This window comes from Lysinibacillus sp. EB106-09-02-XG168 (assembly GCF_058791475.1).
The window spans coordinates 3689754-3920439 of record NZ_JBYTDN010000003.1 but is presented as its reverse complement, the minus strand read 5'-3'; the positions used below and the strand labels follow the sequence as shown (position 1 = coordinate 3920439).

Annotated in this window: 197 protein-coding genes, 40 tRNA genes, 4 rRNA genes, 1 pseudogene, 2 riboswitches and 2 other annotated features (2 of these 246 only partly in view); of the genes and pseudogenes, 175 read left to right on the top strand and 67 right to left on the bottom strand. The window is 37.8% G+C overall.

From position 1 onward, the window contains the following. Positions 1-1279: the 3' portion of a hypothetical protein gene (locus tag AC3WSO_RS19960; protein ID WP_492533167.1), read on the top strand. 1913 nt of this gene lie to the left of the window's left edge; 1279 of the gene's 3192 nt are visible here — the last part of the coding sequence; its start codon lies off the left edge, out of view; the stop codon is at positions 1277-1279. A 22-nt stretch (positions 1280-1301) separates the two neighbouring features. Beyond that, positions 1302-2396 carry a polysaccharide deacetylase family protein gene (locus tag AC3WSO_RS19955; protein ID WP_492533165.1) on the top strand — a complete coding sequence of 365 codons (1095 nt, stop codon included), beginning with the start codon at positions 1302-1304 and terminating at the stop codon, positions 2394-2396. A gap of 356 nt (positions 2397-2752) precedes the next feature. Here the strand turns inward: AC3WSO_RS19955 and gltC are convergent, their stop codons facing one another. Further along, on the bottom strand, positions 2753-3655 hold the full coding sequence (gene gltC / locus AC3WSO_RS19950) for a glutamate biosynthesis transcriptional regulator GltC (RefSeq protein WP_492533164.1): 903 nt from the start codon (positions 3653-3655) through the stop codon (positions 2753-2755). 970 nt (positions 3656-4625) lie between these two features. On the opposite strand from gltC, the gene sufC reads away from it, so the two are divergent. From sufC to AC3WSO_RS19910, 8 genes are all read left to right on the top strand, one after another. Then, positions 4626-5405, top strand: coding sequence for a Fe-S cluster assembly ATPase SufC (gene sufC / locus AC3WSO_RS19945; protein ID WP_068985348.1), 780 nt, complete (start codon positions 4626-4628; stop codon positions 5403-5405). A gap of 18 nt (positions 5406-5423) precedes the next feature. Then, a complete protein-coding gene (gene sufD, locus AC3WSO_RS19940) occupies positions 5424-6731 on the top strand; it encodes a Fe-S cluster assembly protein SufD (protein WP_492533163.1) in 1308 nt (435 codons plus the stop codon). Further along, positions 6731-7960 (top strand): cysteine desulfurase, encoded by a 1230-nt coding sequence (locus tag AC3WSO_RS19935; RefSeq protein ID WP_079561482.1) that lies wholly within the window; start codon positions 6731-6733, stop codon positions 7958-7960. Before sufD ends, AC3WSO_RS19935 begins: the two co-directional genes overlap by 1 nt. Continuing rightward, positions 7950-8378: a Fe-S cluster assembly sulfur transfer protein SufU gene (gene sufU, locus AC3WSO_RS19930; RefSeq protein ID WP_197143319.1), complete on the top strand. Its 429-nt coding sequence runs from the start codon at positions 7950-7952 to the stop codon at positions 8376-8378. The genes AC3WSO_RS19935 and sufU overlap by 11 nt, the downstream gene beginning before the upstream one ends. Before the next feature lie 102 nt (positions 8379-8480). Continuing rightward, positions 8481-9878, top strand: coding sequence for a Fe-S cluster assembly protein SufB (gene sufB, locus AC3WSO_RS19925; RefSeq protein WP_031417705.1), 1398 nt, complete (start codon positions 8481-8483; stop codon positions 9876-9878). A gap of 274 nt (positions 9879-10152) precedes the next feature. Next, positions 10153-10590, top strand: coding sequence for an Rrf2 family transcriptional regulator (locus tag AC3WSO_RS19920; RefSeq protein WP_492534427.1), 438 nt, complete (start codon positions 10153-10155; stop codon positions 10588-10590). Between the two features lie 88 nt (positions 10591-10678). Next, the gene (locus tag AC3WSO_RS19915; RefSeq protein ID WP_492533161.1) at positions 10679-11278 is read left to right on the top strand and encodes a DsbA family oxidoreductase; all 600 of its coding nucleotides are present in this window, start codon (positions 10679-10681) and stop codon (positions 11276-11278) included. Between the two features lie 63 nt (positions 11279-11341). Beyond that, positions 11342-11944, top strand: coding sequence for a nitroreductase family protein (locus AC3WSO_RS19910; protein ID WP_492533160.1), 603 nt, complete (start codon positions 11342-11344; stop codon positions 11942-11944). Between the two features lie 66 nt (positions 11945-12010). Here AC3WSO_RS19910 and AC3WSO_RS19905 read toward each other — a convergent pair whose 3' ends face one another. Next, positions 12011-12835: a GNAT family N-acetyltransferase gene (locus tag AC3WSO_RS19905; RefSeq protein WP_492534425.1), complete on the bottom strand. Its 825-nt coding sequence runs from the start codon at positions 12833-12835 to the stop codon at positions 12011-12013. Positions 12836-13307: 472 nt separating this feature from the next. Between AC3WSO_RS19905 and AC3WSO_RS19900 the strand changes: the two genes are divergently transcribed. From AC3WSO_RS19900 to AC3WSO_RS19860, 9 genes are all read left to right on the top strand, one after another. Beyond that, positions 13308-14165, top strand: a complete 858-nt coding sequence (locus AC3WSO_RS19900) for a DUF72 domain-containing protein (RefSeq protein WP_492533159.1) — start codon at positions 13308-13310, stop codon at positions 14163-14165. Beyond that, entirely contained in the window at positions 14165-14986 is an 822-nt protein-coding gene (locus AC3WSO_RS19895) for a sulfite exporter TauE/SafE family protein (protein WP_492533157.1), read from the top strand. The genes AC3WSO_RS19900 and AC3WSO_RS19895 overlap by 1 nt, the downstream gene beginning before the upstream one ends. A gap of 109 nt (positions 14987-15095) precedes the next feature. Then, positions 15096-16463, top strand: a complete 1368-nt coding sequence (locus tag AC3WSO_RS19890; protein WP_492533156.1) for a bifunctional metallophosphatase/5'-nucleotidase — start codon at positions 15096-15098, stop codon at positions 16461-16463. A gap of 38 nt (positions 16464-16501) precedes the next feature. Continuing rightward, positions 16502-17611 carry an HD-GYP domain-containing protein gene (locus AC3WSO_RS19885; RefSeq protein ID WP_492533155.1) on the top strand — a complete coding sequence of 370 codons (1110 nt, stop codon included), beginning with the start codon at positions 16502-16504 and terminating at the stop codon, positions 17609-17611. Positions 17612-17734: 123 nt separating this feature from the next. Continuing rightward, entirely contained in the window at positions 17735-18439 is a 705-nt protein-coding gene (gene yunB / locus AC3WSO_RS19880) for a sporulation protein YunB (RefSeq protein WP_492533154.1), read from the top strand. Between the two features lie 105 nt (positions 18440-18544). Continuing rightward, positions 18545-19468, top strand: a complete 924-nt coding sequence (gene lipA / locus AC3WSO_RS19875) for a lipoyl synthase (RefSeq protein WP_197143327.1) — start codon at positions 18545-18547, stop codon at positions 19466-19468. Between the two features lie 32 nt (positions 19469-19500). Next, a complete protein-coding gene (locus AC3WSO_RS19870; RefSeq protein WP_349661342.1) occupies positions 19501-19854 on the top strand; it encodes a YutD family protein in 354 nt (117 codons plus the stop codon). A gap of 538 nt (positions 19855-20392) precedes the next feature. Continuing rightward, positions 20393-20920 (top strand): D-glycero-alpha-D-manno-heptose-1,7-bisphosphate 7-phosphatase, encoded by a 528-nt coding sequence (locus AC3WSO_RS19865; protein WP_492533152.1) that lies wholly within the window; start codon positions 20393-20395, stop codon positions 20918-20920. Positions 20921-20984: 64 nt separating this feature from the next. Beyond that, positions 20985-21179: a hypothetical protein gene (locus AC3WSO_RS19860; protein ID WP_492533151.1), complete on the top strand. Its 195-nt coding sequence runs from the start codon at positions 20985-20987 to the stop codon at positions 21177-21179. Between the two features lie 444 nt (positions 21180-21623). Here AC3WSO_RS19860 and AC3WSO_RS19855 read toward each other — a convergent pair whose 3' ends face one another. Beyond that, positions 21624-21890 (bottom strand): DUF3055 domain-containing protein, encoded by a 267-nt coding sequence (locus AC3WSO_RS19855; RefSeq protein WP_079561497.1) that lies wholly within the window; start codon positions 21888-21890, stop codon positions 21624-21626. Between the two features lie 88 nt (positions 21891-21978). On the opposite strand from AC3WSO_RS19855, the gene AC3WSO_RS19850 reads away from it, so the two are divergent. Both AC3WSO_RS19850 and AC3WSO_RS19845 read left to right on the top strand, forming a co-directional pair. Beyond that, the gene (locus AC3WSO_RS19850; protein WP_492533150.1) at positions 21979-22431 is read left to right on the top strand and encodes a DUF86 domain-containing protein; all 453 of its coding nucleotides are present in this window, start codon (positions 21979-21981) and stop codon (positions 22429-22431) included. Beyond that, on the top strand, positions 22428-23180 hold the full coding sequence (locus tag AC3WSO_RS19845; RefSeq protein WP_492533148.1) for a TIGR01457 family HAD-type hydrolase: 753 nt from the start codon (positions 22428-22430) through the stop codon (positions 23178-23180). Before AC3WSO_RS19850 ends, AC3WSO_RS19845 begins: the two co-directional genes overlap by 4 nt. Positions 23181-23391: 211 nt before the next feature. On the opposite strand, the gene AC3WSO_RS19840 is transcribed toward AC3WSO_RS19845, so the two are convergent. Then, complete coding sequence (locus AC3WSO_RS19840; RefSeq protein ID WP_492533147.1) at positions 23392-23628, bottom strand: YuzB family protein; 237 nt, start codon at positions 23626-23628, stop codon at positions 23392-23394. Positions 23629-23980: 352 nt separating this feature from the next. Here AC3WSO_RS19840 and AC3WSO_RS19835 point away from each other — a divergent pair, with 352 nt between their 5' ends. Further along, positions 23981-25045 (top strand): NAD(P)/FAD-dependent oxidoreductase, encoded by a 1065-nt coding sequence (locus tag AC3WSO_RS19835; protein WP_492533146.1) that lies wholly within the window; start codon positions 23981-23983, stop codon positions 25043-25045. Between the two features lie 104 nt (positions 25046-25149). Here AC3WSO_RS19835 and AC3WSO_RS19830 read toward each other — a convergent pair whose 3' ends face one another. After that, complete coding sequence (locus AC3WSO_RS19830) at positions 25150-25485, bottom strand: YuzD family protein (RefSeq protein ID WP_492533145.1); 336 nt, start codon at positions 25483-25485, stop codon at positions 25150-25152. Between the two features lie 83 nt (positions 25486-25568). Here AC3WSO_RS19830 and AC3WSO_RS19825 point away from each other — a divergent pair, with 83 nt between their 5' ends. After that, positions 25569-25805 carry a NifU family protein gene (locus tag AC3WSO_RS19825; protein ID WP_010857481.1) on the top strand — a complete coding sequence of 79 codons (237 nt, stop codon included), beginning with the start codon at positions 25569-25571 and terminating at the stop codon, positions 25803-25805. A gap of 47 nt (positions 25806-25852) precedes the next feature. Here the strand turns inward: AC3WSO_RS19825 and AC3WSO_RS19820 are convergent, their stop codons facing one another. Further along, complete coding sequence (locus tag AC3WSO_RS19820; RefSeq protein ID WP_492533144.1) at positions 25853-26545, bottom strand: DUF2225 domain-containing protein; 693 nt, start codon at positions 26543-26545, stop codon at positions 25853-25855. Between the two features lie 335 nt (positions 26546-26880). On the opposite strand from AC3WSO_RS19820, the gene AC3WSO_RS19815 reads away from it, so the two are divergent. Continuing rightward, positions 26881-27252: a HesB/IscA family protein gene (locus AC3WSO_RS19815; protein WP_492533143.1), complete on the top strand. Its 372-nt coding sequence runs from the start codon at positions 26881-26883 to the stop codon at positions 27250-27252. Positions 27253-27510: 258 nt separating this feature from the next. Here AC3WSO_RS19815 and AC3WSO_RS19810 read toward each other — a convergent pair whose 3' ends face one another. The 3 genes from AC3WSO_RS19810 to AC3WSO_RS19800 form a co-directional block, all read right to left on the bottom strand. Then, positions 27511-27915, bottom strand: coding sequence for an NUDIX hydrolase (locus AC3WSO_RS19810; protein WP_492533141.1), 405 nt, complete (start codon positions 27913-27915; stop codon positions 27511-27513). Positions 27916-27928: 13 nt separating this feature from the next. Next, positions 27929-28351, bottom strand: a complete 423-nt coding sequence (locus AC3WSO_RS19805; protein ID WP_492533140.1) for an NUDIX hydrolase — start codon at positions 28349-28351, stop codon at positions 27929-27931. A 746-nt stretch (positions 28352-29097) separates the two neighbouring features. After that, positions 29098-29589: a CarD family transcriptional regulator gene (locus AC3WSO_RS19800; RefSeq protein ID WP_492533138.1), complete on the bottom strand. Its 492-nt coding sequence runs from the start codon at positions 29587-29589 to the stop codon at positions 29098-29100. Positions 29590-29719: 130 nt separating this feature from the next. On the opposite strand from AC3WSO_RS19800, the gene AC3WSO_RS19795 reads away from it, so the two are divergent. The 6 genes from AC3WSO_RS19795 (at position 29720) to AC3WSO_RS19770 (ending at position 36173) form a co-directional block, all read left to right on the top strand. Beyond that, entirely contained in the window at positions 29720-30178 is a 459-nt protein-coding gene (locus AC3WSO_RS19795; protein ID WP_492533137.1) for a MarR family winged helix-turn-helix transcriptional regulator, read from the top strand. A gap of 295 nt (positions 30179-30473) precedes the next feature. Beyond that, positions 30474-30971, top strand: coding sequence for an NUDIX hydrolase (locus AC3WSO_RS19790; protein WP_492533135.1), 498 nt, complete (start codon positions 30474-30476; stop codon positions 30969-30971). A 23-nt stretch (positions 30972-30994) separates the two neighbouring features. Next, positions 30995-32746 (top strand): LytS/YhcK type 5TM receptor domain-containing protein, encoded by a 1752-nt coding sequence (locus tag AC3WSO_RS19785; RefSeq protein ID WP_492534424.1) that lies wholly within the window; start codon positions 30995-30997, stop codon positions 32744-32746. Between the two features lie 4 nt (positions 32747-32750). Beyond that, a complete protein-coding gene (locus AC3WSO_RS19780) occupies positions 32751-33497 on the top strand; it encodes a LytR/AlgR family response regulator transcription factor (RefSeq protein ID WP_492533134.1) in 747 nt (248 codons plus the stop codon). Between the two features lie 118 nt (positions 33498-33615). Continuing rightward, complete coding sequence (locus tag AC3WSO_RS19775; RefSeq protein WP_492533132.1) at positions 33616-35409, top strand: carbon starvation CstA family protein; 1794 nt, start codon at positions 33616-33618, stop codon at positions 35407-35409. 434 nt (positions 35410-35843) lie between these two features. Further along, a complete protein-coding gene (locus AC3WSO_RS19770; RefSeq protein ID WP_079561513.1) occupies positions 35844-36173 on the top strand; it encodes a YuiB family protein in 330 nt (109 codons plus the stop codon). A 180-nt stretch (positions 36174-36353) separates the two neighbouring features. On the opposite strand, the gene AC3WSO_RS19765 is transcribed toward AC3WSO_RS19770, so the two are convergent. Then, positions 36354-36836, bottom strand: a complete 483-nt coding sequence (locus AC3WSO_RS19765) for a divergent PAP2 family protein (RefSeq protein ID WP_323648097.1) — start codon at positions 36834-36836, stop codon at positions 36354-36356. A gap of 113 nt (positions 36837-36949) precedes the next feature. On the opposite strand from AC3WSO_RS19765, the gene AC3WSO_RS19760 reads away from it, so the two are divergent. The 7 genes from AC3WSO_RS19760 (at position 36950) to cysI (ending at position 44569) form a co-directional block, all read left to right on the top strand. Beyond that, positions 36950-38458, top strand: coding sequence for a leucyl aminopeptidase (locus tag AC3WSO_RS19760; RefSeq protein ID WP_492533131.1), 1509 nt, complete (start codon positions 36950-36952; stop codon positions 38456-38458). 67 nt (positions 38459-38525) lie between these two features. Further along, positions 38526-38732 (top strand): uroporphyrin-III methyltransferase, encoded by a 207-nt coding sequence (locus AC3WSO_RS19755; RefSeq protein WP_197144264.1) that lies wholly within the window; start codon positions 38526-38528, stop codon positions 38730-38732. Between the two features lie 277 nt (positions 38733-39009). Continuing rightward, complete coding sequence (cobA, locus tag AC3WSO_RS19750) at positions 39010-39786, top strand: uroporphyrinogen-III C-methyltransferase (RefSeq protein WP_492533129.1); 777 nt, start codon at positions 39010-39012, stop codon at positions 39784-39786. A gap of 12 nt (positions 39787-39798) precedes the next feature. Further along, entirely contained in the window at positions 39799-40539 is a 741-nt protein-coding gene (locus tag AC3WSO_RS19745; protein WP_492533128.1) for a sirohydrochlorin chelatase, read from the top strand. Further along, entirely contained in the window at positions 40539-40688 is a 150-nt protein-coding gene (locus AC3WSO_RS19740; protein ID WP_079561519.1) for a YezD family protein, read from the top strand. Before AC3WSO_RS19745 ends, AC3WSO_RS19740 begins: the two co-directional genes overlap by 1 nt. A 284-nt stretch (positions 40689-40972) precedes the next feature. Beyond that, positions 40973-42760, top strand: a complete 1788-nt coding sequence (locus AC3WSO_RS19735; RefSeq protein ID WP_492533127.1) for an assimilatory sulfite reductase (NADPH) flavoprotein subunit — start codon at positions 40973-40975, stop codon at positions 42758-42760. An 87-nt stretch (positions 42761-42847) separates the two neighbouring features. Then, positions 42848-44569 carry an assimilatory sulfite reductase (NADPH) hemoprotein subunit gene (gene cysI / locus AC3WSO_RS19730; protein WP_492533126.1) on the top strand — a complete coding sequence of 574 codons (1722 nt, stop codon included), beginning with the start codon at positions 42848-42850 and terminating at the stop codon, positions 44567-44569. A 196-nt stretch (positions 44570-44765) separates the two neighbouring features. Here cysI and AC3WSO_RS19725 read toward each other — a convergent pair whose 3' ends face one another. Genes AC3WSO_RS19725 through AC3WSO_RS19710 form a run of 4 tightly spaced genes read right to left on the bottom strand, consistent with a single transcriptional unit; the run spans position 44766 to position 48632 of the window. Beyond that, positions 44766-45836 (bottom strand): sulfate/molybdate ABC transporter ATP-binding protein, encoded by a 1071-nt coding sequence (locus tag AC3WSO_RS19725; protein WP_492533124.1) that lies wholly within the window; start codon positions 45834-45836, stop codon positions 44766-44768. A gap of 16 nt (positions 45837-45852) precedes the next feature. Further along, positions 45853-46728, bottom strand: a complete 876-nt coding sequence (gene cysW, locus AC3WSO_RS19720; protein ID WP_492533122.1) for a sulfate ABC transporter permease subunit CysW — start codon at positions 46726-46728, stop codon at positions 45853-45855. Between the two features lie 9 nt (positions 46729-46737). Continuing rightward, positions 46738-47571 carry a sulfate ABC transporter permease subunit CysT gene (gene cysT / locus AC3WSO_RS19715; RefSeq protein WP_492533120.1) on the bottom strand — a complete coding sequence of 278 codons (834 nt, stop codon included), beginning with the start codon at positions 47569-47571 and terminating at the stop codon, positions 46738-46740. A gap of 11 nt (positions 47572-47582) precedes the next feature. Beyond that, the gene (locus AC3WSO_RS19710) at positions 47583-48632 is read right to left on the bottom strand and encodes a sulfate ABC transporter substrate-binding protein (RefSeq protein WP_492533119.1); all 1050 of its coding nucleotides are present in this window, start codon (positions 48630-48632) and stop codon (positions 47583-47585) included. Between the two features lie 665 nt (positions 48633-49297). Here AC3WSO_RS19710 and AC3WSO_RS19705 point away from each other — a divergent pair. From AC3WSO_RS19705 to AC3WSO_RS19685, 5 genes are all read left to right on the top strand, one after another. Beyond that, positions 49298-49999 (top strand): phosphoadenylyl-sulfate reductase, encoded by a 702-nt coding sequence (locus AC3WSO_RS19705; protein ID WP_492533117.1) that lies wholly within the window; start codon positions 49298-49300, stop codon positions 49997-49999. Between the two features lie 12 nt (positions 50000-50011). Continuing rightward, a complete protein-coding gene (cysP, locus tag AC3WSO_RS19700; protein WP_492533115.1) occupies positions 50012-51076 on the top strand; it encodes a sulfate permease in 1065 nt (354 codons plus the stop codon). Positions 51077-51483: 407 nt separating this feature from the next. Next, a complete protein-coding gene (sat, locus tag AC3WSO_RS19695) occupies positions 51484-52623 on the top strand; it encodes a sulfate adenylyltransferase (RefSeq protein WP_492533114.1) in 1140 nt (379 codons plus the stop codon). Continuing rightward, the gene (gene cysC, locus AC3WSO_RS19690; RefSeq protein ID WP_492533113.1) at positions 52620-53213 is read left to right on the top strand and encodes an adenylyl-sulfate kinase; all 594 of its coding nucleotides are present in this window, start codon (positions 52620-52622) and stop codon (positions 53211-53213) included. Before sat ends, cysC begins: the two co-directional genes overlap by 4 nt. 245 nt (positions 53214-53458) lie before the next feature. After that, complete coding sequence (locus AC3WSO_RS19685) at positions 53459-53929, top strand: GNAT family N-acetyltransferase (RefSeq protein ID WP_492533112.1); 471 nt, start codon at positions 53459-53461, stop codon at positions 53927-53929. Positions 53930-53974: 45 nt separating this feature from the next. On the opposite strand, the gene mnhG is transcribed toward AC3WSO_RS19685, so the two are convergent. From mnhG to AC3WSO_RS19650, 7 genes are read right to left on the bottom strand one after another with little or no spacing between them, the layout of a single operon-like run. Continuing rightward, entirely contained in the window at positions 53975-54343 is a 369-nt protein-coding gene (mnhG, locus tag AC3WSO_RS19680) for a monovalent cation/H(+) antiporter subunit G (RefSeq protein ID WP_386830608.1), read from the bottom strand. Then, on the bottom strand, positions 54327-54608 hold the full coding sequence (locus tag AC3WSO_RS19675) for a Na(+)/H(+) antiporter subunit F1 (protein ID WP_079561532.1): 282 nt from the start codon (positions 54606-54608) through the stop codon (positions 54327-54329). Before AC3WSO_RS19675 ends, mnhG begins: the two co-directional genes overlap by 17 nt. Next, the gene (locus AC3WSO_RS19670) at positions 54605-55084 is read right to left on the bottom strand and encodes a Na+/H+ antiporter subunit E (RefSeq protein WP_349661311.1); all 480 of its coding nucleotides are present in this window, start codon (positions 55082-55084) and stop codon (positions 54605-54607) included. The genes AC3WSO_RS19675 and AC3WSO_RS19670 overlap by 4 nt, the downstream gene beginning before the upstream one ends. A gap of 4 nt (positions 55085-55088) precedes the next feature. Beyond that, positions 55089-56576 carry a Na+/H+ antiporter subunit D gene (locus AC3WSO_RS19665; protein WP_349661310.1) on the bottom strand — a complete coding sequence of 496 codons (1488 nt, stop codon included), beginning with the start codon at positions 56574-56576 and terminating at the stop codon, positions 55089-55091. Then, complete coding sequence (locus tag AC3WSO_RS19660; protein ID WP_053593262.1) at positions 56569-56910, bottom strand: Na(+)/H(+) antiporter subunit C; 342 nt, start codon at positions 56908-56910, stop codon at positions 56569-56571. Before AC3WSO_RS19660 ends, AC3WSO_RS19665 begins: the two co-directional genes overlap by 8 nt. Then, entirely contained in the window at positions 56910-57332 is a 423-nt protein-coding gene (locus AC3WSO_RS19655) for a Na(+)/H(+) antiporter subunit B (RefSeq protein WP_049669152.1), read from the bottom strand. The genes AC3WSO_RS19660 and AC3WSO_RS19655 overlap by 1 nt, the downstream gene beginning before the upstream one ends. Next, positions 57319-59733, bottom strand: a complete 2415-nt coding sequence (locus AC3WSO_RS19650) for a Na+/H+ antiporter subunit A (protein ID WP_492533110.1) — start codon at positions 59731-59733, stop codon at positions 57319-57321. The genes AC3WSO_RS19655 and AC3WSO_RS19650 overlap by 14 nt, the downstream gene beginning before the upstream one ends. Before the next feature lie 154 nt (positions 59734-59887). On the opposite strand from AC3WSO_RS19650, the gene AC3WSO_RS19645 reads away from it, so the two are divergent. Next, positions 59888-60451: a DUF5366 family protein gene (locus AC3WSO_RS19645; protein WP_492533108.1), complete on the top strand. Its 564-nt coding sequence runs from the start codon at positions 59888-59890 to the stop codon at positions 60449-60451. A 122-nt stretch (positions 60452-60573) separates the two neighbouring features. On the opposite strand, the gene AC3WSO_RS19640 is transcribed toward AC3WSO_RS19645, so the two are convergent. After that, the gene (locus tag AC3WSO_RS19640; RefSeq protein ID WP_492533106.1) at positions 60574-62424 is read right to left on the bottom strand and encodes a transglycosylase domain-containing protein; all 1851 of its coding nucleotides are present in this window, start codon (positions 62422-62424) and stop codon (positions 60574-60576) included. Between the two features lie 553 nt (positions 62425-62977). Here AC3WSO_RS19640 and AC3WSO_RS19635 point away from each other — a divergent pair. After that, a complete protein-coding gene (locus AC3WSO_RS19635; protein ID WP_492533104.1) occupies positions 62978-63565 on the top strand; it encodes a peptidylprolyl isomerase in 588 nt (195 codons plus the stop codon). A gap of 22 nt (positions 63566-63587) precedes the next feature. After that, positions 63588-63800, top strand: a complete 213-nt coding sequence (locus tag AC3WSO_RS19630; RefSeq protein ID WP_323655947.1) for a hypothetical protein — start codon at positions 63588-63590, stop codon at positions 63798-63800. 224 nt (positions 63801-64024) lie between these two features. On the opposite strand, the gene AC3WSO_RS19625 is transcribed toward AC3WSO_RS19630, so the two are convergent. Then, a complete protein-coding gene (locus tag AC3WSO_RS19625; protein ID WP_492533102.1) occupies positions 64025-64615 on the bottom strand; it encodes a hypothetical protein in 591 nt (196 codons plus the stop codon). Between the two features lie 189 nt (positions 64616-64804). Continuing rightward, positions 64805-65977, bottom strand: a complete 1173-nt coding sequence (locus tag AC3WSO_RS19620; protein ID WP_492533100.1) for a MalY/PatB family protein — start codon at positions 65975-65977, stop codon at positions 64805-64807. Between the two features lie 72 nt (positions 65978-66049). On the opposite strand from AC3WSO_RS19620, the gene AC3WSO_RS19615 reads away from it, so the two are divergent. The 4 genes from AC3WSO_RS19615 to yugI all read left to right on the top strand — a co-directional run bounded on the left by AC3WSO_RS19615 (position 66050) and on the right by yugI (position 69357). Further along, on the top strand, positions 66050-66310 hold the full coding sequence (locus AC3WSO_RS19615; protein WP_079561543.1) for a DUF1871 family protein: 261 nt from the start codon (positions 66050-66052) through the stop codon (positions 66308-66310). Positions 66311-66703: 393 nt separating this feature from the next. Then, on the top strand, positions 66704-67252 hold the full coding sequence (locus AC3WSO_RS19610; RefSeq protein ID WP_492533098.1) for an RNA polymerase sigma factor: 549 nt from the start codon (positions 66704-66706) through the stop codon (positions 67250-67252). Further along, the gene (locus AC3WSO_RS19605; protein ID WP_492533096.1) at positions 67245-68891 is read left to right on the top strand and encodes a hypothetical protein; all 1647 of its coding nucleotides are present in this window, start codon (positions 67245-67247) and stop codon (positions 68889-68891) included. Before AC3WSO_RS19610 ends, AC3WSO_RS19605 begins: the two co-directional genes overlap by 8 nt. A gap of 88 nt (positions 68892-68979) precedes the next feature. Continuing rightward, entirely contained in the window at positions 68980-69357 is a 378-nt protein-coding gene (yugI, locus tag AC3WSO_RS19600; RefSeq protein ID WP_079561545.1) for a S1 domain-containing post-transcriptional regulator GSP13, read from the top strand. Positions 69358-69479: 122 nt separating this feature from the next. Here yugI and AC3WSO_RS19595 read toward each other — a convergent pair whose 3' ends face one another. Continuing rightward, a complete protein-coding gene (locus AC3WSO_RS19595) occupies positions 69480-70790 on the bottom strand; it encodes an AAA-type ATPase lid domain-containing protein (RefSeq protein ID WP_492533094.1) in 1311 nt (436 codons plus the stop codon). A gap of 145 nt (positions 70791-70935) precedes the next feature. Here AC3WSO_RS19595 and pruA point away from each other — a divergent pair, with 145 nt between their 5' ends. The 4 genes from pruA to AC3WSO_RS19575 all read left to right on the top strand — a co-directional run bounded on the left by pruA (position 70936) and on the right by AC3WSO_RS19575 (position 76732). After that, positions 70936-72480, top strand: a complete 1545-nt coding sequence (pruA, locus tag AC3WSO_RS19590; protein ID WP_492533093.1) for an L-glutamate gamma-semialdehyde dehydrogenase — start codon at positions 70936-70938, stop codon at positions 72478-72480. A gap of 294 nt (positions 72481-72774) precedes the next feature. Next, on the top strand, positions 72775-73968 hold the full coding sequence (locus AC3WSO_RS19585) for an ornithine--oxo-acid transaminase (protein ID WP_197144308.1): 1194 nt from the start codon (positions 72775-72777) through the stop codon (positions 73966-73968). Between the two features lie 83 nt (positions 73969-74051). Then, positions 74052-75296: a Glu/Leu/Phe/Val family dehydrogenase gene (locus AC3WSO_RS19580; protein WP_197144309.1), complete on the top strand. Its 1245-nt coding sequence runs from the start codon at positions 74052-74054 to the stop codon at positions 75294-75296. A 272-nt stretch (positions 75297-75568) separates the two neighbouring features. Continuing rightward, a complete protein-coding gene (locus AC3WSO_RS19575) occupies positions 75569-76732 on the top strand; it encodes an iron-containing alcohol dehydrogenase (RefSeq protein WP_492533091.1) in 1164 nt (387 codons plus the stop codon). Positions 76733-76904: 172 nt separating this feature from the next. On the opposite strand, the gene AC3WSO_RS19570 is transcribed toward AC3WSO_RS19575, so the two are convergent. Then, positions 76905-77900 carry a cation diffusion facilitator family transporter gene (locus tag AC3WSO_RS19570; protein ID WP_492533090.1) on the bottom strand — a complete coding sequence of 332 codons (996 nt, stop codon included), beginning with the start codon at positions 77898-77900 and terminating at the stop codon, positions 76905-76907. A 15-nt stretch (positions 77901-77915) separates the two neighbouring features. Next, a complete protein-coding gene (locus AC3WSO_RS19565) occupies positions 77916-78638 on the bottom strand; it encodes an MgtC/SapB family protein (RefSeq protein ID WP_492533088.1) in 723 nt (240 codons plus the stop codon). Positions 78639-78914: 276 nt separating this feature from the next. Between AC3WSO_RS19565 and AC3WSO_RS19560 the strand changes: the two genes are divergently transcribed. The 24 genes from AC3WSO_RS19560 to AC3WSO_RS19445 all read left to right on the top strand — a co-directional run bounded on the left by AC3WSO_RS19560 (position 78915) and on the right by AC3WSO_RS19445 (position 86949). Further along, a complete protein-coding gene (locus AC3WSO_RS19560; RefSeq protein WP_492533087.1) occupies positions 78915-79820 on the top strand; it encodes a DMT family transporter in 906 nt (301 codons plus the stop codon). Between the two features lie 281 nt (positions 79821-80101). Further along, positions 80102-81653 (top strand): 16S ribosomal RNA (locus AC3WSO_RS19555). Between the two features lie 304 nt (positions 81654-81957). Beyond that, positions 81958-84885, top strand: a 23S ribosomal RNA gene (locus AC3WSO_RS19550). A 117-nt stretch (positions 84886-85002) separates the two neighbouring features. Then, positions 85003-85118, top strand: a 5S ribosomal RNA gene (rrf, locus tag AC3WSO_RS19545). Together the 16S, 23S and 5S rRNA genes with 20 tRNA genes alongside form the textbook arrangement of a ribosomal RNA operon. Before the next feature lie 10 nt (positions 85119-85128). Continuing rightward, positions 85129-85204, top strand: a tRNA-Val gene (locus AC3WSO_RS19540). Positions 85205-85207: 3 nt separating this feature from the next. Then, positions 85208-85283: transfer RNA gene (locus AC3WSO_RS19535), tRNA-Thr, on the top strand. A gap of 6 nt (positions 85284-85289) precedes the next feature. Then, positions 85290-85365 (top strand) — tRNA-Lys (locus tag AC3WSO_RS19530). Positions 85366-85386: 21 nt separating this feature from the next. Then, positions 85387-85471: transfer RNA gene (locus tag AC3WSO_RS19525), tRNA-Leu, on the top strand. A 46-nt stretch (positions 85472-85517) separates the two neighbouring features. Continuing rightward, positions 85518-85592: transfer RNA gene (locus AC3WSO_RS19520), tRNA-Gly, on the top strand. A 5-nt stretch (positions 85593-85597) separates the two neighbouring features. Then, positions 85598-85686 (top strand) — tRNA-Leu (locus tag AC3WSO_RS19515). 13 nt (positions 85687-85699) lie between these two features. Continuing rightward, positions 85700-85776 (top strand) — tRNA-Arg (locus AC3WSO_RS19510). Between the two features lie 13 nt (positions 85777-85789). Then, a tRNA-Pro gene (locus tag AC3WSO_RS19505) sits at positions 85790-85866 on the top strand. 6 nt (positions 85867-85872) lie between these two features. Continuing rightward, positions 85873-85948 (top strand) — tRNA-Ala (locus AC3WSO_RS19500). Between the two features lie 26 nt (positions 85949-85974). After that, positions 85975-86048, top strand: a tRNA-Met gene (locus AC3WSO_RS19495). 6 nt (positions 86049-86054) lie between these two features. After that, positions 86055-86131 (top strand) — tRNA-Ile (locus AC3WSO_RS19490). Between the two features lie 15 nt (positions 86132-86146). Beyond that, positions 86147-86239, top strand: a tRNA-Ser gene (locus AC3WSO_RS19485). A 50-nt stretch (positions 86240-86289) separates the two neighbouring features. Continuing rightward, positions 86290-86364, top strand: a tRNA-Met gene (locus tag AC3WSO_RS19480). A gap of 3 nt (positions 86365-86367) precedes the next feature. Then, positions 86368-86443, top strand: a tRNA-Asp gene (locus AC3WSO_RS19475). Between the two features lie 15 nt (positions 86444-86458). Then, positions 86459-86534 (top strand) — tRNA-Phe (locus AC3WSO_RS19470). A 3-nt stretch (positions 86535-86537) separates the two neighbouring features. Next, positions 86538-86611 (top strand) — tRNA-Gly (locus tag AC3WSO_RS19465). A gap of 6 nt (positions 86612-86617) precedes the next feature. Beyond that, positions 86618-86694 (top strand) — tRNA-Ile (locus tag AC3WSO_RS19460). A gap of 4 nt (positions 86695-86698) precedes the next feature. Then, positions 86699-86775, top strand: a tRNA-Asn gene (locus tag AC3WSO_RS19455). Between the two features lie 9 nt (positions 86776-86784). Continuing rightward, a tRNA-Ser gene (locus tag AC3WSO_RS19450) sits at positions 86785-86875 on the top strand. 2 nt (positions 86876-86877) lie between these two features. Beyond that, positions 86878-86949, top strand: a tRNA-Glu gene (locus AC3WSO_RS19445). Between the two features lie 191 nt (positions 86950-87140). Here AC3WSO_RS19445 and nadA read toward each other — a convergent pair. From nadA to nadB, 3 genes are read right to left on the bottom strand one after another with little or no spacing between them, the layout of a single operon-like run. Next, a complete protein-coding gene (nadA, locus tag AC3WSO_RS19440) occupies positions 87141-88244 on the bottom strand; it encodes a quinolinate synthase NadA (protein WP_492533085.1) in 1104 nt (367 codons plus the stop codon). Then, positions 88231-89091 carry a carboxylating nicotinate-nucleotide diphosphorylase gene (gene nadC / locus AC3WSO_RS19435; RefSeq protein WP_492533084.1) on the bottom strand — a complete coding sequence of 287 codons (861 nt, stop codon included), beginning with the start codon at positions 89089-89091 and terminating at the stop codon, positions 88231-88233. Before nadC ends, nadA begins: the two co-directional genes overlap by 14 nt. Further along, positions 89072-90634: an L-aspartate oxidase gene (nadB, locus tag AC3WSO_RS19430; protein WP_492533082.1), complete on the bottom strand. Its 1563-nt coding sequence runs from the start codon at positions 90632-90634 to the stop codon at positions 89072-89074. The genes nadC and nadB overlap by 20 nt, the downstream gene beginning before the upstream one ends. Before the next feature lie 100 nt (positions 90635-90734). On the opposite strand from nadB, the gene AC3WSO_RS19425 reads away from it, so the two are divergent. The 23 genes from AC3WSO_RS19425 (at position 90735) to AC3WSO_RS19315 (ending at position 97520) form a co-directional block, all read left to right on the top strand. Beyond that, positions 90735-91805 carry a cysteine desulfurase family protein gene (locus AC3WSO_RS19425; protein WP_492534423.1) on the top strand — a complete coding sequence of 357 codons (1071 nt, stop codon included), beginning with the start codon at positions 90735-90737 and terminating at the stop codon, positions 91803-91805. A 599-nt stretch (positions 91806-92404) separates the two neighbouring features. After that, positions 92405-92520: ribosomal RNA gene (rrf, locus tag AC3WSO_RS19420) — 5S ribosomal RNA — on the top strand. Between the two features lie 10 nt (positions 92521-92530). Beyond that, positions 92531-92606: transfer RNA gene (locus tag AC3WSO_RS19415), tRNA-Val, on the top strand. A 3-nt stretch (positions 92607-92609) separates the two neighbouring features. Continuing rightward, positions 92610-92685, top strand: a tRNA-Thr gene (locus AC3WSO_RS19410). 6 nt (positions 92686-92691) lie between these two features. Then, positions 92692-92767, top strand: a tRNA-Lys gene (locus AC3WSO_RS19405). A 21-nt stretch (positions 92768-92788) separates the two neighbouring features. Further along, positions 92789-92873: transfer RNA gene (locus tag AC3WSO_RS19400), tRNA-Leu, on the top strand. A gap of 46 nt (positions 92874-92919) precedes the next feature. Next, positions 92920-92994: transfer RNA gene (locus AC3WSO_RS19395), tRNA-Gly, on the top strand. A 5-nt stretch (positions 92995-92999) separates the two neighbouring features. Continuing rightward, positions 93000-93088 (top strand) — tRNA-Leu (locus tag AC3WSO_RS19390). Between the two features lie 13 nt (positions 93089-93101). Next, positions 93102-93178: transfer RNA gene (locus AC3WSO_RS19385), tRNA-Arg, on the top strand. Between the two features lie 13 nt (positions 93179-93191). Next, a tRNA-Pro gene (locus AC3WSO_RS19380) sits at positions 93192-93268 on the top strand. A 6-nt stretch (positions 93269-93274) separates the two neighbouring features. Beyond that, positions 93275-93350: transfer RNA gene (locus AC3WSO_RS19375), tRNA-Ala, on the top strand. 26 nt (positions 93351-93376) lie between these two features. After that, positions 93377-93450 (top strand) — tRNA-Met (locus AC3WSO_RS19370). A 6-nt stretch (positions 93451-93456) separates the two neighbouring features. Then, positions 93457-93533: transfer RNA gene (locus AC3WSO_RS19365), tRNA-Ile, on the top strand. Positions 93534-93548: 15 nt separating this feature from the next. Beyond that, positions 93549-93641 (top strand) — tRNA-Ser (locus AC3WSO_RS19360). Between the two features lie 50 nt (positions 93642-93691). Next, positions 93692-93766: transfer RNA gene (locus tag AC3WSO_RS19355), tRNA-Met, on the top strand. A gap of 3 nt (positions 93767-93769) precedes the next feature. Then, a tRNA-Asp gene (locus tag AC3WSO_RS19350) sits at positions 93770-93845 on the top strand. Positions 93846-93860: 15 nt separating this feature from the next. Then, positions 93861-93936, top strand: a tRNA-Phe gene (locus AC3WSO_RS19345). 3 nt (positions 93937-93939) lie between these two features. Next, positions 93940-94013: transfer RNA gene (locus tag AC3WSO_RS19340), tRNA-Gly, on the top strand. A 6-nt stretch (positions 94014-94019) separates the two neighbouring features. Beyond that, a tRNA-Ile gene (locus tag AC3WSO_RS19335) sits at positions 94020-94096 on the top strand. Between the two features lie 4 nt (positions 94097-94100). Then, a tRNA-Asn gene (locus AC3WSO_RS19330) sits at positions 94101-94177 on the top strand. A gap of 9 nt (positions 94178-94186) precedes the next feature. Next, positions 94187-94277 (top strand) — tRNA-Ser (locus tag AC3WSO_RS19325). Positions 94278-94279: 2 nt separating this feature from the next. Continuing rightward, positions 94280-94351, top strand: a tRNA-Glu gene (locus AC3WSO_RS19320). Between the two features lie 391 nt (positions 94352-94742). Continuing rightward, entirely contained in the window at positions 94743-97520 is a 2778-nt protein-coding gene (locus AC3WSO_RS19315) for an S-layer homology domain-containing protein (protein ID WP_492533080.1), read from the top strand. Between the two features lie 114 nt (positions 97521-97634). Here the strand turns inward: AC3WSO_RS19315 and AC3WSO_RS19310 are convergent, their stop codons facing one another. Together AC3WSO_RS19310 and AC3WSO_RS19305 are read right to left on the bottom strand one after the other, a co-directional pair. Next, positions 97635-98273: an NAD(P)H-binding protein gene (locus AC3WSO_RS19310; RefSeq protein ID WP_492533079.1), complete on the bottom strand. Its 639-nt coding sequence runs from the start codon at positions 98271-98273 to the stop codon at positions 97635-97637. Between the two features lie 328 nt (positions 98274-98601). Continuing rightward, complete coding sequence (locus tag AC3WSO_RS19305) at positions 98602-99747, bottom strand: PD-(D/E)XK nuclease family protein (protein ID WP_492533078.1); 1146 nt, start codon at positions 99745-99747, stop codon at positions 98602-98604. Between the two features lie 139 nt (positions 99748-99886). Between AC3WSO_RS19305 and AC3WSO_RS19300 the strand changes: the two genes are divergently transcribed. The 4 genes from AC3WSO_RS19300 to AC3WSO_RS19285 all read left to right on the top strand — a co-directional run bounded on the left by AC3WSO_RS19300 (position 99887) and on the right by AC3WSO_RS19285 (position 103738). Beyond that, positions 99887-101098, top strand: coding sequence for a diaminopropionate ammonia-lyase (locus AC3WSO_RS19300; protein ID WP_492533076.1), 1212 nt, complete (start codon positions 99887-99889; stop codon positions 101096-101098). A 310-nt stretch (positions 101099-101408) separates the two neighbouring features. After that, entirely contained in the window at positions 101409-102170 is a 762-nt protein-coding gene (locus AC3WSO_RS19295) for a MerR family transcriptional regulator (protein ID WP_492533074.1), read from the top strand. Positions 102171-102313: 143 nt separating this feature from the next. After that, complete coding sequence (locus AC3WSO_RS19290) at positions 102314-102763, top strand: TraR/DksA C4-type zinc finger protein (protein WP_492533072.1); 450 nt, start codon at positions 102314-102316, stop codon at positions 102761-102763. A 48-nt stretch (positions 102764-102811) separates the two neighbouring features. Then, positions 102812-103738 carry a dipeptidase gene (locus tag AC3WSO_RS19285; RefSeq protein WP_492533070.1) on the top strand — a complete coding sequence of 309 codons (927 nt, stop codon included), beginning with the start codon at positions 102812-102814 and terminating at the stop codon, positions 103736-103738. A gap of 29 nt (positions 103739-103767) precedes the next feature. Here the strand turns inward: AC3WSO_RS19285 and AC3WSO_RS19280 are convergent, their stop codons facing one another. Then, positions 103768-104688: a 1,4-dihydroxy-2-naphthoate polyprenyltransferase gene (locus tag AC3WSO_RS19280; RefSeq protein ID WP_492533069.1), complete on the bottom strand. Its 921-nt coding sequence runs from the start codon at positions 104686-104688 to the stop codon at positions 103768-103770. Between the two features lie 378 nt (positions 104689-105066). Between AC3WSO_RS19280 and AC3WSO_RS19275 the strand changes: the two genes are divergently transcribed. The 6 genes from AC3WSO_RS19275 (at position 105067) to AC3WSO_RS19250 (ending at position 113401) form a co-directional block, all read left to right on the top strand. Continuing rightward, on the top strand, positions 105067-106452 hold the full coding sequence (locus tag AC3WSO_RS19275; protein ID WP_492533067.1) for an isochorismate synthase: 1386 nt from the start codon (positions 105067-105069) through the stop codon (positions 106450-106452). Beyond that, complete coding sequence (gene menD, locus AC3WSO_RS19270; RefSeq protein WP_492533065.1) at positions 106445-108169, top strand: 2-succinyl-5-enolpyruvyl-6-hydroxy-3-cyclohexene-1-carboxylic-acid synthase; 1725 nt, start codon at positions 106445-106447, stop codon at positions 108167-108169. Before AC3WSO_RS19275 ends, menD begins: the two co-directional genes overlap by 8 nt. After that, the gene (gene menH / locus AC3WSO_RS19265; RefSeq protein ID WP_492533063.1) at positions 108157-108990 is read left to right on the top strand and encodes a 2-succinyl-6-hydroxy-2,4-cyclohexadiene-1-carboxylate synthase; all 834 of its coding nucleotides are present in this window, start codon (positions 108157-108159) and stop codon (positions 108988-108990) included. Before menD ends, menH begins: the two co-directional genes overlap by 13 nt. 148 nt (positions 108991-109138) lie before the next feature. Further along, the gene (menB, locus tag AC3WSO_RS19260) at positions 109139-109957 is read left to right on the top strand and encodes a 1,4-dihydroxy-2-naphthoyl-CoA synthase (RefSeq protein WP_053485078.1); all 819 of its coding nucleotides are present in this window, start codon (positions 109139-109141) and stop codon (positions 109955-109957) included. A gap of 161 nt (positions 109958-110118) precedes the next feature. After that, positions 110119-111543, top strand: a complete 1425-nt coding sequence (locus tag AC3WSO_RS19255; protein ID WP_492533061.1) for an o-succinylbenzoate--CoA ligase — start codon at positions 110119-110121, stop codon at positions 111541-111543. A 652-nt stretch (positions 111544-112195) separates the two neighbouring features. After that, complete coding sequence (locus AC3WSO_RS19250) at positions 112196-113401, top strand: transglutaminase domain-containing protein (RefSeq protein ID WP_492533060.1); 1206 nt, start codon at positions 112196-112198, stop codon at positions 113399-113401. On the opposite strand, the gene AC3WSO_RS19245 is transcribed toward AC3WSO_RS19250, so the two are convergent. The 4 genes from AC3WSO_RS19245 to ytzI form a co-directional block, all read right to left on the bottom strand. Then, a complete protein-coding gene (locus AC3WSO_RS19245; RefSeq protein ID WP_492533058.1) occupies positions 113365-114342 on the bottom strand; it encodes a metal ABC transporter solute-binding protein, Zn/Mn family in 978 nt (325 codons plus the stop codon). The two genes, AC3WSO_RS19250 and AC3WSO_RS19245, sit on opposite strands and share 37 nt — an antisense overlap. 107 nt (positions 114343-114449) lie before the next feature. After that, complete coding sequence (gene yidD / locus AC3WSO_RS19240; RefSeq protein WP_053485074.1) at positions 114450-114683, bottom strand: membrane protein insertion efficiency factor YidD; 234 nt, start codon at positions 114681-114683, stop codon at positions 114450-114452. Further along, positions 114680-114841, bottom strand: a complete 162-nt coding sequence (locus AC3WSO_RS19235; RefSeq protein ID WP_197140193.1) for a hypothetical protein — start codon at positions 114839-114841, stop codon at positions 114680-114682. Before AC3WSO_RS19235 ends, yidD begins: the two co-directional genes overlap by 4 nt. A 70-nt stretch (positions 114842-114911) precedes the next feature. Continuing rightward, positions 114912-115058: a YtzI protein gene (gene ytzI / locus AC3WSO_RS19230; protein ID WP_492533056.1), complete on the bottom strand. Its 147-nt coding sequence runs from the start codon at positions 115056-115058 to the stop codon at positions 114912-114914. A 139-nt stretch (positions 115059-115197) separates the two neighbouring features. Here ytzI and AC3WSO_RS19225 point away from each other — a divergent pair, with 139 nt between their 5' ends. The 3 genes from AC3WSO_RS19225 to AC3WSO_RS19215 all read left to right on the top strand — a co-directional run bounded on the left by AC3WSO_RS19225 (position 115198) and on the right by AC3WSO_RS19215 (position 117654). After that, on the top strand, positions 115198-115515 hold the full coding sequence (locus AC3WSO_RS19225; protein WP_197140191.1) for a transposase: 318 nt from the start codon (positions 115198-115200) through the stop codon (positions 115513-115515). Between the two features lie 914 nt (positions 115516-116429). Further along, positions 116430-116894, top strand: coding sequence for an NUDIX domain-containing protein (locus AC3WSO_RS19220; protein WP_492533054.1), 465 nt, complete (start codon positions 116430-116432; stop codon positions 116892-116894). Then, positions 116878-117654 carry an alpha/beta hydrolase family protein gene (locus AC3WSO_RS19215; protein WP_492534421.1) on the top strand — a complete coding sequence of 259 codons (777 nt, stop codon included), beginning with the start codon at positions 116878-116880 and terminating at the stop codon, positions 117652-117654. Before AC3WSO_RS19220 ends, AC3WSO_RS19215 begins: the two co-directional genes overlap by 17 nt. A 358-nt stretch (positions 117655-118012) precedes the next feature. Here AC3WSO_RS19215 and AC3WSO_RS19210 read toward each other — a convergent pair whose 3' ends face one another. Together AC3WSO_RS19210 and pckA are read right to left on the bottom strand one after the other, a co-directional pair. Then, the gene (locus AC3WSO_RS19210) at positions 118013-118969 is read right to left on the bottom strand and encodes an alpha/beta hydrolase (protein ID WP_492533052.1); all 957 of its coding nucleotides are present in this window, start codon (positions 118967-118969) and stop codon (positions 118013-118015) included. Positions 118970-119289: 320 nt separating this feature from the next. Further along, entirely contained in the window at positions 119290-120876 is a 1587-nt protein-coding gene (gene pckA / locus AC3WSO_RS19205; protein ID WP_079561676.1) for a phosphoenolpyruvate carboxykinase (ATP), read from the bottom strand. Positions 120877-121630: 754 nt separating this feature from the next. Continuing rightward, a riboswitch (SAM riboswitch) is annotated at positions 121631-121748 on the top strand. Between the two features lie 346 nt (positions 121749-122094). Here pckA and metK point away from each other — a divergent pair. Next, complete coding sequence (gene metK, locus AC3WSO_RS19200) at positions 122095-123291, top strand: methionine adenosyltransferase (protein WP_492533050.1); 1197 nt, start codon at positions 122095-122097, stop codon at positions 123289-123291. 264 nt (positions 123292-123555) lie between these two features. Here metK and AC3WSO_RS19195 read toward each other — a convergent pair whose 3' ends face one another. Continuing rightward, the gene (locus tag AC3WSO_RS19195; RefSeq protein WP_079561674.1) at positions 123556-124077 is read right to left on the bottom strand and encodes a gamma carbonic anhydrase; all 522 of its coding nucleotides are present in this window, start codon (positions 124075-124077) and stop codon (positions 123556-123558) included. Positions 124078-124213: 136 nt separating this feature from the next. Between AC3WSO_RS19195 and AC3WSO_RS19190 the strand changes: the two genes are divergently transcribed. The 3 genes from AC3WSO_RS19190 (at position 124214) to AC3WSO_RS19180 (ending at position 127839) form a co-directional block, all read left to right on the top strand. Further along, positions 124214-125020 carry an alpha/beta hydrolase gene (locus AC3WSO_RS19190; protein WP_492533048.1) on the top strand — a complete coding sequence of 269 codons (807 nt, stop codon included), beginning with the start codon at positions 124214-124216 and terminating at the stop codon, positions 125018-125020. A 126-nt stretch (positions 125021-125146) separates the two neighbouring features. Beyond that, on the top strand, positions 125147-126658 hold the full coding sequence (locus AC3WSO_RS19185) for an alanine/glycine:cation symporter family protein (protein ID WP_492533047.1): 1512 nt from the start codon (positions 125147-125149) through the stop codon (positions 126656-126658). A gap of 551 nt (positions 126659-127209) precedes the next feature. Further along, positions 127210-127839, top strand: a complete 630-nt coding sequence (locus AC3WSO_RS19180) for a superoxide dismutase (protein ID WP_492533045.1) — start codon at positions 127210-127212, stop codon at positions 127837-127839. A 335-nt stretch (positions 127840-128174) separates the two neighbouring features. On the opposite strand, the gene mnmM is transcribed toward AC3WSO_RS19180, so the two are convergent. Continuing rightward, complete coding sequence (gene mnmM / locus AC3WSO_RS19175) at positions 128175-128753, bottom strand: tRNA 5-(aminomethyl)-2-thiouridylate-methyltransferase MnmM (protein ID WP_492533043.1); 579 nt, start codon at positions 128751-128753, stop codon at positions 128175-128177. Beyond that, complete coding sequence (gene mnmL, locus AC3WSO_RS19170) at positions 128750-129706, bottom strand: tRNA modification radical SAM protein MnmL/YtqA (RefSeq protein WP_492533041.1); 957 nt, start codon at positions 129704-129706, stop codon at positions 128750-128752. Before mnmL ends, mnmM begins: the two co-directional genes overlap by 4 nt. A 262-nt stretch (positions 129707-129968) precedes the next feature. Between mnmL and AC3WSO_RS19165 the strand changes: the two genes are divergently transcribed. The 9 genes from AC3WSO_RS19165 to AC3WSO_RS19125 all read left to right on the top strand — a co-directional run bounded on the left by AC3WSO_RS19165 (position 129969) and on the right by AC3WSO_RS19125 (position 143379). Beyond that, positions 129969-131147, top strand: a complete 1179-nt coding sequence (locus tag AC3WSO_RS19165; protein ID WP_492533039.1) for an MDR family MFS transporter — start codon at positions 129969-129971, stop codon at positions 131145-131147. A 148-nt stretch (positions 131148-131295) separates the two neighbouring features. Beyond that, positions 131296-131661: an ArsR/SmtB family transcription factor gene (locus tag AC3WSO_RS19160; protein ID WP_492534420.1), complete on the top strand. Its 366-nt coding sequence runs from the start codon at positions 131296-131298 to the stop codon at positions 131659-131661. Positions 131662-131717: 56 nt separating this feature from the next. Further along, positions 131718-133442: a SulP family inorganic anion transporter gene (locus AC3WSO_RS19155; RefSeq protein WP_492533037.1), complete on the top strand. Its 1725-nt coding sequence runs from the start codon at positions 131718-131720 to the stop codon at positions 133440-133442. A gap of 507 nt (positions 133443-133949) precedes the next feature. Beyond that, positions 133950-135701: a dihydroxyacetone kinase subunit DhaK gene (dhaK, locus tag AC3WSO_RS19150; RefSeq protein WP_492533035.1), complete on the top strand. Its 1752-nt coding sequence runs from the start codon at positions 133950-133952 to the stop codon at positions 135699-135701. A gap of 131 nt (positions 135702-135832) precedes the next feature. Continuing rightward, positions 135833-136044, top strand: a binding site (T-box leader). Between the two features lie 90 nt (positions 136045-136134). Beyond that, a complete protein-coding gene (gene leuS / locus AC3WSO_RS19145; RefSeq protein ID WP_492533033.1) occupies positions 136135-138552 on the top strand; it encodes a leucine--tRNA ligase in 2418 nt (805 codons plus the stop codon). A gap of 97 nt (positions 138553-138649) precedes the next feature. Beyond that, positions 138650-139171 carry a sigma-70 family RNA polymerase sigma factor gene (locus AC3WSO_RS19140; RefSeq protein WP_492533031.1) on the top strand — a complete coding sequence of 174 codons (522 nt, stop codon included), beginning with the start codon at positions 138650-138652 and terminating at the stop codon, positions 139169-139171. After that, on the top strand, positions 139158-140093 hold the full coding sequence (locus AC3WSO_RS19135) for a DUF4181 domain-containing protein (RefSeq protein WP_492533030.1): 936 nt from the start codon (positions 139158-139160) through the stop codon (positions 140091-140093). Before AC3WSO_RS19140 ends, AC3WSO_RS19135 begins: the two co-directional genes overlap by 14 nt. Positions 140094-140992: 899 nt before the next feature. Next, a complete protein-coding gene (locus AC3WSO_RS19130; RefSeq protein ID WP_349659136.1) occupies positions 140993-142264 on the top strand; it encodes an L-lactate MFS transporter in 1272 nt (423 codons plus the stop codon). Between the two features lie 422 nt (positions 142265-142686). After that, complete coding sequence (locus AC3WSO_RS19125) at positions 142687-143379, top strand: AIM24 family protein (protein WP_492533028.1); 693 nt, start codon at positions 142687-142689, stop codon at positions 143377-143379. 296 nt (positions 143380-143675) lie between these two features. Here the strand turns inward: AC3WSO_RS19125 and AC3WSO_RS19120 are convergent, their stop codons facing one another. Beyond that, the gene (locus tag AC3WSO_RS19120; RefSeq protein ID WP_492533026.1) at positions 143676-144926 is read right to left on the bottom strand and encodes a BaiN/RdsA family NAD(P)/FAD-dependent oxidoreductase; all 1251 of its coding nucleotides are present in this window, start codon (positions 144924-144926) and stop codon (positions 143676-143678) included. 532 nt (positions 144927-145458) lie between these two features. On the opposite strand from AC3WSO_RS19120, the gene asnB reads away from it, so the two are divergent. The 4 genes from asnB to AC3WSO_RS19100 all read left to right on the top strand — a co-directional run bounded on the left by asnB (position 145459) and on the right by AC3WSO_RS19100 (position 151756). Beyond that, positions 145459-147306: an asparagine synthase (glutamine-hydrolyzing) gene (gene asnB / locus AC3WSO_RS19115; protein WP_492533025.1), complete on the top strand. Its 1848-nt coding sequence runs from the start codon at positions 145459-145461 to the stop codon at positions 147304-147306. 424 nt (positions 147307-147730) lie between these two features. Next, on the top strand, positions 147731-149344 hold the full coding sequence (locus tag AC3WSO_RS19110) for a putative polysaccharide biosynthesis protein (RefSeq protein WP_492533023.1): 1614 nt from the start codon (positions 147731-147733) through the stop codon (positions 149342-149344). Positions 149345-149353: 9 nt separating this feature from the next. Then, positions 149354-150067, top strand: a complete 714-nt coding sequence (locus tag AC3WSO_RS19105) for a pseudouridine synthase (protein WP_492533022.1) — start codon at positions 149354-149356, stop codon at positions 150065-150067. Between the two features lie 171 nt (positions 150068-150238). Then, positions 150239-151756: a GGDEF domain-containing protein gene (locus AC3WSO_RS19100; RefSeq protein WP_492533020.1), complete on the top strand. Its 1518-nt coding sequence runs from the start codon at positions 150239-150241 to the stop codon at positions 151754-151756. Positions 151757-151956: 200 nt separating this feature from the next. Here AC3WSO_RS19100 and AC3WSO_RS19095 read toward each other — a convergent pair whose 3' ends face one another. Together AC3WSO_RS19095 and AC3WSO_RS19090 are read right to left on the bottom strand one after the other, a co-directional pair. Next, positions 151957-153132: an MDR family MFS transporter gene (locus AC3WSO_RS19095; RefSeq protein WP_492533019.1), complete on the bottom strand. Its 1176-nt coding sequence runs from the start codon at positions 153130-153132 to the stop codon at positions 151957-151959. Between the two features lie 507 nt (positions 153133-153639). Next, a complete protein-coding gene (locus tag AC3WSO_RS19090; RefSeq protein ID WP_049667439.1) occupies positions 153640-153861 on the bottom strand; it encodes a DeoR family transcriptional regulator in 222 nt (73 codons plus the stop codon). Between the two features lie 355 nt (positions 153862-154216). Between AC3WSO_RS19090 and pepV the strand changes: the two genes are divergently transcribed. The 7 genes from pepV (at position 154217) to AC3WSO_RS19055 (ending at position 162358) form a co-directional block, all read left to right on the top strand. Beyond that, complete coding sequence (pepV, locus tag AC3WSO_RS19085; RefSeq protein ID WP_492533018.1) at positions 154217-155623, top strand: dipeptidase PepV; 1407 nt, start codon at positions 154217-154219, stop codon at positions 155621-155623. A gap of 27 nt (positions 155624-155650) precedes the next feature. Beyond that, positions 155651-156496, top strand: a complete 846-nt coding sequence (gene dat, locus AC3WSO_RS19080) for a D-amino-acid transaminase (RefSeq protein WP_492533016.1) — start codon at positions 155651-155653, stop codon at positions 156494-156496. 331 nt (positions 156497-156827) lie between these two features. Next, the gene (locus AC3WSO_RS19075) at positions 156828-157832 is read left to right on the top strand and encodes a nuclease-related domain-containing protein (protein ID WP_492533015.1); all 1005 of its coding nucleotides are present in this window, start codon (positions 156828-156830) and stop codon (positions 157830-157832) included. Positions 157833-157835: 3 nt separating this feature from the next. Beyond that, on the top strand, positions 157836-158771 hold the full coding sequence (locus AC3WSO_RS19070; RefSeq protein ID WP_492533014.1) for a diacylglycerol/lipid kinase family protein: 936 nt from the start codon (positions 157836-157838) through the stop codon (positions 158769-158771). A gap of 369 nt (positions 158772-159140) precedes the next feature. Further along, on the top strand, positions 159141-159788 hold the full coding sequence (gene trmB / locus AC3WSO_RS19065; RefSeq protein WP_492533012.1) for a tRNA (guanosine(46)-N7)-methyltransferase TrmB: 648 nt from the start codon (positions 159141-159143) through the stop codon (positions 159786-159788). A gap of 11 nt (positions 159789-159799) precedes the next feature. Beyond that, on the top strand, positions 159800-160663 hold the full coding sequence (locus tag AC3WSO_RS19060; RefSeq protein ID WP_492533011.1) for a YtnP family quorum-quenching lactonase: 864 nt from the start codon (positions 159800-159802) through the stop codon (positions 160661-160663). Between the two features lie 468 nt (positions 160664-161131). After that, positions 161132-162358 carry a carboxylate--amine ligase gene (locus AC3WSO_RS19055; RefSeq protein WP_492533009.1) on the top strand — a complete coding sequence of 409 codons (1227 nt, stop codon included), beginning with the start codon at positions 161132-161134 and terminating at the stop codon, positions 162356-162358. Between the two features lie 62 nt (positions 162359-162420). Here the strand turns inward: AC3WSO_RS19055 and AC3WSO_RS19050 are convergent. Beyond that, positions 162421-162725 (bottom strand): annotated as a pseudogene (locus tag AC3WSO_RS19050) (transposase); the annotation flags it as partial. A 444-nt stretch (positions 162726-163169) separates the two neighbouring features. After that, on the bottom strand, positions 163170-163484 hold the full coding sequence (locus AC3WSO_RS19045) for a peptidase M4 (protein ID WP_053485038.1): 315 nt from the start codon (positions 163482-163484) through the stop codon (positions 163170-163172). Positions 163485-163799: 315 nt separating this feature from the next. Here AC3WSO_RS19045 and AC3WSO_RS19040 point away from each other — a divergent pair, with 315 nt between their 5' ends. The 9 genes from AC3WSO_RS19040 to AC3WSO_RS19000 all read left to right on the top strand — a co-directional run bounded on the left by AC3WSO_RS19040 (position 163800) and on the right by AC3WSO_RS19000 (position 174209). Continuing rightward, the gene (locus AC3WSO_RS19040) at positions 163800-164876 is read left to right on the top strand and encodes a M42 family metallopeptidase (protein WP_492533007.1); all 1077 of its coding nucleotides are present in this window, start codon (positions 163800-163802) and stop codon (positions 164874-164876) included. 77 nt (positions 164877-164953) lie between these two features. Then, positions 164954-165475, top strand: coding sequence for a DUF84 family protein (locus tag AC3WSO_RS19035; protein ID WP_492533006.1), 522 nt, complete (start codon positions 164954-164956; stop codon positions 165473-165475). 94 nt (positions 165476-165569) lie between these two features. Further along, the gene (locus AC3WSO_RS19030; protein WP_492533004.1) at positions 165570-166088 is read left to right on the top strand and encodes a hypothetical protein; all 519 of its coding nucleotides are present in this window, start codon (positions 165570-165572) and stop codon (positions 166086-166088) included. Positions 166089-166257: 169 nt separating this feature from the next. After that, positions 166258-167082 carry a DUF1444 domain-containing protein gene (locus AC3WSO_RS19025; protein ID WP_492533003.1) on the top strand — a complete coding sequence of 275 codons (825 nt, stop codon included), beginning with the start codon at positions 166258-166260 and terminating at the stop codon, positions 167080-167082. Then, positions 167079-167693 (top strand): YtpR family tRNA-binding protein, encoded by a 615-nt coding sequence (ytpR, locus tag AC3WSO_RS19020; protein WP_492533001.1) that lies wholly within the window; start codon positions 167079-167081, stop codon positions 167691-167693. The genes AC3WSO_RS19025 and ytpR overlap by 4 nt, the downstream gene beginning before the upstream one ends. A gap of 545 nt (positions 167694-168238) precedes the next feature. Beyond that, positions 168239-171415 carry a DNA translocase FtsK gene (locus tag AC3WSO_RS19015; protein ID WP_492532999.1) on the top strand — a complete coding sequence of 1059 codons (3177 nt, stop codon included), beginning with the start codon at positions 168239-168241 and terminating at the stop codon, positions 171413-171415. Positions 171416-171643: 228 nt separating this feature from the next. Further along, positions 171644-172957, top strand: a complete 1314-nt coding sequence (gene murC / locus AC3WSO_RS19010; RefSeq protein ID WP_492532997.1) for a UDP-N-acetylmuramate--L-alanine ligase — start codon at positions 171644-171646, stop codon at positions 172955-172957. Between the two features lie 111 nt (positions 172958-173068). Beyond that, on the top strand, positions 173069-173575 hold the full coding sequence (locus AC3WSO_RS19005; protein WP_079561642.1) for a DUF948 domain-containing protein: 507 nt from the start codon (positions 173069-173071) through the stop codon (positions 173573-173575). A 133-nt stretch (positions 173576-173708) separates the two neighbouring features. Further along, positions 173709-174209, top strand: a complete 501-nt coding sequence (locus AC3WSO_RS19000) for a YtxH domain-containing protein (RefSeq protein WP_492532995.1) — start codon at positions 173709-173711, stop codon at positions 174207-174209. Between the two features lie 51 nt (positions 174210-174260). On the opposite strand, the gene AC3WSO_RS18995 is transcribed toward AC3WSO_RS19000, so the two are convergent. Next, a complete protein-coding gene (locus AC3WSO_RS18995; RefSeq protein WP_492532993.1) occupies positions 174261-176414 on the bottom strand; it encodes a cell division FtsA domain-containing protein in 2154 nt (717 codons plus the stop codon). 181 nt (positions 176415-176595) lie between these two features. Here AC3WSO_RS18995 and AC3WSO_RS18990 point away from each other — a divergent pair, with 181 nt between their 5' ends. Next, on the top strand, positions 176596-177681 hold the full coding sequence (locus AC3WSO_RS18990) for a bifunctional 3-deoxy-7-phosphoheptulonate synthase/chorismate mutase (RefSeq protein WP_079561639.1): 1086 nt from the start codon (positions 176596-176598) through the stop codon (positions 177679-177681). Positions 177682-178065: 384 nt separating this feature from the next. Continuing rightward, positions 178066-179070 (top strand): catabolite control protein A, encoded by a 1005-nt coding sequence (gene ccpA / locus AC3WSO_RS18985; RefSeq protein WP_349659162.1) that lies wholly within the window; start codon positions 178066-178068, stop codon positions 179068-179070. 105 nt (positions 179071-179175) lie between these two features. Here ccpA and AC3WSO_RS18980 read toward each other — a convergent pair whose 3' ends face one another. The 3 genes from AC3WSO_RS18980 to AC3WSO_RS18970 are packed head-to-tail and all read right to left on the bottom strand — an operon-like array spanning position 179176 to position 181639. Beyond that, positions 179176-180336, bottom strand: a complete 1161-nt coding sequence (locus AC3WSO_RS18980) for an acetoin utilization protein AcuC (RefSeq protein WP_492532991.1) — start codon at positions 180334-180336, stop codon at positions 179176-179178. After that, the gene (locus tag AC3WSO_RS18975) at positions 180333-180983 is read right to left on the bottom strand and encodes an acetoin utilization AcuB family protein (protein WP_492532989.1); all 651 of its coding nucleotides are present in this window, start codon (positions 180981-180983) and stop codon (positions 180333-180335) included. The genes AC3WSO_RS18980 and AC3WSO_RS18975 overlap by 4 nt, the downstream gene beginning before the upstream one ends. 23 nt (positions 180984-181006) lie before the next feature. Then, positions 181007-181639: a GNAT family N-acetyltransferase gene (locus AC3WSO_RS18970; protein WP_492532987.1), complete on the bottom strand. Its 633-nt coding sequence runs from the start codon at positions 181637-181639 to the stop codon at positions 181007-181009. A gap of 344 nt (positions 181640-181983) precedes the next feature. On the opposite strand from AC3WSO_RS18970, the gene acsA reads away from it, so the two are divergent. The 6 genes from acsA (at position 181984) to AC3WSO_RS18940 (ending at position 188874) form a co-directional block, all read left to right on the top strand. Then, positions 181984-183711, top strand: coding sequence for an acetate--CoA ligase (gene acsA / locus AC3WSO_RS18965; protein WP_492532985.1), 1728 nt, complete (start codon positions 181984-181986; stop codon positions 183709-183711). A 433-nt stretch (positions 183712-184144) separates the two neighbouring features. Next, on the top strand, positions 184145-185179 hold the full coding sequence (gene argC, locus AC3WSO_RS18960; protein WP_492532983.1) for an N-acetyl-gamma-glutamyl-phosphate reductase: 1035 nt from the start codon (positions 184145-184147) through the stop codon (positions 185177-185179). Positions 185180-185284: 105 nt separating this feature from the next. Then, on the top strand, positions 185285-186517 hold the full coding sequence (gene argJ / locus AC3WSO_RS18955) for a bifunctional glutamate N-acetyltransferase/amino-acid acetyltransferase ArgJ (protein WP_492532982.1): 1233 nt from the start codon (positions 185285-185287) through the stop codon (positions 186515-186517). Beyond that, positions 186480-187253, top strand: a complete 774-nt coding sequence (argB, locus tag AC3WSO_RS18950) for an acetylglutamate kinase (protein WP_492532981.1) — start codon at positions 186480-186482, stop codon at positions 187251-187253. Before argJ ends, argB begins: the two co-directional genes overlap by 38 nt. A gap of 129 nt (positions 187254-187382) precedes the next feature. Then, on the top strand, positions 187383-188513 hold the full coding sequence (gene argD / locus AC3WSO_RS18945) for an acetylornithine transaminase (RefSeq protein WP_492532979.1): 1131 nt from the start codon (positions 187383-187385) through the stop codon (positions 188511-188513). 223 nt (positions 188514-188736) lie between these two features. After that, on the top strand, positions 188737-188874 hold the full coding sequence (locus tag AC3WSO_RS18940) for a hypothetical protein (RefSeq protein WP_492532977.1): 138 nt from the start codon (positions 188737-188739) through the stop codon (positions 188872-188874). Positions 188875-188966: 92 nt separating this feature from the next. Here AC3WSO_RS18940 and AC3WSO_RS18935 read toward each other — a convergent pair whose 3' ends face one another. Both AC3WSO_RS18935 and AC3WSO_RS18930 read right to left on the bottom strand, forming a co-directional pair. Then, the gene (locus AC3WSO_RS18935) at positions 188967-189848 is read right to left on the bottom strand and encodes an NAD-dependent epimerase/dehydratase family protein (protein ID WP_492532975.1); all 882 of its coding nucleotides are present in this window, start codon (positions 189846-189848) and stop codon (positions 188967-188969) included. Between the two features lie 92 nt (positions 189849-189940). Then, a complete protein-coding gene (locus tag AC3WSO_RS18930; RefSeq protein ID WP_492532974.1) occupies positions 189941-193036 on the bottom strand; it encodes a transglycosylase domain-containing protein in 3096 nt (1031 codons plus the stop codon). A gap of 102 nt (positions 193037-193138) precedes the next feature. Continuing rightward, positions 193139-193342 (top strand) — a binding site (T-box leader). 73 nt (positions 193343-193415) lie between these two features. Here AC3WSO_RS18930 and tyrS point away from each other — a divergent pair. Continuing rightward, a complete protein-coding gene (gene tyrS / locus AC3WSO_RS18925; RefSeq protein WP_197144660.1) occupies positions 193416-194684 on the top strand; it encodes a tyrosine--tRNA ligase in 1269 nt (422 codons plus the stop codon). Positions 194685-195010: 326 nt separating this feature from the next. On the opposite strand, the gene AC3WSO_RS18920 is transcribed toward tyrS, so the two are convergent. From AC3WSO_RS18920 to AC3WSO_RS18910, 3 genes are all read right to left on the bottom strand, one after another. Next, the gene (locus tag AC3WSO_RS18920; RefSeq protein ID WP_492532973.1) at positions 195011-195820 is read right to left on the bottom strand and encodes a cobalamin-binding protein; all 810 of its coding nucleotides are present in this window, start codon (positions 195818-195820) and stop codon (positions 195011-195013) included. A gap of 119 nt (positions 195821-195939) precedes the next feature. Further along, positions 195940-197145, bottom strand: a complete 1206-nt coding sequence (locus AC3WSO_RS18915) for an iron-containing alcohol dehydrogenase (RefSeq protein WP_492532972.1) — start codon at positions 197143-197145, stop codon at positions 195940-195942. A 583-nt stretch (positions 197146-197728) separates the two neighbouring features. Further along, positions 197729-197911, bottom strand: a complete 183-nt coding sequence (locus AC3WSO_RS18910; RefSeq protein WP_492532970.1) for a hypothetical protein — start codon at positions 197909-197911, stop codon at positions 197729-197731. 169 nt (positions 197912-198080) lie between these two features. On the opposite strand from AC3WSO_RS18910, the gene AC3WSO_RS18905 reads away from it, so the two are divergent. From AC3WSO_RS18905 to arr, 3 genes are all read left to right on the top strand, one after another. Next, positions 198081-198668 (top strand): TetR/AcrR family transcriptional regulator, encoded by a 588-nt coding sequence (locus tag AC3WSO_RS18905; RefSeq protein ID WP_492532969.1) that lies wholly within the window; start codon positions 198081-198083, stop codon positions 198666-198668. A 3-nt stretch (positions 198669-198671) separates the two neighbouring features. After that, the gene (locus tag AC3WSO_RS18900) at positions 198672-199502 is read left to right on the top strand and encodes a CPBP family glutamic-type intramembrane protease (RefSeq protein ID WP_492532967.1); all 831 of its coding nucleotides are present in this window, start codon (positions 198672-198674) and stop codon (positions 199500-199502) included. 167 nt (positions 199503-199669) lie between these two features. Continuing rightward, on the top strand, positions 199670-200086 hold the full coding sequence (gene arr, locus AC3WSO_RS18895; RefSeq protein WP_492532965.1) for an NAD(+)--rifampin ADP-ribosyltransferase: 417 nt from the start codon (positions 199670-199672) through the stop codon (positions 200084-200086). A 247-nt stretch (positions 200087-200333) separates the two neighbouring features. On the opposite strand, the gene AC3WSO_RS18890 is transcribed toward arr, so the two are convergent. Together AC3WSO_RS18890 and AC3WSO_RS18885 are read right to left on the bottom strand one after the other, a co-directional pair. Beyond that, the gene (locus tag AC3WSO_RS18890) at positions 200334-200858 is read right to left on the bottom strand and encodes a helix-turn-helix domain-containing protein (RefSeq protein WP_492532963.1); all 525 of its coding nucleotides are present in this window, start codon (positions 200856-200858) and stop codon (positions 200334-200336) included. Between the two features lie 273 nt (positions 200859-201131). After that, complete coding sequence (locus tag AC3WSO_RS18885; RefSeq protein ID WP_492532961.1) at positions 201132-201980, bottom strand: hypothetical protein; 849 nt, start codon at positions 201978-201980, stop codon at positions 201132-201134. A 624-nt stretch (positions 201981-202604) separates the two neighbouring features. Here AC3WSO_RS18885 and AC3WSO_RS18880 point away from each other — a divergent pair. Beyond that, the gene (locus AC3WSO_RS18880; protein ID WP_492532959.1) at positions 202605-204272 is read left to right on the top strand and encodes a methyl-accepting chemotaxis protein; all 1668 of its coding nucleotides are present in this window, start codon (positions 202605-202607) and stop codon (positions 204270-204272) included. A 1268-nt stretch (positions 204273-205540) separates the two neighbouring features. Here AC3WSO_RS18880 and AC3WSO_RS18875 read toward each other — a convergent pair. Further along, entirely contained in the window at positions 205541-206566 is a 1026-nt protein-coding gene (locus AC3WSO_RS18875; RefSeq protein WP_492532957.1) for a DUF4179 domain-containing protein, read from the bottom strand. Between the two features lie 2 nt (positions 206567-206568). Beyond that, positions 206569-207111: a sigma-70 family RNA polymerase sigma factor gene (locus AC3WSO_RS18870; RefSeq protein ID WP_492532955.1), complete on the bottom strand. Its 543-nt coding sequence runs from the start codon at positions 207109-207111 to the stop codon at positions 206569-206571. A gap of 534 nt (positions 207112-207645) precedes the next feature. On the opposite strand from AC3WSO_RS18870, the gene AC3WSO_RS18865 reads away from it, so the two are divergent. The 3 genes from AC3WSO_RS18865 to AC3WSO_RS18855 all read left to right on the top strand — a co-directional run bounded on the left by AC3WSO_RS18865 (position 207646) and on the right by AC3WSO_RS18855 (position 208745). Beyond that, positions 207646-208032, top strand: coding sequence for a phage NrS-1 polymerase family protein (locus AC3WSO_RS18865; RefSeq protein WP_492532954.1), 387 nt, complete (start codon positions 207646-207648; stop codon positions 208030-208032). A 138-nt stretch (positions 208033-208170) separates the two neighbouring features. Further along, positions 208171-208344 (top strand): tyrosine-type recombinase/integrase, encoded by a 174-nt coding sequence (locus AC3WSO_RS18860; protein WP_492534418.1) that lies wholly within the window; start codon positions 208171-208173, stop codon positions 208342-208344. A 206-nt stretch (positions 208345-208550) separates the two neighbouring features. After that, positions 208551-208745, top strand: a complete 195-nt coding sequence (locus AC3WSO_RS18855; protein ID WP_492532952.1) for a hypothetical protein — start codon at positions 208551-208553, stop codon at positions 208743-208745. A 266-nt stretch (positions 208746-209011) separates the two neighbouring features. On the opposite strand, the gene rpsD is transcribed toward AC3WSO_RS18855, so the two are convergent. Next, a complete protein-coding gene (rpsD, locus tag AC3WSO_RS18850) occupies positions 209012-209614 on the bottom strand; it encodes a 30S ribosomal protein S4 (RefSeq protein ID WP_492532950.1) in 603 nt (200 codons plus the stop codon). A 458-nt stretch (positions 209615-210072) separates the two neighbouring features. On the opposite strand from rpsD, the gene AC3WSO_RS18845 reads away from it, so the two are divergent. Further along, positions 210073-211953 (top strand): sensor domain-containing diguanylate cyclase, encoded by a 1881-nt coding sequence (locus tag AC3WSO_RS18845; RefSeq protein WP_492532949.1) that lies wholly within the window; start codon positions 210073-210075, stop codon positions 211951-211953. A 181-nt stretch (positions 211954-212134) separates the two neighbouring features. On the opposite strand, the gene AC3WSO_RS18840 is transcribed toward AC3WSO_RS18845, so the two are convergent. Continuing rightward, positions 212135-212614: a GAF domain-containing protein gene (locus AC3WSO_RS18840; protein ID WP_492532947.1), complete on the bottom strand. Its 480-nt coding sequence runs from the start codon at positions 212612-212614 to the stop codon at positions 212135-212137. Positions 212615-212634: 20 nt separating this feature from the next. Next, positions 212635-213432, bottom strand: coding sequence for a histidinol-phosphatase HisJ (gene hisJ, locus AC3WSO_RS18835; RefSeq protein ID WP_492532946.1), 798 nt, complete (start codon positions 213430-213432; stop codon positions 212635-212637). 189 nt (positions 213433-213621) lie between these two features. Between hisJ and ezrA the strand changes: the two genes are divergently transcribed. From ezrA to AC3WSO_RS18810, 5 genes are all read left to right on the top strand, one after another. Beyond that, the gene (gene ezrA, locus AC3WSO_RS18830) at positions 213622-215322 is read left to right on the top strand and encodes a septation ring formation regulator EzrA (RefSeq protein ID WP_492532945.1); all 1701 of its coding nucleotides are present in this window, start codon (positions 213622-213624) and stop codon (positions 215320-215322) included. A gap of 369 nt (positions 215323-215691) precedes the next feature. Next, complete coding sequence (locus tag AC3WSO_RS18825) at positions 215692-216165, top strand: GNAT family N-acetyltransferase (RefSeq protein ID WP_492532943.1); 474 nt, start codon at positions 215692-215694, stop codon at positions 216163-216165. 317 nt (positions 216166-216482) lie between these two features. After that, positions 216483-217637 (top strand): cysteine desulfurase family protein, encoded by a 1155-nt coding sequence (locus AC3WSO_RS18820; RefSeq protein WP_492532941.1) that lies wholly within the window; start codon positions 216483-216485, stop codon positions 217635-217637. Between the two features lie 2 nt (positions 217638-217639). After that, the gene (gene thiI / locus AC3WSO_RS18815) at positions 217640-218848 is read left to right on the top strand and encodes a tRNA uracil 4-sulfurtransferase ThiI (RefSeq protein ID WP_492532940.1); all 1209 of its coding nucleotides are present in this window, start codon (positions 217640-217642) and stop codon (positions 218846-218848) included. 153 nt (positions 218849-219001) lie between these two features. Further along, positions 219002-219217, top strand: coding sequence for an alpha/beta-type small acid-soluble spore protein (locus tag AC3WSO_RS18810; RefSeq protein WP_079561613.1), 216 nt, complete (start codon positions 219002-219004; stop codon positions 219215-219217). 146 nt (positions 219218-219363) lie between these two features. Here AC3WSO_RS18810 and thiE read toward each other — a convergent pair whose 3' ends face one another. Genes thiE through thiM form a run of 3 tightly spaced genes read right to left on the bottom strand, consistent with a single transcriptional unit; the run spans position 219364 to position 221565 of the window. After that, positions 219364-219996 (bottom strand): thiamine phosphate synthase, encoded by a 633-nt coding sequence (thiE, locus tag AC3WSO_RS18805; protein WP_492532937.1) that lies wholly within the window; start codon positions 219994-219996, stop codon positions 219364-219366. Continuing rightward, the gene (gene thiD / locus AC3WSO_RS18800) at positions 219986-220810 is read right to left on the bottom strand and encodes a bifunctional hydroxymethylpyrimidine kinase/phosphomethylpyrimidine kinase (RefSeq protein WP_492532936.1); all 825 of its coding nucleotides are present in this window, start codon (positions 220808-220810) and stop codon (positions 219986-219988) included. The genes thiE and thiD overlap by 11 nt, the downstream gene beginning before the upstream one ends. Next, entirely contained in the window at positions 220810-221565 is a 756-nt protein-coding gene (gene thiM / locus AC3WSO_RS18795) for a hydroxyethylthiazole kinase (protein ID WP_492532934.1), read from the bottom strand. The genes thiD and thiM overlap by 1 nt, the downstream gene beginning before the upstream one ends. 88 nt (positions 221566-221653) lie before the next feature. After that, positions 221654-221752, bottom strand: a riboswitch (TPP riboswitch). A gap of 242 nt (positions 221753-221994) precedes the next feature. Between thiM and mbcS the strand changes: the two genes are divergently transcribed. The 6 genes from mbcS (at position 221995) to AC3WSO_RS18765 (ending at position 229074) form a co-directional block, all read left to right on the top strand. Next, positions 221995-223584, top strand: a complete 1590-nt coding sequence (gene mbcS, locus AC3WSO_RS18790) for an acyl-CoA synthetase MbcS (RefSeq protein ID WP_492532932.1) — start codon at positions 221995-221997, stop codon at positions 223582-223584. A 195-nt stretch (positions 223585-223779) separates the two neighbouring features. After that, complete coding sequence (gene sppA / locus AC3WSO_RS18785; RefSeq protein ID WP_492532930.1) at positions 223780-224793, top strand: signal peptide peptidase SppA; 1014 nt, start codon at positions 223780-223782, stop codon at positions 224791-224793. Between the two features lie 12 nt (positions 224794-224805). Next, positions 224806-225423, top strand: a complete 618-nt coding sequence (locus AC3WSO_RS18780; protein WP_492532929.1) for an RDD family protein — start codon at positions 224806-224808, stop codon at positions 225421-225423. Between the two features lie 590 nt (positions 225424-226013). Continuing rightward, entirely contained in the window at positions 226014-227276 is a 1263-nt protein-coding gene (gene ltrA, locus AC3WSO_RS18775) for a group II intron reverse transcriptase/maturase (protein ID WP_492531680.1), read from the top strand. A gap of 275 nt (positions 227277-227551) precedes the next feature. Beyond that, entirely contained in the window at positions 227552-228055 is a 504-nt protein-coding gene (gene tpx / locus AC3WSO_RS18770) for a thiol peroxidase (protein WP_197144681.1), read from the top strand. Between the two features lie 89 nt (positions 228056-228144). Continuing rightward, entirely contained in the window at positions 228145-229074 is a 930-nt protein-coding gene (locus tag AC3WSO_RS18765) for a class I SAM-dependent methyltransferase (RefSeq protein WP_492532927.1), read from the top strand. A 44-nt stretch (positions 229075-229118) separates the two neighbouring features. On the opposite strand, the gene AC3WSO_RS18760 is transcribed toward AC3WSO_RS18765, so the two are convergent. Continuing rightward, a complete protein-coding gene (locus AC3WSO_RS18760) occupies positions 229119-229568 on the bottom strand; it encodes a universal stress protein (protein WP_079561606.1) in 450 nt (149 codons plus the stop codon). A 435-nt stretch (positions 229569-230003) separates the two neighbouring features. Between AC3WSO_RS18760 and ald the strand changes: the two genes are divergently transcribed. Then, positions 230004-230686, top strand: partial view of an alanine dehydrogenase gene (gene ald, locus AC3WSO_RS18755; RefSeq protein ID WP_492532925.1) — the 5' portion only. 433 nt of this gene lie beyond the right edge of the window; the window shows 683 of its 1116 coding nt (coding positions 1-683); it begins with the start codon at positions 230004-230006; its stop codon lies off the right edge, out of view.

Here is a 230686-nt window from a genome sequence, read left to right as displayed (position 1 = left end):
AACAGGTCAATTTGCATCGTACCATGTGTATCCATACTATCCAGATTTCTTTAACTACGACCAAGAATACTTGTCGTATGTGGATCACCGTGGAGAAAAAAATAGTTATGCAGCCTATTTAGCAGAATTACATGCTGCACATCGTATGCCGATATTAATCGCTGAGTTTGGAATCCCTGGTTCACGTGGTTTAACCCATGATAATCCATATGGCTGGACTCAGGGATTTGTATCAGAGCAGGAACAAGGTGAAATATTAACCCATCTGTTCGAGGATATTATGGCAGAGGATTTACTTGGTGGATTAGTATTTACTTGGCAAGATGAGTGGTTTAAACGTACTTGGAATACGATGGATTACGATAATCCAAACCAACGCCCTTATTGGTCTAATGCTCAAACAAATGAACAACAATTTGGTTTACTAAGCTTTGATCGTCATAAGGTACAGGTTGACGGAGATATATCAGAATGGAGAGCTCCTCTCTTATATGAACAACAAAAAAACAAAACTTCAATGAGTATTGATTATGATGAAAGATACTTGTACTTCCAATTAAATGGAGATTTACTCAATAAAACATCTTCTACTCAAATTCTATTAGATGTTATTCCGAATCAAGGAAAAACATTGAAATCAGATTTGAAAGGAGTAACGTTCAAAAATGGCATTGAGTTTGTTGTCGAGCTTAATAAGAATAAGGAGTCGCGTATTGTTATCGATCCTTATTATGATTTCTATTCTTATTTATATGGAAATGAATTAAAGCTTATCGACATCCCTTCTTCAAATGTTATGCAAAAGAACACTACGTTCAGTCCGATTTTCTATGCTTTAAATAAAGAACTATACTTGCCAGAACAGAATATAACTGTACCTTTTTCAGCATATGAAACAGGAAAATTAATAGAGGGAAATGGTAATCCGAAGGCAAAGGATTATAATTCTCTTGTCGATTATAATTGGAGCGACAACGGAACTATAGAATTACGTATTCCTTGGTTACTTCTTCAATCAAAGGATCCTAGTCATAAAGAATTTATAGGGGATTTTTATAAAGAAAACGGAGAAACATCAGTTTTTGTAGATAAAATAAATATAGGTGCATTGTTTCTTAATGATAAGCATGAGGTTGTGTCTTCATTGCCAGAGATTGAAAAAGGTGTACTTAATCCATTGCATAGTTTTACATGGGATAATTGGAGTATGCCTAAAACTGAAGAACGGTTAAAAAAATCCTATGAAATTATACAAGAAACATTTAAGAGGTTTGAATAGTGGTTGAAAGGAGAAAGAAAGATTGATTCAGTGGAAAAAGCTTATCATTATAGTAGCGATACCATTTGTGCTTTTATGCACTAATGGTATTACTATAACGAAAGCGAAATCTTTTATAAAGCACAAAGAAATTACAGATTTAAATAAGGAATGGACGATTACATTTAACCATCCGATTAATAAAGCATCGATTACTAACTCGTCAATTACGATTAAAGATGAAGCAGGAAATGATTTTCCGATTACATTTGAGATTAATAAAAATAAAGTCAAAGTAAAACCTGAAAAATCATACGATAACTATACGACATATACTTTAAGTGTCCAAACTGATATTGAAAATAATAAATCAAAACTTTTAAAAAATAGTTTCAAGTTGATTTTTACTACCAATTTTGCAATCGAAGATCTTAAAAAAATCACGCCGTTAAATAATTCTGATTATCATGGACAGGCACTTGTAACCCTATCCTATGACGATGGCTATCGAAATTGGTATGATAAAGCACTACCACTTCATTCGAAATATAATATGCCGGGAACTTTTAATATTATCGGTGATAAATTGTTCTTAGATGAAGAGGTTTATATGATACCATCTCAAGTATGGGTTGCACATGATCTAGGTTTAGAAATTGCATCTCATACACAAAGTCATCCATTTTTAACTGAAAAATCGGTGGATGAGATTCATTATGAATTTGCTGAAAGCATAGATACCATCGAGTCTTTACTAGGTGAAGGTGTAGTTTCAACGGTTGCAATTCCTTATTCTGATTATAATGAAGAAATACGGGAAATTGCTATGCAATATTTCGATGGTATTCGTGGATTTGGTAGAGTAACTAATTCACCTAATAATTATGATCCTTACTGGCTAAAATCCTATGCTATTACCAATACAACAGAATTTTCTGATGTGAAAAAATGGATTGATAAAGCGGTTGCTGAGAAATCTTGGGTCATTATTATGTTGCACGGTATTACAGAATACCGATTGGAAGAGTATGAAACAACTCCAGAAATTTTAGAACAGATTATGAAATATATTAATGGTCTAGGTAAAGATTCTATTTTACCAGTGAATACAAAGGAAGGATTACAGCTTACTAAATAAAACAAAGCGGAATCCACAAATCAGCAACAGTTAATGTTTTGGTTATTTGAGTCTAGCATACAACTTTAATGTAACGAATGAAGTTTTTTGCTAAGCACAAACTCACTATCTAACCGTTATGGGTGTTTGCCATTCTCGTGTCAGAGAAGCACAAAGAAAATGGCGCGTAAAACCTATGGAAGATAAGGACTTTGGAGTGACCGATGGGACAGTCAAAGTCGTGGATAGAAACGTCAAAGTGACGGATAGACTGGCCAAAGTCGTGGATAGAAACATCAAAGCGACGGATAAAATCGCCAGAACGACGGAAAGAATCATCTAACCCACAAAAAAATCGCCACATACGGCGATTTTTTTCATTGGAATTGAGAAAGTCGTGAAAAGAAATTGGTAACGAAGTCTAAAAATATTTTTTCTGATGGAGCAATTTCGCGGTTTACAGGTGAAATAATACCGACTGTTCTTGGAATTGTAGGTGATTTAATCGGTACCTTTACTGTGAAGCGAGCAGCTGAATCATATAGGGAGCTTTCTGGTAATAAGCTAACCCCAATGCCCGCAGCGACAAGACCTTTTAGTGCATCTAAGTCTTCGCCCTCAGAGATGACGTTTGGCAAGAAGCCGGCAGCGCGACAGGCATCCATAGCTACTTTATGTAAAATATAGCCATCAGGGAATAATACAAATAAATCATTACGTAAATCAGCAAGTTGTATACTTTCTTTTTTGGCTAATGGATGTTTTACTGGCAGTAATGCAGCGATATTTTCAGTAAATAATATGGTTGAACGAATTGTTTCGTCCTTTGGTGGAAGTGGACCTAAAAAAGCTAAATTTAACTCGCGGTTTTTGACTGCGTCGATCAAAAAACGATAAGAACCTTGACGGAGTTGGAATTGCAAATCTGGATATTCACGCTTAAAGGCAGAAATAACAGTTGGCAATACATAGCTAGCTAAGCTTGTTGGAAAGCCGATTTTAATCGTTCCTTTAGCAGGATCTAAATATTCTTCAACTTGCTTTGCTGCAAAATCAATGGCTTTTAAAGCAGTAATGGTGTGCTCGAGAAATGTTTTTCCAATCGGTGTTAATTTAACATTGCGTCCTACACGTTCAAAAAGTGGTGTGCCTAATTCATCTTCTAAATTAGCAATTTGTCGGCTTATTGCAGATTGAGCAACATGAAGATGTTCGGCAGCCTCTGATATGTGTTCGCGTTCTGCAACTTCAACAAAATATCGTAATTGACGTAACTCCACTAGATATTCACCTCTATTAATCGAAAAATACGATTGATTATTCTTCAATTATATACTATTTAAGATGAAAGTGACCGTAAATAAACAAATGGTAGCTAGTAAGCTTTATATAGAAGGAGATGCTCAGAAACTTCATTGGAGCTCAAGAAGAAAAGAAAAAATGAAGAAGAGTCATTGGCTATCATCAAAGTTTAGGATGATAGCTGAAAAGTATGTTATATGAATAGGCTGATTGGAGTGGAGGCTGGGCGACTTCTCGGGGATCAGCAATAGAGGAACGAAGGCTAAAAGCATCACATCCTGTGATAACGCCTTCGTGACCAACATCGGTGCTGTTGTTGCTGTCGCTACGCTGTCGCACAGACAAAACACATAGCTGTCGCTACGCTTTCGCACAGACAAAACACATAGCTGTCGCTACGCTGTCGCACAGACAAAACCCTCTGCTGCTGCTTCGTTAGCACTACGCTTTCGCGCAAAAAAACATCTGTTGAACCGAGTCCTTGGAGTGAAGCGAAGCGGCTCATCGGAAGCCCCCAGCGGGAACGGAAATCATCCCCCACGTTATGATCAAAAATCTTTTTTTACGAACTAGAACTCTAGAAATTTCTTTCCCTTATTTGATTCTATTCTAATAAAAAAGGTTATAGTATTGGTACTGTTCTTTATACATTTCTGTCACAAAACCGCTACAATTAGCGATTTCTAAGGGGTTTCCACTATGTAGCTAGATGAAATCGATTCTCAATTAGGTTTATTTTATTGAAAATAAGGGGAGTCGATTCTCATTGTCAATGACGATTAGCAACATTTTGAAAATGCTTACGAACTCTTTGTTTTTAAGGATTGTTTCAAAGAAAAGTGAAAGTGATTGAAATGGTTTGCATAGAGAACGATTTTCAGTTAAGATTAGAATGATGATAATTAAGGGATGGTTCACCATTCACTGAACACACTATGGAGGTATTTTATGTCAACTTTAGTTATTAAAGATCTTCACGTTGAAATCGACGGGAAAGAGATTTTAAAAGGCGTAAATCTTACGATCAATACAAATGAAATTCATGCAATCATGGGACCAAACGGAACTGGTAAATCAACACTAGCTTCTGCAATTATGGGTCACCCTAAATATGAAGTAACTTCTGGTACAGTTGAACTTGATGGCGAAAATGTACTTGAAATGGAAGTGGACGAGCGTGCTCAAGCAGGTTTATTCCTAGCTATGCAATATCCTTCTGAAATCGCAGGGGTAACAAATGCTGATTTCTTACGTTCAGCTATCAATGCACGTCGTGAAGAGGGCGATGAAATTTCTCTAATGAAATTTATCCGTGAATTAGATAAAAACATGGAATTCCTTGAAATGAATGAAGATATGGCACAACGTTATTTAAATGAAGGTTTCTCTGGCGGTGAGAAAAAACGTAACGAGATTCTTCAATTAATGATGATTAAACCAACTTTCGCAATTTTAGATGAAATTGACTCTGGTCTTGATATTGACGCGCTTAAAGTTGTTTCAAAAGGAATCAATGCAATGCGTGGAGAAGGCTTCGGCTGCTTAATGATCACTCACTACCAACGTCTACTTAACTACATTACACCAGACCATGTACACGTAATGATGCAAGGCCGTGTTGTTAAATCAGGTGGCGAAGAGTTAGCACAACGTTTAGAAGCGGAAGGCTATGACTGGATTAAAAAAGAATTAGGTATCGAAGAAGAAACAGAAGAACAAGAAGCATAAGAGGGAGGACGAACTAGCATGACAGTGGAACTTAACTTGCCTGTAACAGTACAGGCCGTGCGCTCGTTCTCAGAAGCAAAGGGAGAACCGGCTTGGTTTACTGAGCTTCGCGCGGCAGCACTAGACAAAGCAACTGGTTTAGATATGCCAAAACCAGACAGAACAAATATTACAAAATGGGATTTCTTAAATTTCCCAACTCATATAGTAGACAGTGAAAGTTTTTCTTCACTTGATGCTTTACCAGAAGAAGCAAAAGGTTTAATTGATCTTGAAGCACAAGAAAACCTTTATGTTCAACGCAATAATACACCAGCTTTCATTAAAACATCACAAGAACTAGCTGATAAAGGTGTTATCTTTACAGATATCTTAACGGCGGTTCGTGAACACGGTGATCTGGTTAAAAAGTACTTCATGACAGAAGCTGTAAAAGTTGATGAGCATAAATTAACTGCGCTTCATGCGGCACTTGTTAACGGTGGTGTATTCGTATATGTACCGAAAAATGTAATTATTGAACAGCCACTTCAAGTAATCTTCTTAAACGATAACGCAGAAGCTTCATTATATAACCACGTGTTAGTTGTAGCTGAAGCAAATTCAGCTGTAACATATGTTGAAACATATATTTCAACAGTTGAAGAAGCAAAAGGTCAAGCAAATATTATTGCAGAAGTAGTAGTTCAAGACAATGCACAAGTTACTTACGGTGCGGTTGATGTACTTGCGAAAGGATATACTACTTATGTAAATCGTCGTGGACGTCTAGCTCGTGATGCGAAAGTAGATTGGGCACTTGGCTTAATGAATGACTCAGATACTATTTCTGAAAACATTACACATCTAATCGGTGACGGTTCTAATGCTGATACAAAAACAGTCGTTGTTGGTCGCGGTGAACAAAAACTTAACTTCACTACTGAAGTTCGTCACTGGGGTAAGAACTCAAATGGTCATATCTTAAAACATGGTGTAATGAAAGATGCGGCACAATCAATCTTTAACGGTATTGGCTACATCGAACACGGTGCGACAAAAGCGGATGCACAACAAGAATCACGTGTGTTAATGCTTTCTGAAAAAGCTCGTGGCGATGCAAACCCAATTCTATTAATCGATGAAGACGATGTAACAGCAGGACACGCAGCATCTGTTGGCCGAGTTGATCCACTACAACTTTACTACTTAATGAGTCGTGGTATCTCGAAAGCAGAGGCAGAGCGCCTTGTTATCCATGGATTCCTTGCGCCAGTTGTTACGCAATTACCAATCGAAGGCGTTCAAAAGCAACTGACGGAGGTTATTGAAAGGAAAGTTCGCTAATGATGAATAAAGACATTAAAAGCTATTTCCCGATTTTAAATCAGGAAGTAAACGGTCATAAACTTGTTTACCTTGATAGCGCAGCAACTTCTCAAAAACCTATTCAAGTAATTGAAGCGATGAAGCATTATTATGAATTCGATAATTCCAATGTTCACCGTGGTGTGCATACATTAGGTAATCGTGCTACTGACAAGTATGAGGGCGCACGTGAAAAAGTTCGTAATTTTATTAATGCTACTTCAACACAAGAAATTATTTTTACTCGCGGTACTACAACTGCCTTAAATACCGTAGCAGCAAGTTATGGTCGTGCTAATGTGGCTGATGGTGATGAAATTGTCATTACCCACATGGAGCACCATTCCAATATTATTCCTTGGCAACAGCTTGCAAAGGAAAAAAATGCGACACTGAAATATATTGAGCTTGAAGCAGATGGCACACTTAATCTAGAAAAAGTTCGTGCGACAATTACACCTAAAACAAAGATTGTGTCGGTGTCAATGGCGTCAAACGTCCTTGGAACGATTAATCCAATTAAAGAAATCGCTCAAATTGCGCATGCTAACGGTGCGGTAATGGTAGCGGATGCTGCACAAGCAGCACCACATATGAAAATCGATGTACAGGATTTGGATGTAGATTTCTTAGGGTTCTCAGGTCATAAAATGTGCGGACCAACTGGAATAGGTGTACTATATGGTAAAAAAGAACACCTTGAAAAGATGGAGCCAATTGAATTTGGTGGCGAAATGATTGACTTTGTTGGACTTCATGAGTCGACGTGGAAAGAATTACCGTGGAAATTTGAAGGCGGAACTCCTATTATTGCAGGTGCAATAGGTTTAGGAGCTGCTATTGATTTCTTAACTGAAATTGGGTTAGATAAAATTGCGGAGCACGAGCATAAGCTTGCAGGCTACGCGATGGATCAGCTTGAAACAATTGACGGACTTAAAATTTTTGGACCACGTGACCCGATGAAGCGTTGTGGCCTTGTAACGTTTAACCTAGACGATGTACATCCACATGATGTGGCAACGGTTCTTGATATGAGCGGTATTGCTGTTCGTGCAGGACATCATTGCGCACAGCCACTAATGAAATGTCTTCAACAAGTAGCGACAGCGCGTGCAAGCTTCTACCTGTATAACACAGAAGAAGATATTGACCGCCTAGTGGCAGGGTTACGTTCTGCGAAGGAGTATTTTGGCGATGTCTTTTAATAATTTAGATCAACTATATCGTTCAGTCATTATGGATCACTATAAAAATCCTCGTAATAAAGGATCTATAGAAAACGATGCTGTAACGATTGATATGAACAACCCGACTTGTGGAGACCGTATTCACTTAACGCTAAAAGTGACTGACGGTATTGTCGAGGATGCGAAGTTTGACGGTGAAGGCTGTTCAATTTCGATGTCTTCTGCTTCCATGATGACGCAGCTCATCAAAGGTAAAAAAATTGAGGAAGCATTAGAGCTTGCTGATATTTTTTCTAAAATGATGATGGGTGAAGACTATAGCGATAAATATGACCTTGAGGATGTTGAGGCACTACAAGGTGTTTCTCAATTCCCTGCGCGTATTAAATGTGCAACATTAGCTTGGAAAGCGATGGAAAAAGGTGTAAAGGAATAAATAAATCTTAATTTCAAGTGAAAGCATTATTTGTGCTTTCACTTGAAATAAGGTTATTGAGCATTAAAAAAATAACAATTATTTATGAACGGAGGAGAAAAGATGGCTAAAAAAATGCCTGATATTGGCGATTACAAATACGGATTCCATGACAAGGACGTATCAATTTTCCGTTCGAAACGTGGTTTAACTGAAGAAATCGTCCGTGAAATTTCTAATATGAAACAAGAGCCAGAGTGGATGCTTGAGTACCGCTTAAAAGCACTTGAAACTTTCTATACAAAACCAATGCCGCAATGGGGTGGCGACCTAGGAGATTTAGATTTTGATGAAATTACGTATTACGTAAAACCATCAGAAGCTACCCAAAAATCTTGGGATGAAGTACCTGATGAAATTAAAGCTACTTTTGATAAATTAGGTATTCCAGAAGCAGAGCAAAAATACCTTGCAGGTGTATCTGCTCAGTACGAATCTGAGGTTGTTTATCACAACATGAAACAAGACCTTGAAGATCTTGGTATTGTGTTCAAAGATACTGACTCAGCTTTACGTGAAAACGAAGATATTTTCAAACAATACTGGGGCAAAGTGATTCCTTACACTGACAACAAATTTGCTGCACTAAACTCAGCAGTTTGGTCAGGTGGATCATTCATCTATGTACCACCAGGTGTAAAAGTGGAAACGCCATTACAAGCTTACTTCCGTATTAACTCTGAAAACATGGGTCAATTCGAACGTACGTTAATTATTGTAGATGAAGGCGCTCACGTACACTACGTTGAAGGTTGTACAGCTCCTGTTTACACAACAAACTCTTTACACTCAGCAGTAGTAGAAATTGTTGTACGTAAAGATGCATACTGCCGTTATACAACTATTCAAAACTGGGCAAACAACGTTTACAACCTAGTAACAAAACGTACAGTTGTTGAAGAAAACGGTACAATGGAATGGATCGACGGTAACATCGGTTCTAAGTTAACAATGAAGTACCCAGCTTGTATCCTTAAAGGTGAAGGCGCTCGTGGTATGACATTATCAATCGCATTAGCAGGTAAAGGTCAACACCAACACGCAGGTGCGAAAATGATTCATATGGCACCAAACACATCTTCAACAATCGTTTCTAAATCGATTGCTAAACAAGGTGGTAAGGTAACATATATGGGTCAAGTTCGTTTCGGCCCTAAAGCAAGTGGTGCACGTGCTAACATCGAATGTGATACGTTAATCATGGACAACCAATCTACTTCAGATACAATTCCATACAACGAAATCTTAAATGATAATGTTTCTTTAGAGCATGAAGCGAAAGTTTCAAAAGTATCAGAGGAACAATTATTCTACTTAATGTCTCGTGGTATTTCTGAAGAAGAAGCGACAGAAATGATCGTAATGGGCTTCATCGAGCCATTCACAAAAGAATTACCAATGGAATATGCAGTAGAAATGAACCGCCTAATCAAGTTCGAGATGGAAGGTTCAATCGGATAAAACTTTTAAAACCCGTCACAATAATGTTTGTGGCGGTTTTTTTTATTTCACCTTTGAAAAATTAGAAGAGCTATAGCGACGGATAGAGCTTTGCTTGGATATGTCGTTCTGATGGATCAAGACGACAATATAGAGTTTGAGCCTTTTATTCAACAGCTCAGCGGATTTGTGAATTATCAAATTAGCAATCGAGGGCGAATTTTTATATTTTTTATAAAATAGTTGACTTATTTTTACGTTGTAACTATAATGGTTACAGGTGGAGGTGATGAAGATTAAAATAAGCAGTCGTTTTACAATCGCTGTTCATATTTTATCAATCATCGAGCGAAATTCATCGACCATTTGCACGTCGGAATTTATGGCGGAAAGCGTAAATACAAATCCGGTAGTAATTAGGAAAATATTGTCCTATCTTAAAAAGGCAGGTATAGTGCAAGTGCGCCGGGGAACAGGTGGAGCTTCTTTGGTCAAAGATCTAGATGCTATCACTTTGCTAGAGGTTTTTCGTTCAGTAGAAGTTGTAGAAGAAGATCAGTTATTTCATTTACATGAAAACCCAAACCCTGATTGTCCTATAGGTGCCAATATACAGGCTGTGTTAGAGATAATTTTAGTGCAAGCACAAGAAGCTATGGAGCAAGTATTAGCCAATATTACTATGGAGCAAGTAATTACATCTTTAATCCATGAGATTCAACAATCGCAATAAATGCATTCCTTCACTGAATGCATTATTTATTTGATCGAGTTGTAACTTAAATGGTTACAACTAAAAAGAGAAAAGGAGGTTTAAGTGGGTGACTCTTAAAATAAAAGCATATTCAGATTTTATTTGTCCTTTCTGTTTTTTAGGGAAAGGGCCATTAGATGAAATTGCAAAAGAAAAGAATATTGAAATAGAGTGGATGCCATTTGAATTAAGACCTGAACCATATCCGAAAATTGACCCTTGGAAAGAGCCCGCTAAATTAGGTTCATGGGATTCCTATATTCTCCCTACAGCCAAAAATCTTGGAATCAATATGCGATTACCACGTGTATCTCCACATCCTTATACAAATTTAGCTTTTGAAGGATATCAATTTGCTAAGGTGCATGCAAAAGGAAATGAATTTCATCATAGAATTTTCACAGCGTTTTTCCAAGAGGAACAAAATATTGAGGATGTAGAAGTGTTAACTCAATTAGCGAATGAGGTAGGTCTGCCTAAATTAGAATTCAAAGAAGCTTTACTTTCAGGTAAATATCGTGAAGCTCATCAGGACGCTTTAAAGCATGCTTATGAAGAGGCGAATATTACTGCCGTTCCTACACTTATTATTGGTGATGAAGTGATTCAAGGATTAGCTAGTAAAGAAAGACTAGCACAAGTGATCGATCAGCAATTAAAAAAGTAGGTTATGTAAATGATTTAAACAGTTGTATATAAAATATCTTATGAAAATTTGGAGGAAATACAAATGTCAGTAACAACAACTAATTTAAAAGAAGCAATTATTAATCGTCGTTCAATCCGTAAGGTGAAAAAGAACACAGCAATTACAAAAGAAAAAATTGAAGAGCTATTAAAAATTAGTGTACATGCACCGTCTTCATTTAATATGCAAAGTGGACGTGTAGTAGTTTTAATGGATAATGAACACGAAAAGTTTTGGGACATTGTCAAAGAAACATTACGTGCATGTGTGCCAGCAGAAAATTTTGCAGCGACTGAAGGACGCTTACAAGGCTTTGAAGATGGTGTAGGAACAATTTTGTTCTTTGAAGACCAAGCAACAATCAAACAAATGCAAGAAAACGCTCCTTCTTATAAAGAGCAATTCCCATTCTGGTCACATCAAGGAAATGCAATGTTACAATACGCAACATGGATGTCTTTAACTACTGAAGGAATTGGCGCATCTATCCAGCACTATAATCCGATTATTGACGAGGAAGTTAAACAAACTTGGAATATTCCTGCAGAATGGAGTCTTGTAGCTCAAATGCCATTTGGTGAACCAAATGAACAACCAGGAGAAAAAACTTCTTTACCTTTTGAAGATGTAGTGAAGTTTTATTAATTAACATCTAACTACGAATGAAGCCCCGTTAAGTGGACACGGTTCACTTAACGGGGTTTTTACATATTAGTTAAATGAAAATTCGTATCCTACATAGTTAAAAACATTGGAAAAACCTATATTTTCTGCTACAGCGATGGATGGCTTGTTTGAGTCCATACAGTCCCAATATGGAACAGAACTTTTCGTTAAACAATCTTTTACAAAATTATGAGCTAACTTTTGGGCTAATTTATTCCCTTGGTGAGCATCTAATGTTTCAATGTCAATACAGAGGATATTCTCAACGACAAAGCCTGAAAAACAAAGACTAACAATGTGGTGATCGTAAACGGCACAGTATCCAATCCCTTTATTCAAGAAACATTCAACTGAAGACCAACACGATAATATTTTAAATTGTAAAAATGCGGTGTTTTTAATTATGTTATCTTCAAACAGAGCGTTATCGATTTTTAAAATAGTATAGCCATCTTTAATATCTGGCTCATTATGAGCTTTATAGTTTTCTTTATAAAGTTTATATACTCTTTGCTTCCAACTACCAAGTTCCCGATGTTTAAATATATTTTCGATCGTTTGATTCCACTTTTTATGATCAACAATTCCTTCAAAGTAATGCAATCCCACTTTTTTCGCTTCTGGTACAATTACCTGATCAATAAAGTTGTTAATTTGATTATTAAATTGTTCATTTTCTTCATTTCCTATAAAGAGAAATCCATCATTGTTTCCTAACCAAATAAGTGCTGATTGTGGTGAATCGATTTGATCCACAAATATTCGTCCAGGATTCACTCCCTCTACGACTGCTTTTACTTCTAATTGACTTTGCTCATTTAATAGCTCTTTACACTTGTAAAATTCATTTTTCTGTAATTCAGTAATCATCACAATCAAGTCCCTTTCATGTTTAATTTCATTATTTTGACTCACCGCAAAAATTTAGAATGAACTTTATAAAAGCTTATATTATGCGTATAGGTTGATTGGAGTGGAGGCTGGGACTCCTCGGGGATCAGCGATATAGAGGAACGAAGGCTAAGAGCATCACGTCCTGTGATAACGCATTCGCGACCAAACATCCTGATGGCCCGGGACCCTGGAGCGAGCCTTGCGGGTGAAGCGGCTCATCGGACGCCTCCAGGAAGCTCTGCTCTGTGCGAAAGCGTAGCGACAGCAACAACCAAGCGCCCAGCCGGAACGGAAATCAACCCTACGTTTTGCTGATAATCCTATATTTTATTGTATAGGTAAAGTGTGGTAATATTCATATTTACCTTATTTACGAGCTATGATTTTTTACGATACGTTTAATTAGAAGGTGTATGCTATGATAAATATACATGAAGGAGGGAGTCACATGATTATAGTTGGATTAACTGGTTGGGGTGATCATCCTTCGCTTTATAGTGGAGTGACTGCCTCAAAGGATAAATTATTCGATTATACAGGTCATTTTTTAACGGTAGAGGTAGATACCTCTTTTTATGCCATACCTTCTAAAGAGAATGTTCGGAAATGGTGTGAGGATACACCCGAAAATTTCCGTTTTGTTGTGAAGCTTTATCAAGGAATGACTGGTCATTTACGTGGCGACATACCGTTTGAATCAAAGAATGACATGTTTAATGCCTTTATCGAATGTGCCAATGAATTTAAACGTCATGGGAAGCTAGCCATGGTACTAGCACAATTCCCACCATGGTTTGATTGTCAGACTAAAAATGTACAATATTTATTGTATATTAGGCAGCAGCTTAAAAGTTTTGACATAGCTATTGAGTTTCGCAATCGAACATGGTATGCGGACAATGTAGTGCAGCAAACAATGGATTTTTTACGAGAGCATCGATTCATTCATACAATTTGTGATGAACCACAGGCTGGCGTAGGCTCAGTACCATTTTATCCTACGGTTACTGCGACAAAGGCACTTGTACGCATTCATGGACGTAACATTCATGGATGGCGCAATAATGGGAATGCCGAAAACTGGCGGAAAGTTCGCTTTTTATATGATTATAATAGGGAAGAGTTACAGCAGATAGGGCAGCATATAAAACATCTCCAATCAGAAGTGCAGGACCTATATGTATTATTTAATAATAACTCAGGGCTTCATGCCGCTAAAAATGCAAAAGAGTTACAAGGAATTTTAGCGATTAGTGATGTAGGATTAGCGCCTAAACAATTGAACATGTTTGAAGGGGAACTATAATGGAATTTTTTCTTTTAGTTATTATTGCATTATTATCTGGGATAATTGGCGCGTTGGTTGGGCTTGGCGGAGGAGTTATCTTAGTTCCAGCGACATTATTCGTTGGGTTAAATCTAGGGATGATTCCAGATATCACCCCTCAAAAAGTAGTTGGATTATCTGTTGTCATGATGATTTTCACGGGACTTGCTTCTACACTAAGTTATATGAAAGCTAAAACAGTAGATTACAAAAGTGGTTGGATTTTTTTTATAGGGAGTATTCCGGGCACAATGCTGGGCGCATGGGTAAATAAGGGGCTAGATTTACCATCATTTAATTTATATTTTGGTATTTTACTTATTATTTTAGCGACGATATTACTTGTACGTGATAAATTGAAACCAGTAGAATGGTTTGTAAAAAACGGTATGCAACGAGAGTTCGAGGATCAAGAAGGAAATACTTATGTATATGGATATCCAATTTGGTTTGCTATTGCATTAACATTTTGTATTGGCTTTGCCTCAGGGTTATTTGGTATCGGCGGAGGCTCGATGATTGTGCCTGCCATGATTATTTTATTTTTATTCCCACCGCATGTAGCAGTAGCAACATCGATGTTTCTAGTATTTTTATCGTCGCTTGTTAATTCAGCGAGTCATATTTATTTAGGAAATGTGCCTTGGCTTTATACGATTCCTGTTATTCCAGGAGCTTATATTGGTGCAAAGCTAGGGGCAGCATTAAATAAAAGAATTAAATCAGATACGCTTGTAGTAGTACTACGAGTTATTTTATTATTATTAGGAATTCGTTCTATTATCGAAGGATTAGTGTAATGTTGATTTCTATAAATCGATTTTACAGTGACGTTAAGGTCCGAAGAGTATAGGTGACTTTGATAGATTCTACAGACATAGAAGCTATTTTAAAGAAGAGGTGGCTTAATTGCTGGAAAAAATTCATATTTTTCATACGAATGATTTGCATAGTCATTTTAAATATTGGCCACGAATGCAAAGTCATGTGAAAGAAATGCGTACTATGCTTACAAACATGGGAGAGACAAGCTATTTATTTGATGTCGGCGATCATTTAGATCGTTCAAATATCTATACAGAAGCAACAGTTGGTAAGGGCAATGTGAAGTTATTAAATGAAGCGGGCTACGATGTTGTGACAATCGGTAATAATGAAGGTATAACATTGTCCCATGAGGAGCTGTATCATTTATATGATGGAGCAGCTTTTGACGTAGTAGTCGCTAATGTAAATGCTTCACATGGAACAAATCCAGCGTGGATGAAGCCGTATGTTGTATTAACAACTGCTTATGGCACAAAGGTTGCAGTTATTGCAGCCACGGCTATGTTTGAAATTTATTATAAGGAATTAAACTGGGAGATTGAAGAGGCGCGAAACTCACTTATTCACTTAGCCTATCAGCTTCGTAAAGAAGTAGATATTATAGTCTGTTTGTCGCATTTAGGGATAACAGAGGATGAGCTTTTAGCTGAGGAATGTCCAGAAATAGATGTTATATTCGGCTCACATACACATCATGTTCTCCCGAATGGCAAGCTGGTTAATGGCGTTTTATTAACTGGTGGGGGGAAATTTGGTCAATATACGGGCCATCTTGTGTTAGAATATGACAAAAGAATGAGGAAAATTGTTGAAAAAAAGGATTTCTTAATTCATAATAAAGATTTGCCTACGGTTAAAAATGAACTTGAAATCGTACAGTTTTTAGAAGATGAGGGCAAACGATTACTCGATAAGCCAGTATTCACTACGAAAAAATCGTACAACAAAGAATGGTTCCATTATTCGCAATTATCCGACTTGTTCGCGCGGGCTATTTTAGAGAAAAGTGGAGCGGATTGTGCGTTATTTAACGCGGGTATTTTTTTAGATGGTTTACCTAAGGGAACAGTGACGGCACTTGATTTGCATAGAATTTTCCCACATCCTATAAATTTATGTACGATTGAATTATCGGTTGCTGAAATGAAAGAAATTTTCCAGCAATCTAAAAATGAAGAATGGCCTTATATTGAGCTAAAAGGATTAGGGTTTAGGGGCGTAATCTTTGGGAAGATGTTAACGTATGGCTTTTCAATGAATGAAGATCGCCAATTACTGATCAATGGGAAGCTTGCAGATAACGAACGAATATATAAATTAGTCACACTTGATTTATTTACGTTTGGTTATTTTTATCCAAGCTTTAAATATGCTAAGAAAAAATATATTCTACCAGAATTTTTACGAAATATTATGATAGATTATGGGCAAAGATTCTTTAAGCACTAACAGATAAAACGCTTTTAGAATGGATTGGGGAAAAGGTCATGCGGTTAATTTCAATCGATGTATTAAAAGAAGGAATGGTCTTAGCAAGAACCATTTGGAACGAGGCGGGACACCCTCTTTTAAAAAAAGATGTTGTCATTAATGAACGTATCATACAAAGACTTCAACAATTAAATACACATTATTTGTATATTGACGATAAAATTTCTGAGGGTATTGAAGTAGAGGAAACAGTCCCAACTGTTGTTCGAAATAAAACGATTTCAATCATTAAAAATTCTTTCCAATCAATCGATGGTTTAAGTCCAGTAAATGCCTCTTATGTGCTTGACCAACAATCAAAGGCAATTCTCTCAATTGTAGATGAGTTACTATCGGTAGTTAGTGGCAATGATGAAATTTTAACAATACTAACAGATGCGTATTTGTTTGATGAATATTTATATCAACACTCCTTTCAAGTCACTCTTTATTCGATAGCGATTGCTAAAGAGCTTGGTTACTCAGCCGAGGACTTACGTATAATTGGAATTGGCGCTTTGTTACATGACATAGGGAAGCTTATGGTACCAAAAGAGATTTTGACAAAACCTGGGCGCCTAACGTTTGACGAGTTTGAAACGATGAAGCAGCATACTCGATATGGATTTGATTTGTTACGTAATTTACATACCATATCTTTGATTGTTGCACATTGTGCCTTCCAACATCACGAAAGGATTGATGGGAGTGGCTATCCACGGGGCTTAGTTGATTTTGAAATCCATCCGTTTGCAAAAATTATTGGTGTAGCTGACGTCTTTGATGCAGTGACGACAAGCCGTGTATATCGTGAAAAAATGCTACCTTCTCAGGGCCTAGCAATTGTAGAAGCAGGCTCTGGAACTATATACGATGCACGTGTTGTCAATGCATTGAAAAAGTCTGTGGTCCATTATCCAAACGGTGTTATTTTAAAATTATCGGATGGCCGTCGAGGTATTGTATCAAGGCAAAATACGTTGGATCCAGCAATGCCGTTGATTCGTATTTTTGAGGAGCAAAATCAAATATTAGCAGCTACATATGAAATTAATTTAGTGGACCACCCAACCGTAATCATTGAAAGTGTTGAAGCGGATTACGTTGTCCCATCGAAAATCGAATAAAAATCTTCTCCTGTTCATACGTTATGGAACAGGAGGAGATTTTTTTTGTTTTTCCCTCGAAAAAGGATGAAATTACGATCATATAGTCAGTATGGTAATTATAGAAAAAGGGGAAATAAACGCTTGAATCGTATACCCCTTTTAATTGTAAGCGTTATTGTTAGTATTTTTTTATTTATTTATTTTCTGAATGAACGGCTTATGCCGACCTATTTAGAATATGCCGAAATACAAACGAATAAGATTGCATCCTATGTTGTAAGTAATGCCACATCAAATGTTTTAGATATTAATGATGTTCTTGTAGAAGTATCCCCTGGCAACAACTCTGATTTGAAAATTAATACTGAAGTAATTAATCGAGTTCGTGCCGAAACGGTAAAGCAAGTAAAAATGAATTTAGAGCAGGCTGAGGAAGGAGACTTGTCTAACTTACCAAATCTTGATAATGTTGAATATGATTTTAACAAGATAAAAGAAGGCAATGGAGTCGTTTTTTATGTACCTATTAGCCAGGCTGCCAATATCCCTTTACTAGGGAATTTAGGACCTAAAATTCCGGTACGCTTTCACGTAGTTGGAAATGTGCATAGTGAAGTTACTTCTTCAATAACGGAGTATGGTATTAATAGTGCATTTGTGCAGGTAGGAATTCATTTAGAGGTAAATGTACAAATTATTGTCCCTTTTGCTAGTAAAACAGCTACAGTTTCTCAGGATATTCCGGTGGCAATGGGTTTAACGAAGGGGCAAGTGCCAAATGTTTATTCAAGTGGTGATTCAGCAACACAGCCGTCCCTTGAAATACCAGTGCCTTTTAAAGAATAGAAATGTTGCTGTGATAGTTGTTGGAGTTCATATATTATGTTACATTGACAACAGTGAAGATAGTTAATAGAAAAAATGCACATTTCTGATAGGGGCGATATCCGTATGACATCTTGTAAACCTACAAGTAAAGACAAAGAAGAATACTTAAGAAAACCAGATTGGTTAAAAATTAAACTAAACACAAATGATGAATATAAAGGGCTAAAGAAGCTCATGCGAGAAAAAAATCTGCATACTGTATGTGAGGAAGCACGCTGTCCTAATATTCATGAATGCTGGGGTGAACGCCGTACAGCAACAATGATGATTCTTGGGTCGGTTTGTACACGTGCTTGCCGTTTCTGTGCTGTTAAAACGGGCTTACCAAATGAATTAGACTTAGCTGAGCCAGAACGCGTAGCAGATTCTGTTGCTATTATGAACTTGAAGCACGTTGTTATAACAATGGTTGCGCGTGATGATTTAAAGGATGGCGGTGCGCAAGTATTAGCTGAAACCGTGCGTGCGATTCGTCGTAAAAGTCCGGCTACATCGGTTGAAGTGTTACCGTCCGATTTAGGGGGCGTGAAAGAGAACCTTCAATTATTAATGGATGCGAAGCCAGATATTTTAAATCATAATATTGAAACCGTGCGTCGCTTAACGCCAAGAGTACGTGCTCGTGCAAAATATGAGCGCTCATTAGAGTTTCTACGTTTGGCAAAAGAAATGCAGCCAGACATCCCTACAAAATCATCTTTAATGATAGGCTTAGGTGAAACAGAAGAAGAAATTCTAGAAGTTATGGATGATTTACGAGCAATTAACGTAGATATTATGACAATTGGTCAATACTTACAGCCGACGAAAAAGCATTTAGCTGTTAAAAAGTATTATTCACCAATAGAGTTTGGTAAACTTCGTAAAATCGCAATGGAAAAAGGATTTAAGCATTGTGAAGCAGGCCCACTTGTACGTAGTAGCTATCATGCTGATGAACAAGTAAACGAAGCAACAAAAGAACGTCAATTACAAACAGAACTGTAAAAACAAATGTTGAAATGGAAGGTGGTGTCACTTTGATTACTATTGAAGGATATGAATACGAGCTTATAAATGATTACCGAGAAGCTTTCGAAGAGGAAGTGTTCAAGGAACGATACTCGGATATTTTAGCTAGATATGATTATATTGTGGGCGACTGGGGCTATAATCAATTGCGCTTAAAAGGCTTTTTTGATGATAAAAATCAGAAAGCCACTTTCGATACAAAGATTAGTACACTACAAGATTACCTATACGAGTATTGTAATTTTGGCTGTGCCTATTTCGTCTTGCGCAAAACCGGCAAATCCACTCAGCAGCCAGTAGCTGTAGTAAGTGAAGATAGTCAAGTGACAAAGCTTGCTGAGAATGAACAAATAGCAGAATAAACTTTAAAAACCTGATGCAATTTGCATCAGGTTTTTACTTTGTAGTGATAGGTTTTTAAAAAATGGTGATAATAAAAGTAAATACAATAAATTGTTTTATTTTTGGCTTTTCACCCAAGTTGGAATGACACTTTAGATTGATATAAGTTGATCTTCGTTACGACTGGGCGACTCCTTGGGGATTAGCAATAGAGGAACGAAGGCTAAAAGCATCACATCCTGTGATAACTCCTTCGTGACCAACATCGTGCTGTCGCTGCGCTTTCGCACAAACAAAACTCTCTGCTGTCGCTACGTTGGCACTATGCTTTCGCGCAAAAACATCTGTTGCCCCAAGCGGCTCATCGGACGCCCCCAGGAAGCTCTGTGCGAAAGCGAAGCGACAGCAACAAATGTTTTAACTGTGCGAAAGCAAAGCGACAGCAGCAACAAAGCGCCCAGTCGGAGCGGAAATCAACCTCACGCTATGGAAATGAGCCTGTATACTTGGCTTTTATAGCAACCTACTTATTTTATATTAAAGGTGTGTGTTGTTTAGATGAAAAAAGCTGTATTTTTGGACCGTGATGGGGTCATCAATGAAGTATTAACGGATCGCGTTAAATTTGTAAATAAACCTAATGAACTTTATTTCCTACCGCATGTTCCGGAAGCAATAAAAAAATTGAATAAATACTTTGACTATATTTTTGTAGTAACCAATCAAGGTGGCGTTGGATTGGGGTTTATGAAAGAAACGCAGCTACAAAAAATACATGAGCATATGGTAAAAGAATTGAAGAAGGAAGGGGCCGCTATTCAAGAAGTCGTATATTGTCCACATAAACCAAAGTCGGGCTGTGCCTGTCGTAAGCCCAAGAGTAAATTAATCGTTGATCTTGGTGAAAAATATAATATAGACATGGCAAAATCCTATATGGTGGGAGATACGGATACAGATATAATAGCAGGTAAAAGAGCGGGAACTAAGGGAGTATTTTTAGGTGCAAAAGATCCGCTGGCAGATGCGGTTTTTCCAGATTTAATTAGTGCTGCTGATTGGATTATTAAGGATGCAACAGCTTAAAGCTAGTGTTGTTGAGATAGAAAGAAAAAGCGTATAAATCATTTGAAAAAGGATAATTTATTTATTGGAGGTGAATAATTTGACTAAAGAAAATAAAAAATCGTTAGATCGAGAAGAATATGGATTTGGCTTTGATATTAGTGTTGATGATTTAGGAGTAATTGGGCAAAATCAACAAGCCAAAAAACAAAACAATAATGAAAACAAAGACAAGCCTCACAATAAGGATAATCCTGCTACTATAAATAATGAAAAGTAGGGGCACGATACAATGCTCCTCAATAAGATTCTTACAAAAGAAATTCCGCCTTCTTTCTGTTGTACAGTGCGTAAAGTATATCCTTATGTCTGTAGAAAAGCGGAATTTTTTTGTATTTAATTCTTAATTTCCATTATGATAGGCACAAGAAACACCTAATTTGTAGAATATAGAAAAACCCTTTTACTGTATTGTGAAACCACGCCAGTCTCGTTTTCTTCCATGGCGTGTTATTAATTCAAGCTCATTTCATTATAATTATATAACACTTTTTATGTTCAGCTTGTCGACTCATTCTAATGATGAGGAACCGTTGATTTCTCACGGAGAGTGGCGACTCCTGCGGGATGAGCTTGCGCTGAAAGCCCCAACTCGGAGTGGAAATCAACCCTTGTTCGTATACACTTCTTTTGTTGACAAGCTGAAACACGAATTTGAATGGTGTTAATTTAATAATTCACGTAAATATTCTCGTAGCTCGACTGTCTCTTCTTCAGTGCGATTATAAACGTGTTCAAGATAGCCAGGCTCTTCTACATCATCTGGACCGATTATTGCAAAGCGTCCAAATTGGATGTCCATGACAAGCACTTTCCCAAAGAAACGACCCGATTGCAAAATGGCTAAATCATAACGTAACTTTTCCCCAGCAAAACTAACAAAGCGTGTTTTTGTATCTTCTACATCATCATATAAAAAAAAACGTTCCATCTTTTAATCTCCTTCCAGTCCTATAGATATGGTACTATAGAAGAGAAATGACTATCAACTTTTAAAGATTTGAATGGGGGCTTTCCTTGTGTATTTTGTAGATCGTAATAAAATCACAAAAAACTTACAGTACTTAGATGGGCTATTAGGTATTTTAGAGTCAGAAAATAGCTGGCTAGAAAACGATATTAAGGAATTAGCAATCGAGCGAATTGGTCACAATGTGATGGAGTCAATGATGGATGTTGGAAATTTAATGATTGACGGCTTCATTATGCGTGATCCAGGAAGCTATGAGGATATTATTGATATTTTAATCGATGAAAAAGTCGTATCTACTGAAATGGAAGAACCATTAAAAGCAGTAGTTGGCTTACGTAAAATGCTTGTTCGTGAATTTACAGATGTAGATGTTCAGGAAGTTGTGAATGTATTAACAGCTACTTTACCAGCATTAAAACAATTCTCACCAGCTGTGAATAGTTATTTAACAAATGAACTTGGCCCTGTTTCAGCGTTCTTACCAGAGGATCATCAATGAAAACCTACAAGGCCTATTGCTTTGATTTAGATGGGACAGTGTACCGTGGAAAGGATGGAATTCCTTCTGCAATAACTTTTATACATCAGTTACAACAAGCTGGAATTGAGCCATTTTACGTAACAAACAATTCTTCTAAGACAAGAGAGCAGCTGCAGGAAGCTTTAAACGCTATAGGTGTGAATGCACCATTAGATCATATTTACTCTAGTGCATTAGTTACAGCGAAATATGTAGCCTTGAATTTCCCTGGCAAAAAGGTAGCCATGTTAGGTTCTGATGGTATTCGTAGGGCGTTATTTAATGAAGGCATTGAACCTACCGAGGATGAGCCAGAGGTATTTGTTATGGGGATTGATCGAAATCTAGATTATATGGCACTTGCGAAGGCAACGATTGCTGTGCAAAATGGGGCAACGTTTATAGCTACGAATCAAGATATTAAATTCCCAACAGAACATGGATTTCTCCCTGGTAATGGGTCATTTGCCCGATTAGTAGGTGAGGTTGCAGACGTTGAGCCACTCTATATCGGTAAACCATCTCCTGCAATGCTTGAAGTCATTGCAACAGAGCATGGCTTTATGAAAGATGAAATGGTGATGATTGGCGATAATTACGACACAGATATTATGTGTGGGATTCGTTTTGGCTGTGACACAATCCATGTAAATACAGGTGTTACACCTTCAAAGGTTGTACTTGAGAAGGAACAGCAACCTACTTATGTGGTAGAAGCATTAATTTAATTTCGTTCATCTGAAGTCTCACATTTTCTATAAGTGTGAGATGAATTCGGGTTTATAGTTACTTTTCAATTGCTGTCCAAATATCCGTATAAAAAGTTCAAACATAAAAAAAGGATGCTTATGTCGATTTTTTTGGCATAACATCCTTTTTATATGTTCAAATTTAATAGTAAGCGGTTCAACATTATTTGAATGGGGTATTAAGCCTTCATTACCATAACGGATTTTCTTCGATAAATTGATAAATTGCATTCGTTAACTCTTCAGGAGAATCAGCTTCAACTAATTCACCATTGACGATTGCATAAAATGATTCTGAACATTTTGTACAGTAACTAAGGCAGCCATATTCCAAAACGTCAATGTTCGGATCGCGTTCTAGTACTTCATATGTTTTTTGAGAGCCGTTTGCTAAATTACTTATACAAAATTCAACCATTGGATTCATACGTGTCACCTCACCAAGGTAATGCTACTCGCTTTTAAAACATTCGTCAATAATTTGAGTTGGCCGTGAGATAAAAGCCCATATTCAGTGCTAAAGCTGGATGGATACAAAATGATGCTCGCTACAGTGATAAACTATCTTTGCAAAAGTGATGAAAGGGATTTGGGCAATAGCGACAAATTGTCAAAGCAGTAATCATTCAAAAGCCGTTCGAAAAAGGCAAGTTATCATTTGTTTTGTGAAATCTTTCACAAAATTGCATTATGATATTGTGAAACTTCTCACAATCGGTTATACTCGTTTGTGGATACTTTGTGAACAATTAATATAAGAGACATAAAAGGAGACTATTATGGGAAAATTAGTACTTTTAGGTGGCGGCTACGGCAATATGCGTGTCATGCTTCGACTATTACCAAACCTTCCATTAGATAAAGAAGTTGTGATAGTAGACAGAGCCCCTTTCCATAGTTTAAAAACAGAATTTTACGCATTAGCAGCAGGGACTGCAACAGATAAAGAAATTCGTGTATGCTTCCCGGAGCATGAACGTTTAACGGCTGTATACGGAGAAGTTGTTGAAATTAATCGTGCGGAAAAAGTAGTCATTCTAGAAGATGGACAACGTATTGAATATGAAGATTTAGTAGTTGGTCTTGGCTGTGAGGATAAATATCATGGTGTACCAGGTGCAGAGGAGTACACATATAGCATTCAGACAATGGCGAAATCACGTTCAACATTCCAAGCACTTTGTGGTTTACCAGCAGGCTCTTCAGTCGGAATTGTAGGAGCGGGCTTAAGTGGTATTGAGCTTGCAAGTGAGCTACGTGAAAGCCGTTCAGATTTAAAAATAAAGTTATTCGACCGTGGTCCACGTATTTTAAAGGACTTCCCAGAAAAGCTAAGTAAATATGTAAAAGACTGGTTCGTAAAGCATGATGTTGAAGTGATTGCCAATTCAAATATTACAAAAATCGAACAAGGTAAAATTTACAATCACGATGAAGAAATTGTACTCGATACTGTAGTATGGACTGCTGGTGTACAACCAGTCAAAATTGTTCGTGATTTGGAAGTTGAGAAAGATAAACAAGGTCGTCCTCTTGTAACACAATATTTCAATCTTCTTGATGACGAGAATGTATATATTGTAGGTGACTGTGCTGCTTCAGAATTACCTCCAACTGCGCAGTTAGCAGAGGAACAAGCAGAACAAATCGTAAAAGTACTTCGCATGCGTTGGAAAGGCGAAAACTTACCTGAAAAAATGCCTGATATCAAGTTAAAAGGGTTCATGGGAGCGCTTGGTAAAAAACAAGGCTTTGTTTATTTAGCAGATACAACAGTAACAGGACGTATCGCACGCTTAATGAAATCAGGACTATTATGGTACTACAAACGTCAAAATGATTAAATTAAAAAGGGATTGCTTCGAAATTTATTTCGAAACAATCCCTTATTTTTTCTATCAATTATGCCTCGACATAATTGCAGCTGTCACTACGCTTTATGCTTGGATTAAACAGTTTCATCTGGCGTGAAACCTAGCTTTTCAAGTGCAGTAAATATAGGCTTTAGTTGCACATAGCCTTCGCCCACTACTTCATTATTTATAAGGACAAGCGGATAAAAAAATTCATCATCTTGAATGCGAGCAGCATAATCTTGATCGCGCTCATTCTCAATTGGTCCTTCTATATCGATATATCGAATATCATATCCTTGGTTTGGATATTTTCGATCTATGGCTGCTTGTAGCCATTCATATGTATCTTTTGAAGATGGTGCATTAACACAGCTAGCGCAAATTACCTCTGTTCCGTAAATTTCAATCTGTGGTTTCGTTTGACTCATAGCATTTCCACTCCTCGTGATTCAATATTGGATTTTTTCTGTTGCTAACATTATAATCATTATAAGGAAAGGAGTCGAGACAAATGGCAGAAGCAACAATTAACGATCAAGTTCAAGAGGTATTAGATAAATTACGCCCATTCTTACTACGTGACGGTGGAGACTGTGAATTAGTAGATGTAGAAGACGGCATTGTAAAATTACGTTTACTAGGTGCATGTGGTAGTTGCCCAAGTTCAACAATCACACTTAAAGCTGGTATCGAACGCGCATTATTAGAAGAAGTACCAGGTATTATTGAAGTGGAGCAAGTATTCTAATGACTAAAAAAGTTCTAGCTGATTCATTCAAGCTAGAACTTTTTTTCTTACATTTGTCGAGTATGTTCTTTTTCTTCTCGAATAATAGCCCACTGTTCCTTAGCCATATCAATGATCTTTGCCTCTCCACCTATACTTTGCTTTTCAATAACCTTTGAAAAGAAGCGTGTAGCATTCTCTATATCACCGATACGTCGTGATAGTTCTGCAATCATATACATAATTCGTACATCAGACATTTGCGTTGAGCTGTAATCCTCAGTTGAATATGAATCCATATAGTAATCTCGGGCCATTGTCATAAAACGTTTCTCTTGCCCTTCGTTTTTAAGTGAACGATATAGCCATGAAAGACGTAATGTAAGTCCAGCTATAGCGACAAATTTTTCTTTTTTAATCGTACCGCAAAGAAACGCTAATTTATAAGCTTGTATCGCTTGGAAGACAGTACGTTCTCCCTTAAAATCATGATGCACCCACTTTTCAGTAATTTGTGTGCGAATTTCGTCTTGCGTGCCAGGGGCAAAATATTTTGAAAAATCTTCTGTAAAAGAAAAGCCGCAATGTTCACAAACGAATACATTATAATAAAGGGCATTTACACCGTCTGCATAAATAGGTTGAAAATCTGTTTCTGTATGATCTACTTTAATGAATTTAGAGCGTACTTTTAATGTAGGAAATTCTTTTTTGCAATGAAGACATTGAGTTTTTTTTTCGTAGTAAGGTGAAATCTCCATATTTGATACCTCTTTCTTCGATTAATTACAACTATTATACCAATGTAAATTATATAAACATGAATAAAAAATACTATTAATGTGAAAAATATTAGAATTTTTACTAATAATCAGGTTTGTTATGATCTGTGAGGTTGATTACCTTTCCGACTGGGCGCTTTCCACGAGAAGTGATCAGGTCAGCTCTGACTTCTCTTCAATCAACTACTTAGCATACGTTTTACTAAATGTCATCCTTAACTTTTGGTAATGTACTAAAATCCTCTTGGAGCTGAATGTTTGTCATACAATAGTCAAAATTGATATGATAATAATTAAGAAGGAAGGTGATTGGGATGACAAGTAAGCAAGTAATTGAAGTTACTGAAGCGGCTGTCTTTCATATTAATGAAATGGTGGAGCACAATGAAGAGCAAGGTGCGTTTTTACGTGTAGTTGTTAATGGTGGCGGATGCAGTGGCCTATCATACGGTATGCATTTTGATCATGAGAAAAAAGAAGAAGATATTGAAGATGTACAACATGGTTTAACAATTCTTGTTTCCCGTGAAGATGCGCCGATTTTAATGGGAACAAAAATTGACTATAAACAATCGCTAATGGGCGGTGGCTTCACGATCGATAATCCAAATGCTATCGCATCATGTGGCTGTGGCACGTCTTTCAAAACAGCAAAACGTGAAGGTACGCCTGAGATTTGTGATTAAAAAGTAAATGTCTAAATGTTGAAGTAGAGTTGTAATTAACAGTAGAAATTACTGTGTACAAAATTCAAATGTGTAAATACAACCCTAATGAGGCATTTAGGATTTGATACCAGGCCTTTTTAATTTGTATGTTGCGAAAACATAACAAATTGAGGAGGCTTTTTAATATGGTTTTAAAAAAGAAGAAACGAACAACTAAGGTAAAATGGCAATGAGCAAGGAATATCCAACTATAATAAGTAACAACGAATGCGCACTTTAAAGTAACTCAAAAACATTATGTTTTTTATAATCATGAATTATTGCGTTAGGTAATAATTCCATCGATTCTTCTTTAGTAGCCCACATAAATTGCTCATGTTCATCCGAAAGAGATATATCATCATTCTGACATTCACAAAGAAATGTAAGAAGTACAATTTGTCGTGTTTTATGAGTTGAAAAGGTCGTAGAAAAAAGATGCGTCGTTACGCTAATAGTTAAACCAACCTCTTCAAGAAATTCTCGTTTTAAAGCGACATCAAATGTTTCTCCGAATTCTAAAACACCACCAACGCTTTCCCATGTGCCTGCTCCTGTTTCATTAAAAGAAGAGCGCTTCACAATTAACATTTTATTATTTTTTATCAAAACACCTTTCACTGCTACTTTTATTTCTTCCATTATGACACCTACTTTAGAACAGTACTAATTCCGCATATTTGATATATTCTTTTAAAAATACAGGTGCTTGAGGGTTGTTAAGTATTTCTTCCATTGATAACAAAAATATTTTTTCTACTTCTTCAGGTTGTTTAACAAAAAAATCACCTGATTCATATTCACAAAGGAAAATAACATTAACAACGTTTTCACCTTTATCTGTTACAAATGAAGTACTATGTATATATTTCAAATTCTCTTTAATCGTAATACCAATTTCTTCGAAAATTTCTCTTTTCAAAGTTTTTTCTAATATATTTGATGAATTTCCTTCAATCTCTACTTTTCCGCCAACAAGTGAAAGTAATCCACCGGCATGTTCTTCTTTTTTACTTCTCTCAATAATGATCCACTTATCATCTTTTCTTATGGCTCCTTCAACATTGACAATAAACAAATCTAACGCCCCTTTACAAAACTGAAAATTCTGTCTATATAAAAATAACATAGTAAAATGTAATTTAGCAAATGTGTAGTAAAAGAGATTAAACTTTACCATGGGGAAAGTTTAATCTCTTTTACTTTTCATTGGAGTGAGCTTAATTTTTCAACGAGCCTTCAACCGTTTTAGGGTATAACAAAAGGACTTGCAAATCTGAAAGTTAATTAATGAAACTAATTATAATAAAAAAGAACCTTTTTCTTTTATTCTTCTTATTTAGCTTTCTAAAATTTATTATTGTTACGGTTACTATATAAATAATGAATAAAACAAGAAAAATTAAATAATACAATATAAACTTAGTTGCAAATACACTTTCAATATCCTTATACGTAATAAATAATGTAATGATCATACCTACAAAAACAACTATATATAATGCTTGTAAAAATGCCTCTCTTCAATTAATCGATACCTCGAAATTCTTATGTATTACAACTACTATTCAGAATTCTATTTTCTGGTAAAATAATGTAATGAGTATTACCTTATCATTTGCCACAGGCTATGCTATGTTCGTTGATTCACATTAAAAATTCATTCTAATGAATGGTACAGGGAAAGCCTAAACAATAAGAATGGTAACGATTTTTTCGATATTTTAGAAAATGGAGCAGAACCTTTTTGTATTTCTTTTTAAATGAAAAATAAGGCCACGATATTTCGAATCGTGGCCCTATTAGTGTACCAATATCTCACTGCTAGTGAAGCTGTGTTAATACATAATCATAAATTTCATCTGATGATTTATTAAGAGCTACGGAGAACTCTGAAAAAATGTTCTCTTGTAAAGATTGCAGTAATTTCTCTTCTTGGTTAGGGAATTTTTTTTCACTAGCACTATATTCAATCTTTTTTCGTAACAATGTGTTTAAAAGGTTTGCTTGTTTTTGGCGATTACCGGATTTAAATATTTCTAGATAAAATCTTGATCGATGAGTGTTTTGTTCAATCCATTCTACGCCAGGTGATGTGAATGAATGTAAAATATTGAGCGCTTCTTCTTTTTTAATAATGTCTCTTAGGTGTTTTTTTGAATTGTCAATAGGGGTACGAATAACTAATTGTGGTTCATTTAGTGGTTGTAAAACGTAATATGTTTTTGTAATGTCGTTAAAGGTTTGTTCACAAATATCTTTAATAGAACAAAGTCCATGTGATGAATAAATGACTACATCGCCAACATTGTACATGTATATTCCCTCCAACAAACTATATTGTCAACTTAGTTGACTAAATTAATTGTAAGCAATTATAAGAATTTTGTCAACTTGATTGACGATTGCAGTTATTTTTTTGTATATTAGTAACGAAAAATAGGGAATGAAGGTGAAACAGTTGAAGGACGAATTGCAGAATCGAGATGTAATTGACTTGTTGAACGAACGTCACGAACTACTTCGACGACTTGCTGAAGAGAAGTGGAATAAGCATCATAATATTTATATTTCTAACTCTGAATGGTGTATTTTGGGGATAATTTATAATAAACAATTTATGATTTCAGACGTTGCTAAGGGTGTTGAATTTACAAGACAAGCAACCCATAAATTTATAAAAAGTTTGGAAGCAAAAGGATTAGTGAAGGTTACTGATGTCGAACATAGTAAAAAACATAAAGCAATTCGTATGACTGAATTTGGTCAAGAATGTTTTGAAAAGAACGAATGTTATAAAGCTGATATTGAACAACAACTAATTAATACTATAGGAGAAGATCAAGTAAACAATTTAAAAAATATATTAAAGCTTAATTGGAATATGGAGCAATTGGAAGCATAATATTCGTTGATCTCGTCTGTGGTGCTAACGAAGTACTCTATTTTTAGTTGCTTTTTAACTTCTTTCAGCAAGTGTTTTTGGTAGCGAAAGCAAAGCGTCAGCGGCAATAACGCTAAGGCGAAATTAACTACACATTATGGTGATGGTCCTGTCATTTGTATCGGTGCGACTCTTTTTCAAAATTGGCGTACATATGTATTTTATAATCGAGATGTGGAGTAACCATAAAATTCTGAATAAATACTTCTGTATATAGAAAATAGGCCGTTATAATAGTGATATAGAGGTGAAGAATATGAAAAAAGATAGAGGAAAAGTTTGGTTGGGCGTTGCGGGGGTAACCGTAAATGAGGTAGGCCAATGGCTAGTTGTTAAAAAGGCCTATAGCGGATTAAAGGGAAGATGGTCGTTGCCAGCTGGTTTTGTCAATGCTGGTGAAACGGTAGATGAGGCTGTTGTTCGTGAATTAAAAGAAGAAACGGGGATTGATTGCTATGTATCAGGCTTAATTGGTTTTCGAACGGGTGTGATTCGTGGTGACATTAGTGATAATATGGCGATATTTTATTGTCGGATGAAAGATGAGCAACAGAAGATTTGTCTTCAGGAAAAAGAATTATTAGAGGCGAAATGGATGTATCCAAAGGAGCTAGCTCAAGATGAGATGACATCAGTGATGTTAAAGGAAATGGCATCTAACCAATTTGAAAAGCACCAATTAGAGGGGATAGAAGGTATAAATCCAGGAGATGTCTTTGGTTATTCCTCTTATAAATTGTTCTTTAAAAAATAGAGCGACAGGGGAGGGGGCCTATGATGGAGCTTTTTTTGTTTATGTTAGAGCGTGTAGGGCTAATCATTGTGTTTGCCTTTTTAATGTCAAGGTGGCGCTTCTTTCGGGGCATGCTCTTTCAGGATCAAGGGGTTCAGGAAAAATCTTGGCTCATTATCATTTTTAGTGCTCTAAGTATAGTGAGCAGCTATACAGGGATAAAAATCGAAGGTGGTACTATTTATCCTTTAAATCAAATGATACATAGCACTATAAATGCAGAGGAGGCAATTGCGAATACGAGGCTAATTGGCGTAGCAATTGCGGGTATTTTTGGTGGGCCACTTGTTGGCGTTAGTGTGGGGATTATTGCGGGGATTCATCGTATTACTCTCGGCGGTTTTACAGCGGTTGCCTGTGGTGTTTCGACTATACTAGCGGGATTCATAACAGGTAGTTTAAGTAGGCAATTAAAAATACGTCAAACCTTCTCCTATAAAAAGGCTGTTATGATCGGAATTTGTGCAGAGACATTACAAATGATTGTTATTTTACTAATAGCAAAGCCTTTTGAACAAGCTTTGCAATTAGTTTCTTTAATCGCGCTACCAATGATTATTATGAATGCCCTTGGGATTTTAATATTTTTCATTATTATTAAGACGTTTATTGATGAGGAAGAGCGCACAAAAGCATTACAAACACATCAAGCCTTTTCTATTGCGCAACAAACAATCGAACATTTCCGTAAAGGGTTAAATGAAGATTCATGCCGAACGGTTGCGGAGATTATTAAAAGAGAGATTAAGGTTGATGCAGTTGCGATTACAGATACAAATGGAATTTTAGCACATGTAGGAGTAGGCGAGGATCATCACGTCATTCATCAAGAAATAATAACAGCTTTAACGAAGAGAGTATTAGTAGAAGGACGAATAATTACAGCGACGTCCGCAAAAGAAATCAATTGTCCACATGAAGATTGTCCGCTAAGTGCTGCAATTGTCTTACCATTAAAAGTACAGCATAAAACGGTAGGTACTTTAAAGCTATATTTTATCAATGTTTCTTCATTAACAGGGGCGAAAAAGGAGCTAGCTGAGGGTCTCAGTCGACTATTTTCCTCGCAGCTTGAATATGCTGAAATTGAGCAGCAAAGAAAGCTATTAAAGGATGCCGAGATTAAAGCGTTACAAGCACAGGTTCATCCTCATTTCTTTTTTAATAGTCTCAATACTATTTCAAGTCTGATCCGAACAGATGCTGATGAGGCTAGAGCTCTATTGATAAAGCTTAGTACGTTTTTCAGGAGTAATTTGCAGGGAGCTCGCCAAATGCTGATTCCGTTAAAAAATGAAATTGACCACGTGGAGGCTTATTTGTCGATTGAACAAAAAAGATTTCCAAACCGTTATGATGTGAAGTTTCACTTAGATGAATCACTGTTTGACGTACAAATCCCCCCATTTACCTTACAGCCACTTGTTGAAAATGCCATTTATCATGCCTTTAAAAATCGTAAGGAAGGCAAGATTGCCGTGAAGGTGCAGCGAATCAATACTAAGTTAGTACTGATAACAGAGGACAATGGCTGTGGGATGAGAAAAGAGCAGGTTAAACAGCTTGGCAAAACGATCATGCAATCCGAACAAGGAACCGGGACAGCCTTATGGAATATTTATCAGCGTATCCATGAAATTTATGGAACTGATGCAGATTTTCACATTTCAAGTACGTTGGATGTTGGCACAAAAATTATGATACAGTTGCCATTAAAAGCCACAAGATGGGAGTAGAGAAATGTTAAATGTCTATATTGTAGATGATGAACCGTTAGCAAGGGCTGAATTGCGATTTTTATTAGAGCAAACAAAGTTAGTTCAGATCATTGGTGAATCGGAGGATCTGGAGGGAATACTGTTGGATCCGCAGTTTGAGCAGATTCATTGTGTGTTTTTAGATATACAGCTAGGCGCAAACAATGGCCTTGAATTGGCAAAACAGCTGCAACTAAGCATACGTAAACCTGAAATTATTTTTGCTACTGCTTATGATGAATATGCATTGAAGGCATTCGAAGTGAACGCCTTTGATTATATTTTGAAACCATTTGAGCCAGAGCGTGTACAAAGTGCTGTTGAAAAGCTGGTGGCTAAAAGAAGAACAACACAGGTTAAGACAATGGAAAAATTAAAGGATATACAATTGGACAAGCTTGATAAATTAACAGTTTATGTGAATGATCGGATTTTACTTATTAAAATGCAGGAAATTTTATATTGTACATCTGAAGATAGTAAGACGATTGTTGTCACGGAGAAAGGGAGATATTTTGCTTCAGAGTCATTAGCAGCTTTGGAGAATAAACTTACTTTAAAAGGCTTTGTGCGGGTCCATCGGGCATTTATCGTCAATTTAGAGCATATTGAAGAGCTTGAGCCATGGAGCAGCTCAAAATACAATTTGATTTTGCATAATAGGCATTCGATTCCAGTCAGCAGACTTTATATGAAGGATGTGCGAAAGATATTTCAGCTATCAAAATAACTACATTTCAACAGTAGAAAACACCCTTTCAACTTAGAATTCTTGCGTTTTAGTGAATTTTGTGAATAATTGTTTAATTCGTTTGCTATGATGTGGAAAAAGTAAAAGGAGTGATAAAATGAATGCTATTACAATTGTGATAGGTTCTATTTGTGTGCTGATGATAAGTTATCGTTTGTATGGCATATTTTTCACAAAGAAGGTACTTAAGATAAAAGATGATACGCCCACCCCAGCACACGCTATGGAGGATGGTAAAGACTATGTTCCGACGAATAAATGGGTGACATTTGGGCATCACTTTGCTGCGATCGCAGCAGCTGGACCGTTAGTCGGACCTATTTTAGCTGCACAATTTGGCTATTTACCTGGGCTCCTTTGGCTGCTAATTGGTGCGGTAATCGGTGGTGCGGTACATGATGCAGTAGTGTTATTCGCTTCAATGCGCCATGGTGGAAAGTCTTTATCTGAGGTCATGAAGAAGGAATTAGGACCTATTGCAGGATTCTGTACAGGCCTTGCCATGCTTTTCATAATTACAATTACAATGGCCGGGCTATCGATGGTTGTCCTTGGTGCGTTAGAGCGAAATCCATGGGGAACTTTTGCGGTAGGGATTACTATTCCAATAGCTATGCTTGTTGGTATTGCTTATCGTAAAACAGGGAATTTAATTGTTACATCGTCAGTTGGCTTTATTTTGTTGATGATCGGTGTATTTCTTGGACCGATGATTAAAGGAACAGCATTTGGCGATTTTTTAACGTTTGACCGTGATACTTTAGCTATTATTTTACCGATTTATGCATTCTTTGCAGCGGCATTACCTGTTTGGCTCTTATTAGCGCCGCGTGATTATTTAAGTAGTTTCATGAAAATTGGTGTATTTATTGCTTTAATCATCGGTGTCTTTTTCGTTAACCCAGTTATTCAATTCCCACCAATTACGGAGTTTATTCATGGTGGTGGTCCTGTAATTGCTGGTCCAGTATGGCCATTCGTCTCTATCACAATTGCCTGTGGGGCTATTTCTGGCTTCCATGCTTTTGTAGGCTCTGGGACAACGCCGAAAATGATTGATCGCTGGGAAGATATTCGCATTGTCGGTTTTGGTGCGATGCTCGTAGAGTCTTTAGTAGGTGTAATGGCTTTAATTGCAGCAACAGCCCTTCATCCTGCAGATTATTTCGCGATTAATTCAGCCCCAGCAGTCTTTGCTACATTAGGAATGGAACCTGTTCATTTACATGCACTAGCTGAAAGTATTGGGATGGATTTAGAAGGACGTACAGGAGGAGCGGTAACGCTTGCAGTTGGGATGACTGATATTTTTACAGGAATTCCTTGGTTTGCTGAACTATCTTCTTATTTCTATCAATTCGTAATCATGTTTGAAGCGGTCTTTATTTTAACGGCTATTGATGCTGGGACACGTGTAGCGCGCTATTTAATCCAAGATTTTGGCGGCAATGTATACAAGCCACTGAAGCGGACAAATTGGATTCCGGGTACAATCTTTGCAAGTGCACTTGCATGCTTCATGTGGGGCTACTTATTGTATTCAGGAGATATTAGTTCAATTTGGGTATTATTCGGCGTTTCGAATCAGTTGATGGCAACAATCGGTTTAGTATGTGGTGTAACAATCGTATTAAAAGTTGCAGATAAGCGAATCTACGCCTTAACTTGCTTTATCCCATTGGCCTATTTATATGTCACTGTAAATGTAGCCGGCTTTTGGATGATTAAAAATGTGTATTGGAATTCAGCGGCGGCTGGTTACAATATGTTAAATGGTATTTTGTCTGTCATTATGTTAATGTTAGGCTTTATCATTGTTATTGCGGCCATTAAAAAATGGGCAGAGCTATGGAAGTCACCAAAATTTTTATTATCGCAAACAGCTACATAATGAACAGCAAGAAACTATTGAGAATTAGTTGTATACTAGTTTTCAATAGTTTTTTTTGGGGTTCTCATCAAAAGTTGTAGCTGCATTTGTTAGAATATATGCCATATATAGTTGATTGGAGTGGAGACTGGGCGACTCCAGGAAGCTCTGCTATGCGCGAAAGCGAAGCGTCAGCAACAAATGTTTTAACTGTGCGAAAGCGAAGCGTCAGCAACAAATGTTTTAACTGTGCGAAAGCGAAGCGTCAGCAACAAATGTTTTAACTGTGCGAAAGCGAAGCGTCAGCAACAAAGCGCCCAGTCGGAACGGAAATCAACCATACGTTATGGTGATGATTCCTAAATATGACGAACAAGCGAAATCAAGGATATGTTCATTGAAAGCGTTGTAGTAATCATGTAAACTAATGAGAGGAAAACGGAGGTTATACATACATGGATGGTCCAGTTTCATTAGTACAGTTAATCATTTCAATTTTGTTATTTTTCGTTATGTTCTTTGGTATTGGATTTTTATTGAATATGCTTCTGCGAATGACATGGTTAATGGCAATCGTGTATCCAATTGTTGTTATTTTTATTGTCGATGATGTAAGCTTTTTAGATTATATTTTCAAGCCAGGTTCTGCATTTCCAGCACTTTTAGATAAGTTACAAGCATTGCACCTTGTTGATGTGTCCATCTTATCGGGTGGCTTTGCTGGTTCAATTGTTGCGGGAATTGTCATGATTTATTTACGGAAAAGCGGTTATCGAATGTTTTAACTTCTTTCAGCAGATGCCCAAGCATCTGCTGATTTTTTTATTGAATTTTTCCGATAAATCTTGAAAAGTTTTCGATAAAATCACAAAAGCTTCCGATAAACCGTGAAATGCTTCCGATAAATCACAAAAATGTTCCGATAAATAAAAAAACACAGCCTCGGCATGAGGATGTGTCTGCTTTTACAGAATAAACTGGTATGTGATGATGGCGATAAAGATTCCCGTTAATGCTCCAAAAAATACCTCGCTCCGTTTATGGCCTAGTAATGTTTTTAGCTCCTCCATTTTTTCTTGGCCATCCATTTGCGGCCATTTTTTTAAATCATGAAGCAGTGTTTCAAAATCCTTTCGTAGTTGATTTAATACTGCTGCATGTTGACCTGCCTGGAAACGTACTCCACTCGCATCATACATGACGATAAATGAAAACATAGCGGCTACGGCAAAAATTGGGGAATCTAATCCTGTTTCATAGGCTATAGAGGTTGTTAGTCCTGTTACGGAAGCGGAGTGTGAACTAGGCATACCCCCGGTGGAAGTAAATAATCCCCAGTCAATCTTTCGAGTCATTAAAAAATGAATAGGGATTTTTACAAACTGTGCGAAGAGAACAGCAAAAAGGGCAACGAGTAAAGGGGTATTTTGAAGTAAACTCATGATCATCACAACCTTCACTTATAATTACTTTTATTATAACATTCATTATTTTCTAAAAGCCAAATATTACGCGTTTTCTGAAATTTAGGTATAATAGAATATTGAATGGAGGAATGTACATGCATATTGTAAAAGAAGCAAAAACATTTGAAACGATTTCTACTGAAGTGTTAGTGGTAGGTGTCCCTAAACACCGTGAGCAAATGCAGGAATGGGCAAGCTTTTCATCATTTTATGGAGAATCCATTGATGCGTGGATTAGTGCAGGCGATGTATCTACTACGTTAAAAAAAATGACGAAATTGCCATTCTTGAAGAGCCACGCAAATCTTAAACGCATTTTATTTGTTGGTTTAGATGACCGTAAAGACTTAACAGAAAGCGATATTCGTGCAGCATTTGGGTTGCTTGGGAAGGAACTAAGGGCCTTAAAGGTTAAAGAATATTCCGTTTGGCTTGAATCGTTTACGACAGAGTCGATTACTGTAACAGATGTTGCATTTTTAGCTGGTGAAGGAACTGGTCTTGGTTATTATGCAATTCCTCATTATAAAACAACATCAAATGAAGTAGATAAACGTATTGACGAGGTTCATCTTGTAACTACTGCTAATGATTTAGATGAAGTGGTGGCAAGCTTTGAGGTTGGCGCTATTTATGCAAATGCTGTAAATGAAGCGCGTAGCTTAATTAATTTACCACCAAACTTACTGACAGCGACAGACTTAGCCAATTACGCAGAGTCCCTTGCAGTTGAGTACAATTTTGAAGTGGAAATTTTAGATAAAGCACAATTAGAGGAGCTTGGAATGGGCGGTATTTTATGTGTCAACCAAGGCTCCCATGAAGAACCTCGTTTAATAACATTAAAATATAAAGCGACTGAAAATTTTGATGATCCAATTGGTCTTGTCGGCAAAGGAGTTACGTATGATACAGGTGGCTATTCCTTAAAGCCAAAAGATTCAATGGTAGGCATGAAGGGCGATATGGGCGGTGCTGCAGCTGTGCTAGGTGCCATGAAAATTATTGGTGAATTACGTCCTAACAAAAATGTCTTAACTGTTATTGGCTCTACGGATAATATGGTATCTGAAACAGCATTTAAGCCAGATGATGTTATCACGACGTATAGTGGTAAGACGGTCGAAGTGTTAAATACCGATGCGGAAGGACGTTTAGTATTGGCAGACGCTACTACATATGCTAAACAACAAGGAGCTACTTCTTTGATTGATGTTGCAACGTTAACAGGTGGAGTGATTACAGCACTTGGCATGGATAAAACAGGTGCACTTTCTAATGACGATGAATTTTTTGCAGCTTTCATGGAAGCTTCACAGGAGACGGATGAATTTGTATGGCGTATGCCTTTAACAGAAAATGATAAGAAACGAATTCGTAAATCAGATGTCGCTGATTTGAATAATTCTCCTGGTCGTGATGGTCACATGATTTTTGGCGGAGGCTTTGTGGGTGAGTTTGTTGGTGATACACCATGGATTCACTTAGATATTGCAGGGACGTCCGATGCGATGGCTGTACATGACTTAGGTCCAAAAGGTGGTACAGGTGTAATGGTACGTACACTAGCAAACTTTGTGCAACGTTTAGGAGAAGAAAAATAGAATAGGCGATGGACGTGTGATATATGCATCCCCCTACATACGATAGAGTAAAAAAGGGAGGAAGCTTATGACATTCTTCGGAGGTTATCCAGGAGGTGGCTTTTGGCCAATCGGTGGGCCATTTTTAGGAGGATTTTTAGGAAGTTTTCTTGGATCACAGTTTGGTCCATCTCCATTTTATCCGCCTTTCTATCGCCCATTTCCACCGTTTTACCGGCCAGGTCCACCATTTTTCCGACCAGGTCCACCGTTTGGAGGGCATCGTAGATATTAATTCGAATAAAATAGATCTCAAAAAACCAGATGTCAGTAAGCGACACCTGGTTTTTTCTTTAATAGGTTAAATAAATATCATTTCTATGTATTAAATAAAGTGTTGACAGAATATACTAAATTATTTATTATTCTTATTGTATTAGTAAGAATTAAAATTAAATACGTAGCTGACTAGTAAACTAGAGGCTCTTATTATTCACAGGCATTACTTTTGCCTATGGATAATTTGAGTCTTTTTTTTATCTCTAAGGAAAAACGAAAGGGAGTGAAATCAAATGGGGAAAGTTTTTATAGTGGGTGCTGGACCTGGTGATGTTGATCTTATCACAGTAAAAGGATTAAGGTGTATCGAATGTGCTGATGTCATCTTGTATGACAGACTCATTAATAAGACCCTACTATCCTATGCTAAACGAGAGGCTAAGCTCATCTTTTGCGGTAAGCTACCTCAGAGGCACGCCATGATTCAAGAGCAAATTAATCAAGCACTTGTCAGCTATGCACAGCAAGGATTGATTGTGACGAGATTAAAGGGAGGCGATCCATTTGTTTTTGGAAGAGGAGCTGAGGAAGCAGAGGTGCTAGCACGGAAAAATATTCCATTTGAAATAGTGCCTGGCATCACTTCAGGGATAGCGGCACCGGCATATGCGGGAATCCCTGTTACACATCGTGACCTAGGCTCAAGTTTTGCGATGGTCACTGGGCATATGAGAGAGGGCAAGGATGATGGAATCCAATGGGAAAGTCTTGTAAAAGGGATTGATACGATTGCTATTTATATGGGGGTCGGTAACCTTTCCTATATCCGTCAGCAGCTGCTCAAGTATGGGCGAGATAAGGAAACACCAATAGCGCTCATCCATTGGGGTACATTTTCTCAACAAAAAACAGTCACAGGGACTTTAGCTAATATTGAAGAACTAGTTCAGCGAGAAAATATTCAAAATCCAAGCATAATTGTAGTAGGAAAAGTTGTTACTTTGAGGGAAACAATTCAATGGTTTGAGCAAAACATTCCGCAGCCACAGTTAGCAGAAGTTTCTGTGTAAGGATGTGGGTTTATGCAAGCCATTTTATATATCGCTCATGGAAGTAGAGTAAAGGCGGGAGTGGAGCAAGCCGTTACCTTTCTGAAGAGCGTACAACAAGAGATTGAAATACCGATTCAAGAAATTAGTTTTTTAGAACTCGCGACTCCGACAATTGCTGAAGGGATTGCAAGCTGTATTAACCAAGGCGCTACAGCAATAGCGATCGTGCCTATTTTATTGCTTGCCGCTCAGCATGCAAAGCACGATATTCCAAGTGAGATTGATAAAGCAAAAGAACAGTATCCACAAGTGCGATTTACATACGGTGAACCACTTGGTGTCCATGAATTATTAATTGATACATTACAGACTAGAATTTTAGAAGCAAGGTGCCCGTCTAGCGATGCAAGTGTTTTACTTATAGGTCGTGGGAGTAGTGATCCTGCAGTAAAGAGTGATTTAGCCAAAATTGCAACAAGATTACGTGATAAATACGCTTATGAAGCTGTAGACACGTGCTTTCTATATGGCATGGGCCCTACGTTTGAAGATTGGTTACAACAAGAGAAGAAAAGGGGCAATCAAGTATTTATAGTGCCGTATTTGTTGTTTACGGGGATCTTGCGCCAAAGCATAACAAGGCTATTACAAGATTATGAGAATAAGAACGTTATTTTATGTGAAAGTTTAGGCTATGACGACAATGTAAGGAAAGTTTTAGTGGAACGTATTTATCAATTATTAAAACTTACTAAAGAAGGTGTTTTGTAATGGTAGATAAAAGGACTGAAAATGTAAATCTAGCATTAGATAATGTCCGCCAAATTTTAAATACAGTGAACCACGGATCGATTACATTGATTGTGCAAAATTCCTATGTGGTCCAAATAGAAAAGAAGGAGAAAATACGACTTCGATGATTTAAACTGGCGTGTTGATTAGGGAAAAATAGGTTTATTATTGAGCAATAAAAGAATTTTTTGTTGCTAATTTGCTCATATATGCCCATTTTAACTGATTATAGCGTAGGGCTACTCGACTCCCGCAGGAAAGCGAGTAGCCCGTAGCGGAAATCAGAGCCCTCTAATTAATTTGGATAAAAAAGGTTAATCAACACACGTGTAATTTTAACTTCTTTCAGCAATCGTTTTGTCAGATAAATTATTAAGAGAAGAAAATGATACGAATACGTGAGGTGGCAAGGTTGAAACTGCAAGTAGTAAACAGTCCATTTAATGAGGAGCAGGTAAAGCTGTTAAATGAGCTGCTCCCTAAACTAACAGGAGAACAGAGGATTTGGTTAAACGGTTTTTTAAGTGCACCTCTAGTAACTATTGATCCTGTTGTCGAAGAAGTAACGCCGATAGTAAAAACAATCACCAAAACAGTAACGATTTTATATGGTTCACAAACTGGCAATAGTCAGGGGTTAGCTGAAAAATATGCCTCAGCTTTGAAAGATAATGATGTGGACGTAACAATTTCGTCGTTAGCAACATTTAAACCAAATAATTTAAAAAAGGTAACAAATCTTTTACTCATTGTTAGTACACATGGGGAAGGGGATCCACCTGATCAAGCGATACAGTTCTACGAATTTTTGCATAGCAAACGTGCTCCAAAGTTAGAGCAGCTTTATTATTCGGTGCTAGCCTTAGGAGATAGCTCCTATGAATTTTTCTGTAAAACAGGAAAGGATTTTGATGAACAGTTTGCAAAGTTAGGAGCAACTCGAATCGTACCTCGCACAGATTGTGATGTAGATTATGATGACACTGCAGCACAATGGTTCTCAGCTGTTCAGCAGGAGTTGCTGCAACAGACGAATGTAGCTGATATAACGACTACACAAAATAAAACAGCACAAGGAGACTCTACATATTCTCGTAAAAATCCGTTTTATGCAGAAGTACTTGAAAACATTAATTTAAACGGTCGCGGATCAAATAAAGAAACACGCCATATTGAATTATCCATCGAAGGTGCGAGTTTCCATTTCGAACCAGGAGATAGTATCGGTATTCAACCGGAAAATGATGAAAAGCTAGTCGATGCTTTAATCACAGCGTTACAGTTTGATCCACAAACTGAGGTAAACGTCTTTGAAGAAACATTGTCATTAAAAGAAGCATTACAAAAAAAATTAGAAATTACAGTGCTGTCTAAGCCATTATTAAAAAAAATTAGTGTTTATACGGTACATCAGGAATTTACAAAGATACTTGAAGGCTCGAATTCTTGGAAGGATTATTCAAAAGGAAGAGATATACTTGACGTTGTGGAAGACTTTGCACCATTTATATGGGATGCGCAGCAATTTGTAGATTTACTACGTAAAATTCCAGCACGTCTATATTCCATAGCTAGTAGTCAAAAAGCAAATAGTGAAGAGGTACATTTAACAATTGGGAAAGTAAGTTATGAGACGAATGGACGTCAACGTCTTGGCGTTTGCTCAGGAAGCGTAGCAGAGCGTATTCAAATTGGAGACACATTACCGGTATATGTTCATAAAAATCCGAACTTTAGACTACCAGAGCAGGAGGATACACCGATTATTATGATTGGTGCTGGAACAGGTGTCGCCCCGTACCGTGCATTTTTAGAGGAGCGTGAGGAATTAGGAATCGGAGGGAAAGCTTGGCTAATCTTTGGCGATCAACACTTTGTCACAGACTTTCTTTATCAAACAGATTGGCAACGTTGGCTATCTTCAGGCACACTAAGTCAATTGCATGTCGCTTTTTCACGTGATACAGATAGAAAAATATATGTTCAACATAAAATTGAGGAAAATGCTGTTGCTTTTTATGAATGGCTAGAGCAAGGTGCTGTCATTTACGTCTGTGGCGATAAAGAGTCGATGGCGGCTGATGTTGATGCAACAATCCGTCGCGTTATTGAACAACAGGGACAAAAAACGCCAGAGGAAGCTAAAGCCTTTGTTAATGAGCTAAAACAGCAAAAACGCTATCAACGTGACGTTTATTAACTTCTTTCGGCAAATTTTTTATGTAGCGAAAGCAAAGCGACAGCTACATTTATGCCGAGGCATATTTGATTAAAGGAGCGATAACAAATGACAGGGAAAATTATTTTACCTCCACAATCGGGGAAGCCTAGTGATGTAGAGCGTATTAAAAGCGATAGTAATTATCTACGCGGAACATTAGAGCGTACGATGAACAATCCATTAAGTTCAGGTATTCCAGAGGATGATAACCGTCTAATGAAATTCCATGGTAGTTACTTACAAGACGACCGTGATCTTAGGAATGAACGTCAGCGTCAAAAGCTTGAGCCTGCCTATCAATTTATGGTGCGTGTACGTACACCGGGCGGAGCAGCAACTTCAGCACAATGGCTAGTAATGGATGAAATGGCGAGAAAGTATGGTAATGGCTCCTTAAAATTAACGACACGTCAGGCATTTCAAGTGCATGGCATTTTAAAATGGAATGTTAAAAAATATATGCAGGAAATTAATGAGGTGTTATTAGATTCTCTTGCAGCCTGCGGAGATGTTAATCGTAATGTGATGTGTAATGTGAATCCAAATCAATCTGCATTACATGAGGAAATCTATAATTGGTCTGCCAAATTAAGTGAGCATTTACTACCTAGAACAAGAGCTTACCATGAACTATGGCTAGATGGCGAAAAGGTAGTTGATAGTCAGGATGAAGAAGTTGAACCTATATACGGTGCGCAATATTTGCCACGGAAATTTAAAATTGGTATTGCGATTCCACCAAGTAATGATGTGGACGTATTCTCACAAGATATAGGGCTGATTGCAATTGTGGAGGATGGTAGACTAGTAGGCTTTAACGTAGCTGTTGGTGGAGGAATGGGCATGACACATGGCGATCATGAAACATATCCACAGCTTGCTCGCATAATTGGCTTTATCACACCTGATAAACTGCTGGAAACAGCGGAGAAAATTATTACGATTCAGCGCGATTATGGGAATCGTTCGGTGCGAAAAAATGCACGTTTTAAATATACAATTGATGCAAGAGGACTTGAATGGTTTAACGAAGAACTAACTCGTCGTCTAGGTTGGACTATCCAAGAGGCCCGCCCATTTACTTTTAATCGCACGGGTGATGAGTTTGGTTGGATTAAAGGTGCAGAAGGTCAATGGCATTATACATTATTTATTCAAAATGGTCGTATTAAAGACTTTGAAAATTATGAGCTTTTAACAGGATTACGTGAAATAGCGAAAGTGCATACAGGTGATTTCCGCTTAACGCCAAACCAAAATTTAATGATTAGTAATGTAACGCCGCAAAAGAAGAAAAAAATTGCCGCTATTATTGAGCAATATAACCTTACAGATGGAGCGCACTATTCTGCATTGCGCCGAAATTCGATTGCTTGCGTATCATTACCAACATGTGGTTTAGCTATGGCAGAAGCCGAGCGTTACCTGCCTTCTCTAATTACAAAAATTGAAACAATCATCGATGAAGCAGGCTTAAATGATACAGAAATTGTTATTCGCATGTCAGGCTGTCCGAATGGTTGCTCGCGTGCAGCAATGGCTGAGATTGGGTTTATCGGTAAAGGTCCAGGGAAGTATAATATGTATTTAGGAGCAAGTTTTACTGGTGATCGTCTCAATAAAATATATCGTGAAAATATAGGTGAGGAGGAGATATTAGCGGAGCTTCGTCCAATCCTGCTTCACTATGCGAAGGAACGTCTAGATGGCGAGCATTTCGGTGACTTTGTTATTCGTGCGGGTTATGTAACAGCTGTGTACGACGGACGAGATTTTCATCATAAATAATATAATAGCCCTGTAGCATACTTTCTCTGCTACAGGGCTTATGTTGTTGAAACACTAGTGTGTTAGGAACTAAGATGCCATATATTAAGTCTTTTCAACAAAACGAGTGGTTGATACATTGCTGAAGAGCCATACTTTATTTAATATGACACCAACACTAAGAGACGTGTAGCAAGATATTAGCTACACGTCTTTTTTAAATGGAAAAATCTTCGGGGATAAAGAATTTTAATTGTTTTGGTTTGACAAATACATGGTCGCCAACCTTAAGTTGAAGATTAGTAAATTGTTCTTTCGTAAGTTCTGCCTCTAAAAATTCATCTATATCTTCACGACGTAGCTCAACCTGCACGATAGGTCCGAGCAAATGAATATGGCTTACTTTGACGGGGACAGTACCAGGTACATTTGTTTTCTCAATATGAATATCATGGGGACGTACATAACCTACTGCATGATCCTCTGTGTATACCTGTGCGCCGGGTACATCAATCGCTAATTCACCATGCAGGAGCTTACCATTATGTAACCGTCCTTTAAAGAGATTCACATTACCTAAAAAATCATAAACAAAAGGGCTCTTTGGATTTGTGTATACGTCGTCTGGGCTACCAATTTGCTCTATCTTACCGTTGTTCATCACGACAATCCGGTCTGCAACATCAAGAGCCTCTTCCTGATCGTGTGTGACAAAAATACTTGTAATATGAAACTCATCGTGAAGCTTTCGAAGCCAACGACGCAATTCCTTGCGCACTTTAGCATCCAGTGCTCCAAAAGGTTCATCTAATAAGAGCACTTTGGGCTCCACGGCGAGAGCTCTAGCAAGTGCAACTCGCTGACATTGCCCACCTGAAAGCTGAGTTGGGTAACGATCAGAAAAATTATCTAGTTTGACGAGTCGTAGAAGCTCCACCACTTTGTCCTTAATTTCAAGTTTAGAAGGTCTTGTTTTACGGGGGCGTACTTTAAGACCGTAAGCGACATTATCAAAAACTGTCATATGGCGAAAAAGTGCATAATGCTGGAATACAAAGCCTACATTTCGCTCCTTTGGATGGCGATTGATCATCGATTGACCGTCAAATAAAATCTCCCCAACATCTGACGTTTCAAGCCCAGCAATAACGCGTAGTAAAGAAGTTTTGCCAGAACCAGATGGGCCGAGAAGGGCAACCAGTTCACCTGAATGAATATGAAGAGAAACATCTTCTAAAGCTTGAAAGGAACCGAATTTTTTCGATACATTTTTAATATGAATGCTCATACTGACAATACCTCCTTTAAGCGGATTTTGATTTCCAAGCAACAATATCTTTAACGATAAGTGTAATAATGGCAATCACGCTCATCAGTGAAGCAACGGCAAAGGCTGCTGCAAATTGATACTCATTGTATAAAATTTCAATATGAAGAGGCATTGTATTTGTCATTCCACGAATATGCCCTGATACAACAGAAACGGCGCCAAATTCACCGATTGCCCTAGCATTACAAAGTATAAGGCCGTACAATAAGCCCCATTTGATATTTGGCAATGTCACATACCAAAATGTTTTAAAACCATTAGCACCAAGTGAAATGGACGCTTCTTCTTCGGAAGTACCTTGTGTCTGCATAAGAGGAATGAGCTCCCGCGCAACAAAGGGCAACGTGACAAAGACAGTAGCTAGGACAATACCCGGTAGTGCAAAAACAATTTTTATGTCATGTTCAAATAGCCAATCCCCAAATAGCCCCTGTGAGCCAAATAACAAAATAAACACTAAACCTGCAATAACGGGAGATACTGCAAAAGGAAGATCGACGATTGTAAGTAATAGATTTTTCCCTTTAAAGTTGAACTTTGTTAAAGCCCAAGCAGCCATAATTCCAAAGATTGCATTTAAAGGTACGGCAATCGCGACGACAGTTAAGGTTAACTTAATAGCTGCCAATGCATCTGGATGTGTGATAGCTGCTACATATACGTCTACTCCTTTTTGAAAGGCGGTAAAAAAAATTGATACTAGTGGAAGCACAATGAAAAGTGCTAAAAAAGCTAGCGCAATAAATGTTAGCGTATATCGGACAAAACGTGGCTCTTGTAAGGCAGCAGACTTTGCCACTGCATTATTTTTTTCAGGAGCAACTTGCTGAATAAATGTAGACTGTTCCATAAATACCTCCTAATGTACAAAGCGACGATTTGCTAACCATTGTATTAAATTAATGCTAAATAATAGAATGAAGGACGTGACAAGCATGACCACTGCAATAGCAGTTGCACCAGCATAGTCATATTGCTCGAGCTTAGTCATAATTATTAATGGCGTAATTTCAGTCTTCATCGGCATATTGCCGGCGATAAAAACAACAGAGCCATACTCTCCTAGTGCACGTGCAAAGGCTAATGAAAATCCTGTTAAAATGGCAGGCGCAAGCTCTGGAAAAATCACTTTACGAAAGGTTTGTAATCGAGTTGCTCCAAGGCTTGCTGAGGCTTCCTCAACCTCAGCACTAATATTTTGTAAGACAGGCTGCACAGTACGAACGACAAATGGTAGCCCGATAAATGTAAGGGCAATGATAATGCCGAGTGGAGTAAAGGCAATTTTAAAATTAAAAAATTGACCAATCCAACCATTTGGTGCATAGAGTGACGTTAAGGCTATTCCTGCTACAGCAGTTGGCAAAGCAAATGGTAAATCGACAAGTCCATCGATGATTCGTTTAAACGGAAAGCGGTAGCGTACAAGCACCCATGCAATGATTGTGCCAAAAATAACATTTAATAAACCAGCAGCGAGTGCAGTACTGAAACTTACCTTATAGGAAGCGACAGCACGAGGATCGGTCACAATATGAACAAACTCTGCCCAGCTTAAGGACATTGTATGAATAAAAATCATTGATAGCGGCAATAAGACTAGCAAGCTAACGTATAACATCGTATAGCCTAGAGAAAGGTGGAAACCTGGAATAATGCGGCGTGTTTTTTGTTTAACAGTTAAACTACTCATAACATGCCTCCTTATTGAGGTACATAAATTTCATCGAATGTACCACCATCTTTAAAATGATTCCCTTGCGCTTCCGCCCAACCACCAAAATCATCGATTGAAACGAGTTCAAGTTTTGGGAATTGCTCTTGATATTTTGCTAAAATTTTTTCATCTCGTGGTCGATAGTAATTTTTTGCAGCAATTTCTTGACCACGCTCACTATATAAATGCTTTAAATAAGCCTCGGCTACTTCACGTGTACCTTTTTTATCAACGATTTTGTCAACGATGGCCACAGGTGGCTCAGCTAAAATACTTAAAGAAGGTGTAATGATATCAAAATCGTCACCTAATTCATGGAGCGATAAATATGCTTCATTCTCCCATGCAATTAGGACGTCACCAATTTCACGTTCAACAAATGTTGTTGTAGCACCGCGTGCACCAGAATCCAGTACTTCTACATTGCTATATAGAGCTTTCATAAATTCTTTTATTTTTGCCTCATCATTTTTATATAATTTCCCTGCATAGGCCCAAGCGGCTAAATAATTCCACCGTGCACCACCAGATGTTTTAGGATTTGGTGTAATGACAGATACATCGTCTTTTATTAAATCATCCCAATCTTTAATACCCTTTGGATTGCCTTTGCGTACTAAAAAGACAATAGTAGATGTATATGGTGTAGAGTTATTTTCAATTTCTTTTTGCCAATCTTTATTTAATAGGCCTCGAGCTTGTGCAATCTCATCAATATCGTAAGCTAGTGCTAGTGTAACAACATCTGCCTCTAGACCATCAATTACAGCTCGCCCCTGTTTACCAGAGCCCCCATGTGATTGTTTTATCGTTACTTCTTGACCGGTTTCATCCTTCCATTTTTTTATAAAATCTTTGTTGAATTCCTCGTAAAGCTCACGTGTTGGATCATAGGATACATTTAATAGTTCTACAGATTTTTTTGTATCCTGAGCCCCTGTATCTTTTTCAGAAGAGCTGCTACCACAACCTGTTAATGTTAGTGCTAATGCGGATATAAGTACTAACGATTGGAAAAGATGTTTCCTTTTTTTCATAAAATTACGCTCCCTTTTGATTTAGAAAATACAAAAGACCATCTACCAGAACGAATAATAATCGTCTTAAGTAGATGGCCTTCAGATTCTCTGATCAGCATTTTTATATTGGTTTGATTCAAAGCTTAATTATACATTAAACATATATTTCCTATTAGTCAACAAGGAATTAGAAATACTTCTTTTGATTATCATCATATGCAAGAATACAGTATAAAAATTTGGGCTCATTGAAATGAATTTTTTGTAAAAAAACCTAGTTGACTACTAAGTGTACTTTAGTATATATTTGGTAATAAGAAAAATGATTGTAGAACGAGGTAGCCAATACTAGTGAACAATTAATCAATTATGCCTCGGCATAATTGTGTCAGGAATCGGCTTTGTGCTGAGGCCTGCACGAGAGCCGACACGATGTCGGTCATTTCGGTAATGCCACAGGACGTGGCGTTCTTAGACTGAGTTCCTCTATTTCAGCGGATTTTGGATACTCGCTGATAAGTGACTTAAAACTGCATTCATCTCACCACCTATAGAGGTGGGAAATTTCTGTAGCTGAAAGAAGTTAATAATAAGCTGGCTAGTCAAACTAGAGGCGTTTTAACGAAGACATGTCTATATATGTCTTTCGTTAGAACGCCTTTTTTCGATATGAGGGGGATTGTATGTTAACCTATGAAACTTGGCATGAGCCAACATTGAATTTTCAGGTAGACGAAACTTACAAGGCTGCACTAGCGGTTTTACAGTGGAGTTACGCTGAATATGGCGAGGATATCGTTTATGCATGTAGCTTTGGGATTGAGGGAATTGTCTTAATTGACCTTATTTCAAAGGTGAAGCCCGATGCTACGATTGTCTTTTTAGATACAGATGTTCATTTTAAGGAAACATATGAAACGATTGATAAAGTAAAAGAAAAATATCCGAGGCTGGACATTATTATGCAAAAGCCAGCGCTTACACTCGAACAACAAGCTGCCGAATATGGTGATGAGTTATGGAGTTCCAATCCAAACAAATGCTGTGAAATTCGCAAGATTGTACCGTTACATGGAGCGTTGGCGGGCGCAAAGGCTTGGATATCAGGCTTACGTCGTGAACAATCACCAACCCGGCAAAATACGAACTTTATCAATCGTGACGATAAGTTTCAGTCCATTAAAATTTGTCCACTCATTCATTGGACATGGAAGGATGTCTGGCGCTATGTCTCAAAGCATAGTTTACCGTACAATCCATTGCATGACAGAGGCTATCCAAGCGTCGGCTGCGAGCACTGTACAAAACCGGCATTTACAATGGATGATTTGCGTTCAGGCAGGTGGCAAGGGTCTGGTAAAACTGAGTGTGGATTACATGAGTAAAGGAGTTTTGCCATGCTTGAATATGTAGCAATAGCGATTAGTTTATTTTTTGCAATGAATATAGGTGCTAGTGGAGCGGCAGCCTCAATGGGAGTTGCTTACGGTGCAGGTGCCATTAAAAAGGCTTGGCAAGCACTGCTCATTTGCTCAGTGGGTGTTTTTTCAGGGGCAGTTCTTGGAGGTGGAGAGGTAGTAAAAACAATCAGCTCAGGCATAATGCCACAAGAGTACATTACGGTAAAGATTGTCATTATTATTTTAATTTCTGCAACAAGCTCCCTATTTTTCGCCAATCTTTTAGGCATCCCATTATCAACGAGTGAAGTAACAGTAGGAGCAGTTGTAGGTGTAGGAATTGCCTACAAAGTGTTATATATTAAATCATTGCTTGTTATCATATCGTTTTGGGTAATAGTACCAATTGTGGCGTTTGTTATTGCATTTGTCTCTGGGAAGTGGCTGTATAAATTACGAGTTAAGGGCTTGCTAAAAGATCATCCAATATTAACGATTCTCCTTGTGTTCGCTGGATTTTTCGAAGCATTTTCAGCAGGGATGAATAACGTAGCAAATGCAGTTGGACCTCTTGTAGGTGCAGGGATGATAAGTGTTACAGCTGGAATATTGCTTGGCGGGGCATTTGTAGCGCTTGGTGCGATGCTCCTTGGCAAACGAGTGCTTGAAACAAACGGTAAAAAAATTATGCGCTTTGAGAAGGCAGAAGGGATACTAATATCGAGTACAGGTGCACTCCTAGTCGGTATAAGCTCTATCTTTGGGCTTCCCGTGCCATTAACACAAGTAACATCTTCTTCGATTATCGGAATGGGGATGGCCAAAAACGGGAAACAAATTTTTCATAAACACATTGTGAAAAAAATAATCCGTATTTGGATTGTTTCACCAATCTTTTCTTTAGCCATTTCTTATTTTTTAGTACAGCTATTCTTAGAAAAAGATTTCTATACCATCGTATTAATTGGCAGTATTATTGTTGGAACGCTAGGTGTCATTAGCTTAATGCGAACAATGCGTGAAGAAGAGCGCTCAATATACGATGCGGGTGAAGGGATTTAAATACCGAATTACTTTTGGATCAACTGGGGCCAAAATCACTTTTAAAGAGGAGTTAATCAAATCAGAGGTGACCCTGACCACTTGTAAGGAAGCCGGTCAATTCAGAAGAATTCCCGATCATTTCTGTAAGGAAGGAATTAATTGAAGATTCAATTTGCCTAAGATGAAAAATCAATGTAAATAAACTTAAATATTAGGCGTGTTGATTAGGAAAATCTAGGGTTATTATGGGCTAATAAAATGATTTTTTTTGTTGATATTTTACTAATGTATGTCTATTTTAACTGATAGTAGCCCGTAGCGGAAATTAGAGCCTTCTAATTAATCATAGTGGATAAAAATGGTCAATCAACACGCTTGATTAAATATAAAACTGAGTAATTCAATAAAATTAGGAGGAGATTTTTATGAGTTTACAACCACATGGTGGACTATTAGTGCAAGCCTTTAATCCAGAAAAGGATATAACACATATAAATAAAGTTATTGAGCTCGATGCCATTTCACTTAGTGATTTAGAGCTAATTGCTATTGGTGGCTACAGTCCGATTGAAGGATTTTTAACGCAGGAAGATTATGAATCAGTTGTTGAACATACACGCTTAGCGTCTGGCGTGGTATGGAGTATTCCGATTACATTACCTGTAGCAGAGTATATAGCGGCAACATTGCAGCCAGGTGATGAGGCAAAATTAGTATATGGTGATGCTGTTTATGGCGTAATTGAAGTAGCTGATATTTATGAGCCAAATAAACAGAAAGAGGCATTGTTAATATACGGCACGGAGGATTTAGAGCATCCAGGTGTTAAAAAGTTGCATGAACGTCCAAGCATTTATGTGGGCGGAAAAATTACATTAGTAAAACGGCTAGAGCAAAAGTTCCCAGCCTATTCATTTGATCCGTTTGAAACACGCCAGCTTTTTGTAGAAAAGGGCTGGAAAACAATTGTTGGCTTCCAAACGCGGAATCCTGTACATCGAGCACATGAATATATTCAAAAGGCTGCACTTGAAACAATTGATGGATTATTTTTAAATCCGCTAGTTGGGGAAACGAAATCAGACGATGTTTCAGCAGCAATTCGCATGGAAAGCTACGAAGTTTTACTGAAAAGTTATTATCCTGAAAATCGTGTGCAATTAGGGGTGTTTCCAGCTGCCATGCGCTATGCAGGGCCAAAGGAAGCTATTTTCCATGCACTTGTACGAAAAAATTATGGCTGTACGCACTTTATCGTTGGGCGTGACCATGCAGGTGTTGGTGATTACTATGGTACATACGATGCACAAAAAATCTTTGAACAATTTACAGAAGATGAATTAGGAATTATTCCATTAAAATTTGAGCATAGCTTCTATTGCAACAAATGTGAGGGAATGGCAACGACGAAAACTTGTCCACATGAAAGCTCAGCGCATGTCATTTTATCGGGTACTAAGGTTCGTGAAATGTTGCGTAATGGCGAAGTGCCTCCAGGTACATTTAGTCGTAAAGAGGTTGTGGATGTATTAATTAAAGGAATGCGTCAGGAGGTTATAAAGTGAGTTCAAACATCGTTTGGCACGAAGCGTCTATTACGAAAGAAGAGCGTCGTATACAAAACAAGCATCAAAGCTTTATTTTATGGTTCACTGGTTTATCAGCATCTGGAAAATCTTCGGTGGCGAATGCATTTGCACGCCGACTCTTTGAACGTGGCAATCAAGTATTTGTCTTAGATGGTGATAATGTTCGCCATGGCTTAAATAAGGATTTAGGATTTGATGAAACTGGTCGAAAGGAAAATATACGACGTATTGGAGAGGTATCTAAGCTTTTTGTGGAAAATGGACAAATTGTTCTAACTGCTTTTATTTCACCTTACCGAGAAGATCGTCAAGTTGTCCGTGAGCTTGTGGAAGCAGGGGAATTTATAGAGGTGTATGTGAAGTGTTCTGTTGAAACGTGTGAAAAGCGTGATCCAAAAGGTCTTTATAAAAAAGCACGTAATGCGGAAATTCCTAACTTTACTGGGATTAGTGCACCCTATGAAGAACCAGAAAATCCAGAAATTATTTTAGACACAGAACTTAATTCTATCGAAGAATGCGTAGACCAGCTCACAGACATATTAACTTCAAAAGGATATATTTAGGCTTATCAACCACACGTTATAGTAACCTGTTTATATTTAATAAATTTGCTTTCATAAAGAATCTGCTTACTTTTGAGGAGGCAGATTTTTTTAACTGCTTTCAGCGGGTGTACAAAAAGCACAAAGCCGATTCCGGACGCAATTATGCCGAGATATGATCGATTGATAAATTTTCCTGTTTTTATAGAATGTTTCCAAATATTATGAGATGATTAAATCATCAAACATTATAGGGGATGAATGAAATGAGCATACATATTCAACTATTAACCAAGGATGTTGTAAACCAGAAATTATTAAATGATATATTGAAACTTTGGAATGAAAATGCCATAGAAACTGCAGATTGTGAATTGGGGGAGAGTGAAAGGAAGGGAATTCAAGAACAGTTAGAACAATATATTGAATCAAAATATGGGGCCATTTATATAGCAACGAATGAAAATAATGCAATGATTGGTTTTGGAATGGCTTCTATTAAAAGGGATTTTATTTTTGAAATGAACTATGGTCAAATAGACGAAGTTTATGTAGTACCAGTATACAGAAGACAGAAGGTTGCTAAACGTCTAGTAGATGATTTAGTGAATTGGTTTAATGACGAGCATGATACTTCAGTAGTAAATGTTTATGTAGATTTAGAAAATGACTTAGCACTAAATTTTTGGGAAGGCATTGGTTTAGAAAAAGAATTTTTCATGCTATCAAACAATTAAAAAGTGGCCAATGAAGTCTATTCATTGGCCACTTTTTTTGAAAAGTTACTTAATGCCTTGTTCCTTTTTCATTCGATCAATTTCAGGACCAAGCTCGTCGTGTACTGTGCCTTTCCAAGGCTTTACACCAGCGATGTATGAGGAACGAGTCATAATATGTCCTCCAACAGGACCTGTGATAAACAGGAACAGTATACCAAGCAAAATGCGGGGATTAAAGTGATCTTCAATGAGCCAGAAGTGAAAGAATACGCCAATAAGTACGCACATGACACCGAGCGTTGCACTTTTTGAAGCAGCGTGAGCACGTGTGTACAAATCAGGTAAACGGACAAGACCAATGGCAGTCACGACAATAAATAGCACCCCGATAGAAATGAAAAAGATAACTAAACTATTAGCGAGTATTGTCACGTTTAATGATATCTCCTTTCTCTATAAATTTAGAGAAAGCAACCGTACCGATAAACGATAAGATCGCTAACAATAATATAATTTCCAGAAAGAAGCTTGTTTCAACCAATACTGAAAACAGTCCAATTAGCGAGATGACTGATACACCTAATGAATCCAATGCTACCACGCGGTCGGATGCAGAAGGTCCTTTAACCATTCGATAAATAACTGCAACCATCGATAAGCAAATCACCACAATTGCAGTAATAATAAACGTTGTCATGATTTACTCACCTCCAAAATCGCTTTCTCAAATGAATCTCGAATTGCAGTAATTGCTTCATCGACATCACTCATGTCGATAGCATGTACATACAAAGTTTTTGCATCATCTGATACGTGCACTACTACAGTACCAGGTGTTAGCGTAATGAGACTCGATAATAATGTAATTTCCCATTCTTGTGTTAAAACAGTAGGATAGGCAAAGAACGCAGGCTGCATATCTAACTTTGGCTTTAAGACCACTCGAAGCACTTGTATATTCGCTAACACTAACTCCTTTAAAAAGAGTAAAGTCAGTTTAATGATTGCCCATATACGGTAGACGTAAAGACGGGTTGTAAAAAATCTACGCATAATAATGAGTAATACAATACCGAGAATGAACCCAATGATAAAGCCTGTTGCTGTGTAATTAGAAGAAAGGAACATCCAAACGAAGGCAAGCATAACATTTAAAATAATTTGAAATGCCATATTTCTAATCCTCCTTCAATACAGCATCTATATAAATAGATGGATCACTTAATAGTTTTGCTGCATCGTCCATAAATGGTGTAATCCATTCAGAACCAACACCGTACGCTACGGTAATGAGCACTAGAATAACAGTAGGCACGAATAATGTATGATAGACTTTTTTATCGACAGTACCTGTCGTTTCTTTTTCCTCACCCCAAAAGGCATAAAGGAAAATACGAATAACAGACAATAACACGAGAAGTGACGAAGCTAAAATAAAAATACTGCTCCATTTACTGCCTGCTTCAAAGCCTCCCTGAGCAATTAACAGCTTTCCGACGAAGCCGCTAAGTGGAGGAATCCCTGCTAAACCAAATGCTGCAATTAAATAGAACCAACCGAGGGCAGGATATTTATTCATAAGCCCGCCCATTTTTCGTAAATCAGATGTGCCCGTAATGTAAATCACTATACCTATCAACATAAAGAGCGCTGCTTTTATAAGCATGTCATGAATTAAATAGAACATGGCACCTTTTAGGGCGATTTCATTCATTTGAGATACACCGAATAAAATAACACCTACAGCAATGACGATATTATAGATAATAATAAGCTTCACATCGTGATAGGCAAGAGCACCGATACAGCCCGCAATAATTGTTGCAACTGCTAATGCCATTAGTAGATCATGCGTATATGATAAATCATGAACGAAGAACAATGTATATGTTCGAGTAATCGCGTAAATGCCAACCTTTGTTAATAGTGCACCAAATAGCGTTAGCACTGGTATTGGAGCTGCCGCATAAGAAGTTGGAAGCCAGAAGTATAGTGGGAAAATAGCCGCTTTTAACCCAAATACCATTAAAAATAGTACAGCTATAACCGTAACAATACCTGGCTGATTAATGTCAGCAATTTTTACTGCAATATCTGCCATGTTTAATGTACCTACTACTGAGTATAGGAAGGCAACTGTTATAACAAATAGTGCAGATGAAATAACATTAATTAAAATATATTTAATGGAACCTTTAAGCTGTCCTTTTTCGCCCCCAAGAACGATGAGCAAATAAGAGGCCATTAACAATACCTCGAAGAATACGAAAAGGTTAAAAATATCGCCAGTCGTAAATGCCCCGTTAACCCCAGTTAAAATAAACATGATTCCAGGATAATAGAAGAAGCGTTCACGTTCCTTAGTGATGGAACCAAAGCCATACCAAACAACAAAGATGGCAATCAGTAGCGTTGTTGTGACAAGTAGTGCGGACACCATATCTGAAACCATCGTTATACCATACGGCACAGGCCAGTCACCGAACGTCACCTTTTGAATACCATCATTTTTCACCTTTATAAGCAGTGAAATGGCTGATATAAGTGCAAGTCCTATCCCTAGTAATGCGAATGAACGTTGGTATTTTAAATTTTTTTGCCCAAACATTAAGATCATGCCGAAGAAAAACGGGATGATGATGGGCAGTAGAAGGAAGTTATTCATCCTCATCACTTCCTCTCATTAAGCTTATATCATCTGTCTCGAGCTCTTGGTAAGAACGGTAAGCAAGTACAAGGAAGAAAGCAGTTACCCCAAAGCTAATAACAATCGCTGTTAAAATAAGCGCTTGCGGTAATGGGTCTGCAAAAGTTTTTGCCCCTTCCTTTAAAACAGGTGGTGCTTCTCCACCAAGCCCGCCCATCGTTAAAATGAGAAGATGAGCACCATGACTTAAAAGACCTGTCCCGATAATAATACGCAATAAGCTTTTGGATAAGATTAAATAAACCGCTGCCATAAACAAAAAGCCTATGACAAACGCCATAATTATTTCCATTATTCATCCTCCCCAATCGTTTGAATAATGGTCATCGTAACGCCGACAACAACCAAGTAGACACCGCTATCAAAAAGCATAGCCGTGTGTAATGACTGTTTGCCTAGAAGCGGTAAATCGAAATAATCAAAGAAATGTGTAAAAAACGGTTTACCTACAAACATTGGGAAAGCGGCTGTTGCTAGGGCTAGAAGTAAGCCAATTGCAGTTAAATACGTATAATTTATTGGTAAAACCTTACGAACCGTATTTAAATCAAAGGCGAGGACTAAAAGTACGATAGCACTCGATGTTAAAAGTCCGCCGACAAAGCCACCCCCAGGTGTGTAATGACCAGCAAGGAAGATATGAATGGAGAAGAAGAAAATAATGAAGAATACAATTTTTGTTGTAAATTGTATAATGACATCATTTGTTTTCATGCGATTTCTCCTTTCTATTCATGCGTAGCTTGATCATTGCTAAAATGGCCATTCCAGCAATACCTAGCACTGTAATTTCAAATAATGTATCAAAGCCACGGTAGTCTACTAAAATTACATTGACAATGTTTCCACCGCCAGCTTTTGAATAAACTGTTTCCTCGTAATACTTCGAGATCGTTGGAATCAATTTTTGTGAATGTGCAGACAGCGCTATAAGCGTAACCATAACACCGACAGCAATGGAAACAATTGCCCGATTTAATTGGAATCGCATGCGTTCTTCTCGTTTTCCAAGCTTCGGCAGATGATAAAACGCTAGTAAAAATAGCGCAACAGAAATTGTTTCAATGACAAGCTGTGTTAATGCTAAATCAGGAGCATTAAAAATAACGAAGAACAATGCTACTGTGTAGCCGACAGCGCCAAGACCTATAATCGCTGTTAAGCGTGACTTTGCCAAAATTGTAATAGCTGTTCCAATGACTAATACTACGACTAAAATGATTTCGTAAGGACGAATAGGTGCAGTATTTTGGAAGGAAACTGTAAAGGCCTTCTTCACAAATAAAGAACCTATGACAATCGCTGCAATACTACTAAACATATATAGCAGGTAATGACGCATAGAGCCCGTCATATATAGACGTGATACACGATTTAACCCTACGTCCAGTCCAAGTATTATTTTGTCGTATGCATTATTTAACGTTAAAGATCGTGGGAATTTTTGATAAGTACCCTGCCATTTCGGTAATGATACAAACAATAGAACCCCAATAATTACTATGCCAAATGTCATGATTAATTCGGGAGTAATTTCACCATGCCAAGCCGCCACATGAATATCAATATCCTTTGGTGAATCATATAAGAATGGCTGAATAGCTTGTACTGCTGGCTTTACAAAAGTATCCCCTACTAGGTTCGGAATAAAGAAGATTGTTACCACTAATGCTGCTAAAACCATCGGTGAAATCAGCATGCCAATCGGTGCCTCATGTGGTTTATGAGGTAATTTCTCTGGTGTGTATTTACCAGTAAATGTTCTGAAAACAAAATAGAAGCTGTAGACAAATGTGAAAATACTAGCAATCCAAGCGACAATCGGGAAGAGTGCTCCCCATGTGTCAAAGCCAAAAAATTCAAAATTTTGCAGTGCAAGCATTGCTGTTAAAAACATTTCCTTACTTAAGAAGCCGTTAAATGGCGGTAGACCGGCCATTGATAAGCTTCCGATTGCCGCGACTGTAAAGCTAAGCGGCATAATACTCATTAAGCCACCGAGCTTACGAATATCACGTGTACCTGTTTCATGATCGACAATACCTGCAATCATGAATAAGCTTCCTTTAAATGTTGCATGGTTGATCAGGTGGAAGATCGCCGCAAAAGCCGCAAATTTAATCGTATCTGTTGCCCCATTGCCATGAAATGCTAAGGCACTAGCTCCGAGCAATGACATAATAAGGCCAAGCTGACTCACTGTAGAGAACGCAAGGATTCCTTTTAAATCTATTTGCTTCACAGCAAAGAACGAACCCCAGAATAGCGTTAAGATACCTACGCCTGTAACGAGCCATACCCAAAGCTCAGAAACTGCGAAAATTGGTGTGAAGCGTGCAACTAAATAAATACCGGCCTTTACCATTGTTGCAGAGTGAAGGTATGCACTTACTGGTGTTGGCGCTTCCATTGCATCTGGTAACCAAATGTAGAATGGGAATTGCGCAGATTTAGTAAATGCGCCTAAAAGTATTAAAACGAGTGACCAAGTGAACATTGGATGCTGCACTAAATTAGGCGCCATGACAATAAGTTCACGTATTGAATACGTTCCCCCCATTAAATACAGAAGGATGAATCCCCCTAACATCATTAAGCCGCCGCCGACTGTAATCATCATTGATTTAAGTGCCCCAAAGCGAGATGCATCACGAGAATACCAGTAGCCAATTAGTAAAAATGACGAAATGGATGTTAGCTCCCAAAAGAAGTACAAAGAAATTAAATGATCTGACTGTACTACTCCTAGCATTGCAGTCATAAATAGTAATAAGTAAACATAAAAATTATGTAATCTTTCTTTATGTTTGTCTAAGTAAAAAATAGAGTAAAGTACGACTAACGAGCCAATTCCAGTAATTAGTAATGAGAATAGCAAGCTAAGTCCGTCTAAATAAGAAACGACGGAAATATCAAGCGATGGAATCCAAGGAAGCTCTTCAAGAAAAACTTTACCTTCTGCTACTTTTGAGATATATGAGGCGTAAATAATCGCGAGTGTAGCAGGGACTGCAAGAACAAACCAGCCTGTGTGAATATTTTTAATGCGTTTATATAAAAATGGCACAAATATTGCAGCAAGCATTGGAATGAAAATATAAAGTACTTGTAACAAAAAAATCCTCCTTTATGCAAGTAAGTAGGTTAATTATAACGCACTTTTTGAATGAATGCATATGCACTCAAAGGATTTAGCTTGCGATAGTGGAAGAATATTGGATATATTATAAATAAGAAGTTATCAATAAAAATAGAGGAAAAAATTTTTTATGAAAAACCCTTATATTTATGGTTATCTACCATTGATTACGATTTTGTTATTTAGTTTGACGTTCGGTATGTATGCTGTAGGTGAATCGTTGCAAGTTTTTCATGCAATTGGTGTATATTCTGGCATGCGGGAGTTTTTATCCGATTTCGAGCTCCGTGTTTTTTTACTAATTGTCTTTGCTGGGATCTTTTTTATGTTATTTTCAGCATTAAAATTAGTAGGGGAAACTATTCATGAGCTTGGAATGTTATTTTTCTCAAAGGATAATGATGGTGCGACAGTTCATCAAGCACGAGGCGGATATATCATATTATTAGTTGGCGCAATATGTTCAGCCTTTGCTATTCAATTTATTTACGTTTTAGTAGGTATTTTTGTCTTAACCGTTTTTATCTACTTTATTTACCTTATCTATAAAATGAGTCAGTTTATGTCGATGGGTGGAACGATTGGCTTGCTAGTATTTGAGCTATTTATGTGGACAATACTATTATCGCTAATAATTTATGTTGTTTTAAAATTGTATAATGGCATCTTGGCAAGCTTACCATTTGCACACTAAATGCCTCGATTTTCATTAAGTATTTATCCAATTACATAATACCGTTAAACGAGAAAAGGAGCGGCCCTATAGTGATGAATTTCACTTAGGGCTGCTCCTTTTCATTGAGAATATATGACTATTTACTGTAGTAAAACATTAAATAGTTGATGGTGAATCTTATAGTCTTCTAATCTTTCCATAGATTGTGGCTTATCATAACCCAGCCAAACTGCTGCTGTGTATTCATCGTTTAATCCTGCAAGCCAGTAGTCGCGATAGTTGTTAGTTGTTCCTGTTTTCGCACCGATATAGTTACTTCTACTATAAACACCTTGTCCTGTACCTCGAGTAACAACATCTGAAAGGATTGAACGCATATTCTTAACCGTTTTCGGTGACCAAATTTGATCGCGTGCTGAATCCCAGCTGTAAAGCTCCGTTCCATCAGCCGCTGTTACTTTACGGATGCTATGGGCCTGCACGTATGAGCCGTCTATAAAGCTTGTATAAGCGTCTGCTAGCTCAAGTGCTGTAACACCATACGTTAAGCCTCCCAATGAGACAGCATAATTATGGTCTTTTGCCACGATGGAGTGGAAGTTAAAGCGATCTAAGTAACTAAATGCTGTATCAATTCCGATTGTGTTCAACAGACGGAGAGCCGATGTATTGTAGCTATATTGAAATGCTACTCGAATTGGTACATCACCGTATTTAAAGCCACCATAGTTTTGTGGACAAAATGAACCGACACAATAACTGCCACCACTCACTATAGAATCAGGTGTGTGTGCTGTCGTTTCAAAGAGAGGTGCATATACTGCTAATGGCTTAAAGGCAGAGCCTGGCTGACGCGTTCCTTGAAAGGCTCGATGATAACCAAACTTTTCATAGTTTTTCCCTGCATAAAGACTAACTACTTCACGGGATTTATTATCAATAACTGCTCCGGCTGCTTGTAATTTGCCTGGTCCTAGAATGGCAGTCATCTTTTTCTCATCATTTGCTTGTTTGTCTGGATTAAGCGCGGTATAAATCGTTAACCCATTTTGAAATAATGTATTGAGTCGATTGTCTAGCTGGGCTTTAATTGTTTTCTTTTCTTCTTCACTTTGTGTTTTTGCAAGACGATCTGCATAGCCTTCTTTTTCTGCAACTAACCATTTAAGCTCTTGTAGGACGTAAGTGCTGTACATAGGGTAGCTTTGCGCTTTATTCTTTACATTTAATGTTATCGTTTCAGCTTTATGTGTGTTAGCATCTTCTTTTGTTATAGCGCCACTTGTTGCGAGTGTATCTAATAACCGCTCTTGTCTCGCTTTTGTTTTATCAAAATTTTTTAAAGGATTATAAAGTGAGGGGTTATTTGGAATGGCCGCAATAAATGCAATTTCAGCTATAGATAATTCTTGGAGTGGTTTTTGAAAATAATAGGTAGCTGCTCCGCCAATTCCATAAACTTGATTGCTAAAATAGGCTTCATTTAGATACATCGTTAAAATCGCGTCTTTATCAAATTCTTTTTCAAGCTCATAGGAGTAAAAAACTTCTGTTAATTTTCGCTCATAAGTTTTTTCATCGGATAAATAACGCATACGAACGAGTTGCTGTGTAATAGTGCTGGCACCTTGAGACGTTGAATTTGTGCTTGAGTTAGCAACAACTGCACGGACGATAGCACTGAGGTCAAAGCCGATATGCTCATAAAAATGAGCGTCTTCACTAGCGATGAAAATTTCCTGGGCAATTTTTGGGATTTCTTGTAGTGTTTGAGGTTGCCTCCATTCGACATATTCCTCGCTAAATGTATTGCCATTTTGATCAATAAGTGTTATTGGAAGCTGTGGCTGAACTTCCGGTAAGTGAATAGCGCTAGCAATTTGCTCCTCATGCGCTTTCGCCGCATGGATTTCCGTCCTAATATTCGTGCTAATCCACCAAAGGACAGGTAAGGAAAGTAAAATGATAATAAAACCAAAAGCCTTTTTCATGTGTGCCTCCACTCTAAATATGAGTCACTCAAAAGAATAACATATTTTGGATGGTTTCCAAATACTCGTTCCGACCTATTTGCTACTTTATCAAATATCTCGGCTAGCAGTATGAACAATTCTTGGCAGTTTAAATACGATAATAAATCTCACGTGAATTTGACTCATCAACGAAAGCGGGGATTTATTTGCAAAGACTGTTTTTCTAATTTCTATCTGTCAACGTAAGTCTGGGATGACATTTTGCTAAAACATATGCATGCGAATATGTTGATTGGAGTGGAGACTGGGCGACCCCTCGGGGATCAGCGTCACAGATGAGACCCTAGAGCGCAGCGAAGCGGCTCATCGGACGCCCCCAGGAAAGCGCCCAGCCGGAACGGAAATCAACCCTACGCTTTGCCTATTTACCAAAAAGTTAAAAGTGCAAAAAATCGTCAATACTTTGGTGAAGAAAACCATTAAGAAGTATGTTAGACTAAAATGAGGTCAGAAATGATATTATTATCATTTTCATTGAAACTGAAATTTTACTTTTAAAGGAGAGACTTCAATGTTTCCACAATTAACAACAGAAGTACTTGAAGGCGAAGTACTTGTAGAAATGAAAACAACATTAGGTGCCATCAAAATTAAATTATTCCCTGAGCATGCACCAAAAACGGTTGAAAACTTTTTAGGCCATGCAAAATCTGGTTACTATGACGGCATCATTTTCCACCGTGTAATCCAAGACTTCATGATTCAAGGTGGTGACCCAACTGGTACAGGTATGGGCGGCGAATCAATTTGGGGTAACTCATTCGAGGATGAATTCTCTGATAGCGTATTTAATCTTCGTGGTGCACTTTCAATGGCAAATGCGGGTCCAAACACAAATGGTTCACAATTCTTTATCGTTCAAATGAAGCACCTTCCAAGTGATATGCTTCGTCAATTACAAGGTGCTGGTTTCCCAGAAGAAATTATTGAAGCATATGCTCAAAATGGCGGTACTCCTTGGTTAGACCATAAACATACAGTATTTGGTCACGTTGTTGAAGGAATGGACATCATAGACAAAATTGCAGATGTAGAAAAAGACATGCGTGATAAACCATTAGAAGATGTGAAAATCGAGTCAATTACAGTTTTTGAATAATAATTGTAAGGACGTGTAAAACATGAAACATTTAATGTATCAATTTTTATATTTCCCAGAAGATAAATCAGGCTATATTCCTGCAGCTTTTGAATTTTTAATCATGCTTATTTTATGTATTGTTGTATTTACCGTTTTCCGTAAAATTTCTAAGAAACAAGAAATGAAATCAAAGGAAATCGAAGCACGTATTCTAGCAGAGAAAAATAATACAAACAATCAGCAAAATATTTAACTGCCTTCAGCGGGTGTCACGGAATTATGCCGAGGCATAATGATTGTACGAGATGCCCCGCAGCCGCCTTTAAGGACTGCGGGGCATTATATTTGCGCATTAACTTATGCCAAAATACCTCATGGTTTGTCTGCGCAATATATTCTCCATATGAGATATATTTTCTAAACAAAAGGCTATTTTCATAGATTGTTGCTCCCTTGAAAATATCGATAATAAGAAGCTTAAAATGTGGAGATATGTGAAAGAAGTAGTAAGTAAATAAAAGAAAGCCAATTAGCAAGTCGAAGTACAGATATAAAAGAAGTGACGGCATAAAATATCAAAGCAATACCGACAATCATCGACCCTTTATAGGTCTCTCTCAAATCACCCGATTCTTTTTTCATCTCTTTGTAAAATTTTATCGTCATAAACATACCACCCATCAATAACACGGCACAACCGATAGACGGAACGATCTCCAATCCTATGCTCTTACCCATTTCGATGGAAGCTACCGCTATAAAGTATATAAAAGCTATAAACAAATAAAGAGCTTTTTCCTTTCTCTCTAATTTTCTACTTTTCCTTTTCTCCACTTTATACCAATGCTTCAAATCTTCTTGCGACACATACTGCGCAACAATGGCTACTACTTGTTTAGCACATTTCTTTTGAACTTTGACCATATAAAAACCTTCGTATTCTTCAGATGACCGTTTTAAAATATCTTTGATTCCTATTTCAAACGGAATGTTACTTTTCTCTAAGTGTTTGATAATTGCCAGGATAGCATCTTCTGAATGTCCAACTAATATTTTTTTAAAAAACAAACACAGCACCTCTTACGAAATAAGTAAATTACGCTTAAGTATACTATTTCTTTCGCCTTTTCTTGCGTCCAAAATATAACACTATCTTTTAAGTATCTGACTCTTTCATTTAGCAACAATCATTGAGAAAACAGCCAAACAAAAAAGGATATCTCAGAAAAACTTGAGATATCCTTCACTATTTACTTTCTATTGCTGAAGTGCTTGCTTAAAGCGCTGAACACCATCTTTTACCGTGTCAAATGAGCAGGCGACGTTCATACGTAGGAAGCCGCGACCCTCATCGCCATATTTTGATCCTGGCTCTAATGCTAGCTTACCATTTTCCAGCAAGCGTTTCATGATTTCTTGTTCATCAAGTCCTAATTCACGATAATCAATCCAAAGTAAATAAGTGCCCTGAGGTTTTTTAATATGGATACCAGGTAATTGACCTAATTCAGCAATCACATAGTCCATATTGTTTGAAATGTAAGTAAGCATGTCATTTAACCATGGGGAACCCTCTGTATAAGCAGCCTGAAGTGCAACAGAAGCAAAGGTATTTAATGAGCCTTGCCCGCTAGCCATATGAACTGCTTCTAGTAACATTCGCTTTTTCTTATCTGTCACGATCATATAGGCAACCTGAATCCCAGCTAGGTTAAATGTTTTTGTCGGTGCCATACACGTAATAATACGATCAATTTCGTCACCAGCAATTCTTGCTAATGGTGTATGTTTTGAGCCATCTAACATTAAATCCGAATGAATTTCATCGGAAATAATCACTACATCATATTTTGCACATAGTCGTACGATTTCCTTTAATGTAGCTTCATCCCATACATAGCCTCCTGGATTATGAGGATTACACAATATGTAGGCTTTCACTTTTTGAGCAAGTGCTTGTTCAAAGGCTTCAAAGTCATAGACAAATGTCCCATCTTTTTCTACTAAAGGACAACTAACAATCTCTCGACCATTACTTTTCGGGATGTTATAAAATGGTGGGTAGACAGGTGAGGAAATAAGTACTTTATCTCCTGGATTTGTCAGTGCCTTGACACTATCCGCTAAAGCAGCAACAACACCGTTACAGAAAACAATCGATTCTTTGTCAATGTGCCAATCATGATGAGTATTTTGCCAGTCTACGATTGCCTGTACGGCTTCATCGTTAACAAAGCTATAGCCGAAAACAGTCTTTTCAGCATGGTCTTGCAGCGCCTTTGAAACAGCTACTGGAGCAGCAAAATCCATATCAGCTACCCACATTGGGAGTATGTCTGAAGCATCTTGTAGCCCATATACGTTTTCCATTGCGTCCCATTTTACAGAGTTTGTACAACGACGTTTAATAGTTTGATCAAAAATAGACAAGCAAATCACTCTTTTCTTTTTTATTTACTATGGTATCATACGAGTAAGATAAAAGGATAATAGGTGAGTATTTTGGAAAATATAAAAATGAATCAAGCAGCCGTACATCTGCTAGAGGAGTGGGATCCATTCCACTTAGGTCCAGATCATTATGATACTGAAACCGCAGATGTTGTAGCAGCATTGCAAGGTATCGATGATCCATCTGTTCTTGCAAAGGTTATTCAAGAAACATATGAACATTCGTTTGAAGAATGGATTCCATATGAAGATTGTGTAGCCATTTCATATAAACTTATTGCGATAAAATTTGAAGCAAAATGCATTATTTAACTTCTTTAAAAGGTGAAAATACTAGAGTGACCAATATTGTATTGGCCTAACTTCTGGTAGATGCACAATTATGTTTTTGCTTTTCTATAGAAAACGAGGTTGTCTTTCAATTATGAGACAACCTCGTTTTTTTAGCTATAAAAATAAAGCTCCAACGGTAAAATTCCCTGGATGAAAATAATGAATATCGCTATTGTTAAAAATCTACAAAGTCGAAAATAGAGCGATCTAAAATTTTCATATCAGATAGAATGCCGAATGATAGTGCACTTGGAATTTCTACCCGCAAAGTACAAGGGAATCAACCACACGATATGATGAAAATCCAAAATATATTTAAATATGTAACAATTAGGAAGGGTGGTTCGTTACATATGCAAAGGGGGGATGACTGTGACAGAAACCGAATTAATAGAACGGGCTCAGCAAGGAGACAAAAGCGCCTATATAGAGCTAATCCGAATACATCAACGAACAGTTGAAAAGTTTGCTTTTCAATGCGGCGTACATAGTAATGATTTAGCAGATGTTTCACAGGAGGTATTTGTGAAGCTCTATCGTTTTTTACATCAATTTAAGCAGGATCGTTTTACGACGTGGCTCTATAAAATCACATTGAATGCAACCCGTGATTATTATCGCAAAGAACAACGAGAGCAAGTAAAGGAAGAAAGACTAAGTGCACAGCAACAAATGCCCGCATCTTCAGCAGAAAAGCATGTCCTTAATTTTGAAGAGGATAGGCTATTACATAATGCTATTAATGAACTTGATGAAAAATATCGTTATCCACTTATATTATTTTACTTCCATGAATTCAAGTATGAGGAGATTGCAGAGGTACTAAATATTTCGTTATCAACTGTCAAAGTTCGTATATTACGTGCAAAGGAAAAACTCAAAGCGGTGATCTTGCAGGAAGGGGGTGTTGAAAATGGATGATAAACAGTTTGAAAAACGAATGGAGCTTCTAAAAAAATCCTATGATCGCATGGAACCACAGCTAGATCCAGAAACCATTTTCGCACAAATCGAGGCAGAAGATGCAACACAACAATCGCGAGAAACAGTAACAACAGAAAAGCCCCCTTCAAGATGGCAAAAGCCAGCTGTTTGGATAGCATGTATGGCAAGTGTACTTTTAGTAGGTGTTCTCGTTTCATCGTATGTGATTAATCAATCAGAAAGCGCAAATAGTGAAGATAATCTTCCACAGAAAGAAACACAGAAAGCTGGAAATAAAAAATGGGTCGAGAATATTACTAAAAAGTATAACAGTAAAAAAGAACAAATAAGAAGAGAGTTAAAAGTTTCTATTGATGAACTAAATGCATTTGAATTTATTAAAAATGCTGATGCTAAGTTAGATTTTTACACAAGAAACAATTTACATTTACTCATTAATGATAACCAGTATTTAGAAAATGCAGAAGAAAGTGTTCTTAATGAATTGATGACACCTAGGAGAGCGTTAGAATCTATCAATGGACGGGAAAAATTATCTTTTGATGAATCATTTGAGATTTATCTCTTATATGAAAAAACGGTCCAGGAACTAGAAGGTTTTTATAGTAATCTTCTTGTGCAATATGAACCTCTCTCAAAGAAGAAAGTGGATAACAAACAATATTCATCAGATTTGAATTCAATTATTGAAGCTGCGAACAATCAATTTATGGAACTGAGAGAAGATGATCAAGGTTCGTTTTATTTTAAGGCTAATCCGATTAATGGTGAATTTGCACAGGATTCTCTTAAGCAATTACATCCTGATATTTTTGGTTACTTTGAGTATTTAGAAAAGGGGCATTTATTATTAGCAGATGATTTAAGGTATACGCGGGAAGAAACGGTTGAATCTTTGAAAATAATGGAGCGCACGTTACTAGCAGATGTAAATGCAGGTTCATCTACTTATAAGGTTTTAAGACAAAGCTTTGAAAATACATGGTTGGTATTATTGAAGGGAACGGAAATCTATCCTGCTCTTACAAAGGATGGGGAACCCCATAAAGATTATATGGATTTCTTACAAAAAGTAGCTAATGGAGAGTACGGAGAAGTCATGAAAAAAACTGCAACAACAGTTTTAAATGAACTGCAACAAAACAATAACTCCGATACTTTAGCACAGTTATCAGCCTACGATATTTGGACAATCATATTGCAAACTCGAGAAGAAACAGCTGGATTTATTAATGATAGTGATTTTACTATTGTAAGTATTGAAGAATCAGAAATAAAGAGATTATATGAGCAGTATAAAAAAAGCGATACTGAAACATTTATCGATCAACTACGCCCATTGAATATGGTTTCTCTTTTTTTATATGCAAAAACTATAGGGGATGAATCTTTACAAAAAGCTATATTAATGCCTGAAGCGAATATTAATATAAGTGTGTTAGACAAAGTTAAAAGTTTAGATATTTTTAGTCAATTAGGGGAATATGATGGTATCTATCCAATGGTTGCTGCTCGTGTTTCAGGAGAGTATCAGGGTATGTACGGTAGACAGTTTCTTTTTAAGTTATCGAAAAACAAAGAAGGTAATTATCGTATAACAGGGATCATTGATTGATGGGATGATTTTTTGCCCCACTTATTTACGTATGTTATAATTTATGGTGATATATACGTAGCAAACAAAAAGAAAGTGGGCAAAGTTTATGGAAAAAAAATATGAATTAGGAGACGTGTTGACCGGAAAAGTTACAGGTATACAGCCGTACGGTGCATTTGTTGCGCTTGATGAAGATACACAAGGCCTTGTACATATTTCCGAAATTACGTACGGCTTTGTAAAGGACGTTAGTGAATTTTTGTCAGTTGGGCAAGAGGTAGAAGTGAAGATACTTGAAATCGATGAGGATGCCGAAAAAATAAGTTTATCGATTCGTGCTTTGCAGGAGCGCCCGGCTACATTGCGTAAAAAAGATGCACCACCACGTAAATCATTGCAGGACCGTGTGGATGAATCGGATGCGAATGGTTTTAATTCTTTAAAAGATAAATTACAAGACTGGATCGAGCAGTCAGGACAATAATTTTAGGTTGGAGTCTTGTACCTAACGCTACGCTTTTGGTACAAATAAATTACTGCCTATTAATGCGAGAAAAAACGAGGATGCTTTCAAATATGAAGGTATCCTCGTTTTTTAATATTTAATTATAGCGAATTTTTTATTTTTCGAATTCGATACTGTAGGTTTTGACGACTCATGCCAAGTGCAGTAGCGGCCTTTGTAATATTGCCTTCATATAAATTTAAGACGTTTTGCACATAATAGGATTCGGCTTCACGTAAATAAGCATCGAGCGGCATAACATCATTCTGTTGCTGGAACATAAAAAATTCCGGCTCGTGATTAGATACGTCTTGCTGCTGTACTTTGAAGCGGAAATGCAGTGGTAATAAATCTGAGGTAACTGTTGATTCAGTAGTCATAAACGACACCGTTTCATCTAGTAATAGCTCAAGCTCCTTTAAATTTCCTGGCCAATCATATTGCAAAAATAAATCCTGTACATCAGGTGATAATTCCGTGACATTTGAAGCAAATCGCTCTTGATGGCGGTTAAAGTAATCATCTACGAATGGAAGAATATCTTCTTTTCGATCTGTTAAATTAGGAATGGAAATGGCCATTGTTGCAAAGAAATAATACAGTGATTTTGACAGTTTCTTTTCTGCGATTAATGTAATGGGATCACTTCCTACACTGCCAATGAGCATGTATTTTGACTGTGGAAGAGACTGTAATACCTCTAATAGTTGCTCTTGAATGTCTAGACTTAAAAAATCAATGCGTTCAAAGAAAAAAGTGTATGCCTTGTCATCTTGTAAGAGCTCCTGTAATTTATCTAAAACAGATTGAGCAGAGCGACGACTCACTAGAGTGACAAATGCTTCAGGGTCAGTCGAAGCTGCATGATGTATACCCTCTGCTACTAAATCTTTTCCTGTACCTGATTCACCAATTAATAATACTGGTAATTTCACAGCTGCTGCTTTTTTTGCATTTGCGATCACTTGTCGCATCGAATCAGAAACAGCTGTTATCATATCGAATGTCAAAGGTTCACCATATCGACGAAGAGGTTGATAAACTAGCTTTTCAAGTGATGTAATGTCCCGAGCAAATTCGATAGCTCCAATTAGTTTATTTTCGACATATAGTGGAAAAGTATCGTTAATCGTTGTTATTTCATGACCATTTTTATTCCAATATGTTTGTTTTACATTAACTTCTTTTTTACCAGTTTGTAACACACGCATTAAAGTACTTTCATGCTGGCGGAAAGAAAACATTTCAATAACAGAACGATCGGCTAATTCATCAAAATGAAATCCCTCAATTTCTTTCATCTTCGTATTATAAATAATTGTTTTGCCAGAAAGGTCTACAGCATGAATACCAACAGTTACATTTGTTGCAATAAACTCATAAAAAGGGAGTAAAGGTTCGGAATTTTTCATAAAATGTGCACCTCGAAAATTTTTTACTTGAAATATGCAACGAAATTTTGCATTATAATAAGTGTAAGAATATTCTAAACGCAAAGATATTTTGCGTCAACGTTTTTTGCACACTTAAAACACATCTCACGAGGGAGGATTTAGTATGATTTCATACAAACACGAACCATTCACAGATTTTACTCAAGAGGCAAATTACAACGCATATTTAGAAGCATTAAATAAAGTCGAAAGTTATTTAGGTCAAGACTATCCACTTATTATAGGTGGCGAGCGTATTACGACAGAAGATAAAATCGTTTCATATAATCCTGCAAAGAAAACAGAAATAATTGGTCGCGTATCAAAAGCAAACAAAGAACTAGCTGAAAAAGCGATGCAAGCTGCAGATGAAACATTTAAAACTTGGAAAAAAGTAGATCCAGCTATTCGTGCGGATGTACTATTTAAAGCAGCGGCAATTATCCGTCGTCGCAAACACGAATTCTCTGCACTTTTAACAAAAGAAGCGGGTAAACCGTGGGCTGAAGCTGATGCAGATACTGCTGAAGCAATTGATTTCTTAGAATATTATGGTCGTCAAATGCTACGTATTAAAGAAGGTCAACCTGTAGAAAGCCGTCCTGGTGAATACAACCGTTATGACTATATTCCATTAGGTATTGGTATTGTTATTTCACCATGGAACTTCCCATTTGCAATTATGGCAGGGACTACAGTTGCTGCTTTAGTAACAGGTAACACTGTATTATTAAAACCAGCTTCAACAACACCTGTAGTTGCTTATAAATTTATCGAAGTGTTAGAGCAAGCTGGTCTTCCAGCAGGTGCGGTGAATTTTGTACCAGGTTCTGGCGCAGAAGTAGGTGACTACTTAGTTGATCATCCGAAGACACGCTTCATCAGCTTCACTGGATCTCGTGATGTAGGCTTACGTATTAACCAACGTGCATCAGTATTAAATGATGGTCAAATTTGGATTAAACGTGTTATTGCTGAAATGGGCGGTAAAGACACAATCGTTGTTGATAAAGAAGCAGATTTAGAGCTTGCAGCACAATCTATCGTAAAATCAGCATTCGGCTTCTCTGGTCAAAAATGTTCAGCATGTTCTCGTGCTATTATTGTTGAAGATGTATACGACACAGTTGTTAATCGTGTAATTGAGCTTACTAACACGTTAACAGTTGGTGATCCAACAGACTTCAAAAACTTCATGGCAACAGTTATTGACCAAGCGGCATTCAATAAAGTGACAGAATACATTGAAATTGGTAAAGAAGAAGGTCGCCTTGTTGCAGGTGGTACAGCTGATGATTCAGTTGGTTACTTCATCCAACCAACAGTATTTGCAGACGTAGATCCTTCTGCACGTATTATGAAAGAAGAAATTTTTGGTCCTGTTGTAGCAATCTCAAAGGCTAAAGATTTCGATCAAGCAATCGATATTGCAAACGATACTGAATACGGTTTAACTGGTGCGGTTATTACAAATAATCGTATGAACTTAGAAAAGGCTCGTGAAGATTTCCATGTAGGTAACTTATACTTCAACCGTGGTTGTACAGGTGCAATCGTAGGTTACCAACCATTCGGTGGCTTCAACATGTCAGGTACAGACTCAAAAGCAGGTGGCCCTGACTATCTACAACTTCACATGCAAGCAAAAACAACTTCAGAAATGCTATAACTTCTTTAGCAAACTGAAAGAAGTATAGCCCTCGGTGTATGTCAAGGATTCGGTTTTGTGTAAGCGCAAAACTGAATCCACCGGGGCTAATAAGAGAATCTGCGAAACTCCTCCTAATAAAGTAGGCCGAACAAGAACCGCAGAAGCTAACGTTGTAGCGGCTAACCTAGGAGTAGCTAGGCATATTCTTGTTTTTTATATTCAGAAAATGCAAAATTGTCCTATTAAATTTACTTATAGAAAAACATAGTCTTCCATAGATTTTTCATCATGAAAGTAAGGAGAGAATACTATATGACAAAAACAAAACTAGTTATTGAACAAACTCAAAATTTTGGTGCTGCAAACTATCACCCGCTACCAATCGTTATTTCAGAGGCTGAGGGTGCTTGGGTAAAAGATCCGGAAGGTAATAAATACTTAGATATGCTATCCGCTTACTCTGCTGTAAACCAGGGTCATCGTCATCCGAAAATTATCGCTGCGTTAAAAGAGCAGGCTGATAAAGTAACATTAACTTCTCGTGCGTTTTATAGTGAAAACCTTGGTGAATGGTATGAGCTTGTTGGTAAATTAACGAATAAACAGATGGTATTACCGATGAATACAGGTGCAGAAGCGGTAGAAACTGCATTTAAAGCGGCTCGTCGTTGGGCATATGATATAAAAGGTGTAGAAGATGGAAAAGCTGAAATTATTGCATGTAATGGTAACTTCCATGGTCGTACAATGCTTGCTGTATCTTTATCATCTGACGAAGAATATCGTCGTGGCTTCGGTCCAATGTTACCGAATGTTAAGTTAGTCGATTACGGTAATCTAGAAGCATTAAAAGCTGCCATTACTCCTAACACAGCGGCGTTTTTAATTGAACCAATCCAAGGTGAAGCTGGTATCGTTATTCCACCAGAAGGTTTCTTAAAAGCTGCTCGTGAGCTATGCCGTGAAAACAATGTTTTATTTATTGCAGATGAAATCCAAGCTGGTTTAGCACGTACAGGTAAAATGTTTGCATGTGATTGGGAAGAAGTAGAGCCTGATATGTACATTTTAGGAAAAGCTTTAGGTGGCGGTGTATTCCCAATTTCTTGTGTAGCTGCAAATCGTGAAATTTTAGGAGTTTTCAATCCAGGATCACACGGTTCAACTTTCGGCGGTAATCCTTTAGCGTGTGCTGTATCTATTGCTTCAATTAAAGTATTACTAGATGAAAAATTAGCAGAGCGTTCACACCAACTTGGTGAATACTTTAAAGGGAAATTAAGAGAAATTAATAACCCAGTTATTAAAGATGTTCGTGGTCGTGGTTTATTTATCGGAATGGAATTAACAGAGGCAGCACGTCCATATTGTGAAAAGCTTAAAGAATTAGGTCTATTATGTAAAGAAACACATGATACTGTTATTCGATTTGCGCCACCACTTGTTATTTCTCAAGAAGATTTAGATTGGTCAATCGAACAAATTGAAAAAGTTTTTAATCTTTAACAAATTGTTCACATTTCAATTCGGAAGTGTGTTACAATGATGCCGATATACTATCATTATAAAAACAAAGAGGCGATTTAATAATGTCTGAAAACTTAAATCTGTTCACATCAACTCAAGAAGTCATTCAAGAGGCTCTAAATAGACTTGGCTATGACGAAGCAATGTATGAATTGTTAAAAGAACCGCTTCGCATGCTACAAGTGCGTATTCCTGTGAAAATGGATGATGGTACAACAAAAGTATTTACTGGTTACCGTGCACAACATAATGATGCTGTAGGACCAACTAAAGGTGGGGTTCGTTTCCATCCGGCCGTATCTGAGGAAGAAGTTAAAGCGCTTTCAATGTGGATGACATTGAAATGTGGTATCGTGGATCTACCTTATGGCGGTGGTAAGGGCGGTGTCATCTGTGACCCTCGTCAAATGTCTATGGATGAAATTGAAAAATTGAGCCGTGGATATGTTCGTGCAGTTAGTCAAATCGTAGGACCAACAAAAGATATTCCTGCGCCAGACGTATTTACAAATGCACAAATTATGGCATGGATGATGGATGAATACAGCCGTATGGATGAATTCAACTCACCTGGTTTCATTACAGGTAAGCCACTAGTACTTGGCGGTTCTCAAGGTCGTGATCGTGCAACTGCACAAGGCGTAACAATCGTTATTCAAGAAGCAGCGAAAAAACGTGGCATTGATATTAAAGGCGCACGCGTTGTTATTCAAGGCTTTGGTAACGCGGGTAGCTTCCTTGCGAAATTCATGCATGATTTAGGTGCAAAAGTAATCGGTATTTCTGATGCTTATGGTGCACTTCATGATCCAGAAGGTTTAGATATCGACTATTTATTAGATCGTCGTGATAGCTTCGGAACTGTAACAACATTATTTGAAAACACAATTTCAAACAAAGAATTATTAGAGCTTGATTGTGATATTCTAGTGCCAGCTGCTATCGAAAACCAAATTACTGCAGACAATGCAAACAACATTAAAGCAAACATCGTAGTAGAAGCAGCGAATGGTCCAACAACAGCTGAAGCAACTAGAATTTTAACAGATCGTGGTATTCTACTTGTACCAGACGTATTAGCATCTGCTGGTGGTGTAACAGTTTCTTACTTCGAATGGGTACAAAATAACCAAGGTTATTACTGGACAGAAGAAGAAGTTGAAGAACGTCTATACAAAAAAATGGTTGATGCGTTTGAAAACGTTTATACAACAGCGACAACACGTAACATTAACATGCGTTTAGCAGCCTATATGGTAGGTGTTCGCCGCACTGCAGAAGCTTCACGCTTCCGTGGATGGGTTTAATCAATATAATATGAAAGGCGAGTCATTCTTAGTTGGATGACTCGTTTTTTTTGTATGCGTCTCTTTTTTTCGAATGAGGAAGAGGTTCTGCTTAGGTCGTATTTGGATTATTTAGGGGCTACTTAACAGACGATAAGTTAGTTTGAGAGGCTAATAGATGGTACAGACAGTTAGAACGTTTGAAGTGACAAATTGGAGCTAATATTTGGTTTTAAATCTTTGCGTTCATTAACAGAAATATGAGAAAATCCAACTAGAAAGGGGCGAATTGAATGGATTCATTTACATTTATTAATCCGGTGAAGTTGCATTTTGGTGAAAATGCACTGGAAAAGCTATCAAAAGAGTTAGCGCAGCAAGGTGAAAAGGTATTGATTGTCTATGGGGGAGGCAGCATTAAGAAAAATGATGTTTACAATGCTGTCATCGAGAAGTTACAAGAAGCAGATAAAACGATATTTGAACTAAGCGGTGTTGAGCCAAATCCACGTGTGGAAACAGCGAGACTTGGTATTGATCTTTGTAAAAAAGAAGGAATTGATCTAGTTCTAGCTGTTGGTGGCGGTTCCGTTATTGACTGTTCTAAGTTAATCGTCGCTGGGGCAAAATATGATGGCGATGCTTGGGACATTGTAAAGCGTAAAGTATTTGTGCAGGACGCTTTACCGCTTGGAACGGTATTAACGCTAGCTGCAACAGGTTCTGAAATGAACTCAGGCTCTGTCATTACAAATGCGGAAACAGAAGAAAAATTAAGCTGGGGCAGCCCTGCCGTTTTCCCGAAATTTTCGATTTTAAATCCAGCGTATACAGTATCAGTACCAAAAAATCATACAATTTACGGTATCGTTGATATGATGTCGCATGTTATTGAGCAATATTTCCATAACACAACGAATACCCCGATCACAGATGAAATGTGCGAAGGAGTATTACGAACAGTTATTACAACAGCTCCTAAATTAATAGAAGATTTAGAGAATGTCCAGTTGCGTGAAACGATTTTATTAGCTGGTACAATTGGATTAAATGGATTCTTATCAATTGGTTCTCGAGGTGATTGGGCGTCACATAATATTGAGCATGCTGTATCTGCGGTATACGATATTCCGCACGCTGGCGGTTTGGCGATATTACAACCACATTGGATGCGTCTAAGTGTACCTGTGAATCCAGAGCGTTTTGCGGGTATTGCAACACGCGTTTTCGGTGTCGACGCTACAGGAAAGACTTCAGAAGAAATAGCATACGAAGGAATTGATCGTTTGTCGGAATTCTGGACTTCAATAGGAGCTCCGAGTCACCTTGCGGATTATGAAATCGATGATTCAAAATTCCATCAAATCGTAGAACATGCAATGCAAAATGGGCCTTTTGGAAACTTCAACAAATTACAGGAAGAAGATGTGCGAGCTATTTTGCAAAACTCACTTTAATTGAAAACGAGGCCACGAGTCTTGATGTGCGGACTTCCTTATAAAAATTTAATCTTGATGTCACATTGCGTTTCTTTGGGACGTCAGTCGTTTATATAAAAAATAGCCAACTGCCTGAAACATGGCAATTGGCTATTTATCTTATTTAGAAAAATTATGTTGGATAATGATATTATTGTTTGGGTGTTGAGTGATCAGGTCTTTCTCCAATATGCACCCAATTTTGTTCCCCGTCATCCTCATCATATAGAATGGCCACTTTTGATACGCCCTTCTGACTTAAAATGACCTCTGTTAAATGGTCGCGGACATCATCTAGAAAAGCAAGTGATAAGTTAGGGTCAGCTTCGGCAACTAATTCCACATGTAAAAATTCACCTTCTTTAACGACCTCTAAACGAACAATATCTTTGATGTTTGGGTCATCCATAACGAGATGAGCGATATGATTTAACATTTCTTCGTCTGTTTCGCCAATAACGCCTCGTGCATTATCAAGGAAAACTTTTGCTACTACATAGAACATCATAAAGCCGATAATCATCGAAACGAGCCCTTCTATATTTGCCCAGCCTGTAAAATGCGCTATTAATATAGCGGCGAAGGCCAACACGTTACCACCTGTAGCGACTAGGTCTTCCATAAACACTAGTTTTGTTGCTGGTTTTGCGCGATTTAAAAAAGGAAAAGCTTTAGGGATAGCTGTTAGTAATCCCACTTTCTCTTGTCCAGTCTCATGTAATATTTCCACGGCAGCTTTCGCAAGTACCGATCCTTCTAAAACGATACCGACCAATAATACGCCAAGTGCAATGAGCATTCCTTTAGATTCTCCAGCCGGGTGTATAAAATGATGCCAGCCTTCTTTTACAGTTTCATAAGAAAGGATTGCCACGATTATAACAGCAAAAAGACAAACTAAATTTACGATTCGGCCAAAGCCTCCAGGAAATTGTTTTGTCGGTGCTTTTTTCGAAAGTGCTGAGCCGATATAAACAAATAATTGGTTTGCTGCATCCCCTAGAGAGTGCATCATTTCTGCAAACATGGCAACATTACCTGTAAAGAAGAAGGCGACGCCTTTAATAATTCCTAAAAAGGCATTGACAACTGCTGCCATCAAAGATGGTTTATTCCCGTTTTTTAATAGTTTTAATAGTTCTCCCACGAAAGAATCCTCCAACTAGTTTAAAATTTCCATTTCGATTTTTTCTATATAGGGTAGTGCTCGTAATGAACGATAAAATGACAGTAAGTTATCAGATACTATTAATGATAAACGTAAATCTAATTCGTGAAAAACATTATTATTATTATTTGGAACATCTTGAATGCGTATGTTTTCGATAATAATATTGTTTTCCTTTAGAAATTCTAGAAAGGACTCACTTTTTTCATCATTGTTTATCTGAACTTTCAATGATATCTCTCGCATACGAATTCTTTTTGGTCCTATTTTCATTAGAAACGGCGATAGAACCTCAATACCGAATACAATGATAATAACAGCTAAAGTAGCATCCATATAGAATCCTGCACCGACTGCAATCCCTATACCGGCAGCTCCCCAAATCATTGCAGCGGTTGTTAAACCTGAGATACTATCATTCCCGCGCCTTAAAATAACACCTGCTCCAAGAAATCCAATTCCACTAACAACTTGGGCAGCCAAGCGTAGAGGATCCATTGTAATGTTGATTTCTGACCTTGGGGGTGTTGAGTAGGCGGTTTCGATCGAAATAATAGTTAATAAACAGCTAAATGTGGCGATGACTAAGCTCGTTTTTAATCCTACAGGCTTCTTTTTTAATTCCCTTTCGATGCCGATTACTAAACTTAATGTGGCTGCAATTACTAATTTTATGCCAACTTCATATGTAATCATATTTCCAAATAAGGTTTCCATACGCAACCCTCCACAGATATTTCGTATTGCTAAGAGATATGCAAGGTGTCATTATTATATGTACATTACTTTTTGTATTGTACATCACGATAGGAATGAAGTATAAGTATTTTTATTTCTTTCGTCAAACGTTCTTGGTAGTTAAAGTAGCTACAGAAGTCTCTAACGTTATAGGTGATTGGTATAAGTTAAAATTTCAAGTAGATATCACTTTTAGCACAAAGTCGTAACCAGATGTATTTATGTCCGGGTAAAAATGATTGGAGGTTGGATTTAATGGAGAAACCAAAAATTCATCCATACATTCCTATATTTATAGGTGTTATTTCTGTATCTTTATCTGCGATATTTGTAAAGTTAGCAAATGCGGAGGCAGGGGTTATTGCTTTTTACCGGATGTTGTTTTCGGTATTAATAATGGCTCCTCTGTTTTTTTGGAAGTACACTAATGAAGTAAAACAATTAAGAAGACGTGATTGGCTATTTTCTTCAGTTGCAGGCATATTTTTAGCGTTCCATTTTATTTTGTGGTTTGAATCACTCAATTACACTTCTGTAGCAAGTTCTACAGTTTTGGTTACACTACAGCCATTGTTTGCATTTGTAGGTACATATTTTTTCTTTAAAGAGAGTATTACTCTAAAAACAATACTTGCAGGCGCGATTGCTATTGTTGGTAGTATTTTAATAAGTTGGGGAGATTTTAAACTTAACGGTACTGCATTTTATGGAGACATGCTCGCTCTTATTGCGTGTGCACTCGTTACGGCTTACTTTTTATTTGGACAAGATGTACGTAAGCGGTTATCTCTTGTGACATATACCATGCTTGTTTATGCTGTTAGTACAATTACGTTATTTATCTATGTTCTTATTAAAGGTGAATCGTTCGGCCCTTATCCAACTATGGACTGGATATGGTTTATTTTATTAGCGATTGTGCCTAATTTATTGGGTCATACTCTATTTAATTGGTCTATCAAATACGTTAGTACAAATGTAGTCTCTATTTCGATATTATTTGAACCAATTGGCGCGGCCGTTTTAGCTCTTTTCATTTTTAAAGAGTATTTAATAGCCACACAAATTATTGGTGGATTAATTGTTATAGTAGGAATTTTATTGTTTGTGATCGATGAGAAAAAAATTTTAAACTTTTTTCAAAAAAAGCTTGATTTTTAATTTGCTATATTATATATTATTACTTGTCCTTAACAAGAAGGATGACTTGAGAAAAAGATTTGAAAAAAGATTTTTTTAAAAAAGTTGTTGACTTCTTATTGGAGATGAGTTATAATGACAAAGTTGCTGAAAACAACGGCGACAAAATGAACCTTGAAAACTGAACAAGCAAAACGTAATCAATAAAGTTTTTAGTAGCTAACCTTGAGTTGGTGAACGAAACAAAATTTTGGACATCAAACATGATGCCAGCAAAACAATTTGAGCTAATCAAATTTCTTTTTATGGAGAGTTTGATCCTGGCTCAGGACGAACGCTGGCGGCGTGCCTAATACATGCAAGTCGAGCGAACGGAGAAGGAGCTTGCTCCTTTGACGTTAGCGGCGGACGGGTGAGTAACACGTGGGCAACCTACCTTATAGTTTGGGATAACTCCGGGAAACCGGGGCTAATACCGAATAATCTATTTCACTTCATGGTGAAATACTGAAAGACGGTCTCGGCTGTCGCTATAAGATGGGCCCGCGGCGCATTAGCTAGTTGGTGAGGTAACGGCTCACCAAGGCGACGATGCGTAGCCGACCTGAGAGGGTGATCGGCCACACTGGGACTGAGACACGGCCCAGACTCCTACGGGAGGCAGCAGTAGGGAATCTTCCACAATGGGCGAAAGCCTGATGGAGCAACGCCGCGTGAGTGAAGAAGGTTTTCGGATCGTAAAACTCTGTTGTAAGGGAAGAACAAGTACAGTAGTAACTGGCTGTACCTTGACGGTACCTTATTAGAAAGCCACGGCTAACTACGTGCCAGCAGCCGCGGTAATACGTAGGTGGCAAGCGTTGTCCGGAATTATTGGGCGTAAAGCGCGCGCAGGCGGTCCTTTAAGTCTGATGTGAAAGCCCACGGCTCAACCGTGGAGGGTCATTGGAAACTGGGGGACTTGAGTGCAGAAGAGGAAAGTGGAATTCCAAGTGTAGCGGTGAAATGCGTAGAGATTTGGAGGAACACCAGTGGCGAAGGCGACTTTCTGGTCTGTAACTGACGCTGAGGCGCGAAAGCGTGGGGAGCAAACAGGATTAGATACCCTGGTAGTCCACGCCGTAAACGATGAGTGCTAAGTGTTAGGGGGTTTCCGCCCCTTAGTGCTGCAGCTAACGCATTAAGCACTCCGCCTGGGGAGTACGGTCGCAAGACTGAAACTCAAAGGAATTGACGGGGGCCCGCACAAGCGGTGGAGCATGTGGTTTAATTCGAAGCAACGCGAAGAACCTTACCAGGTCTTGACATCCCGTTGACCACTGTAGAGATATGGTTTTCCCTTCGGGGACAACGGTGACAGGTGGTGCATGGTTGTCGTCAGCTCGTGTCGTGAGATGTTGGGTTAAGTCCCGCAACGAGCGCAACCCTTGATCTTAGTTGCCATCATTTAGTTGGGCACTCTAAGGTGACTGCCGGTGACAAACCGGAGGAAGGTGGGGATGACGTCAAATCATCATGCCCCTTATGACCTGGGCTACACACGTGCTACAATGGACGATACAAACGGTTGCCAACTCGCGAGAGGGAGCTAATCCGATAAAGTCGTTCTCAGTTCGGATTGTAGGCTGCAACTCGCCTACATGAAGCCGGAATCGCTAGTAATCGCGGATCAGCATGCCGCGGTGAATACGTTCCCGGGCCTTGTACACACCGCCCGTCACACCACGAGAGTTTGTAACACCCGAAGTCGGTGGGGTAACCTTTTGGAGCCAGCCGCCGAAGGTGGGATAGATGATTGGGGTGAAGTCGTAACAAGGTAGCCGTATCGGAAGGTGCGGCTGGATCACCTCCTTTCTAAGGATATTTTCGGAATACAAACCTAGGGTTTGTAAGATTACGTTTTGCGTTCAGTTTTGAAGGTTCATTCTTCTGAATGAAATACTTCAAAACTTGTTCTTTGAAAACTGGATAAAACGACATTGAAATAGTAACAAACACATTTATTTTTTAAGTTTTTTTATAGGCTTAATAACGAATAAGGTTTCAAGACACGAGCAGTTTTAGGAAGCAATCGAGAGAAGGAACGAACGTACCTCTGTACGTGACTGACTGAACGAGTGAAGCTGACAACGAAATGCGATGTGTATTGAAAGCTATAGGTTAAGTTATTAAGGGCGCACGGCGAATGCCTTGGCACTAGGAGCCGATGAAGGACGGCACTAACACCGATATGCTTCGGGGAGCTGTAAGTGAGCTTTGATCCGGAGATTTCCGAATGGGGGAACCCACTACGTTTAATCGCGTAGTATCTTGACGTGAATACATATCGTCTTGAAGGCAGACCCAGGGAACTGAAACATCTAAGTACCTGGAGGAAGAGAAAGAAAAATCGATTCCCTGAGTAGCGGCGAGCGAAACGGGAAGAGCCCAAACCAAGAGGCTTGCCTCTTGGGGTTGTAGGACACTCTATACGGAGTTACAAAAGAGCGAGTTAGATGAAGCGACTTGGAAAGGTCCGCCAGAGCAGGTAAAAGCCCTGTAGTCGAAAGTTCGTTCTCTCCTGAGTGGATCCTGAGTACGGCGGAACACGTGAAATTCCGTCGGAATCCGGGAGGACCATCTCCCAAGGCTAAATACTACCTAGTGACCGATAGTGAACCAGTACCGTGAGGGAAAGGTGAAAAGCACCCCGGAAGGGGAGTGAAAGAGATCCTGAAACCGTGTGCCTACAAGTAGTTAGAGCCCGTTAATGGGTGATAGCGTGCCTTTTGTAGAATGAACCGGCGAGTTACGATTACGTGCGAGGTTAAGCTTTAGAAGGCGGAGCCGCAGCGAAAGCGAGTCTGAATAGGGCGAAATAGTACGTGGTCGTAGACCCGAAACCAGGTGATCTACCCATGTCCAGGGTGAAGGTGAGGTAACACTTACTGGAGGCCCGAACCCACGCACGTTGAAAAGTGCGGGGATGAGGTGTGGGTAGCGGAGAAATTCCAATCGAACTTGGAGATAGCTGGTTCTCTCCGAAATAGCTTTAGGGCTAGCCTCGTGATGAGAATACTGGAGGTAGAGCACTGTTTGGACTAGGGGGCCATCCCGGTTTACCGAATTCAGACAAACTCCGAATGCCAGATATTTATACACGGGAGTCAGACTGCGAGTGATAAGATCCGTAGTCAAAAGGGAAACAGCCCAGACCACCAGCTAAGGTCCCAAAGTAATCGTTAAGTGGAAAAGGATGTGGCGTTGCACAGACAACCAGGATGTTGGCTTAGAAGCAGCCATCATTTAAAGAGTGCGTAATAGCTCACTGGTCGAGTGACGCTGCGCCGAAAATGTATCGGGGCTAAACGATTCACCGAAGCTGTGGATTGACATCTACGATGTCAGTGGTAGGAGAGCGTTCTAAGTGCGTTGAAGTCAGATCGGAAGGACTGGTGGAGCGCTTAGAAGTGAGAATGCCGGTATGAGTAGCGAAAGACGGGTGAGAATCCCGTCCACCGTATGACTAAGGTTTCCTGAGGAAGGCTCGTCCGCTCAGGGTTAGTCGGGACCTAAGCCGAGGCCGATAGGCGTAGGCGATGGACAACAGGTTGATATTCCTGTACCACCTCCTCACCGTTTGAGAAATGGGGGGACGCAGTAGGATAGGGTAAGCGCGCTGTTGGATATGCGCGTCCAAGCAGTAAGGCGTGTGTGTAGGCAAATCCGCACACTGTAACGTTGAGCTGTGATGGCGAGTCCGTATGGACGAAGTTCCTGATTTCACACTGCCAAGAAAAGCCTCTATCGAGGTGAGAGGTGCCCGTACCGCAAACCGACACAGGTAGTCGAGGAGAGAATCCTAAGGTGTGCGAGAGAACTCTCGTTAAGGAACTCGGCAAAATGACCCCGTAACTTCGGGAGAAGGGGTGCTCTTGAGCGTGCAAGCGCATGAGAGCCGCAGTGAATAGGCCCAGGCGACTGTTTAGCAAAAACACAGGTCTCTGCAAAACCGTAAGGTGACGTATAGGGGCTGACGCCTGCCCGGTGCTGGAAGGTTAAGAGGAGTGGTTAGCGCAAGCGAAGCTGCGAATTGAAGCCCCAGTAAACGGCGGCCGTAACTATAACGGTCCTAAGGTAGCGAAATTCCTTGTCGGGTAAGTTCCGACCCGCACGAAAGGCGTAACGATCTGGGCACTGTCTCAACGAGAGACTCGGTGAAATTATAGTACCTGTGAAGATGCAGGTTACCCGCGACAGGACGGAAAGACCCCGTGGAGCTTTACTGTAGCCTGATATTGAATTTTGGTACAACTTGTACAGGATAGGTAGGAGCCAGAGATCTCGGAGCGCCAGCTTCGAAGGAGGCGTCGGTGGGATACTACCCTGGTTGTATTGAAATTCTAACCCATGCCCCTTAGCGGGGCAGGAGACAGTGTCAGGCGGACAGTTTGACTGGGGCGGTCGCCTCCTAAAAGGTAACGGAGGCGCCCAAAGGTTCCCTCAGAATGGTTGGAAATCATTCGTAGAGTGTAAAGGCACAAGGGAGCTTGACTGCGAGACCTACAAGTCGAGCAGGGTCGAAAGACGGGCTTAGTGATCCGGTGGTTCCGCATGGAAGGGCCATCGCTCAACGGATAAAAGCTACCCCGGGGATAACAGGCTTATCTCCCCCAAGAGTCCACATCGACGGGGAGGTTTGGCACCTCGATGTCGGCTCATCGCATCCTGGGGCTGTAGTCGGTCCCAAGGGTTGGGCTGTTCGCCCATTAAAGCGGTACGCGAGCTGGGTTCAGAACGTCGTGAGACAGTTCGGTCCCTATCCGTCGTGGGCGTAGGAAATTTGAGAGGAGCTGTCCTTAGTACGAGAGGACCGGGATGGACACACCGCTGGTGTACCAGTTGTCTTGCCAAAGGCATCGCTGGGTAGCTATGTGTGGACGGGATAAGTGCTGAAAGCATCTAAGCATGAAGCCCCCCTCAAGATGAGATTTCCCATTACGCAAGTAAGTAAGATCCCTCAAAGACGATGAGGTAGATAGGTTCGAGGTGGAAGTGTGGTGACACATGGAGCTGACGAATACTAATCGATCGAGGACTTAACCAACATGTTTGAAACATTCAATGCACCGTTTATCCAGTTTTGAAAGAACAAGAAAGTTTTTTAAAAAAAGCTTGCAATTATAACGAAATGTGTTATAATAAATCTTGTCTTTGAAAATAGTCTAGTGATGATGGCAAAGAGGTCACACCCGTTCCCATACCGAACACGGAAGTTAAGCTCTTTAGCGCCGATGGTAGTTGGGGGCTTCCCCCTGTGAGAGTAGGACGTCGCTAGGCATAATACCCAGGAGGATTAGCTCAGCTGGGAGAGCACCTGCCTTACAAGCAGGGGGTCGGCGGTTCGAGCCCGTCATCCTCCACCATTTGCCGGTGTAGCTCAGTTGGTAGAGCAACTGACTTGTAATCAGTAGGTCGTGGGTTCGACTCCTATCGCCGGCACCATAGTTTGAGCCATTAGCTCAGTTGGTAGAGCATCTGACTTTTAATCAGAGGGTCGAAGGTTCGAGTCCTTCATGGCTCACCATTTAAATTGCCAACAAAATATGCGGGTGTGGCGGAATTGGCAGACGCACTAGACTTAGGATCTAGCGCCGCAAGGCGTGGGGGTTCGACTCCCTTCACCCGCACCATATTTTAAATTTAATAATTGCCAGGATAAATAAATCTTATGCACATGCGGAAGTAGTTCAGTGGTAGAACACCACCTTGCCAAGGTGGGGGTCGCGAGTTCGAACCTCGTCTTCCGCTCCAAATGTGCCGGGGTGGCGGAACTGGCAGACGCACAGGACTTAAAATCCTGCGGTAGGTGACTACCGTGCCGGTTCGATTCCGGCCCTCGGCACCATTTTTTATAATTAGCGCCCGTAGCTCAATTGGATAGAGCGTCTGACTACGGATCAGAAGGTTATGGGTTCGACTCCTGTCGGGCGCGCCAAATTAATATTTATCGGAATGTAGCTCAGCTTGGTAGAGCACTTGGTTTGGGACCAAGGGGTCGTAGGTTCGAATCCTGTCATTCCGACCATTTTATGGGGCCTTAGCTCAGCTGGGAGAGCGCCTGCCTTGCACGCAGGAGGTCAGCGGTTCGATCCCGCTAGGCTCCACCATAAAAGATAACCAGTATAAAGATCCTGGCGGCGTAGCTCAGCTGGCTAGAGCGTACGGTTCATACCCGTAAGGTCGGGGGTTCGATCCCCTCTGCCGCCATCTTAAGGACCTTTAGCTCAGTTGGTTAGAGCAGACGGCTCATAACCGTCCGGTCGCAGGTTCGAGTCCTGCAAGGTCCACCATTTATATATTGTTACGGAGGTATACCCAAGTCTGGCTGAAGGGATCGGTCTTGAAAACCGACAGGCGGGTAACACCGCGCGGGGGTTCGAATCCCTCTACCTCCTCCAGTTTATTTTATAAATGGCGCTTAAAAAACTCGAAAAGAATATTTTATTAACGCGGGGTGGAGCAGTGGTAGCTCGTCGGGCTCATAACCCGAAGGTCGTTGGTTCAAATCCGGCCCCCGCAACCAAATGGTCCCGTGGTGTAGCGGTTAACATGCCTGCCTGTCACGCAGGAGATCGCCGGTTCGATCCCGGTCGGGACCGCCATTTTTTTAAAAATATGGGTCAGTAGCTCAGTTGGTAGAGCATTAGATTGAAGCTCTAAGTGTCGGCGGTTCGATTCCGTCCTGACCCACCATATGCGGGTGTAGTTTAATGGTAAAACCTCAGCCTTCCAAGCTGATGTCGTGAGTTCGATTCTCATCACCCGCTCCAATCTAAGGGCCTATAGCTCAGCTGGTTAGAGCGCACGCCTGATAAGCGTGAGGTCGATGGTTCGAGTCCATTTAGGCCCACCATTATTCCGAAGTAGCTCAGTTGGTAGTAGCACCTGACTGTTAATCAGGTTGTCGCAGGTTCGAGTCCTGCCTTCGGAGCCATTTTTTTGTGGGGAAGTACTCAAGAGGCTGAAGAGGCGCCCCTGCTAAGGGTGTAGGTCGGGTAACCGGCGCGAGGGTTCAAATCCCTCCTTCTCCGCCATTGGCCCGTTGGTCAAGTGGTTAAGACACCGCCCTTTCACGGCGGTAACACGGGTTCGAATCCCGTACGGGTCATACTGAAATGCAGTAGATGTAACTTACATCTACTGCATTTTTTTGTATAAATATAGTTTTTAAGATTCTACTAATTGTCTTACACGATTATGATTAGTTGAAATGTATTTGAACATTACTACATATTCTCATTAGAAAACTTAAGTAACTATAAGAAAACGTCTACTCGTTTTAGGTAGACGTTTTGCTCTTTACGCTCTTAATAGCATCCGTTCAAGTGAACTACGTGCTTCTTCAGCAGTGTGAACATCTACTTGAATACGATTATGTGGTTGCCCCTTTTGTATACTTTCTAAAGACCAAAGTAGATGGGGAAGGTCAATACGATTCATCGTAAGACAAGGACAGAAGTTTTCATTTAAAGAGATAATCTGCTTATCAGGGTGCTGCTTGATCAGACGATTGACGAGATTCATTTCAGTACCGATTGCCCATGCCGAATCACTTGGTGCTTTATTAATCGTATCAATAATGTATTTTGTAGAACCTGCATCATCTGCAGCAGCAACAACTTCACGACTACATTCAGGATGAACAATGATCCGCATATTTGGATGAGCTTTACGTATAAGCTCCGTATGCTGAACTGTAAAGCCTTCGTGTACAGAGCAGTGTCCCTTCCATAAGATGACTTGAATGTTTTCTGGGGACTGATCCGTTTCAAGCTTATTTGTATGGGGATTCCAGACGGCCATATTTTCAAGCGGTATTCCTAAATCGTACGCAGTATTTCTACCTAAATGTTGATCGGGTAAAAAGAAAATACGTTGTTTTTGCGTAAATGCCCATTCAACCATTTCTTTTGCATTGGATGATGTAACGCATGCTCCACCATGTCGTCCCGTAAATGCTTTAATGGCAGCAGTAGAATTAACATATGTTAGAGGGATAATGGTATCGCCAAAAAGTTTCTGTAAAATTGGCCATGCTTGTTCTGTTTGATAAATGTCTGCCATATCTGCCATTGAACAGCCTGCACGCATATCAGGTAAGTATACATGCTGCCGTTTAGATGTAAGCATATCAGCTGTTTCCGCCATAAAGTGTACGCCACAAAATACTATATGTTTAGCTTCCGTATTAGCTGCTGATATTTGAGCAAGTTGTAAGGAATCCCCTGTTGCATCAGCAAATTGAATTACTTCATCTTTTTGATAGTGATGCCCTGGAATGAAGAGCTTACTACCTAATTCCTTTTTTATAGCTAGAATGCGAGATTCCATGTCATTTTTAGATAAAGCACGATAATGCTCGGGTAGTAGTGACATTTGTTGAAATAGATTAGTGATGGACAATGAAACTAGCTCCTTTCGGTTTTACAATTGCACTAATATCAAAAGCTTTTACTGAATGTGTTAGCGCTCCGAGTGAAATCCATTGAATACCTGTTGTCGCATAGCTATTTAAGTTTTGAAGTGTAATGCCGCCCGAGGCTTCTGTAGCGATATGTGGAGGAACAGCAGGAAGCCATTCACGTATTTCTTTAGGGCTACGATTATCAAACATAATGATATCTGCACCAGCTGCAATTGCTTCTGCTAATTGTGCTTTTGTTTCGATTTCGACTTCGATCTTAATGGTGTGACCGATTTTCTCACGTGCCGCCTGTACTGCATTAGTAATACTACCCGCAAAAGCAATATGATTATCCTTTAGCATGATCGCATCGAATAAACCATTGCGATGATTATAGGCACCACCGATTCTAACAGCGTATTTATCTAACATACGCAAACCAGGCATTGTTTTGCGCGTATCGCATATTTTCGCATTAGTACCTGCAGTTTCTCGCACCGCTAAATTTGTAGTTGTGGCAATAGCAGACATACGCTGGATAAGATTCAAAATTACACGCTCACCTATTAATAACTTTTGAAGTGGCCCTTGAATAACAGTAAGAACATCACCAGCATTTACTTTTTCTCCATCTTTTTTATAAAGGGTAATATCCATCGATCGATCAAGTAGAAGAAATCCATGCTTAATGATGAGAGCTCCACAAAAAATGCCATCTTCTTTTGCATAAAAAGAAAAAGATCCCTGTTGTTCAGGGGAAAATATTAATTCACTTGATAAATCTCCATCGCCTATATCTTCATTAAAAAATTGCTTTAACATTTCCTCAAGTTTGATGATATTCATATAATGAATCCCTCACTTTCATCTGTCCTTGTTGAAAAATAATCCAACGGTTTGCCCACTGGTTATCATTTTCTGGTTGATCAACGCGAATATGTGCTCCGCGAGTTTCTTTTCGTGTAATGGCTGCGAGTGCCATTAGTGTAGCGACAATATGCATCATGAAAAGTTCAAGTTCCTGTTGATTCAGGTCATTTAAATTTACATGAAGAAGTGATTGCAATGAGGGCAATTGTTGTACGAATTGTTGCATATCGATAGGATTTCGCACAATGCCTAATGTGTGCATCATCATTTGTCGTAATTGATCTTTTGTAAATAACGATGGCATTGTTTGTTGGTGATGTTTGTCACTAATCAAGAAATTATTTTGTGTACAACCTGTTTGAATAACGTATTGGGCTGTTCTTTGTCCAAACGTAATTCCTTCTAATAGAGAGTTACTAGCTAAACGATTGGCGCCATGCACTCCTGTACAAGCAACTTCCCCAATTGCATAGAGGTTAGGAATAGATGTCTTTCCTTTGTCATTAGCAACAATACCGCCCATTAAGAAATGGCTACCTGGTGCTACAGGAATTAGGCCATCCTGTAAATTAACACTATTGTCAGAACAAAGTTGAGCAATCGTAGGAAATCTTTCTTCAAAGTGTTCAATCTTTGTAATATCAATAAATGTTTCCTGCCCAACAGCACGTTTATGAAATAATGCATGTGCTGTAACATGGCGTGGTGCTAAGTCCAGCTGTTTATGTATGCCTTCCATTATGGGCTGACGATACGCATCGACAAATATTCCCCCGGCACCACGAACAGCTTCAGAGACTAACCCTTTGGCCTGGCCTCCAGACCAAAGTAAGCTTGGATGGAATTGCATAAATTCCATATCACTGATGGCAGCCCCTGCACGATAGGCTAATGCGATCCCATCACCAGTATTCGTAGCAAAGTTAGACGTACAAGAATAAAGAGCACCTGCACCTCCTGTCGCGAGAATGACGTGGTGGGCAAGGTAGCGCTTCGTACCCTTTGCTCCTTTTGTTAGAGCGCCAACACAATCCCCATTTGTGTTTAATAAGAGCTCGTAAGCCATCTCAAAGCAATTCACGACGATATTAGATGTGAGTTGATTGAGCAAATAATCTATCATTACTTGACCAGTACGATCACCGCCTGCATGTAAAATGCGGTGATGACTATGTGCTCCCTCTAAACCAAGAGCGGGGGACCCGTCAACTTGTCGATCAACCGGGAAGCCCTCATTTAATAAATTACGCATAATTTCTGTGCCGTTTTCTATTAGTACTTCAACATTCCTTCTTTCATGATGATATTCACCAGCAGTCAACGTATCAGCAATGTGAAGTTTTGGATGATCTTCTTGACTTGTAACGGCAGCAATACCGCCTTGAGCACGATAAGAACTACTCATTTTAACTGAACACTTTGTTACTAGCTGTACTTGAAAATGTTCTTCGAGAAGCCGAGCAGTTTGAAGTGCGGCAATACCGCTACCAATAATAAGTACATCTGTCTTTACATCCATACATTTACCTTCTTTACAGTTGTCTTGACACTTATCTTTGCATAAAATAAAAAAGAAAACAAGACCGAATGAATTAGAAAGGAAGAATAAGATGATTTATATGGATTACGCTGCAACCGCTCCAATGACGCCAAAAGCTCTTAAAGCATACTGCGAGGTAGCAAAGCAGTATTATGGAAATAGTGCAAGTTTACATGACCTAGGAGGGCAAGCACATTACTTTGTTGAACAAGCAAGAGCTGTTGTAGCAAGGTCACTTGGAGTAAACAGTGATGGTGTCATTTTTACGGGAAGTGGAACGGAGGGCAATTTAATTGCGATTTTGTCATTAGCTTTAGCTTCAAATAAAGGGAAGCACATTATATCATCCCAAGCTGAACACACATCGGTACATGCGGCTTTAAATACACTTGAAAAAATGGGTTTTACGGTTACGAAGTTACCCTTACAGCAAGACGGTTGTATTCATGTAGAGCAACTACGAAAAGCAATTCAAGAAGATACGGCTTTAATCACTATTCAACATGTAAATTCAGAGATAGGTTCTATTCAACCTCTAGAAGAAATTGCCGAAATGGCCAAACAATCAAATGTGCTTATACACGTCGATTGTGTACAATCCTTTTGTAAACTCTCGTTAAAACAGCAAGTAGATGCTATTACTGTGTCAGCGCATAAAATAGGTGGGCCAAAAGGGTGTGGTGCCATATATATGAATCCTGAGCTCCGTGTTCCTGCATTAGCACCAGGTGTCACACATGAGCGCGGGCTAAGGGGAGGAACACTAGATACCCCAGCTATTGTCGCTTTTGCTACGGCGATTGAAGATTATCAATATGAGCGTCAGCATTATGCTGCATTACGTCAATACTTTAAGGAGAATTTACTAGAGACGTGTCAGATCATTGAGTGTAAGGATCAATTGCCCAATATTTGTGGTGTATTGATGAAAAGAGTAGAAGGGCAATACGTTTTGTTAAAATTAAATGAAGCGGGGATATGTATTTCTACAGGAAGTGCCTGTGATATTCATAGTGAATCTGGTACAAAAGCGATTTTATCAATGGGTTATTCTATGGAAGCGGCTCGCCAATTTTTTAGAATATCCTTTGGTCCAGCAACGACATTTGAGGAAATTAATCGATTACAAAGGGCACTTTCAAGCCTTTAATGTTTGTCATGTGAAATATAGTAAATGAAAGGTTCAATAAATAATATTGAGGATAAATTAAATAATTTTGAAATGATAATTTACGTACATGTTAAGAAGAATAATCTTTGTTGGATATTTTTGTTCGTATATACTTATTTCGGTGACTTATTGGAGCGAAGGGCTACTCAAGTACTCCTGTCGTAAAGCATTGATTTTGGGGGAAGAAGTAGCTTGTAGCGAAAATTAGTACCTTTTATTTATAAAATGAATATAAATAGTTGATTAATTCTCATCTAGTAAATTAATAGTTTTCTTTTAATTAAACAATTGCTATAATAAATAGCAGAGTGATAATTTCTCGTACGAAACGAAAAATATCTCTAAAAAGTAATAATTTCTTTTTTTTATAAAAAAGCATTGCATAATGCTAGAAAACGTTATACAATAATTCTTGTCTTGAAGGACAGGTAATAAACTTCAAAACGAAATACATAAAGGTTTCAACATACGAGTAGTTCGAGGAAGCGATGAAGATAGGGAAGGACGTACTTAAGTACATGACTGACTGAGCGACAGAGGCTGACGAAAAGATACGACGTATATCGAAAACTTAATAGTCTAGTGATGATGGCAAAGAGGTCACACCCGTTCCCATACCGAACACGGAAGTTAAGCTCTTTAGCGCCGATGGTAGTTGGGGGCTTCCCCCTGTGAGAGTAGGACGTCGCTAGGCATAATACCCAGGAGGATTAGCTCAGCTGGGAGAGCACCTGCCTTACAAGCAGGGGGTCGGCGGTTCGAGCCCGTCATCCTCCACCATTTGCCGGTGTAGCTCAGTTGGTAGAGCAACTGACTTGTAATCAGTAGGTCGTGGGTTCGACTCCTATCGCCGGCACCATAGTTTGAGCCATTAGCTCAGTTGGTAGAGCATCTGACTTTTAATCAGAGGGTCGAAGGTTCGAGTCCTTCATGGCTCACCATTTAAATTGCCAACAAAATATGCGGGTGTGGCGGAATTGGCAGACGCACTAGACTTAGGATCTAGCGCCGCAAGGCGTGGGGGTTCGACTCCCTTCACCCGCACCATATTTTAAATTTAATAATTGCCAGGATAAATAAATCTTATGCACATGCGGAAGTAGTTCAGTGGTAGAACACCACCTTGCCAAGGTGGGGGTCGCGAGTTCGAACCTCGTCTTCCGCTCCAAATGTGCCGGGGTGGCGGAACTGGCAGACGCACAGGACTTAAAATCCTGCGGTAGGTGACTACCGTGCCGGTTCGATTCCGGCCCTCGGCACCATTTTTTATAATTAGCGCCCGTAGCTCAATTGGATAGAGCGTCTGACTACGGATCAGAAGGTTATGGGTTCGACTCCTGTCGGGCGCGCCAAATTAATATTTATCGGAATGTAGCTCAGCTTGGTAGAGCACTTGGTTTGGGACCAAGGGGTCGTAGGTTCGAATCCTGTCATTCCGACCATTTTATGGGGCCTTAGCTCAGCTGGGAGAGCGCCTGCCTTGCACGCAGGAGGTCAGCGGTTCGATCCCGCTAGGCTCCACCATAAAAGATAACCAGTATAAAGATCCTGGCGGCGTAGCTCAGCTGGCTAGAGCGTACGGTTCATACCCGTAAGGTCGGGGGTTCGATCCCCTCTGCCGCCATCTTAAGGACCTTTAGCTCAGTTGGTTAGAGCAGACGGCTCATAACCGTCCGGTCGCAGGTTCGAGTCCTGCAAGGTCCACCATTTATATATTGTTACGGAGGTATACCCAAGTCTGGCTGAAGGGATCGGTCTTGAAAACCGACAGGCGGGTAACACCGCGCGGGGGTTCGAATCCCTCTACCTCCTCCAGTTTATTTTATAAATGGCGCTTAAAAAACTCGAAAAGAATATTTTATTAACGCGGGGTGGAGCAGTGGTAGCTCGTCGGGCTCATAACCCGAAGGTCGTTGGTTCAAATCCGGCCCCCGCAACCAAATGGTCCCGTGGTGTAGCGGTTAACATGCCTGCCTGTCACGCAGGAGATCGCCGGTTCGATCCCGGTCGGGACCGCCATTTTTTTAAAAATATGGGTCAGTAGCTCAGTTGGTAGAGCATTAGATTGAAGCTCTAAGTGTCGGCGGTTCGATTCCGTCCTGACCCACCATATGCGGGTGTAGTTTAATGGTAAAACCTCAGCCTTCCAAGCTGATGTCGTGAGTTCGATTCTCATCACCCGCTCCAATCTAAGGGCCTATAGCTCAGCTGGTTAGAGCGCACGCCTGATAAGCGTGAGGTCGATGGTTCGAGTCCATTTAGGCCCACCATTATTCCGAAGTAGCTCAGTTGGTAGTAGCACCTGACTGTTAATCAGGTTGTCGCAGGTTCGAGTCCTGCCTTCGGAGCCATTTTTTTGTGGGGAAGTACTCAAGAGGCTGAAGAGGCGCCCCTGCTAAGGGTGTAGGTCGGGTAACCGGCGCGAGGGTTCAAATCCCTCCTTCTCCGCCATTGGCCCGTTGGTCAAGTGGTTAAGACACCGCCCTTTCACGGCGGTAACACGGGTTCGAATCCCGTACGGGTCATACTGAAATGCAGTAGATGTAACTTACATCTACTGCATTTTTTTGATATTTTGTCAAACTTTGTGCAACAGTTGCTCTAAAATCTAACTGAAGCGTTAGTAAATTAGTGTAACGGTTTGATTTATTTCTCCTCTAAAACTGATATCATAATTGTTTTTCTATGGGCAGCACTTACGAAGAAAGCTTTTCCTATCCTCATTATCTCCCAAACTAGCAATAAAATTATGCAATTTTATATAGAAAAAACTATTGTAATTTAAATTTACTCTGTACTTACAAATCATTGGACAAATAATCCATGGAAAAACACTATAATATTGGTATATCCTTTGGAATATATGTATCTTTCTTTTATAATGGGAATGAATAGAATTCGTAGGAGGTTATAGATGTGAAAAAAAAGCAGAGTAAATGGATTATGAGTACAGCAACTGTTGCATTGGTTGCTGCAGCTGTTGTTCCTACTGCAAGTGCAGCAAACTTTACAGATATTGCAAAAAGTGATCATAAAGAGGCCATTTTAGCACTAGCAGATGCAAAAATTGTAGGTGGATATCAAGACGGCACGTTTAAGCCAAACGCGGTTCTTACGAATGGCAATGTAACGAAATTTTTAGGTAAATGGCTTGTAACAGAACATTTCCAAGTGCCAGCAGATTATAATAAAAAGGTACGTTTTACAGATTTGCCTACATCTACAAAAGATAAAGAATTACTACAATATGCAGCGCTTATAAATGATACTGGCATTTTCAAAGGTACTAACAACAAGTTATTACCGTCCGACAATATCTCACGCGAACAAATGGCTTCTATTTTAGTACGTGCGATTGAAAAAGTTTACGATATCGATTTAATTGCGAAGTATAAAAAAGAAAACTTTAAATCTACTATTACAGATTTAAAACTAGCCTTACCAGAAAATCGAGAAGCCATCATCGCATTAGAATATGCAAAAATTACGAATGTAAAGACATTTAATCCTAAAAACACACTAACACGTGGTCAGTTCGCGTCATTTTTACATCGTTCGATGATGAATATCAGTGAAATGGTAAAAGGTCCTGAAGTGTCTATCCAAACAGTTAAAGTTGTGGATGCAAATACGCTACAGGTAACATTAACAGATGGGACAAGCCATAAGGTAATAGTATCAACACCACTTACTGAAAATGTGGAGACAAAGGTAGATTTCAAAATTAATAACAAAGCATATTCCGCTGTTGTTACATATGAAGTCAATGAGCTAAATGTACAATCAATTGAGGGAATTAATGCCTCGCAGATTAAAGTTGTGTTCAACCAAGCAATTGACCCACTCTCTGTGTTAAAAACAGATGGAAAATTACAGGATAATATTGTAGCCTTCTCAAATGTAGATACTTTAAGAGCACTCTCAGTTGTGAAAACGGAAATCAGCGCTGACCGAAAATCAATCATCTTTACAATGAATGAGCCTTTAAAAGGCACACATCGTTATGTGTTAAATAACATCAAATCTGAAAAGGGAACAGTGCTTCAAAAAGTAGATGCGAATTTTGTCATTGCTGGCGATACACAACCGCCTACTATTGTAGGGACAACACAAGGGAAAAATTCTTCAATGGTTAAAGTGCAGTTTTCTGAGCCAATGGCAGCATTTCCTAATGAACGCATTCAATTCACATTATCAAATGGTACAAGGGTCGCAAATGTAGTAGGTAGTATTGAGCAAAATGCAACTGAAGCAACCTTTGACTTATCAGCTGCAACAGTAAATGGTAGTTATTTATCACCAGGTACGGCTGTGCAGATTACATTCGTAGCGGCAACAGATTTATCAGGAACTATAATTTCACCAAATCCTGCTACTGTAACAGTGAAAAAGGGAGATAAGGATGGTGTTGCACCAACATTAACTTCTGTCAATCAAACTGGACCAAATACGTTCCAGCTATTGTTCTCAGAGGAGATTCAACCACTTTATCCATATGATCTTTCAATTAAAAGCGGTCAGACTTCAATCTCCGCCAATAAAGTAGAGAAAGATCCTAAAAATAGCCGTTTATTTAATGTTACGGTTGATTCCAAAAGTATACTTCAAGGAATTACAACGATTGGAACAGCTTCTAACCGTGTAATTACTGATTTATCAGGTGAAACAGCAACATTCTCAACAGTGTATAACTTTATAAGAGATGACAGAGCGCCTGCCTTAATGAGTTCTGAAATTGTTTACGAGGATAATGTAGAATATTTACAATTAACTTTCGATAAGCCAGTACAGTTAGGAGCTTACGCTAAAGCATCATTTACTGGAAGCTATATGAATAATCACATTTTGTATGAGTTATCAAGAGGACCTCAAAGTGATATTCATAGTGTAAAAGATCAGCCTACAAAATTACGTATAAAAATAGCAGGAATGCTAGGACCATATGATTTAAAGGGAGCTTCTTACGATGGCAAACTATTTTTATTAAATGTTACAAATTTATATGGTGTGCCTATCAATGAAGTGCAAAATGTTAAATTTACACGTAATGGTGATTTAAATGTTAATGGAAATAAATTAGCATTAACGCAGAACAATCCAATTCAAACATCTGCAACAGATTATTCTATAAAAGATAATAATATTATTTATTTAAATTTCAATTATCCTGTTGATCCAGCACTTGCTCAAAACGTTCAAAATTATATCATCGATAATGCTCAGGTAGAAAGTGCAGTTGTAGAGGCATCCAATTTAAATCGAATTAAGCTTACGTTGAAAAAAGATTCGAATTATTTTAGTGGTATACGTAATTTCACGATTAAAGGATTAAGAGCAGCAAGCTCTATGGAATCATTCGACGAGGTGCGAACAACAGTTAATCTTAAAGAAAATATTGCACCAAAGGTTGTAAATGTTAATGTTAGCAATTCACAATCATTAGAACTTGTTTTCAGTGAGCCAATAGTAAACGTTAATAGTTTGGATTTTAATATTACTGTGAATGGTTCTTCTGTAGCAGCGAGTACCTATACACAAGGTAATAATAGAGTGCTAATTACAGTACCTCAGAATGGCTATTTATTTGAAAACGGCAGAAGTGTTACGATTCAAGCTTCACCTCGTAATGATATTTCGGATTTCAATGGGAATAAATTAGATTTCACTTCTCAAACAATTACAGTACAAAGATAAAAAAGGTATTAAACAAGGATTATCTAAGATATAAAAGTTCATAATCTAGAAAAAAATAGCATGCTAGATATATTTTTGGCATGCTATTTTTTATATAATTTTATTGCTATTATCCTAATGGGAGATAAACGGTGCTTTGTGCATGTACTGTGTATTATCTATCTGATTAATGATAAAAGCGGCTATATCTTGATTCGTAATTTTTGTACCGGGCATATCAGTAAGGTTTTCCTTGATCTGTTTTGATTTTAAGCTATCTTTTACAAAAGGCAATCTAATTAGTGTCCATTGGATATGTGTATTTTTCGATAAAAATTCCCATTCTAATTTTTTATCCTGCATCATTTTCGAAAAGAACACTTCAAATAACTTTGTTCCAAAACGATTCATCATGCTTTTTTTGTCCTCTTTAATCGTTAAAGAACCACCGGAAACACCTATATAACGACTAATGTTTAAATATTCCATCACATTGAAAATATTATTTGTAACTTTGCTATATAAAGGGTCTTCTTTTGGTGGTTGACCAAATGTATTAATAACAACTTGACAATCACTAAGAAGTTCCCGGATACTATCTATATTTTGCACTTGTCCTTTCACTATTTCAATTTTATCATTTTTATATAGTAGCCTTTCCGGATTCCTAACAAGCATCCGAACATAATATCCTTTTTCTATTGCTCGAGCTGCTATATGCCTTCCTACTTTCCCTGTTCCTCCGATTATCGCTATTCTACTAGGGTTATCCATTTTATACCTCCTATTGAATATACTAGTACATATACGATGGATCTCATTAATAGGTTTCAAACTTTTCTATAAAGCTGCTTTCCAAAAGATGTTGTTGTTAAAACAAAAAGGCAGATTTAATCTACAAAATGTGTAGAATAAATTCCGCCTTTTTATTTTTTTAACTAAAGCCCCGTTTTAGGTAAAATAGCGACGCTTATTAAACAATCGTGCTTTTTTGTGGAATACTTGGATACTAAATAATCTTGAAAAATATTTAGCTAAGTCTACATCACTACAATAATTTCTTTAATAATTTCTGGTAATGTATATGTAGTTCTGAAGGAGCTTAATCCTCTTCCTCTTGAGCTAAAGATGCAGCGATATCATCACGTACATCAGACAGTTTTTTATTATCACCATTTGGATACACAATACTCCACAATGAATATCCATTGTAACGCTCTGTGTAATTTTCACCTTTAACGGAATTTACTGCGGCAATGGCAGCGGCTGAAGGACTACTATATTCTTTTCCTTCAAAAAGGATCTTGCCACTTGTTAGGTCGATTTCTGCCTCTCTTACGGCACCTCCATAATTAGCTTCTAGTTTTTTTTCGCCTTCATTTAATCGTGAATATAACTCTTTCCAAGAAATATTTGATTTACGAATCGGAGAAGACGTTTTGACCGTCCTCTTTTCAGGTGTCTCATTTTTAACCGCATCGAATATCTCATCTAATACGTCTTTGTACTTATCATATATTGCTACACATAACTCATCATTTACTCTTGCCATCGGCTTATTCACTCCTTTATAGACCATACGAAGATTATGTATATACTCCTCTAAAATATTTTTATTTGCCGTTGTAATTTTCGGGTGATTCAAGCAAGGCAATATGACGAAATCATATAACCCTTGATAATCAATTTGAATAAACTCGGGACATTTTGGTTTTACCGTGGCATCTGGAGACAAAAAGACCTTTAATTCATATGTATACGAGTCATCCAATTGTTTTAAGATTCTCGTATAGGTATCGGTCTGGTCTTTGTTTTCTCTTGCCAATACCTTATTCTCCACAATGATTTTTACCAGATTGTTCGTCAAACACAAATCAAATCGAGCCCGTAATTCCTGGTTTGTCTCGGGATCGACCGCAGACTCCGATACCTCAGTTGCCACTTCCATTTCCTCTAGTTGGAGTGAGTCCGATTCGATTAAAACAAAATCAATATCGGTTTTCGCATTTGATACATTCTCCTCGCAAATATAGTAGAGAAAACGCTTCAGTGGGAACGTCCCTAAATTTAACGAAGACGTTGGTGAAAGCAACCAACTGATAAAAGAACTATGCATCGTTTCGCGGTGTCCAAAACCCAATAATTGAAACAAGCTTTGTTTTTCAAAGGATTCTTGTAAACGCAAGAAATCAGAATCACTAATCAACTGATTCAGCTTGGTTTTCAACTCTTTCTCATTTCTTATCATATTCTAACCTCTCAATTTCAGTAGATATAAAGTATCGGAAACTATTATAGCAATAATCTTTTCGAATACAGCCTTGGAGTATTTTTTTTTGTTGTTATAAACTAAGATGAAAATAGAAACAAAAGTAGGGGGAATGAAGATGGAAAAATTATTATGGACAAACAACCAACAATATTTGTTGCAGAAGAATGTAGAACAAGTAGTACCTTTGCTACATCATTTTTCACCAGAACAAGTAAATCGTGTTGGTAGATTTCAACGTACATATGAGAAATTTGAAAGCACACCATTACGAAGCTTAAATGCTTTTGCATCACTAGTTGACGTACAAAGTATTTTTGTAAAAGATGAATCATATCGTTTTGACTTAAATGCATTTAAAGTATTGGGTGGTGTTTATGCAATTGGGCAGTACGTTGCCAAAAAGTTAGACAGGAATATTGATGAGCTATCGTTTGAGCAGCTTAAATCACCAGAAATAAAGGAGCAGCTAGGAGACTTAACATTTATTTCAACGACTGATGGCAATCATGGTCGTGGAGTAGCTTGGGCTGCTAGAGAGCTTGGTTTGAAAGCACGTATTTATATGCCAGCAGGTAGTGCAGAGGAACGCCTCCAAAATATTAAAAATGAAGGTGCATATGCTGAAATAACGAAAATGAATTATGATGATACAGTTCGTTATACTTCACAACTAGCAATAGAAAATGACTGGGTCATTATTCAGGATACGATGTGGGAAGGCTATGAGGAAATTCCGTTATGGATTATGCAAGGTTATACAACACTAATAAAAGAAGTCGCCCTGCAGTTGGAAAAAGCACCTACTCATGTGTTTTTACAAGCTGGGGTTGGATCTTTTGCAGGTGCAGTTGTAGCTTTCTTACAACAATATTATGAGCAAGAGATTACATTTGTCTTAGTTGAGCCTTTTGTAGCGAATTGCTATTATGAAAGCTTTAAAGCAGGAGCTGAGCAGTTGGTAACGGTTGGTGGAGAGATGCAAACCATTATGGCTGGTCTTGCTTGTGGTGAGCCGAATCCACTAGCTTGGGATTTATTAAAGACTTATACAAAGGTGAGTATTTGCTGTGATGAGGAAATTGCCGCTACAGGTATGCGCATTCTTGGAAATCCATTAGCAACAGATGCACGAATTATTGCTGGAGAATCTGGTGCTGCCCCAGTTGGATGTTTTTATGAGTTGATGATGAATGAGCAATATATAGAACTGAAGGATACATTACAAGTAGATGAAAATTCCCGAGTATTGTTTATTAACACTGAAGGTGACACAGATGTAGAAAACTATAGAAATATTATGTGGCATGGGAAATATGCAAACATTTAATTAAAGGAAAGAGCAAACTAGTGATAGTTTGCTTTTTTCATTCACATGTATTGAAGGATGAAATTTGAATGGCATATGCAATTTATATAAGTTGATCTTCGTTCCGACTGAGCGACTCCTTTGGCATCAGCAATAGAGGAATGAATGTTAAAACCATCACATCCTGTGATAACGCCTTCGTAACCAACATCGGAGCGCCCAGTCGGAACGGAAATCAACCCACGTTATGGTAACGAGCAAATTTTTTTGAATTTTTCTTGACCTTAACGTTGCGTAAAGATTTACAGTAGTAGTAGAGGGGGTGAACAGTGTGGAATTTACGATTCAAGAGCTTGCTCAATTATCCGGGGTTAGCACAAGAACACTACGCTATTACGATGAAATTGGCTTACTGAAGCCAGCAAGAACCAATGAGGTGGGCTATCGATTTTACGGACAGTTTGAAGTTGATATGCTCCAGCAAATTTTATTTTATAGAGCATTAGATATGAAGTTAGCGACCATTAAGGAAATTATTCAATCGCCAGATTTTGAACATACAGAGGCACTCAAAACCCATCGTAGGGCTTTACTGAAACGCAAGGAACAGCTGGAAAAGATATTACAAACAGTGGAAAAAACCATTCAATCTATAGAGGAGGAACAACCAATGGCAAATGAAGAGAAATTTAATGGATTTAAAGAGAAGCTAATCGAGGAAAATGAAAAGCAATATGGTCAAGAAGTTCGTGCAAAATATGGTGACAAAACGGTTGATGCATCGAATGCGAAGCTAATGAATATGACCGAGGAAAAGTATGAGGCTATGCAGCAGCTAGAACAGCAATTATTTGCTCGTTTAAAAGAAGCGATGGCAATCGGCGATACAAACAATGATGTGGCAATGGAAGTAGCAGAGCTTCATAAACGTTGGCTTAGCTTTTCGTGGTCACAATATTCTAAGGATGCACATGCAGGTATAGCACAGATGTATGTAGCGGATGAACGCTTTTCGTCTTATTACGATGAACGTGTTGCTAAAGGAGCAGCGCAATTTTTACATGATGCCATCCACAATTTCATTTTAGCGTAATTATAGCTGACGTTTTGCTGTCGCTATAAAAAACATTTACTAAATGAAAATAATTATGCAAAAAATAAGTGATTCCTTCTTATGCTTTCATGTTTTAGAAATATTAATTTAGGAAAAAATGAAGGCATGAGGAGGAGATTTTTTTGAACCCACAAGTAATGGAAAAATTGAAAAAGCAATTAGAGCAGGAGCTACAGGAAATAGAAAAGCAACTGGAGGAATCAGAGCGTCCACAAGCGACAGAGCTATCTAATTATGATAATCATCCAGCTGACAATGCGAGTGATTTAACGGATCAGCTAACGGAAATGGCGATTGATGAGCACCGTGGTGACGATGCTGAAGAAATAAAAGCTGCACTTCAAGCGATGGAGGACGGTACATATGGTAAATGTGCTGTATGTGGTGAAGAGATTCCGATTGGACGCCTAGAAGCTATGCCGAAAGCACTGACATGTGTTGAGCATGCGGAGCACAAAGATGACAATTTAAGGCCAGTAGAGGAAGATGTATTGTCTTCTACCCCAAAATCAGATGATTTCATAGAACTTGAGGAATTTGGCTCTTCCGATACACCACAAGATAAAAGTTAGTAAGCATTTTCACTCACAGGCAGTATAATAGCTGTATGGGGTGAGAATATGGATATAATTGATTTACACTGTGATGCTCTATTGAAATTAACAACTTTAGAAGCGGCAAAATTTGAAGATGATGTACGTTTGCATGCCAATCGAGAGAGATTACTTTTAGGGCGGGTTAAGGCACAAGTATTTGCTATTTTTATAAACCCTAACATTCCGCAAAGCATGCAATTTTTAGAGGCGGTGCGGCAAATTGAAGCCTTCCATACACATGTATTACAAACTGAAGGCATGGTGCATATTACGGATTGGTCCCAATTAGATACTTTAGCTCCGCATGAAATTGGTGCCATATTAAGCTTAGAGGGCTGTGGTCCAATCGGTGAAGATTTAGCAAAGCTTTCTGCCATATTAGACGCAGGTGTAAAGCTTGTTGGTCTAACGTGGAATGAAGAAAATGCTGTAGCACACGGTGCTGAACAGGATGCAAGCCTTGGTTTAAAATCATTTGGGAAAGAAGTTATAAAGTTGCTAAATGAGAGAAACATTATTATCGATGTCTCACATTTAAATGAACAGAGCTTTTGGGATGTCTTGCCACTAGCGAAGCATCTAATTGCTAGTCATAGTAATGCACGTGCAATTTGTGATCATCCTAGAAATTTATCGGATGCTCAGGCGAAAGCACTTGTCGAGCATGGAGGTCATATACATGTCGTGTACTACCCGACTTTTATCCGAGACAATGCTATGATAGATGATTTAGTAGCACATGTGAAGCATCTAGCGAATATAGTAGGGGTAGAGCACATTGGACTAGGTTCAGACTTCGATGGTATAGATGTTACTGTCAAAGGATTAGCGCACGCAGGAGAGGCACAAAATTTGTTAGAGGCATTACGTGAACATTTTTCAATAGAAGAAGTTTGCGGTATTGCAAGTAATAATTTTCGACGCTATGTAAAAGATGCAGCGACCTTTTAAGGTTGCTGCATCTATAATGATGGAATATCTTAATAAAAGAAATATTGAATTAATAAACCGATTCCTAAGAGGAAGCCGAAGAATGTATTTGTTTGCGCTGTAAATTTCATCGCAGGCATCACTTCTTTAGCTTCTTTTTTATCGCGGAAAATTTGAATCGCACGAAGTGGTTTTGGAACACTTAAGAAAATGATTAGAGCCCAAAAGGTAATACCGTCAATTGCCACAAGAGCGATTACCCATAAGTACGAAATGATAAAAAAGCCAGATAGGACAGAAATGGCATTGTCTCGGCCTACTAAAATAGCAAGCGTTTTTCGACCGCCTTCTGTATCGCCAACGATATCACGAATATTGTTGGACAGCATGATTGCCCCAACTAAAATCATACTAGGTACTGAAAGTAAAACAGCATCAAAAGTTACTGTAAGTGTTTGAATATAAAAGGCGATTAAGACAATACCCATCCCCATAACAGCGCCAGATACAAGTTCTCCAAATGGTGAATAGGCTATAGGGTAAGGTCCTCCAGTATATAAAAAACCGATTAGCATACAAACAAGCCCTACGGCAGCAAGCCACCAAGAGGTAGAGGCACATATGTAAATGCCAAGTAGCATAGCGATTGCATAAAAGCTTAAGGCAATCATCATAATAGTTTTTGGTTGAACACCGTGACGTACAATCGTTCCACCGATACCGACAGAATTTTCGTTGTCTAGTCCTAATTTGTAATCGTAATATTCATTGAACATATTTGTTGCAGCTTGTATAAGCATACTTGCAATGAGCATAGCAAAAAATAGTCCATAATCGATTGTTTGTTTTTCAATTGCCAAGGCAATCGCTGTTCCTAAAAATACTGGAACGAATGAAGCGGTTAAAGTATGTGGACGTGTTAAATGCCACCAAACTTTAAAACCCCTATCAGCTTCAATGACTTTGGTCATAAGGTCTTTCTCTCCTTCAAATGTTGTAGACTATTCTTATTTTATACGAAGAATGAGAAATTGGATAGGTTCACAGCTTATTACATACAGTTAAGATAAAAAAATGATACAATAGAACATGCATTTATGAACTGAAAACAATATTTAAGATAATAGCAACAGTACAAGGAATAGGCTAGTAAAATAAAATGACAACTATTTTAACAAAAGAAATATGATGTGGTAAAAGTACAAACGCTCACTTTATTATGCAAAGGTTTGTTCAATTTGTGTTATAGAAAAGCCGAAGCAGTTAAAATTTATATTGAAAGTTAGAACGAGTACAAAACATACCGTGCGTCATTCATTATGTACATTGCAACAACGGAGGTAATTTTCATGCAACAGAAGTGGTACCAAGCCACAGAAGTAGAAGTGGACTCTTTGGGCCAAAGCCTTCATTTTTATATGGAAACAATTGAAGTAAGTCGCTTATCGGCGCTCGCATTTTATGCGGCGGGTGAGGAGCATTATAAAGGTGAACGATTTTATTGGCAAAATAGAGAAAAAACAATGACTTTAGTAGGGCTAGGGCATGCTTATACGATTCAAAATAACGCCAAAAATGATCGCTACGATGCAATAGAAGCTGAATGGAAAAACTTAACGAAGAACTGTGTTAAGGGACAAAGTGAGCTACAGCCAATTTTATTTGGCGGATTTACATTCGATCCACAAAATAATGTTGCTGGGGAGTGGACAGACTTTCCAGAAGCATTTTTTGCGCTCGCAACATATCAGCTTGTCATACGTGATGACAAAGCATTTGTAAGTATTCATCTTATTTCAAAAGATGGGCAAGCAGAGTCTCAGTTTGACGCGTTACGTAAAGAGCGAGATCATTTAATTCATGCTGCGCAGGTAAAAGAAGTGAAAACGTACTCAAAGCCTGAAATCACAAGTTATTTTGAGCCATATAAGGAACCATATTTAGCGTCGATTGACCAAGTAACAGCATTGATTAAGCAAAAGAAGGCAGATAAAGTTGTTATTGCACGTTCGCTGGCATTGCAATTTAAAGAAGAAGTTTCTTCACCACAGGTACTATCACAAATTATTCATGAGCAGCCAGAGAGCTATTTATTTGGTTTAGAGCGTCAAGAATTATTGTTCTTTGGTGCGTCTCCTGAACGTCTTGTAAAAGTAGAAAAGGGCCGCGCCTTTTCATCTTGTGTGGCAGGTTCAATTAAACGTGGTAAGACAGCAGAGGAAGACGAAGCTTATGGACAAAGCTTATTAAATGATTCGAAAAACGGTGGCGAGCATCAATATGTTGTCGATATGATTGCGGAAACTTTCCGTAAAAATTGTGTCGAGATGAAAGTACCAGATAGCCCTCGCTTACTAAAGATTAGAGATATACAACATTTATATACACCTGTTGAAGGTCAGTTGAATAATGAGGCAACTATATTACAACTGACAAAGTCTTTGCATCCAACGCCAGCTTTAGGTGGTGTGCCAAGGAAAGAGGCAATGGCAGCTATACGTAAGTATGAGCCTATGAATCGTGGACTTTACGCAGCTCCAATTGGTTGGGTAGATGCTGAAGGCAATGGGGAATTTGCAGTGGCCATTCGTTCGGCTGCTTTACTTAAGGATAAGGCTTATTTATATGCTGGTGGCGGTATAGTAGCAGATTCAGAGCCACAATCTGAATATGAGGAAACATTAGTGAAATTCCGTCCAATGCTTCGTGCGCTAGGAGGACAATTACATGAGTGAACGAAAAATGTTAACGGATTATGTTTATAAAATGGTAGCGTCACTAGTGCAAGCTGGTGTTGAAAACGTTGTTGTCAGCCCTGGCTCACGTTCTACACCTTTAGCTTATGCATTTGCTTCAACGAAACAGCTCCATATGTATCGTCAGGTTGATGAGCGATCTGCTGCCTTTTTTGCGTTAGGAATTGCAAAGGCTACCGCAAAACCTGTTGTTCTTTTATGTACATCGGGAACAGCTGCGGCAAACTATTTTCCTGCCATTGTTGAAGCAAGCTATGCCCGTGTACCGTTAATTGTAATCACGGCTGATCGTCCACATGAATTGCGAGAGGTAGGTGCACCACAGGCTATTAATCAGCCGAATTTATATGGCTCCCATGTCAAGTGGAGTGTGGATTTCCCGTTGGCAGATGATGCAGCACCTACATTGCCGTTTATCGAGCGTCATATCGCACGTGCGGTAGCGATTGCAATGAGCGCACCATTTGGACCAGTGCATATTAATGTACCGTTTAGAGAACCTTTGTTAATTGATTTTCGAGAGGAACTTCCAGAAGCGACATTTAAGCAAAGTAGTATGGGTCAGTTAATACCTTCCATGGCGACTCAACAAGAGTTATCGGAGATTATACGTGCAACTAAAAGGGGCCTTGTTATTATTGGGGAGCTAGCACTTGGTACAGATTTAACAATGATTTGGGAGTTTGTTCGTCAATTAAAATGGCCGGTCATTGTCGAGAGTTTATCTAATATGCGCTCGTCTGTCCCAGAGGATTGTCTACCATATATGATCACAACGTACGATGCAATTATGAAGAGCGAAGATTTTAAAGCATTAGTTAAACCAGATACGGTACTACGTTTAGGAGCACAGCCTGTTTCTAAATTTATTATGCAATTTATTACTAAATCGCAGCCAGATGCTTATATTGTGGTCGATGAAGATCCGATGTTCCGTGATGCTACAGGTGCGTCTACTCATTTTGTTCATGCAAGTATTGGTGAGTGGCTCACACAATTAGGAATCTCTGAAACAGCACTAGAAGCAGCTTATTTAGCCGAGTGGCAAGATGCTAATGATATAGCATTAGAGTATATTGAACACTATTCTGATGGTGCGATTGATGAGGGAGCAATGGTTAGTCGATTACTCAAAATGATTCCTAATAGTAGTGATATTTTTGTAAGTAGCAGTATGCCAGTGCGTGATATTGATACGTTTTTAATGGCGACACCAAAAGATCTCCGTATTGTTGCGAATCGTGGAACGAACGGTATTGATGGCGTCGTATCGACAGCAATGGGCTTTAGTCAAGGAAATAACCGTGAAACTTACTTGCTTATTGGGGATTTAGCTTTTTTACATGATGTCAACGGGTTAATTGCTTCAAGATACCAGGAATGCAACCTGACAATTATCGTTATGAATAATGATGGCGGCGGTATTTTCTCTTATTTACCACAATCTACAGTCGAGGCACATTATGAAGATTTGTTCGGGACACCGACTGCCCTAGAATTCTTTGATATTGCCAACATGTACGGAATGGACTATATACGTGTAGACGATATTTCAGAGCTATCAGTAAAGTTCACTACTATGAAGAAACGACCAATGCGCTTAATCGAAATTTTCACGAACCGAGAGGAAAATGTATATGCGCATCGGGCGCTGTGGAATCGCATTAATGCGGGGCTAAAAGCATGGCAAAGCTAATGATTCGTGGGCTTGAAACGAGCGTGGAAATCTGGAATGAAGAAGCGGAGCAAACGCTCGTTGCATTGCATGGTTTTACAGGTAGTACGGATACATGGCGAAATTTAGCGAAAGCTCTACCTAGTGTACGAGTTATTGCCATTGATTTAATTGGACATGGTCAAACGGCAATACCTCAGCAAATTAGTCGTTTTTCTATGCAAGAGCAAATCCAAGATTTAAAGGAAGTCTTTTGTCAGTTAGAGCTTAAGAAATTTACGCTGCTAGGCTATTCAATGGGAGGAAGAGTTGCATTATCGTATGCAATCTCCTACCCTGAATACATTGAAAAGCTAATTTTAGAAAGTGCTTCGCCAGGTTTACGAACTGCAAAGGAACGTTCTGAACGTTGTGAAAGGGATAACGCTCTCGCTAAAAAAATAATTAGTAATGGTTTATTATCATTTGTTAATGCATGGGAGACTATTCCTTTGTTTGAGTCTCAAAAGCGTTTACCACACAATGTGCAAGAAGAGATTAGGTTCGAACGACTTTCTCAGAAGGAGGAAGGCTTGGCAGGTAGCTTACGAGGCATTGGTACAGGAAGCCAACAATCAAATTGGATGGCATTGGAGAAGCTTGAATTTCCTGTGCTTTTAATTACAGGATCACTCGATAGGAAATTTTGTAAAATAGCACTAGAAATGAAAGCGCTATTAAAAAATGCCAAGCATACGACAGTAAATGACGCTGGACATGCAATTCATGTGGAAAATCCCGCTGAGTTTGCTACAATAGTAGAGGAGTATTTAACTTCTTTCAACACCAATGAGAGAAGTTAAACCTCCGACGGATGTCACGGAACGGCTCTGTGCTTGCACAAAGCCGATTCCAGACGCAATTATGCCGAGGCATAATTGAGAGTAATAAAATTTTTACGTTTTCGCCTCGATTTGAACGAGACGAATTTAATTATTAGGAGGCAATTCAATGACACGTCAATGGACAAGTTTACATACTTATGAAGACATTAAGTATGAGTTCTATAACGGTATCGCAAAAATTACGATTAACCGTCCAGAAGTACGCAACGCGTTCCGACCAAAAACGGTAATGGAAATGATCGATGCTTTTTCACGTGCACGTGATGACAAAAATGTTGGAGTTATCATTTTAACTGGTGAAGGTGAACATGCCTTCTGTTCAGGTGGAGACCAAAAAGTACGCGGTCATGGCGGCTATGTTGGTGAAGATGAAATCCCACGTCTAAACGTCCTTGATTTACAACGTTTAATCCGTGTTATTCCAAAACCTGTAGTAGCGATGGTAGCAGGTTATGCAATTGGTGGAGGACACGTATTACACGTTGTCTGTGACTTAACAATTGCTGCTGACAACGCTCGTTTTGGACAAACTGGACCTAAAGTTGGTTCATTCGATGCTGGATATGGCTCAGGCTATCTTGCACGTATTATTGGTCATAAAAAGGCGCGTGAAATTTGGTACCTTTGCCGTCAATATGATGCACAGCAAGCACTTGATATGGGATTAGTTAACACAGTTGTTCCTTATGAACAATTAGAAGATGAAACTGTACAATGGTGTGAAGAAATGCTAGAAATGTCTCCAACTGCTCTACGCTTCTTAAAAGCAGCAATGAACGCAGATACAGACGGTTTAGCAGGTCTTCAACAAATGGCTGGCGACGCTACGCTTCTTTATTACACAACAGATGAAGCTAAAGAAGGTCGTGACGCATTTAAAGAAAAACGTCAACCAGATTTCGGTCAATTCCCAAGATTCCCTTGATGATCTGACGCGATGAACGGCTCGTATCTTACTGAGATACGAGCTTTTTGTATATCTAAATGGGTAAGACGGATAGACTTGGCAGAGTAATGAAACTCCATGTCCAACTGAAGGATATTAAGATGAATTGGCGATATAAGGAAGATTGGAGGAATAACGAGATGTATCTGAATTGGGTTTTGCAGCGAGCGTATTTAACACCTTTACGAAACGGTTTAACATATAATGGGAAAAATTGGACATTCCAAGAGTTAAATGATTTATCTTTAAAACGTGCTCGTCAACTTACAACACTGGATATTAAGCAAGGCGACCGTATTGCAATAATGGGGCCGAGTAAGCCTTCGCTTGTTATTATGATGTACGCATGTATGCATTTACAATGTGAAATGGTCATGCTTAATCGTAGGCTAACACAGGATGAAATTGCCTACCAGCTAGAGGATTCAGAAGCTATGGCAGTTTTAGTTGCTGATGAGGATATAGAAAAATTACCAACACATACGACTAATTATTTATTTTCTACTATCGAAAAAAGTACAGAAACGGCTATTGATATTACGAAAGAATGGTCTTTAAACCAAACAACATCGATTATGTACACATCTGGGACGACTGGTTTTCCAAAGGGCGTTTGTCAAACAGTAGGAAATCACCAGGCAAGTGCAACGGCCTCAGTGTTAAATATAGGTTTGCATGTAGATGATACTTGGTTATGTGCTGTACCACTTTTTCATATTAGCGGCTTTTCTATTTTAGTGCGTTCACTGTTGTACGGAAATAGAGTGCATTTATATGATCAATTTGATGCAGAAGCAATTTCACAAAATATAATGGATGGCGAGGTTACACATATGTCGGTAGTCGCTGTCACATTGGAAAGGATTCTACATACGCTTGAACAGAAAAACGCACAAGCCTCACCGAAATTTAAAATGATGCTCGCAGGTGGTGGACCGGTGCCAGTGGATTATTTAAAAAGAGCGCATGCATTACATTTAGCTGTAGCTCAAACGTATGGTATGACTGAAACTTCGTCACAAACTGCAACATTAGCAAATGAAGATGCGATGAAAAAAATTGGTTCAGCGGGAAAACCATTATTTTTTAATCAAATTCGCATTGCTGAGCAGAATGACAATGGTGAAGGAGAAATTTGCATACGTGGTCCTCATGTTACACCAGGGTATATTGGTCGTTTTGCTCAAAAAGATGCAACGATTGATGGCTGGCTCCATACTGGGGATATTGGTTATATAGATGAAGATGGTTATTTATTTGTTATCGATCGTCGGGCTGATTTAATTATTTCAGGTGGCGAAAATATTTATCCCGCTGAAATCGAAAATGTGTTACTTACACATCCTGCTGTAAAGGAAGCGGGAGTGTGCGGCATTGATGATGATAAGTGGGGACAAGTACCAATCGCCTTTGTTGTATTAAAAGAACATGTTCAGGTAGAGCAATTACAAGCATTTTGTCAAAAGAAACTTGCGAAATATAAACTACCAAAAGAGATTATTGTTACGGACAAGCTCCCACGAAACGGCGCCAATAAGCTACTTCGTAGAAAATTAATGGATTAATAAAGAAGCCTTCGTTATAGGTTTGCCATGTAAGATTTAATTTATTTTTTTCAAAATGGGGGCAAAGTATTGAATTTTCAAGATTTGATGAATTTAAAAGATATATATTAAAACAAATTGTTTGAACCAGAAGAAAATTCATTGAGGGTACTTAACGATAGATGTAATGCGAACAATACCAAGGGATTCGTGAACAGATGAGGTTGAAATAGAAGCACCCTCAATTGATGTTGATAACAATCTACCAATTTTACAATTGGATTTTGAAACGTATGTTGTTTACTCCATTATTGACGAATCTTTTACTGTAACGGATGATTACGAAATTTCCGATGGTAATCTTTTTAGAATTTTCTCTAAATCAAGTTATTTGGATTTTATTAAAACAGGAACAATTGCTGAAGATATAAATCCCGAGCGCCTAGCCGGAACGGAAATCAATCCCTCATGTTGCCCAAAAGCATGGTTTCATCTATTTCAACTAAATAATAGTTTTTTTCAACACTTTAAAGGGAAGCCTTCATTTTTAAGAAGGCTTTTTTTTATTCGTTTTAAGAGTCATCTTTAGTAAACTTTTAGGATTAAATTAATCATTCATTAACATAATAAGAAATGACAGGCATAAACTATTTAGTAAAGGAGAATGACTCATATGAGAAAATATATATATAATGTTGTCATTATATTATTTGTTCTACAAATGAGTCATGTGCAAGTATTCGCAAACTATGAACAAAAGAACACTACAACAGCCAATTCAATAGAATCCCTACAATATCAAATTCAAAAACAAGTCATGCAATTAACTACTGAATTTGACATTCGTTATACTGGTAATACGACAGAATTAAAAGATGAACTATCAGAGCTTATTAAACATGCTATTCAAGATCCATATTTTTACGCCAATATTTCTAGTTTTAAATGGAAATATGAAGGCTATACCAATAATATTGTCATTAGATTTGAGTTTACCTATCATATTTCACAGCAAGAGGAAGTGTTTGTAGAACAGACTTTGGCGAATATTATTGCACCTATGCATGGATTAAGTGAATTGCAAAAAATACAAGCTGCACATGATTTTATCGTCCTATCTGCTGAATATTCAAAGGAAACTGAAGGAAGTCCATATTCTCCCTACACATTGCTAACAGAAAAAAAGGGAGTTTGTCAGGCATATGCTCTAGTACTTTATCGAATGCTAGAGATGCAAGGCTTTGAGGTACAATATGTACCAGGAAAAGTAGGGGAACAATTACATGCCTGGGTCTTAGTAAAGCTTGATAATGCATGGTATCATATTGACGTAACTTGGGATGATCCTTTGCCTGATCATAAGGGAGAGGTACGTTATAATTATTTTTTAGTTTCTGATCGCCAATTAGCAAAAGATCACTCTTGGGACTATTCGAGTTTCCCAGCTGCTACAAGCGAAGCCTATAGCGATTTACAAAAAACAAGTAAGATTGAAGTTCTTACAAAACCAATTATGAATAGTCAGTATCCCTTTGATAAAGGGTTGTCCGTTTTAAGTAAAAATAAACAACTAGTAAAGCCATTAATAGAACAGCCTACACTGCTTTTGAAAGGTAATAAAAGCGATAAGAGTGTTCAGGTACATCTAAATGAGTGGGAACCAATCATTTTAGAAAGCAACATAGCCCAATTAAAGGCTAATCGGAAGATAATACAAAATACTGTGTATAAGAAAAAAGGACTAATAAGTGCTGATAGAACGGAAAAACGAATGCCACAAGAAAAGTACGTCATAATAAAGGAGGTGTCCCCATACGATTTTCGGGGCACCTCCTTACTCATTTATTTGTGTTCGCTTAAAGCAGTATTTAACGTTTGAATATTTTTCTTCATAAGGGTGAAGTAAGTTTCATTTTTCTTCACATCATCTGTTGTTAAAACGCTTAAATTATGCAAGACAAGAGATTTTGCGCCAACTTCTTTTTGGATAACCTCGGCTAATTTAGAAGAGACATTTTGCTCGAATAAAATATAGTGAATATGCAAATCATTTGCTTTATCAACAATCGTTGTAAGTTCTTTTTGAGAAGGCTCATTTTGCGAGTTTAAACCGGCTATTGGTACTTGCTTTAAGCCGTATTGTCCTGCGATATAGCCAAATGCTGCATGTGATACGAAGAACGTTTTCTCTTGCGCTTTATCCGCCGTTGCTTTAAATTCGTTATCTAAATCTTGTAGTTCTTTTACCAATGTCTCGTAGTTAGCTGTAAATGTAGCTTTTTGTTCTGGCATTTTTTCAACTAAAGTGTTTTTAATGGAAAGCGCTAAGTCTTGACTGATCGTTGGTGATAGCCAAACATGTGGATCTACATTACCGTGATCATGCTCTTCATGACCGTGGTGTGCTTCCTCTTCATCATCATGTGAGTGACCTGAGCTTATAGCTAATTTTTCATCTGAAACCTGATCTGCTGTTGCCACCATTGTTACATCTTCATTAGCTAGAGTTTTTTTGGCATTTTCAACAAAGCCCTCTAGTCCTAAGCCAATATAGAAAAATATATCAGCATCTGCTAATTTCATCATATCTTTTTGTGTTGGCTCAAATGTGTGTTCATTGGCACCGGTAGGGTAAATAGAAGAAACCTCTACAAAATCGCCACCAATTCGTTGTGCAAAATAACTTAATGGATAGACAGTTGTGTAAATTGTTAATTTATCTTTTGACTCTGACTGTTTGGACGTGGATGATTTATCCCCGCAGGCAGCAGTGAACAGGGTAAGTACTGCAACTGAAAATAACAAAAATAATTTTTTCATCTTATAGTATACCTCTTTTTAATAGTAATCATTACGATTTATTTTTTGAACAGTTTCTATAATAACGTACATCTTAAAAAAGCACAAGAAAAAATGACCCTCGAAGATTAATTCTTTTTCGAAGGCCATTTTTCAGGTACTGGATCAAAGCCACCTGGATGGAATGGTTGGCATTTTGATATACGTTTAATCGTTAAATAGAATCCTTTAATGGCACCGTGTTTTTGAAAAGCTTCAAGTCCATAGGAGGAGCATGTAGGATGGAAGCGACAGGATGGCGGTGTCATGGGTGATATAAATTTTCTGTAAAACTTAATGAGCCATATAAAGGGATATTTCATATTTTTTTGTCCTCTTGTTGAGCGTTGGATTGCTTAGGTTTAGCATCGATAGTTTGTGTAAAGAAATTGCTTTTTTTCTTCAACAGAACAATGACAGATACGCCAAACATAAGCATCATCATTGCGATCATAATGATTATTGGTAATGGTACTCCCATTGCGTTCACTCCAAATTCTACTTGATAATAATATTATAAAAGAATTGCTAAAAAAAATGTACAAATTGAACTAGTCATCATCTCGATGAAAGCTTTGCTGAGGTTTTTCGTCAACTGTATGTTTAAAAGCATACGCACGATTGACACTAATAATAGTCGCGACCGTTATTAATATAACGATGATTGCGGCTACAATTAAGAGTGTAATTAAACTCATGGCATTCACTCCGTTCCTGATTCATCACTTCCTATTATAAAATAGATAAACTTACTTAGTTGTGAAGGAAGTTTGACATTCCAGCGAATAAAACAGTACTTTTACCGCCATACTATGGTAAAAGGAGTGTTTTGTAAAAATGGATCGTCAACGTGTATATTTTTCACTTGCCAATAGAACGTATTATACAAATCCATATGCAGGACCGTGGAATTTTGAGCTTAATGTAGACCGACAAGCATTAGATGTATTTGAAAAAATATTTCAGCAAATGCAGATGTTAGAGATTGCGAATGCGTGGCGTGCGCAATTACCATATATCCAGTATCATCTTGATAGAGAAAATGATGAAATTGATTTACGATTAAAAAAAATCTATGCACTAGTTCATGAATATGGGGATGCGGATACGAAGGCATTTGTGGAACAACTTCCTTACTTCAACAAACGTGCTTAAAGTTAAGGTCACTGAAATCTTCAGTGATCTTTTTTATTGAAGAATTAATTAGTGAAAAATACTTTTATTGTAATTTCAATTATAAAAGGCTGTTTTCTCAAAGATTGTTGCTAATAACTCTAAGGTAAAAATAAAACAGAGTTTGAACTACAAATTGTCATATAATCAACCTTGTTTTTAGTATTAATATTTTGCTCTGTTTAATTTTAATGAGGATTCTAATTAATAAGCGTATTCGTATTATTCCTTTGCAAATTCAATAACAATTTTAGAATAGGGCAGATATTTTACATGACATTGGTAAGTATCTTCTAGGGAAATCATTTACGCCTCCAGAAAGGCTTAAACCGCCTATTACTATCTCTAATCCTTCAGAACCTTTAGCAGTATGCTCTGACACATATATCTGGCATACCCCTTCGGATTCTTTTAAATTCCCACTCAAAAGTGCAATTAAATCTAGAGAACTCATAACAGTTAACTGACCAAAAACACAAACACACCTGCTATTATCACTTTTTTGAAATCTTTATCATCCAAACAAATTATTTTAAACAAAAATCCTATCTTACTTATTTAATTAGCCAATTTCTGAATTTTATAGCCACATTTAAAGTTTCTATAGAATTCTTTACATCTCAAAGCTTAACAATATATATCCTTGTTTTTTATAAGTAATATTTTCCAAACTAACCTTTGCTCTTATTCGTGAAAATCAATCTTAATGGTATGATATTTACACTTTGTAAATAGTGAAGTCTAAAAGTTTATTTGTTGATTGTAGCTACATGATTACACTATAGTGAAAATAAAAGACCATCACCATAACACCGAAGAATGCCAATCTCTATTAGTAATTGATTGAGCTCAGTGTGTGAAATAAGACTTTAACATGAAAAAAGGAGTTGATGAGCATGTTCTCATTTACAGATTTAAATGGTTTACGAGTGGATTTAAGTTTTATAAAAGGCGAATTAGACGTTGAGCCTAAGCATGTACTTGTTATATTAAAGCATGAAAATAAGTGGTTATGTACGATTCATAAACGCCGTGGTGTAGAGGTTCCAGGTGGAAAGCAAGAACCTGGGGAAACATTGGAGCAGGCGGCTGTTAGGGAAGTATTCGAGGAGACTGGTGTTCATGTGAAAAACCTTAGATGGTTTGCTGAATATGCCGTTCATGATGACAATTTTTTTTGTAAAACGGTCTATACTGCACAGTTTGTGGGGCAGGAGGACATCGATTTTGATTTAGAAACTTCAGGGATGACTTGGCTAACAGATGAAGAATTTACTAATCATCCAAATTTAAGTTTTCATATGAAGGATGAAGGAATGAAGAAAATGCTGGAGGAGTTGAAACATTATGACCAATGGTAAGATCGTAGAAAAACGTCCTTATCCTTCGCCAAATCCAGTTATTCGTTTAACGGAAATCACGTATATGTCACAGGGTCTACGTGTGAAGGGATTATTAGCGGAACCTAAGGCAGAAGGTACATATGATGGCTTTTTATATTTACGTGGTGGTATGCAAAGCATTGGTATGGTTAGAGCTTCGCGTGTCGCTCAGTTTGCAGCTCAAGGCTTTATCGTTTTTGCTCCATATTACCGTGGCAATCGAGGTGGAGAAGGTCGAGATGAGTTTGCTGGAGCTGATCGATATGACGCTGTATATGCAGTAGACGTACTAAAGAAGTTCTGTAATGATAATATTCATGTTTTTGGTTTTTCACGTGGCGGTATTATGGCACTTTGGACTGCAATCTTACGTAGAGATATTACATCTGTTGTGACATGGGCAGGAGTATCTGATGCAACAGCTACATATTGGGAGCGAACAGATATGCGCCGGATGATGAAGCGTGTTATTGGAGGGACACCTAATCGTGTACCTGAGGCTTATGATGCCCGAACACCACTTTTTGAAGTAGAGCATATGACAGCTCCTGTCCTTATTATTCATGGCTATCGTGATGAAAATGTAGATATTGAACATGCTAGACAGTTAGAATTTTATTTAAAGGATGCCAATAAAACATATGAGACATGGTATGATCATCGCTACGCGCATCAATATCCACCTGCCAAAAATCGAGAGACAGTACATGCACTTTGTGAATGGATGAAACGACAATAAGATATTCAAGTGTCTTCCTTCAGTTTAATATTTCAAGTTTGTCTAGAGAGGTGGCTATTTTTTGAATTACATAAAAAGTAAAAGACTCAAGATTATTATTGTAGGATTAGTATTGATGATAATCGCTTCAACTTTTATTTATTATTAGTTTTTAATACCTTCAGCAATACAAGGAATATTATACTTTGAATACACCGCAAAAAACATTAAACGAAGGTGAGGTAAGATTACCTTTTGCTTTTGTAATATGGAGTTTTTTAGTGAAAATTGCTTAGGTAGATCGAAGAACTGCTAGTGTCGACTCAAAAAACCGTTCAGGTGCTTTTTAACAGGCCCTGAACGGTTGATAAAAGGATACTTACTGTACGTATTTTGCTAAAAAGTTATTAATAGTTTTCCAGTACGAATCACCGGCAACGCTTTCTGCACTGCCATGTCCAGCACCCTCAACTATCATTTTTTCCTTCGGTACATTGGCAGCCTCATATACTTCCTTTAGCATATAAGATGGCACAAATGTATCATTACTTCCATGAATAAATAGCATCGGCGTTTTCGATTTGGCAACTTGCTCGACAGTATTAGCTTCACCAAGGGTATAGTCAGCTCTTACTTTCGTAACAATTGAAGAGAAGTGCATAATAGGAAAGGCCGGTAAATGAAAGATTTCTTGCAATTGGTAGGAGAATTCATCCCAAACTGAGGAATAGCCGCAATCCTCAATTATAGCCTTAACATTGTTAGGTAAATCCTCTCCTGAGGCCATCATCACTGTAGCACCTCCCATGGAAATACCATACAAAATAATTTCAGCGTTTTTATCTGAATTGGTAACATTATTAATCCAAGAGACTACATCAAGTCGATCGTGCCAGCCCATCCCAATATAGTCACCCTCGCTTTTTCCATGAGCTCTTGCATCCGGTATAAGAACATTATAGCCTGTATCATAAAAATGCTTAGCATACTTTGACATTTGTGAGCCATCAGATGAATATCCATGGAAAACAATTGCCCATTTATTTGTTTCGTTTGTATTTTTAAGCGTATAGGCATGTAATTTCAAATTATCAAAAGACTTTACATAAGAATCCTGGTGATTCTCTTTAAACCACTTTTCACTCTCTTCTTTTTCTTTAGCTTCCTTAGGATTAACAGCGATTGAATTGTGCGGTGCATCAAGCACAGCTGATTTATCTGTTTTAGGATTTAAGGCGAGATTATAAAAATAATTCCCTGCAAAAAATCCAGCGCCAACAAACAATACAAATAGAAGACTGACAATAATAATAATTACTTTATACTTTCTTTTCATATATTTCCCCCTAAAACTACTATTATGAATTATACACAAAGTTAACAATATGAAAAGTGAACTTTTCTAAAATAGGGGAAGAATAGGAAAGAGAGTGACTTAAAATGTTCCCTTTTATAGTGTTAAAAAACAAAAATGGTAAAAAGATATCTTAGGATTGTTGGACATGTTAAATGAAGAGATTTCTGTTCCAGGTTACTCGCTTTCCTGTGAAATCAACCCCTTGTTTTGCGGAAGAGCCATACCTTATTTAAAATCGCACAATAATCTTTCAACAACAAAAAAGGGAACGACTGAAATCGTTCCCTTTGCTTAGTAAATTATTTTAATGGACCACCAAGGTTTGTGATAGCTTCAGAAACATTTGAAAATTTCTTGAAGTTGTCGTTGAATAAACCAGCAAGTTCAGCAGCTTTTTTATCATAAGCAGCTTTGTCTGCCCATGCATCACGAGGATTAAGCACTTCAGTTGGTACACCCTCAATAGTAGTTGGGATGTTTAAACCGAATACTGAATCTTGAATTGTTTCAACATCAGTTAATTTACCATCAATTGCAGCACGCACCATTGTACGAGTGTAAGAAAGCTTCATACGGCTACCAGTACCATATTCGCCACCAGTCCAACCAGTGTTCACTAAGAATACTTGTGCACCGTGCTCGTCAATTTTTTGACCTAACATTTCAGCATAAACTGTTGCTGGAAGTGGAAGGAATGGAGAACCGAAGCAAGTAGAGAATACTGGTTCTGGCTCTGTTACACCACGTTCTGTACCAGCAAGTTTAGATGTGAAACCGCTTAGGAAGTGGTACATTGCTTGCTCTTTTGTTAATTTACTGATTGGAGGTAATACACCAAATGCATCAGCTGTTAAGAAGATGATTGTTTTTGGGTGACCAGCAACAGATGGATCAACAATATTTTCAATGTATTGAATTGGATAAGCTACACGTGTATTTTCTGTTAATGAACCGTCATCATAGTCACAAACACGAGTTTCTGGATCAACAGCTACGTTTTCTAAAACAGAACCGAAGCGGATTGCGTTGTAGATTTCTGGTTCTTTTTCAGCAGAAAGGTTAATTGTTTTTGCGTAGCAACCACCCTCAATGTTGAATACACCGTTATCAGACCATCCGTGTTCATCGTCACCGATAAGCTTACGGTCAGGGTCTGCTGATAAAGTAGTTTTACCAGTACCAGATAAACCGAAGAATAATGCAACATCACCAGCTTCACCAACGTTTGCTGAGCAGTGCATTGAAAGGATGCCTTGTTGTGGTAATAAGTAGTTCATAATACCGAAAATAGACTTTTTGATTTCACCAGCGTATTCAGTACCACCGATTAGGATGATTTTCTTTTCAAGTGATACAATGATGAATGTTTCAGAAGCAGTGCCATCAACGGCAGGGTCTGCTTTAAAATTAGGAGCTGAGATAACTGTGAAGTCAGCAACATGAGAAGCTAATTCCTCTTTAGTTGGACGGATAAATAATTGATGAGCGAACAGATTGTGCCAAGCATATTCATTGATGACTTGGATGCTTAATTGAGAATCTTTATCAGCACCAGCAAAGCCTTTGAATACGAATAATTCGTCACGTTCTTTTAAATATTTTACTACTTTTACATATAAGTTATCGAACACTTCAGAAGAAATTGGTCGGTTAACTTTTCCCCAGTCAATTTTATCTTTTGTGCTCTCTTCTTCTACCGTATATTTATCTTTAGGTGAACGACCAGTGTATTTGCCAGTTTCTGCACGAACTGCGCCATCTACTGTTAACATAGCTTCACCACGAGAAGTAGCTTTTTCAGCTAATTGTGGTACTGAAAGTTGAACATTAATGTTACCGCCGCTTAATAATTCCTTCAGTTCGTTTGCAATTTCTACTGAATTCATCGATTAAATACCATCCTTTTTTATAGTATTCCCTTGAGTCTGAGGGAGTTTTTCTTAATTTCAAAAATAGTATAACACAATTGCTTAAATAATCTATACTAATTCAGAAATTATTTTTCAGATTTTATTACTTTTCAAGAAAACGACAAAAAGTAAATTGATTCGTTTAGATAATGCTTTTTACCCTATTTATTATAAATGATTAGTCAATCACTTTCGACACAGCAAAATTGTGTTCTAGAAGCTTTTGGTTTACATGAGTTCGCACAGGATGTGAAGTTTTTAGCTTGTTTTTTATTAGTTGGAGCTTGTCTTCGATTGAAAAGGGGCTACAATCATTTTCATCCACCACATGTTCCGTAGCTGACGCTTTGCTTTCACTACAAAATGTGCTGTAAAGGGTTACACATATGTTAACACATGATGTGAGGTGGAGAGTAGGGATTATTTTGTTTGAAATTACAGGATAATACAAATTGCTTTCATAATAATGGTATAATTACCACTGGCGCTACGCTTTCACGCAGATAAACAATGCGTCCGGAATCGGTTTTGTGCTTTGGAGTTGTTCTTTGTGCGAAAGCGCAGCGACAGCAAAGCCGACATGATATCGGTCATTTCGATAATGCTATAGGACGTGGCGTTCTTACACTGGGTTTCTCTATTTTAGCGGGTGTTTGGGCACTCGCTGAAAGAAAGTATAAATATTTGACAACGTTCGACCTTTTACGTATTATGAGATATTGAACGGATACTCTTATCCCGAGCTGGTGGAGGGTCAGGCCCTATGAAACCCGGCAACCTGCATGAACCATTTCACGACATGCGCTGGTGCCAACCTGATGCAAGGGAAACCCCTTGAACGATAAGAGTGAAAGGTTACGAAGTCATTATTCCTTTCCTCATGTTAAGTAAGCGTGAGAAAAGGATTTTTTTATTGTTAAAAACGAATGTAAAGGTAAGTATTTAGTCCTTTCCTTATTATAATGACGGATCTTTCGAAAACCTCGTGTTAAAAGCAGTAGTGGTTTTATGTGCGAAAGCGTAGTGCCAACGTAGCGACAGCAACAGTTGTTTTTATGTGCGAAAGCGTAGTGCCAACGTAGCGACAGCAACAACTGCTTTAGAGTTCAATCTATAGGAGCGGGCTTGACATGGGTAATGAGTACCGTATTAATTCGCAAATATTATTTGTAAAAGTAATAGGAGGAAAACCAAATGACAAAACGTCGACTGTTTACATCAGAGAGTGTAACAGAAGGACATCCAGACAAAATTTGTGATCAAATCTCGGATGCCATTTTAGATGCTATTTTAGCAGAAGATCCAAACGCACGTGTAGCGTGTGAAACAACAGTAACAACTGGTTTAGTATTAGTAGCAGGAGAAATTACTACTTCTACTTATGTAGACATTAAAGGTATCGTTCGTGATACTGTAGCAGAAATCGGTTATACACGTGGGAAATATGGCTTTGATGCTGAAAATCTAGCAGTACTTGTTGCTATTGGTGAACAATCACCTGATATTGCTCAAGGTGTTGACCAAGCATTAGAGGCACGTGAAGGCTCTATGACAGACGCTGACATTGAAGCAATTGGCGCAGGTGACCAAGGTTTAATGTTCGGATATGCATGTAACGAAACACCAGAGCTTATGCCTTTACCAATTAGTTTAGCGCATAAATTGGCTCGTCGTTTAACGGAAGTACGTAAATCTGGTGAACTAGGTTATTTACGTCCAGACGGAAAAACACAAGTAACAATTGAATATGATGAAAACAATGTACCAGTGCGTGTTGATACGATTGTCATTTCTACACAGCATGACGAAGAAGCTACTCTTGAGCAAATTCAAGCAGACTTAAAAGAATTTGTTATTGCTCCAGTTGTTCCGAGTGAATTATTAGATACTGAGACTAAATATTTCATCAACCCAACTGGCCGATTCGTAATTGGTGGTCCAAAAGGAGATGCTGGTCTAACTGGACGTAAAATCATCGTTGATACATACGGTGGCTATGCCCGTCATGGTGGTGGTGCTTTCTCTGGTAAGGATGCAACTAAGGTAGACCGTTCAGCGGCATATGCAGCCCGATATGTGGCAAAAAATATCGTAGCAGCTGGTTTAGCAGATCGAGCTGAAGTACAACTAGCTTATGCAATTGGTGTTGCTCAACCTGTATCTATTGCTGTTGATACATTCGGGACAGGAAAAGTTACGGAAAGTGAAATTGTAAAATGGGTACGCGAGCTATTTGACCTACGCCCAGCAGGGATTATTAAAATGCTTAACCTTCGTCGCCCAATTTATAAGCAAACTGCAGCGTATGGTCACTTCGGTCGTACGGACTTAAATGTACCTTGGGAACAAACAGACAAAGCAGACGCATTACAAGAAAAAGCAGGTTTATAAACTATTCAGCTAAAGTAATAAAGTAGCTGAACAAATATTTTAAGATACTATTACAGAAAGGGGCTCTACATGCTATTGCCCCTTTCGCTGTTTTTAACTTTTTTCAGCGAGTGTCTAAACACCCGAAAGAAGTTAAAGACTCCTTTCTGATTCCGGACGCAATTATGCCGAGGCGTAATTGATCAAAAAATAAGCTCCATATATAATCGTGTTTAGCTCGGTTGTCCAAGCAAACGTGGAGCTGCTTTGATTTAGTTGAGATAACTATTTATTTTTTGGTTGAAGAGATTTATAGTATTGGCCTTTTTCTACATATTCATGTATGATGCGTTCCATATCTTCTTTATCTTCATCATTTAATTCTCTTACAACTTTTGCGGGCCGCCCTAATGCTAAGCTATTTGGAGGAATGACTTTGCCTGGAGGAACAAGGCTACCCGCCCCAATAAATGCACCCTCTCCAATCTCCGCTCCGTCTAATATTATAGAGCCCATACCTATTAAGGCTTTTTTACGAATCGTACAGCTATGTAAAGTTACTTGATGTCCGACTGTTACCTCATCTTCGATAATTAGTGGATATTTAGGGCTTTGATGTAAGCAACAGAGGTCTTGAATACTAACTCTTTTTCCGATAATTGTCGGTGATACATCCCCTCGAATAACTGTGTTAAACCAAATAGTTGTTTCAGCACCTATAGTAACGTCACCAGTTACGGTTGCATAATCGGCAATAAATACAGATGGGTCAATATTGGGTGTTTTCCCTTTAAATGGATAGATCATGAGAATCGCCTCTTTTCTTTCTATGATGTAATATTATCGTATCAAATACGCAACTTGATGGAAATATTAAATTAAAATGAGCTAGATATTCCGTTATAATCATTGTGTAATTATTTTTTTAGGAGGACTATGTGAAATGTGGAAATGGGAAGCTGATGGACAAGCAAAGGCTGTGGTTGCAATTCTTCATGGTGCATATGAAAATCACCGCTGGTATGCATGGCTTATAGAAAAACTAAGATTGGAAGGCTTCCACATAGTCATGGGGGATTTACCTAATCATGGAGTGAATAAAGGGTTTTCAAGTGTTCACGATGAAGATTTTAAAGAATACAACAAATATACAAGGCATTTAATCGAGAATGCTTTTTCGTATAATCTACCCGTCTTTTTAATAGGGCATGGGCTTGGTGCGACACTATTACTACATACCATGCAAAAGCGAAAATATGAATGCGCAGGTATTATTTTAACCTCACCTTGGCTTCATTTAAAGCTATTGCCAGGTAAACTATCAAATGCTTTAACTAGTTTAAGTGCCCTGACTGCAAATGTGAAGCTGACTCATGAAATTACTATAGAATCATTAACGCGCAGTGTAGAAGGTAGAGAAGAGATGAAGGATGAAGTTCCTTTTTCGTCAGTTGTTTCAGTGAAATGGTATCGAGAACTACAGCAAATGATGCGCAATTTAGTGTTATTGCCTAAGGCGGAATTCCCTAATCGTCCTATGTTAGTGATGACAGCTGAAAAAGATAATATTACTGAAACTAAACAAACTCGTAATTGGCTTCATCAGCAGGACTTTACAGAGTTTCAATTTAAAGAATGGGTAAACAGTTATCATAATCTATTTCATGAAGTAGAGCGTGACGAGATTTTTGTTTATATACGTGATTTTATTAATAATGCTCTTCGAAACATTGGCTATATAATTAAGTAGTGAATGACCTCTCCGATTAACTAGAAAATTACTAACCTTTTGTTACTTGAATATAATGTTGTAATTTTCTGAAAAATGTAATACTATAATGACTTAAAGTGATATTTTTCAAATTGGAGGGGCAAAATGGAAGCAATCGTTGGGAAAATGAATGAGATTTTATGGGGACCGTGGTTTATTTATGGCATTTTGTTAATTGGGCTCTTCTTTTCAATCATTACAAGGTTCCTACAAGTAAGACACATTAAAGATATGTTTGTTTTAATGTTTAAAGGCGAAAAATCAGAAAAGGGGATTTCATCTTTCCAAGCAATGTCTATTGCATTATCTGGTCGAGTAGGTACAGGTAATATTGCCGGTACAGCTACAGCAATCGGGATGGGGGGACCTGGTGCTGTTTTTTGGATGTGGGCAATCGCCTTTATCGGTGCGGCAACTGCTTATGTGGAGTCGACATTAGCTCAAATTTATAAAGAAGAGAAAGATACAGAATATCGTGGTGGACCAGCTTTTTACATAGAAAAGGGAATGGGGCAAAAATGGTTTGCTGTCATTTTCGCTGTTGCTGCATTAGCTGCCATGTTAGTGTTGATGCCGGGTGTTCAATCAAATGCAATTGCGACAGCTGTTGAAAACGCTTTCTCTGTTGACACTTGGATTACAGGACTTATTATTGTTGTATTATTAGGTACTATTATTATCGGTGGGATAAAATGGATTGCCAATGCTGCACAGGTCATTGTACCGTTTATGGCATTAGCATATATTCTTATGGCCATTGTCATTATCGCAATGAATATTAAAGAAGTACCAGCTGTATTTTCATTAATTTTTTCAAGTGCATTTGGTGCGCAAGAAATCTTTGGTGGTATTGTTGGCTCCGCTATTGCATGGGGGGTTAAACGTGGTATTTATTCAAATGAGGCAGGGCAAGGGACAGGTGCGCATCCGGCTGCTGCAGCAGAAGTATCACACCCTGCTAAACAAGGTATCGTGCAAGCAGCTTCTGTATATATTGATACATTATTAATCTGTTCAGCTACTGCGTTTATGATTTTATTTACTGGCATGTACAATGTACAGGATGAAAAAGATGCAGAAGGCACTGATTCATATGTTTATGTTGGTGATTTCAATAAAGGTGGATTAACTGGAGATGAGCAAGTAACATTTGCGAAAAGTATTAAAGAAGGTGCAGCATATACACAATATGCAGTTGACTCTTCATTACCAGGCTTTGGTGGACCATTCGTAGCAATCGCATTATTCTTCTTTGCTTTCACGACGATTATGGCATACTATTACATTGCTGAAACAAATGTGGCTTATTTATTCTCAGGAACTACAGAGAAGGTCGTCATTTGGCTAGCTAAATTTGCAATTTTAATTGCTGCGTTTTACGGTACTATACGTACATCCGACCTTGCTTGGGCTATGGGGGATGTTGGATTAGGGCTAATGGTTTGGATTAACGTTATAGCGATTTTAATTATTATGAAGCCTGCTATAGTCGCATTAAAGGATTATGAGAGACAGAAAAAAGAAGGAAAAGATCCTGTTTTTGATCCTCGTAAACTAGGAATTAAAGGTGCAGATTTCTGGATTGATTATAATGAAAAAAAACGTAAAAATAAATAGATAATAGAGAAAGCTATCTAATAGAATGAAAGATTCTATTAGATAGCTTTTTTGTTTCTATTAAAAAAGGCTCAGCATCATAACGTGTGGTTGATTTCCGTTCCGGCTGGGCGCTTTGTAGCTGTTGCTTCGCTTTCGCACAGAGCTTCCTGGGGGCGTCCGATGAGCCGCTTGAGGCAACAGATGTTTTTTGCGCGAAAGCGTAGTGCTAACAAAGCGACAGCAACAGCAGGATGTTGGTCACGAAGGAGTTATCACAGGAGGTGATGGTTTTAGCCTTCGTTCCTCTATATCGCTGATCCCCAAGGAGTCGCCCAGCCGTAACGAAGATCAACTTATATACAGAGCATATGTTTTAATAAATGTCATCCACAATTTTTTGTGATGAGCCATACTAAAATCTGCTCTTGTATCCTGTGTAGTTGTTTACATATTCAGTGAAGGGCTATAAAAAAATAAAATTTCTATTGACGGCAATAGAAAAAGAAGGTATATTTTGTCATAAGGAAATTATCTTTCCTTAAAGAAACTTTTTGGGAGGAGGTGAAAGATTGACTGTGTTCCACTTACCGAAACTATCATATGATTATGATCAGTTGGAGCCCTTTATTGATGCTAGAACGTTAGAAATTCATCATTCTAAGCATCATGCTACGTATGTAAATAATTTAAATGTGGCATTAGAAGGTCATAAAGATTTACAAAATCAGTCGTTGGAAGATTTATTAAGAAATCTTGATGTGCTTCCAACGGACATTCAAACAGCCGTACAAAATAATGGTGGAGGACACTATTGCCACAGTTTATTTTGGGAAATGATGAGTCCTAATGGTGGTGGTGAGGCAACTGCTGATATTGGAAAGGCGATCGATTATTATTTTAAAACATTTGATAATTTTCAAGATCAGCTTTCTAAAGCAGCAATTTCACGCTTTGGAAGTGGATATGGATGGCTAGTACTAGATGGCGAGCAATTAACCATTATGAGTACAGCTAACCAAGACACGCCTTTAAAAGAGGGAATAATTCCTCTACTCGTTATTGATGTATGGGAGCATGCTTATTATTTGAAATATCAAAATCGCCGACCTGAGTTTGTTATGAATTGGTGGAATACTGTTGATTGGGACAAAGTCAATCAACGATATGTGAATGCCAGGGAAACAATAAACGCTTTTTAAAATCTAACTAAGATAAGTTAATTAAGGTAATTTGACATGAAAGTAAAGTTAAGTACTCCTCCATATCCCCCGCGCCATCGGGGGATATTTTCTTGTATTCTTTGAAAACCCTCACCTGTGCAGGCGGTTTTCAAAGAATACAAAATTAAAAGGCATGATTCCGCTGCGCTATCGGAATCATACCTTAAATAAATTTAACTTCTTTTAGCAGAAGTCTCCCACCTCTAAAAGTGGTGAGATTAATGCAGTTTTAAATCACTTTTCAGCGGTATCCAAAAATCCGCTAAAATATAGGAACTCCGTCTAAGAACGCCACGTCCTATGGAACTATCAATTTAACTTAACGGATAATCTTTCATTTTTTCTAAAGCAATTACAAAAGGTGGGTCATTTTGTTGATTTAAAAACTCGTATTTTAATACATGTACACATTTTTGGGGAAGTTGACTGACATAGTCAATGACAGCATCTCGTTCTTCCTTCCCGCCCGGATGACCATGATAAATGACAAGGACGATAAGACCCCCTATTTTTAGCATCTTTAGCAAATCATCTATTGCTTGTATTGTCGTATTTGACTGTGTAATGATGTCGTGATCGCTACCAGGCAAATAACCAAGATTAAAAATTGCAGCTGCGACTGGTCTGTGGACATAGTTGACTACTTCTTCATGCCCTCTATGTAAAACAAGTGCACGATGCTCTAAGCCATTATCTAAAAGGCGATGGAGAGTGGCATCAACAGCGCTCTTTTGAACATCAAAGGCATATACTTGTCCTTCATCGCCGACAAGCTGTGCTAGAAACAAAGTGTCGTGGCCATTTCCAGCTGTGGCATCTACTACAGTGTCGCCTTCTTCAACAGTATCTTTTATTAGCTGTTGGGCATATTGTAAAACGCGTTGTAGCTTCATTTGGCATCCTCAGCTTTATAAAATTTTCCTTGCCAGCTTCCGCGGCGTTCAAGCTCAGCATCAATTCCGTTTAATACTTCCCATTTATTAACACTCCACATCGGGCCAATCATTAAATCAATTGGTCCATCGCCTGTAATACGGTGAATAACCATATCTGGTGGTAGAATTTCAAGTTGATCGGCTACAAGCTTTGTATAAACGTCTTGATCTAAAAATTCTAACATTCCTTTTTCGTATTGCTTAACCATTGGTGTACCTTTTAAAAGATGCAGTAAATGTATTTTAATACCTTGTACATCAAGCTTTGCGACTTCACGAGCAGTTTCCATCATCATGTCAGAGTCTTCGAGAGGAAGGCCATTAATAATGTGCGAGCATACACGAATACCATGTTTTCGTAACTTTTCAACACCTTCCACATATGTTGCGTAATCGTGGGCACGGTTGATAAGGTTGGCTGTTTTTTCATGTACAGTTTGAAGTCCTAATTCAATCCATAAATAGGTACGCTCATTTAATTCAGCTAAATATTCAACTACATCATCTGGCAGACAATCTGGGCGTGTTGCGATGGATAATCCAACAACTCCCTCTTGGGCTAATGCGGCTTCAAATTTTTCTTTTAATACTGGTAGCGGTGCATGTGTATTTGTATACGCTTGGAAGTAAGCCATGTATTTGCCATCCTTCCATTTTTGATGCATTTTGTCACGTATTTCAGCAAATTGCACCTCGATAGGATCAACTTTGTTGCCCGCAAAATCACCTGAACCTGCAGCACTACAGAACGTACAACCGCCAAAGGCAACTGTACCATCACGGTTTGGGCAGTCAAAGCCTGCGTCTAGTGCTACTTTAAAAACTTTATGACCAAATTGCTCACGTAAATAGCGATTCCATGTATAATATCTTTTCCCGTCTGAAGGAAAAGGAAAGTTTGTTTCTGTCATTTATTTCACTCCTCTAACACTATATTTTATCACGTGCTGGTGTTTCCGTCATGAGGGAAGAACTTAATAATATGTGGATGTACTATGAGAGAAGGCCAGCGAAAAGTACATCGACCGTAGTCAATCATCAGGAGGACCCCAAAAAACTACACAAAAAATATTCTAAAGCATATGTAAAAAGAGTAAATTTATTTTTCTTGTGCTTTTGTATGTTTCAACATAAACTAACTATTTAGAGTAGCGAAATAACGGGGGTCATTCTATGCCAAAAAGTGTTTGGTTTTTAATTATTGGAATGCTTGTGAATACGACGGGCAACTCTTTTTTATGGCCTTTAAACGCCATTTATATGCACGATTATTTAGGGAAGTCACTTGCGATGGCTGGTTTTGTGTTGATGTTGAATTCTGCTGCTGGTGTATTAGGGAATCTCTTAGGTGGTTATTTATTTGATAGAATAGGTGGCTATAAATCAACGATGATTGGCATTCTTTTGACGATTGCATCATTAATTGCTTTAACGATTTGGCACGGCTGGCCACATTATGTGTGGATTTTAACGATACTCGGCTTTAGTGGGGGTATTGTATTCCCAGGAATGTTTGCTTTAGCTGGAACTGCGTGGCCGGAGGGTGGACGAAAGGCTTTTAACGCAATTTATTTAGCTCAAAATTTAGGAGTAGCAATTGGTCCTGCACTTGCTGGTGTTGTTGCAGCTTACCAATTTGACTACGTCTTTAAGGTCAACTTAGCCATGTATATTTTGTTCTTTTTTATAGCATTTTTTACTTTTAAACGATTAGAAGCGGGGAGTATTGCACCGAAGAATGTCGTGAGTGAAAGTAAGCGAATTATAAATAAAGCACCGTTTTATGCATTATTAATTATAAGTTCTTCCTCTGTACTATGCTGGGTAGCTTATTCACAATGGAGTGCGACTATTTCTGCCTATACACAAGATCTAGGTTTAGGATTAAAACAGTACAGCTTACTTTGGACTATTAATGGTCTACTTATCGTTTTAGGGCAACCGCTAATTGCGCCGCTAGTGAAACGTTGGGAAAATAATTTGAAGCGTCAATTAGTATTTGGCGTTGTTCTTATCGCGATATCCTTTGGAATCATTGCGTTTGCAAGTGATTTTAAAATGTTTGGGGCAGCAATGGTTGTACTAACTTTTGGAGAAATGTTTTATACGCCTGCCTTACCTACAATCGCCAATCAACTTGCACCAAAAGGGCGTCAGGGCTTTTATCAAGGGATTATTAATAGTGCAGCAACAACAGGTCGTATGATTGGCCCTCTATTTGGTGGTATTATGGTCGATCAGTTTGGTATGATTGCACTCGTTTTAATTCTAGTAATAATTGTATTGTTTGCGATAGTTCCATGCCTAATCTATGATTATCCTTTACGAAAGAATAATACGGCGACAGATTAATAGATAAATTTAACAAAAATATTTCTGAAACGAGCAAAAACTGTGTGGGAAACACGTTTTTTGTTCGTTTTTTAATGTTTAATATTGAAAGTTAGCTTATATTAGCGTACAATCAACTATACATATTCAAATGTTTGAATATATGAATATGATTCATGGAGGGATTTATGTGGAAGATTTGCAGCAATTTAAGGCAGATTTTTTTAAAGCTTTAGCACATCCATTACGAATTAGAATATTGGAATTACTAGTAGATGGTAAGAAAAATGTCAATGAAATTCAAAGCTGCTTAGAAAAAGAGGGCTCAGCTGTTTCTCAGCAGTTAAGTGTATTACGAGGCAAAAATATTGTGTATGGAACGAAAGAGGGGAAAAAAGTTTATTATTCTTTAAGTGATCCTATGATTGGAGAGTTACTTGGCGTCACAAAAGAAATTTTTAATAATCACTTAATAAATACAATTACAAGATTAGAAGAAATGACTATTAATGAAGATAATGAAGAGGATATGTAAACTGGGGTTTTTACGAAACATTTACCTTGCTATTATTTTGAAGGGAAGATTTATAGATGAAGTCACTGTTTACAGGGCGATATGAAGGATATTCTGTTCATCATTTGAAGAAAGATTTACTCTCAGGGACAATTGTCGGGATTGTAGCAATACCACTGGCAATGTCCTTTGCCATTGCGTCAGGTGTTAAGCCTGAGTATGGAATTTATACAGCTTTTATTGCTGGCATACTTATTTCTCTTTTTGGTGGTTCGAAGTTCCAAATAGGGGGACCTACAGGTGCCTTTGTGCCAATTTTATTAGGGATAGTCATTTCGTATGGCTATGAAAACTTACTAATCGCTGGATTAATGGCTGGGATTATTTTGTGCTTAATGGGTATTTTTAAACTAGGGTCATTAATAAAATTTATTCCCCGACCCGTGACAATCGGATTTACAGCAGGAATAGCTGTTATTATTTTTACAGGTCAAATTGCTAATTTCCTAGGTTTAACAAATATTAAACGTCATGAGTATTTTATTGACAATGTAAAAGAAATTGTTATGCATATTGGTACGACAAACTTTTATAGTGTTTTAACGGCGATCATAAGTCTTATCATTATTTTAATAACACCGAAAGTTTTACCTAAAGTTCCAGGAGCGTTAGCGGGAATTGTTGTTTCTACACTAGTGGCAACATTCTTTTTTTCTGGACAAGTTGCCACAATAGCAACAGCCTACGGTCAAATTCCTAATACATTACCGAATTTCGCAGTTCCAGATATCACATGGGAGCGTATTCAGCTACTTATTGGACCAGCTTTTGTGATTGCGATGCTTGGTGGAATTGAATCACTTTTATCTGCTGTGGTAGCGGATGGAATGACAAATACAAAGCATAATAGTAACCGAGAACTTGTTGGTCAAGGGATTGCTAATATCGTCACTCCTTTCTTTGGAGGGATCCCTGCGACAGGGGCTATTGCTCGTACTGCGACAAATATTAAAACAGGTGCAGTATCACCCATATCCGGTGTTATTCACGGTGTATTTGTTTTAGTCACTTTATTATTACTTGCGCCTTTTGCTTCACATATTCCATTAGCTAGTATGGCTCCAGTTTTAATGGTTGTGGCTTGGAATATGAGTGAGCAAAAGCATTTTGCACATATTGTTAAATTAAAATCAGGAGATTCCCTCGTTTTAATCATTACGTTCCTTCTTACTGTTTTTACAAGCTTAACATTAGCTGTAGAGGTGGGGATTGTACTAGCGGTCGTATTATTTGCAAAGCGTATGAGCGAAAAGCTTGTAGTAACAAAGGTTTTACCGGATCATTCGAAAGAGAGTGGAAAGGTACAATCACATGTTGTTCATCAAAAACGAGACTGTCCACAAATAAGTATTTATACAGTTGAGGGTCCTCTTTTCTTCGGCGCAGCTCAAACCTTTGAGCAGGCGATTGCAAGTTCTATCCGGCGCGAACAAAAAGTTTTAGTATTACGCATGAGTAAAGTACCTTTTATGGATTCAACAGGTGAGTCGTATTTTGGTAATGTCATTCGGAATTTTAAAGCACAGGGTGGCACTATTTTAGTTACAGGAGTACAAGACGAATTAAAAAAGGCACTACAGCACAATGGCTTATATGATGAAATTGGTGAAGATAATTTCTATCCGCACACAGGAGAAGCGATTAATAAAGCTTTAAGCTATTTAGATACAAATAAATGTATTGGCTGTAAGCATTTCGCTTTCCGTGAATGTCAGGAGTTATCCCGCAATAAGGGGCAGTAAATAAAAACTGCCCCTAATTGTCCGATTGGTGAAAACTAATAATCAGTGGGGTATAGAAAACACCCCACTGATTAAAGTTTCACTTTATCCCGTAATAAGGGGCAGTAAATAAAAACTGCCCCTAATTGTCCGATTGGTGAAAACTAATAATCAGTGGGGTATAGAAAACACCCCACTGATTAAAGTTTCACTTTATCCCGTAATAAGGGGCAGTAAATAATAAAAACTGCCCCTAATTGCCCGATTGGTGAAAACTAATAATCGATGGGGTGCAGAAAATACCCTATCGATTAAAGTTTCACTTTACCCCGTAATAAAGGAACGCAATTATGTCGAGGATGAGTATCTTTAGACAAAGCTTTCATTTTACGTAGAAAACTAGAATTCGTTTTCAAATATGTTTCGAGGGGTATGTATCATAGCAGGAATCTTCTTTGAATAATTATAGAAGTATGTCTACAAATAGGGTTCGTAGAATGTGACAAAACTTATAGGGGAGGATTAAAGATGAAAAAAATTATGAATCAACCTGAATCACTTGTAATGGAAATGTGCAAGGGGATAGTTATGGCTCACCCGGAACTTGAGCTATTAAAAAAATATAAAGTAATTAAGAAAAAAGCGATGAATGCAAATAAGGTAACTTTAATTAGCGGTGGCGGTAGTGGACATGAACCAGCACATGCAGGGTTAGTAGGAAAAGGAATGCTGGATGCTGCGGTATGTGGTGATGTGTTTGCTTCTCCTTCACAAATACAGGTATATCAAGCAATTAAAGCAACAGCCAGCCAAAAAGGTACACTGCTCATTATTAAAAATTACAGCGGAGATATAATGAATTTTAAAAATGGCGCCCACTTAGCCATGGAGGATGGCATTCAAGTAGAGTACGTTCGCGTAGAAGATGATATTGCAGTAGAAGATAGCCTTTATACAGTAGGACGCCGCGGCGTTGCAGGAGTTGTGTTAGTACATAAAATTGCTGGTGCAGCTGCAGAAGAAGGTATGGATTTGATGCAGGTTAAAGCTGTAGCGGAAAAAGCAGCGGCAAATGTTCGAACAATTGGTCTGGCACTAACTTCCTGTACGGTTCCTGCTAGTGGATCACCTACTTTCAAATTGGGGGAGGACGAGATGGAATATGGTGTCGGTATTCATGGAGAGCCAGGGAGAAAAAGAGAAAAAATGATGGCTGCAGATGAATTAGCTTTACGTATGACAAATGACCTTATGAAAGATTTAGGATTAGATAAAGATGCTGAAATTGCTGTTCTAGTAAATGGATTTGGTGGTACACCACTTCAAGAACTTTATCTGTTTAATAATGCGGTTGCTAGAGAACTGAGTAAAAGAAATATACGAATCAATCGAACGTTTGTCGGCAATTACATGACAAGTATTGATATGGCTGGGATCTCTCTTACAGTAATGAAACTAGATGATGAACTGAGTACACTATTATCGAAAGAATGTAATACACCTGCATTTAAGGTAGATGGACCGGTTGAACGTGTAGAATACGTAGATATTAATGATAATGTAGAAGAGAAAGAAGTATTCTTTGAGACGGAAACAGAAGAAGAACACGCTATCATCAAAAACGAGGTAATCACATTAAATAATATGATTTATCTTGTAGATAAAATGAGCGAGATTATTATTAAGAACGAAGTGCCTTTCTGCGAATTGGATACCCATGCAGGTGACGGCGATTTCGGAATGAGTGTCGCAAAAGGTTTTAAGGAATTAAAACGAGGATGGGCCTCGATTCTAAATCATAAACATTTAAGTATTGGGACTTTTCTTGATGGTTGTTCCATGATCATTATGGAACATTGCGGAGGAGCTTCTGGTCCAATTTGGGGCGGGGCTTTCCGAGCTGCTAGTAAAGCAGTCGAGGGGAAAATGGAATTAACTGTTGGAGAGTTTGCTGAAATGTTACAAGCTACGCTGAAAGGTATACAATCTGTCGGTGAGCGTTCTTTCGGAAGAGGGGCAGAGGTAGGCGATAAAACGCTTGTAGATGCGCTTGTACCTTGTGTAAATTCCTGGTTAGAAAGCGCTGCAACTGGTGCGGACTTTAAAACAGCTTTTGAGAAAGGGGCAGAGGCTGCTGTTAAAGGAGCGGAATATACAAAGGAAATCGTAGCTCGAATGGGTCGCGCCGGAACAGTTGGTGAAAGAAGTCTAGGTTATCCGGATGCTGGTGCTTTTGCGCTAGGAGTTATTTTTACGGAGCTTTCTTGTAGTTTAAAATAAAGCGAGCACTATGGATACAACTTGTTTCGAATATTGTTACCTTCATAGGGATTTAATTTGTTCAAAAATGGTTAGTATGTAAACAAAGTCTTGTGCTTTTCAGTACTTTCCATTAGAATAAATGCAATACATGTAAGACAATGATGAGGAATAGTAAATTTGTGTTTCTTTTTAGAGAGCTAGCGGTTGGTGGGAGCTAGTAGGAAAGCAAATTGAACTCGCCTTCTGAGTCTGCCCGAGTGCAACAGCTCGTGCCGTTCCTTCCGCGTTAAGGAAGCTAAAGCCGAGTGTGATCACTAATGTGGGTGGTACCGCGGGAGATACGAATTCTCTCGTCCCTTTCTAATGAAGAAAGGGGCGAGTTTTTTTATTTTTTAAATATTTTGTCAATTCTTAAGTTGAAGAGCATGACACATTCAAAGGAGGAAAAATAATGAGTTTTAATCATCAACAAATCGAAAAAAAGTGGCAGCAATATTGGGCTGATAATAAAACGTTTAAAACTGAAAACGAAACAGAAAAACCAAAATTTTACGCGTTAGACATGTTCCCATACCCATCTGGTGCTGGTCTTCATGTAGGACATCCAGAGGGCTACACAGCGACAGACATCCTTTCACGCTTCAAGCGTATGCAAGGTTATAACGTCCTACATCCTATGGGCTGGGATGCATTCGGTTTACCTGCAGAGCAATATGCACTTGATACAGGAAATGACCCGGCAGAATTTACAGCGAAAAATATTGCAACATTTAAGCGTCAAATCCAAGAGTTAGGTTTTAGCTATGACTGGGATCGTGAAATTAACACAACAGATCCAGAATATTATAAATGGACACAATGGATCTTTATCCAACTTTATAAAAAAGGCTTAGCCTATGTAGATGAAGTAGCTGTAAACTGGTGTCCAGCACTTGGAACAGTACTTGCAAACGAAGAAGTTATTGATGGAAAGTCAGAGCGTGGTGGTCACCCTGTAGAACGTCGTCCAATGAAGCAATGGATGCTTAAAATTACTGCCTATGCTGATCGTTTAATCGATGACTTAGAGGAAGTTGATTGGCCAGAGTCTATTAAGGATATGCAACGTAACTGGATTGGTCGTTCTGAAGGTGCAGAAGTAACATTTGATATAGATGGAACAGATGAAAACTTCACAGTGTTTACAACTCGTCCTGATACATTATTTGGTGCTACATACTGTGTTATTGCACCTGAGCATAAATTAGTGGATCAAATTACAAGTGCTGAACAACGACAAGCTGTTGAAGCTTATTTAGATAAAGTAAAATTGAAATCTGATTTAGAACGCACAGATTTAGCGAAAGAAAAAACAGGCGTATTCACAGGTGCCTATGCAATTAATCCAATTAACGGTAAAAAAATGCCGATTTGGGTTGCGGACTATGTATTAGTATCATACGGTACTGGTGCAATTATGGCAGTTCCAGCACATGATGAGCGCGACTATGAATTCGCTACAGAATTTGGTTTAGAAATTATTTCTGTCCTTGAAGGTGGAGACATTAGCAAAGAAGCCTTCACAGGTGATGGTCAACATATTAACTCTGACTTCCTTAATGGCTTAAACAAAGAGGAAGGTATTGCTAAGGCAATTCAATGGCTTGAAGAAAAAGGTGTGGGAGAGAAGAAAATCTCTTACCGTCTTCGCGACTGGTTATTCTCTCGTCAACGTTACTGGGGTGAGCCAATTCCTATGATTCATTGGGAAGATGGTACAACGACGCCAGTGCCAGAATCAGAATTACCATTAGTACTACCAAAAACAGATAATATTCGTCCTTCAGGTACGGGTGAATCTCCGTTAGCGAACATTTCTGAATGGGTAAATGTTGTTGATCCTGAAACAGGCAAAAAAGGTCGTCGCGAAACGAATACGATGCCACAGTGGGCAGGTTCTAGCTGGTACTTCATTCGTTATATTGACCCAACAAATAAAGAAGCAATCGCAGACCCTGAATTACTGAAACGTTGGTTACCAGTTGATATTTATATCGGTGGGGCAGAGCATGCGGTATTACACTTACTATACGCTCGCTTCTGGCATAAAGTATTATACGATTTAGGTGTTGTACACACGAAAGAGCCATTCCATAAATTATTTAACCAAGGGATGATTCTTGGTGAAGGTAATGAGAAAATGTCTAAATCAAAAGGTAATGTCGTTAACCCAGATGAAATCATTTCTTCACACGGTGCTGATACTTTACGTCTATATGAAATGTTTATGGGTCCACTTGAAGCATCTGTTGCATGGTCAACAAATGGCTTGGACGGGGCACGACGCTTCTTAGATCGTATTTGGCGTCTATTTGTTAATGAAGAAGATGGTACAATCGCTGCAAAAATTCAAGCTTCTGATGACAAAACATTAGAAAAATCATATCATCAAACTGTGAAAAAAGTGACAGAGGATTATGAAGGTATTCGCTTCAATACAGCTATTTCACAAATGATGGTATTCATCAATGATTGCTACAAAGCGGATGTAATTCCAACAGAATACGCTGAAGGCTTTGTGAAAATGCTAGCTCCAATGGTGCCACACGTTGCTGAAGAACTATGGCAGATATTAGGTCATGATGAATCACTTTCATATAAGGAATGGCCAACATATGATGAGGCTAAACTTGTAGATGATGAGGTGGAAATCGCAGTACAAGTACTAGGCAAAGTACGTGCAAAAATCATCGTAGCGAAAGATGCTTCAAAAGAAGAAATCGAAAAAGTAGCTCTTGCAGATGACAAAGTACAAGAGTATATGGCAGGCAAAGACTTAGTAAAAATAATTGTCATTCCAGGTAAGCTTGTTAATATCGTCGTGAAATAATAATGTGAAAAGTGTCCAATATTTGGGCGCTTTTTTCTTTTTTGCTGAAACCATCTAAGATTTTGATACGACTATAGTCTGAATAGGAGGTGTTTGTTTGAGTGAGCATTTAGCAAATATTATGGAAGAGCATGGTGAGTATTGCCTTCGTGTAGCTTATCTATATGTTAAAGACTGGGCTATTGCAGAAGAAATCGTTCAAGATGTCTTTTTTGCTTATTATCGGCAACAGGAGCGCTTTGAACAGCGATCCTCGCTAAAAACATATTTAGTAAAAATAACAGTACATAAAAGTCATGACTATTTACGAAGTTGGAAAAATAAGCGACATATTTTATTTGAAAAGCTGCACATTGGAGTCAGTAAACGATCGCCAGAAATAAATTTGATTGAAAAGGATGAACGAAGAATTGTAACAGTAGCTTTGTTTGAGCTTCCAATCAACTACCGAGAAGTAATTATTCTTTATTATTATCAAGAATTAAAGGTTCGTGAGATAGCGGAGGTACTTGCATGTACCGAAAGTACAGTGAAAACAAGACTTCGTAGAGCTAGACAAATTTTGCAGGAAAAACTGGACAAAAACCATTGGGAGGTGCTAGAAGATGACATCTTTTAAGAATAAACTGGATAAAGAGCTTGGAGAAGCCCCGCGTTTCTCACAACAATTGCAGGAGCGTATTTTGCACAATGTAGTTCAGCAAAATAAACAACCTCGTAGATGGCAATATCCAATGGTTTTCATTGGAGCAGTCGTGACGATCCTCTTCTTGATTGTAATTGGTCCATGGAAGCAAGTAGATTTATCTAAGCATGCTGCGATTATTGAACTAGCCCAACATGAGGTTAAACAGTTTACGAGTGCGTATAATTGGGAGGAAGATACCTTTAAGGCCGGAAGACCTGGCTGGATTTTAGGGCAACAGTCTTATAAAAATGATTCGGAAACAAAGCTCATTGCTAATACGCTTCAAAAGGCAGTTATTTCGGAGAAGGATGATGATTATTATGCATATCGTGATGTATGGGTGGAGTTTGACAATGGGCAGGTTGTGCAGCTAAAAATGTTCTTAAACGATGAGCAGCTAGCTTTTAGCGATCGACAAACAAATATCTTTTACAAAGTACAAGATGGCGATACAGCATCATCATTTATTGCCCTTATGCAAAAAGATGAAAAAGATATTAGTTTCGGTGAGATATTTACTTTTTTAATAATTGCTCTCCTTCTAGTGTGGCTTACTGAAAAAGCTATTCAAAAAATGTTTAGCATTCTGAAAGAGCCAAAATATATAAATACAGGTCATCAACGTACAACGTATATTGCTAAGTTTATTCAATTTGCGACTTTAATTTTATTTAATATATACGGTTTGTTTCTATATACGGCTACAATATGCATTTTTATAGCAGTCTTCATGATGAGTTCTATTGTGATTGACTATTATTATGTGCGAGAGGAAAAAAGACATTATATATCGATTGGATCATCTATTATGTCACTAGCACTAATAATTGTATTTATCATTTATTTTTCATAAAAAAGAAAGAGATGCTCTGAAATTCTTCGAGCATCTCTTTTTGATTAATGGAGAATTTCCATTCGAAATATGTATTGAAGGTCGTCTTAGATTAACTGTCTCTAATAGAATACATATCTTCGTAAAAGCTAGTATTTACATAAATAAATCTAGAATTGGTATTTATAAACATTGTTATTATTTGGTTGAAAAGTACTGTTTTTACTTGTGTGCTATAGCAAATATTTCTGTTATAACTGATTGGTTTAGTTGTTTTTTAGTTTAAAAAGCATAACTAGTTATAGCTAAAAAGGATGTGTAGGATTCTTACTGAAAGAAAAAATATATATTTGAATAATAAAAATCAATGAGTAATGATTATTCGTTTTGAAGTATGCACAATGTGTATTGTATTTATTTAATTGAATATCCATTAAAAGTTAATTAAATCATTTAATATGATTTTCATATCCCTTTTTGCGTGAACAGAATTTGTCTATTTTAGTTTTAAAATTCTCTTTTATCCAAGTTATTTCTACTTAATGGATATTTGTTTATAACTCTTTATAGAAGCACGAAGAAATAATAAGCGTTAGAAAAAGAGGATTATACATAGATTGCATGTGAAAATATGCACAAAATTAATTATATTGATATAGTTAATATGAAATTGGATAATAGAGTAGAAAAATAATAATAGCTAAAAAATGTTATGGTTTTTGTTTAAAAAACATCTATTTGCTTAGAGACTGTAGGGTTTTCGTTATAAAATTATTGGGGTAAAAAATAAAATACTTTTTGCAGAAATAATATTTTTTAAAAAAACATCTTGCATTTGAATAATTCTAAGTGGTAAATTGTTTTACAGAGACGTTCATAAAATTTTCACAGGTAGCAAAAGAGGGGAGAAAAGAGAAATTATGAATAAAAATAGATGGTTAATTGCATTATCTGCAATCGCTATTCACCTTTCAATCGGTGGAGCATATGCATACAGTGTATACAAGATACCGATTGTTACAGAAATGGGATGGAGTGAAACAAACGTAACGGTTGCCTTCACAATAATGATGGGGCTTGCTGGTTTTTCGGCAGCATTATTTGGTAACTTAGTAGAAAAAATGGGGCCACGTAAATCTGCGATGATAGCAGCTGTTCTATTTGGGGCAGGACAAGCTGGTGCAGGTGTAGCGATTTCAATGGATTCCGTAACATTGTACTGGTTAACATATGGTTTACTAAGTGGATTGGGTATGGGTATTGGTTACATTGCGCCTGTATCGACATTAGTAAAATGGTTCCCGGATCGCCGCGGATTAGCAACAGGTATGGCTGTACTTGGATTTGGTTCAGGAGCACTTATTACAGCGCCAGTCGCAGCTAACTTAATGGGGGCTGTGGGAATTTCTACAACGTACTTTATTTTAGGGGCAAGTTATTTCACGTTAATGATTTTAGGGGCTTCATATATAGCACCGCCTAAACCTGGTTATATGCCAGCGAATATGAAGGCGGCTGCAGATAATGGTAAAGAAGTAGTGAAGAAAGATTTAGCTGTCATGTCAGCACGTGAAGCTGTAAAAACTAAGCATTTCTGGATGCTTTGGTCAATGCATTTAGTAAACGTAACAGCAGGTATTATGATGATTTCTGTTGCATCTCCAATGGCTCAAGAAATTGTAGGTTTATCAGTTGCGGGAGCCGCAGCAATGGTAGGTATAATGGGATTATTTAATGGTGGTGGTCGTTTAATATGGGCTGCTGTGTCTGACTATATTGGTCGTTCGAATGTCTTTGTAATTTTCTTTATCGCACAGCTAGTTACATTTATCGTCTTACCGCATACTACAAACGTTATTATTTTCCAAGCACTTATTTTCTTAGTTGTTAGTTGCTATGGTGGAGGTTTCTCTAATCTACCTGCATTTGCAAGTGATTTATTCGGTACGAAACAACTTGGAGTTATTCATGGTTATTTATTAACGACTTGGTCTTTAGGTGGTATTTTTGGTCCACTTTTAGTAAGCACTATTAAAAATGCTTATGGTAGCTATATTCCTGTATTCTATGTATTTACAGGGTTAATTGCAGCTTCATTAATTATTGCTTTAACATTACGTGCAGATGTACGTAAACGAACAGCATTAAAAGAAGCTTCACAAAAGGTTGGAGACGTCTCCGCTACACAATAAAGTTTACTTTCAATTCGCACTTGAAGGTAATGGCCATATAAGTGTCATTTCGCACATGACGCTTGTATGGTCTTTTTTTGTAGCTGTTGTTATATAACACTTGATTAATCTCTGTTTAATGTATAACAGTTGGTGTCTGCTGTCAATATCATTATGGGAAATAAAGTGATTTCGCTACTAAAAGAGAAATTTTGTAACCGAAAGTAAATGTGAGGTGTATGAACTAATTTGCTAGTGGGTGGCCACAAACTAATGTTTTTAGGTCAACAATTTTTGTTTTTAATCAATTATGAAATTTTTGCGGTTTCATGAATAAAAGATTCAACGCATCATTCAATCGTTCGTTTTTACCCCTCCGATAATTTGATTGAATCTTTCCGGAACTTAAAACGTATATAAAATAAATAAGGAGGCATTGATATATGGGGAAATTTTCTTTAAATGAGTTTATTAATAAAACACAGCAGGACGATAGCGAAAATGAATATTTCGAGTTAGAAACTGAGCGTGTATTAGAGGTTAACCTAAATGGCGAGGTTTGGTCGAAAATGGGCGCAATGATTTCTTATGTAGGAGATATTAAGTTTGAGCGAGAGCGTGTGTTGGAGCATGGCTTAGGTAAAATGTTTAAAAAGGCATTAACCGGCGAAGGTACACAACTTATGAAAGCGATGGGTAAGGGGCGACTATATTTAGCCGATCAAGGGAAAAAAGTAACGGTCTTCGATCTAAAGGATGAAACAATTTGTGTAAACGGTAATGATTTACTTGCATTTGAGCCTAGTATTGATTGGGATATTCATTTAATGCGTAAAATGGCAGGAGTTATGTCAGGTGGGTTGTTTAATGTAACTTTAAAAGGAAGAGGGAAGGTTGCCATTACAACTCATTTCGAACCGTTAACCTTGTTAGTAAAGCCTGGTGAAACGGTTTATACTGATCCACATGCTACTGTAGCATGGTCAGGTACTTTGTCCCCGGAGTTTAAAACAGATATTAGCTTCCGAACATTTATCGGTCGAGGTAGTGGTGAATCCATTCAAATGGCATTTTCAGGTGAAGGGTTTGTCATTATTCAACCTTATGAAGAAGTATATATGTCAAAAGAAGGCTAAAAAAGCGTGTCCGCGTTTTCAGGACACGCTTTTTATAATGTGGAAAAACAAAATGTTTAAGGGAATCATTGTGAATGTTGTGGCGCATTTAATGAGGTGATTTCCGTTCCAGGCTACTCGCTTTCCTGTGGGTAATTCATCGGACGCAGCTAGAAAGCTTTGCTCTGTGCGAAAGCGCAGCGTCAGCAACAAAGCGTTCAGTCGGAACGGAAATTAACCCCTCGCTGTGCCGGAGCTTCATTACCCAATATTTTTTATGTGATAAAACCACTAATATAAGTCCGAAACAGAGTATTTTACATTCCTGCGTTCATCCCTGCAATCCGTCCTGTAACGAGTGCAGACGTAATATTATAGCCACCTGTGTAACCATGAATATCAAGGATTTCTCCGCAGAAAAATAAACCATTCTTTTTCTTCGAAGCCATAGTCTTTGGTTCAATCTCTTTAACAGAGACGCCACCACCAGTGACAAATGCTTTTTCAAGAGATTGAGTCCCACTAACTGTCATTGTGAAATTGACGAGTAATCTAGCTAAGTTGCGAACTTTCTCCTGTGATAATTCAGCGCCTGTCATTTGCACATCGATATTTGCACGCTCACATAAAAATAGTAGCCAGCGTTCAGGAGCAATACCCTTCCATACATTTTTTACCGCTTTTTTTGGATCTTCTTTAATGAGTTTGTTTAAATATTGCAAGCACGTTTCCTCATTATAATTAACAAGTGTTTGAATACGCATTGTCACAGGCTCGTATCCAGTTTTCATTAATTCTTTCACGATAAATTGACTGCAGCGTAAAATAGCAGGACCGCTTATCCCGAAATGAGTAAAAAGCATGTCCATTTGATGTGTTACGAGTGCTTTGCCCTTTTTGTTTAAAACAGAGACAGCGACATCGCGTAACGCAAGTCCTTGTAGCTCACGAGCTTGAATGAAATCCTCTTTTGATAGAACAGGAACCTCGGTAGGGAAAAGTGTAGTAATTGTATGGCCGGCACGCTCTGCCCATGGATAACCGTCGCCTGTTGAGCCAGTTTGTGGAACAGCTTTCCCACCAACGGCAACGACTACTGCTTCGCTACGAATTTCTGTGCCATCTGTAAGGCGTACTCCGAGAATTTTTTCTTCATCCATTAGAAGCTTATTAACGGGTGTGTTTAAGCGCACTTCAATATGTAGCCTTTGAAGCTGACGAATAAGTGCATCTACAACATCTTGCGCGCGGTTAGATACAGGAAACATACGTCCGTGATCTTCTTCTTTTAATGCCACACCAAGTCCTTCGAAAAATGCAATAATATCTTCGTTATTATAAACCGTGAATGGGCTGTAAAGAAAACGGCCATTTCCAGGTATGTGCTTGACTATTTCTTCAACGGGCAAACGGTTAGTGACATTACAGCGACCACCGCCTGAAATGGCCAATTTTTTGCCGAGCTTTGTTCCTTTTTCTAGTAATAATACTTTCTTTTTACGTTCTCCTGCGGCGATAGCAGCCATTAAACCGGATGGGCCACCACCGATAACGATAACATCGTACATATATTTAAAAACTCACTTTCTTTTCAAATTAGGAATCTTTCCTATTATACATGAAGTCTATATAGAGAGGCTTCTTTCACATTGAAAATACGACAAAAGTATTTTATAATTTCTTATCTTCTACTTTCACTTAGGGCTCGTCATCAAGTGTTGGGGATGCCATTTGTTAAAACATATGCCATATTAGTTGATTGTAGTGGAGACTGGGCGACTCCTTGGGGATTAGCGTCACAGATGAGACCCTGCAGCGCAGCGAAGCGGCTCATCGGACGCCCCCAGGAAAGCGCCCGGACGGAACGGAAATCAACCACACGTTTTAATGAAGACCTTTCATGTGTGGATTTTGGATGGAAGATGTGAAATAGAAGTGCTTTTATAATGAGATAAAGTGCTCGTTGGTTGAACGAATAATCGGTGTAGAATAAATTAACTGATGAAAGTTTTGCTTTATATGTATTGTCGGTATGAAATGAATGTCTTTTCATGCTATTATGGTAAAGGTTATGCACTAAATTATGAGGTGAAAAATAGAATGTGCGGATTTATAGGCTATATTAATGGAACAAATGTGATCGATCATCATCAAACGATTGAAAATATGATGAATACAATTATTCACCGTGGACCTGACAGTGGTGGGATTCACAGTGATGATAAAATAACGTTAGGATTCCGTCGATTAAGTATTATCGACTTATCAGATGTGGCAAATCAGCCGTTGTACAGTGCGGATGGTAACATCGTTCTAGTATTTAATGGAGAAATCTTTAACTTCCAAGAGCTACGTGCTGATTTGGTTGAAAAAGGTCATAACTTTAAAACGCACTCTGATAGTGAAGTTATTATTTATGGTTATGTTGAATATGGTGTAGAATTTGTCAAAAAGCTTCGCGGAATGTTCGCATTCTGTATTTGGGATAAAAAGAATGATTTACAATTCATCGCTCGTGATGGTTTTGGTATTAAGCCACTGTATTATACAGAAAACACAACAGATGGTACGTTTATTTTCGGATCAGAAATTAAATCATTTTTACCGCACCCATCATTTATTAAAGAATTAAATAAAGATGCGCTACGTCCTTATTTGACGTTCCAATATTCTTCAATGGATGAAACGTTCTTCAAAGGTGTGTACAAATTACAACCAGCACACTATATACTTATTAAAGAGGGACAAAAGCAAATTGTGCAGTATTGGGATAAAAAATTCCATGCAAAAGAAGCTCCAATTGAAAAATATGTTGAAGACATTCGTACGACAGTGAGAGAATCTGTAGATGCGCATCAAATTAGTGATGTGAAGGTCGGTTCTTTCTTATCAGGTGGTATTGATTCAAGCTATATTACTTCATTATTACGCCCTGATAAATCCTTCTCTGTTGGTTTCTCTGACTACGAGGATATGTTCAATGAAACAAATTTAGCAAAAGAATTATCGGATACATTAGATATTCAAAATGAGCGTAAATATATTTCGGCAGATGAGTGTTTTGAAGCATTACCGAAAATTCAGTGGCATATGGATGAGCCACAATCGAACCCATCTTCTGTACCGCTATACTTCCTTTCTGAGTTAGCATCGAAGGATGTAACAGTAGTACTTTCAGGTGAAGGTGCGGATGAAATTTTTGGTGGCTATTCATGGTATCAAAACTCTGGCAAAATGCAAAAATATGAAAAAGTTCCATTTGGTATTCGTAAAGCGTTACGTGGCATAGCAGAGGCGTTGCCTAAAAATCAATATACGCACTTCCTTGTTAAAGGTGGTCAAACAGTAGAAGAGCGCTTCATCGGAGAAGCGGTAGTATGGGATGAAGAAGATGCATTGAATGTCTTGAAACCAGACTATAAAAATGGTCCATCTGTAAAATCGATTACAAAACGTATTTACGATGAAGTTCCAGGCGATGATGATGTTACTAAAATGCAGTATCTTGATTTAAATCTTTGGATGCCAGGCGATATTTTATTAAAAGCAGATAAAATGAGTATGGCCCATTCAATTGAATTACGTGTACCATTTTTAGATAAAGAAGTGATGGAATTAGCGAAAAACATTCCTTCGAAATATCGCGTAAATGATATTGATACGAAATATGTTCTTCGTCAAGCTGCGCATCAGGAATTACCTGAAGAATGGGCAAAACGTCCAAAGCTTGGCTTCCCAGTGCCAATCCGTCACTGGTTACGTGAAGAAAAGTATTATAAACTGGTAAAAGAAATGTTTACAACTGACTTTGCCAATGAATTCTTTGATACAAAACAATTAGTAGGCTATCTAGATGAGCACTATGAAGGAAAAGCAAATCGTGGGCGTTATATTTGGACAGCCTATGTGTTCTTAGTATGGTATAAACAATTTTTCGTAGATATGTAATAGAGAAGTAGCTTTAATCGGTGGGGGTTTTCGTAATCTCCACCGATTATTTTGAAACTTCTTTTTTCCTTGGAGGACATAACTGCTATTTTTTTTTGAGTGCTAGAACTTTTTAATGTATTTATGCGTCTGTTTACCTAGTAAATATGTTAAGATTACAGTTGCTTTACTTTTTTAGTATTTTCTAGGGTTGTTGTTTTCTGAATTTTGTTAATGTAGTTCTGTAGTTTTTACAGTGGAGTAAGCTTTTTATATGGCAGCGTTTACAAGTTATTGTGAAACAAGTGCTTTGTTCGCAGAAAGATCTGCTCAAGAAGTAGCTCAAACCTATGCCTAGGCATAATTGATTGGCAAATAGTTTATAAGTTTTTACTAAGTGTTAAGATTATGAAGATATTGATTTTAAAATGAATGGATGGTTACAATGTCCAATTTAATGAAAGGTACTGCGATATTAACGATGGGAATGTTTTTATCGAAGGTGCTCGGATTAATTTATATTTTTCCTTTTTATGCGATTGTGGGTGAGGAGAATGTAGCCCTCTATCAATATGCATATATTCCCTACTCGATTATGCTTGCAGTAGCCATCTCGGGTGCGCCAATTGCTGTATCCAAGTTTGTTTCTAAATACAATGCAATGGGTGATTATCAATCAGGCCGCAAGCTTATGAAATCAGGCATACTTATTATGCTATGTACTGGGTTAGCGGCGTTTATTGTTCTCTTTATATTAGCTACACCAATAGCGGGTCTTGTTATTAAAAGTGATGAACAGGCATTTTCGGTAGAGCAAATTGCCTCAGTTATTCGTTGGGTTAGCTTTGCGTTAATTGTTGTGCCATTTATGAGTCTGTGGCGTGGATTTTTCCAAGGCTATGACAAAATGGAGCCTACTGCAGTTTCTCAGTTAGTAGAGCAAATTGTTCGTATTGTAGTGTTATTAGGTGGTTCATTCTTAGTTGTAGTAGTTTTTAATGGGAAACCAGAAACGGCTGTTTCCTTTGCGGTGTTTGCTGCCTTTATTGGAGCAATTGGCGGGTTGCTAGTACTCTATTATTATTGGAAAAAATATCAACCTGAATTTGATTTATTGCGCAGTCAAAGTGTTACATCTACACAGCTACCAATGTCCAACATATATAAAGAAGTAATTACGTATTCGATTCCGATGGTGTTTGTAGGTGTTGCCAACCCATTATTCCAATTAGTGGATATGCTTACGTTTAATGGAGCTATGGCATCTATAGGCTTAGCGGAAGTAACGGATAAGTATCTATCAATGATTAACTTTACAACACATAAGGTTGTCATTATTCCAGTAATGCTAGCTACAGGTTTTTCAATGGCGCTAGTACCGACGATTACAAAATATTTTACGCAAGGTGAATATTTATCGTTACGAAATGCAATGGATAAGACATATCAAATATTAATTTTCATTACATTACCAGCGGTAGTTGGAATTTCGTTGTTATCGAATGAAATATATTTTATGCTCTATTCTGAAAGCGAAATGGGGGCTATGATTTTAGCTCATTATGCACCTGTTGCTATTTTATTTGCATTATTCCAAGTGACTGCAGCACTTTTACAGGGTATTGATTTCCAAAAGTGGATTGTCCTCAGCTTATTATCTGGGATTTTAGTCAAACTAGCGATTAATATTCCGTTAATTCGTTTAATGGAGGCAGATGGTGCGCTTCTTGCCACAGCTATTGGCTATAGTGTTTCAATTATCATTAATATACTTGTGCTACGACAAACATTGAACTACAGATCAGAAATGGTTATTCGTCGTGTCATGCTCATTTCTCTTTTGACAGCGGTAATGGCTGTAAGTGTATTTATCGTTCATACGCTTTTAGAGTTATTAATGGGACCAGTAGGTGGTAAATTCTCAGCATTAGTTTATTCTGTTATTTGTGCTGGAGTAGGTGTAGCAGTATATGGCTTCTTGTCTTTACGCCTAGGCTTAGCACAAAAGCTTCTGGGTGAACGATTGACAAGAATAACGAACAAACTGGGATTTAAATAGGAGGTACTAATGCGATTAGATAAATTACTGTCGAATATGGGTTACGGGTCACGCAAGGAAGTTAAGTTGCTTCTAAAGCAAAAAGCAGTGACAGTAGATGGCGCATATGCGAAGGATGCAGCATTACATGTTGATCCTGAAAAGCAGGAGGTTTCTGTATTCGGGGAGCGTGTGAACTATACAGAATTTGTATATTTTATGATGAATAAGCCTCCTGGCGTTATTTCTGCAACGGAGGATTTACGAGATGAAACTGTCATCGATTTGTTAGAGCCTTTGCACCAGCATTTCCAACCTTTCCCTGTTGGTCGCCTTGATAAAGATACAGAGGGATTATTGCTACTAACAAATGATGGTACGTTAGCACATAATTTATTGTCTCCTAAAAAACATGTGCCGAAGGTTTATTATGCACAAATAGAAGGAATTGTGACTGAGAAAGATTGTGAGAAATTTGCACAAGGTGTTGAGCTAGATGATGGTTATGTAACCAAACCAGGAGAGCTCATCATATTAAAATCTGCTCAACAATCGGAAATTGAGTTAACGATCCAAGAAGGTAAGTTTCATCAGGTGAAGCGTATGTTTGAGGCTGTTGGAAAACGTGTAACCTATTTAAAACGTCTATCAATGGGCAACCTAAAGCTAGATGACAGTTTGAATTTAGGTGAATATAGAGAATTAACGGCAGAAGAGCTAGCCTGCTTACAAAATAGGGATTAGAGAATTCCTCGATGCTAACGACGATTAGTATCGGGGTATTTTTTATATACATACTTATACAAGTGACTGTATAATTAATGTAATCTATGTTAAAAGCTATTTAGTCTATGGTACTAAAAATCACTAAAAGTTTCGAAAAAATGATAGTGAAAATAAGTAGAGGACACGTTAATGAAAAACCTAAGAATTAAATTATTTATATCTTTAATTGCCTTTGCATTAATACTAGTTGCTGTAATTTTTTATTTCGATAGGCAAATACTTACAGTTGATATCGAAAAACAAGAAGTCATGAATAGAACATTAATTGAAAATCATATTCTGACAGATATGCAAACGGTAGATAATGCACATTTTTATTTTGATAAAACTCTCTCAGAGAAAATGGAAACGGTACTAAGAAACCTAATTACATATTATGAAGAAAACCCTCATATAGCAAAGTGGGATTTGGAGAAAATAAAAAACGAACATGGAATGGATGTGTACATACTCGATCAAACAAATACTATAATTTATACAACTTTTGAAAAAGATAAAGGTTTAAATTTTTCTCAATGCTGCACACGTTTTTCTGCTTTACTAGACGAACGGCGAATAAGCGGGGAATACTATGTTGATGGTATAGATATTTCAACAACTACTGGGGGATATCGAAAATTTGGTTATTTAGCAACACCTGACAAGAAATATTTATTCGAGGTCGGTATAGACTTACTTAAAGATCCTGTATTCCAAACTTTTAACTTCGAAAAGACTGCTGACTATTTAATTGATAAATATGCTGATTTATTAGAAGTACAAACGATAACTGCGGGAGGGGTTTTCTTTGAGGATTCTAAATCGCGTAAAACTGTTAATGATCAATCGAAAATATTTCAAGAGCATTATAAGCTGGCCAAAGAAACGATGAAGCCAACGGAATATCAAAAGAAGTTTGAGAATGGTTATATCGAAAAGTACCGTTTTTTACCTTATGAAGCAGAAGCGGAAAAGATTCGGGGAGAATCCTCTAAAAGAATTGTATATGTAAAATACGGTAATTTCACAGAAATTAGAGCGCTTACTAAAAATACAAAGCAGTTTCGAATCTTACTGTTTATTGCCTTAGTAACTTCTTTCATCATGCTATTAGTCATTAATAAACTTCTTTCCAAAACGATTCATCTCGCAACATATGATCCATTAACAAATGTTTATAATCGTGCTACCTATATTAGAAAAATGAGCAATTTATTAAGAAAAAGGAAGACGAATCAACCAGGTTTATTGTTGTTAGATTTAGATAATTTTAAACAAGTAAATGATCGATTTGGACATGTTGAAGGTGACAAGATCCTGATTGAAACAGCTAGAACTTTAAAACAAGAAGTGGGGAAAAATGGCTTTGTTGTTAGATTTGGTGGAGATGAGTTCGCAATTGTTTTATATGATACGAAAGATGAATATATGGAAAAATTAGCGCATTCTATTTTGGAGAAAATTCATCACTTGAAGTTTGCGGATAAAATTTCTGTTGATAAATGGTCTGTGCTTTCAGTCAGTTTGGGCGGTGCCATTTACAGTCATCCAGATGAGTCAGAAAGAAGCTTATTTGAGCGTGCAGATAAGGCATTATATCATTCGAAAAATGCTGGTAAAGACCAATACACCATTTATGGAGAAGTTACAGTTGAGGAAGAAAGTTAAAGCTACTTCGAAATTTTGAATATAATTGTAAAACCAATCGTTAGCTCGCTCCAATCTTATTAGTAAGTTCAAGCAAGTATATCAAATGCTTGAGATTCACTGATAGGCATGGAGCGATTTTTTTGTCTGAATGTTAACTCCTAAAAAAACCGATTGGTGAAGACTAATAATTAGTGGAGGAAAGAGCCTACTGATAAAAATTATCCCTGTTGTGGCTTATGTTTTGATCTGTAAAATATACAACTACATAAAACAAGAACAGCAATAATCGCAAACATTGCATCCATGTAATGTGTTAATAGCCACCCGCCAATAATTGGCCCAATAAAACCGCCTAAATTTTTAAATTGGGCTGCTCCTAAATAGACTCCTTTTTGAGTATCAGGCGCAATTTCATCAATCAAGATGCTCATAGTCGGAAAGGCAAAAATTTCACCAATCGTGAATATAACCATAGCAATCATATGTAGTGGATAGTTATTCGAGAAGCCGAATAATAAAAGGCCAAATGCGAAGAACAGAATTCCTACTAATAGAGTAGCCGAGGATGAAAAACGTTCTGAAAGTATACTAATCGGTAATTGAAGTAATAATACAACCGCTGCATTTAGTGAAATTAATACAGAATAGAGCTTGGCACCTTCTTCGATTTTAAGTTCAATGATTTGTGGCAGTGTTGAATCAAATTGAGAGTAACCAATATTTATTAAAATTGCCCCGAAAATAAAGCTTAGTAGTACACGATTCGTCAAAAGTATCGTGAAGGTTTGCAGTATTTTTGTAGGTGTTGGAGATTTTTGTTGCTGCATCTCATAGTGATTTAAAATTAAAAATAAAAATAAAGCATAAATAATATACATAATTCCTGTCAGCATAAATGGAATACTTGGGCTAGATAATTGAGAAATATAAACACCAATAACAGGACCGATGACAGCTGCTATGTTAATCGCTGTATAGCGAAGCGAGAACAATCTTTTCCGTTTTTCCACTGGCGTAAAATCAATCATTAATGCTTGTGTCGAGGGTTCAAAGAAGGAGCGACATAAGCCATTTAAGGCATTCAATGCTACGAAGAGCCAAACCGTATGAGCTGTTGCAAAGCCAAAGAATACAATGCTCCAAACAACAATAGTAAGTAAAATGATGCTTTTCCTGCCAAACCGATCAGTTAGATAACCACCAAAGAATCCTCCTACAGTGGATATTAACGGTGCAATACCAATCGTCAAACCTATTTGTAAAGGGGATGCTTCAATTTCGTTATGTAAGTAAATGGCTAAAAAGGGCATTGCCATAAAACTTGCTATGCGTGTAAAAATAGTTCCACCTAAAATGATCCAAACTAGAGGATGAAACAGTTTAGAAAGCTTCATAAAAATCCTCCTTTCAAAATGTAGAATGTTTCGATTTTAACGGATTGTTAAGCAATTGTAAATAGTCGGAAAATAGTTTAATGTAACGCCGAGGAAGCAAATGTTGTAAAAATAAATGAATTCTTAGCGAATATAGAGCTTTCTATAAATAAGGTTCATCACCATAATGTGTGGTTGATTTCCGTTCCGACTGGGCGCTTTGTAGCTGTCGCTTTGCTTTCGCTACAGAAAACATTTGCCGCTACGCTTTCGCACAGAGCATAGCTTCCTGGGGCGTCCGATGAGCCGCTCAAGCTAACAGATGTCATCCTCAACTTAATGATGAGCTAATGAATATTTATCGTTAGAGGGACATCTCACTAAAAGTAATCGCGATTTTTTTGGAGTATTTGCTTGGTAGCTTGATAAATTGTGGGGAATCAAAAAAGTGGAAAACAAAAAAAGAATGACCACGACGAAAGGTCATTCTTTTCCAATACAAAATGTTTTACGTGTTACACGTAAAAACTAAGACGTCAATTTTACTTTTTTCTTCGTCGTTGTCCATTTGCCTCGACTTGGACTCATCACCAAATCGTTAAAGGCTAACACGTTCAAATCTCTTTGAACGGTGCGAGGAGTGATACTAAACTCTTCGACTAAATCCTGTGTAGACACGGTTCCTTTGTCTAAAATAAACATGTACACATCTTTAATACGATTAAGCATTCGATCAGTAGTTGGTTTCATAAATGAACCACTCCTTCATCTTAATTCTCTTGGCAAAGACTAGCGGACGACAATATGTGCGGAGTGCACTTAGGCTAATAAGTAGCTGCCTTAGACATCCCCTTTTCTAATTTTATATTCAGAAAAATAGTTCTGATAAGTTCATTATATAGAAAAACAAGTCAGTTTTCTAGTGAATGCAAGAGGAATTTACAAATCAGACATAAAATTTTTACTGTATTTTGTGGGAATAAGTGAAAAACGTGCTATATGCGGTAGTGATTGAAGTAAGTTTTTGAAAACTTGCCAGAAAGATGATTGTAAATTATGTTGTAAAGAGTAGAATAATGTTATTACTTTAGAGGAGGTACATCATATGGATTGGTTACAAGCTGCAAAGGAAAGACAAGATGAATTGATACAAGATTTACAGGAGCTTGTGCAAATTAATAGTGTTCTCGATGAGAATACGATCACTACTGAAGTACCTTTTGGTGATGGTCCATTAAAGGCTCTTGAATGGTTATTAACAAAGGGCGAAGCTGAAGGATTACAAACTAAAAATATTGATAATTATGCTGGTCACATACAGATGGGCGAAGGTGACGATTTATTAGGTATTTTATGTCATGTTGACGTGGTACCAGTTGGTGATGAAACAGATTGGACATACCCACCCTTTAGCGGCACTGTAGCAGATGGAAAGCTATTTGCTCGTGGTGCAATAGATGATAAAGGCCCAACAATTGCAGCATGGATGGCCATGAAACTTGTCAAGGATGCAGGTATTGAGCTTAATAAAAGAGTACGTATGATAATCGGTACGGATGAAGAAACTGGCTTCCGCTGTGTCGACCACTATTTTAAACATGAGGAAATGCCGACGATTGGCTTTGCACCAGATGCGGATTTCCCGCTCATCAATGCTGAAAAAGGCATTGCGGAGCTAGTGTTCTCTCAAAATAGAACAGGCGATGCTTCGAAAGAACAGCTATTACTATTTAATGCTGGAAAGCGACCAAATATGGTACCAGATTTTGCAAAAGCAACAGTTCAATTTGTTTCCGAGCAATTCGAACAGAATTTTCACACATTTTTAAGCAAAAATCAGCTAGAAGGCTCTTTATTAATCGAGGGTTCTCACTATATAATAACTATCAAAGGTAAAGCAGCCCACGCAATGGAGCCGGAAAAAGGTGTCAATGCAGCTGTTTATCTTACAGCATTTTTACAACAAGAGTTGACGACAGAGGCGAGTAAACAATTTGTCGACTTTATCGCAGATGTTTTTTATAAAGACCATTATGGCAACAAGCTTGATTTACAATTCGAGGATGAAATGTCTGGTAAAACTACATTAAATCCCGGTATTGTAACTTACGATGTAACTAAAGGTGGTAGCCTGGTCATTAGCATGCGCTATTCTGTCACTTATCCGTTTGATGAAAAAATCACGGAAGCACAACGTTTAGCTGTGGCAAAAGGATTTTCATTGGATATTCAAGATGACTCTAAACCTCATTATGTAAGCGAGGATGATGCATTTATCCAAACTTTAGCAGATATCTATAGACGTCAAACAGGAGATTATGAAACGCCTTTACTGTCTACTGGTGGTGGTACGTATGCGCGTGTTATGAAAAAAGGTGTAGCATTTGGCATGCTATTCCCAGGTGAACCAGACGTAGCGCATCGTGCGGATGAGTTTATTGTCATTGAAAATCTTATAAAAGCAACAGCTATTTATGCTGAAGCAATTGTTGAACTTGCAGGAAATAAATAAATTAGATATGAAAAGGATGAACAAAACATGGCATATTCATTATGGAATGATCAAATCGTTGAAGAAGGATCTATTACAGTCTCTCCAGAAGACAGAGGTTACCAATTTGGTGACGGCATTTATGAAGTAATAAAAGTATATAACGGAAATATGTTCACAGCACAAGAACACATTGATCGTTTCTATGCGAGTGCCGAAAAAATTCGTCTTGTCATTCCTTATACTAAAGACGTATTACACAAATTATTACATGAACTTATTGAAAAAAATAATTTGGAAACAGGCCATGTTTACTTCCAAATCACACGTGGTACAACTTCTCGCAATCATATTTTCCCAGATGCAAGTGTTCCAGCTGTATTAACAGGGAATGTTAAAGTAGGTGAGCGTTCATATGAAAACTTTGAAAAAGGTGTTAAAGCTACCTTTGTTGAGGATATTCGCTGGTTACGTTGTGATATTAAATCATTAAACTTATTAGGTGCTGTAATGGCAAAGCAAGAAGCATCTGAAAAAGGCTGCTATGAAGCTATTTTACATCGCGGTGACATCGTAACAGAATGTTCATCAGCAAATGTTTACGGCATTAAAGATGGTAAGCTATATACACACCCTGCAAATAACTTCATATTAAACGGTATTACACGCCAAGTTATTTTAAAATGTGCTGAGGAAATTAATTTACCTGTTATTGAAGAACCAATGACAAAGGCTGATTTATTAACAATGAGTGAGATCATTGTGTCATCTGTATCTTCTGAAGTAACACCTGTTATCGATGTTGATGGTAACAAAATTGGTGCTGGAGTTCCAGGTGAATGGACTCGCAAATTACAACAAGCATTCGAGGCGAAATTACCACTTTCTATTTAATGGAAAATAAATGAACCTTGTAAGAGAGCTAGCCTAAACTTTAGGTAGCTCTCTTTTTCTATAGAACAAATTATGGATGTTTTCTCTTGGAACGTCATGTAAAATAAAAACGATGACTACAGTTGTAGAATGATTGCCATCGGGATTTAATTTCAATGAGCAAATGTCGATGTAATGTATGCAATTGTCTATTTCTCTTCATTTAGCAATGATTGTGACAGCACAATTACGTCAAGGCGAATTGATATTGCGATTGATTTGCTTTCTAAGCAAGAGTGGAGAAATTAGCAAATTAGATATAGGGCGAGTAAGATTGGAGTGACCAAAACACATGGCACAATTGGTGAAATTACAAGATTATATTTCACGCTATCAAATTGATTTAGCGAGATATCCAACACAATTTGTGCGCTTAAAGCAAAGTCAATGGGAGCGTGTTAAGCGACAGTGGGAGTTAGGAGAAGAAATTAGCGAGTGGCAACATAACGATGGCGGTTCAGAAAATGATTCTTTTGAGGAAAAAGAAAGGTTCTCTTTATTCAAAAAAATATTTGCCGGTCGTCAGAGGGAAGAACTTGAGGATATTGAAGAGGTCGAAATAACGAATGAACTAGTGAGTGATGAAGATAGCATACCAGAAGAAGAAACAACTTTAACATTTGAACCAAAAATTGTATACGCACCACAATCTATTCATGAATTAAAACGAATGTTTATCGATCAATTTTTCCATTTCCAAATGAAATGGGCAAGTTCAACACTACGTGAAAAATCGTATGTGGATCCTCGTTTTATGCGTGATCCATTGTTGCGAAATTTGTTACAAAAATTACCTGATAACTATTTGCTTTTTTATTATCCAATTTTACAAATTAGAAAAGCACCTATAGAGCTTGATGTCGTGCTAATGTCACCGACAGAATGTATTTGTATAACAGTGCTAGAAGCTGAAAATCAAGCAGTTTATGTAGGAGGCAGTGAGCGATTCTGGATAAAAAAAGTAGGGACGAAGGATTCAAAAGTACTTAATCCAATGATAAGTTTAAATCGTATGGAGTCCGTATTAACTCAATTATTCAAACAGGACAATATAAATATGCCGATTCGCAAGGTTATTTTATCACAGAATGGCTATTTCGATTATCCAGGTTCACCTTACGGAATTCAATTTGTTGATCGTCGAAATTATGGAGAATGGATGGAGCATTTAAGGAAAGTTTCCTCTCCTATGAAGCATATGCAAATTCGTGCTTCTCAAACGATTTTAAGCAATGTACAAACAACTTCCTTTAATCGAGATATTTGGCAGCAATCTTCTCAACCAGCCGGGGATTAGGTAATGCAAGTATTATTTATTGTGAATGAAGCAGCAGGGCACGGTAAAGGTAAAAAAGTTTGGCATCGTTTTCAACAGCATTTAACAATTAACTATGACGTCGCCTTTACAGAATATGAGGGACATGGGCAGGAGCTTGCAAAAAATTGGGCGCAAGATGCTCAAACAAAAAAATTAATTGTTATTGTTGGTGGTGACGGCACAATTCATGAGGTTGTTAGTGGCGTTGTACATAATAAATTAATAGTTATTGGTGTAGTTCGTGCTGGTTCTGGAAATGATTTTGCACGATACTTTTCTACATTTCAAGATGCCTTTCAAATTGAAAGCTATATACAAAATGAAATGGTTTACCTCCCGATGGATATTGGTGCCGTTCAGCTTGGAGAACATCAGCACGAAATATTTGTCAATAATGCGGGTGTGGGCTTTGACGCATTTGTCACTAAACGTATTAATACATCCCGTTTGAAGCTTTACCTCAATAAAATAGGCCTCGGTAAGCTATCCTATGCTGTGGCAGTTGTAAGAGGACTTTTTAGTTTTAGACGCTTTGATGTAAAGATACAAGCAGACAATCAAGAATGGCACTTTCAACAGGCATGGTTTGTTGCGATGTGCAATCAACCTTATTTCGGAGGGGGAATGAAAATTTCGCCTACTTCTAAACCTGATGATGGTCAAATCGAAATAACAATCGTTCACGGTATTTCCCGACTTAAATTATTATTAGTATTTGTCACTGTGTTTTTTGAAAAACATACAAAATTTAAAGAGATTACTTTTTTGCAAGGCCATCAATTTAACATTTTCGTGCACGGAAATGACGTTGATTGTCATACTGACGGTAACTATATTGGAGAAATAAGAGAGGGAACGAGGATTCATAGTACAGTACAACGTGATGCTTGGCAGGTACTATCGGAGGAACATTGGTAAAAATGGTCCCTCACTAAAAATTGGGGATGACAATTGTTAAACTATGCTATGCATAAAAGTTGATCTTCGTTACGAATGGGCGACTCCTTGAGGATTAGCAATAGAGGAGCGAAGGCTAAAAGCATCGCATCCTGTGATAACGCCTCCGTGACCAACATCCTGTTGGCCCGAGACCCTGGAGCGTAGCGGATGTTTTCTGTGCGAAAGCGAAGCAACAGCTATAAAACGCCCAGTCGGAACGGAAATCCCCCTTACGTTATAGTGATGAGTCTGAAAAAACCATTTCGCAATAATTTCATGCGAATTTTATAGTAATACGTTATACTATAAAAAATTAATAATTTCATGAAAAAGAAATGAGGAAGAAAATTGAGATTAAGAAATAAGCCTTGGGCGGAGGAAATGATTACGGATCATCCAGAGGTGATTGTTCCAAATCCTGAAGACTTTAAAGGAAATTGGCAGGCTGTTTTCGGAAATGACAACCCGCTACATATTGAAGTAGGTACTGGGAAAGGACAATTTGTCACAGGTATGGCCTTACAAAATCCAGATATAAATTATATTGGCATTGAGCTTTATGATAGTGTAATTGTTTGTGCATTGGAAAAAATTTTAGAGGCTAAATCTCCAGCGAATTTACGACTATTAAAAGTAAATGGCGCAGATTTAAATAAATATTTTGAAAAAAATGATGTAGATTGTGTGTATCTGAATTTCTCAGATCCTTGGCCAAAAACGCGCCATGCTAAGCGACGTTTAACGCACGAGGGTTTTTTGAAATTATATGAGTCGATTTTGGTGGATAATGGGGAAATCCATTTTAAAACGGACAACCGTGGTTTGTTTGAGTATTCATTAATGAGTATGTCTGAATATGGTATGTTACTAAAGTATGTATCACTCGACCTACATGCGAATATGCCTGAGGATAATGTTATGACTGAATATGAGGAGAAATTCTCTGCTAAAGGACAGCCAATTTATCGTCTAGAATCGCAATTCTTAACTAACTAGGGGGAGAATGGATGGATCAGTTAAAGTTTCACAATATGTCATTATCATGGCTAAACGGGGGTGTCACTTGCCTTGATGGCGGTGCTATGTTTGGAGTTGTGCCAAAGCCACTTTGGGCACGCAAATATCCAGTCAATGAAAAAAATCAAATCGAGTTACCAACTGAGCCGATATTAATTCAATATGAAGGCAAAAATTATATTGTTGACACAGGCGTTGGTTTTAACAAATTAAATGAAAAGCAGCTACGTAACTTTGGGGTAACTGAGGAGTCAACATTAGCGGCTAGCTTACAAGAGCTAGGATTAACAACTGCTGATATTGATGTAGTATTAATGACGCATTTACATTTTGACCATGCTGGAGGTTTAACGCAATGGGAAGATGATGTACTTGTGCCAACATTCCCGAATGCAAAAATCTTTGTAACGAAAATTGAGTGGGATGAAATGCGTGAGCCAAATATTCGCTCGAAAAATACGTATTGGAAAGAGAACTGGGAGCCAGTTCAGCACTTAATCGAAACGTATGAAGGTACGTTAGAGGTAGCTCCGGGTATTGAAATGATTCATACTGGTGGTCATAGTGATGGACATGCCATTATTAAATTGACTCAAAATGGCGAAGTATTACTGCATATGGCAGATATTATGCCAACACATGCACACCAAAATCCATTATGGGTTTTAGCGTATGACGATTATCCAATGACGAGTGTCTTTGCCAAGGAACGTATAATGAAAGAAGCACTTGCAAATGGCTACGGTTTTATTTTCTACCATGACGCGTATTATCGCATGATTAAATGGGATGATACAGGTAAAGAAGTTGTAGATAAATTAGAACGCAGCAGACAAGCTGTTATTACATTCTAATTAATAGAACGTGTGAACCTTTTGTGTTCGCACGTTTTTTTATTGTGTTGAAAGTATCAATAAAATTAAGGAATCAAACCTAGTATTGCTCTTTTGCAAAACTAGGTTTGATTTCCGTTCCGACTGGGCGCTTTGTTGCTGACGCTTCGCTGCAGGGTCTCATCTGTGACGCTAATCCCCAAGGAGTCGCCCAGTCTCCACTCCAATCAAACGCTTCGCATAGTATGTATCTCTGGTATGCACTCTAATTTATAGTGATAAACGGTACTTCAGCATTTGTTTTTTATGCAAACGTATGCCATGCATATAAATTATTGAAGTTAACCTGTCGGAACGGAAATCAACTTCACGTTATGGTGATGAGCCTAATTGTCTATACTCCATTTTTTTGACACTTTTTTCGTGAACATTTTGGAAAATATGATACACTAAAAACTATACTAAAACACAAAAGAGAGTTGAAAATACATGGCAACGGAGCAACCATTTTTACCAGTATTACTAGGATCAGATATGAATGCATATGGTATGGCACGTGCATTTTATGAGGCATATGGAATTAAACCACTTGTATTAGGACGTTCACATTTAACGGCAACGCAAGACAGCCATATCATAAATTTCCAAGAAATTGATCGCTTAAATGAACAGGATGTATTTGCACCTGCACTTGCAAAGGTTGCAAAAAAATATTCTGATAAAAAACTATTGTTGTTAGCGTGTGGAGATGATTATGCAAAGCTTATTATCAAAAATAAGCCAGCATTACAGGAACATTTTACAGTACCATATATTGACGAATCATTAATGGATGAAATTTTATTAAAAGAAAATTTCTATAAAATGTGTGATAAGTACGATTTTAAGTATCCAGGTACGACGACTGTGACAGCTGACAATTACGAAAACTTTACACCACCTTTTGAATATCCAATTATTTTAAAGGCATCGAACTCGGTGGAATACTGGGCATGTTCATTCCCAGGTAAGAAAAAAGTGTTTGTTGCACATGATGAAGCGGAAAAAACAGCTATCTTAAAAGCAATTTATAGCTCAACTTATCAGGATACAATGATTATCCAAGAATTCATCCCAGGTGACGATTCTTATATGCGTGTATTAAATGCATATGTAGGGAAAGATGGCAAAGTGAAGCTAATGTGTCTAGGAAATCCAATCTTAGAAGAGCATTCACCTGAAGGAATTGGTAGTTATGCAGCAATTGTTACAACATACGATAAAGAATTAATGGATCAAGTACGCTCCTTCTTAGAGGATATCGGTTATACTGGCTTTGCTAACTTCGATATGAAATACGATATGCGAGACAAACAGTATAAGCTGTTTGAAATCAATTTGCGTAATGGCCGCTCAAGCTACTATGTTACAGCAAGTGGTCATAATTTAATGAAATATGTAGCTGATGACCATATGTTAAATATTGAGCAGGAAGTAACTTATGTTCAGGATAAGCATTTATGGATGATTATTCCTAAAGGTGTATTATTTAAATATGCATCTAATGAAAAGCTTAAACTGGAAGCTAAAAAGTTAATTCGTGAAGGGAAATATACAAACTCCCTTTACTATAATAAAGATATGAATGCGAAACGTTGGGTGAAGCTAACGTTAAATAATTTAAATTATTATCGAAAGTATAAAAAGTACTTTAACAATAAAGGTTTGACTGAATAAAACAAAGAAGAGACTGGGACATCCCTAGTTTCAATTAGTGAGAAATGCGAATTTGAATTCATTCAAATTCGCATTTCTCTATTTTTTATGTTGTCTCCATATAGTTCTTCTCTAGTGGCTGTGAATTTTCTTAAATTCACAGCCACATTAATGCGAGGCCCATCTCGTTTTCAACCTTCGATTTTCCTCGTACAGAAAATCGAGTGAAACGAAAATTAGCCTTCAAGAATCCAAAAACTGTTTCCACGTCAATTTTGCCGTTGACGATAAATGGTACTCGTTTTTTCTTCTGAAGCTTACGATTATTTCCTTCTTTTGCTTTTGTACATAATGAACAGAGGGGGCATCCGGAACAGTATTCACATTGAGCTAGCCACATCATCTTTTTCAGAAGTGGTCCTTATTTTTTATGAAAAATAGTTTGACCGGCTTTTTAGTTTAGAGATGTTTTTTGTCCCAGCCTCATTTGAGCTGCAGTTTTGAGATTTTGCTGCCGCTTCGCTTTCGCACAGTTAAAACATTTGTTGTTGCTGTCGCTACGTTTTCGCAAAGCCAAGGAGTCGCCCAGCCTACACTCCAATCACTATTACACTTAGTATATATATTTAGGTATGGCATTTTATAGTGATAAAACGAAACGACTAGGCGCTCGCTCGCAGGATTGAAAGTAGTCAGGAACGGAAATTCCACTTATTTAAAGCGTAACATTCGCAAGGGTTTCTTTGGTTATTTTATTTTTTAAACTCTGTACAAAGAAACCATCTCAAATAACTGAGATGGTTTCTTTTATATAGCTTATTACTGTGTAAGGTTAAACTTCTTGTAGCTCTACTACAACACCTGAGCGAGCGTCAGCAGCAAATTCAAATGTTTGCATTTCACCCTCGTGTAAACGAGAGATACCTCCACGGTATACAGGAATAGTCATAATGCCGTTTGAGAAATTGTCTGTTTTCATAAAAATCCAAGAACCGTCAATCGGTGAATCTTTTTTAAATTCCTTTTTTATGTTTTCGAGTACTTGTCCTGCAGGTACATACGGAGAAACCTTTTCACTTGCTTCTTTAACAATGACTGCGGCAGCAAGGCCAGTAGCAACACCAATTAAAAAATCACGTAATTTCATGCTCTTTTCCTCCTTTTTCTATAGGTTCATTTTAACATAGCATACAGAGTGAATGCACGTTCACACATTAGCACTTTTTTATGAAATGTATCATATTTGCGAATTTGGCATTCAATTTCACCTTAGCATAATTGCCGCTGTCGCTTCGCTTTCGCACAGATAAATACTCCAGCGAATTTGGGATACACTGTGAAGATGAAATACATGTGCACTTATTCCACTACTCATTGGAAAATGGGAGTCTTCCGCTGAATATAGATAAATATGTTACAATGGACAAGGAAGAATATTCTACTTCGTGGGGAGAGAGTCAACATGAATGAGGAAACATTACAATTATTTAAAAAATTAACAGAATTACCAGGTGCTCCGGGTAATGAACATGCGGTACGTGCATTCATGCGTTCTGAGTTGGAAAAGTACTCGGATGAGATCGTTCAAGATAATTTAGGGGGTATTTTCGGTGTAAAGCATAGTGAAGTTGCTGATGCACCAAAAGTGTTGGTTGCTGGTCATATGGATGAAGTGGCATTCATGGTTACTTCTATTACCGATAACGGGATGATCCGCTTTCAAACATTAGGTGGTTGGTGGAACCAGGTAATGCTAGCGCAACGCGTTGAGGTGTTTACTAAAAATGGCGCAATTCCAGGTGTGATTTCATCAATACCACCACATTTATTAACAGATGCTGAACGTTCTAAACCGATGGATATTAAAAATATGCTTATAGATGTTGGTGCAGACAATAAAGAAGATGCTATTGCACTTGGCGTTCGTCCAGGTCAATCAATTATCCCTGTCTGCCCATTTACACCGATGGCCAATCCGAAAAAAATTATGGCCAAAGCTTGGGATAACCGTTATGGCTGTGGATTGGCAATTGAATTGATGAAAGAAGTTAAGGATGAAAAGCTAGGTTCACATTTATATTCAGGAGCGAATGTGATGGAAGAAGTTGGTTTGCGCGGTGCTCAAGTGTCTGCAAATATGATTAAACCAGATTTATTTTTTGCCCTAGATGCTTCACCTGCAAATGATATGTCAGGTGAAAAAAATCAATTTGGTCAGCTTGGAAAAGGGGCATTATTACGTATTCTTGACCGTACAATGGTTACTCATAGAGGCATGCGTGAGTTCATCTTAGATACCGCTGAAACGAATCATATCCCTTATCAATATTTTGTATCACAAGGTGGTACGGATGCAGGACGTGTGCACACAGCGAATGACGGTGTTCCTAGTGCAGTAATTGGAATTTGCTCACGCTATATTCATACGGCTGCGTCGATTATCCATATTGATGACTATGCGGCTGCAAAAGCTTTAATTGTGGAATTAGTGAAAAATGCAGACCGTTCGACATTAGCAACGATCCGCGCTAATGTGTAAAGTAAGACATTCACTGAAACAAGTTAAAAGATGCCTTTAGGGCATCTTTTTCTATGCAAAGAAAGAGGGATTAGAAAATGAACATAGCAATTGGTACAACAAACAAAGCAAAAACAGAGGCTGTAGAAGTTACAGCTAGAAAGTATTTTGATAAACCAATTTTTACCTGTGTTAAGGCTGCCTCACAAGTATCTAATCAACCGATGACTCATGAAGAAACACGCTTAGGCGCAATAAACCGTTCGAAAAACGCAATCGATGAGACGGGTGCCCAATTATCGTTTGGATTAGAAGGTGGAGTGACTGAAATTGATGGTGTGATGTATGTTTGCAACTGGGGAGCTCTTACAGTATCAAATGGCACAACTTATACAGCTTCGGGCGCACAAATTATATTACCAAAAGAAATTGCCCAGGAAATAAGGGCAGGGAAGGAACTTGGACCTGTAATGGAGCAATATACACACCGTCGGGATATCCGACAAGGTGCCGGAGCTGTAGGTATTTTTACGCAAGGATTAGTAAGTCGTCAGATGATGTTCGAACATATAGTTTCACTTCTTATTGGTCAATATTTATTCTCATTAGCGCATGAGTAGTGTCAGTTAATTAGTAAAAATGGAATAGTGAAGTTGCATAATTGATAAAGCTTTTTTAAAATAGAAAAAGGTTAGCAATGAAAGGAAGAAGAATATGGCTTTTACATCGGTGAGAGTTGTTGGCTTACTACTGCTAATTTTGGTGCTTACTGGTTGTAATCAATCGGTTGATGAACAAATTCAAGATGGACTTCAAAATACGAAGACCGTTTTTGCAGAACAACCAGAGGAGCAAACAGATCGTATTGGGGATGTAGAATTATACTTACCTTCAAACTTTAAAGTTGACGACAGTTCAGATGCATATAATATATTAGTAACGAAAGGAAAAGAGAGTTATATTCTTTTCATTAATGATCGTGAAGATGCAGATAGTAAACTATATTACAATCTATTAAAAGCTGATAGTTCAAAAAACATAATCGAAGAAAATACTTATGAAAAGAATGGTATTTTCGGCTTTGCGGCTGTTTTAAAAACTGATAATGAGAACGAATTTGAGCTTATTGTTAGTAATGGTGGTGTAAAAATGACGACCATTTCTCACGCGAAACATATTAAAGATAATCTACACGAGATGACGAAAATCGTTCATTCGGTTAAGATTAAATAATTGGATAGTTTTGAACAGAGCGGTTCACAAACATGTGAGCCGTTTTCTCTTCATTCGACATATTTTAAGCTACAATAAAGGAACTCAGTTTATAAACGTCACATCCAGTGACATTATCTGCGTAACAGTGCTGAACCTAAATTGATTTGGAAGAAAGGATGTGAGCTAGGTGAAACAAATTAAATCAGAACAACTTGTGTCCCTATTAAAACAACAATTGAATGAGGAAAAGTTTGATTTTGAATTTGACAAAAAGCACGATAAATTACGTCTAAACCATAAAAAAATTGGTAAAGGGATGGAGCTTTCTCTGCCAGGCATTTTAGCCAAATATAATGACAAGCAGGGGGCTGCAATCGATGAAGTTGTTTATACAATCGAGCAAACCTTTAATGCGATGGAGCAAGAGATGGAACAAGGATTCCAAGCGACTACAAAAATTTATCCAGTTATTCGTGCGACATCCTACCCTCAAGCCTCGAAGGAGGGGCATGCATTCATCACGACTGAACATACAGCTGAAACACGTATTTTTTATGCGCTTGATTTAGGAAAAACGTATCGTTTTATTGATGAATCCATGTTAGAGGTACTGCAATTAACAGTAGAGCAAGTTCGTGAAATGGCACGATTCTCTGTAAAGCAACTACCAACAGTTTATAAGAAAGATGAAGTTGCAGGGAATGTTTTCTATTTTGTTAATGCTAATGATGGCTATGATGCAAGTCGCATTTTAAATGAAAGCTTTTTGAAAGAAATGCAGACTATAATTGAGGGTGACATGACGTTATCTGTGCCACATCAGGATGTATTAATAGTAGGTGATATTCGTAATGAAACAGGGTATGATGTATTAGCACAGATGACAATGCATTTCTTTGCGGTCGGTACCGTACCGATTACGTCATTATCTTTTATTTATGAAGATGGGGAGCTAGAACCAATCTTTATATTAGCAAAAAATAGAGTTAAAAAGGAGCAAGAAAAACAATGAATGTATTTTACAACAAAGAGCATGTAGGCGATGTATTGCTAGTACAATTAGCGACAGAATCTATCGTTAAAACAGAGGTAGAGCGTGCGGGTGATATCGCTATTTTAAAGGAAGCACAAACAGGGGAAATTAAAGCATTTAATTTATTTAATGCTAGTAACTATATACAAACTGAAGCACAAGGTTTAGTTGAAGTTACTCCAGAATTAGTTGCACAGCTAGAGGCAGCTATTACAAAAAATGGAGCTGAAATCAGCTTAGATGTAGATTTTTCTCCAAAATTTGTTGTGGGCTATGTAGAAACAAAGGACAAGCATCCGAATGCTGATAAACTAAGCATTTGTGCTGTAAACGTAGGTGAAGAAACATTACAAATCGTATGTGGCGCACCAAATGTGGAGGCGGGCCAAAAGGTTGTCGTAGCGAAAATCGGTGCAGTAATGCCTTCTGGAATGCTTATAAAAGAAGGTAATTTACGAGGAGTTGAATCATACGGTATGCTATGTTCAGCACGCGAATTAGCAATACCAAATGCACCTTCTGAAAAAGGGATTTTAGTATTACCAGAAGATGCTACAACTGGTAGTGCGTTCGAAACGCCAACTAAATAAAGTCTTGGGAAACACGGTTTAGCTTTGCGAAAGTAAGTGGTCACCAAATTTATACCAAGGCCGAATTGATTATATGTACTTAAAATCGTTATGCTACTAATATGCTAGTAACATAACGATTTTTTTGTCTAGAATGAGCCTCTAAATACAAGTTTCTATTACATTTTTATGGTATGCTTTTTGTTATAGACATTTAACTTCTTTCAGCAAATATTTCCTGTAGCGAAAGCGACAAGGTTTTAACTGTGCGAAAGCGAAGCGGCAGCAAAAACACACGACTGAGTGAACAATGTCGTGTTAACCCAAAGCCTCCGGCGGATGACACAGAATTATTGGATGCTAGCTAAAACCATCGCATCCATGCGATAACGGCCAACGGACCTGCATCGGTAAAACGCCACGTCCTGTGGCATTACTGAAAGAGCGACATCGTGTCGGCCCTCGTTCAGGCTTAAGACAAAGCTGATTCCGGACGCAATTATGCCGTGGCATAATTGATTTAGTTAATGCTATAAATGAAGTGTAAGAGAAATGAGTGAAACAATGTGAATTGGTTAAAAAAACAAATGGATAAATTTTTAAATAAAGATGACAATGATTATGAATATGAAGAGTTTTATGAAGACTATGAAGAAGAACAATCTGAGCAACAAAACTCATTTAAAGAAACAACAGCAGCAAAGCAAAGAACTTTTCGTTTTCCGTTAATTGAGGATGAGGAATTTTCAGCTCCACCATCATCAAAAGAAGCATTCAATCAAATGGACGATGCATCCTTCGGGCAAATTGAAGATTTATCGCTACCGAGGCATTTAAATAATCATATTGTGGATTCAAGTGTGTATGATATTGAGGTTTCAGGTATTCGAGAATTATTAGCAAATCGAACGAAAAGAACAGGTAGAACGACGATTACGCGTAGTCAGCCTCAACCGGAGAATCGTTCGAAAGCAAGTCTGGTATTTCGAGATGCGCAAAATGAATTACCGACTACACCTAAAGATTCGAATTATCCATTAGAAAAAACAGATGAAAGTGATTTACAGACTAATCGCAAACGTTTTGTACCAACTGATGTTCCGTCACCAGTCTATGGTTTTACTAAGCCGAGCCCAATTGAGCAACTATTAGAGAAACGGAAGGAAGAGCACGACAAAAAAGAGTTAGAAATACCTACAGCATCTAGGTCTATAAAAGAAACGACAACAAATGAGGCTATTGAAAATATACTAGATGTAAAAGAGCCTATTAGCGCAGAGCAAAAAGAAGGACCTGAACAGTTAGAAATCCCTGAAACAATTGAAGCACTTACAAAGAAACCGATTACTTTTGATGATAAATTATTAGACGAAACCAATCAGCCTAATGATAAAACGACAGCGGAATTACCTGTACCGCTTACAACTTCTTTTGCCGTAGGATTTGAAGACCAAGTGAAAGAAGCTATTCAGCATGAGCTGAATATTGAACAACTTCCGGTTGATCAATCAGAAATTCATGTAAAAGAAGTAGTTGTAGAACAAGTACAAATCGAAAATTCTACCATCCACATTGGTGAAGTTACAGTAGTCCATCCATCCAAGAATGAAGATAATGAGCAAGCTATATTGCAAGAACAATCTGTAGAAGAGCAACCGGTAGAAAAGAAAGAAAAAAGTAGTGGCGTTCCTTTCAATGTTTTAATGCTAAAAACAGATAAAGAGAAATGGAGAATTCGACAGCAATTAAAAAATACGATGCCGACCCCTACAACTGTTGAAAAGGATCAAGAAGAACAGGAGCCTTCTTCTGAGCCGTTCCATTTAGAGGAAGAACATCGATTAGTACCATCCAATGAAGATAAGATTGAACAATCTATGCATTTAGAAATTAGCGAGTTAGAAATGGATGATACAGCAGCACCACAATCGTCGGCGGAAGCCGAGGTTTCTATTCCAAATACTGCTCCATTCAATGCTACAACAGAAAGTGTGTCGGTCATTTCAATGGCACCAGTTGCATCAATGTCGAACGTTTCGACATTAGAAAAGACAGTGATAGAAGTTGAAAGCTCCGACGAAATTTCAGCGACTACCGAAAAGGAAGTAGAAGTACCTACTGAAACGGAAATGGAAGCGACTACCGAAAAGGAAGTAAAGGTAACTAACGAAACGGAACTAGAATCAACTACTGAACAGGAGCATACTACCGAAAATGTAGTGATTCCCGAGGAGAATTATATTGATCTAGAAGAGTATCCAGAACAACCTTCTAAATCAGATGAAACATTTGTGGAAAATCAAGAGATGGAAATGCCTCGAAAACCTGTGCATGTGTATCAAAAGCCAGATGATGAGTTTTTAGAGCCACCTGAGGAAAAAACACAGGATACGGGGTGGATGGAGCAACAGGGAGATACGTTAGTCGAAGCTTTGTCTTATTTCCAAGTCTCAGCTCAAATAGAATCCATTATGCAAGGACCTGCCGTGACGCAATTTGAAATAACAGTGAGTCATGGTACGAAGGTTAGTAAAATCCGCAATCTATCAGATGATTTGAAGCTTGCATTGGCAGCGAAAGATATCCGCATCCAAGCGCCGATTCCTGGGAAGAGCTCAATTGGCATTGAGATTCCGAACCGCGTATCTCGCGCTGTTCGATTATCGGAAGTGACAAATAGTGCTTCTTTCCTTGAGTCAGATTCACCGTTAGAAGCAGCATTGGGTCTGGATTTAACAGGGAAGCCTGTAACTATTGATTTACGAAAAATGCCACATGGTTTAATTGCCGGAGCTACAGGTTCTGGTAAATCAGTTTGTATTAATTCAATTTTAGTTAGCTTATTATATAAAGCTGCACCACACGAATTAAAACTGATGCTAATCGATCCTAAAATGGTTGAATTAGCACCTTTTAATCATATTCCACATTTAGTTAGCCCAGTCATCACAGATGTTAAAGCGGCTACAGCTGCATTGAAATGGGCAGTGGAAGAAATGGAGCGTCGTTATCAGTTATTTGCTCATGCGGGTGCACGTGATATTACACGTTATAATGCAATTGCGGATAAAAATAATGAACATAGCTTAAAATTACCGTATATTCTAATTGTCATTGATGAATTAGCAGATTTAATGATGATGTCTCCTGCAGATGTAGAGGAGGCAATTTGTCGTATTGCGCAAAAGGCACGTGCTTGTGGTATCCATTTAATTGTTGCAACTCAAAGACCTTCTGTTGACGTTATTACAGGGCTTATTAAATCAAATATTCCTACACGTATTGCTTTTGCGGTATCTTCACAAATCGATTCGCGTACTATTTTAGATGGGCAAGGTGCAGAAAGATTACTTGGACGGGGCGATATGTTATATTTAGGCAATGGTATGTCTGCTCCAGTGCGTTTGCAGGGTACATTTGTGACAGATGATGAAATTGAAGCGATTATTGAACATGTTCGTGAACAAGGAGAGCCAGATTATATATTCGATCAAGAGGAACTTTTAAAGAAGACTGAAGTTTCGGCTGAGCAAGATGATCTGTTTGAGGATGTATGTCGATTTGTTTATGAGCAGGGAGGTGCTTCTACTTCCTTGATTCAGCGCAAATACCATATTGGTTATAATCGTGCAGCTCGTTTAATCGATATGTTGGAATCACATGGTTTTGTGTCCGAGGCAAGAGGCAGTAAACCAAGAGAAAGTTATATTACAGAAGAAGATTTAATTGCTATGTTTGAATAAGAATTGTATTGTTTTCGTATAGATTATCTTATTTACGTCGAAATTAGTTTTTTTAGAAAAGTTACACATTTATCCTTATGCATAAATAGTGCTATAATAGACGAGATGTGTTGATTAGTACGTATTTTTTAGTACTTCCAAAGGTATTAATACCTAATAATTAGTGAAAAAATACGTTACACCTAATAGATGATAGAAGGGATATTGAATTCCCGGGGGGTTTAATTAATGACAGTTTTTCATTTCACAGGCATTAAAGGTTCTGGCATGAGTTCACTTGCACAAATCTTATTTGATGCTGGTGAACAAGTACAGGGCTCAGATATTGATAAATATTTCTTCACAGAACAGCCGTTACGTGAGCGTAATATTTCAATTTTTACATTTAATGCAGATAATATTAAAGAAGGTATGACAGTTATTGCAGGGAACGCATTTCCTGATGATCATCCCGAATTAGAGCGTGCACGTGAAATCGGTGTAGAAGTTATTCGTTACCATAAATTTTTAGGTGAATATATCGGTAATTATACGTCGATTGCTATTACAGGTGCACATGGTAAAACATCTACTACAGGTTTAATGTCTCATGTTGTAGGTGGTTATAAGCCAACTTCTTATTTAATCGGTGATGGAACAGGAGCTGGGCATGAAAATGCTGACTTCTTTGTGATGGAAGCATGTGAATACCGTCGACACTTTTTAGCTTACAATCCCGATTACGCAGTAATGACTAATATTGATTTTGATCATCCTGACTATTTTGCAAACATAGAGGATGTATATTCAGCCTTTCAAGCATTAGCATTACAAGTTAAAAAAGCCATTATTGCTTGTGGTGATGATGAACATTTACAACGTATTCAAGCGAAAGTACCAGTTGTTTATTACGGATTTGGGGCTGAAAATGATTTTGAGGCTCGTAATGTTGAAAAAACAACAAAGGGTACAAAATTTGATGTATTTGTCCGCAATGAATTTTATAGTACATTCTTTATCCCGTTGTTTGGCGATCATGCGGTATTAAATACTTTAGCTGTTATTACACTTTGCCAATATGAAGGTATTTCACCAGACATCGTTCAAGAACGTTTAAACACATATAAAGGTGTGAAAAGACGTTTTACAGAAACGGAAATTGGGAATAATGTTTTAATAGATGACTATGCACACCATCCAACTGAAATCCGTGCAACGGTTCAATCGGCACGACAAAAATTTCCGGATCGTGAGCTAGTAGCTATTTTCCAACCACATACATTTACACGTACACAAGCTTTTTTACAGGATTTCGCAGATAGTCTAAGTCTTGCAGATACAGCATATTTATGTGATATTTTTGGCTCTGCAAGGGAAACACAAGGCGCACTTTCAATCCAAGATTTAGCGTCTTTAATTGAAGGCAGTGCAGTGATTACCACTGAAGGAATCGATGTGTTGACAAAGCATAAAGGCGCAGTATTTTTATTTATGGGCGCTGGCGATGTTCACAAATTCCAAGATGCTTTTGAAGACGTGCTAAAAAACAACGAAACAGCTTAGTCCGCAAGGAATAAGCTGTTTTTTCTCAAAAATGAGGAGGGATTCCGTTTTTTTTGTCGAAAATAAGGAAATGAATAGTAAAGAGAATTTGTACTTGCAGGAGGTCTAGTTATGGAAGTTATTTTGTATATTGCAGCAATCATCGCAGCAATCGGTTTTTTAATTTTTTGTGTGAGCGTAGGAATGACATTATTTTCGCTCAAACCTATCCTTAACAGTTTAGCAGGAACATTATCGGGTATAGAAGGTCAAATGGAAGGTATTACACGTGAAACGACTTCCTTACTAGCTAAAACAAATAGCTTGGCAGAAGATATTCAAGAAAAATCTGAACAGTTAAATTCTGTTGTTCATGCAGTCAAAGGAATTGGCGACTCTGTGAATGGTTTAAATAAATCTGTACAGCAAATTACTTCTTCAATTTCTACAAGTGTGGAACAAAATGAAGAAAAAATTGCACAGGTTGTTCAGTGGAGTAATGTCGCAATCGGCATTGCTGATAAGTGGAAAAAACGAAAAATTATCGAACAGGCCAATGAGGTGATTCAAGATGATGTTTATCCTTTTGAATCAGCACAAACTGAAAAATCGAAAAGAAAATGGGGCCGTAAAAAATAATTATTGTTCGGTAGGCGTTAATGCCAGCCGAATAAAAATAAAGTCTTAGGCATAAGTTGAAGAATGCATCAGCAAAAGCAGATGGACAACCAGTCTAGGCAAATTAGATAATAAGATGGGGAGGAATTGTTGCATGACAACTCAAAAGCCGAATTTTAATGAAGTAAAGGAACAACAACTTGAAAGTTCATTGCCGCAGCTTTATCATCCGCAAGAATCGATTTATGAAGAGGAGCGAGTGAACATGAAGGATTTCGTTATTGGTGCATTAGTTGGGGGTATAGTAGGTGCAGCTGCTGGCTTATTACTAGCTCCGAAATCAGGAAAAGATTTACTTAGCGATGTAGCAGTACAAGCTGTTAACTTAAAAGATAAGAGTGCAGATTTCTCGACAACTGCAAAAGATAAAACCGTTCAATTATCTAAACAAATTCAAGAACAATCTACACAATTAGTAGAGAAAGTAAAAACATTAAAATCAGCAAAGGCACCAACTGTTTTTGACGATGGTACTGTTTCTTTCGAGGGTGAAGAGCCACTGGAGGATTTCATTCCTAGCGAAGAACCTAAAGCACAGGATGCTAGTGAAAAAAAGGAACAAGCTGAAGAAAAAAGTGAAGAAGTTCGCGCGTAATAGATAAAAGGGATACGATACATCTGACAACGATGTATCGTATCCCTTTTTTTAAGATATAGGCGCTTTTTCTAGTAAAATTTCTAGTTTATCACCGCCGAAAATCTCCATATCGAAGCTTGCTGGTTGGCCATTTCGTAAAATCGTAAAATTACCTTTAAAAGTAGTAGGCAGTTGCCAATTAGAGAAGCGGAACACATCCTGGTATATCCAACGACTTCGGTCTTTCTCTTTAAATGAAATAGCAGCCCCATTTGGAACGGTTGAATGAGGTGATACCACTACTTGATTAACGAGAACTTCGTTAGCCATTTTTTTTAGCTCTACTACCTCGTTTTGAAAGTGTATGATGATTTTATCCTCAAGCAAAACACTCATTTGGTCAGCAATCCGTTGAACGGTAGGGTATGTTTGTTGCTGAAATGTAAGTACATCACCATCTTGTACAGCGTATAACATTTTTGATGGTTTACCATTAATCATTAAATGAGCTGAAAAATCTGGTAAATAAAGTGGCTTTCCGTTCACTTGAATATAAAATGACTCAAATTGTTTTAATAACGCCCAATTATTTGTGAGCTTAAATACATCCTCGACTGTTTCAGCTATTTCAAACATCACAACATCTCGATCATTTAATGCACTATCGAGTGATGCAGGGGAACCATTAACAGTTATTTGTGGCTCAATTACATATTTTGTTTCTTGAATCGTAACGGTTTTAATGGCAGCATCATCTACAATATCTCTCACCGTAGCATTAGCTTGCTGACCGTCTTGGCCTTCGATTAGCTGGATGGCATCACCTGTTTTAATCATCGTTTTAGTAGATGCTTGGTGGCCATTCACTAAAATTTCTGCCGGTTGACCGTGACCACCAGGAATGAAAATATCTTGTCCATTTACATTCACTGATAGTCCATGCCCTGGTTTTCCATATAACTGCTTTGCTCGAATATTGGCTGCTAAAAATGCATCAGCAACAGTCATTTCTTTTAATTCAAAAAGGCGCACTACTTGTTCATTGACAGTTAGACTCATATATTGAATAGGCGTTTTTTTTGCCGCAATAGCAATACCAATTGGAGTCACTAATTCAGGAGATGCTTTAATATGATCTTCCTTTGTTAAGTTTTGAATAGCGTCAATCCCTCGAACAGCAATGCGATTGGCAGGTAAATTTAGTATAAGTCCAAGTTCAGTTGTAAGTTTGGGTGTTAAGCTACCTCCACCAACAAGCATTACCGCTTTAGGAGCTGACTGATTATTAAGACGTAATATTTCTTCTCCAATGGCTTTTGCCAGTTGCTTGACAGCAGGATCGATTGCTTGAAGAACTTCCTCTTTAGGATAATATTGATCAAAGCCTAAAATATCTTGAATTAATATTTCTTCTGCTGTTTGCAGTTGTCGTTTCGCTTGTTCGGCAACTGGGAAATCGAGTAAATAATGGTCACTTAATGCTTCTGTTATTTCATCACCAGCTGTTGGTACCATGCCATATGCGACAACAGTACTTTTATCGGTAATGGCAATATCAGATGTACCAGCACCAATATCAACTAGCGCCACATTTAAACGACGCATTGTTGAGGGGATAAGCACGTTAATAGCTGCAATAGGTTCTAATGTTAGTGCATCCATCTCTAAATCCGCCCGTTTTAGAGCCGCGATAAGTGATTCTACGACAACTCTTGGCAAGAACGTAGCAATAACTTCAATTTGTGCTTCATCGCCTTGCTGATCAAGTAGGCTACCAATCTCTTCTCCATCTAAACGATAGTATAGAACTGAATAACCAACACAATAATAGTGGCTTATTTTAGCATCATCTTTGTGTTGAAGGAGCTGTTGCTGTGCCTGTTGAACAGCTTGTAATTCTAAACGGCTTATATCTTCTTCTGTAAAGATTGGCCGATTACGAATATTGATTGTCACGCTTGCTTGTTCTGTTTTCAATGAGCGACCAGCGGCAGCGACACTCACTTTTGTTAAAGGACCATGCTTCTCTTCAAGTTCATGTTTAATTTCATTGATTAAATCTGCTACATACATGACATTATGTATTTGACCATCTACCATGGCGCGTTCTTTATGTTCTTTTACTAAAATGTCTTCCACGTGAAAGTGGTCATTATCTTCTGCTAAAATAATTCCTACTACAGAACGTGTACCGATATCAAGTGCAAATAATTTTGAACTCAATGTACTCGCTTCCTTTCTCGTAATATGTTAATATAATTATATAATTTAGCGAGTTGAAGCGCTAAATTAAAAATACGTGACATTCTGTGCAACATTGATTATAATGTTGCTATTATCTAAAAATGTAACATACATTTCAGAGTTCTGAAAGTGTCTGTCATGAGGAGAGGAGCAAGAAAGCATGAGCCAAAAAGATTTAGAAAGCTTACGTAGTCAAATTGACGGTTTGAATTTAGAAATTCTTCGTCTAATTAACGAACGAGCAGCAGTAGTTGATGAAATCGGAAAGATTAAAGAAAAACAAGGTGTGATTCGCTATGATCCATTGCGTGAACGACACATGCTTGATCTTATTAAAGAGCACAATCAAGGTCCATTAAACCAAATGACGGTAGATTATATATTTAAACAAATCTTTAAAACAGCTTTAAAACAACTTGAAGCAGACAAGAAAAAAGAGTTACTTGTATCACGCAAGAAAAAATCAGAAGATACTGTCATTAATATAAATGGTGAGCTAATTGGACAAGGAAAACCATCTTTCGTATTTGGACCTTGTGCTGTAGAGTCATACGAACAAGTAGCAGCCGTAGCAGAATCTATTAAAGCAAAAGGTGAAAAATTAATTCGTGGTGGTGCTTATAAGCCACGTACTTCTCCATATGACTTCCAAGGTCTTGGGTTAGAAGGACTTAAAATTTTAAAACGTGTGTCAGAGGAATACGGTTTAGGTGTTATTACGGAAATTGTTACACCAGGTCATTTAGAGGAAGCATTAGATTACATCGATGTTATCCAAATTGGTGCACGTAATATGCAAAACTTCGAATTATTAAAAGCAGCGGGTGCAACAAACAAACCTGTCCTTTTAAAACGAGGCTTAGCAGCGACAATAGATGAATTCATTCACGCAGCAGAATACATTATGTCTAAAGGAAATGAAAACATCATTCTTTGTGAGCGTGGTATTCGTACTTACGAAAAAGCAACACGTAACACATTAGATATTTCTGCTGTACCAATTTTAAAACAAGAAACGCATTTACCAGTATTTGTAGACGTTACGCATTCAACAGGTCGTCGTGATCTACTATTACCATGTGCTAAGGCGGCAATTGCTATTGGAGCTGATGGCGTCATGGCAGAGGTGCATCCAGATCCATCTGTAGCACTTTCAGATTCACAACAACAAATGGATATTCCAACATTTGATGCGTTTTACCAAACGCTACAAAATTTCATGAAGAACCATGAAATCAATGCTTAACTTTTTTCAGTAATTATTTTCTGTACCGAAAGCGCAGCGACAGCAACACACGGCTGAATGACCAACATCGGTGCTGTTGCTGACGCTTCGCTTTCGCACAGGCAAAACCCTTTGCTGCCGCTACGTTAGCACTACGCTTTCGCGCGAAAAGCATCTGTTGGCCCAAAGCCGATCCCAGACATAATTTGTCGGGGCATAATTGATATGTTGATAAACACCGCTTGCTTTAATCGGCAGGCGGTGTTTACTATATAGTGACAAAATAATGTCTAGAAGAGTACTACTTGTACTTGGTTTTTCTTTGCATATACATACTGCTTCTTGAAAAGAATATGAAAATTATCGTATGATAAGGCTATTAAAGGAAAAAGGGAGGCACGTACGATGACTGTTACAATTTATGATGTTGCAAGAGAAGCAAATGTTTCTATGGCAACTGTCTCTCGTGTAGTCAATGGTAATCAAAACGTAAAACCGGCAACACGAAAAAAAGTATTAGAAGTAATTGAACGATTAGAGTATCGTCCAAACGCAGTAGCGCGAGGATTAGCAAGTAAGAAAACAACAACAGTTGGCGTGATTATCCCGGATATTGCAAACAATGTTTATGCGGAGCTGGCACGTGGTGTTGAGGATATTGCAACAATGTATCGTTACAATATTATTTTAGCCAACTCAGACCAACATGAAGATAAAGAGCTTCAGCTACTGGATACAATGCTAGGGAAACAGGTTGACGGTATTGTCATGATGAGTGACGAAGTAACTGAAAAAATGCAACAAACTATGGATCATTCTCCTGTGCCAATTGTACTTGCAGGTTCAGTAGATGAATCACAAACAATTGCGACTGTTAATATTGATTATTACCAAGCGGCTTATGAGGCGGTTACATTACTTATTCAAAATGGTCATAAGCGAATCGCTTTCGTAACAGGTCCGCTTTCGTATACTATTAATGGAAAATTCAAACTTGCAGCTTATAAAAAAGCCTTACAAGATGCAGGTTACCCTATAGATGAATCACTAATCGCTGCAGATGAATCGAGTTATGATATGGGCTTAGAGGCGTGGGAAACATTATCCTCACTTGAAAATCCGCCAACTGCTTATTTTGCAGGTAGTGATGAATTAGCAATTGGATTGATTCATGGTGCGCAGGATGCAGGCAAAGATGTACCTGAGGATATCGAAGTAATCAGCTTTGAAAATTCAAAATTAGCTCGCATGGTTCGTCCACAGCTAACAAGTGTCGCGTTACCGCTGTATGATATCGGAGCTGTTGCGATGCGCTTACTGACAAAATTAATGAACAAAGAGCCTGTTGAGGACGAAGCGGTTATTTTACCTCATCGTATTGAACATCGACAATCTGTCAAAAGTAAATAACGATACTTAACACGTAAATCTGTTTAAGGATTTACGTGTTTTTATGTAGACGTATAGATGACTGAGAGCAAACGAAAAGCCCCACGATTGTCGTGAGGCATATTGTTAAGCGCGGTTCTCATTGCGAATAATGTGTAGCGCTTTGGTTAGCATTTGCGTGTTTTTTTCTTCAATTTCAGTCTTTCTAGGGATTGGCTCATATAGTGGATTTGGATCCTCCCAAGTTGGAATAAAAGGCACTGGTGATTCAGGCTGCCAACGATCTAACCATGCTTGAGGGAGGGGTCCTGACGGTAATTGCTGATCTGTCATTTCAAGCCAAAGCATAGACCATGCGCGAGGAACAACACGCCAAATATCATAGCCTCCACCGCCAACGGCAATCCATTTCCCCCCACAATATTCGTGTGCTAATTTATGCGCAAGCTTTGGAATTTCTCTATAAATGTTCATTGTTCCATATAAATGTGTTAATGGATCAAAATAATGTGCATCTGCGCCGTTTTGTGTTAGCACAACATCCGGCTTGAAAAATTCAAAGACTTCTCGCATAGCTTTTTCATATATTTCTAGGAAACTCTCATCTTCCGTAAAAGCATCAATTGGAAAATTAAAAGAAGTGCCATAACCCTGTCCATTTCCACGTTCGGTAATATTACCAGTTCCGGGGAAAAGATAACGACCTGTTTCATGAATAGATAGTGTACAAACATCTGGATCTTCATAAAAACTCCATTGCACTCCATCCCCGTGATGGGCATCGGTATCTACATAAAGTACACGAGCATTGTATTTTTCCTGCAAATAGCGAATGGCTACAGAACTATCGTTATAAATACAAAAACCTGATGCACGGCCACGGAAGCCATGATGTAGCCCTCCACCTAGATTGAGGGCGTGCTCGGCCTTTCCTTCCATAACATAATCGACAGCTGTTAACGTTCCACCGACAAGCTGTGCACTTGCTTCATGCATATTTTCAAAAATGGGAGTATCTTCAGTACCGATACCGTAGCTTTCACATTGTAACTCTGAAAGCTCACCGTGTCCTGCTCTTTTAACGATATCAATGTATTTTTGATCATGTGCAAGTAAAAGCTCTTCCTCTGTAGCGACACGAGCTGGAACGATATCTAAATCAGTAAGAGCATCAATATTCTTTAGCAAATCCATTGTAAGCGTCAAGCGTTTATGATTGAAAGGATGAGTATCTGAAAATTTATATCCGAGTTGCTCTGGTGAGTAAATAAATACTGCTTTTTTCATTGTAATGAAACACCTGGTAAATTGGGCCATAATACGTCGAAGCCTTCTTTACGAAGTTCTTCAATCATAGCTAGTGGATTCAGGGTTTTTACTCGGATACTTAATATTTTATTTTGCGTATTTTCAGAGTCAGGATAAACTAAGACGCTTTGGACATTTGCATGATGTTCGCTAAAAATTTTTGTGACTTCAAATAATATTCCTGGCGTATCGGCTACACGAATTTCAATTTTTGAGCCAGGTTCAGGGGCACCTGTTAACTCTATATATGTATAGAGTAAATCTGTAGTAGTTACAATCCCAACTAATTTCCCTCCAGAGACAATGGGTAAACAGCCTATTTTGGATTCATAAAAAGTAAGAGCTACTTCTTCTACGAAATCAAGTGGATGACCGACAAGTGGATTTTTAATCATAATTTCTTCCACTTTTTCGTTAAAAACTGGAGAGTTAGGCTCATCCCGTAATGAGGAAGGTAAAGCCTCTTTAATATCTCTTTCTGTGATAACCCCAAGAACGTGATGTTCCTCATCTACAACTGGCAAATGACGTACTTTTTTCTCACGCATTAATTTCAGAGCTTCAACGACTGTATTTGTCGGAGCCAGTGTGTGAGGCTCATCATTCATAATTTCTTCTACGATCATATACTCATCCCCTTGTGTTGGTTTTAATACATGAAGCGATTTCTAAAACGAAGTCTATCAAATCTTTCCATTGTCTCAGGGGGCACGCGTTTTCCTTCACGTGCCATCAAGCAGTTAGCAGGATGTGATGTAATTTCAGGGTCATCTGTAGCAAAATATTCGAAGTTGGCAGAGCCCATCATTTTCTCCATCATTTTGCGATAATCCCAAACATTTAAACCAGTCCCTTTTAAGTCCCAATGCCAATAATATTCCGTAGTGATAACAAGATAATCTTCCATTTCATCTCCCATAAAAGACACGGCTAGTAGTGCCTTACCAGCACCTGTACCACGATATTCTGGAATGACTTCAATAGCACCTAACTCAATCATGTTATTAATTCGATCTTCCGCCCATCGTTCAAGTGGATCGGGATATAAAAAAGTGACGTAGCCTACAATTATGTTTTCATTTCGAATAATAATAATTCGTCCTTCAGGAAGCCCTGCAATTTCTATAATGGCTTGCTGTTGTTGCTTTGGAGGTCTAAAAGCAACCAAGCCTTCGTGGAATGAATATGTAGCTAATTTTTCTGGAGGAACAGGTCCTTCCACATACACAGTACCATGCTTTGTTTCCTTTGTGACAGAAAAAAAAGTTCTTTTATGTTCCATGATTACACCACCTGAGTTTAATAATTCCATTATAGCTGATTTCCTGCGGAAAAACGCTATTTATTGCAAAATATACCTGTGTTTTTAGAAAAGTAAAAATATTAAGACATTCTTGATAACTTCGTGTAAAATATATGTATATTGTAACTGTTATTCAACAGGTGAACGTAGTGTGAATAAGCATTCGCTAATTTTATACTATCCGAACTGTTGTATAACAATTGCTACATAGTGTATTTGTCTTTGGAGAAGGTGGCGGATTTTGAAGGGGGAAAATGGTGAAATTACAATTTGAAATTTGCTTACTAATGTACTAAGGCGATAGCAAAGAGAGGGGTAGTTTCATGGGGATGAAAATGTTGGAGAAGTTGAATGCTTTACCGGGGCAATATAATTTGCTTGATTATGAAAAAGCTGCGGCAACACATGATTGGGCAGAGACAGAAAAGGGATTTAGTTGGTATGAAACAGGGCTTGTGAATATGGCATACGAGGCAATTGACCGTCATACGGAAACGCATCGGAAAAACAAAGTTGCACTTTATTTTAATGATGGAAAACGTAAAGAGGCTTATTCTTTCAATGAAATGAAGAAGCTGACAAATAAAGCTGCAAATGTTTTTAAGGCAGCAACAAATTTAGAAAAAGGTGATCGATTATTTATTTTTATGCCCCGTTCACCGGAGCTTTATTTTTCTTTATTAGGCGCTTTGAAAATGGGCGTAATCGTAGGTCCGTTATTCGAGGCATTTATGGAAGGTGCTGTTTATGACAGACTTGCAGATAGTGAAGCTAAAGTATTAGTGACAACACCAGAGTTACTTGAACGTGTACCTTTAGAAAAACTACCACATTTGCAGCAAGTCTTTTTAGTAGGATCTGATATAGAGGAAACAACACAAATTTTAAATTTTAATAGGCGCTTGAAAGAAGCATCTTCTCAATTTGACATCGAATGGGTGGACAGAGAGGATGGTATGATTCTTCATTATACGTCTGGATCAACAGGGGCACCAAAGGGAGTATTGCATGTTCATAATGCAATGCTTCAACAATATCAATCAACACAATGGGTATTAGATTTGCGTGAAGACGATATTTACTGGTGTACGGCTGATCCAGGATGGGTGACAGGCACAGCCTATGGCATTTTTGGTCCATGGTTAAATGGTGTCACAATGCTAATTGTGGGTGGGAGATTTTCACCACAAGCTTGGTACCAAGCAATTGAAGATTATAGTGTAACAGTTTGGTATAGTGCACCAACTGCATTCAGAATGCTAATGGGTGCTGGTAGTGGTATGTTTGAGAACTATGATCTATCTTCGGTACGTCACATTTTATCTGTTGGTGAGCCGTTAAATCCAGAGGTCATTCGTTGGGGGACTGATGAGCTAGGACACCGTATTCATGATACGTGGTGGATGACAGAAACGGGTGCGCATATGATTTGTAACTATCCTTCTATGGATATTAAGCCAGGTTCAATGGGTAAGCCATTACCAGGTATTCATGCGACGATTGTTGATGATACTGGTAACGAAGTACCGCCTTTTACAATGGGAAATCTAGCAATCCGACGTGGTTGGCCAGCGATGATGCGTCAAATTTGGGGAAATCCAGAGCGTTATGAATCCTATTTCTTAAAAGGTGAATGGTACGTGACTGGGGACTCTGCCTATATGGATGATGATGGTTACTTCTGGTTCCAAGGGCGTATAGATGATGTTATTATGACAGCTGGTGAGCGGGTAGGTCCTTTCGAGGTAGAAAGTAAGCTACTAGAGCATCCTGATATCGTCGAGGCAGGGGTGATTGGCAAACCAGATCCTGTACGAGGTGAAATTATTAAAGCGTTTGTATCCTTACGTGAGGGTGTTGAACCTTCAGATGCATTGACTGAGGATATTCGTAATTTTGTTAAGAGGGGCTTATCTGCACACGCAGCACCTCGTGAAATCGAATTTAAGGATAAGCTTCCAAAAACACGCAGTGGTAAGATTATGCGACGAGTATTAAAGGCGTGGGAGTTAAATTTACCAACAGGTGATTTATCTACGATGGAAGATTAATTTTGTAATATAAGAAGCAGGAATTTATTCGGTCAACGAAAAATTCCTGCTTTCTCTTTTTTTATAACTTCATTCAACGGGATATTTACTTCTATTTTAATTACAAATAAAAGTAGAAAAGAGTATACAAAATTTTTTTGCATAATAAAACATCTCCTTTTAAGTAGAGAAATGCCTTACTCGATATTAGAGAAATTAGTTTTCACATTTTATACCTTCTAGGAAAACCTGCAGCGAAGCGGCTCATCGGACGCCCCCCCGGGAAGCTTTGCTCTATGCGACAGCAACGACTAAGCGCCAAGTCGGAAATCAAACCCACGTTATGATGATAATTGGTAAATATTTAGAAAAGTTTAAATATAAATAAAAATCCAGTTGACTTAATAAATATGCAGTCGTATACTAATTTTAACTTATTTCAGAGGTGAGCGAATTGAAAGTAGGAATAGTTGGTGCAACCGGGTATGGTGGATTAGAGCTTATTCGATTTTTACATAATCATAAAGCGGTGGAGAGGATCGATTTATTCACATCCTCAGAAGAAGGTGTCATTTTTTCATCTAAGTTTGGTCATCTCGTTCATTTAGCCGATACACCTTTACAAAAAATTGATTATGGGGCTTTAGAGAAATTTAATGTTGTTTTTACAAGTACGCCTTCAGGGGTGACAAGTGAGCTATTACCTCCGATGGTAGGGAAAGGTCCTAAATTAATAGACTTGTCTGGTGACTTTCGTTTACAAGATCCAGCGAGCTATGAAGCGTGGTACGGTAAAAAAGCGGCACCATTGGAAATCATTCAACAAAGTGTATATGGCTTAACCGAATGGAATGCAGAAAATGTTCAACATGCTTCTCTTGTCGCAAATCCAGGGTGTTACCCAACGGCGGTGTTACTTTCGTTGTTACCGTTGCTAAAAGAAAGATTGATTGATTCGAGCTTTTTAGTGATTGATGCAAAAAGTGGGATTTCAGGAGCCGGAAATAAACCATCGCAAACAACGCATTTTAGCGAGGCGAATGAAAGTTTATCAATCTATAAAACGAATGCACATCAGCATATACCAGAAATTGAGCAGGCCATTTCAATGTTTACAGGGGTCGATACAACTATTACTTTTAATACGCATTTAGTGCCAATGACTAGAGGGATTTTATCTACCTCATATGCACCTGTTATGCCTGGTGTTACAGAAGAGCAGCTAGTTGCTTGTTTACGGAGTGCTTATGAAAAACATCCGTTTGTACGGATTGTTACAGATGCTAATAGTCTGGGAACAAATCGCGTTAAAGGTTCGAACTATTGTGATATTTTAGCGAAAGTAGATAGCCGTACGAATCGTGCCACAATCGTTGGCGTCATCGATAATTTAGTCAAAGGTGCTGCTGGGCAAGCCATTCAAAATATGAACGTTCAATTTGATTTACCACAAATTACAGGATTAGATGTCGTTCCATTCTTTATTTAACTTCTTTCAGAAAAATGTTTTATGTAGCGAAAGCATAGCGTCAGCTTCAAATGTTTCTCATCTCTTATGTCGAGGGTAATTGATTAACTAAGGAGGAAAGATTTTATGACATTAATAGCATCCGCAAGTATGATGAAAAAATTATCAAGTAAAAATATTGTTTCACCAAAGGGCTTTAAAGCTGCGGGTTTACACTGTGGTTTAAAGCATAAGAAAAAGGATTTAGCTGTATTAGTCAGTGAAGTACCGGCGAGTGTAGCAGGTGTCTTTACAACGAATGCTGTGCAGGCAGCACCATTAAAAGTAACGAAAGAAGTTGTGTACACAACGAAAAAAATGCAGGCGATGATTGTCAATTCCGGAAATGCTAATGCATGTACAGGGAAGCAAGGAGCGAAGGATGCACAAACAATGCAATTCCTAGTGGCGGAAAAGCTTGGTATCGAGGCAAATTTAGTAGGAGTTTGCTCAACAGGTGTCATCGGTGAAATTATGAATATGGAGCCGATAGCAAATGGGATTAATCAGTTAGAGCCAAAGGATAATTTAGAAAGTGCGATTGATTTTGCCCAAGCGATATTAACAACAGATACCGTTATGAAAAACACGAGTTACAGCACTATCGTTGATGGCAAGGAGGTTATTATCGCTGGTGTTGCAAAAGGTTCGGGTATGATTGAACCAAATATGGCCACAATGCTAGGTTTTATTACGACAGATGCAAATATTGAATCAGAAGTTCTTCAGGCTACTTTATCTGATATAACAAATTTGACTTTTAATGCAATTACAGTGGATGGAGATACATCTACAAATGACACAGTAGTTGTGATGGCAAACGGCTTAGCGGGCAATGAGGCTCTAACTTCTAATCATCCGGATTGGCAAAATTTCTACTTTACATTGAAAACAGTAGCTCAAGACTTAGCGAAAATGATTGCCAAAGATGGTGAAGGTGCAACGAAGCTGATTGAGGTTGAAGTCGAAGGGGCAATTTCGGATGAAGAAGGGCGTAAAATTGCTAAAACAGTAGTCGGTTCACCGCTTGTGAAAACGGCAGTATTTGGCTGTGATGCAAACTGGGGACGTATTATTGCTGCTGTAGGCTATAGTGGCGCAACGGTTGATCCGGGAAAAATTACGATCCAAATTGGCGGTGTAACTATGGTTGAAGACGGTGAGCCAGTTCCATTCTCGGAGGATGAGTTAATTCAAATTTTAAAAATGCATGAAGTGAAAATTTATGTGTCACTTGGTATTGGGGACGGCAAGGGGCATGCTTGGGGATGTGATCTAACTTATGACTACGTTCAAATCAATGCCTCGTATCGCTCGTAAACGAATGGTCATTAAGCTTGGGGGTAGTACGCTAGAGGGCTTAAATGAATCATTTTTTAAGAATTTTAAAAAACTTCAAGAGAGCGGTGCAGAGCTTATTATTACCCATGGTGGTGGCCCGGCTATTAACCGTGAACTTGCGGAGCGTGGAATAAAATCACATGCTATTAACGGTATTCGTGTAACGAGTGAAGCTGTAATGGATATCGTACAGTCAACGTTATTAGGAAAGGTCAATCCAGCGCTTGTTCATGAATTAACCACGGCTGGTATAGCTGCACTTGGTTTAAACGGATTTGATGACAAGTTGATTGTAGCCGATTATTTAGACAAAGATGTATTCGGTTTTGTTGGTGAAGTGAAGACCGTCAATATATCTTTGCTAGAAGCATTAATAAATGCAGGGGTAGTACCAGTTATTGCTTGCGTCGGAGCGGATGTATATGGTCAGGCGTTGAATATTAATGGAGATACGATAGCAAGTGAAATAGCACTAGCTTTAGCGGCAGATAGCTTATTACTTGTAACAGATGTAAATGGTATTCGTATAAACGATGAATATCAATCGAAAGTAACACCTTCTTTCATCAATCAATGGATTGAGGAGGGGCATATTTACGGTGGGATGATACCTAAGGTTCAAGGAGCTCTCGAATGCTTAAATGCAGGTATTCCATCCGTGCAAATTGTTGGGGAATCCTTAGTAGGTACGACAATTTTATCTCATTTAAATTAAATGCTTGTCTTCACCTTTGAAAGTTATTCTTCGTTATAGTAGGAATGACTGTTCTAATGGCATATAGGTAGCAATATAGTTGAGTAAGACTGAAGATTTTTAGCTATGAATTTAAGTAGGGGTGATTAGATGAGTGCTTTATTTGGAAACTATGGCAAACGCCGCGCCCAAATTGTCAAAGGGCAAGGAACAGTTGTTGAAGATGCTGCGGGGAAAAAATATTTAGATTTTACAAGTGGAATTGCTGTAGTGAGTCTTGGTCATGCACATCCTGCGGTCGTGGAGGCTATTCATGATCAAAGTAGAACGCTTTGGCATATTTCTAATTTATTTGCTATTCCTGGTCAGGAGAAGGTTGCACAAAAATTAATAGCTGATACACATCTTTCATATGCATTTTTCTGTAATAGTGGTGCGGAAGCAAATGAAGCGGCCATCAAGATTGCACGTAAGCATACAGGGAAAAATCATATTATTACTTTCGAGAAATCCTTTCATGGACGAACTTTTGGAGCAATGTCCGCAACAGGTCAGGGCAAGGTACATAATGGCTTCGGACCACTTGTTGAAAAATTTACAATTCTTCCTTTTAATGATGTGGCAGCACTTGAAGCAACGATTGACGATTCTGTTGCAGCAATTATGTTGGAGATGATTCAAGGTGAGGGTGGCGTTAACAGCGTATCACCAGAGTTCGCAGCAGCAGTAGCTAAAGCTTGTGACGACAAAGGAATATTACTAATAATCGATGAGGTTCAAACGGGTATTGGACGTACAGGAACAAAATATGCTTTTGAACAAACGATTTTAAAGCCGCATATTGTGACGTTGGCAAAAGGGCTAGGTGGAGGCTTCCCTGTCGGTAGTATGCTTGGAACAGCAGAGCTATATGAAACATTTAGTCCTGGCACACATGGGACAACATTCGGTGGAAATCCACTTGCAATGCGTGTTGCTGAAACTGTGCTAGATCATGTCTTTGAACCTGCATTTTTACAAAATGTACAGGAGCTATCCGCATATTTTGTGAAGCGGTTAAAAGCGAATCTCCCTTCTACGTATACCGTACAGGGCCAAGGCTTACTTCTAGGCATTGGCTGTGGTGATACTGAGGTAGCCTCGTATATAACTGCAGCAGAGGAAAACGGCTTATTATTAGTAGGTGCAGGGCCAAATGTTATACGTTTATTACCTCCATTAATTGTGTCAAAAGCAGAAATCGATGAAGCGATTGCGATTTTGAAAACGATACTTCTGTAGTATCTGGCCAATTATATACGATAAAAAAATCTGCTAGACTTCTTTGTAAGAAATCTAGCAGATTTTTTAATGCGTGTGGTTGATTTCCGTTCCGGCTAGGCGCTTTGTTGTTGCTGACGCTTCGCTTTCGCACAGATAAACATTTGTTGCTGACGCTTCGCTTTCGCACAGAGCAAAGTTTCCTGGGGGCGTCCGATGAGCCACTTGGGGCAACAGATGTTTTTTGCGCGAAAGTAGTGCTAACGTAGCGACAGCAGAGGGTTTTGTTTGTGCGAAAGCGCAGCAACAGCAACAGCAGGATGTTGGTCACGAAGGCGGAGAAGTGTCAGGTACTCCCACTTTGATTTTAATGAGAGCATAGAAATTAGGAGAGGCTAACTGCCCGTAAAAAACCAATTGGTGAAGACTAATAATCAGTGGGGTAAAGAATACCCCACCGATTAAAGTTTCACTTTATTGCAGTTCTTTTACTAATGTTTTCACTAGAGTAGGGAGCCAATCATGAAGTTGACTAAATGTAAAGCCAGCCGCTTCTGCCTTTCCAGTTGACATATACCAATCTGCAGGAACCCCATATGGTGACCGCGATTTTTCATTGCCACCTACAAGAGATATTTTTGCATGCTTTCCGGTTGCAACTTCAATAAGACCTAGCAAATCCTTTAATGAAATTGCACCTGCCGCTGTTGCATTATAAGGCCCTTCAATTGGTGTAATGCCAGCAAAATACAAAAATGCAGCTGCTTCGTCATCTGTAATATAGCTCATTTTTGCTTCAAAATTTGGCAATGAAATAGGCTGTTCCTGTAAAATTCGTTCAACATGAAAATGTAAACGGCGTGTATAGTCATTCTCACCCATAACAATAGGGAAACGGACAGCGACAACAGGAAACGTAGCTTCTTTGAAAAGTACTGCTTCTGCTAGACGCTTTCCTTCACCATATGAAAAATCTTCGCGATTCCCCATTCGAACTTCATATTTAAATGGATTAAAATCTTCTTCTGTTTTGACAGTGCCGTCTATTTCGTAGGTGGATAGAGTAGATGTAAAAACGAGCTTTTTCGTTTTACCTTCTAAAATTTCACATATTTTAAGAGCTTCATTCGGAGAGTAGCAAATATTATCATAGACAATGTCCCATGTAGTACTTGATAGCGCCTGTGACAATGAATCGGCATCATCTCGATTAACAATTAGCTGCTTCACCTTCGTACCAAAAGGATTTCCGCTTTGTCCACGTGTTAAAATAGTTACGTTATGCCCATTTTGAAGACAAAGCTCAACAAGTTTTTTACCAAAAAGACGAGTGCCTCCTAAAACTAAAATGTTCAATTATTTCCACCCCTTCTAATTTACAGTCACCTATATAATGACAAAAAAACAGGCATACTACAATTACTTTTTTAATGTAGTATGCCTGTTTACTATTGTTTAGGTGGGGCAGTCGGCGGAGTAGTATTTCCGTTGTTTCCTCCATTAGAGCCGCTGCCGTTATTTGAGCCGTTTCCAGTGCTTCCGGAACCGTTGCCATTTGAGCCATTTCCAGTGTTACCGGAACCGTTACCGTTTGAGCCATTTCCAGTGTTACCGGAACCGTTACCATTATTTGAGCCATTCCCAGTGTTACCGGAACCGCTGCCGTTATTTGAGTTGTTCCCGTTACTACCATCAGACCCATCGCCATTCTCTGTGCCGTTTCCGTTTTTGTCCGAGTCATTGTCGTCAGTCGGTGGAGTAGTTGGGACCTCTTCTTCCTTGTCTTTTTCAGGTTGTTTTTCACTTGCGTCGCCACCAGTAGAAACGGTATTGGATTGCGGTGAAGTTAAACCTGTAATATCTACAGCAACAACAACATAGGCTTGACCACTTGCTACCGTCATGCTTTGCGATGATTCAAGCACTGATCCAACAAGGGTTCTTTGGCCATTTGTTACTTTATAAATTCGGTAACCGACTACATCGTTTGAAGAGCCTGTCCATGATAATGTATTCCCGTTAATTGAAGCAGATACTGCTGCTGGTGCACTACTATCTGCTGGGAAATTAACAGCTGATACCGTTGAATTCGCTAATGTCGAATTTTTTGGTAATAGGCTGGCTGGGTTACCGCCAAGTGGGCCTAGCATTCGTTTAATAAATGCCTGATTAATTCCTGCACCGCTTGCTTTTACAAATTCTGCTGGTGTGCTAGGAAGTGCATTATATGTTTTACCTTTTATTGTAACAACGCTTGAAGAAGCTAAGCTATCATCAGCTTTAGAAGGTAAAAATACTTTCGCATTAAACAAATCAGAGCGCACGAGACCAGCATTAGCACATGCTGCAGATGGCGCTAAACCAGAAATACCACAGAATGATGCAGTGACAACGTTTTTCGGTTGCACAAATCTAGTTTTAGGCGCAATTAACTGTGGATCTACATCATACACAGAATTCATTAATGTTCCCCATAGCTTGTTAATTCGCACGCTAGGCCGTTGATACGTATTATTAAATGCATCTAGTGTTTCATTTTTATCATAACCCATCCATACACCAAGAGAAACATTCGGGTTATAACCAACAAACCAAACGTCTTTGTAGTTTTGTGAAGTACCTGTTTTAGCGGCAAAGTCAGCAGAGAATTTTAATGTATTTCTTGCAAGTGTACCTGTTCCTTTTGTTAGCACATCTCGTAACATATCAGTAATGATATAAGAAGTTTCAGGACTAAATACTTGTTCAGGTTTAACTTCGTGTTTATAAATGATATTTCCATTTTGGTCTTCAATTCTATCAATCATATAAGAGTCTATAAATTGTCCACTATTTGCAAAAGTTGCAAAGGCATTGGTGTTCTCTTCAACAGTAATACCTTCTTCTACGGCTCCGATGCTAGTTGCAATGTTTGTGAAGTCCTTAGGCTGTAAGGTTGTGATCCCCATCTTTACTAAATAATCGGCAGGACGTCTGTTAAGAATACTATAATATAGACGTATAGCTGATAAGTTTTGTGAATCTGCTAATGCCTCACGTGCAGGGATTAGTCCGCGTTCATCATTAGTATTATAGTTTTTTGGACTCCATCCGGAAATAGAGAATTTTACATCGACTAATGGGCTACCTGCACCGATTACACCGTATTCTATTGCAGGTGCATATACGAGTAAAGGTTTCATTGTTGAGCCATTTGAGCGTTTTGCCTGTGTTGCATAGTTATAACTTTTTAATTCAAAATCACGGCCACCGACAAAGCTTAAAATACGCCCGGTAGTATTTTCAATTAAAATACTTCCAACCTGTACAGGCATTTGAACATCAATTTCTTCACCTGTTACAGGGTCTTTGTCTTTGACAGTGTAAGTATGACCGTAATTTTTAAAGTTTTCCGCTGCCTTTTGCATCGAATCGTACATATCTTTATTAATAGTTGAATAGATACGATAACCTTTTGAGCGGACATCACGATCTGCTAAGATCGTATACTTTTCTTTTAATTTTGTTTCATTTTTTAAGCGCTCTGGATCAATACCATCTGCTTCTGCTAGTTTTTCCGCAATAATGTCTCTTGCTCGACTTTCAAGCTCATACGTTAGCCATGGGTAGCGATCTTCTGCACGCATCTCCGGTGAACGGAAGTCAGCTGCGATATCGTAAGCAAGTGCTTCTTTATATTGAGCTTCGTTAATATAACCTGCGTCTTTCATACGATAAAGTACAGTTTTCATTCGATCAATACCCGGTTGCAGAGCTTTTTTACTTTTAAGTGCACCAGTATTTGTGAAAGGTGTGTACGCAAAAGGTGATTGAGGTATACCAGCTATATACGCTGCTTGAGGAAGTGATAAATCCTTTGCTTTTACATTGAAAATACCTTCAGCAGCTGTTTCTACCCCTGCAATGTTTCGACCGGAAGCGTTACGACCATAAGGAATTATGTTTAAGTAGGCCTCTAATATTTCTTCCTTTTTCATAAAGTGCTCTAAACGCATCGCAAGTAGAAGTTCTTTTGCTTTTCGTTCATAAGATACTTCGTTTGTTAATACTTGGTTTTTAATAAGCTGCTGTGTTAGTGTAGAACCACCTGTTTGTGTAGAAGAGTTGGTTACGTCTTGAAGTAACCCGCGGATGACGGCTTTCGGAACTATTCCGTTATGTTCACGGAAATACTCGTCCTCTGTCGCTAATACCGCATTAACAACATCAGGTGAGACAGCGTTTAATGTTGTTACTCGACGGTCTAAATCTGTACGTAATTTTCCGATATAAATATCGTTGGCAAAATAAATCTCACTTGTTGAATCATAGTTGAAAATTTCTTTTCGTAATTCTTCCTTAGAGCGTAGTGGCTCTTCTTTTACAAGTGAAGCAAAATAGCCAGCGCCAACTGAACCGGCAAATACAGTGCCTACCAATGCAAAGACTAAAAATAGTAAAAATAAGTTCCAGGCAACACTTCCTGAAATACGTAATTTCTTCATCCATTTTTGTTGAATTAATTCATCGATCTTTGCATTGATTTTCTCAATCCAATCTTTCAATGTATCGACCTCCTAAAATCTTGTTTATTATAGCACATATTGATTTAGGTCGAACATAATTATTGACAATGAAAAAGAATCGTTTAGAATAATGCTTATAGTTTTCTAGCGAAGAAGAGCTTGCAGTAGTGTCTATATTCCCTGTATAGAGAGCCAGCGGTTGGTGAAAGCTGGTCATAATGTAGAGACGAATTACGTGCTTGGAGCTTAGACGTGCGCGCCTGCGATAAAGGCGGTTGAATGAAGAGGAAGATGGATGACATCTTCAAGCTGGGTGGTACCGCGTTAGTTTATAACGTCCCTGCATGCAATATTTTGCGTGTAGGGACTGTTTTGTTTCTCCCTACACGGAATTATTAAACACTTAGGAGGAATAAAAATGACGAACGATTTATTACAAGACTTAGAATGGCGCGGATTGTTATACCAACAAACTGATGCTGAAGGTATGGCCAAATTATTAGATGAGCAATCTGTATCTTTATACTGCGGTGTTGATCCAACTGCGGATTCTATGCATATTGGACATATTGTGCCTCTTTTAACGCTACGTCGATTCCAAAAAGCGGGCCACCGTCCAATTTTATTAGTTGGTGGTGCGACAGGGATGATTGGAGATCCATCTGGACGCTCTGAAGAACGCCAATTACAAACTGTTGAGCAAATTGATAAAAATGTTCAAGGTATCCGTAGCCAATTAGAGCGTATTTTTGAATTTGCAGAAGATGGAAATGGTGCTCAGTTAGTGAATAACCGTGACTGGATTGGCAATATAAATACGATTGAGTTTTTACGTGATTATGGGAAATTAATTAACGTGAACTACATGTTAGCAAAAGATACAATTGCATCACGCCTTGATACAGGGATTTCATTTACTGAGTTTGCGTATACATTAATTCAAGGTATTGATTACAATCATTTATACAACCATTACAACTGTCGCATTCAAGTTGGTGGCTCTGATCAGTGGGGGAATATTACAACTGGTTTAGAAGTTATTCGCAAAACACATGAGGAAGAGACAAAAGCTTTTGGTATTACAATTCCGTTAGTAACGAAAGCAGACGGTACGAAATTTGGTAAAACAGCAGGTGGCGCTGTATGGTTAGATAGTAAGAAAACATCTCCATATGAGTTCTACCAATTCTGGATTAACGCTGCGGATGCTGATGTTGTAAAATACTTAAAAATCTTCACATTCCTTTCTCGTGAAGAAATTGAAGCTTTAGCAGTATCTGTAGAAGAGGAACCACATTTACGTAAGGCGCAAAAAGCACTAGCTGAAGAAATGACTCGCTTAGTTCATGGTCAAGAAGCGTTAGACCAAGCGATCCGCATTACAGCTGCTTTATTCTCAGGTGACTTAAAAGCACTTTCTGCTGATGAAATGAAGGATGCGTTTAAAGATGTTCCTTCTATTGAAATGGCGAAAGAAGATAAAAATATCGTGGAATTACTTGTGGAAGCAGGTATTTCTCCTTCAAAACGTCAAGCGCGTGAAGACGTAACGAATGGTGCGATCAGCGTGAACGGCGAAAAGGTCACTGAATTAGAATATGTCATCGATAGCAAAGATCGTTTAGAAGATGCATTCAGCATTGTTCGTCGCGGCAAGAAAAAATACCATATGGTGAAGTTTGTTTAATCCGAACTCACACGTCAAACATCCCCTCGATATTCGAGGGGATGTTTCTTTTGGTTAAAAAATGGTCAAGGAAATCTTTATCCTTCCCTATGGGCGAACGTTGAGATGCTAACTTAGCTTTGCATGCGCTGATGCTCGTTTTATCACTATAAATTAGTAACATGCCAGAAAATACACGCTAAATAAATTGGTTGATTGGAGTGGAGGCTGGACGCTGGACGCCCCCCAGGATACGCCCAGCCCGAACGGAAATCAACCACTCGTTTTGCTGAACATCCACACTTCATTTTTTTAGTACGCCAATGTCACTGACATATTGTTTCATTTTAGCTATCTAAAAAACTAGGAAGCTTTATGTGCTTATATTCTTTTGGGTGAAGCATGTTAGCAAGCTTTAATGCACCCTCTATAAGGCGTGGTGATGGCCGACAATAAAGCCATTCCTCCATTACGTGAAGCTGTTTCATTTTTACAGCTCGAAGCTCCTGCGCATGGGAACGCTTTAATAAATTGGCCGGTTGAATACGCTCAAAGGCAACTCCTACCCAAGCCATCATAATATAGTCTGGGTCACGCTTTATAACATCTGTCCAATCAGTTTGTACGCTTGCAAGTTCTACATCCTGAAACAGATTTTGCCCACCGGCGATGGCACTAATTTCAGTTAACCAATTAATGTTACCTGGAGTAAAGATAGGATTTGGCCACCATTCCCAATAAAGAGTAGGTTTTTTAGGAATCGTTTGAGCAACTGTGCGAAGACAATCGATACATTGTAAATATTCCTCAGAAATTTCTTTAGCACGACCTTCAACCCCACAGGCTTTCCCTAAAGTATGGAGATCCTGTGCGATTTCTTCTAATGAATTAGCATTAAAAGCAATGTGGGGAATATTTCTAGCTTGTAACGCTTCAATATTTTTTTCCATGCCGGGGACACTTAAGGATGCGAGTACAAGATCAGGCTGTAATGACTCTAATGCATCCATATCAATTGATAAATCTGGGCCAAGCTGAGGTAAGTCTTTTACTGCTAATGGCCAATCCGAAAAATCATCGACGCCAACAAGCTGATCAGTTAGGCCTAAATAAGCAACAAGCTCGGTATTACTTGGACAAATTGAGATTAAACGCATCTTCTTATCTCCAATTCTTTTTAAGAAAAGTATAGCGAGTGTTGGGGTCACATACAATGCCCGAATGCTGTTCACAATAAAAAGGCATGCCTACAAGAGACATGCCTTTTGCTTACTTTTTAAGAAAGTGCGATAGCTTCGAGTGATTCTTCTTTTTTCGTTACAGGGCCCATCGCATTTGTAATAATTTGTTTAATGTCTTCTAAAGTTGCTTTACGTGGGTTTGTTGCAGCGCATACATCTAACATTGCATTTTTCGCTAAGATTTCAATATCCTCATCCTTCGCACCTAATTCGCGGAATCCACTAGGAATGTTCAAATCTCTAGAAAGATTTTCGATTGCTACAATTGCTTTCTCAGCAGCATCACGTTTACTTAACGCTTCAACGTTCTCGCCTAACAATTCAGCGATTTTTGCAAAACGCTCAGTACGTGCTGTTAAGTTGAAGCGGCAAACATGTGGCAATAGAATAGCGTTACATACGCCATGTGGTAGATTATAGAAACCACCTAATTGATGAGCAATTGCATGCACATAGCCTAGCGACGCATTATTAAACGCCATGCCTGCTAAAAATTGTGCGTAAACCATTTGCTCACGTGCTTCTAAATCTGCGCCGTTTGCATAGGCACGTGGTAAATATTCAGGAACTAGCTGAAGTACCTTTTCTGCACATGCATCAGTAATTGGTGTTGCGTTTGTCGACACGAATGATTCGATTGCATGTGTTAATGCATCTAAACCAGTAGCCCCCGTTAGAGCAGGAGGCAAGCCAATCATTAGCTCAGGGTCATTAATCGATAGTAGTGGCGTAACATGTTTGTCCACGATGGCCATCTTCACTTTACGAGCTGTATCCGTAATAATTGTGAAGCGAGTCATTTCACTTGCTGTACCAGCAGTTGTGTTAATAGCGATTAATGGAACCAATGGGTTTTGTGATTTGTCAATGCCCTCGTAATCATGAATGCGTCCACCATTCGAAGCAATAAGTCCGATACCTTTTGCTGCATCGTGTGCACTACCGCCTCCAAGAGAAACGATCGAATCACAGTTTTCAGCATGATACACTGCAATTCCGTCTTCAATATTTTGATCTGTTGGATTTGGTTCTGCTTTCGGGAAAATTGCTACATCTATTCCAGCAGCTATAATGATGTTAGCAATTTGTTCAGAGAGACCTAATTTGTGTAAGCCCTCATCTGTTACGATTAATGTCTTTTTCACTTCTAAATCATTTAAGCGTTTACCAACTTCTTGAATTGCTCCAGGTCCAAATAAGTTTGTTTTCGGCATAACAAATTGCTTTAGAACGTCTGACATAATTCCAACCCCTTTAAAATAATTGTTATTGCTAGAATGATGGCGAACCACCTTTCGAAATTCATAGTATTCTATTCCTTGGTAAAGTTCAACTCGTATTTTTATTAAAATTGTTAATTTTAATCATGTTATTATTTTACAAAAAAGAAAGCTGGGTTTTTGATATCATGAAAGGTTGAATTGTCTAAGAGTGTTGAATTGTATACGTTTTGAAAATTATTTTCCTATGAAAGTAAAATATATTTTTGGGAAAAGTGTTCTATTTTAAAGGAGTATTGAATAGTAAATAACTGATATTTATTTTTAATATAATAGTAGTGATTATGTTGTTTTTTATTGCGTAATTACTATTTTAAAGTACATAAAATTGTCATAATTTATGGGGATATTTAAAATTATTAGACCCTCCTTTTTAAATTGTTTAGGAAATCCATAAAGCGAGAGCTAAATAAAGAATGACCGTATATCCGAGTAATGCGCACATATAGAAAATTGCCTTTGAATCTGAACTGATTGGAGGATAACCGCTGTGAGCATAAAAATGATATACCTCCTGCTCGGTACTGAACAAAATAGCTACTAACTAAAGGCTTATAAAAAGGAGAGCTAGTAAAGCTTTTTTATGAAAAGTGATGTGCAGCAGACTTTCTTTAAAAGTAATTGGACGCATTGTTTCCTTGTTTCGATGCTTTTTAAAGGGAACTAAGAAAAAAATCATGATGCCACTATAAACTAAAATCAGCACAGTAAGTTCAGAAACACCCATTATTTCCTCCTTTGAATTTCTTATATTTCCTATTTAGACTTCCGTGAAGATAAAAGGGTTCATTTTTCATAGATAATTAATTAATATTTTCTGGGCACTTTTCAGGGATATTTGCAAATTTTATTGAATAATATTTCAATGAAAGTATATTCAATAAAGGAGTGGGGAAATGGCAATTAGACATGAACAAAAAGAACAACGAAGGGCCTTAATTTTACAATCTGCATTAGATTTGTTTATTCGGAAGGGGTATGGTGAAACGAAAATTGCTGATATTGCTAAAGCTGCTAATATGAGCATGGGGTTGCTTTTTCATTATTTTGACTCTAAAGAAAAGCTTTATGAAGAGCTAATTCGGATAGGGTGTGAAAGACTTCAGATGGATTTTAGTTTTACTAATGAAACACCATTAGCTATTTTTACAGCTGCTGCTGAGGATTTGTTTGACATGATCCGTACAAACCCATCTGCGGCAAAAATGTTTGTCCTAATGGAGAATGCACAACATCTTGATTCCTTGTCGGAAGATTTAAAAGAAATGCTTATGGAAGCAGATAAATTAATTAAAAAGAGTGTTCCATTAATAGAGAAGGGGCAATTGCTAGGTGAAATTAAACAGGGGAATGCTGAAGCGCTTGCAGTAGCATTCTGGTGTTCTATTCAAGGAATCGCTCAATACATTGCGCTGCATCCCGAGATTCCTTGTCCCAATGCGATGTGGGTTATTTCAATTCTTGAAAACAGGGAGGTGGATTGAAAAATGAAAACTAAACGCAACTTAATAATCTTTATAGTTGTTGTTTTGCTTTGTGGTTGGCTTGGTGTTTTTGTAGATCGCTTCATCCCTGAACAGCCTAGGGGCGACACACTTGGGATGGGAATTTGGCTAGTATTTCCGCTGCTGACAACTATACTGTTACGTGTCTTTGCAGGAGATGGTTGGCGAGATATAGGCTTATTGCCTAATTTGAAAGGTAACATAAAATGGTATATTGTCTCGCTCCTAGTCTATCCTGTCGTCACTTCTATAGTTTTGTTAGTAAGCTATCTATTTGGCTGGATGGATTTTTCGGATTTTAATTTAAATACATTAATTTCAGTTTTTGCTGGCAGTTTACTGATTCAATTTGTTAAAAACTTTTTTGAAGAATCAGTTTGGAGAGGTTATTTGACAAGTAAACTTTTAACGTTAAAAGTAAATGATTTTTGGTTGTATTGTATTGTTGGTGGTGTTTGGGGAGCTTGGCATGTGCCGTACTTTTTAGTGTTCCTATCAGAAAGTGATATCCTCAGTGTGCTTCCAGTGAATAGGTGGATATTTGCGTTAATAGGTATTGTGACGATGATTTGCTGGACAGTAATGTATACAGAAATTTATTTAATGACGAAAAGTATTTGGCCACTTGTCCTTATGCATATGACAGAAGATGCACTTGTGAATCCATTAATTCTTGATGGCTATATCAAAATTGCTCAAGGGAAAGAATTCCTTGTTTCTCCCACAGCAGGCATAATTACTACAATGCTTTACCTAATGGCCGGGCTTTTATTACGAACTAAACGGAAAAAGTATCAACTGCAACTGAAATAGTTCAAGTTCTATAAACTCGCTTTCAAAGAACGGCTGAATACAGTTAACATCTTATCCTCTACTTATATTATAACTCCATCTGATAATTATTTATAGACTACTTTTTCACCCATTCCTTACCTTATACTGTTATACGCAAGTCAAAAAAATATAAGGGGTGCGTTTATATGAATGACAAAAAAAGTATTTTAGATCCCGGTCCGTTCTTTCATGGTACTAAAGCAGAACTGAAAATTGGAGACCTGCTTGAACCTTTGCACTTATCCAATTATCAGGATAAAAAATCTAACCATATATATTTTACTGCAACATTAAATGCAGCTAAATGGGGTGCTGAATTAGCAAGATCTAAATCTAAAGAGAGAATTTATATTGTAGAGCCATTAGGTGATTTTGAAAATGATCCGAACGTAACTGACAAACGATTTCCTGGAAACCCAACACGTTCTTATAGGTCTAAATCTCCTTTGAAAATAATAGCTGAATTAAGTTCATGGGAAAGACATTCCGATGAAGACATAAATCATATGCTTACATCTTTAAAAAAGTTAAGTGAACAAGGACAAAATGTAATATACGATTGATTTTTACATTACTACAACTCCCACCAAAGACATGAGCTAATGGGGAAATTCAAGAAGGTAACAAGCTGATAGTAGAGTAGCTTGTAACACGAATGGCGAACTAGACATGAAGAAAATTGGGTTGCGTAAGCAGCTCTTTTTCCTTGTTGAACTAACGAAGCAGGATAAGATATATACTGGAAAAAGTCCCTTCAGATAGTTTGAAGGGACTTTCCTATATTAGATTATAACTCTAAATCCAAAATAATTACTTGTATTTTTTGGCTAGAGAGTCGCTACCAATTGCTCCAATGATAGTCATAAAGAACGGTCCAATTTGAAATAACAGAGAATCCTGTAAGAACACAATGTTTAAATCAAATAGCTTATTACCTAATACAATGAATATCTTAGCTAGTATGATTAAAAATCCAATTATTAGAAGAATATCAAAAAACAATTTCCACCGTGGATAGACTAATTTTTGGCTATCTTTAATGAGTTTCTCTTTCAAAGAATTATCCTCCTTTACTAATTCATCAAGAGTAATATCAAATATGTCACTTAACTTAATTAACAATTCAATACTAGGGTAACTTTCTCCACGTTCCCATTTGGAAATAGATTGTCTACTAATATTAAGTTTTTCTCCAAGCTGTTGTTGTGACATATTATGCTTTTGACGTTCTTCTTTTATTTTTGAAGAAAAATACATATGATCAACTCCTATCCACAGTATATTTATTTGCACTAAAAAACTAAAGAACCGCATCGTTGCAAGGGTGTAAACCATTAGTTTCCCCTTGGAAATAGCGTTTATTATTGTTTATAGTCATTTATTTACCTGTTAATTATTAAAAAAAATTGGGATCTAATGGGCTTTCCTTAAACTGCTAAAGTGGCAGTTTAGTTGAAGAAGCCAATCTAAAAGAGAAATCCCTTCAAATTGAAAAGATTAACTATCTATTTATAGATATTCAATAACCTAATTGAATTTTTCGGACGTTCTAATTAGGCAATATTAAAGGAAACTTTCTTATGAAAAGTGCCATTTGATTATATAATATTAGTTTACATCTCCTTGCTTACTTCGAAGCAGCCAATTGATAGATATAAAGTAACCAATTATAGGAGAAATTCCGTATCCCATTAGGATAACAGGGAAGTTTCCAAAAAATGTTGTTACTAATAATGTGAAAAAGTATATACCTAGACTAATTGATGTTATTTTTCTCTTTTTAGGTGGGGAAAATATGAAAGGTATTATAAGAATTAAAAGTGAAATTAAAGAAATGATAAACCAGATTATTCCTAAATCCTTTGCCATAAACAAGATATTTTCAACATATGGGACAGGTGCTAGATCATCTATAAAAACCCAAGAAATAAAAACGAAAGTTAAGGGAATAAGCAACATAACAAAGCGGATAATATGTCTATTAATGTTACACATGAGTAAAACTAAGGTCGATATTACAAATGCAGTAACAGCTGACGCATCTGGTTGTAAAACTAGTAAAAGTGATGTAGTAAGAACAATTATATAGGAAAACCACCATTGATTTTGTAATAGAAGTGTACCAAGTAGTATAAGTAGTAAAGGTAAAAAGACACTAGATATATTTATAATAATTGGACCTAATGTAATCCACCTGTGGACGCTCTCTATACCTGAGTCAAAAAAGGTCAATGACAGTAAAAGAACAATTGTAGCAATCGGCAAATAGAATTTTGTTTTTGTATTAGAGTTTATTTTTTTCTTTTTAAACATTATGAAGGATAGTAAGGTGAAAAGTATTGTAACGATAATATTTTGTAACCAAATACTTTTTGGAATATCGTTTACTTGCATAATGATCGCACCTATTAAAACAGTAGGAAAAGTTATTGGTGGTAAATATTTGATTTTTAACATTGCATTCTCCTTAGGAAGTATTGATAAAGTACAAATAAATATTTTAGCATAGGAAGCGTTCTGTATCCATTTTGTTTTTTTGCAATAAACGAGGGGATTCTGACACATGGAGATTATGAAAATACATCCTCAATTATTATTAAATTTTATCCGACTGAAATTGTTATAGAAAAACCTGGCTCTTTCCTGACAGCGAAATTCAAGTAAAAAAAATTTGAATTATTTTCTAATATAGCTCAATACCTTTGCTGCTAACTTTGATGAACATACGAGGGATAAAGGGAGAACTAAAATAAACTTTGCTCCAAATATTTTATAATTGTATAATTTATGTATAACTGGTTGATTTGAAACTGTGTATTACTATGAATATTAAGCAATCTACCACAATAAAAAGGATTACAATATTTGTGTGAAGCGGGGATCTAATCGCAACTATGTGTATTATTATAGATAAAAGCTAAAATAGAAGGTGTAATGAAAATGGGTTTACCCTTGATTGGAAGAAAAAAATTATTAAATACCAGGAGAACAACTAAGCGCTCTAAAAAAGCAAAATCTAGAAGTTTAGTATTTACGAGCTCGTTATTTCTCTCCGCCCTCATAATTATCGTAATCGGATTAATGATTTCCCTGTCCATACGCGATCAACGTGGAGCGTATTTTCGCCAATTTGAAGAATATGGAAAAGTATTCAAATCCATAACTCAACAAAATGAACCTCTTGTTGCCGAAGCAACGAAGACAATTCTTGAGCATCAACCATTAGAGGGAAAATCATTCGAGGAACTCCCAAATATTTTGAATTCTATGAACTCCAATCATATGGTAGTGGATGTCTATTTATTAACACCGGACATTATCAAGAAGGATGGCAAAGAATACTTATATAACTCAGAATATGGACGGGATCCAGTCGAATATGCTGAAGAGTTAGGAGCGTTATATGAAATAGATTCGGAATTTCTTAAAAGTTACGATGATGCAATGAAAAACGGTAGCACATTAACTGATGTTTACACTGATGAAGGTGGAACTTTCATCTCGTATTTAGCGCCGATTAATGACGGAAGCGGGAAACCAGTTGCGTTGTTCGGTGTCGACTTCGATTACGGGATTGTTAAAAAGGAACTTCAACGGATTCTATGGACGAATATCACGGTCGGTATCTTTTTTGTACTTATGTTAATCGGGTTGGTTGTATTCATTCTTCGTAAAATGTTGCGCCCGCTTGCACATTTAGCTGAAGTGTCTGAACATGCTTCGAAAGGTGATTTAACCGTTGAAATTCCTGTACTGAACCATAATGAGATTGGTAAGGCTGCAAGTTCATTTAATCAGATGATTAGCGGACTTCGGGTATTGACCCATAACATACAAAATTCTTCGAATGAAGTTGCTGTATCTTCTTCTCAATTACAAGAAAGCGCTGCCCAGACCGAAGAAGCTACACAAGAAATCACAGGTGCCATTCAAAACATTGCTGCTGGGCTCGATGAACAACTTCGTCATACTAATGAGTGTCAACAATCAATGAAAGAGATGGGAATGGGTATTCATAGAATCGTAGATGCATCCTCCGTCGTCTCAGAACTGGCTTCGGTTACAGCAGATAGCGCAAATGCAGGAATGAAGGATATAGAAACAACAGTTGCTCAAATGAGTACAATTGAACAAAACTTGAAAACATCGGTCGAAGCAATCCATGGACTGAAGAAATTAAGCGATCAAGTTAGTGAAATGGTTACATTAATAGGTAGCATTGCTAATCAGACCAATTTGCTTGCACTTAACGCATCGATTGAGGCATCGCGAGCAGGTGAGCATGGTAAAGGTTTTGCTGTTGTAGCTCAAGAAATTCGTATACTCGCTGAACGGTCCAAAATCTCTTCGGAGAAAATAACTGACATACTCCAAGGTATCAGCGATCACACGAGTAAAACAGTGGTTTCTTTGGATAAATCAATGACAGAAGCCCAGGCAGGTACACACATTGCGAATAAGGCAGGGCGAACATTTAGTTCGATCGTGGAGTCGATTCAGAAAGTGTCCGATCAGATTGACGAAGTATCTGCTGCTTCGGAACAACTGTCATCAAGAAGTGAGTTAGTTGCGGCTTCACTAACAGTGCTGGAGGGTATCGCAGATTCATCTTCAGCTGACTCCGCTCACATCGCTGCTTCATCAGAAGAACAACTTGCAGCCATGCAAGAGGTAGCCAGTTTCGCAGCTATGCTTTATGGGCTGGCGGATGAATTGAAACAGAGTGTTGACCGTTTCCGTGTAAAGTAAGTTATTAGTTAAAACCGCACTTTAACTAGTTACGGTGAACCGTACCACAAGTGATGGTACATAGGATGAGAAAGGAAGTTGTTTTAGATATTATATAATAATATGTAGAGAACCCTGTAGCACATCGGAGAATTTGCGATAAGCTACAGGGTTCCTTTATTTTACGAGAAATTCTTTACTATATTTAATTACTCTGTAATCAGTATCGCTGCTGGGGTGTTAAGCGAGCCAGCTGTAGAAGTATAGTCTGAATGTGTAACACTAGTTCTTTTAGGTACGGAAATTATTTCCTCCTAAAAGTTATTAGAGATGTGAGACTAGTGGATGTCGTTGATTAAGGTTATCCACGAACCATGTTATCAACGATTTCTCGCTCTCATATAATTAAAGGGTTTAAGAGGGGGAATAAAACAACCTTCAAGTTGAAGACCCTGTGCCCCTGCTTTAATATAAAGTTCTCCTTAAAGAGGCAAAATTAACTGAGCATAACAAGGGGAATGAGTGTTTTGGTTAGGTGTATAGGTTCTTCGCTCTGCTACAATTTCTTTAATCTTTTCCATTTTCAATTCCTTCTACCTTGCTCTAGGGTTAGTCAATAAGTCTTGTTCTATTAAAAGGTCCTTTATTGAAACAATTGATTGTCATTCAATAGTTTTTTATCGATCTTTTTATTCAAATGTTCTTTTCCTTTTCACTTAAAAACCCCTTTAGATACCATATCCAAAGGGATAAAACGGTGCAATCTTTTTATAAACGGTACGAATTTAGTTAAAATTCACATATAGATAGATTTTTTAGTTAATTAAAGGCTGTTTTCTAAAATTTTGTTGATGTTAAAACAAGGTCGTTTTCGTATTATTGTTTCTTTCTTGTTCTTGGTTTGAAATGTAGAAAAAACTGAATTTGATAATGTGTGGAAGAATTGCTTTTTCGGTTTTTCTTGTTCAACTCCCATGAAAGAACGTAATAATCTTTCATTTTCTGTGGTGTAGCGCTGGTTTTTGCGCTACATGGATGGCTAACGGGGGTGTTTAGTTTTTTGGTCAGGCATAGGTACAGCATTAACAGTCATTGTAGGTATCGTTGTATGGGGAGATATTTTTAATCTTTACTCAGCGATTGGAATTACTATGATTATTGGTGGGGTTATTCTGCTAAATCAGGGAAACCATCATAATGCGACAACGTAATGTCTAAAAAGAGAAACGTCCACTATTAAATTGGACGTTTTCTTTTTTTTATATTTACAAGATTGGTAGACGTAGATATTATTTGTTCAATTGTGTAGTAATTGTGTATTCATGAAACACTTTGACAACATCTTTTTTAGGAACGCCACTTTTTACATTAATAGAGTGAGGAACAAGTGTAATATTTGTAATTGGTTCCATGTTTTTTTTCTGGAATCGAAGTGTAGAGTTTTCAAGCATTGTTTGACCAGAAGATTGCTCTAACTCATTATTATTCTGATCGTATAATCTAAACTGGACATCATAGTCCATTGACTTATCAGGGGATGGAAACATGTGGTAATAAAGGATTAATGAAATAGGTGATTGTGTAATTTTTTCAACAACAACTTTTTGTCCATTAGGCAAGGATAAAGATTGATTGATCATAGTTTCTGTCGTTTTAGCTGCAATGGCTTCACCTGTGGCAGTGAAGTTAAATTCCCAAGGGTCACTAATTTTATCATCTAATGTGTCAAAAGAAAGTTGAATATTATGTGTCTTAGAAAGCTCCATATTTGGAATACTAATCCCACTATAAATGATAAATGTTTGATCACCGATTTTATTATTACCTGCTCCTGCTCCAGACTCTACTTCCTTCCCATCTATTTTTATTTTAGGGAACAGGGGAAGGTATTCTGAGTTTGGAACGGGTTTATTACTTTGATAAGTAGTAGTAATGAAAAGTCGTCCTTGATCTAACATAACCTCATTTAATGTTAAGCTTCCATATTTATTTTCTTTAGTTTGTCCAATGATTTTTTTATACGTTGTATACATATCATCATTAACACCTGGATGATTCATATATTGTTCAATGAAATTTCCTATTATCGGCAATTTAGCAAGTGCATTTGGACTATTAATGGCTATTGTAGCGGCAAGCATAGCAACACCTACTCCACTTAAAACTGTAATCTTCTTCTTCTTTGATGGTTGAGTTTTTAATTTTGGATGTAGTCGTTTTTTTATACGTGCTATTTCTAAATCTGACAACGGTGTTTCATCATACTGTTCTGTTTGAATTTTTGCTCGATTAAAAAGTTTAAATAATTCACTCATCCTTATAGCCTCCCTGTAATCCATTTTTGTTTTAATGCACGAAGTTTATGACGTCCACGAGAAAGTCTGTTATGTATAACGGGGACAGACACATTTAATTCTTCCGCAATGTTCTTGGAATTTATATTATCTAAATAATATTTTTTAAATAATAATTGGTCCTCAGCAGATAAATGTTGTAAAAGCTCTTCTACGTCTTCTAATTCTGTCTTCTCCGTATTTGTGAAAGACTCTTCAAATTCTAATGTTGAAATGTAGCGTTCATTATAACGTTGTAATTTTTTTCTTCGATCAAGCGCTTTATATTTTGCAATAATCGCAATCCAATTTTTAAAAGACCCTTTCGCTTCATCGAAAAATTCACCATTCTGCCAAATAGCGAGTAGAGTGTCATCCAAACATTCGTCAACTTCCTCTGAGTAAGGAAAAAGATGCTTAGTGATGATGCTTTGTAGTAATCCACCATATTGCTCAATGATGTAATGTAAAGCATGTTCATTGTGATTTTTTAGTTCATAAACAACATTTTCAGCTTGTATGTTCATAACTAGCTCCTTTCTAAATTAAGTTGCTTCTTACCAGTTTGATTGAATGGTCAGAGAATAAAAATAATGTTTATCCGAAAACTCATTAAGACAAACAGGTGAAGCATCTATGAATTTCATCGTTCACTATTAAATACGATTTTTTTTATTGAAAGCTATCAAGGATTAAAAAATCTTTTTAAATTAATTTGATTTTTCGAAGAAATTATATTGGTGAAAAAGAGTTTACAGAAATTTGGTTATGTTTTATTTCAGGTATTTTTTTATTCGGTTTAATGCACCTGGCGATTGCTTTATTCATTCCTAATTTAACAGGTTGGGGTGACGGGTGACCCTCCTGGTAAACTTACAACAGTTATAAATGAAATAATTGGATGGGTTTTTTATACATTAAGTTTTATATTATTGTAAACATTTCGGCTTCCACATCTGAAATTAAAGCTAATTCTGCTTTTGTTGCAAGTGTTGCTTCTTGATTTGTTGCTACTGGATATTTACCTTGACCGTTTGAAACTTATTTTACCGTAGCGTACTGTGCTGGAATCGATTTTTAGAAAAAGTGTATTAGGTCAACGAGAAAAATTTGATCGTCCGACAAACGGAGTCACTTATGGAATCGAATTATTAAATAAGGCTATTGATGGATGTGGAGATACTTTTACTTTACAAGAAAAACCTCAGAAACAATTTGAATGGTTTATGAAAAATGCTAATGGTACAACAAGTTTTTTACATCACGTACTAGGCAAAAAGATAATAGAGGAGTATTCGATTGTTCGTTATCCAAATATCAATGGAGATCTTTATTATTACCATAAAAAACGCGGTATTTATGAACAAGATCCCAGTGGAAAAGCAATAAAAGGTATAATCAGACATTATGAAGAAACGCTGAAAAACAATCAGATAAATGAAGTTTAGAAAACTTGTTAATTCAAGGATTCCGGGGCTTTTTTCTTTTGCGAAATTTGGCCATTAAATATATTAAAATCCTTTTAGTTAGGGTTGATAAAGGGTTAAATTAGGGTTATTTTAGTGTCCGCATGACTCGAGTATACTATTTCGGATTCTGGACTACTTTATATGACTAGACGTGTGGTAGAAAAAGCAAATCTATCTGAAATCACACTTCATGGATTACTCCATACACATTGCACCATAATATTAAACAAAGGTGTCAATGTGAAAGTAATTGCCGAACGTTTAGGAAATACACCAGCAATGATTTTTTAACCGCAGCACAAAGAGGTGATCCAGCTTCAAACATTAACGTACTCGAGATCAAAAAGGGACACGTCCCCCTAAAACTAAAGTGGTCGTTATGAAAAATTATTTAATAATATCAAAAATAGTTAATTAATGTATAATTAAGTCGATATATTTTAGCATTAGTATCGTGTAAAAGAGAATTAACAATTGAATAAGAAGGGGGGATTCTATTGTATAAAGATGTTTCAAAGTTTCAATTGGTACTATTCTTTTTGATGATTTTTATCGGTTTTTCACAAGCGTTTAACAACTGGGGAGAAAAGAGAGCTTTATCTTTATTCTTTTTGACTTCTAGTATTTTAGCTTTAATTTTTGCGATTATTGCCTTGATTGTTTATAGGAAACGGCAAATAACTAAAGACTGAAGAGCTTCAAAGAGGTTCTTTACAATGTGTGGGTAATAACAAAAAAAGATTGAAGCAAATAGCCCCAATCTAGGTATTTCATCATCCCTACAAACATGCCCACCAAAGCGTTTATAATTAGCCCCAAACAAGCCCCAATATTAGCCCAAAAATAACAGTAATTAATGCATGATTGTGCATCGTCAATTAAAAGCAAAAACCCTAGAAAACCTTGATATAAAAGGCTTTCTAGGGTTTTCTAAACTACTCTTTGCAGAGTAATTTAATTAACGAGAGTAGAACTCTACGATGAATGCTTCGTTGATTTCAGCTGATAATTCAGAACGCTCAGGAAGGCGAGTGAATGTACCTTCTTTTTTGTCAGCGTCAAATGTTAAGTAGTCAGGTACGAAGTTGTTTACTTCGATTGCTTCTGTTACTACAGCAAGGTTTTGAGATTTTTCACGAAGAGAAATCGTTTGACCTGGTTTTACGCTGTATGAAGGGATATCAACGCGTTTGCCATCTACTAAGATGTGGCCGTGGTTTACTAATTGACGAGATCCACGACGAGTACGAGCTAAACCTAAACGGTAAACTAGGTTGTCAAGGCGAGTTTCAAGAAGGATCATGAAGTTTTCACCGTGTACACCTTTCATTTTACCAGCGCGGTCGAATAGAGTACGGAATTGACGTTCGTTCATGCCGTACATGTGACGAAGTTTTTGTTTTTCTTGAAGTTGTAAACCGTATTCTGATAATTTTTTACGTTGGTTTGGACCGTGTTGACCTGGTGCGTAAGGGCGTTTTTCGATTTCTTTACCTGTACCGCTTAGTGAGATACCAAGACGACGTGATAATTTCCAAGATGGACCTGTATAACGAGACATATTGTTGTCTCCTCCTTTAAATTTGGTTTTTTTGTTGTAAAACAAAAACCAGTAGTACCCATTCTTATACGCATTTTATTTTCATGTATTTTCGCCTATGCAGCCGTTAGGTTACACAATACACCATCTATTTGAATCTGTTTAGTTATCCTAAATAAAATAGAGGAATAAAATACAGTAATAAGCTCATACCACTGCTGCGTTTATTTTACACAAATTTCATTGTAACTGCTTATTACATAGACGTCAATTATAACACAAACTATTTTCAAAAAAGAACTATAGTAAATATTTCCTTTCAGTACACAATGCGAAATTTTGGAATAGTTAAAGATACAGTGAGAGGTGTAAAATGTAAAAGTAAAGTAGAATAACATAGTCAAAATGACACAAAATATGTATAATATACAATAAGTTAATAGTAATTGATTTGTACGTTATATAGAAAAGGTGATTTCATGACAGACCATTTACAAACGCTAAAATATATAAAATCAGATGTTTTGAGCACTTGGGTGAGTTCTAAAGAACAAACTGGTTTAAATGAGTATTTTCGCCCATTGGAACAGTGTCTAAAGATGCATTTTGGAATTGTGAATATGGCGTTTCTTGGTTTTGAAGGTAATTGTTTGATACCTGTAGAAGAGATGGCTACTTTAACAATTGAAACAAAATTAAATGCTGTGTCATGGTTAATGATTGAAGCTAGTTTTTATCAACAAAAAATGGTAAAAATTCCTTATATATTAAAAGAAAAAGAAGCCTATTCGAAGATGACAGATATGGTTCTTTTCCAAATAGAAGGTAAAAATCCAATAGGTGTGCTACTTGTAGAGGCAACAGATGCTTGGACAGACTTTATGACTTCTGATTACGGGGAAGAAAGTATAGAAACGCTTACGAAAGTTCTCCAGTTAATGAGAGAAAATTATGAAGTAAAAGTGAATGAAGATCAATTTAGAAAATTGTATAATATGACAGATTTATTTCATTCAACAATGGATATTGATTTAATTTTAGAAAACGTTTTAAAAAATATTAAGGATAATTTCCCCGAATTTAATGTGGAGCTTATACTATCGAATGATCAAGACCGCCATACGACTATCGATATTAAGCTTTTTGATTACTTATCTGAAAGGCCTGCGACTATTGAGGCTTTTGTCTCAGGAGAGCTGACGACGGAGCTTGCTAGCGATTTGAATTGCCGAGTTTTAAACGCCCCTATTAAAGGAAGACAAGCTATTTATGGCATTTTACAAGTAAGTGCACCTACAACGTATCTTTATTCAACGACTGAAAAAGATTTTCTACGAATGCTAGCGCAAACATCAGGAAATGCGCTCGAAAATGCAAAATTATATCATCAGTCACATCGCCTTGTGAGTGATTTGCAACTTATCAATGAAACATCACATCGTTTAAATATGAGGATAGGCATTAATGAAATGTTACTTTTCCTTCAAAAGCAGTTAATGAAATCATTTCAACCAATGGAAGTTTGTTTCGCTTTTAAGCATAATGACACATTTGAAGTGACGGATGCTAGTACGGCCTTGTTTAATACAGAAAAGGGTCAAATATTTATAAAACATGTTGAGCAACATTTTAAAAGTACCAACGATCCACTATTTATTGCAGATTTCAGCCGTATAACCCCTACTCATATTGAATATCGTTCAATTATGGCAATCCCGATTTTAATGGAAGAAAAAATTAATGGCTTTAGTATTGTGTTACACAAGGAGCCATATTTCTTTTCGTTTGATAGCTTTAAGTTAATGCAATCATTAATTCATCACTCTTCTTTAGCAATTGCAAACTCAATATTACGACATCAACTCCAAGAAATGGTAGATTTAGACCATTTAACAAAATTGTATGCAAGAAGTTATTTAGACAAGTATGTAGAAAAGTCACTTATTAATGATCAATCAGGGATGTTCCTACTCATTGACATAGATAATTTCAAGCGTGTGAATGATACGTATGGTCATCAAATTGGTGATAAGATTCTTATGCAGATTGCGGTGCAGTTAAAAAAAATGATTGGAGCTCGTGGTATTTGTGCACGCTGGGGTGGAGAGGAAATGTCTGTGTATGTTCCGAATATTGATGAGAAAGAAGCAATCGAATTGGCTGAAGAAATTGTTGCAGTAATTCCAAATACAACAGATCCTCGGGTGACAATTTCAGCAGGTCTCATAACATGGGATGAACTGTATCGTCCAGCGTTCCAATCTGTTTTCCTACATGCAGATACAGCGCTGTATGAAGCGAAAAATAGTGGTAAAAATCGATTTTGTATGCATGATCGACCGTATCAAATAAATAAATAACTCGCTCTTAGAATTAGGGATGACATCTCGGTGAAGGGTGGACAACTCTTTCGGAACCGTGGCTCATCGGACGCCACAAGGAAAGTGCTCATAATGAAAATCGACTTCACGAAATTAAACGTCAGCCATCTTTTTACAATGAAATACCCTGAAATGATAATAAATCATTTCAGGGTATTTTTTATAAATGGGAAAGTAAGGTTTCTGCGAATAGCTCTAATCCCTCTTGATCTTCCTTAGAAAAGCGATTAACGATTGGACTATCGATATCAAGAACACCGATGATCTCTCCTTCTTTTTTCAAGGGAATCACGATTTCGGATTGAGAAGCTGCATCGCAGGCAATATGACCAGGGAAGTCGTGTACGTCTTTTACGACCATTGTTTCTTCTTTACTTACTGCTGTTCCACATACACCACGTCCAATTGGTATTCTGACGCAGGCAGGTAAGCCTTGGAATGGCCCTAATACAAGTTGCTCTCCTTGTAATATATAAAAACCAACCCAGTTAATGTTCGGCAGGAACTGATTTAGTAATGCAGTGGCGTTACTTAAATTAGCAATGCGATCGCTTTCTCCTGTAAGTAGGGCATCTAATTGTTTGGCCAACGTATTATATTGCTCGGCAATTGGTCCTTCATAATTGATTTGAGTAAACATAAAAGCACCTCGTTTGAAAGTTATTTTTTTGGATATATAACATTATAGTGTTGATGCAAATCAGCAACAGTATGAGCATCTGAACCGAAAACAACTGGAAGCCCAATAGATTTACTATAATCTATGAAGGAAAATGGTGGATAAGTTTCCTGACAATGTGTTTTACTTAATCCAGCGCTATTTAAATCTAGCTCATAGCCTTCTTCCTTCATTACATCTAAAACTTTTCGAATTTGCGCAGAATCATCAATCTTTACCGTATGTGCTAATTGGAATTTGTGAATAAGTGAAGGATGCCCAATGCGCTTAGGCTTGTATTGTCCTAAATCTGCTTTAATGGATTGTAGGACGGTATCGTAATATAAATTATACACTTGCTCAATAGAGCCGACTTTTTTTGAAAAAGCCATAAAACTTTCTGGAGAAAAGTCTATGCATTCAAAGGTGTTGTCCCATTGTAAAAAATGAACTGATAAAATAGAGTCATCCAAAAAGTGTCCGTATGTATCAAGAAATTGACGAGTTTCTTGTTCAAAGCCTTGAATATAGTCGACCTCTAGCCCTATATGAATGCGAATATCTTGTGCGTACTCTTTTTGAAGGCGTTGTAAATCTTCAAAATAAGGCATTAAAAATTCTGGATTCATACCACTGTCTTGTTGTGGTGTAGGGTCTACAAAATTCAATGGTAATGGTGCATGTTCTGTAAAGCTAATATCTGTGAAATCATGAGAGATTGCTTTTTCTATATACTGCTTAAATGAATCAGAGGTACCATGTGGACAATATGGGCTATGAACATGGCCGTCACATTTCATAAATACCACTCCTTTATATTTTTGGATAATACACTTGTATTTGCGCATATTGTTCAAAAATTAAGTTATTGTTATTCTTAAAAGGCGTAATTACACAAAAAACACTCAAATTTTAGTACAAAAGGCGATAACATAGTATATAATAAATACAACTAGCCAATTCGTTTATTGTAGAATAGGAGGCTTACGATGGAGTATATCATCATTCCAGTTATCCTACTATTAATTTTAGCGATAGTAGGATTTATGATGCGACGAAAACATACAACAATCATTTCTAAACTTGAAAATGAAAAATCACAAATACAAAACAATCCCATAAATGAGGAAATTTCAAAAGTTAAATCTTTAAACATGAACGGTGAAACGGAAGAAATGTTTGAACGATGGCGTAATAGTTGGGATGAAGTCATCGATGTACATATGACAAAAATTGATTCACTTTTATTTGATGCAGAGGATCAAATCAATAGACTTCGTTTTAATAAAGCAACATTAATTGAACGTGAGATAGAAGATTACATTAAAAAGTGTGAGCAAGATAAAGATAAAATCTTAGAAGAACTAAATGAATTAATTGGCAGCGAAGAAAAAAATCGTATTGAAATTGAACAATTAAAAGAATACTATCGTTCTGCACGTAAAACATTGTTAGCGCACCAGCATTCATTTGGGGTAGCATTACCAGCGCTAGAGAAAAAACTGGAGACGTTTGTTCAAAAGTTTGAGGAATTCGATGTGTTAACGAGTGAAGGGAATTATTTGCAGGCGCGGGAAATTGTTATTGGCTTAAACCAAGAATCACAACAGACATTTGAATATATCAATGATGTCCCAACAATTTTGACTGAATTGCAAGTGAAGCTACCAGGAGCGGTACAGGAATTACGAAGCGGTCAGCGTGAAATGGAAGAGCAATCCTATTATTTACAACATTTAGAGCTAACTGAAGAGCTTAATAAATTTGAAGAAGAATTTGTAGCATTAAAAAGTGAATTAGCAGAGCTTAACTTAAATGTTGTTAAACCACGAGTTACGGATATAAATGAAGAGATTGATCATTTTTACGATCTTCTTGAAAAAGAGGTTATTGCTAAAAATTATGTTGACCAAAATTGTGATCGTTTATTAAGCTCAATTACCAATGTTATTAGTTCAACAAAATTAGTAAGTGATGAAGCAACCTTTGTACAGCAAAGTTATTGCTTAAATGAAAAAGATGCTGAAATTCCAAAAGCTGCATTAAAGCAATTAGAAGCTTTACAACGCCGATATGACTTATTGGCAATGCGTGTTAGAGAAGAAAAATCTGCATATTCAAGTTTGCAGGAAGAATTGATTGAAATTAGCGATGAGCTAGAACGGATTCATGAGGAGCAAGGTCATTTGTCAAATACGATGAAGAAGCTACGAATTGATGAAAACAAGGCTCGCACGCAAGTAGAAAACTTAAAGAAAACATTACAAGAAACAGATCGTCTTTTGAATAAGGCTAATATTCCAGGTATCCCTGAAGAGATGGATGCCCGTCTAGATGAGGCAGCAGAGCATATTTATTTAGTTATGCAAAGCCTGCAAGAGGTGCCTCTCAACATGGGAACAGTTCATAATAATTTAAATGCCGCAACACTTTGTGTAGAAGATGTAAAAGCGAAGTCGCATGAATTAATTGAAAATGTAATGCTGATTGAGCGCATTATTCAGTACGGTAATCGTCATCGTGCAACAAATCCAAAATTGAATTCTCGTTTAAAAGAAGCAGAAGGATCTTTCAATCAATTCCGTTATTCCAAAGCATTAGAAGAGGCTGGAACAGCAGTTGAAGAAATGGAGCCGGGTGCTTTAAAGCGAATTCAAGAACTTGTGGCAGAAGAAACAATGTCAAAATAGTCAAGTATAATAAGAAATTACAGCAGCTGTCTAAAAGGTCTAGTATTACTTTTTAGACAGCTTTTTATTAAGGACGATGTTTCTCCAGATGAAGAGGTTTAAATATTTGAAGGGGGATTCCTTTGATTTTAAGTATATCTAAAACTTTTATATATACAGCGAGGGGTTGATTTCCGTTCCTCTATCGTTGATCCCCGAAGATTCTGCCAGCCTCCACTCCAATCAATCAAGCAGTACCTCCTGTCATGTTACTCAATTGTATATATATGAGTAGCTTCTTCAGACTTCATGAAGATGTGTTAGAAAGAGGAGGGAACTTTAATTATTTTTAATTCGAAATGAAGAAAATAGAGAATAGAGGTGTTCAACATGCAATTTTATAGTCGGGAAATGAATGAAATGCATGCGACTGATATATTAAATTGGAAATATGAAGAACCATATGATTTTTACAATAATGAACTTTGCGACGAATCTCTAAAAGAATTTCTTGAAAGTCCGTATTATTCTATTGTCAATGATCAAGAAGAGCTAGTAGGTTTTTTCTGTACAGGAACATCTGCACAAGTACCTAAAGGACATGACTATGGTGCATATATAGACGAATGCATTGATGTTGGAATAGGAATGAAGCCCGAGTTAACAGGAAAAGGTTATGGTGCAGAGTTTTTTTCATTTGTTTTAAATCATCTACAAAATCTACAACAAGAAAAAAATTGTCCACTTCGTTTAACAGTAGCTACCTTTAATACAAGAGCCATTCACCTATATGAAAAATTAGGCTTTAAAAAAGTCATGGATTTCACAGCTTCAACTGAATTTATAACAATGAAGAAAGCTTAAGTTAAAAAACGTGGTCAAATGTCGGTGAATTTTAAAAGTTGGGTGATAAATCCAAAGTTGTATTCGATAAATTAATAAAGTTTATCGACAAATTCAAAAAATCTCTCAATAAAAATGATAAGCGAAATAACACTAATTTTAGCTAGAAACGTTCATAGCAAGTCTTTAGATGACACTCTGAAAAGGGTGTTTTTTCACATTAAAAGCAAACAAATAAGTGATTATATTAGGATAATTGTTAAAGTTAGTAGTCAATCGCTGAAGATTGCGTTATGATAAATACCGTTAAATCAACGTTTTGAAAGTGTGTGATAATAATGGAAGTTAATACAATCTATTTAGACAACAGTGCAACAACAAAACCTATAAAAGAGGTTATGCAAGCATTTATGGTAGTGAATGAGCAGTATTATGCAAATCCTGCTTCCATTCATGCAATGGGTGTTGAATCAAACGAATTATTAATGCGTGCACGTGAGCAAGTAGCAGATATTTTGCAAACAGAAGCAAAAAATGTGCTATTTACATCAGGTGGTACTGAATCCAATAACACGGCTATATTTGGTTTAGCACGTAGCAACACACATAAAGGGAATCATATTTTAACAACTGAAATTGAACATCCATCTGTCCTAGAATCTGTGAAGCAGCTTGAGCAAGACGGTTTTGATGTGGAATACTTGCAAGTAGATGAAAACGGAGTTATTTCTTTAGAGGAGCTTCGCGCAAAAGTGCGGAAGGATACCATTTTAGTAAGTGTGATGCATGTAAATAATGAAATGGGCGCGATTCAACCAATTTTTGAAGCTGCAAAAATTATTCATGAATCGAGTCGTGCGGCTTTTCACGTAGACGCTATACAAAGCTTCGGGAAGTTACCGATATCATTTAACGATGACGATGGTCCAGACTGTATTTCTATATCTGGTCATAAAATTCATGGCTTTAAAGGTTCAGGTGTACTCGCATTCCGTAAAAAAATGAAATGGCAACCGTATGCACTTGGCGGAGGGCAGGAATTTGGTTTACGTAGCGGAACAGTAGCTGTACCACAAGCCGTAGCCTTATCAAAAGCAGCCCGAATAGCGATAGAGACGATGAATGAACGTTCAAAAAAATATCGTCAATGGTATGAAGAAATATGTACTCAATTACGTGGGTATGGAGATGAAGTGCATATTTTATCAACACCAAAAGGAGCAGCACATATTTTATCTTTTAGTATTCGCGACTTAAAAGGTGAAGTCATTATCAATGCATTGCAAAAACGCAATGTAATTGTTTCGACGTCGAGTGCGTGTTCATCGAAACAAACAAAAACAAGTCATGTTGTTGAAGCTCTAAATATCGATGAGCATTTTAAAAATGGTGTTATTCGTATAAGCTTTGGTGCGCATGTAACAGATGAAGATATTGTAAAGTTTAAACAAGTATTAGATGAAGTATTGACGGAACTTAAAGGAGAATTTTAAAAATGATTTGGAAAGAAATTTTAATTCGATATGGGGAGCTTTCTACAAAAGGCCGCAACAAGATGGATTTTATTCGCCGTTTACGAGAGAACATTCGTCATGCGTTTGCGGATTTAGGACATTTACACATTCGCACAGAACGTGATCGAATGTTTATAGCCATTCAAGATGAAGTACAAATGGACGTACTATTAAAAGGATTACCTAAAATTTTTGGTATTCAATCATTTAGTCCTGTGGCTGCATGTGAAAAAGATATCGAAGCCATGAAAAAACTAGCCATAACAATTATGGATACATTTAAAAATGAACAGCTTACATTTAAAGTAGAAGTAAAGCGCACAGATAAAACATTCCCGTTAGAATCACATGCCATTCAACGCGAAATTGGCGGTTATGTATTACCACAATATCAAAATTTATCAGTAAAAGTGAAGCAGCCTGATATCGAACTTCGTGTAGAGGTGCGTCATGATGCAACATATATGATGGCACAAGTTATTCCGGGTGCAGGTGGAATGCCTGTAGGCTCGAATGGTAAATCTTTATTAATGCTTTCAGGTGGTATCGATAGTCCAGTTGCCGGTTATTTAATGATGAAACGAGGAGTGCGCTTAGAAGCGATTCACTTCTTTAGCCCACCATACACAAGCCAAAATTCATTGGAAAAAGTAAAGGTACTTGCTAATGAATTAACGAAATTCGGAGCGAGTATACGTTTACATGTTATTCCTTTCACTGAAATTCAAGTTCTTATTAAAGAAAAAGTACCTTCTAATGTATCGATGACAACTACTCGACGTATGATGCTAAAAGTTGCTGACAAAGTACGTGAAGACATTGGCGCATTAGCTATTGTTACAGGTGAGAGTCTGGGGCAAGTAGCGAGTCAAACTCTTGAAAGCCTTACAGCTATTAATGCTGTAACGAACACACCGATTTTACGTCCATTAATCTCGTCAGATAAATTAGAAATTATCGATATTGCAGAGAAAATTGGCACATACGAAACGTCTATTCAGCCATTTGAAGACTGCTGTACAATTTTTACTCCTGCAAGTCCAAAAACAAAGCCAAAGCTTGAAAAGGTTGAGCATTACGAAAGCTTCTCGGATTTTGATGAACTCATCGAACGAGCAGTGAAAAACCGTGAAGTTTACATTTTCCCGAAAAAAGAACAAGAAGCCGATAAATTTGCGGATCTTTTATAGAAGAAACTTGCGAATTCATAAGAGCCGACTCAAAAGTACATTTTGAGTCGGCTTTTTTAGTCCATTTCCTTATGAGGTACAATTTACCTGAAATATTTTTGTATTAAAAATCTAAAATCGCACATTCTATATTCACAAGGAGGTGAGAAACACATGGCAAACAACAACAACCGCAGTTCAAATCAACTTGCTGTACCTGGTGTAGAGCGCGCACTTGATCAAATGAAATACGAAATTGCACAAGAATTTGGTGTTCAATTAGGAGCTGACGCTTCAGCTCGTGCTAACGGTTCCGTTGGCGGTGAAATCACTAAACGTCTTGTACAAATGGCAGAATCTCAATTAAAAGGTATGCCGAACAACCAATAATTGCTTAATTAGCAATTATTAAAATTAAAACCAGTGACCGTAAAAGGCACTGGTTTTAGTTTGTTTAAAATGTTTATTTTTTATCCCACATAAACAAGGAGTAATTTAAACCCGCTTGAATGACGCCCACTGATTAAAGTTTCACTTTATCCTACAAATGCTTTAAATATAGAGACTGTATTCGAAATATCCTCACTTTCGCAAATTGCGGAAATAACTGCTATCCCATCTGCACCTGCTTTAAATACCGTATATGCATTCGAACAGTTTATGCCTCCAATTGCAACGATAGGCAGCTCTGGATATTGTCTGCGAACTTGCTGTAAAAATTCAGTTCCACTAGGCGGTTTGGCGTCACTTTTAGAAGTAGTTGAAAAAATTGGACCAATACCTACATAGTCAGCACCATATTGTAAAGCAGTTTTTAATTCCGCTTGAGAATGAACAGAAACACCTAGTATCATATTGCCAATTTTTTCACGTACCATTGACACAGGGAAATCTTCTTGGCCAATATGAACGCCATCTGCTCTAAGCTTAATAGCTAGCTCAACATCATCATTAATAATAAACGGAACATGATACTGTTGACAGAGCTTTTGACATTTACGAGCAAAATTTTCATAGGCTTGTCCAGTAAGGGGATTTGGCCCTTTTTCACGGTATTGAAACATAGTAATTCCAGATAGGAGAGCTTTCTCTAATACGGTTAGTGGCTCCTGTTTGAAAACATTACCTGTGCCCATAATAAAATATAGCTGCAGATCGTCACGTTTCATGAATGATCACCTCGTAGGAATCTTTATACTGTTGATAAGCAAAATGATTTGTTGGACCGTGGCCATTCCCAATAGATAAATCATGAGTTATTGCTAATTGAATAAATTTTTTAGCTTCCTCAATTGCCTTTTCTATAGGTAGCCCAAGACCAAGAAAAGCAGTTAATGCAGCGGAAAATGTACAGCCTGTACCATGCGTGTTTTTTGTTGCAATTCGAGTAGATTGCATAGAAAATGATCGACCATCTTGAAAAAAAACATAATCAGTAGCATAACATTTATCTTCTAAATGACCGCCTTTCATAACGACACATTGAACACCTGTCTGTAATAAGATTTGGGCTACTTCGTTAATATCTGCTAAAGAATTAATTTTTCTTCCAGAAAGGGTTTCGGCCTCAGGAATGTTTGGCGTTACAATTGTTGCTAAAGGTAGCAAATAATTTCGTAATGCCTCAATTGCTTCTTGCTGTAATAAGCTCTCGCCACCTTTTGCGATCATAACAGGATCTACAATAAGTGGAATATTTACTTCGGCTAAAATATGTGCAATTGATTGGATGATTTCGGAGGAAAACAACATTCCTGTTTTAATAGCACTAATTGAAAAGTCCTCGATTAGCGCTTTCAGTTGTTTTTCAACAAAGCTCACTTCAATTGGTAAAACATCCGATACACCCAAAGTATTCTGGGCTGTTAAAGCAGTAATGACAGACGTTCCAAATACTTTTAATTCCTGGAATGTTTTTAAATCAGCTTGTATACCTGCACCGCCGCCACTATCTGAACCGGCAATTGTCGTTACAATATGCATTATTCTTCACCTTCCTTTGAAAGGCGATGTAGTTCATTTAATACAGCAATTTGAAAATCGCCAATGAATCGAGTAGAAGAAGCGGCTTTTTCTGCTAATTTTTTATATAGCGATAATGTTTCTAGTAATTGGTCAAAAGGTTGAGCTCCTGCGGTGAAGGAGGCACAACATAGTGCACTCAATAAGCAACCTGTTCCAGTGACTTCTGTCATTTGCGAATTTCCACCTGTAACCCATTGCTGATGTTTGCCATCAGTAATAAAATCCTTTTCACCTGTCACAATAACAATACAATTGTAAAGTTGAGCTATTTTCTGCGCCTCTAGTTCTAAAGAAATTGAACCACTACCACTATCTACGCCTTTTTGTTGCCAGTCTACATTGGCAATTGCTGCAAGCTCTCCGATATTACATCGAATTGCCGCAAATTTTATTTCCTCCAATAAATGCTGTACCGTTTGTTTCCGGTAAGTCGTTGCACCTGCTGCAACAGGATCTAAAACAACCGGAATACCAAGAACATTTGCTTTTTTTCCTGCAAGTAACATGGATTCTTTCATTCGCTCATTAAGGGTCCCAATATTGATCAATAAGCCTGAGGCGATTGTGACCATTTCCTCAACCTCATGACCGTCATCAGCCATGACTGGGGAAGCGCCTATTGCTAATAAGCCATTTGCTTGGAAATTAGCAACAACATAATTCGTCATGCAATGAATAAGTGGATTTTGTTTACGGATCGTTTGGAATATCAATTTAAGTCCTCCTCGTTGGATGGACGTAAGCGTGCAAAAAAGGCCCTTTTTCGTGCGCAAAAAACACGTAAAAGAGCCTTTCATCAGTAAGTCGATGTGAATTGCTCCCTACGTCAGTATTAACTAACAGGTTCAAAGGGTCAGGTTTTACCTTCTCAACTCTAAATGAGTCCCCCTGCAATCATGCTTTTAGTTGACCAAAATGTACCATATTATTCATTCGCGTTCAATAGGAGTTTTTTATTTGCATTCAGTAATTCTGTGCGAAAGCGACGATTACGCCAAATTGAAATGAATAGAAGCTATACGTGACTGATGCCATATAGCGGAGCATGATAGTTGTCACGACTTTAATGAATTAGAGTGAATTCCATTGAAAATGATAAAAATTGAGTTTTATAATGAGCGTAACAAAAGGGGGCAATTGCCATGAAAAGAGAAGATTTAATCGCACCAGAATGGTATAACATTTCAGAGGAAATTGAGAAATATGCGCAGGATCCTACCAAAAATGCATTATTAGTTTATGGCGAAAACGAGGAAATTCAGTACTTAACATATACAACTTTACTTGAAAAGGCGAATCAGGCAGCACATGTATTTACCTCCCAAGGTTTAAAAAAAGGCGACGTAATTTTAGTCATGGTACCGAGATCAGTGGAAGCATATATCGTGTATATTGCAGCTTTGAAGGCAGGCTTAACTATTATACCTAGTTCAGAAATGCTGAGAACTAAAGATATTGAATATCGAATCAATCATGCCGATGCAAAAGGAGTTGTTGCATTTGAGCCTTATATTGAACAATTTGATAATGTGGATAATTTAGAAGCAATAAAGCAATTTGTCATTGGTCATGCACATGAACCTTGGCAACCGCTGCTTGAAAAAATGCAAAGCCAACCAACATCTTATATATGCGCTACTCCAACTAAGAGTACAGACATTGCATTTTTAGCATATACAAGTGGTACAACAGGCAATCCAAAGGCAGCGGTACATAAACATAGCTGGGGTTACGCACACTTGCGAACTACTGCACCAAATTGGTTAGGTGTTCAAGAGGGTGATATTGTTTGGGCAACAGCAGCTCCAGGCTGGCAAAAATGGATTTGGAGTCCGTTCCTCGCTACTTTAGGAAGTGGTGCAACAGCATTTGTTTACAAAGGTCACTTTGATGCGGCAACTTACTTTGCATTGATTGAAAAATTCAATATTAATATTCTATGTTGCACACCAACCGAATATCGATTTATGGCGAGTCTTGAAAATTTACAAAATTTTAATGTAAGTACAATACGTCAGGCTGTGTCAGCAGGTGAACCTTTAAATAGTGAAGTGATAAAAGTATTTTCCGAAGTTTATAATTTACAAGTACGAGATGGCTATGGACAAACAGAGAATACATTACTTGTTGGTACAATGGTAGGGATGGAGTCTAGAATGGGATCAATGGGCAAACCTACTCCGGGTAATACTGTTGAAATTATAAATGATATGGGAAATCCTGTTGCGGTCGGGGAAGTTGGAGATATTGCTGTACACTGTGAAACGCCCGCGTTATTTAAAAAATATTTAAACGATCCAGAACGGACAGATTTACAATTTAGAGGCGATTGGTATATTACCGGAGATCGTGCATACAAAGATAATGACGGTTATTTTTGGTTTGAAGGACGTGGGGATGATGTCATTATTTCTTCTGGGTATACGATTGGCCCATTTGAGGTAGAAGATGCGTTGTTGAAGCATCCTGCAGTGAAAGAAACTGCCGTTGTTGCAAGTCCAGATGAGATCCGTGGAAATCTCGTGAAGGCGTTTGTTGTGCTCTGTGAAGGCGAAGTTGGTAATGAAACACTTATAAAAAACCTACAAAGCTATGTAAAAACTTTAACAGCCCCATATAAATATCCTCGTGCGATTGAGTTTGTTACTGAGCTGCCAAAGACCTCATCAGGCAAAATTCGTCGTGTCGAATTACGAGAGCAAGAAAAAATTCATTCTATCACACATCATTAATTTCCTAAGAAATAATGTCGAAAATCAAAGTTCCTGCTTTTTTTATGAACTTTGATTTTTTTTATAATATTAGGTAATGTATTATAGGTTGAATAGTTAAAGCTTTTGCAAAGTGTGGAGATCAACTTCGTATTATTGTGATAAGCCAAATTATTGCAATAAGTATGAAACAAATTATTGAGGAGGCAGAAAAATATGAATGGTAAAAGGTGGGCTGCTTTAATAATTGCAGGTGTGCTATTAGTATTTTCATTAGGAATGAACACTATTTTTGCAATATTTAAATCAGATTTCTTTAGCAGTTTTGATAGCTTGGTTGCTGGAGACGACTTGACGGTATTAGAAGAGGTAAAAGAAAGCGGCGATTTGGATAAACGTATTGCATACTTAAAGGTTGATGGTACGATTCAAGATGTTGGATCAAGTACATTATGGCAACCAATTTCTTATGATCATCAATTTTTCTTAAATCAATTAGATAATATTTTATATGATGAGACTGTGGAAGGTATCGTCTTAAGTGTTAATACACCGGGTGGTGGTGTAAAGGAATCAGCAGAAATATATAAAAAGCTGTTGAAAATTAAAGAAGAACGACAAATTCCAATCTATGTATCTATGGATTCGATGGCAGCCTCAGGTGGTTATTACATTTCAGCACCTGCAGATAAAATTTTTGCGCAACGCGATACAATTACAGGTTCGATTGGTGTCATTATGCAATCTATTAATTATCAGGCGTTAGCAGAAAAAGTTGGTGTGAAATATGAAACGTTTAAATCTGGTGAACATAAGGATATGCTTAGTCCAATGCGTGAAGTGACACCGGAAGAGCGTGCTATGATGCAAGACATGATAAATGAAACGTATCAAGAATTCGTTAGTATTGTTGCAAATGGACGTAATATGTCTGAACCAGATGTGAAAAAAGTGGCCGATGGTCGAATTCTTAGTGGTAAGAAGGCCCTTGAAGCAGGGTTAGTTGATGAGATTGGTGATGAGGAAGCAACAATTACTGCATTGCGTAAAGACTTTGGTTTAGAGGACGCAGAATTATTCGAGTATACATATGATGTGGGTGGCTGGCAATCATATGTTGGGATGAAAATTGGATCCGTATTTGGTCCATCAGCAGAGGAAAAAATGCTGATGAAAATTATGGCGGACTATAAAGCACCTAAAATGATGTACCTATATGGCGAATACTAAGGAGGGCGTACAATGACAAACAATGAAATTGTTATGCAAGGGTCACCCTCTATGGAGAATGCTCACCTAATGGATGAGCCAAATACGAATAAGATTTATGCATTAAAAACGGCAGGCTTTTGGATACGTTTTTGGGCCTTTTTAATAGACGGATTAATTATTTCAGCAGTAGGTGGAATTCTCGTTAACCCAATTTTTTATTTAATGGATTGGTCATTATCTGAAACAGTGTGGTATGCACCGATTTCGATTATATCCGCTACTCTCTATTACAGTTATTTCGTATTAATGACGAGATTTTTTGGGCAAACATTAGGGAAAATGATATTTGGATTACGTGTTATTTCATTAAAGCATGAGAATCTCACTTGGTCAGACGTATTATTCCGTGATTGGATCGGGCGCATCATCAACACCATTTTTATGCCACTTTATATTCTAGTAGGCATCTTACCGAACAATCAAGGTTTACACGATTACTTCGCGGATACAACAGTCGTTCATGAAAAAATATATATAGAAAAAAACATTGTGGAACCTCCTTTGTCAATCAAAGAGGAAAAGACTGAACTTGTATCTCTAGAGGAAAAATCAGAACCTGAAAAGCTAGAGGAAAAAAACGAAGAATAATGGTTAGAGCTGTCTCATTGCAGAGACAGCTCTTTATTTGTGCGCCCGGCATGCATATGAACTATAGGGTGTAAGTCCCGAACCCCGAAGACAGAAGTAGAGGTTAGCCAAGAGCAAGGGTGTCCGTGGCGACGCGGAATCTGAAGGAAGCTGGAGGCAAAACACCGGTCCGAGGAACACGAACCTCATAGAAGGCTAGGTATGATTGGATGAGTTTGCAAATCAAAACAAAGTCCTTTCTGTCGAAGGTCATATCGAGTAAATGAGGCGGATAGATGGTGTGAAAGTGCACGTGCTTACCCGGGGAGGTCTGATGGAAACGTGAAGTACCCTTCATAAATTACTTGGTGACAAGTAGCTGAACCATCAGAAGTCAGCAGAGGTCATAGTACGATTGGGTCTAGAACTAATCGGAAGGACCGAACAACTAAGAGAGAATAGCCCTTGGCATTCCATCTTGAATGAATAAACACAGAAAACAGAGAAACCTCACGCTTAGAAAGTAATGGTGAAGTCCATGAGGGTATTTGCGGAGGGTGTAGTTCAGGTGGGCATAAGAAGACAAGCTATTCACGGAAAGGAACGAAATGGTGATGTTGAATCAAATTCTAGCACGTCCGAATATGATACAAGCATTAAAGCGAGTGGAAGCGAATAAAGGAAGCCAGGGAGTAGACATGATGCCCGTACAAACTTTACGTCAGCACATCCTCGAAAACTGGGAATCCATTAAAGCGCAAATTCTAATGGGAACTTATGAACCGCAACCAGTACTTCGTGTCGAAATCCCGAAACCAGACGGCGGTGTGCGTCTATTAGGAATCCCAACCGTGACAGACCGTTTGATTCAACAAGCCATATCGCAGATATTATCAAAAGAATATGACCAAACTTTCTCGGACAACAGTTATGGGTTCCGACCAAAACGGAGTGCTCATGACGCAGTCCGAAAGGCGAAGGGTTATATGAAGGAAGGATATCGTTGGGTTGTGGATATGGATTTAGAGAAATTCTTTGATAAGGTCAACCACGACCGATTAATGGCAACATTAGCGAAAAGAATTCATGATAAATCATTATTAAAACTTATCCGTAAATATCTCCAAGCAGGTGTCATGATAAATGGAGTTGTTTCAAGTACAGAGGAAGGAACACCGCAAGGTGGACCATTAAGTCCACTTCTTTCTAATATCGTGTTAGATGAGTTGGATAAAGAATTAGAGAAACGTGGTCATAAATTCGTTCGCTACGCAGATGACTGCAATATCTATGTGAAGAGTAAACGTGCAGGAGAGCGTACAATAGCAAGTGTACAGCGATTCGTCGAAGGTACATTACGCTTGAAAGTGAATGAGTCCAAATCAGCGGTAGACCGACCGTGGAATCGAAAATTCTTGGGTTTTAGTTTTTCACACCATAAAGAACCAAAAGTTCGGGTGGCGAAAACAAGCCTTCAACGAATGAAGAAGAAAATACGAGAAATTACCTCTAGAAAGATGCCATTTCCAATGGAATATCGTATCGAGAAATTAAACCAATATCTAATTGGATGGTGTGGATATTTTGCGCTCGCAGATACACCTTCAGTATTCAGTAAATTAGACAGTTGGATTAAGAGAAGGTTGCGAATGTGTCTTTGGAAGAATTGGAAGAAACCCCGAACCAGAGTCAGAAATCTCATTCGTTTAAAAGTTCCGTACGGAAAAGCATACGAATGGGGAAATACCCGAAAAGGGTACTGGCGCATTTCAAAAAGCCCCATATTGCACAGAACCCTCGGCAATTCCTATTGGGAAAGCCAAGGGCTGAAAAGTCTGCAAGTTCGTTACGAAACTTTGCGTTATTCATCTTAATTGAACCGCCGTATACGGATCCGTACGTACGGTGGTGTGAGAGGTCGGGAGTTAATCACTCCCTCCTACTCGAATTGGGTGATTCATCATTAGTTTGTTGGGAAATCAACCCTACATTATGGTGATGAACTTGGAAAAAGGTGCAACGTTTAGTAAACATGGCTGAATAGGTGCCAAAAGATTTTTCAAAACTATTTTTGATAAGCTGTCTCAGTTGCAATTAATTCCCTCCATTTAGTAATATTAAGTACATATGATGATTAGGAGGCGTTTACATGGCACAAGTAACATTTAAAAATGGTCCAGTAACACTTGTAGGGAACGAAGTAAAGGTTGGAGATCAAGCACCAGATTTCACTATATTAGCGAATGACCTGTCACCTGTTACATTAAAAGATTCAGAGGGGAAAATTCGTTTATTTAGCGTGGTACCATCATTGGATACTGGTGTATGCGATGCGCAAACACGTCGTTTTAATGAAGCAGCAGCTGGCTTAGGTGATAATGTAGTAATCTATACAGTATCTGTTGACCTTCCATTCGCTCAAAAACGTTGGTGTGGTGCTGCGGGTATTGATGCTGTTCAAACAGTTTCAGATCACCGTGACCTGTCTTTTGGTGAAGCATATGGTGTCTATATTCAAGAGTTACGTCTTCTAACGCGCGCAGTATTTGTTGTGGATGCAAATGACAAAGTGACATATGTGGAATATGTTCCTGAAGCAACAGACCATCCAAACTATGAAGCGGCGATTGCGGCTGTCAAAGCACTAGCATAATTTATTGATTTTAGGCTAAGATATTACTAGACAAAGGAGCTGTGACAAGTTTTTGTCACGGCTCTTTTCTGCGTGAAAGGAAGTTGGATATGGAAAATATCGAGAAGTTGTTTGGAATGCTAAATGAACATGCTGAAAAGATAGAAAAAGAACATAATATTACATTGCTAGAGGGTATTCTAGATGGCTTAGAGGCATGGCTAGATGGGGAAGTTGATTTTTCACAAGAAGGCGCTACAAAGGAAGATGTGCGCAAAGCGATTCAAATTGCTGTTTTAAAGGGAATGCGAAAAGGCTCTCAGCCGAATCATCAGATGACACCAGATACTCTTGGGTTATTAGTTGGTTATTTTGTGGAGCAACTATTTGCAGATCGTCTAAAAACCGAAAAAATTTCGATTTTAGATCCAGCAGTAGGTACAGGGAATTTACTCCTAACTGTTATGAACTTATTAGACGAGAAAATAGAGGCATCAGGTGTTGAGGTTGATGAACTACTTATTCGTATAGCTGCTGCTACAGCTGATTTGACAGAGCAGCCTGTTTCTTTATACCGTCAAGATGCGTTACAAGATTTATTAGTAAGTCCTGCAGATGCTATTGTTTGTGATTTACCCGTGGGCTATTATCCGAATGAAGATATCGCATTAGACTATGAGCTGTGCCCTTCAGAAGGGTTGAGCTATGCGCATCATTTATTTATTGAGCAATCCATTAACTACACGAAGGATGGAGGCTATTTATTTTTCCTTGCACCAACGCATCTCTTTGAATCTGAGCAATCGAAACAACTGCATAAATACATTCAAAAGCATGCTTGGATTCAAGCAATTATTCAATTGCCAGATACAATGTTCGCCAACAAAGCACTAGAAAAGAGCATTGTCATTTTACAAAAGCAAGGTAAGGATTTCAAAGCGCCAAAAGAGGTGCTATTAGCAAAAGTACCAAATATGCAAAATAAACAAGCTCTAGCTATGTTCTTTGAAAAAGTGAAGATGTGGCAAGAAGGGAAATAAGTAAAAAGGTATCCAATATTGGATACCTTTTATGTAATACAAAATTAATTTTCAGGTGTGCGGATAACAAGTACGTCACATTTAGCTGAGCGTACAATCGCTTCAGATACTGAACCGATTAGGAAGCGTTCTACTGCATTTAGACCAGTTGCACCACAGATGATTAAGTCTGCGTCTACAATTTTAGAAAGCTCTTTTGTAATGATATTTTTTGGTGAGCCATACTCAATTACAAGGTTAATATTTGTTAAGCCTTCTTCTTCAGCTTGTTTTTTGTAACCATTTAGTAGCTCTTCAGAGAATGCTTGAGCACGCTCTGCAATCGAACGGTCATATGCTTCAATAGCAGCGAAAGAACGTGTATCAATAACATTTACTAAATTTAATACAGCACCATCGTTACGTTTTGCTACATCAATTGATTTACGGAAAGCGTATTCAGCTTCCTTCGAACCGTCTACTGCAACTACAATGCTTTTATATTTATTAGCCATTTGTATTACCTCCCTGATTTGTATATGTTGATTATACCAAATGATTTTCCAAAGGAAATACTTTCCGGAAGAAAAAATGTGAAAAAATGAAGACGTTTACAGTGATTCTGTTTATCATCATAACATAGGGGATTCACATTTCTCTAAGGCGCTGTGAACTCAAGGAGCTTTACAACCTTCACTCTTATCAACTAATAAAAGGAATATGTTTTAATAAATTCCATCCTGTAAGAAAGAAAAGCGTCGAAAATTACCGCCCTATTAGTTTGAATATTTAGCATTATAAAAATATTATTAATTTTATCTATTATTATTTAAATTAAAGCATTTTTTGTTTATGTTTGGTAATATGGAAATGCAAGGGGTGCATCAATACATCGAAGAGTATGTAACAAAATGTGCTTATTTTTTAGGTAATGGAAGGGGATAGGGAAGATGAAGATTGGTATTCCAAAAGAGATTAAAAACAATGAAAATCGTGTAGCCATGACACCAGCAGGAGTTGTTACATTAACAAATTCAGGTCATGAAGTGTACATTGAAACTGGAGCAGGTTTAGGCTCAAGCTTTACAGATGCAGACTACGTTGCTGCAGGCGCTCATATTGTGGATACGGCAAAAGAAGCATGGGCGCAAGAAATGATCATGAAAGTAAAAGAACCTGTAGCATCAGAATACGATTACTTCTATGAAGGTCAAATCTTATTTACTTATTTACATTTAGCGCCAGAGCTTGAATTGACGCAGGCACTTTTAAATAAAAAAGTTGTAGGCATTGCTTATGAAACAGTGCAATTAACAAATGGTTCTTTACCGCTTTTAACACCTATGAGTGAAGTTGCTGGTAAAATGGCAACGCAAATTGGTGCACAGTTCTTAGAGAAAAATCATGAGGGTAAAGGTATTTTACTAGGCGGCGTATCAGGTGTTCCTCGTGGTAAAGTTACAGTGATTGGTGGCGGTATAGCTGGAACAAATGCGGCGAAAATAGCTGTTGGAATGGGTGCAGATGTAACGGTTATTGATTTAAGCCCAGAACGCTTACGTCAATTAGAAGATTTATTTGGCCGTGATGTACAAACATTAATGTCCAATCCATATAATATTGCAGAATCAGT

Excerpts from the sequence above, each read along its gene's own strand:
- sufC (WP_068985348.1), top strand. The coding sequence starts at position 4,626 with ATGTCAACTTTAGTTATTAAAGATCTTCACGTTGAAATCGACGGGAAA.
- sufD (WP_492533163.1), top strand. The coding sequence starts at position 5,424 with ATGACAGTGGAACTTAACTTGCCTGTAACAGTACAGGCCGTGCGCTCG.
- AC3WSO_RS19935 (WP_079561482.1), top strand. The coding sequence starts at position 6,731 with ATGATGAATAAAGACATTAAAAGCTATTTCCCGATTTTAAATCAGGAA.
- sufU (WP_197143319.1), top strand. The coding sequence starts at position 7,950 with ATGTCTTTTAATAATTTAGATCAACTATATCGTTCAGTCATTATGGAT.
- sufB (WP_031417705.1), top strand. The coding sequence starts at position 8,481 with ATGGCTAAAAAAATGCCTGATATTGGCGATTACAAATACGGATTCCAT.
- AC3WSO_RS19910 (WP_492533160.1), top strand. The coding sequence starts at position 11,342 with ATGTCAGTAACAACAACTAATTTAAAAGAAGCAATTATTAATCGTCGT.
- AC3WSO_RS19905 (WP_492534425.1), bottom strand. The coding sequence starts at position 12,835 with ATGATTACTGAATTACAGAAAAATGAATTTTACAAGTGTAAAGAGCTA.
- AC3WSO_RS19900 (WP_492533159.1), top strand. The coding sequence starts at position 13,308 with ATGATTATAGTTGGATTAACTGGTTGGGGTGATCATCCTTCGCTTTAT.
- AC3WSO_RS19895 (WP_492533157.1), top strand. The coding sequence starts at position 14,165 with ATGGAATTTTTTCTTTTAGTTATTATTGCATTATTATCTGGGATAATT.
- AC3WSO_RS19885 (WP_492533155.1), top strand. The coding sequence starts at position 16,502 with ATGCGGTTAATTTCAATCGATGTATTAAAAGAAGGAATGGTCTTAGCA.
- lipA (WP_197143327.1), top strand. The coding sequence starts at position 18,545 with ATGACATCTTGTAAACCTACAAGTAAAGACAAAGAAGAATACTTAAGA.
- AC3WSO_RS19865 (WP_492533152.1), top strand. The coding sequence starts at position 20,393 with ATGAAAAAAGCTGTATTTTTGGACCGTGATGGGGTCATCAATGAAGTA.
- AC3WSO_RS19855 (WP_079561497.1), bottom strand. The coding sequence starts at position 21,890 with ATGGAACGTTTTTTTTTATATGATGATGTAGAAGATACAAAAACACGC.
- AC3WSO_RS19845 (WP_492533148.1), top strand. The coding sequence starts at position 22,428 with ATGAAAACCTACAAGGCCTATTGCTTTGATTTAGATGGGACAGTGTAC.
- AC3WSO_RS19840 (WP_492533147.1), bottom strand. The coding sequence starts at position 23,628 with ATGAATCCAATGGTTGAATTTTGTATAAGTAATTTAGCAAACGGCTCT.
- AC3WSO_RS19835 (WP_492533146.1), top strand. The coding sequence starts at position 23,981 with ATGGGAAAATTAGTACTTTTAGGTGGCGGCTACGGCAATATGCGTGTC.
- AC3WSO_RS19830 (WP_492533145.1), bottom strand. The coding sequence starts at position 25,485 with ATGAGTCAAACGAAACCACAGATTGAAATTTACGGAACAGAGGTAATT.
- AC3WSO_RS19825 (WP_010857481.1), top strand. The coding sequence starts at position 25,569 with ATGGCAGAAGCAACAATTAACGATCAAGTTCAAGAGGTATTAGATAAA.
- AC3WSO_RS19820 (WP_492533144.1), bottom strand. The coding sequence starts at position 26,545 with ATGGAGATTTCACCTTACTACGAAAAAAAAACTCAATGTCTTCATTGC.
- AC3WSO_RS19815 (WP_492533143.1), top strand. The coding sequence starts at position 26,881 with ATGACAAGTAAGCAAGTAATTGAAGTTACTGAAGCGGCTGTCTTTCAT.
- AC3WSO_RS19810 (WP_492533141.1), bottom strand. The coding sequence starts at position 27,915 with ATGGAAGAAATAAAAGTAGCAGTGAAAGGTGTTTTGATAAAAAATAAT.
- AC3WSO_RS19800 (WP_492533138.1), bottom strand. The coding sequence starts at position 29,589 with ATGTACAATGTTGGCGATGTAGTCATTTATTCATCACATGGACTTTGT.
- AC3WSO_RS19795 (WP_492533137.1), top strand. The coding sequence starts at position 29,720 with ATGAAGGTGAAACAGTTGAAGGACGAATTGCAGAATCGAGATGTAATT.
- AC3WSO_RS19790 (WP_492533135.1), top strand. The coding sequence starts at position 30,474 with ATGAAAAAAGATAGAGGAAAAGTTTGGTTGGGCGTTGCGGGGGTAACC.
- AC3WSO_RS19785 (WP_492534424.1), top strand. The coding sequence starts at position 30,995 with ATGGAGCTTTTTTTGTTTATGTTAGAGCGTGTAGGGCTAATCATTGTG.
- AC3WSO_RS19780 (WP_492533134.1), top strand. The coding sequence starts at position 32,751 with ATGTTAAATGTCTATATTGTAGATGATGAACCGTTAGCAAGGGCTGAA.
- AC3WSO_RS19775 (WP_492533132.1), top strand. The coding sequence starts at position 33,616 with ATGAATGCTATTACAATTGTGATAGGTTCTATTTGTGTGCTGATGATA.
- AC3WSO_RS19770 (WP_079561513.1), top strand. The coding sequence starts at position 35,844 with ATGGATGGTCCAGTTTCATTAGTACAGTTAATCATTTCAATTTTGTTA.
- AC3WSO_RS19765 (WP_323648097.1), bottom strand. The coding sequence starts at position 36,836 with ATGATCATGAGTTTACTTCAAAATACCCCTTTACTCGTTGCCCTTTTT.
- AC3WSO_RS19760 (WP_492533131.1), top strand. The coding sequence starts at position 36,950 with ATGCATATTGTAAAAGAAGCAAAAACATTTGAAACGATTTCTACTGAA.
- AC3WSO_RS19755 (WP_197144264.1), top strand. The coding sequence starts at position 38,526 with ATGACATTCTTCGGAGGTTATCCAGGAGGTGGCTTTTGGCCAATCGGT.
- cobA (WP_492533129.1), top strand. The coding sequence starts at position 39,010 with ATGGGGAAAGTTTTTATAGTGGGTGCTGGACCTGGTGATGTTGATCTT.
- AC3WSO_RS19745 (WP_492533128.1), top strand. The coding sequence starts at position 39,799 with ATGCAAGCCATTTTATATATCGCTCATGGAAGTAGAGTAAAGGCGGGA.
- AC3WSO_RS19740 (WP_079561519.1), top strand. The coding sequence starts at position 40,539 with ATGGTAGATAAAAGGACTGAAAATGTAAATCTAGCATTAGATAATGTC.
- cysI (WP_492533126.1), top strand. The coding sequence starts at position 42,848 with ATGACAGGGAAAATTATTTTACCTCCACAATCGGGGAAGCCTAGTGAT.
- AC3WSO_RS19725 (WP_492533124.1), bottom strand. The coding sequence starts at position 45,836 with ATGAGCATTCATATTAAAAATGTATCGAAAAAATTCGGTTCCTTTCAA.
- cysW (WP_492533122.1), bottom strand. The coding sequence starts at position 46,728 with ATGGAACAGTCTACATTTATTCAGCAAGTTGCTCCTGAAAAAAATAAT.
- cysT (WP_492533120.1), bottom strand. The coding sequence starts at position 47,571 with ATGAGTAGTTTAACTGTTAAACAAAAAACACGCCGCATTATTCCAGGT.
- AC3WSO_RS19710 (WP_492533119.1), bottom strand. The coding sequence starts at position 48,632 with ATGAAAAAAAGGAAACATCTTTTCCAATCGTTAGTACTTATATCCGCA.
- AC3WSO_RS19705 (WP_492533117.1), top strand. The coding sequence starts at position 49,298 with ATGTTAACCTATGAAACTTGGCATGAGCCAACATTGAATTTTCAGGTA.
- cysP (WP_492533115.1), top strand. The coding sequence starts at position 50,012 with ATGCTTGAATATGTAGCAATAGCGATTAGTTTATTTTTTGCAATGAAT.
- sat (WP_492533114.1), top strand. The coding sequence starts at position 51,484 with ATGAGTTTACAACCACATGGTGGACTATTAGTGCAAGCCTTTAATCCA.
- AC3WSO_RS19685 (WP_492533112.1), top strand. The coding sequence starts at position 53,459 with ATGAGCATACATATTCAACTATTAACCAAGGATGTTGTAAACCAGAAA.
- AC3WSO_RS19675 (WP_079561532.1), bottom strand. The coding sequence starts at position 54,608 with ATGACAACGTTTATTATTACTGCAATTGTGGTGATTTGCTTATCGATG.
- AC3WSO_RS19670 (WP_349661311.1), bottom strand. The coding sequence starts at position 55,084 with ATGGCATTTCAAATTATTTTAAATGTTATGCTTGCCTTCGTTTGGATG.
- AC3WSO_RS19665 (WP_349661310.1), bottom strand. The coding sequence starts at position 56,576 with ATGAATAACTTCCTTCTACTGCCCATCATCATCCCGTTTTTCTTCGGC.
- AC3WSO_RS19660 (WP_053593262.1), bottom strand. The coding sequence starts at position 56,910 with ATGGAAATAATTATGGCGTTTGTCATAGGCTTTTTGTTTATGGCAGCG.
- AC3WSO_RS19655 (WP_049669152.1), bottom strand. The coding sequence starts at position 57,332 with ATGAAAACAAATGATGTCATTATACAATTTACAACAAAAATTGTATTC.
- AC3WSO_RS19645 (WP_492533108.1), top strand. The coding sequence starts at position 59,888 with ATGAAAAACCCTTATATTTATGGTTATCTACCATTGATTACGATTTTG.
- AC3WSO_RS19640 (WP_492533106.1), bottom strand. The coding sequence starts at position 62,424 with ATGAAAAAGGCTTTTGGTTTTATTATCATTTTACTTTCCTTACCTGTC.
- AC3WSO_RS19635 (WP_492533104.1), top strand. The coding sequence starts at position 62,978 with ATGTTTCCACAATTAACAACAGAAGTACTTGAAGGCGAAGTACTTGTA.
- AC3WSO_RS19630 (WP_323655947.1), top strand. The coding sequence starts at position 63,588 with ATGAAACATTTAATGTATCAATTTTTATATTTCCCAGAAGATAAATCA.
- AC3WSO_RS19605 (WP_492533096.1), top strand. The coding sequence starts at position 67,245 with ATGGATGATAAACAGTTTGAAAAACGAATGGAGCTTCTAAAAAAATCC.
- yugI (WP_079561545.1), top strand. The coding sequence starts at position 68,980 with ATGGAAAAAAAATATGAATTAGGAGACGTGTTGACCGGAAAAGTTACA.
- AC3WSO_RS19595 (WP_492533094.1), bottom strand. The coding sequence starts at position 70,790 with ATGAAAAATTCCGAACCTTTACTCCCTTTTTATGAGTTTATTGCAACA.
- pruA (WP_492533093.1), top strand. The coding sequence starts at position 70,936 with ATGATTTCATACAAACACGAACCATTCACAGATTTTACTCAAGAGGCA.
- AC3WSO_RS19585 (WP_197144308.1), top strand. The coding sequence starts at position 72,775 with ATGACAAAAACAAAACTAGTTATTGAACAAACTCAAAATTTTGGTGCT.
- AC3WSO_RS19580 (WP_197144309.1), top strand. The coding sequence starts at position 74,052 with ATGTCTGAAAACTTAAATCTGTTCACATCAACTCAAGAAGTCATTCAA.
- AC3WSO_RS19575 (WP_492533091.1), top strand. The coding sequence starts at position 75,569 with ATGGATTCATTTACATTTATTAATCCGGTGAAGTTGCATTTTGGTGAA.
- AC3WSO_RS19565 (WP_492533088.1), bottom strand. The coding sequence starts at position 78,638 with ATGGAAACCTTATTTGGAAATATGATTACATATGAAGTTGGCATAAAA.
- AC3WSO_RS19560 (WP_492533087.1), top strand. The coding sequence starts at position 78,915 with ATGGAGAAACCAAAAATTCATCCATACATTCCTATATTTATAGGTGTT.
- nadC (WP_492533084.1), bottom strand. The coding sequence starts at position 89,091 with ATGAATATCATCAAACTTGAGGAAATGTTAAAGCAATTTTTTAATGAA.
- nadB (WP_492533082.1), bottom strand. The coding sequence starts at position 90,634 with ATGGATGTAAAGACAGATGTACTTATTATTGGTAGCGGTATTGCCGCA.
- AC3WSO_RS19425 (WP_492534423.1), top strand. The coding sequence starts at position 90,735 with ATGGATTACGCTGCAACCGCTCCAATGACGCCAAAAGCTCTTAAAGCA.
- AC3WSO_RS19310 (WP_492533079.1), bottom strand. The coding sequence starts at position 98,273 with ATGGATAACCCTAGTAGAATAGCGATAATCGGAGGAACAGGGAAAGTA.
- AC3WSO_RS19305 (WP_492533078.1), bottom strand. The coding sequence starts at position 99,747 with ATGATAAGAAATGAGAAAGAGTTGAAAACCAAGCTGAATCAGTTGATT.
- AC3WSO_RS19300 (WP_492533076.1), top strand. The coding sequence starts at position 99,887 with ATGGAAAAATTATTATGGACAAACAACCAACAATATTTGTTGCAGAAG.
- AC3WSO_RS19285 (WP_492533070.1), top strand. The coding sequence starts at position 102,812 with ATGGATATAATTGATTTACACTGTGATGCTCTATTGAAATTAACAACT.
- AC3WSO_RS19280 (WP_492533069.1), bottom strand. The coding sequence starts at position 104,688 with ATGACCAAAGTCATTGAAGCTGATAGGGGTTTTAAAGTTTGGTGGCAT.
- AC3WSO_RS19275 (WP_492533067.1), top strand. The coding sequence starts at position 105,067 with ATGCAACAGAAGTGGTACCAAGCCACAGAAGTAGAAGTGGACTCTTTG.
- menD (WP_492533065.1), top strand. The coding sequence starts at position 106,445 with ATGAGTGAACGAAAAATGTTAACGGATTATGTTTATAAAATGGTAGCG.
- menH (WP_492533063.1), top strand. The coding sequence starts at position 108,157 with ATGGCAAAGCTAATGATTCGTGGGCTTGAAACGAGCGTGGAAATCTGG.
- menB (WP_053485078.1), top strand. The coding sequence starts at position 109,139 with ATGACACGTCAATGGACAAGTTTACATACTTATGAAGACATTAAGTAT.
- AC3WSO_RS19255 (WP_492533061.1), top strand. The coding sequence starts at position 110,119 with ATGTATCTGAATTGGGTTTTGCAGCGAGCGTATTTAACACCTTTACGA.
- AC3WSO_RS19250 (WP_492533060.1), top strand. The coding sequence starts at position 112,196 with ATGAGAAAATATATATATAATGTTGTCATTATATTATTTGTTCTACAA.
- AC3WSO_RS19245 (WP_492533058.1), bottom strand. The coding sequence starts at position 114,342 with ATGAAAAAATTATTTTTGTTATTTTCAGTTGCAGTACTTACCCTGTTC.
- yidD (WP_053485074.1), bottom strand. The coding sequence starts at position 114,683 with ATGAAATATCCCTTTATATGGCTCATTAAGTTTTACAGAAAATTTATA.
- AC3WSO_RS19235 (WP_197140193.1), bottom strand. The coding sequence starts at position 114,841 with ATGGGAGTACCATTACCAATAATCATTATGATCGCAATGATGATGCTT.
- ytzI (WP_492533056.1), bottom strand. The coding sequence starts at position 115,058 with ATGAGTTTAATTACACTCTTAATTGTAGCCGCAATCATCGTTATATTA.
- AC3WSO_RS19225 (WP_197140191.1), top strand. The coding sequence starts at position 115,198 with ATGGATCGTCAACGTGTATATTTTTCACTTGCCAATAGAACGTATTAT.
- AC3WSO_RS19220 (WP_492533054.1), top strand. The coding sequence starts at position 116,430 with ATGTTCTCATTTACAGATTTAAATGGTTTACGAGTGGATTTAAGTTTT.
- AC3WSO_RS19210 (WP_492533052.1), bottom strand. The coding sequence starts at position 118,969 with ATGAAAAGAAAGTATAAAGTAATTATTATTATTGTCAGTCTTCTATTT.
- pckA (WP_079561676.1), bottom strand. The coding sequence starts at position 120,876 with ATGAATTCAGTAGAAATTGCAAACGAACTGAAGGAATTATTAAGCGGC.
- metK (WP_492533050.1), top strand. The coding sequence starts at position 122,095 with ATGACAAAACGTCGACTGTTTACATCAGAGAGTGTAACAGAAGGACAT.
- AC3WSO_RS19195 (WP_079561674.1), bottom strand. The coding sequence starts at position 124,077 with ATGATCTATCCATTTAAAGGGAAAACACCCAATATTGACCCATCTGTA.
- AC3WSO_RS19190 (WP_492533048.1), top strand. The coding sequence starts at position 124,214 with ATGTGGAAATGGGAAGCTGATGGACAAGCAAAGGCTGTGGTTGCAATT.
- AC3WSO_RS19185 (WP_492533047.1), top strand. The coding sequence starts at position 125,147 with ATGGAAGCAATCGTTGGGAAAATGAATGAGATTTTATGGGGACCGTGG.
- mnmM (WP_492533043.1), bottom strand. The coding sequence starts at position 128,753 with ATGAAGCTACAACGCGTTTTACAATATGCCCAACAGCTAATAAAAGAT.
- mnmL (WP_492533041.1), bottom strand. The coding sequence starts at position 129,706 with ATGACAGAAACAAACTTTCCTTTTCCTTCAGACGGGAAAAGATATTAT.
- AC3WSO_RS19165 (WP_492533039.1), top strand. The coding sequence starts at position 129,969 with ATGCCAAAAAGTGTTTGGTTTTTAATTATTGGAATGCTTGTGAATACG.
- AC3WSO_RS19160 (WP_492534420.1), top strand. The coding sequence starts at position 131,296 with ATGATTCATGGAGGGATTTATGTGGAAGATTTGCAGCAATTTAAGGCA.
- AC3WSO_RS19155 (WP_492533037.1), top strand. The coding sequence starts at position 131,718 with ATGAAGTCACTGTTTACAGGGCGATATGAAGGATATTCTGTTCATCAT.
- dhaK (WP_492533035.1), top strand. The coding sequence starts at position 133,950 with ATGAAAAAAATTATGAATCAACCTGAATCACTTGTAATGGAAATGTGC.
- leuS (WP_492533033.1), top strand. The coding sequence starts at position 136,135 with ATGAGTTTTAATCATCAACAAATCGAAAAAAAGTGGCAGCAATATTGG.
- AC3WSO_RS19135 (WP_492533030.1), top strand. The coding sequence starts at position 139,158 with ATGACATCTTTTAAGAATAAACTGGATAAAGAGCTTGGAGAAGCCCCG.
- AC3WSO_RS19130 (WP_349659136.1), top strand. The coding sequence starts at position 140,993 with ATGAATAAAAATAGATGGTTAATTGCATTATCTGCAATCGCTATTCAC.
- AC3WSO_RS19125 (WP_492533028.1), top strand. The coding sequence starts at position 142,687 with ATGGGGAAATTTTCTTTAAATGAGTTTATTAATAAAACACAGCAGGAC.
- AC3WSO_RS19120 (WP_492533026.1), bottom strand. The coding sequence starts at position 144,926 with ATGTACGATGTTATCGTTATCGGTGGTGGCCCATCCGGTTTAATGGCT.
- asnB (WP_492533025.1), top strand. The coding sequence starts at position 145,459 with ATGTGCGGATTTATAGGCTATATTAATGGAACAAATGTGATCGATCAT.
- AC3WSO_RS19110 (WP_492533023.1), top strand. The coding sequence starts at position 147,731 with ATGTCCAATTTAATGAAAGGTACTGCGATATTAACGATGGGAATGTTT.
- AC3WSO_RS19105 (WP_492533022.1), top strand. The coding sequence starts at position 149,354 with ATGCGATTAGATAAATTACTGTCGAATATGGGTTACGGGTCACGCAAG.
- AC3WSO_RS19100 (WP_492533020.1), top strand. The coding sequence starts at position 150,239 with ATGAAAAACCTAAGAATTAAATTATTTATATCTTTAATTGCCTTTGCA.
- AC3WSO_RS19095 (WP_492533019.1), bottom strand. The coding sequence starts at position 153,132 with ATGAAGCTTTCTAAACTGTTTCATCCTCTAGTTTGGATCATTTTAGGT.
- AC3WSO_RS19090 (WP_049667439.1), bottom strand. The coding sequence starts at position 153,861 with ATGAAACCAACTACTGATCGAATGCTTAATCGTATTAAAGATGTGTAC.
- pepV (WP_492533018.1), top strand. The coding sequence starts at position 154,217 with ATGGATTGGTTACAAGCTGCAAAGGAAAGACAAGATGAATTGATACAA.
- dat (WP_492533016.1), top strand. The coding sequence starts at position 155,651 with ATGGCATATTCATTATGGAATGATCAAATCGTTGAAGAAGGATCTATT.
- AC3WSO_RS19075 (WP_492533015.1), top strand. The coding sequence starts at position 156,828 with ATGGCACAATTGGTGAAATTACAAGATTATATTTCACGCTATCAAATT.
- AC3WSO_RS19070 (WP_492533014.1), top strand. The coding sequence starts at position 157,836 with ATGCAAGTATTATTTATTGTGAATGAAGCAGCAGGGCACGGTAAAGGT.
- AC3WSO_RS19060 (WP_492533011.1), top strand. The coding sequence starts at position 159,800 with ATGGATCAGTTAAAGTTTCACAATATGTCATTATCATGGCTAAACGGG.
- AC3WSO_RS19055 (WP_492533009.1), top strand. The coding sequence starts at position 161,132 with ATGGCAACGGAGCAACCATTTTTACCAGTATTACTAGGATCAGATATG.
- AC3WSO_RS19045 (WP_053485038.1), bottom strand. The coding sequence starts at position 163,484 with ATGAAATTACGTGATTTTTTAATTGGTGTTGCTACTGGCCTTGCTGCC.
- AC3WSO_RS19040 (WP_492533007.1), top strand. The coding sequence starts at position 163,800 with ATGAATGAGGAAACATTACAATTATTTAAAAAATTAACAGAATTACCA.
- AC3WSO_RS19035 (WP_492533006.1), top strand. The coding sequence starts at position 164,954 with ATGAACATAGCAATTGGTACAACAAACAAAGCAAAAACAGAGGCTGTA.
- AC3WSO_RS19030 (WP_492533004.1), top strand. The coding sequence starts at position 165,570 with ATGGCTTTTACATCGGTGAGAGTTGTTGGCTTACTACTGCTAATTTTG.
- ytpR (WP_492533001.1), top strand. The coding sequence starts at position 167,079 with ATGAATGTATTTTACAACAAAGAGCATGTAGGCGATGTATTGCTAGTA.
- murC (WP_492532997.1), top strand. The coding sequence starts at position 171,644 with ATGACAGTTTTTCATTTCACAGGCATTAAAGGTTCTGGCATGAGTTCA.
- AC3WSO_RS19005 (WP_079561642.1), top strand. The coding sequence starts at position 173,069 with ATGGAAGTTATTTTGTATATTGCAGCAATCATCGCAGCAATCGGTTTT.
- AC3WSO_RS19000 (WP_492532995.1), top strand. The coding sequence starts at position 173,709 with ATGACAACTCAAAAGCCGAATTTTAATGAAGTAAAGGAACAACAACTT.
- AC3WSO_RS18990 (WP_079561639.1), top strand. The coding sequence starts at position 176,596 with ATGAGCCAAAAAGATTTAGAAAGCTTACGTAGTCAAATTGACGGTTTG.
- ccpA (WP_349659162.1), top strand. The coding sequence starts at position 178,066 with ATGACTGTTACAATTTATGATGTTGCAAGAGAAGCAAATGTTTCTATG.
- AC3WSO_RS18980 (WP_492532991.1), bottom strand. The coding sequence starts at position 180,336 with ATGAAAAAAGCAGTATTTATTTACTCACCAGAGCAACTCGGATATAAA.
- AC3WSO_RS18975 (WP_492532989.1), bottom strand. The coding sequence starts at position 180,983 with ATGATCGTAGAAGAAATTATGAATGATGAGCCTCACACACTGGCTCCG.
- AC3WSO_RS18970 (WP_492532987.1), bottom strand. The coding sequence starts at position 181,639 with ATGGAACATAAAAGAACTTTTTTTTCTGTCACAAAGGAAACAAAGCAT.
- acsA (WP_492532985.1), top strand. The coding sequence starts at position 181,984 with ATGGGGATGAAAATGTTGGAGAAGTTGAATGCTTTACCGGGGCAATAT.
- argJ (WP_492532982.1), top strand. The coding sequence starts at position 185,285 with ATGACATTAATAGCATCCGCAAGTATGATGAAAAAATTATCAAGTAAA.
- argB (WP_492532981.1), top strand. The coding sequence starts at position 186,480 with ATGACTACGTTCAAATCAATGCCTCGTATCGCTCGTAAACGAATGGTC.
- argD (WP_492532979.1), top strand. The coding sequence starts at position 187,383 with ATGAGTGCTTTATTTGGAAACTATGGCAAACGCCGCGCCCAAATTGTC.
- tyrS (WP_197144660.1), top strand. The coding sequence starts at position 193,416 with ATGACGAACGATTTATTACAAGACTTAGAATGGCGCGGATTGTTATAC.
- AC3WSO_RS18920 (WP_492532973.1), bottom strand. The coding sequence starts at position 195,820 with ATGCGTTTAATCTCAATTTGTCCAAGTAATACCGAGCTTGTTGCTTAT.
- AC3WSO_RS18915 (WP_492532972.1), bottom strand. The coding sequence starts at position 197,145 with ATGTCAGACGTTCTAAAGCAATTTGTTATGCCGAAAACAAACTTATTT.
- AC3WSO_RS18910 (WP_492532970.1), bottom strand. The coding sequence starts at position 197,911 with ATGGGTGTTTCTGAACTTACTGTGCTGATTTTAGTTTATAGTGGCATC.
- AC3WSO_RS18905 (WP_492532969.1), top strand. The coding sequence starts at position 198,081 with ATGGCAATTAGACATGAACAAAAAGAACAACGAAGGGCCTTAATTTTA.
- AC3WSO_RS18900 (WP_492532967.1), top strand. The coding sequence starts at position 198,672 with ATGAAAACTAAACGCAACTTAATAATCTTTATAGTTGTTGTTTTGCTT.
- arr (WP_492532965.1), top strand. The coding sequence starts at position 199,670 with ATGAATGACAAAAAAAGTATTTTAGATCCCGGTCCGTTCTTTCATGGT.
- AC3WSO_RS18890 (WP_492532963.1), bottom strand. The coding sequence starts at position 200,858 with ATGGTTTACACCCTTGCAACGATGCGGTTCTTTAGTTTTTTAGTGCAA.
- AC3WSO_RS18885 (WP_492532961.1), bottom strand. The coding sequence starts at position 201,980 with ATGTTAAAAATCAAATATTTACCACCAATAACTTTTCCTACTGTTTTA.
- AC3WSO_RS18880 (WP_492532959.1), top strand. The coding sequence starts at position 202,605 with ATGATTTCCCTGTCCATACGCGATCAACGTGGAGCGTATTTTCGCCAA.
- AC3WSO_RS18875 (WP_492532957.1), bottom strand. The coding sequence starts at position 206,566 with ATGAGTGAATTATTTAAACTTTTTAATCGAGCAAAAATTCAAACAGAA.
- AC3WSO_RS18870 (WP_492532955.1), bottom strand. The coding sequence starts at position 207,111 with ATGAACATACAAGCTGAAAATGTTGTTTATGAACTAAAAAATCACAAT.
- rpsD (WP_492532950.1), bottom strand. The coding sequence starts at position 209,614 with ATGTCTCGTTATACAGGTCCATCTTGGAAATTATCACGTCGTCTTGGT.
- AC3WSO_RS18845 (WP_492532949.1), top strand. The coding sequence starts at position 210,073 with ATGACAGACCATTTACAAACGCTAAAATATATAAAATCAGATGTTTTG.
- AC3WSO_RS18840 (WP_492532947.1), bottom strand. The coding sequence starts at position 212,614 with ATGTTTACTCAAATCAATTATGAAGGACCAATTGCCGAGCAATATAAT.
- hisJ (WP_492532946.1), bottom strand. The coding sequence starts at position 213,432 with ATGAAATGTGACGGCCATGTTCATAGCCCATATTGTCCACATGGTACC.
- ezrA (WP_492532945.1), top strand. The coding sequence starts at position 213,622 with ATGGAGTATATCATCATTCCAGTTATCCTACTATTAATTTTAGCGATA.
- AC3WSO_RS18825 (WP_492532943.1), top strand. The coding sequence starts at position 215,692 with ATGCAATTTTATAGTCGGGAAATGAATGAAATGCATGCGACTGATATA.
- AC3WSO_RS18820 (WP_492532941.1), top strand. The coding sequence starts at position 216,483 with ATGGAAGTTAATACAATCTATTTAGACAACAGTGCAACAACAAAACCT.
- thiI (WP_492532940.1), top strand. The coding sequence starts at position 217,640 with ATGATTTGGAAAGAAATTTTAATTCGATATGGGGAGCTTTCTACAAAA.
- AC3WSO_RS18810 (WP_079561613.1), top strand. The coding sequence starts at position 219,002 with ATGGCAAACAACAACAACCGCAGTTCAAATCAACTTGCTGTACCTGGT.
- thiE (WP_492532937.1), bottom strand. The coding sequence starts at position 219,996 with ATGAAACGTGACGATCTGCAGCTATATTTTATTATGGGCACAGGTAAT.
- thiD (WP_492532936.1), bottom strand. The coding sequence starts at position 220,810 with ATGCATATTGTAACGACAATTGCCGGTTCAGATAGTGGCGGCGGTGCA.
- mbcS (WP_492532932.1), top strand. The coding sequence starts at position 221,995 with ATGAAAAGAGAAGATTTAATCGCACCAGAATGGTATAACATTTCAGAG.
- sppA (WP_492532930.1), top strand. The coding sequence starts at position 223,780 with ATGAATGGTAAAAGGTGGGCTGCTTTAATAATTGCAGGTGTGCTATTA.
- AC3WSO_RS18780 (WP_492532929.1), top strand. The coding sequence starts at position 224,806 with ATGACAAACAATGAAATTGTTATGCAAGGGTCACCCTCTATGGAGAAT.
- tpx (WP_197144681.1), top strand. The coding sequence starts at position 227,552 with ATGGCACAAGTAACATTTAAAAATGGTCCAGTAACACTTGTAGGGAAC.
- AC3WSO_RS18765 (WP_492532927.1), top strand. The coding sequence starts at position 228,145 with ATGGAAAATATCGAGAAGTTGTTTGGAATGCTAAATGAACATGCTGAA.
- AC3WSO_RS18760 (WP_079561606.1), bottom strand. The coding sequence starts at position 229,568 with ATGGCTAATAAATATAAAAGCATTGTAGTTGCAGTAGACGGTTCGAAG.